This window comes from Streptomyces sp. YJ-C3 (genome assembly GCF_053891275.1).
Genome location: NZ_CM132685.1, coordinates 6131110 through 6357741 on the forward strand (window position 1 = coordinate 6131110; position 226632 = coordinate 6357741).

Consider the following 226632-nt stretch of genomic DNA (forward strand, 5'->3'; position numbering starts at 1 on the left):
GTCGGCGAGCAGGGCCTCGATGGCGCCGGTGTCGATCTCGGTGATCTCGCCGACGCGGCCGATGTCGACCAACTCGCCCTCGATGCGGGGCTGGTGCTTGGTGGCGGTGATGGTGTGGGCGTCCTCGCCGGTGAGGCCGACGGCGAGCGGGCCGTGCTGGTTGAGCAGCCCGACGAGCTCGCGCTGCACCTGTCCGGCGAGCACCATCCGTACGACGTCCATGGCGTCCTCGGTGGTGACCCGCAGGCCGGCCTTGAACTCGCTGACGATGCCGTGCCGGTCGAGTGCCTTGCTGATCTGCGGGCCGCCGCCGTGCACGACGACCGGCTTGAGTCCGGCGTGGTGCAGGAAGACGACGTCCTGGGCGAAGGCGGCCTTGAGCTCCTCGTCGACCATGGCGTTCCCGCCGAACTTGATGACGACGGTCTTGCCGTGGTGGCGGGTCAGCCAGGGCAGCGCCTCGATGAGGGTCTGGGCCTTGGGGAGCGCGGTGTGCTTCCGCGCGGCGGGCTGGCTCATGACGAGTACGCGCTGTTCTCGTGGACGTAGTCGGCGGTCAGGTCGTTCGTCCAGATCGTCGCCGTCTCGGCGCCCGCGGCGAGGTCGGCGGTGACGACGACCTCCCGGTAGCGCATGTCGACCTGGTCGCGGTCCTCGCCGACGCCGCCGTTCTTGCAGACCCAGACGCCGTTGATGGCGACGTTCAGCCGGTCGGGCTCGAAGGCGGCCCGGGTGGTGCCGATGGCGGAGAGGACTCGGCCCCAGTTGGGGTCCTCGCCGTGGATGGCGCACTTGAGGAGGTTGTTGCGGGCGATGGAGCGACCCACCTCGACGGCGTCGTCCTCGCTCGCGGCGTTGATGACCTCGACCTTGATGTCCTTGCTGGCGCCCTCGGCGTCGCCGATGAGCTGGCGTCCGAGGTCATCGCAGACGACGCGCACGGCGTTCGCGAACTCGGCGTACTCCGGGGCGACTTCGGAGGCGCCGGAGGCGAGGAGGAGCACGGTGTCGTTGGTGGACATGCAGCCGTCGGAGTCGACCCGGTCGAAGGTGAGGCGGGTGGCGTCGCGCAGCGCCTTGTCCAGCACCTCGCTGTCGAGGTCGGCGTCCGTGGTGAGGACGACGAGCATGGTGGCGAGGCCAGGGGCGAGCATGCCCGCGCCCTTCGCCATGCCGCCGACCGTCCAGCCGTCGCCCTCGTACACGGCGGTCTTGTGCACGGTGTCGGTGGTCTTGATGGCGATGGCGGCCTTCTCGCCGCCGTGCTCGGAGAGCTGACCGGCCGCGGTCTCCACGCCCGGGAGCAGCTTGTCCATGGGGAGCAGGACACCGATGAGGCCGGTGGACGCGACGGCGACCTCGCCCGCGTTCAGGCCGAGGACCTCGGCGGCCTTCTCGGCGGCGGCGTGCGTGTCCTGGAAGCCCTTGGGTCCCGTACAGGCGTTGGCGCCACCGGAGTTGAGGACGACGGCGGAGACGAGTCCGCCCTTGAGGACCTGCTCGGACCAGAGGACCGGGGCGGCCTTGACGCGGTTGGAGGTGAAGACGCCCGCGGCGGCCAGGCGGGGGCCGCGGTTGACCACGAGGGCCAGGTCCGGGTTCCCGCTCTCCTTGATTCCGGCGGTGATGCCCGCGGCCTGGAATCCCTTGGCTGCCGTCACACTCACTGTGTCTCCTTGTTCGCTTCTCCGCCCGTGCAGCGCAGCGGTGCGGCCATCGTCGTCGTCTGCTGCCCGGCGGCCGCACGTGCGTCGCTCACGGCGCGACTCCGATCGTCGAGAGCCCGGTGGTCTCGTCGAGACCCAGGGCGATGTTCATGGACTGCAGGGCGCCGCCGGCGGTGCCCTTGGTGAGGTTGTCGATGGCGCTGATGACGATGACGCGGCCGGCCGCCTCGTCGTACGCGACCTGGATCTGCACGGCGTTCGACCCGTACACGGAGGCCGTGGCGGGCCACTGTCCCTCGGGCAGCAGCTCCACGAACGGCTCGTCGGCGAACGCCTTCTCGTACGCGGCCCGTACGCCCTCTGCGGTGACGCCGTCCTTGGCCTTGGCGCTGCACGTGGCGAGGATGCCGCGCGGCATGGGCGCGAGCGTCGGCGTGAAGGAGACGGAGACCCGCTCCCCCGCGGCGGCGCTGAGGTTCTGGATCATCTCGGGGGTGTGCCGGTGGCCGCCGCCGACGCCGTACGGCGACATGTTGCCCATGACCTCGCTGCCGAGCAGGTGCGGCTTGGCGGCCTTGCCCGCGCCGGAGGTGCCGGACGCGGCGACGACGACGGCCTCGCTCTCCACGAGCCCCGCGGCGTACGCCGGGAAGAGGGCGAGGGAGACGGCGGTCGGGTAGCAGCCGGGCACCGCGATGCGCCTGGTCCCCGCCAGCGCGGCGCGGCCGCCCGGGAGTTCGGGGAGGCCGTAGGGCCAGGTGCCGGCGTGCGGGCTGCCGTAGAACTTCTCCCAGTCCCCCGCGTCCTGGAGCCGGAAGTCCGCGCCCATGTCGACGACGAGGACGTCGGGGCCGAGCTGCTCGGCGACGGCGGCGGACTGCCCGTGGGGCAGCGCGAGGAAGACGACGTCGTGCCCGGCGAGCACCTCGGGGGTGGTCTCCTGGAGGACGCGGTCGGCGAGCGGGCGCAGGTGGGGCTGGAGCGCACCGAGCCGCTGCCCCGCGTTCGAGTTGCCCGTCAGGGCGCCGATCTCCACCTCGGGGTGGGCGAGCAGCAGGCGCAGCACTTCGCCGCCCGCGTATCCACTCGCTCCCGCCACTGCTGCGCGTACCGCCATGGAACCCTCCTCTTGGATGGCATGACTATACGTCGCGATGCACGTTTATGCAATCGAATGCTCTGGCCACCGGCCCTCCGTGTGACGTGCTCCCGCAGCGCCACCCCGGTGGCCCGCACCGCCTCACATGGCGGACAGGCTCCATGCCCCTGCCGAGCGCACCTGGTAGTAGCCGCGGCCCGGCCACTGGAACGCGTGCTCGCCGGCACGTCCCTCGGCCACCGTCACCCGGTGGGCCATACGGCCGTCCAGGGCCTCCAGCTGGATCAGGCTCGGCCCGGCGTAGTGCAGGACGCCCGGGCCCGGTCCTCCTCGGTAGTGCACGACGTCCGATCCGGTTCCGTGGATGTCGTCGTGGAACCTCGGGACCTCTCGCAGCGGGGCCGCGGTCGCTGTCCACGCTTCCCGGTCGCCTTCGGCGAACACACGGAAGGCGACGGCCCTGCTCTCCTCCGGCAGCGGTACCCGGGCGGTGACGGGGGTGCCGTCACCGGACAGCCGGTACAGGCGTGAGGAGCGTCCCTTCTTGCCTTCGAAGCGCAGGTGGACGCGCGTCCGTCCGTCGGTCGAGAAGACCATCACGGCCGGGCGGTACTGCGGCATTCTCAGCTGATGGATCTGCTCACCGCTTCCCCCCTTCCCGCTGACCTGCGGCTCGGGGGTACGCCTCTGGGGCGTCGGGCGCGGCTGAACCCGGACGCGTCCGTCCGGGCCCGACTGTCCCGGAGCGATCGGGCGCGGGTTCTGCGTCAGACGGATCTCGTCCTCGATCGCGGCGAGCGCAGGCTCCCGGCGCCCCCGCCATGGCCACAGTCCGCGGAGTCCCCTGCTCGCCCCTCTGCCCATGCGCGCCATCATGCCGCACGGCCCGGCCGCCGCAGCGGCTGATCGCGTGCTTGACTTCGAGCGCACTCCAAGTCCTAGCGTCGATCCCGTCCACACCGGCCCCCCGCAAGGAGGCAGTACTCGTGACAGGCCTTCCCACCCGCCGCCTCGGCTCGCTCCCGGTCTCCGCGCAGGGCCTGGGCTGCATGGGCATGAGCCACGGCTACGGCGCGTCCGACGACGCGCAGTCCATCGACACTCTTCACGCCGCGCTCGACCTGGGCGTCACCCTGCTCGACACGTCCGACTTCTACGGCTCCGGGCACAACGAGGAGCTGATCGGCCGCGCCCTCGCGGCGCCCGGTCGGCGTGAACAGGCGGTGCTGGCGACGAAGTTCGGCTTCACGAACCGGCTGGGCGAAGCGACCGGGATCCGGGGCGACGCGGCGTATGTGCGCCAGGCGTGCGAGGCGTCGCTGCGTCGGCTCGGCGTCGACCACATCGACCTGTACTACGTGCACCGCGTGGACCGCGGAGTGCCGATCGAGGAGACCGTGGGCGCGCTCGCCGAGCTGGTGCGGGAGGGCAAGGTCCGCCACCTCGGGCTGTCGGAGGCGGGCGCGGGGACCCTGCGCCGGGCGCACGCCGTGCATCCGATCGCGGCGCTGCAGAGCGAGTACTCGCTGTGGACCCGGGACGTTGAGGACGAAGTACTGCCGGTGTGCCGGGAGTTGGGCATCGGGCTCGTGCCGTTCTCGCCGCTGGGCCGGGGCTTCCTCACGGGCCGGTACACATCGACGGACGGTCTGCAGGAAGGGGATGTGCGCCGCAGTCAGCCGCGGTTCGCCGACGGGAACCTGGAGCGCAACCTCGCCATCGTCGCCCGCCTGGAGGAGCTCGCGGCCCGCAAGGGCGTCACGGCGGGCCAGTTGGCGCTGGCCTGGGTGCAGCACCAGGGCGGCGACGTGGTGCCGATCCCGGGGACGCGGCGTCGCACGTACCTGGAGGAGAACATCGCGGCCGCCACGCTGGAGCTGTCGGCGGACGACCTCGCGGCGATCGACGCGGCGGCGCCCGCGGACGCGGTGGCGGGGGCCCGCTACGACGAGCGCAGCATGCAGTTCGTGAACGGATAGGCGGACCGGCGGATGGCGGCAGTTGTCTGGCTGGGCGGGCCGCCCGGCGTCGGGAAGTCGACGGTCGCCGAGCGGCTGGCCCGGCGTCACGGGCTGCGGCGGTACCACGCGGACACCCGCACCTGGGCGCACCGCGACCGGGCGCTCGCCGCGGGCAGCACTGCGGCGGCCCGCTTCGAGTCGCTCCCGCCCGAGGACCGCTGGGCGGCGCCCGTGCCGGACCTGCTCGCGATGTCGCTGCACCACGAGCGGGGCCGGATGGCCGCGGACGATGTACGGGCCCTGCCCTCGGCCCCGCTGACCGTGGCCGAGGGCACGGTGATCACCCCGGGGACGGCCCGGCTGCTGCCGGGCCGGGCCGCGCTGTGGCTGCTGCCCACGCCGGAACTGCTCGAGAAGCGGCTCGCGGAGCGGGAGTTGGGCCCCGGCCCCCTGGCCCTGTACCGGCGTCTCGCGGAGGTCATCGGGGACGAGGTACGGGCCTGCGGCGCCCCGCACCTCGTCGTCGACAGCGGCACCGACCTCACCGCGGAGGTCGGCGCACGGTGGGCCGGCCTGCTGGCCGCCGGGCCGCACGCCGCCTCCCGCGAGGAACGCCGCGCCCTGCTCCGCGAGGCCAACGAGGCCGTCGTGGCGCAGTACACGGGGTACTTCGCCCGCCCGTGGTCGCGCGGCGACGTGGCATCGGCGGTGGCCCGGTTCTCCTGCGAGTGCGGGGACACCGGCTGCACGGACCACGTGGAGCGGGCGGTCACGGCGCTTTTGCCGGCTCCGCTCGTGGCGCCGGGGCACTCCGCGACCGCCGCCCGGCCCGGGGTCAGCCCTTCTTGATCCTGGTGTCGCGCGGGAAGAGGGACACCATGTCGAGCGCGGCGTCCCGGGCGGTGGAGACGGAGAGGCGGCCGGTGGTGCTGCCCCGGGTCGCGGTGAAGGTCGCTCTGTACTCGGTCCAGCCTCCCTTGGTCGCCACCCGCTGCGGCGCGGCCAGCGAACCGTCCGCGTCGGCCAGGGTGACGGTCAGCGTGGAGTCGGCGCGGGCCCACACCGAGAAGTCGTACGCGGCGCCCTTGCGGACGGTGATGCCGCTGCCGTAGCCGGAGTTGGTGACGGACGCGCCGGCTCCCAGGGAAAGGTAGGCGCGGTTGCGCGCGTCGAGCCGGCCGTCGTCGTCGGTGACCCGGGCCGTGCCGCTGGTCGCCCATGCGGTCAGCGGCGTGTACGCCGTGTTGTCGGCGGTCGCGTACTCGAAGGAGCGGTTCTGCACCAGCTCGGCGTAGAGCCCGCCGTCGGCGGCGCGGTTGATGTCCTCGAAGAAGACGCCGTACATCGAGTCGTCGATGGTCGCGCCCGTGCGGCTCGGGTCGACGGTGACGGTGTAGTCAGTGACGTCGGCCGCGTCGGCGGCCGACGACGGCAGCACGGCGGTCCCGGCGAGCAGGGAGCCCACCGCGGCCCCGAGCCCGATGCTTCAGCGCCTGCGTCGTCCACGCGTCATGCGCATCCCCTTGTCCGTAGCCCTCGAATTGTTCGAGATCTCGTACGGCGTCCTAAACTACGAACGGCAAGATAGGAAGCGGCGGTACGCGCGTCAACGGTTCGCGCAGAGGTGTACGGGAGTGATGTGCGTGACGAGTGAACTCTGGCCGGTTTCCGACGTGTTGGCGTTCCTGGCCGGGAGCTGGCAGGTGGAGCGGACCGTGCGGGATCTCGCCGCCGACGCGACGGGCACGTTCACCGGCACCACGGAGTTCACGGCGGCGGACGGCGACGGGCTGCTGCACTTCGAGTCGGGCACGTTCGAGTGGCGCGGGGTGTCCCGCCCCGCCGAGCGCACCCTGCGCTATCTGCCCGGCGAGACGCACGGCACGGCCGTGGTCCGCTTCATGGACGGCCGCTTCTTCCACGGCCTGGATCTGCGCGGCGGCCACCACATCGCCGACCACCCCTGCTCGGCGGACCTCTACCGGGGCGAGTTCGAGGTGTACGACGCCGGTCGCTGGCGGACGGTGTGGCGGGTGCGGGGACCGGCGAAGGACCTGGTCCTCACGACGGACTACCGCCGAGCCGCAGACTCCAGCGGCCCGGATACCCGATGACGGTGGCCGTCGACAGCGGGCGCACATCGAGGTTCCAGTACGCCGACGGCGGCGCCTTCAGGGCGTAGACGACGGCGGCCCTGACCACCGACGGCTCGGCGATGGCGACCATCCGTGTCCCGTCGTCGGAAGGCCGCGTGTCCAGCCAGGAGCCGATCCGCGAGATGAAGCCGAGCAGCGGCTCCCCGCCGTGCGGCGCCGAGCGGGGATCGGCGAGCCAGTGGTCGACGGCGGCCGGTTCGACGGCCGCGACCTCGGCGAACGTATGTCCCCGCCAGCGGCCCATGTCGCAGTCCCGCAGGGCGGGCTGGGCCAGCGGGGCGAGTCCCAGGGCGTCGCCGGTGGCGCGGCTGCGCGGGGTCGGCGAGCAGTAGCGCAGTTCGGCGGCGGCGAGCTGCCCGAGTTCGGGCGCCGCGCGCTGCACCTCGTACCAGCCGGCCTCGTCGAGCGGCCGGTCGTCGTCGAACCGCTCCGCGAGCAGGGACGAGCTGCGCGCGGCGGCCAGGAGCGTGACGCTGAGCTGCATGCGCGTGATCGTGTAACTCGCCAGTAGCCCAGGTCAAGACCTCGCCCCGCGTCACCGCACATTCACAGCCTCGGCCCGGGTCTCAGCCGGGCGGCAGTTCATCGCAGGCCGCCCTGAGCCGGCGCACTCCCTCGGTGATCTCCGCCGTCCCGCCGACCGCCACGAAGCTGAGCCGGAGGTACGGGGCCGGCGGTTCGGCCGCGAAGTACGGACGGCCGGGGGCGACGGCGACGCCCGCGCGCAGGGCGCCCGCGACGAGCCGGCGCTCGTCCGTGCCGTCGGGCAGCCGCGCCCACAGGTGGTAGCCGCCCACCGGGATGTGCGGCAGGGACAGCTCGGGCAACTGCGCGGTGAGGGCCGCCGCGAGGGCGTCCCTGCGGGTTCTCAACTCCCCCGACACCGTGCGCAGATGGCGCGGCCAGGCCGGTGAGCCGACCAGTTCGAGCGTGGCCTCCTGGAGGGGACGCGGCACGAAGAGATGGTCGACGACCTGGATGGCGCGCAGCCGCTCCAGGACCGGGCCGCGGGCGGCGAGGCATCCGATGCGCAGGCTCGGCGAGGTCGCCTTGGTGAGGGAGCAGACGTGCACGACGACGCCGTCGGGGTCGTCGGTGGCCAGCGGCCGGGGCAGCGGTCCCGCGTCGTCGTGCACGAGGCGGCGCACGAAGTCGTCCTCGACGACGAAGGCCCCGGCCTCACGGGCGATGCGCAGGACCTCGGGGCGCCGCTCGGCGCTGAGCACCGCGCCGGTCGGGTTCTGGAACAGCGGCTGGCACACGAACAGGCGGGCACCGGTCGCCCGGAAGGCCTGCGCGAGCAGCTCCGGGCGGACGCCGTCCCGGTCGACGGGCACCGGCACGGGGCGCAGTCCCGCGGCCCGCGCGATCGCCAGCATGCCGGGGTAGGTGGGCGATTCGACCAGGACGGGGGCGCCGGGCGGGGCGAGCGCGCGCAGCGCCGTGGCGAGCGCCGACTGGCCGCCGGACGTGATCAGCACCTCGGCGTCGGTGATCGCGCCGCCGATGCCGCGGGCGAACCAGGCGCGCAGTTCGGGCAGTCCGTCGACGGGCGGCCGGTCCCACGCGCCGGGGCGCCGGCCCGCGCGGGCGAGCGCGGCGGCCATCGCGCCCGTGGGCTGCAGGACCTGGTGCAGATAGCCGCCGTTGAACTCGATGACTCCGGGCGGGGACGCGGCCAGCGTCACCAGCACCCCCGAGGCGTCGACGGCGCGCGGCACCGGGTCGGTGGCGGCGTCGGCGCTCAGCGCGACCTCCTGCCAGGACGTGTCGCCCACGGGGGCGGCGGAGCGCGGCGTCGACCTGAAGGCGCCCGCACCGGGCCGGGTCACCACAAGCCCTTCCGCGGCGAGCTGGGCGAGCGCCCGCGACACGGTCACCGGGCTGACCCGGAACCGCTCCACGAGGGCCCGGCTCGACGGCAGCTTCTCACCATCTGAGTAGCGGTTCAGCTCTTCTCGTAGCTGTTTCGCCAGATCACCCACACTGCTACGCTCATGCATGAGGACAGAGAATAGCGCTACCGAACACAATGCGATAGCAGTCACCGAGCGGCCCGCCCCGGGCCCGACGCCGGTCGCGGCGCGCGTCCCGACCGCCCGCGGCACGGTTCTGGCCGCTCTCGGCGTCATCGCGTTCTCCCTCACCTTTCCCGCCACCGCCTGGGGCCTGGAAGGCTTCGGCGCCTGGTCCCTGGTGAGCGTGCGCAGCGTGCTCGCGGCCGTGATCGCGGGGGTGTGCCTGCTCGCCCTGCGCGTACCGGTCCCGGAGCGGCGGCACTGGACGGGGCTCGCGGTCGTCGGGGCCGGTGTGGTCCTGGGCTTTCCGATCCTGACCACGCTCGCCCTGCGGACGGCGACGACCGCGCACTCGGCGGTGGTGGTGGGCCTGTTGCCGCTGACCACCGCCGTGTTCTCCTCGCTGCGCACCGGGGCCCGACCCTCGCGCGCCTTCTGGATCGCGGCGTGCGCGGGCGCCGCGGCCGTGATCGCGTTCACGGTGCAGCAGAGCGGGGGCGCCCTCACCCGGGCCGACCTGTATCTCTTCGCGGCGCTGCTGATCTGCGCGGCCGGCTACACCGAGGGCGGCCGGCTCGCCGGGGTCATGCCCGGCTGGCAGGTCATCGCGTGGGCGCTGGTGCTGTGCCTGCCGGTCGCCGTGGCGGGCACAGCGGTCGCGCTCGGCCACGAGCCGGTGCGGCTGACCGGACACGCCCTCGCGGGCCTGCTGTGGGTGGCGGCGGGCTCGCAGTTCCTCGGCCTGGTCGTCTGGTACAAGGGCATGGGGCTGATCGGCATCCCCAAGGCGAGCCAACTCCAGCTCGCCCAGCCGCTGTTGACGCTCGTGTGGTCGGTGTTCCTGCTGGGCGAGTCGCTGCCCGTCGCGGCGCCGCTCACGGCGGTCGCGGTCCTCGTGTGCATCGCGGTCACCCAGCGGGCCCGCGGCTGAGCACCCCACTCGGGGTACCAACTCCCTTGCCCCGCCGTAGACTTGGCGCAACTCACGGGCACGGCGAGGAGGTCACTCCTGATGCACGCAACCGTAGGCGACCAGCTCCTGGTGCACGGCCGGATCGTCGGACAGCACGACCGGGTCGGCCGGATCATCGAGGTCCTCGGCAGCGACGGCGGCCCACCGTTCCGCGTCCGCTTCGAGGACGGCCACGAGGCCATCATGTCGCCGGGCCCCGACGCGGTCGTCCGGCCCGTCGTCGGGGGCAAGGGCAAGGGCCTGTCCTAGGATCCGGCGCCGTAGTGGTCCGCGACGACGCGGGCCATGGCGCCGATCCGGTCCTGCCTCACCTCTTTCGCGGAGAAGAAGACGTGCCCGAGCGCCTCGGGGAAGGCGGCCGCGAACGTGAGGTGCCGGGACAGCTCGGCGGGGTCCTGCCAGGCGGCGGGCTGCGCCGGATCACCCGCCTTGTAGAGGGCCTCGCCGAGGTACAGGCGCACCTCGGTGCCGCGCACGGTGTCGGCCCACCACGGCACGAGCTTCGCGTAGTCGGCCGCGGGGAACCCGATGTTCCAGTACGCCTGGGGCACGACGTAGTCGATCCACCCCTCCCGCACCCATTTCCGGGTGTCCGCGTGCAGGTCGTCGTACGTCTGCACGCCGGCCGCCGTGTCGGACCCCGCGGGATCCGTCGCCCGGTTGCGCCACACGCCGAACGGGCTGATGCCGAACCGGACGCGCGGTCTGATCCGCTCGATGCCGAGGGCCGTCTCGCGCACCAGCCGGTCGATGTTGTCGCGCCGCCAGGCCGCCCGGTTCGGGAAGCCGCCGCCGTACCGCGCGTAGGCGGCCGCGTCGTCGAAGGTCCGGCCGGCGACCGGGTACGGGTAGAAGTAGTCGTCGAAGTGCACGGCGTCGATGTCGTATGTGGCGACGGCGTCGAGCATCGCCTGCTGGACGAAGCGCCGGACCTCCGGCAGGCCGGGGTTGTAGTAGAGCTTCCCGCCGTACGTGACGACCCAGTCGGGGTGGACGCGCGCCGGGTGCGTGGCGACCAGCCGGCGCGGGTCGGTGTGGTTGGCGACGCGGTACGGGTTGAACCAGGCGTGCAGTTCCAGGCCGCGGCGGTGCGCCTCCGTCACGGCGGTGCCCAGCGGGTCCCAGCCCGGGTTCGCGCCCTGGGTGCCGGTGAGGACCTCGGACCACGGCTCGTACGGGGAGGGCCACAGGGCGTCGGCGGCGGGCCGCACCTGGAAGATCACCGTGTTCAGGCGGCGGCGGACCGCCGTGTCCAGGTGCGCAAGCAGCTCGGCCCGCTGCTGGGCGGCGGTCAGTCCGGCGCGTGAGGGCCAGTCCCGGTTCGCCACGGTGGCCAGCCACATGCCACGCATCTCGGGCCCGGGACGGCCGTGGTGGCGGGGCCCCGCCACGGCGTCGCCCGCCGCGAGTCCGGTCAGCGCGAGTGCGGCCCCGGCCGTGAAGGCCCGACGTGAGATACGTCCCATGGTTCCCCTCGGATTCCTGTGCCACGGTGTGGGCGGATGAACAGGCGTTAACCCGGGCTCCACCCCTCCTATGTCTACGGGGTAACGTGCAGGTCCGGAAGACCCCGACTGCCGGCGACCCCGGACGAACTGCGAAAGGCACGAGGTGACGGACACCTTGACTGACATCACACGCGTCGGCGTGGTGGGCTGTGGCCAGATGGGCGCCGGAATCGCGGAGGTCTGCGCCCGCAGCGGCCTGGACGTGATGGTGGCCGAGACCACCGGGGAGGCGCTGGAGATCGGCCGGACGCGGCTGCTCAACTCCCTCGCGAAGGCGGCCGAGCGCGGCAAGATCACCGAGGAGGAGCTGGCGGAGACGCTGAACCGGCTCACCTTCACCACGGACCTGGGCGAGTTCGCCGACCGTGACCTCGTCATCGAGGCGGTCGTGGAGAACGAGCAGGTGAAGACGGAGATCTTCCAGGTCCTGGACCAGGTGATGACCCGTCCCGACGCGATCCTCGCCTCGAACACCTCGTCCATCCCGCTGGTGAAGCTGGCCGTGGCCACCTCGCGCCCGGACCACGTCATCGGCATCCACTTCTTCAACCCGGCCCCGGTGCAGAAGCTCGTCGAGCTCATCCCGGCGCTCACCACGTCCGAGGGCACCATCAGCCGCGCCCAGGCCCTGGTGGAGAAGATCCTCGGCAAGCACGCGATCCGCGCCCAGGACCGCTCGGGCTTCGTGGTGAACGCGCTGCTCGTGCCGTACCTGCTCTCCTCCATCCGGATGTTCGAGTCCGGCATCGCCAGCCGCGAGGACATCGACAACGGCATGGAGCTGGGCTGCGCCCACCCGATGGGCCCGCTCAAGCTGTCCGACCTGATCGGCCTCGACACCATCGTCTCCATCGCGGACTCGATGTACGCCGAGTACAAGGAGCCGCTGTACGCCGCTCCCCCGCTGCTCCAGCGGATGGTCGACGCGGGCCGGCTCGGCCGCAAGTCCGGCTCGGGTTTCTACACCTACGCCTGATCACGGGGCCGCGCCCCTGATCACACTCCGTGCTCGCCAGTGGGCCCGGTGCTCTTCGGAGCACCGGGCCCACTGCGTTCGCACGGGGTGTGCGCGAGTGACCCGCATATGCTCTTTGCACACGCTCCCGCCGCGTCCACCAGGCGAGTTGACTTCCGGTGCGCACATCAAGGATGTGCCGACTACGGAAAGGAGCGGACTAGTGACCACCGACCCGGAGCATTCCGTGGTCCCGGAAGAACTCGCAGAGTTACGCCGTGTCTTCGAGGTGGGGCTGACCCGTATCGACGGTCAGATGGCCCTGCTCGCCCACCGCGACGACCAGACGGTCAAGGATCATGACGATCTGAGCGCGCGGATCAGTGCGCTCGAACACACCCGCTGGCCCCTGCCCGCGGTCGCCGCGCTGACCGCGGTCGGGGCACTGGCCATCACGGTGTGGCAAGTGCTCGGGCATTAGCGGCGAGGGCGGGCGCTAGCCGAGCCGGAGATGGTGCAGGAGCAGTAACGCGGCCGCCATGTTGGCGGCCGGGACCTCTCCTCGAGCGATCATGTCGGGGACGAGTTTGAGCGGGACCCATTCCCTGCGGTCCGACTCGAAGTCGTCCTGGGGGTGGCCGATGTACGTTCCCTCGTCGGTCCAGTAGATGTGGTGCCGGGCGTCCGTGAGTCCGTTGGACGGTTCGACGCTCAGCAGGTGCCGCAGCGGTCCCGGCCGCCAGCCGGTCTCCTCCTCCAGTTCCCGGGCGGCCGCGTACGCGATGTCCTCGCCGTCCTCGACGACGCCCGCCGCCAGTTCCCAGCCCCAGCTGTCCGTGATGAAGCGGTGCCGCCACAACAGCAGTACCTCGTCCGCGTCGTTGACCACCGTGGCCACGGCCACGGGGCGGAGCCGGATGAGGAAGTGGTCGAGATGCCGGCCGTCCGGCAGTTCGACATCCGCCAAGTTGACGCTGAACCAGCGGTTTTCATACACAGTTTGTTCGTTCTGTTTCGTCCACTGCACGGTTCTGCCACCTTCCGTCGAGTTGATGGCAATATCGCAGCAGTGGCGCCCTCGGGCGTCCTACGTAATGGCTCAGAGCGGTACGCGCAGCGCCCCGTCGATGAGTTCGGCGGCCTCGGCCGTGCCGGCACAGCCGCTGGCGACGAGGTGCTCGCGTACCGCCCGGAGTCGGTCGCGCAGGCGCTGGGACTCCATCCCCCGCGCCGTCTCCGCCATTTCGACGGCGGTGGCCACCGCCTGTTCGGCGTTGCCCTGTCTGAGCTGGATCTGACTGAGCACGGCGAGCCGGTGCACGCGGCCGCGGTCGTGCGCCGGGGTGTGCACGGCCTCGGTGGCGTGCTCCTTGGCCGCCGCGTAGTCGCCGAGGCTCAACAGGGCTTCCGCGATCTGGACGTTGACGAATCCGGGCTGCACGTATCCCGTCTCGTCCGGTTCGTGTCCGCGCCGGATGCGGTCGGCGGCGGACTCGGCACGGCGGATGCACTCCAGCGCGCTCGTGCCGTCACCGAGGTGCGCGTACGCCTTCGCCTGCATGGCATACAGGTCGGAGGCGAGCGCCGGGGTGATGTGCCGTCCGGCGGCGCGCAGCGCGGCCTCGGCGAAGGCGACGGCCTGGCGGTAGTCACGCATGTGCAGCGACTGATTGACGAGGAGCGCTATGACGTAGGCCCCAAGTCCCCGGTCACCGCTGGCCTTCGCGAGCCGCAGGGCCTGGTGGAAGTAGCGCTGGGCGAGGCCGTGCGCGTCGGAGTCGTACGCGCAGATGCCCGCGATGGCGACCAGCCCGCCGGTGGCCCGGTGCAGTTGGCGGCCGGTGGCGTCGGTGTAGCTGCCGCGCAGCAGCGGCGTGGCCTCGGTGTTGAGGAAGCCGACGATGCGGGTGCGTGTCGCGATGCCGCCGGCCTTGCGGTACATCTGCTCGTAGTGGCTGCGGGCCGAACGCATCATCTCGATGTCGGCGGCGCTGACCAGATGGCGCCCGCCGCGCGAGACGTCGGTGTCCTCCGGCGGGTTCTCCCACTCCCACACGGGCATCACGGCGGGGGTGCCGGTGACGGCCGGGGCGTCGAGGACGTGGCGGCGCTGCTGTTCGTCGGAGCGCCACAGCGCGGTGGCCCGCTCGACGAAGCCGGACAGCGAGGAGCTGTGCGGGGCCGCCGGTTCGCCGGGGATGCCGAGGCCGATGTCGTCGAGGGTGACATGCCGCTGCAGACGGCCCGCCAGGACCTCACAGATCAGGTCGGGGACCTGTCCCCGTGGCCGCTGGCCCTTCAACCAGCGGGCGACGGCGGTGTGTTCGTAGCGCAGCGCGAGTCCACGGGCCTTCCCCGCGTGGTTCACATGGGCCGCGAGGCCCGCGTGGGAGATCCCGGCCTCGTCGAGAATCGCGTCGAGCAGGGTGTTGGGCTGCATGGATGCCCTCCGTTGGCTCGGTGGCGCCAGCCTAGTGGAGGTGGCTTCACACGGGGTGTGATCGGAATGCTCAACTCCGGGCGCTGTGCACTCTGTTGTGGCCGGTTTCCGCCCGCTTGACTGAACTGCCTCGAAAGAGGCCGGCCGGGCCGTCGGCTCCCCCTCGTACAGACGGCGGCCCGATCCCGCGTCGTCCGCCCGCTCGCCTGCCCACAACTCCGCGGCGGGCGGACGACGCCCCCCTGGGACGGGAGGTGTCAGAGAACGGTGTGGGCGGTGCGGACGACGGGCTCGCCGTGCTGGACGGGTACGCGCCTGCGGTCGTTGCGCAGGACGAGCAGGGCCGCGTCGTCGCTCGGCGGTCCGCCGATGTGCCGCAGCAGCCGGCTGTACACGGCGTGGATGGCGGCCTTCGGCACGACGGTCCGGCAGCCCATGGCCTCGGTGAGCGCGGCCTGCAGAGGAAAGAACCGGCCACGCGCGTCGCGGGCGTCCTCGATGCCGTCGGTGTGCAGCGCGAGCCCCTCCCCCGGCAGGATCCGTCCGCACCGCACCGGCGCGAGCTCGGCGGGCAGCGGGAACGGGCCGAGCGGCGGCATCGGATCGCCGCCGGGCAGCGGCTCGACGGAGCGTGCCGCGCCGGGCCGCAGCAGATAGGGCCAGGGATGACCGCAGTTGAGCGCGTACACCGCGCCGTCCTGCCGGATCTCCAGGAGCAGCACGGTGACGAACTCCTCGGCGAGCGGACTCTCCGGCTCACCGCCGCCGAAGGCCGGATGCTCGTCACGGGACCGCTGGCGCAGATGCCGCGCGTGGGCGCGCTCCAACCGCCGCAGCACCCGGCCGAGTTCGTCCTCGTCGTGGGCGGCCTCACGGAAACTGCCGAGGACCGCGCCGACCGTGGCGAGCGCGCCGAGCCCGTGCCCGCGGACGTCCCCCATGACCACCCGGACCCCGTGGTCGGTGGCGACGACGTCGTACAGATCGCCGCCGATGCTGGCGCCGCGGTCGGCGGAGAGCTGGCCCGCGGCGAGGGCGAGCCCGTCGAGCCGCGGCGGCAGGGGCCGCAGCAGCACGGACTGGGCGGCCCCGGCGACGGCCTTGAGCTCCCGCACCTCCCGCATCAGACCGTGCCGTACGTGGAGTATGAGTCCCGTTCCCACCACGAAGAAGACGGCGCTGCTCACGATCCGCGCGCCCAGTCCGTTCTGCTGCGCGAGCGGGCAGGTCAGCTTGTACGTGACGGCGACCGCGCCCCAGACCGTGGGCAGGCCCAGCATCAACGCACGCCGGATCCGCCGGGGTTCGGCCCGGACGACCTTCACGAGGCGGGTACGGAGAGAGGTGCGGAGGGCGGTACGGACGGATCGGGCGGGCGCCCTGGTCTTGGTACGAAACATGCCGCCGGCCCCCTAGGCCCCGTTCAGCGCGCTCGCCGGTCGGCCCGACGACCGGATCGATTCTTACGACCGTCTGCCCCGATCGGGCCAGATCGCCAAGAATCCTCACTCGAACGAGTGAGGGGCGCACCCGGTGATCCGGATGCGCCCCTCAACGGGCTCCTGCCTGCGCCGTTACGCGCCGCGCAGCACCGCGCCCGCGCTCTCGGCGGCCTGGGCGACCGCCGCGTCCCGGGCGGCGCTGGCCTCGTCGACCGTCAGGGTGCGGTCGGCGGCACGGAAGCGCAGCGCGTACGCGAGGGACTTCTTGCCCTCGCCGAGCTGCTCCGCGTTCTCGTACACGTCGAACAGGCGGATGGACTCGAGGAGTTCACCGGCGCCGAGGCGCAGGTAGTGCTCCACGGCCGCGGCCGGGACGTCCTGGTCGACGACGAGCGCGACGTCCTGGGTGGCCACGGGGAACGTCGAGATCCGCGGCGCCTGCAGGGCACCGTCGCTCGCCTGCTCCACGAGGTCCAGGTTCAGCTCCATCGCGCTGGTGCGGGCCGGCAGGCCGAGGGCCTTGACGACGCGCGGGTGCAGCTCACCGGCGTGGCCGACGAGGGTCTTCACCCCGTCGATCAAGACGTACAGCGCGGCGCACCGGCCGGGGTGCCACGGCCCGTACTGGCCCTGGTCCACGGCCAGCTGGGTGCCGGCCTCGGTGGCGATGGTGCGCGCCGCCTCGACGGCGTCGGCCCAGGTCGCCGGGTGGCCCTTGCCCCACCAGCCGGACTGCTCGCGGGCGCCGGACAGGACGACCGCGGCGTGCCGGGGCTGGTTCGGGAGGGCGGCCGTGAGGGACGCGATCTCCTCGTCGGTGGGACGCCGGTCGACGGGCAGCCGGGTGGCGATGCGCAGCTCGTCCTGGGGGTGGAAGACCAGGCCCGTCTCGAAGAGCGCCAGGTCGTGGCTGCCCCGCCCGTCGTTGCGGCGCAGCGCGGACAGCAGGCCCGGCAGCAGCGTCGTACGGAGGACGGGCTCCTCGTCGGAGAGCGGGTTGACGAGGGTGACGACGCGGCGGGCCGGGTCGTCCTTCTCCAGGCCCAGCTGGTCGAAGACGCCCTCGCCGATGAACGGGTAGCTCAGCGCCTCGACGTATCCGGCGCCGGCCAGGGCGCGGCCGACACGGCGGTGCGTGCGCTGGCGCTCGGTCAGGCCGCGGCCCGCCGGGGGCTTGGGCAGCGTGGAGGGCAGGTTCTCGTAGCCCTCCAGGCGGATGACCTCTTCGGCCAGGTCGTTCGGGTCGGTCAGGTCGGGCCGCCAGGACGGCACGGTGACCGTCAGGGCGTCCTGGCCGTAGACGTCGCAGCCGACCTGCTGGAGGCGGCGCACGACGGTCTCGCGGCCGTAGGCGACACCGGCCACCTTGTCCGGGTGGTCGGCCGGGATGGTGAGGGTGCGCGGGGCGCCGGGCGCGATGACCTCGGTGACGCCTTCCTCGGCGGTGCCGCCCGCGAGCAGCACGAGGAGGTCGACGACGCGCTGCGCCGCGGCGGACGTGGCCTGCGGGTCGACACCGCGCTCGAACCGCTTGGCCGCCTCGGAGGACAGCTTGTGGCGGCGCGAGGTGCGGGCGATGGTGAGCGCGTCGAAGTGCGCGGCCTCGATGACGACGTCGGTGGTCCCGGCGGCCCCCGTGGGATCGGCGTGGTCGGCGATCTCCGTGTTGGCGCCGCCCATCACGCCGGCGAGGCCGATGGGGCCGCGCTCGTCGGTGATGACGAGGTCCTCGGCGTCGAGCGTGCGCTCGGTGCCGTCGAGGGTCTTGAGCTTCTCGCCGGGCAGGGCGCGGCGCACCCCGATCGCACCCTGCACGAGGGAGCGGTCGTAGGCGTGCAGCGGCTGGCCGAGCTCCAGCATCACGTAGTTCGTGACGTCGACGGCGAGCGAGATCGGGCGCATGCCGGCCTTCTGCAGGCGGCGCTGCAGCCAGATCGGCGAGCGGGCCTCGGGGCTGAGGCCGGTGACGGTGCGCGCGGTGAAGCGGTCGCAGGCGATCGGGTCGGAGACCTGGACCGGGTAGCCGAACGCGTTCGGCGCGGGCACGTCCAGGAGCGCCGGGTCGCGCAGCGGCAGCCCGTACGCGGTGGCGGTCTCGCGGGCGATGCCGCGCATCGACAGGCAGTAGCCGCGGTCGGGCGTGACGGCGATGTCGAGCACCTCGTCGACGAGCTCCAGGAGCTCGATGGCGTCGGTGCCGGCCTCGTGCTCGGGCGGCAGCACGATGATGCCGTGCGTGCCGTCGTCGCCCATGCCCAGCTCGTCGGTGGAGCAGATCATGCCGTGCGAGGTCTTGCCGTACGTCTTGCGCGCGGCGATCGCGAAGCCGCCGGGCAGCTCGGCGCCGGGCAGCACGACGACGACCTTGTCGCCCACCGCGAAGTTCCGGGCACCGCAGACGATCTCCTGCGGCTCGCCCGTGCCGTTGGCCTGGCCGACGTCGACCGTGCAGAACCGGATCGGCTTCTTGAAGCCTTCGAGCTCCTCGATGGTCAGCACCTGGCCGACGACGAGGGGGCCCTTGAGGTCGGCGCCGAGCTGCTCGACGGTCTCGACCTCAAGCCCTACGCCGACCAGCTTGGCCTGCACGTCGCGGCCGGTCTCGGTGGCGGGGAGGTCGACGTACTCCCGCAGCCAGGAAAGCGGGACCCGCATCAGATCTCCATCCCGAACGGCCGGGTGAACCGGACGTCACCCTCGACCATGTCTCGCATGTCTTCGACGTTGTGGCGGAACATCAGCATCCGCTCGATGCCGAACCCGAAGGCGAATCCGCTGTACTTCTCGGGGTCGACGCCGCACGCGGTCAGCACGCGCGGGTTGACCATGCCGCAGCCGCCCAGCTCGATCCAGCCCTCGCTGCCACAGGTGCGGCACGGCCGGTCCGGGTTGCCGACGGACTCGCCGCGGCACACGTAGCAGACCATGTCCATCTCGGCGGACGGCTCGGTGAACGGGAAGTAGTTCGGCCGCAGCCGCGTCTTCATGTCGTCGCCGAAGAGCGCCTTGACCATGTGGTCCAGGGTGCCCTTCAGGTCGGCCATGGTGAGGCCCTCGTCCACGGCGAGCAGCTCGATCTGGTGGAAGACCGGGGTGTGCGTGGCGTCCAGCTCGTCGGTGCGGAACACGCGACCGGGGCAGACGACGTAGACGGGCGGCTCACGGTCGAGCAGCGTGCGGGCCTGCACGGGCGAGGTGTGCGTGCGCAGCACGACACCCGACTCGTCTCCCTCGGTGCCCTTGGGGCCCTGCACGAAGAAGGTGTCCTGCATCTGCCGCGCCGGGTGATCCGGCGTGAAGTTCAGGGCGTCGAAGTTGAACCACTCCGCCTCGACCTCGGGGCCCTCCGCGATCTCGTATCCCATGGACACGAAGACGTCCGCGACGCGCTCCATCATCGTCGTGAGGGGGTGGCGGGCGCCGGCCGGAGTGCGGTCGTAGGGCAGCGTGACGTCCACGGCCTCCTCGACCAGGACGCGCGCGTCGCGCTCGGCCTCCAGCTCGGCCTGGCGGGCGGCGAGGCCCCGGCCGACGGCGGCGCGGGCCTGCCCGACGAGCTTTCCGGCCGCGGCCTTGGCCTGCGGCGGCAGCGCGCCGATCTCGCGGTTGGCGAGCGACAGCGGCGACGTGCCGCCGGTGTGCGCGACCTTGGCCTCCTGAAGCGCCTCGAGCGAGTCCGCGGCGGCGAAGGCGGCGAGCGCCTCGTCCCGCACGCGCTCGATCTCTTCCGGTTTCAGTGCCTCGACCTCGACAGGGTCGTACGACTTGTTCGGTGCCGACATCTCTTCCCGTGCTTCCGATTGGCTGGCGGATGGCCCCGTCTACGACCCGTCCCTGATTCGCTGACGAACCGTCCCTGACGTGGAGACGCAATGTGCCAAAGGACGAGTCTAACGGGGGTGAGGTGTACGAACGCGCCCGTGGGGGCCGGTGCTCAGGCGTTGAGGTACGCCGGCGCCGCCACGGGCAACGTAAATCGGAACTGGGCGCCGCCACCGGGCGCCCGCCCGACGGTGATGGTGCCGCCGTGGGCTTCGACGATGCCCTTGACGATGTAGAGGCCGAGCCCGGTCCCGCCGCGCTTGCTGCCCCGCCAGAAGCGGGTGAAGACGCGGTTCATGGACTCCTCCGGGATGCCGGGCCCCTCGTCGCTGACGGTGACCGAGGTGGATTCCTTGGCCGTCGTGGTGGGCTCTACGTCAATGGTGACGGCTCCCTCGCCGTGCCGCACGGCGTTTTCCAGCAGGTTGCTCAGCACCTGGTCGACCTTGTCGGGGTCGGCCCACAGGTCGGGCAGCGGCTGGCCGACGCGGAGCAGGAACCGCTGGGCCGGCTGACCTGCGGCGACATGGGCCTGGATGTGCCGGGAGACGGCGGCTCCGATGTCGACGGGCTGCCGGCGCAGTTCGAGGCGTCCGGAGTCGATCCGCGAGATGTCGAGGAGCTCGGCGATCAGCCGCGTCACCCGGTTCGCGTCGGCGTCGACGGTCTCCAGCATCAGCCGCTTCTGCTCGTCCGTGAACCGCTCCCACTTGGCGAGCAGGGTCGCCGTGAACCCCTTGACCGAGGTCAGCGGCGAGCGCAGCTCGTGGGCGACGGTGGCGATGAGCTCGGCGTGGCTGCGCTCGGTGCGGCGCCGGGCCTCCGTGTCGCGGATCGAGACGACGACCCGGCGCACGGGCCCGGTCGGGCGGGTCCGCACGTAGCGCGCGGTCACCAGGACCTCCCGGCCGCCCGGCAGCAGCAGGTTCCGCTCGGGCTGTCCCACGCGGGTGGCGAGGCCGCCGTAGGGGTCGGTCAGCTGCCACCAGCGGCGGCCTTCGAGGTCCTCCAGGGGCAGCGCACGCTCCAGCGCCGTGCCGAGGGCGCGTGCGGCGGGTACGGCGGTGATGCGCTCCGCGGCGGCGTTGAAGCAGACGATGTGGCCGCTCTCGTCGGCGACGACGAGTCCGTCGGGCAGGTCGTCGGGGTGGAGGCCGGGTCCGGCGGAACCGAGCGTGGCCATCTCCGGGGGTGTGCTCACCCTCGATGCCCTGCTGGTGCGGACCGTCATCTCCCCGTACCCCACCTCTCGAAACGGCACAGTGGGCCCCGAGTTCGCCACCCTACTAGTCGCAGGTGACGGACTACCAGTCACCGGTGACGCAGAGAGAGCGCACGAGGCCCGCGCGCGCCGCGCCGGAGCGCCGGTGCCGGTCAGCGGCGGCATCCTCCGGGGGCGCGCTGGGCGCGGGCGGAGGCGTACAGGCAGACGGCGGCGGCCGTCGCGAGGTTGAGGCTCTCGGCCTTGCCGTGGATGGGCACGCGGACGACGGCGTCCGCGAGGGCGCGGGTCTCCTCGGGCAGCCCCCACGCCTCGTTGCCGAAGACCCAGGCGGTCGGGGTGCCCATGGTGCCCTTGTCGAGCTCGTCGTCGAGGTCGTCGTCACCGGCGCCGTCGGCGGCGAGGATGCGCACACCGGCGGCCTTCAGCCCGGCCACGGCCTGCTCGACGGGCACGCCCACGGCGACCGGCAGATGGAACAGCGACCCGACGGACGCCCGGACGGCCTTGGGGTTGTACAGGTCGACGGACGCGTCGGTGAGGACCACGGCCTCGGCGCCCGCGGCGTCGGCGCAGCGCAGCACGGTCCCGGCGTTCCCGGGGTCGCGCACGTGCGCGAGGACGGCGACGAGCCGGGGCCGGGCCGCGAGGATCTCCTCGAACGGGGTGTCCAGGAACCGGCAGACGCCCACGAGTCCCTGGGGCGTCACGGTCGTCGAGATGTCGGCGACGACGCTCTCGTCGGCGAGGTGCACCCGGGCGCCCGCGGCGCGCGCCTCCCCCACGATGTCGGCGTACCGCTCGGCGGCGTCGAGGGTGGCGAACATCTCGACGAGCCCCCCGTGCGCGGCGGCCTCCCGCACGGCCTGCGGCCCCTCGGCGAGAAACAGCCGTTCCTTCCCCCGGAAGTTCCGCTTGCCGAGCCGCCGGGCGGCGGACACACGGGACGACTTGGGAGAGATCAGCTCGGGAACGGCAACCATGACAACTCACCTGGGGAGGAAGCGCCCCGAAGGGGGCGCGGGGAACTGCGCGACCAGCCACAACCGGCCCGCGCACGGCACACGACGCTCGACGGCAGACGAGCCGCCGAACGCACTCGGACCCGCAAGCACTCGGCTTGCGGGTCCGAATATCACGTCCGGCTCAGCGGAGCGATCAGGCGGCAGCCTTCGGGGCGTTGACGTCCGCCGGCAGAGCCTTCTGCGCGACCTCGACCAGCGCGGCGAACGCGTTGGCGTCGTTGACGGCGAGCTCCGCGAGGATCTTGCGGTCCACCTCGATGTTGGCGGCCTTCAGACCCTGGATGAGGCGGTTGTACGTCATGCCGTTCTGGCGGGCAGCGGCGTTGATGCGCTGGATCCACAGCTGACGGAAGTCGCCCTTGCGCTTCTTGCGGTCGTTGTAGTTGTAGACCAGGGAGTGGGTGACCTGCTCCTTGGCCTTGCGGTACAGACGCGAACGCTGACCGCGGTAGCCGCTGGCCTGCTCGAGGATCGCCCGACGCTTCTTGTGCGCGTTGACTGCGCGCTTGACGCGTGCCACTTGTTAACTCCTTGTAGCGGGGCCGGGGTTGACGTCACCCGACCCGAATTCGAATAGGTCCCGGTCTAGCCGACGTGCGCGGCGCCGAAGCGCCGGTACGTCACTTGCCGAGAAGCTTCTTGATCTTCTTGGCGTCGCCCGGGGCCATCTCGGCGTTGCCGGTGAGGCGACGCGTCAGGCGCGACGACTTGTGCTCGAGCAGGTGGCGCTTGCCGGCGCGCTCACGGAGCACCTTGCCGGAGCCGGTGACCTTGAAGCGCTTGCTGGCACCGCTGTGCGACTTGTTCTTCGGCATAGCGCCGTTCTCTCCTCGTCAGTGGCGTTCCCGGCCGGTTCGTGCCGTGGGCGCGAACCGGCCGTGAGGGAACGTCAGTTGTGTCAGTTGGTATCCGTGGCGCACAGGCTGTACGCCGCCGGATCATGCCTCGGCAGGAGCCTCGGCGGGGGCTTCGGCAGGAGCCTCGGCGGGCTGCTCCTCGGCGGCGTTCTGCGAACGCCCCGGGTTGGCCTTCGCGTCGGCCTTGCGGGCGGCCTGCGCCTCGCGGGCCTCGGCCATCGCCTCGGTCTTCTTCTTGTGCGGACCGAGGACCATGATCATGTTTCGACCGTCCTGCTTCGGGTTCGACTCCACGAAACCGAGGTCTTCGACGTCGTTCGCGAGACGCTGCAGCAGTCGGTAGCCGAGCTCCGGCCGGGACTGCTCGCGACCACGGAACATGATCGTGATCTTGACCTTGTCGCCCTGCTTGAGGAACCGGACGACGTGACCCTTCTTGGTGTCATAGTCGTGCGGGTCGATCTTCGGCCGGAGCTTCATCTCCTTGATGACCGTGTGCGCCTGGTTCTTGCGCGCCTCACGGGCCTTCATGGCCGACTCGTACTTGAACTTCCCGTAGTCCATGAGCTTGCAGACGGGCGGGCGGGCGTTCGCCGCCACCTCGACCAGGTCGAGGTCGTACTCCTGAGCAAGCTCAAGGGCCTTGGCAAGCGGAACAATCCCGACCTGCTCGCCGCTGGGACCGACAAGACGCACTTCGGGAACGCGAATCCGGTCGTTGATGCGGGGCTCGGCGCTGATGGATCCTCCTCGGTAGCACCACACGACGGCCTGGCGGACCGCCGCGTACGATTTTTCCTAAGTACCAACCGCGCCGACGCACAAAAAATGCCCCGGACGGTACACACGCGGGGCTCCAAGGAAGTACCGGAACACCGCCACGGTGGACCGCGGGGCGCAACTCGGACGGCTCCATCGTCCGTACGGAACGATGGGGACCGCCTGACCGGTGACCCGCCGCCCGTGAGGGCGGTCAGGTGGGAGATCGGAGCCTCCACTTGTGGGCCGGGTACTCAGGTCGTGCAGACGTGGGTCTCCGGCCGGTCGTTACACAAGGTTAGCAGCACTTGGGGGGTGCGCCCAACCGGGTGCGCGGGCGGCATATCGTGTGGGGCATGAGTGACGCCATCCCCGCAACCCCGTCTCTTGATTCCCCCGAGACTCCCGACTACGACGCGCTGACCCGCGACATCGCCGAGGTGCCCGCCGTCGAGGTCATCGTGACGGTCGCGGTGAACCTGATGAGCGCCGCCGCGGTGAAGCTGGGCCTCACCGAGGAGGGTGACGCCCACAAGGACCTGGACGAGGCCCGCAAGCTGATCCACGCCCTGGCCGGACTGCTCGACGGCAGCGCCACGGAGATCAGCTCCTTCCACGCGGCCCCGCTGCGCGACGGTCTGAAGTCGCTGCAGCTGGCGTTCCGCGAGGCCTCGCTGGTGCCGGACGAGCCGGGGCAGGGCCCGGGCGAGAAGTACACGGGGGCCGTGTACGGCTAGATCTCAGTCGCGTACGTAGAGGGGCTCGCCCGGTGGGGTCGCCTCGGTCGGCAGCAGCGCCAGGTCGAGGCCGCGCACCAGGCGGGCCCTCAGTGTTTCGTCGGCGGCGATGCGCCGGGCCACGGCCTGCGCCGTGGCCGCCGGGTCGGCGCCGGGGTCGATGACCAGGGCCACGACGCCGTCCGCCGGGCCGGGGCCCAGGTGGGCCCGGCGCACCGCGGGCTCGGCGGCGACCGCGGCGCGGACCGCCTCGGTGACCGCGGGGTCGGCCAGCGGGTCGGCCGAGGTGCGGCCCTCGGCGAGGGCGTAGAGCGCGGCGCCCGTCAGCTCGTAGGGGACCGGGCCCGCGAGGTCGAGGACGACGGTGTCCGCCTTCTCGTGGGCGGCGGCCTGCAGCGCCTGGTGGAGCGGGACGGCGACCGGGCGGGCCTCGGGGTCCCACAGGGCCAGGGCCGCGGTGGAGGTGAAGGCGGGGAGCGCCGTGCGCGAGCCGGCCTTCAGGGTCGGGACGGCCATGTCGCTGGTCTTCTCGCGGCGCAGCCCGTTCTCGTCCTCCTCGACCTCGCCGAGGACCGCGACGACCGGGACCAGGAGCCGGGCGTCCTTCAGCGCCTCCAGGACCGGTCCGTGGGCCGTGCGGTCCTGGGACCAGGCGGCCAGGGCCTCGGCCAGACGCGGGTCCGCGGTGCCGTCGTCGTCGGAGAAGCCGGGGTCGGGAATGTTCTTGTTCGCCACGTTCACCGACCCTACCGAGCGGACGGGCCCGGGTTCTCAGCGGACCCTGAGGTGCGGCTCATGGTCCGCACAGGACGGCGCCGGAGCATCGCGGCATGCCCCACGGAACCAGTCGTCGGCGGGCCCGTACCGACCGCCGGCATCCTCTGCTGTACGCGGCCGCCGCCTCGGCGGTGCTCGTCGCCGCCACCGCCGGCACTACGGTCTACGTGAAGGCGCAGGCACACGACGCGGCCGTCCTGGTCTCGCACGTGGCGTCCGAAGGAGGCTCCGTGTCACCGTCCCCCTCCCCCTCCTCCCCCTCCTCCCTCTCCTCCCCCTCCTCCCCCACCGTGGATCTGGACACCCGGCTCGCGAAGGCGGTGCGGGCCGCCGCCGACGGGCAGGACGGGGACTTCGCCGTGGCCGTCCTCGACGTGGCGGGCGGGACGGGCGCGACGTACGCGTCGGACGACGGGACGTTCGACACGGCGAGCGTGGTGAAGGTCGACGTGCTGGCCGCGCTGCTCCTGCAGGCGCAGGACGACGGGCGGGCGCTGACCGCGCAGGAGAAGACGTACGCCGTCGCGATGATCGAGAACAGCGACAACGCGGCGACCACCGCGCTGTGGGACACCATCGGCGGGGCGGACGGGCTCGACGCGGCGAACGAGCGGCTCGGGCTGTCCGGAACCAGTGGCGGCGACGGGCCGTTGTGGGGGCTGACCCAGACCACCGCCGACGATCAGCTCACGCTGCTGCGACAGGTGTTCGGCGTCGGGGACACCGTGTTGAGCGAGGCCTCGCGGGCGTACGTCCAGGAGCTGATGGGGAACGTCGCGGCCGATCAGCGGTGGGGGATCTCCGCGGCCGGCTCGGTCGACGCCGCCGCGCTGAAGAACGGGTGGCTGCAGCGGAGCACCACCGGGCTGTGGGACATCAACAGCGTCGGCCGGGTGGAGGTCGACGGGAAGCGGTACCTGGTGGCCGTGGTCTCCCGCGGCAGTGCGACGAAGGACGCGGGGATCTCGCTGGTGGAGAGCGTGGCGCGGGCCGCGGTGGGGGCGGTCAGCGACGACGGCTGAGCCGGTGGCCGCGCCACAGGTGGACGGCCACCCCGAGGAGCAGCGCGCCGAGCACGTAGGCGACCGGGGCGACCCAGCCGGCCGGTCCGTCGTCGTCCGGGTCGTCCGGGCCGGGGCCGAAGTACTTCTCGCCGTACGAGGCCGAGGTCAGGCCCTGCGGCTTCAGCTCGGCGCCCTCGCGGATCGCGGCGGCCGGGTCGACCATGCCGAAGCCGCGTGAGTCGTCGCGGCCGCCGGTCGGCGGGTCCTCGGCGGTGTCCTCCATGAGCTGCTTGATCTGGGCCGGGCTCAGGCCCGGGTGCGCGGCGCGGACCAGGGCGACGGCGCCCGAGACGAACGCGGAGGCGGCGCTGGTGCCCCACGCCGAGTAGTACTTGCGGTCGGGGTCGGCGGTGACGATGCCGCGGCCCGGGGCGGCGACGGTGGCGTACCAGCGGCGGGTGGAGAAGTAGGCCCGGTTGCCCGCGGCGTCGACGGCCGTGGCCGTGATGACGCCGGGGTAGGCGGCCGGGTAGGAGATGTGGTCGCCCTTCTTGCCGCCGTTGCCCGCGGAGGCGACGACGGAGACGCCCTTCTTGAGCGCGTACTGGACGGCCTCGTCCTCGCCCGCCTCGGCGTGGGCGGTCGGGGAGTCGTCGCCGAGGGAGAGGTTGATCACGTCGGCGCCGTGGTCGGCGGCCCAGCGGATGCCCTCGGCGAGCGCGTTGCCCCGGGTCTCGCGGGCCTTGGCGCGGGACGAATCGCCGTCCTCCAGGATCACGCGGACGGGCAGGATCTTCGCTTCCGGGGCGATGCCGATGACGCCGTCGCCGTGGTCCGGCCCGTGGCCGTGGCCCGCGATGATGCCGGCGATGGCGGTGCCGTGGCGGGCCCAGGGGCGGTCGCCGCGCTCGGCGCCGAAGCCGATGAGGTCCTTGCCCGCGAGGACGTTGCCCGCGAGGTCGGGGTGCTGGTCGTCGACGCCGGTGTCCAGGACGGCGACCGTGATGCCCTTGCCCTTCGTGGTGCGCCACGCCTCCTGGGTGTGCATGGCCTCCAGGCCCCACTGCTGGGCGCGGACCGAGTCGGCGTGCGCGGCGGTGGACGGGAGCAGGGCGAGGGCCGCCGCGCCGGTGAGGGCGGCGATCCGGTGGCGGCGGTTCATGACGGCTGCTCCGTGGACTTCTGTACGGCCTTGCGCAGGCCCCGTTCGACCCGGTCGGCGATGCCCTGGGCCTCGTGGCCGAGTCCGGCCTGGGCGGCGGTCGTGGTGGCGCCCTGCTTCATGGCGTCGGCGGCGGGCTGGGGGTCGGTGAAGGTGCGGCCGTCGGCGAAGCCCGAGACCGCGTAGACGACGACCGGCGCGTCGGTCAGGACGTTGATGCTCCAGGACGCGCGCTGGGCGTCGCCGAAGTCCGCGGCGGCGGTGCCCGGCACGGCGAACGGGCGGGGCACGAGGTCGGTGCGCCGGTCGAGGCCCTCGTCGGTGAGGCGGGTGCGCAGCGCCTTGGCCGCCTCGGAGTCGGCGCTGGTGAACATCAGGCCGACGGTGGTGACGTTGCTCTGTGTGGCGTCGGTGTACGTGGCCCGCAGCAGACGCTGGCAGCCGACGGGGCGCAGCGCCTTGTACAGGAGGGGGTCGAAGGCCTTTTGGCAGCCGCTGTCGGGGGCGACGCCGATCCGGGTCCAGGTGCGGTCGGCGCCGCCGGGGCCAGCCCCTTCGCCGTTGAGTGTGCGGGGGAAGAGCGCGTCGACGGGGATGCCGTGCCACAGGTCGGCGGCGCCGCGGTAGGCGCTCTGCGCGGACAGGGTGCCGTCGCTCTCGGCGCCGGTCAGCAGCGAGCCGGTGGCGGCGCCGCCGATCAGGCCGAGGCCGAGCACGAGGCAGGCCGCGGCGGCCGCGGCGCGCGGGCGCAGCCGGGCGCCGACGGGGCGCAGGCGGGTGGTGCTGTCGTCGTAGTGCTCGGGGCGGGCGAAGCGGACGAAGGGCCTGCCGGCCGCTCCCGGGAGGGGGGTGAGGTCGACGGTGCCCACCGCCCTGCGGGGGGCGGGTGTGCGGGGTGCTCCGGGCGGGGCCGGGGGGACGGGGCGCAGGCGGGTGGTGGTCTCGTTGGGGTGCGCATCGCCGCCGTCGGTGGTCGCGCCGCGCCCCGCGGGTGCGGCGCCGTTGTGGCTGCTCGCGCCGTTCCCCGCGCCCGTGGGCGGGATCGCCTCGGGGGGCAGTGGCACGGCGCGGGGCGTCGGCATCGGGGGCGGGGTGTCCGGGAACCGGGACGAGGGGACCGGCGGGGGTGGCGTGGCGGGCAACGGGGGCGCGCCGTCGGGGAGTTGGGGCTCGTCCGGCCGCGCGGACGCGGGCGCGCGGCCCGGTGGGGCGGTCGGCGGCGGGGGTGTCGTGGGACGCGGCGGGACACGTCGGGCTTCCGTGCTCATGCCTCCCCGTTTCCTCAGCCTGCGTGCGCGTCACTCTAACGGGCCTGCCCATGTACCGGGCGCATCAGTCCGCGGGCTCGGCCGATCTGCCCGGATCGTCCCTCTACCCTGCGGTAATCGGGTCTGGCAGGCTTCGGTCATGACACCGCGCGCCGCCGACCGGGCCCGCTTCGACCGGGCCACCGCACACCTCGACGCCCCCGTGGCGATCGTCGATCTGGACGCCTTCGACGCCAACGCCGACGATCTAGTCCGCCGGGCCGCCGGGAAGCCGATCCGGGTGGCCAGCAAGTCCGTGCGGTGCCGGGCGCTGTTGGAGCGGGTGCTGGCGCGGGACGGGTTCGCCGGGATCATGTCGTTCACGCTGGCCGAGTCGATCTGGCTGGCCCGGTCCGGGTTCGACGACGTGCTGCTCGCCTATCCGTCGGCGGACCGGGCCGGTTTCGCCGAGCTCGCGCACGACCCGAAGCTGGCCGCCGCCGTGACCGTGATGGTCGACGACCCCGCCCAGTTGCGGCTGATCGACGACGCCAGGGACGGGGGCCGCGAGGAGATCCGGGTGTGCCTGGAGCTCGACACGTCGTGGCAGGTGCTCGGCGGGCGGGTGCGGATCGGCGCCCTGCGTTCCCCGTTGCGTACGCCTGCCCAACTCGCCGATCTGGCACGGGTGGTGGCGCGCAGGCCCGGGTTCCGGCTGGTGGGGATCATGGCGTACGAGGGGCATGTGGCCGGGGTCGGGGACGCGGTCGCGGGGCGTCCGGTGCGCTCGCGCGCGATCCGGCTGATGCAGGCCGCGGCACGCAAGGAGCTGGCCGTGCGGCGCGGCGAGGTGGTGCGGGCCGTGCGGGCGGTGGCGCCGGACCTGGAGTTCGTGAACGGCGGCGGGACCGGGAGTGTGCAGCACACCGCCGCCGAGGACGCGGTCACCGAGATCGCCGCCGGGTCGGGGCTGTACGTACCGCGGCTCTTCGACAACTACACGTCGTTCAGCGGGCGTCCGGCGGCGCTGTTCGCCCAGCCGGTGGTGCGCAGGCCGGGGGTCGGGGTCGTCACGGTGCTGGGCGGCGGGTATCCGGCGTCGGGCGCGGCGGGTCCCGACCGGCTGCCGGTGCCGTATCTGCCGGAGGGGCTGCGCTACGACCCCCAGGAGGGTCCGGGCGAGGTGCAGACGCCGCTGCTGGGCGCGCCCGCCGACGATCTGCTGATCGGGGACAAGGTGTGGTTCCGGCACGCGAAGGCCGGTGAACTGTGCGAGCGGTTCGAGGTGCTGCACCTCGTGGCGGGCGACGCGGTGACGCGGACCGTGCCCACGTATCGCGGTGAGGGCTACACGTTCCTGTAGCCCCCGTCAGTCGCCGGGGCCGACGCTGCTGCCCACTCCCCCGCCGCCGTCCGTGGTGCCCACCGGCCGGATGCCCTTGACGATCCTGTCGAGGTCGGCGAGCGGCGGGGACGCGTGGCTCGCGTCGAGGGTGCAGCGCACGGCGACGAGCGACTGGGAGCCGACGCTGGAGGGGAACACCACCGACTGCACATAACCGCCGGGCCCCTCGGCCGTCGTGACCTTCCAGCGCACGAGGAAGCCCGAGCGTCCGGCGACCGCGATCTGCCGGGCGGCCGTGACCTTGTGGGAGGTCATGCCGCCGAACGGCCGCTGTCCGACGGCGTTGGTGTCGTACGCGAGGTCGGCGGCGTCGGCGACGTCCTTCCTGGCCAGGGCCTGGACGCTCGCGCCGACTTCAGCGTTGGTCACGGTGTGCGTGGCGACGGTGCCGCGGCGGCACAGGCCGTCGTCGTACGGGCAGGTGTAGGTGCCGGGCGTGGTCAGCAGGACGTCGTCGTCGGCGACGTTCTCGGCCTTCTGCCAGCCGTCGACGACGGGCAGCGTGATGCCGTTGAGCTGGTCGGTGACGCGGGTGGGGTCCTCGCTCGGGGACGGCGCCGCGCTGGTGGTGCGCGGCGGCGCCGTCGGCGAACCGGGCTGTGCGGTCGGCCCGTTGCGCGCCCGCGCCTCGTCCGGGCCGGCGTCGTCGCCGAGGATCACGACGACTCCGGCGACGATCGCCACGACGAGCGCGATCCCGGTGGCGACCACGGCGGCGATCCTGCCGCGGCCGCCGCCCGGCCGGGGCGGCGGCGCGAACGCCACCGGCGCGGGAGCCGCCGGCACCGGCTGTCTGCGGGCCTGGGTCCATGCCGTCCCGTCCCACCAGCGTTCGGTGGCCGGAGCGTGCGGATCCGGGTACCAGCCGGGCGGCGGCGTCATGCTCATCCCGGCACTGTAGGCCGGGCTCCGAAGGTCAGTACACCGAGTCGGTCTGATCGGGCACGACCGAGCCGTCGTCCCTCAGCAGTGGCCCGAATCCGCCCTCGGGCAGGTTGTCGGCGGCCGTCGAGCAGGGGTACGTGCCGGACTTCCGCGGCAGCGGCTCGATGAACATCGGGTTGGCGACCCAGCGTCCGTCGGCGTTGTCGTAGGCGCGGCACATGATCTCGTTCTTGTTGCGGTTGAGCACGAGGTGGGCGCCCGTCGCGTCGCCGACGAACGTGACGTCGGTGTCGGCGTCACCGCCGCCGAGCGCGATGCGCCGGTCCCAGCGCTGCTTGTCCCAGGCCGGCTTGCCCTTGATGCGGAAGATCTCCTGGTTGATCCAGCAGCGCTTGCCGTCGATGTAGGGGATGGCCTCGCCCTGGCTCACGGGGACGCCGCCGCAGCCTTCGTTGTACGTCGTGATGCGGCCCTTGCGGTCGAGCACGGAGCGGATGGCGATGGTGTGCTTCCGGTCGATGCCGACGCCGCGCGACCAGACCTCGGTCACGGGCTCGGACCCGGCGGACACGATGTAGACGTCGAAGCCGGCCTTCTGGAGCGTACGGATCAGGTCGCGCTGCTGGTCGTAGTAGCGGACGTAGCCGGGGATGGTGTGCGTGCCCAGTTTCTGGGTGGCGCCGACCGGCGCGGCCAGGGCCTCCTTGCGGGCGGCGGCCGCGTACGACTCCAGCTCGGGAACGGTGTGCCCGGCGAACAGCTGCGGCACCCAGGCGTACTGGGGCACCGTGCGGCGGTGGTTCCAGTCGCCCGCGAAGGCGGCCGCGCCGCTCATCGTCCTGCCGGACTCGCGGATGTTGAAGATCTCGTCCGTGCAGTCGGTGTCGGTGGAGGTGGGCAGCGGAGCGCCCACGGGGACGTCCGTGCCGCAGGCCGCGGTGAGGGCCTTGTCGGCCTCGTCCGTCAGCCACTTGCTGGTCTTCCTCCAGCTCGCGGGGCGCAGGATCTTGTCGTGCTTGAGGGACCAGGCGATGGTGGCGTCGGTGACGTCGTTCTTGGAGACGGTGTTGTCCCAGTCGAACGCGGCGACGGGACGCGGGCCGTGGTGGCCGTTGCAGGTCCCGCGCTCGTCGATCATGCGCTGGAGTTTCGCCCGGTTCTCGCCGTACCACGGCAGCTTCTTCGACAGCTGCGGGCAGGCGCGGTCGGTGGTGGGAGCGGACGTGGCGGCGGCCGCAGGAGAGACGAGAGCCGTGGCCACCAGTGCGGTGACCACGGCCGAAGTCCACGCGGAAACATTTCTGTTACGCATGCCTGGGGACCGTACACCTACATGACGCGTCCCCTACAGAGGCGTGACGTACGCGCCCGAGATCCCGCCGTCCACCAGGAAGTCGGTGGCGTTCACGAACGCCGCGTCGTCGCTGGCGAGGAAGGCGACGGCCGCCGCGATCTCGTCGGCCTCGGCGAACCGGCCGACCGGAATGTGCACGAGCCGGCGTGCCGCCCGCTCCGGGTCCTTGGCGAACAGCTCCTGCAGCAGCGGGGTGTTGACCGGGCCGGGGCACAGGGCGTTGACCCGGATCCCCTCGCGGGCGAACTGCACGCCCAGTTCGCGGGACATGGCGAGGACGCCGCCCTTGGAGGCGGTGTACGAGATCTGCGAGGTGGCCGCGCCCATCCGCGCGACGAACGACGCCGTGTTGATGATGGAGCCCTTGCCCTGGCGCCGCATGTACGGGATGGCGGCCTTGCAGCAGAGGTACACGGATGTGAGGTTGACGTCCTGGACGCGCTTCCAGGCCTCCAGGCCGGTGTCCAGGATGGAGTCGTCGTCCGGCGGCGAGATGCCCGCGTTGTTGAAGGCGATGTCGACCGAGCCGTAGGTGTCGTACGCGGTCTTGAAGAGCGCCTCGACCTGTTCGGCGTCGGTGACGTCGACCCGTACGAAGGTCCCGCCGACCTCGTCGGCGGCCTTCTTGCCCGCGGTCTCGTCGATGTCGCCGCAGACCACGTGCGCGCCCTCGGAGGCGAGGCGGCGCGCGGTGGCGAGGCCGATGCCGCTGCCGGCGCCGGTGATGACGGCGGTGCGGCCGACGAGCCGGCGGCAGATGTTCTCTTCGGTCACTGTGCGGGGCCCTCCGTGCTGATGAAGACGTTCTTGGTTTCGGTGAAGGCGGTGAGGGCGTCGGGGCCCAGCTCGCGGCCGAGGCCGGACTGCTTGAAGCCGCCGAACGGGGTCCAGTAGCGCACCGCGGAGTGCGAGTTGACGGACAGGTTCCCGGCGCGGACGGCGCCCGACACGCGCAGGGCGCGGCCCAGGTCCCGGGTCCAGATCGAACCGGCGAGGCCGTACGGGGTGGCGTCGGCGAGGCGGATCGCGTCGGCCTCGTCGGTGAACGGCAGCAGGACCGCGACGGGCCCGAAGATCTCCTCCACGGCGGCGTGCGAGTCGGCGGCTTCTGCGGTCAGCACGGTCGGCGCGAACCAGAAGCCGGGCCCGGTGGGCGCGGTGCCCCGGATGCCGGGGGCGGAGTCGGGCACGAAGTGCCGTACCCGGTCGAGTTGCCGACGGGAGATCAGCGGGCCCATCTGCGTCTTCTCGTCCAGCGGGTCGCCCACGACGACGGCGCCGAGCGCGTCGGTGAGCAGCGCCGCGCACTCCTCGTACACGGACTCCTGGACGAGGATGCGGGTGCGGGCGCAGCAGTCCTGGCCGGAGTTGTCGAGGAACGAGAACGGGTCGAGGGCCTGGCTCAGGTCCGCGTCGGCGAAGACGACGTTGGGGCTCTTGCCGCCGAGTTCGAGGGTGACCGGTTTGACCAGGGCGGCGCAGCGCTCCATGATCGCGCGGCCGGTGCGGGTCGACCCGGTGAAGACGATCTTCGCGACGTCCGGGTGGTCGACGAGGGCGCGGCCCGCGGTGTTCCCGTAGCCCGGCAGGACCTGGAAGAGGCCCTCGGGAAGGCCCGCTTCCAGGGCGAGTTCGGCCAGGCGCAGGGCGGTGAGCGGGGTCGTCTCGGCGGGTTTGAGGACGACCGCGTTGCCCGCCGCGAGGGCGGGGGCCGTGCCCCAGGCGGCGATCGGCATCGGGAAGTTCCAGGGGGCGATGACGCCGACGACGCCGAGCGGTTCACGGAAGGTGACGTTCCAGCCGCCGGGGGCGGGGATCTGCGCGCCGGTGAGGCGTTCGGCGCCACCGGCCGCGTACAGGAGCAGGTCCCGTACGTTGCCGGCCTCCCAGCGGGCGTTGCCGATGAGATGTCCGGCCTCGCGGACCTCCAACTGGGCCAGTTCTTCCAGGTGTCGGTCGACGGTGTCGGCGAAGCGGCGCAGCAGACGGGCGCGGTCGGCGGGGGCCGCGGCGGCCCAGCCGCGCTGCGCCTCGGCCGCGCGGCGCACGGCGCGGTCGACGTCTTCCGGGTCGGCGGCGGGGACGGCGGCCACCACCTCCTCGGTGGCGGGGTTCAGCACGGTCAGTGTGCTCGGATCGGCGCTCAGGTCGGTCTCCCGGTCGGGCACGGTCACAGCCTCTCGAATCCTCGGCGGAGCTCCCAGTCGGTCACGGCTGCGTCGAACGCGTCGAGCTCGACCCGCGCCATGTTGCGGTAGTGGGCGACGACCTCGTCCCCGAAGGCGGCCTTGGCGATGGGGCTGTTCTCCCAGAGCTCGGCGGCCTCGCGCAGGGTGGTGGGGACGTGCTCGTACTCGGCGGTGTAGGCGTTGCCGGGGCAGGCGTCGGGGAGTTCGAGCTTGTGCTCGACCCCGTACAGGCCGGCCGCGACGAGTCCGGCGACGGCGAGATGCGGGTTGACGTCGCCGCCGGGCAGCCGGTTCTCGAAGCGGAGCGAGCGGCCGTGGCCGACGACGCGGAGCGAGCAGGTGCGGTTGTCGTGGCCCCAGGCGACGGCGGTCGGGGCGAAGGAGCCCGGCTGGAACCGCTTGTAGGAGTTGATGTTCGGCGCGTAGAGGAGGGAGAAGTCGCGCAGGGCGGCGAGCTGTCCGGCGAGGAAGTGCCGCATCAGCTCGGTCATCCCGTCCGGCCCGGCCATCGCGTTGGCGCCGTCGGCGTCGGTGAGCGAGAGGTGGATGTGGCAGGAGTTGCCCTCGCGCTCGTTGTACTTGGCCATGAAGGTGAGCGAGACGCCCTCCTGCGCGGCGATCTCCTTGGCGCCCGTCTTGTAGATGGCGTGCTGGTCGCAGGTGACGAGGGCCTCGTCGTAGCGGAAGACGATCTCGTGCTGGCCCGGGTTGCACTCGCCCTTGGCGGACTCGACGGTGAGGCCGGCGCCCGCCATCTCGTTGCGGATGCGGCGCAGCAGGGGCTCGATGCGGCCGGTGCCGAGGACGGAGTAGTCGATGTTGTACTGGTTGGCCGGGGTCAGGCCCCGGTAGTTCGCGTCCCAGGCCTGCTCGTAGGTGTCCTTGAAGACGATGAACTCCAGCTCGGTGCCGACCTGGGCGGTGAGGCCGAGCTCGGCGAGGCGGTCCAGCTGGCGGCGCAGTATCTGGCGGGGCGCGGCGACGACGGGCGAGCCGTCCTCCCAGGCGAGGTCGGCGATGAGCATCGCGGTGCCCGCGTTCCAGGGGACTCGGCGCAGGGTGCTCGGGTCGGCGTGCAGGGCGAAGTCGCCGTAGCCGCGGTCCCAGGAGGACATCGCGAAGCCGTCGACGGTGTTCATCTCGGTGTCGACGGCCAGCAGGTAGTTGCAGCCCTCCGTGCCGTGCTCGAGCACCTCGTCGAGGAAGAACCGGGCGGCGAACCGCTTGCCCTGGAGCCGCCCTTGCATGTCGGGGAAGGCCAGGACGACAGTGTCGATCTCTCCGCTCGCGACGAGGGCGTGCAGCTCCTCGACGGCGAGCGGGGGTGTGCGGTCTGCCACGGGAAATCCTCCTTGGGTCCCTGGGGTCCCTTGGGTCGGCCGAGGGCCATAAGGTATTTCGGAGAACCATTGCTTGGGAAGGGGGTTGGGCCAGATGTCGCACACGGATGCCGACGGCGGCCTCGCGACGGTGCTGCGTCCGGTGCGGGCGGGCAACGGCTTCGAGGAGGCGCTGGAGCAGATCCTCCAGGTCGTCCGGCTCGGTCTGGTGCCGGGGGGCGAACGGCTGCCGTCGGAGAGGGAGTTGGCGGACCGGCTCGGGATCAGCCGGGTCACCCTGCGCGAGGTGCTGAAGGTGCTGCAGGACCAGGGTCTGGTCGAGTCGCGGCGCGGGCGCTACGGCGGCACGTTCGTGCTGCCCCGCCCCGGGGCGGCGGGCGAGGACGAGCTGCGGCGCCGCATCGAGGGCGTGGACGTGGAGGACGTGCTGCGCTTCCGCGAGGTCCTGGAGGTGGGGGCCGCCGGACTGTGCGCGGCGCACGGGCTCGACGAGACGCAGGCCGGCCGGCTGCGCGCCGCCCTGGCCGACACCCACGACGCGCCCCTCGCCGACTACCGCCGCCAGGACACCCTCCTGCACCTCACCCTCGCCGAACTGTGCGGCTCCCCCTCGCTGACCGCCCAGTACGCGGCGGTCCGCGCGACGGTGAACGATCTCCTGGACTGCATCCCGCTGCTGGTGCGGAACCTGGAGCATTCCCAGCGTCAGCACACCGCCCTGGTGGAGGCCGTGCTGGACGGGGACGCGGACGGGGCGCGGGAGATGATGCGCGAGCACTGCGGCGGCACGGCCGCCCTGTTGCGCGGCTTCCTCACCTGATCCGCCGAGGGCCCGCCACCCCGGGGTCGATTAACCGACGTGTAACGCAAGGGACTTGATTTCCGCACCGACCCCCGGCAAAGGTATGGCTCCATTCCATTGGACCTGAGCCGGGGAGCGGCCGCGCCATGACCTTGGGCAACCAGAACGCGCGCACACCAGCAGAGGGCGACGACTATCTGGAGCGCAGGACCCTGCGCCGCGGCAGCGCCGGCTGGCTGCTGCTGACCGGACTCGGCGTCGCGTACGTCGTCTCCGGCGACTACTCGGGCTGGAACTTCGGCCTCGCGGAGGGCGGCTTCGGCGGTCTCGGCATCGCGATGGCCCTGATGGGCGTGATGTACGCCTGCATGGTCTTCTCCCTCGCCGAGCTGTCGTCGGTGCTGCCGACGGCGGGCGGCGGTTACGGCTTCGCGCGCCGGGCGCTCGGCCCCTGGGGCGGATTCCTCACCGGCACGGCGATCCTCATCGAGTACGTCCTCGCGCCGGCCGCCATCTCGATCTTCATCGGCGACTACGTCGAGTCGCTCGGCCTGTTCGGGCTCACCTCCGGCTGGCCGGTGTACCTGGCCTGCTTCGTCGTCTTCATCGGCATCCATCTGTGGGGCGTGGGCGAGGCGCTGCGGTTCAGCTTCGTGGTGACGGGCATCGCGGTGGCGGCCCTGGTCGTCTTCGCGGTGGCGGCGCTCACCGACTTCGACCCGTCGCACCTCGACGACATCCCGGTGGACGCGAGCGCGTTCGGCGCGAACTCCTGGCTGCCGATGGGCGTGCTGGGGATCTGGGCGGCGTTCCCGTTCGGGATGTGGTTCTTCCTCGGCGTGGAGGGGGTGCCGCTGGCCGCGGAGGAGACGAAGGACCCGGCGCGGACGCTGCCGCGCGCGATCCGCTGGTCCATGGCGATCCTCGTCGTCCTGGCCGTCGTGACCTTCTTCGCGGCGGCGGGCGCGCGCGGCTCGGCGGCGATCCAGGAGGCGGGCAACCCGCTGGTGGCGGCGCTGCAGCCGGACGGGAAGGCCACGGCCTGGAGCCGCATCGTGAACTACGCCGGTCTGGCGGGCCTGGTGGCCTCCTTCTTCTCCCTCATCTACGCGGGCTCGCGCCAGCTGTTCGCGCTGTCCCGCGCGGGGTACCTGCCCCGCTTCCTCTCCCTCACCAGCCGCCGCAAGGCGCCGTACCTGGGGCTGCTCGTACCGGGCGCGATCGGGTTCGCGCTGGCGGCCGCGACGGGGGACGGTGCCCGCATGCTGAACGTCGCGGTGTTCGGCGCGACGATCTCGTACGCTCTGATGTCCCTGTCGCACATAGTGCTGCGGCGCCGGGAGCCGGAGCTCGCGCGGCCGTACCGCACGCCGGGCGGCGTGCTGACCTCCTCGGTGGCGCTGGTGCTCGCGTGCGCGGCGCTCGTGGCGACGTTCCTCGTCGACGTGACGGCGGCGCTCATCGCGCTCGCCGTGTACGTGGTCGCCCTCGGGTACTTCGGGGCCTACAGCCGCAGGCATCTGGTGGCGCGGGCACCGGAGGAGGAGTTCGCCGCACTGGCCGCGGCGGAGGCGGAGCTGGCGCGGGACTGACGACTACAGGCACGACCGAGGTTGGGGAGCACGGCACCATGGTGAGCAGGCCGCTGATCGGCATCAGCACCTACCTGGAGAAGAACACCAGTTGGGGGGTGTGGGAGCTGCCCGCGGCGCTCCTCCCGGTCGGCTATCCGCAGCTGGTCCAGTCCTCCGGCGGGCTGGCCGCGATGGTGCCGCCCGACGACCCGAAGCACGCGCCGTCGGTGGTGGCGCGGCTCGACGGCGTGATCGTCGCGGGCGGCCCCGACGTGGACCCCGCCCGGTACGGCGCCGGGCGCGACCCGCGCACGGGCCCCGCGGCGACCGAGCGGGACGCGTGGGAACTCGCCCTGATCCGGGCGGCGATGACGTCGGGTACCCCGTTGCTCGGCATCTGCCGCGGCATGCAGCTGCTGAACGTGGCGCTCGGCGGGACGCTGACGCAGCACCTGGAGGGCCATGTGAAGGAGGTCGGGACCTTCGGGCGGCACACCGTGACTCCGGTGCCCGGCACGCGGTACGGGGATCTGGTGCCGGAGGTGACGGACGTCCCGACGTACCACCATCAGGCCGTGGACCGGCTCGGCCGGGGGCTCGTGGCCTGCGCGCACGCCGACGACGGCACCGTGGAGGCCGTCGAACTGCCCGGCATGACCTGGGTCATGGGGGTGCAGTGGCATCCCGAGATGGGTGAGGACGCGCGCGTCACGGAAGGTCTGGTACGAGCCGCTGCCGCACCGCACGGCTTCTGAGCCAGGTCAGCGCGGCCTCGCCCTGGGCCCGTTGGAACGCGCGCAGCGTCGGCAGTCCCGGCGGGGCCGGCCGCGCGGCGTGCTCCAGCAGGAACCCGGCGAATCCGGCGAGCGTCCGCGTGACGCCCTCCGGGTCGGCGGTCCGGCCCAGCGGATGCCCGGTGAAGACCGCTTCGGGATCGGGGCCGCCCTGGGCCCGCACGCACGGCAGCATGACGAGCAGGTCGAACCAGCCGGCGGCGCGCACCGCGTGCGGCCAGTCGACGAAGACCACGTCCTCGGCGGTGAGCAGCATGTTGTCGGCGCGCAGGTCGGCGTGGGCGAGCGTGTCGCCCTCGGCGAACTCGGCCCAGGGCGCGGCGAGTTCGGCCAGCGCGGCGGCGTTGCGGGAGGCCTACGCGTCGAGCCCGGCGCTCTCCACCCGCCCCTCGTCCACCAGGCGCCGCCAGCCGTCGAAGTTCTCGGTGAACACGTCGCCGACGCGGCGGGCCGGGAACGGGGCGGGGGTGAGCGTCCGGGCCAGCCGCTCCACGGCCTCCAGCACTCGCCTCAACTCGCCCCCCTCCCAAGGCACTTGCGGCTGTCGCCCGGCCACGTCCTCGAAGACGAGAGCCACCCAGGTGCCGTCGTCGTAGGTGGCGAGCAGGCGCGGGGCGGGCACCTCGGGCGGCAGCGCGGCGGCGTTCTTCGCCTCGGCGCGATGGAAGCGGGGGCTCACCGGGTTCGCGTCCTCGCTGACGGCCTTGACGAAGACCCGACGCCCGTCGGCGAGCACGACCCGGGCCGCGACACCGGGCGAGAACCCGCCGCCCTGCGTCCGCGCCGCCACGACCGCGGCGCCGAGCGCGTCGGCGACCCCCTGCTTGACGCGTTCGGGAAGAGCGGCCCAGGGCGTACGGGGGCCACTGGCGGGCGGGGCTTGGCTCACCGGCGTCATGGGACGAGCTTGGGGGACGGCGGGCGGACGACGCCAACGGGTTTCCCCCCGACCAAACCCCACCGAGCCCCCTCCGGCGCTTGAGCAGCGGGGCCCGGGCGGAGCCCCGCGACCTCGGCCACAGCGCCCCGCACCACGTGGCCCGCCCGCGATCCGGCTCAGGCGGCCGACCGCGTCAACCCCAGCAGATCCCTGGCGGGCCCCACCGGCCGGTGCCCCGTGGGCCAGACCGCCCTGAGATCCCGCGCAAGCCGGACCCCTTCCAGCGGAATCCGGACCAGCCGCCGCGCGGACAGCTCCTCCCCGACCGCCAGCTCGCTCAGAACGGAGGGCCCCGCCCCGCTCACCGCCGCCGCCTTCACCGCCGTCGTCGACGACAGTTCGATCAGGGGGCGGGCCAGACCGCCGAGCGCCGCGTCGAGCACCTGCCGGGTACCCGACCCCTGCTCCCGGAGGATGAGCGGCGTGGCCGACAGCTCCTCCGCGGTGAGCGGCCGGCGCCGGCGGGACCACGGATGACTCGGGGCCGTCACCACGATCAGCCGGTCGTGTGCGATGACCGTCGCGTCCAGACCGGCGGGGACCGACAGGCCCTCCACGAACCCCAGATCCGCCTCACCCGCGAGCAACCGCTCGGCGACCGTCGCGGAGTTCCCGGCGAGCAGCGACACCGCCGTGTCGGGCCGCGCCGCCCGCAGCGCGATCAGCCAGCGCGGCAGCAGGTACTCGGCGATCGTCATGCTCGCCGCCACCCGCAGGCGCGAGTCCCGCCGGTCGCGCAGCGCCTGCACCCCGGCGTCGAACTCCTCCGCCGCCTCCACGACGCGCCGCGCCCAGTCCGTGACCAGCGCGCCGGTGTCCGTGAGCCGGGAGCCGCGCGGCGAACGGTCGACGAGGGCGAGTCCGAGCTGCCGCTCCATGGACCGGATCCGGCTGCTCGCGGCGGGCTGGGTGATACCGAGCTCGCGCGCGGCCCCGCCGAGACTGCCAAGACGCGCCACGGCCAGCAGCAGTTCCAGCGCGCCGAGATCGGGGATGCGGTGCGCGAGCATGCCGGGCGGCAGCGCCGGGTCCGTGGGAACCGTGGGCTCACTGCGCTCCTTGCTCATAAAGGCAGCTTATGCCCCCATAGCGGCAACGTCCCTGGTGGGGGCCCCGGCCGCGCGCGACGGTGGAGCCATGGTCACCGTCGCCCACCCCACCGCCCCCACCGCGGCCCTGAACGTCCGCGCCGCCGCCGTCCGCCACCTCGGCCCCAACTGGTACGCCGCCGTCATGGGCACCGCGATCGTCGCGAACGCGGGCGCGACCCTCCCGGTGCGGTTCACCGGACTGCGGACGGCCTGCACGGTCGTCTGGGCGCTGGCGTGCGCGGCGCTGCTCGTGCTCCTCACCGCGCGGGCCCTGCACTGGAGGCACCACCGCGACCAGGCCCGGGCGCATCTCCTGGACCCCGCGGTGGCCCCGTTCTACGGCTGCCTGTCGATGGCGCTGCTCGCGGTGGGCGGCGGCACGCTGCTGGTGGGCCGGGACTGGATCGGGCCCGAGGCCGCGGTGTCCGTCGGCGCGGCACTGTTCGTCGCGGGCACGCTCATCGGGCTCGTCGCGGCCGTGACCGTCCCGTATCTGATGGTGGTCCGGCACCGGATCGAGCCGGGTCAGGCCTCTCCGGTGTGGCTGCTGCCCGTCGTGGCGCCGATGGTCTCCGCCGCCGTCGGACCGCTGCTGGTGCCGCACCTGCCGGCCGGGCCGTGGCAGCAGACCCTGCTCCTCGCCTGTGACGGCATGTTCGGCGTGAGTCTGCTCGCGACCCTCGTCATGCTGCCGGTGATCTTCGCGCGCCTCGTCACCACGGGTCCGCTCCCCCTGGCGCTGACGCCGACCCTGTTCCTCGTGCTCGGCCCGCTGGGCCAGTCGACGACCGCCGCGAACAAGTTCGCCGATGCCGCGGCCGGTGTGCTCCCCGCGTCGTACGCGCACGGCTTCACCGCGTTCGCGGTCCTCTACGGCGTCCCGGTGATGGGCTTCGCCCTGCTGTGGCTGGCGCTCGCCACCGCCCTCGTGGTGCGGGCCCGCCGCCGGGGCATGGGCTTCGCGATGACGTGGTGGGCGTTCACCTTCCCCGTCGGCACCTGTGTCACCGGCGCGGAGGGGCTGGGCCGGCACACCGGCCTCGCCGCGTTCGACACGCTCGCCGTCGTGCTCTATGCCGTCCTCGTCGCGGCCTGGGCGGTGGCCGCGGCGCACACGGCACGCGGCCTGCTCGGCGGCCGGCTCCTCGCGGCGCCCGCACCCGCCGGGGCCTGACGGCTCAGCGCCCGCGCAGGGCCGCGCCGAGCACCTGTGGCGCCTCCCCCAACGAGGGCCCGTACCAGGTCAGGTGGCGCCCGCTGACCAGCGCCGCGGGAACGGCGAACGCCTCCGGCCCGTCGTCGGCCGTGAACCGGTACGGCTCGTCGGGGAGGACCACCAGGTCCTTCTCCACCGCGTCCAGTGCGTCGAGCGGGGTCCGCGGGTAGCGCTCGGCGTGGCCCGCGTACACGTTGTCGACGCCGAGCCGGGCCAGCAGGTCACCGGCGAAGGTGTCCCGGCCGAGCACCATCCACGGGCGGCGCCAGATCGGCACGACGGCCCGCAACCGGCGCTCGGGCGCGGGCAGTCCGGCCCACGCCGCCTCCGCCTCGTCGAGCCAGCGGGGCCGCGAGAGCGCCCCGCACACACGCAGCACCCGGTCCAGTTCCCTGATGGCCTGCGGCAGTTCACGGATCTCGGTGACCAGCACCTCGATGCCGGCGGCGCGCAGGGCCGCCAGATCGGGCTCCCGGTTCTCCTCCTCGTTGGCGAGAACCACGTCGGGGCGCAGGGCGACGATCGCCGGCACGTCGGGGTTCTTGGTACCGCCGATCCGGACCACGTCGAGGTCCACGGGGTGGCTGCACCAGTCGGTCGCGCCGGCCAGTGCGCCCGGCAGGGTGACGGCGACGGCCTCCGTGAGCGACGGGACCAGGGAGACGACCCGCACGGCGGCCGGCTACTTGGGTCCGGGCTCGTCGACCGCGTCGATGTGCTCCGCGACCGCGACCACGAGGACCCGCGCCTCCGCCACGGTGGCCCGCCACCGGTGCCGTACGCCACCGGTCAGATACAGCGTGTCGCCGCGCACCAGCCGGTAGGCGCGCCCCTCGGCCTCCACCTCGACGGCGCCTTCGGTGACATGCATCAGGACGTCGTTGCGCAGCTGGAACTCGCGGCCCGGGTCGTGGTCGCCGACGAACTCCTGGGCGTGCATCTGGTGGTGGCCGCGGACCAGGGAGCGGACGACGAAGCCCGCGCCGTCGCCGCCGGCGGTGTCCTCGACGCTGGTGTCGTCGGCGCGCACCAGGTCGACGGTGCGGGCCGGATCCGCGGCGGCGAGCAGTTCGACGGCGGTGGTGCCGAGGGCGTCGGCGACCTTCTCCAGGGAGCGGCGGCTGGGCCGGGCCCGCTCGTTCTCGACCTGGCTGAGGAACGGCACGGACAGGCCGCTGCGCTCGGCGACGGCGGAGAGGGTCAGTTCGAGAGTCCGTCGCCGGCGCCGGACGGCCGCGCCCACGCGCAGTGTCTCCTTGTGCTCATCCATGACTTCCGCTCCCTCCCGCCGATTGCCCTGTTCGTTTGATTGCACCCTACGCATGTTCGCCAGGCGGTTTCATGCGAGCGGAGGAAGCCGTGCGTCACGATCGGGCCGTCGACCCCAGCTCCCGCCAGTACAGAAGCTGGCCCGACTCACCCGGCGCCGCACCCTCCCTGGGGATGAACAGGCTTACCAGGAGCGCGGGGCGGCCGCCAGGGTCGGTGAGGAGGGTCGCCGACGGATTGGCGAAGGACGTCGAGCCGCGGTGGGTGCGCAACGGGATCCGGTCGGCTCGGCCGGACGCGGGATCGTAGGCGTACGTGGACCAGCCCGCGAAGTCGTCGCGCAGCCGTTGCCCCTCGATGAGTACCATCGGCTGCCCGGCCAGTTCGAGCGGGGCGCGGTCGCCTATGTTCCCGGAGTTGCCGTACGCCTCGACGGCCCGGTCGAGACGGGGCACCGGCGCCGCGTGCCAGTGGGTGAAGTCGCGCAGGGTCGCGGTGAGCTGGCGGTCGGTGTCGCAGTCGGCGCGGTAGTGGCCGGTCAGTTCGACGGTGTCACCGTGCACGGCCGTGATCGCCGGGGTGCCCTCGGCGCAGGACGACAGGGTGCGGGGCGCGTCGAAGGAGCGCGCGGACCGTCCGGCGAGCAGCGCCCGCGGACCGTCGTAGCCGCGGACCGCGATGTGGTTGTCGGGGTCCTTCTCGTACGCGAGGACGTAGCCGCCGCGGCCGTCGGCGGCGAGCGTCGGCTGGCTGGATCCCGGGCCGAAGTCGTGGCGGCGCTGCCAGTGCACGAGGTCGGCGGAGGTGGCGACGGCCGCGTGGAACCGGCCGTCGGCCAGCATCGTGTGGTACACGGCCAGATACGTTCCGTCGCCGTCCTGGACGATCTGCGCGGCGTCCATGGTGCGGCCGGTGCGGTCCGTGGCCCCGTAGCGGTGGCCGTCCGCCTGCGTGACATCAGCGGCAAGTGCCGCAAAACGGGCGGTGGCCGCCGAGGCCGGGGAGGCGCTGGCGGCGGGCAGCTGCGTCAGGAGCAGGACGGCGGCGAGCGCGGCGGCAAAGGCACGGAGCCCGGCGGCGGTCACGGTGCTGTCGAGCGTACGAACGCGAGCGGTGCGCGGGGAACCGAACGAGGGGTGGGTTCCCTCACAGCGACTGCTGCGACGGAACCCACCCCTCGGGTGCGCAACTCCGGGATCGTCAGGAAGCGGTCATCCGCTGCTCGACGTCCTGGTGCTCCTTCAGCCAGGCGGCGACGGCCTCTTCCTCATGGCCCTGACCGCGGTTCTTGATCTCGGCCTCCAGGCTGCCCAGCTCGTCCTCGCTCATCTTGAAGTTCTTGAACCACTTCGTGAGCTGCGGGTACTTGCTCGGGAAGTCCTTGTGGGAGATCGTCCGGATCGTGTTGCCCTCACCGAACTTCTTCTTCGGGTCGGCCAGCTTGGTGAGCTTGTAGTCGCTGTACGCCCAGTGCGGCGACCAGAGCACGACCGCGATCGGCTCCTTCTTCGCGTAGGCGCGCTTCAGCTCGGCCAGCATCGCCGGCGTGGAGCCGTCGACGACCTTGTACTCCTTGTCGAGGCCGTAGCCCGGCAGCACGTCCTTCTTCAGGAGGTTCATCTCGCCGGTGCCCGGCTCGATCCCGATGATCTTCCCGTCGAAGGTCTTCGACTTGCCCTTGAGGTCCGCGAGGGACTTGACGCCCTTCACGTACGACGGGACGGCGACTTCCAAGGAGGTCGGGCTGTACCAGCTGCCCAGGTCCTTCAGATTCGCCTTGTTCTTGTTCCAGTAGTTGCTCTGGGCGTACGGCAGCCAGGCGTCGAAGTTGACGTCGAGGTCACCGCTGGCCAGGCCGGTGTAGACCGGGCCGACGTCCATCTGCTTGAGGTTCAGCTTGTAGCCGCGCTTCTCCAGGACGTTCTTCCAGAGATACGTGACGGCGACGTCCTCGTCCCACGGGAACCAGGCGACGTTCACCGGACGCTTGGTCTCGGCCGCGTTCGACTTCTTGACCGGGGCCAGCTTGTCGACGACGCCCGGGTTCTTCTTCAGCCAGGCCTTGACGGCGTCCTGCTGGTTGCCCTTGCCGGCCTTGTTGATCTCGGCCTCGAGACTCGTGAGCTGCTTCTCGCTCAGCTTGAAGTCCTTGAGCCACTTGTTGACCTCGGGGAACTCGGTGCCGAAGCCCTTGCGCGCCAGCGAGTGCACGCCGTCGCCCTTGCCCCAGGCGCCCTTCGGGTCCTTGAGCTTCTTCAGGTCGTAGTCGTTGTACGCCCAGTGCGGCGACCACAGCGGAACGACGATCGGCTGCTTCTTGGCGTACGCGCGCTTCAGCTCGGCCAGCATCGCCGGCGTGGAGCTGTCGACGACCTTGTACTCCTTGTCGAGGCCGTACTCCTTGAGGATCTTGCTCTTCAGCAGAGCCGTCTCACCGGCGCTGGACTCGATGCCGGTGATCTTGCCACCGAACTTGGAGCCCTGGCCCTTGAGGTCCTCGAGGGAGTCGATGCCCTTCATGTACGCGGGCACGGTCAGCTCCAGGGACGTCGGGCCGTACCAGGAGCCCAGGTCCTCGAGCTTGTCGCCGTACTTCTTCCAGTACTGGGCGTGCGTGGTCGGCAGCCAGGAGTCCGTCTCGAAGTCGACGCTGCCCTGGGCGAGCGAAGTGTAGAGCGGTCCGGCGTCGAACTGCTTGGCCTCGACCTCGAACCCGCGCTGCTCCAGGATCTCCTTCCACAGGAACGTGGAGGCGACGCCCTCGTCCCAGGGGATGTAGCCGATGGAGATCTTCTTGCCCTGGCCGACGTTCGAGCTGTCGCCGGAGGCCGTCGTCGACGAGGAGCCGCCGAAGATGCCCATGCCGCCCGCGACGAGCGCGAGGACCACGACACCGACCACGGCGACGGCCGGGCGGGGACGGTACGACCAGATCTTCAGGCCCTGCGCGGAGCGCACCTTGGCGAGCGCGCGGCGGCCGAGCGGCGAGACCTGCTGGCCGAGCGAGCTGGTCATGCGGTCGAGGTAGATCGCCAGGATGACGATCGAGATGCCGGACTCGGCGCCGAGGCCCACGTTCAGCTGGCCGATGGCCTCGTTGACCGCGCCACCGAGGCCGTCGGTGCCGACCATGCCCGCGATGGCGGCCATGGACAGACCCAGCATGATGACCTGGTTGACACCGGCCATGATCGTCGGCAGGGCGAGCGGCAGCTGGACGCGCAGCAGGGTGTTGCGCGGCGTCGTGCCGAACGCGTCGGCGGCCTCGACCAGTTCCTTGTCGACCTGCCGGATGCCCAGCTCGGTCATGCGCACGCCCGGGGGCAGCGCGAAGATCAGGGTCGCGACGATGCCGGCGGGCGCGCCGGAGCCGAAGAACAGGATGGCCGGGATCAGGTAGACCATCGCCGGCAGCGTCTGCATCAGGTCGAGGACCGGCCGGAAGAGGCCGCTGACCCGGTTCGACCGGGCCGCCCAGATGCCGAGCGGCACGGAGATGACCAGCGCGATGATCGTCGACACCAGGACGAGCGACAGCGTGAGCATCGCGTCGTCCCACAGTTCCAGGTTGTCGATGAACCAGAACCCGGCGAAGGTCAGCACACCCGCGGTCGTGCCGCGCAGCCAGAAGGCGATCACGGCGAAGATGCCGGCGAGCAGCAGCGGCTCGGGGGCCTGCAGTACGTCGCCGATGCCGGTGTAGAGGCCGTCGAAGACGTCCTTGAAGAAGTCGAAGAGCCAGGCCATGTGGTCGAGCATCCAGTCGACCACGTTGTTGACCCAGTTGCCGAAGGGGATCCTAGGCACCGGCGTTCACCTTCTCCACCGGGCCGTCGCCCTCGCCACGCGGCGTCGGGACGGCGTCCTTCGGTTCCTCGGCGAGGCCCGTGGCCGCGCCGTCGCTCTCGTGCCCGCTCTCCACGGACTTCATGGGCTCGCCCAGCACCGCGAGCAGCCGCTCGCGCGGGACGACACCGACGACCTCGCCGTCGTCGCCGGTCACGGCGACGGGTGTCTCGCTGGTCGCGCAGGGCGTGAACAGCTCGATGATCGGGGTGTCCTCGGTGACCGTGGCCGGGGCGTCGGCCGCCGTGTACCCCTTGCCGGGCGTGGCCATGATCGCGCCCGCGGTCAGCACGCGGGCCCGGTCGACGTCCTGGGTGAAGGACGCGACGTAGTCGTTGGCCGGGGTGACGAGGATGTCCTCGGCGCTGCCGATCTGGACGATGCGGCCGTCACGCATGACGGCGATGCGGTCGCCCAGGCGCATGGCCTCGTTCAGGTCGTGGGTGATGAAGACGATGGTCTTCTTCAGGGTCTTCTGCAGGTCGAGCAGCTGGTCCTGCATGTCGCGCCGGATCAGCGGGTCGAGCGCGCTGAACGACTCGTCCATGAGGAGCAGGTCGGCGTCGGTGGCCAGGGCGCGGGCAAGACCCACACGCTGCTGCATACCGCCGGACAGCTCGTCGGGGAAGGACTTCTCCCAGCCCTCCAGGCCCGCGAGACGCAGCGCCTCGGAGGCACGGGCCTCCCGCTCGACGCGGGGCACGCCCTGCACCTCGAGGCCGTACGCCGCGTTCTCCAGGACGGAGCGGTGCGGGAACAGCGCGAAGTGCTGGAAGACCATGCTGATCTTCTTCGAGCGGACCTCGCGCAGCTCACGGGACGACAGCTGCGTCAGATCCTCGCCGTCGAAACGGACGTGTCCCGCAGTGGGCTCCAGCAGTCCGTTCAGCATGCGCAGAAGGGTGGACTTGCCGGATCCCGACAGACCCATGACGACGAAGATCTGGCCGGGCTCAACGGTGAAGGAAGCGTCGATCACGGCGGCCGTGGTGCCGTCGGCGCGCAGTTCCTCACGGTCGGCTCCGCGACGGAGTGCCTCCACCGCCTCATCGGGTCGTCTGCCGAACACCTTGTACAGGTCTTCGGCTTCAAGCCTGGACACATACACCTCTCGGGTCGAACCAAGACGGCCCGCCTCCCCCGCCGGCGGGCCGTGGAGCGGTGCGGGGTCTGCCCGCCGGGCCGGTCAAACGTTCACTAGTTGAACGTGTGACTGGATTCGCTCCGGATCGGCGCCTGCCCGGGCTTATGCCGATCAAACAGAAGAGTGGCCCAGTTCACATTCCGTTCACGATCATCGACAGATCCCGCACAACCGGTGACTGTCGGTGCGGTGCGGCATGATGCGAGGCGTGACCCCAGAACCCACGGCCAACCAGCGCCTGATGCTGCTCGACACCGCGTCCCTGTACTTCCGGGCCTACTTCGGGGTGCCGGACTCCGTGAAGGCCCCGGACGGCACGCCGGTCAACGCCGTGCGCGGGCTGCTCGAATTCATCACCCGCCTCGTCCACGACCACCACCCGACCCATCTCGTGGCGTGCATGGACGCGGACTGGCGCCCCCAGTGGCGCGTCGACCTCATCCCCTCGTACAAGGCGCACCGCGTCGCCGAGGAGACGGCTGCCGGGACGCCGGACGAGGAGGAGATCCCCGACACGCTCTCCCCGCAGGTCCCGATCATCGAGGCCGTCCTGGACGCGGTGGGCATCGCGCGCGTGGGCGTCGAGGGGTACGAGGCGGACGACGTGATCGGCACGTTCACCGGCCGGGCCACGGGCCCGGTCGACATCGTCACCGGTGACCGCGACCTGTTCCAGCTGGTCGACGACAAGCTGGAGCGCCGCGTCCTCTACCCGATCAAGGGCGTCGGCACGCTGCAGATCACGGACGAGGACCTGCTGCGCGAGAAGTACGGCGTCGACGGCTCCGGCTACGCGGACATGGCGCTGCTGCGCGGCGATCCGAGCGACGGCCTCCCGGGCGTGCCCGGCATCGGCGAGAAGACGGCCGCGAAGCTGCTCGCGCAGTTCGGGGACCTGGCCGGGATCATGGCAGCGGTCGACGACCCGAAGGCCAAGCTGACACCGACCCAGCGCAAGCGGCTGGACGAGTCGCGCCCGTATCTGGCGGTGGCGCCGAAGGTGGTCCAGGTCGCGGGCGACGTCGCACTGCCCGCCGTCGGCACGGCCCTGCCGCGCGAGCCGCGCGACCCGGCCGCGGTCGACGCGCTGGCGGCCCGCTGGGGATTGACCGGATCCCTGCACCGACTCCTCACCACCCTCTCAGAATGAGGTGTTAACTTAGGTAAACCTAAGTTACGTAGTGATGGATCAAGGGAGACCGCACATGGCCGAGCGTCCCGCACGCAAGCCCCGCAAGGCCCGCGCCGCACAGGTCGTCCGCACCGAGCGGCTGTCCGAGCACATGCAGCGGGTGGTCCTCGGCGGGGACGGGCTGGCGGACTTCCCGGAGCTCGAACACACCGACCACTATGTGAAGTTGCTCTTCGCGCCGGCGGGTGTGACCTACGCCGAGCCGTTCGACGTCGAGCGGATCCGGGAGGAACTGCCGCGCGAGCAGTGGCCGGTGACCCGTACGTACACGGTGCGGGCCTGGGACCCGTCGGCACGCGAGCTGACCATCGACTTCGTGATCCACGGCGACGAGGGCCTGGCCGGACCGTGGGCGGCGACCGTCCAGCCGGGCGAGACGCTCCACTTCATGGGTCCGGGCGGCGCCTACGCGCCCGACCCCTCGGCCGACTGGCACCTCCTCGCCGGCGACGAGAGCGCGCTGCCCGCCGTGGCCGCGGCCGTGGAGGCCCTGCCGGCGGGAGCGCGGGCCCACGTCTTCGTGGAGATCGAGGGCCCCGAGGAGGAGCAGAAGATCGACTCCCCGGTCGAGATCACCTGGCTGCACCGCTCGGGCCGCCCCGTCGGCCAGGCGCTGATCGCGGCCGTCACCGAACTCGACTTCCCCGAGGGCCGGTTGCACGCCTTCGTGCACGGCGAGGCGGGCTTCGTGAAGGAGCTGCGCCGTCATCTGCGCGTGGACCGCCAGATCCCGCGCGAGGACCTCTCCATCTCCGGCTATTGGCGCCTCGGCCACAACGAGGACGGCTGGCAGGCGTCGAAGAGGGACTGGAACGCCCAGGTGGAAGCCGAGCAGGAGCCTCCGGCGGCGTCCTAGCGATATCTGCGGGGGCCCGCTGGTCCGTCGCCCTGCGCTGCACCCCAGCCCCGGGGCTCCGCCCCGGCCCCCGCTCCTCGATCGCCGACGGGGCTCGATCTGCGCAGCCCCCACCGGCGATCAGTCGCGTACGAGACGGGAGGGGCCGGTCTGGGTATGTGCGCGCGCAGCACAGCTCACGCGGTGACAAAGCGCGAAGCAGTCGGCGGGGCCATCAAGATGGCGAGCACGGACATGCCCAGGGCGGCCCCGTACCCACCCACACACCTGTCGGAGACAACGGAAAGCCGCCAACCAAGCCCCAGACGGCCACCGTCCCTTCACAGCGCATCCGGCCCACGAAGCCCCCGTACGCTGACCCCCGAGATGAGAAACCGCAGGCACCGCACCCCACCCTCCCCGCTCCCCCAACGCAACGGCATCGACCCCGTCCGCGTACGGATGCCGGCCGACGGCCCCTGGGACACCGTGCGGGACCACCTGCTGGCGCGCCTGGCCGCCGGAAACGGCGTGGTCGACGCGATGATCGCCGAGGGCCGGATCGTCGGACGGGACGGAACGCCCATCACCCCGGATACGCCCTACGAGCCGGGCGCCCACGTGTGGTTCCACCGGGACCTGCCCCCCGAGCCCCCCGTCCCGTTCGCCCTCGACATCGTGTACCGCGACGAGCACATCCTCGTCGCCGACAAACCCCACTTCCTCGCCACGACCCCCCGCGGCAGCCACGTCGCCGAGACCGCCCTGGCCCGCCTGCGACGCGATTCGGGAATCGAGTCCCTCGGCCCGGCACACCGCCTCGACCGCCTCACCGCCGGGCTCGTGCTCTTCGTCGTACAGCCACAGGAGCGAGGCGCGTACCAGACCCTGTTCCGGGACCGCCTGGTCGGCAAGGAGTACGAGGCAGTGGCCCCGTACGACCCGGCCGTGGAGCTCCCGGTCACCGCCCGCAGCCGTATCGAGAAGGAGCGGGGCGTGCTCACCGCCCACGAGGTGCCGGGCGGTGAGCCCAACGCCGAGAGCCGCATCGAACTGGTCGAGCGCAGAGACGGCCTGGGCCGGTACCGACTGACGCCGCACACCGGCCGCACCCACCAACTGCGCGTCCACATGACGGCCCTGGGCCTGCCGATCCTGGGCGACCCGCTCTACCCACGGATCATGGATCCCGTCGCACCCGACGACTTCCGCAGGCCCCTGCAACTGCTGGCGCGCACCCTGGAGTTCAGGGACCCGGTCACCGGCCGGGAGCACCGGTTCGTGAGCGAACGGCAGTTGGGGGCCTGGGAGTCGTACGGGGACTGGGATCAGTAGCCGCGCCACCACCGCAGGAACCGCTGCCAGGCACCGAGCCGCTGACGCGGCTCGACGGGCTCCTGACGGCCCCCCGCCCCCACGGCCGAGCCCGAAACAGGAGCGGACGCAGGCACAGAAGCAGCCGCAGCCGAAGAAGCAGCCGAAGAAGCAGAGGCGGAGGCGGAAGCAGAGGTAGAGGCAGAAGCACCCCCCGCCCCAGGCCCCCCCGACGACACATGCCAGTCAGGCCGCTGCGGCGGCACCATGCTCGGCTTGCTGATGACGTCCTGCTGCGACCGCGGCGTGAACGACACCGGCAGCGCGACGAGATGCTGCGAAAGAATCGTCGAGCGCCACTTCAACTCGCTCTCGGCGATGGAGAGTTCGGCATCGGGCAGCCGCATCAGGAACGCGTCGACACCGATGTCGGCGATGGCGCGCCCGATGTCCTGCCCGGGGCACTCGTGCGGCCCGCCGCCGAAGGCGAGGTGCGAGCGGTTGCCCATCATGTGCGCGCCCGGATCGGGCCGCACGGCCGGGTCGACGTTCCCCGGCGCGATGCCGAAGATGAGGCCGTCGCCGGCCCGGATCTGCTGCCCGCCGAGCTCGGTGTCGACCTTGGCGAAGTAGCCGACCATGGCGCTGAAGGGCGGCTCGTCCCACAGCGACTGCTCGACCGCCTCGGGCACGGTCATCTGACCGCCGTTGAGCTGGGCACGGAAGCGCGGGTCGGTGAGCACGGTGCGCAGCACGTTGGCGATGAGGTTGGCCGTGCCCTCGTACGCGGCGATGAGCACCAGCCGCAGGTGCTGGCCGACCTCGTCGTCGGTGAGGGCGGCGGGCGCGGCGATGAGGCGGCTGGTGAAGTCGTCCTCGGGGGCGGCCCGGCGGCGCGCGGTGAGCTCCATCAGGGCGCCCATGATGAACTCGTTGCTGGCGATCGCCGTCTCGGTGCCCTTGATCATGTCGCGGGCGGCCTGCACGAACCGCTCGCTGTAGACCTCCGGGGCACCGAGGATCTCCAGCATCACCATCATCGGCAGATGCTCGGCGAACTCGCTGACGACCTCGCACTCGCCGCGCTCGGAGAACCGGTTGATGATCTCCTGGGTCGCCTTGTTGATGGAGCGGCGCAGGCTCCGGTGGTCGATGATCTCCAGGGCCTCGTTGACCGCGCCGCGCAGCCGCAGCTGCTCGGCGCCCTCGGTCATGGAGGTGATCGGCTGCCAGCTGAACACGGGCGCGAGCGGGTGGGTCGGCTTGACCGTGCCGTTCTTGAGGGCGGTCCAGTTGCGGGAGTCCCGGTTGTACTGGGACGTGGCGCGGACCATGTGCAGGTTCTCGCTGTGGCCGAGCACCGCCCACATGCGGACGTCGTCGTGGATCAGCACGGGGGCGACCGAGCCGTGTTCGGCACGCAGCTTCTCGTAGACACCGGCGAGGTCCGCGTCGGCCTCGGGCCCGTAGAGCCGGCGCATCCCGTCCGGACCGAGGGCGTGGGCGGGGCAGCCCGGCGGCGGGGCGGACGAGGGATCTGCGAAGGCGGCGTCGAATCCGCTGGACGGCTGGGAGGGATGGGAGGGAGACGTCACGGTGTTCGCTCCGGTCATGAGATGAACTGGTACGTGAACAACGGAAGTGGCGAAGGCGGCACAGGCCGCTGCCCGCTCAGGCGCGGTGCAGAGCCATCTCGTGCAGATACCGCATGAGGGTCATGAGGACGTCGCGGCTGGAGGCCCGACGGCGCGCGTCGCACTCGATGATCGGCACGTGGGCGTCGAGGTCGAGGGCGTTGCGCAGTTCCTCGGTGGGGTAGCGCGGCCCGTCCGGGAAGGCGTTGTTGGCGATGACGAACGGGACGCCCCGCTCCTCCAGGCGGCCGATCACATCGAAGCTGACCTCGAGGCGGCGGGTGTCGATGAGCACGACGGCGCCGAGCGCGCCCTCGAACAGGCCGTTCCACAGGAACCAGAAGCGCTCCTGGCCGGGCGTCCCGAAGAGATAGAGGACGAGCTCGTCGGTGATGCTGATGCGCCCGAAGTCCATGGCCACGGTGGTGGCGGTCTTGGTGTCCGAGCCGTAGTTGTCGTCGACGCCGATGCCCGCCTGCGTCATGGTCTCCTCGGTGGTGAGCGGGCGGATCTCGCTGACGGAGCCCACCATCGTCGTCTTGCCGACGCCGAAGCCGCCCACGATGACGATCTTCACGGCGGAGGTGACCGTCTCGGGCATCCGGTCCTCGGCCCGCGGGCCGGGGATGTGCACGCTGCCGACCGCCATGTCCGTGGCGCCGGTGGCGTCAGAGCTTCTGTAGTCCATGCATCACCGCTTCGAGGAGGGAACGGTCCGCGACGGCGCCACGGATCACCGGTGCGCGCGCCTGGACCAGTTCGGCCGCGAGGAGTTCGCCGAGCAGCACGGTGACCACGCTGAACGGCAGGCTGAGGTAGGCCGAGATCTCGGCCGTGGACAGGGGCGACCGGCACATGCGCAGGACGGCGGCCTGTTCGGGGGGCGCGGAGACCGGCGGGTCGGCGCGCGCCACGATCAGGGTGACCAGATCGAGGGGCGCGCGCTCGGTGCCGTCGGTGCCGCCGGTGATGACGTAGAGCCGCTCGAGATCCTTGGGGTCCTGCGCGGAACGGCGCTCGCGTTGCGGGGGTGGTTCCGGTTCTCGGAACGGGGGTTCGGGAGGGCGCGGAGTCATACGGTCTGGCCGTTGCGTCGGGGCGGGCTGGTCAGGTGGGCGCCGATCCGGATGACGAGGTCGCGCATCTGGTGGCTGATGAGGCCCGCGTCGACGTACGGATCGGCGAGGACGGCCAGGTACGCGCCCTTGCCCGCGGCCATCAGATAGAAGAAGCCGCCGTCGACCTCGATGATGACCATGTTCATCTTGCCGTTGCTCTCCGGGATCTCGGAGGCGACGGCGGAGGCGAGGGACTGAAGTCCCGCGCAGGCAGCGGCGATCCGGTCGGCGCCGTCGGGGTCCCCGCCGAACCGGGCGATGCGCAGACCGTCGGCGGAGAGCACCACCACCTGGCGCACATTGGGCACGCCGTCGGCGAGCTCCTTGAGCATCCAGTCGAAGTTGGCGCGTTGCTGGATCACTGGTGGTCTCCCTCGTCGACCTGCTGGTAGTACGCGTCGTCGTGCGGCTTGTCCGCTCCCGGGCCCGGTTCGCCGGTCCCGTCGGGCTTGAGGCCGTTCATGAACGCCTCGACCCACAGGCCGGGTTCGGGCTGGGCCGGCTTGTCGTGCTCCGGCTCCACGGACGGCCCGGGCACGGGGGCTGCGGGTGGCGCAGCGGCCGCCGGGCCGGATCCGGGCGGCGGCATCGTCAGGTCGGGGTTGCGCGGCGTCACGATGATCTGGTTCTCGATGATCTTCGTGTCGACTTTCCTGCGGCGTTGCGGCAGCCCGTTGGCCCGCCATTCGGTGACCACGGGTTCGTCGTCCTCCCTCGCCGCGACGAGCGGGGCGGAGGGGCGCGGTCCCGTGGTGGGGCGACGCGTCTTCTTCAGCCGCGGCTCTTCCTTGATCGGTACGCCGTTGTGGTCGACGCGCGGCACGGCGGTGGCGCCGATGCCGTGGGCGAGGCCGGGCGCGGGCTGGGTGCTCATCATGTCGCGCGGGACGACGAGCACGGCGCGTACGCCGCCGTAGGCGGACTGGCGCAGCGAGATCTGCATGTCGTACATCGCGCAGAGCCGGCCGACGATGGCGAGGCCGAGGCGCGGGTTCTCGCCGAGGTCGTTGAGGTCGACGCCGGCCTTGGCCTTGTCGAGCATCCGCTCGGCCCTGGTGCGCTGTTCCTCGCCGAGGCTGACGCCGCCGTCCTCGATCTCGATGGCGATGCCGGTCTGCACCTCGACGGCGGTGACGTGCACCCGGGTCTGCGGCGGCGAGTAGCGGGTGGCGTTGTCGAGGAGTTCGGCGCAGGCGTGGATGAGGGGCTCGACGGAGATGCCCTTGATGGCCACGTCGCAGATCGCGTGCAGATCGATGCGCGGGTACTCGAGGATGCGCGACATGGCGCCGCGCAGCACGCTGTAGAGCTTGACGGGCTTGGGCCACTGGCGGCCGGGGCGGGCGCCGCCGAGGACGGTGACGGAGTCGGCGAGGCGGCCGATCAGGGCGGTGCCGTGGTCGATGCGCAGGAGGTCGTCGAAGACCTCGGGGTTGCGGCCGTGGTCCTCTTCCATCTCGCGGAGTTCCTGGGCCTGTTTGTGCACGATGGCCTGGACGCGGCGGGCGATGGAGACGAAGGCGCGCTGCGCGGCGTCGCGCATGGCCTCCTCGCGGTCGATCTCCTTGAGGGCCAGGCGCAGGAGTTCACGCTCGCCCGGGGTGGTGTCGCGGAAGGCGGGGTCGGAGTCGCAGGTGTTGCGGACGGCGTCCTTGGGGTTGTCGCCGGTGCGCATCCGGTACAGGGCGTGCGGCAGGACTTCCTTGGCGACGCGCATCGTCCGCTGTTCCTGGGCGGCGATGTGCGCCTCCAGTTCGGCGACGTGGCGCGTGTACTGGGCGCGCAGGCCCCGGACGACACGACCGCGCCGGACGGCCTCGGCCGCGACGGCGATCACCAAGAGCGTGCCGAGCGCGCCGCACAGGGTGACGGCGACGCGCGCGGGCTCCGTGACCAGGGCGACGGCCGCTCCGGTGGCGGCGGCCATGACCATGGCGGGCAGCAACAGCACGCGTGTGTAGGGGACTTCTCGGCCACCGGGAGGCGATTGAACACTCACCATGTATGCCCTCTGAAACGGTCGGGTCGGGGAAGTTTGCGATGGTTCGTCGCGCTTCGTTCGGGGGGTCAAAGCGAACCATCGGCGCATGGGGGAACAAGCGACCGAATCCATCTCAACTCGGTGCGCTGCGGGCGAGCTTAGTCCGACCGGATCATCGCCGAGTCATATTCAGCAAGCCCCTGAAATACCTCCCGTCGCAGGCATACACTCGCTCCCATTTACACGCTCAGCTCCGATTCGCACACATGGAGTGAGGGCGTCCGGCTGTCCGAACCGACCCGGCTCGGCGGCGAAAAGGGGTGGTTGACGTTTCACGCGCCGCCCTGTTCCACTGAGCACATGCGCCCTCAGCTGCGGCTGGTCACCCGCGACCACATCGACTTCGGTCGGGTGTGGTCGGCGGCGTGTTGCGTCTGACGACGATCAGGCCGACCCACTGACCCGTTCCCGCAGCACAACAGAAGAGGCGTATCCCCATGCCCGTAGAGTTCCTCGGCATAGCCGCGACCAACGAAGGCTCCGAAGTCACCGCGCGCTCCGGCGCGTCCTTCGACAAGGACTACACCCTGCGGCTCGCCCGCGCCCACGAGGAGTACGGCTGGGACCGGATCCTCTTCGCGTACGGCTCCGGCTCCCCCGACCCGTCCCCCGCGGCCGCCTTCATCGCGGCGCGCACCGAGAAGATCCGGATCCTGGTGGCGCACCGCCCGAACGTCTCGTACCCGACGTTCGCCGCGAAGACCTTCGCCACGCTGGACCGGATCAGCGACGGCCGGCTCGCGGTCCACTTCATCACGGGTGGCAACGACCACGAGCAGCAGCGCGAGGGCGACTTCCTCACCAAGGACGAGCGCTACGCCCGCACCCGTGAGGCGATCCAGATCATCAAGAAGGCGTGGACGTCGCACGAGCCGTTCGACCACGAGGGCACGCACTACCGCTTCCACGACTTCGTGAGCGACACCTTCCCGGTCCAACAGCCGCACCCGCTGGTCTCGTTCGGCGGTTCCTCGCCCGCGGCGTACGCGGCGGGCGGCGCGGAGGCCGACATCTACTGCCTGTGGGGCGAGCCCCTCGCCGAGACCGCCGAGCAGATCGAGTCGGTCAAGGCGGCGGCGAAGGCGGCGGGCCGCACGGACGTGCCCCGCATCCAGGTCGCGTTCCGCCCGATCATCGCGCCGACGGAGGAACTGGCCTGGGAGAAGGCCCATGCGACGCTGGCCCGCATCAAGGCCCGCAAGGCGGGCAGTCCGCTCTCCCGCCGCCATCCGCTGAAGAACCCGGAGAACGCGGGTTCGCAGCGGCTTCTCGCGGCGGCGTCCCAGGGCGAGCGCCACGACCGCGCCCTGTGGACCCCCACGGCGACGGAGACCGGCGGCGCGGGCAACTCGACGGCTCTCGTCGGCACCCCGGAGACCGTGGCCCAGGCCCTCCTGGACTACTACGACCTGGGGGTGGAGATCCTCTCGGCCCGTGGCTACGACCTGCTCGACGACGCGATCGACTTCGGCCGCCACGTGATCCCGATCGTCCGCGAGGAGGTCGCGAAGCGGGACGCGTCCCGCGCGGCGGCATGATCCTGCGGGGCCCGGCCGGTGCCGGGCCCCGGTCGGGTCTCAGCCCAGCGACGAGTAGGCGACCACTCCGCGCAGCAGGCCGTCCACGGCCTTGCGCGCGTTGCGGGCGACCGTCGACGAACCGTCGTGGGGCGCCGCCGCCGCGATCTGCCCCAGCACGTCGATGACCTGCTTGCACCACCGGACGAAGTCGCCGGCCGGCATCTCCGCCTCCCGCAGCACCTCGTCCAGGCCCTTGCCGGAGGCCCACTGGTACGCGGCCCAGGCGAACCCGAGATCGGGTTCGCGCTGGCCGACGCCCTCGGCCTGGTTGATCCGGAACTCCTCTTCCAGGGCGTCGAGCCGGCCCCAGATCCGCACCATCTCGCCGAGCGCGGCCTTCGCCTTGCCGGACGGCACCTTCGGCGCGAGCGCGTCGTCCGCGACCCGCGCCTCGAACACCAACGCCGAGACGCACGCGGCGAGTTCGGCCGGGTTCAGGTCCTCCCAGACGCCGTCGCGCAGGCACTCACTGGCCAGCAGATCGAGCTCGCCGTAGAGCCGCGCGAGCCGCTTGCCGTGCTCGGTGACCTCGTCGCCGCGCAGATAGTCCATCTCGGTCAGCAGCTTCACGATGCGGTCGAAGGTCCGCGCGATCGTGTTCGTCCGCCCCTCGATCCGCCGCTCCAGCTGCACGGTGTCCCGCCGCAGCCGGTGGTAGCGCTCGGCCCAGCGGGCGTGGTCCTCACGCTCGGAGCAGCCGTGGCAGGGGTGGGCCCGCAGCTCGGCCCGCAGCCGCGCGATCTCCCGGTCGTCGGCGGCCGCCGCGCGCCCCTTCTTGTGCCGGTCGGGCACGATGTGCCCGGCCTTGGTGCGCAGCGCGGACGCGAGATCGCGCCGGGACTGCGGCGAGCGCGGGTTGAACGACTTCGGGATCCGCATCCGCTCCAGCGCCTCCACGGGCACCGGGAAGTCGATCGAGGCGAGCCGCTTGACCTGCCGCTCCGCGGTCAGCACGAGGGGACGCGGACCGTCGTGGTGCTCGAATCCGCGGTGCCCGTTGGACCGCCCGGCCGGCAGCCCGGGGTCCAGGACGAGCGCGAGGCCCGCGAACTTGCCCGTCGGTACGTGGATGACGTCGCCCGGCTTGAGCTTCTCCAGCGCCGCCGCGGCCTGAGCCCGGCGCTGGGCCGCGCCCTGCTTGGCCAGCTCCGTCTCGCGGTCCTTGAGGTCGCGCCGCAGTCGCGCGTACTCGTCGAAGTCCCCGAGGTGGCAGGTCATGGACTCCTTGTAGCCCTCGAGCCCTTCCTCGTTCCTCTGCACCTGCCGCGAGATCCCGACCACCGACTTGTCGGCCTGGAACTGCGCGAACGAGGTCTCGAGCAGCTCGCGCGAGCGGTGCCGGCCGAACTGCTCGACCAGGTTCACCGCCATGTTGTACGAGGGCTTGAAGCTGGACTTCAGCGGATACGTGCGCGTGCCCGCGAGTCCCGCGAGGTGCTCCGGGCTGAAGCCGCGCTGCCACAGCACGACGGCATGCCCCTCGACGTCGATGCCGCGCCGGCCCGCACGTCCCGTCAGCTGGGTGTACTCACCGGGTGTGATGTCGGCGTGCTGCTCCCCGTTCCACTTGACGAGCTTCTCCAGCACCACCGATCTGGCGGGCATGTTGATACCGAGGGCCAGCGTCTCCGTGGCGAAGACGGCCTTCACCAGGCCCCGCACGAACAGCTCCTCGACGACCTCCTTGAAGGTCGGCAGCATGCCCGCGTGGTGGGCGGCGATGCCCCGCTCCAGCCCTTCGAGCCACTCGTAGTAGCCGAGGACGTGCAGGTCCTCGTCCGGAATGGACGCGGTCCGCTCCTCGACGATCTCGCGGACCGTGGCCCGCGCCTCCTCGTCGTTCAGCCGCAGCCCGGCGTACAGGCACTGCTGCACCGCCGCCTCGCACGCGGCGCGGCTGAAGATGAACGTGATGGCCGGCAGCAGCCCCTCGGAGTCGAGCCGCTCGATGACTTCGGGACGGCCCGGTGTCCAGATCCGGGAGCGCTGACGCCGCTCCCGCTCCCGGTCGGCCTCCCGCATGTTCCGCCCGCGCCGACGGTCCTGGTACGAAGGACGGCTCGCCTCCATGCGCGCCATCCGCGTCAGGTCGGGGTTGACGGCCTTCTTGTGGCCCTCACCCTCCTCGAAGAGGTCGTACATCCTGCGCCCGGCGAGCACGTGCTGGAACAGCGGCACGGGCCGGTGCTCGGAGACGATCACCTCGGTGTCGCCGCGCACCGTGTCGAGCCAGTCGCCGAACTCCTCGGCGTTCGACACCGTCGCCGACAGCGAGACGAGCGTGACCGACTCCTGGAGGTGGATGATCACCTCTTCCCATACGGCGCCGCGGAAGCGGTCGGAGAGGTAGTGCACCTCGTCCATGACCACATAGCCGAGATTGAGCAGCGACTGGGAGCCCGCGTACAGCATGTTGCGCAGCACCTCGGTGGTCATCACGACCACGGGCGCGTCACTGTTCACACTGTTGTCGCCGGTCAGCAGGCCGACCTTGTCGGCGCCGTAGCGCTTGGCGAGGTCCTGGTACTTCTGGTTCGACAGCGCCTTGATGGGTGTCGTGTAGAAGCACTTCTTGCCCTGCTGGAGGGCGAGGTGCACGGCGAACTCGCCGACGATCGTCTTGCCGGAGCCGGTGGGTGCGGCCACCAGAACGCCCTTGCCCGCCTCGAGCGCCTGACACGCCTCGATCTGGAAGGGGTCGAGGCCGAAGTCGTACATCTCGCGGAAGGAAGCGAGCGCGGTGGCCTGCTCGGCGGCCCGCTGACGGGCTGCCGCATACCGCTCGGCCGGTGAGAGGTCCTCTGTCATCGTGCTTTCGAGCCTACCGGCCACCACTGACATCGGACGATCATTATCCGGTAAGGACGCGGACCGCCCCCGGCACACACTCGGCGACCAGCGGAAGCGGCCCGACCGGTTCGCCGTCCGCGTATCCCGTGATGTCGTCCGCCGCCAGCTCCACCCGGGCCGCACGGAACACGCTCACCACAGGGTGGGTGAGATGCGTGCCCTTGTAGACGCGCGGGAACACCCGCAGCAGCGTCGTACGGGAGCAGTCCCCGACCACGGTGACGTCGAACAGTCCGTCGCTCATGTCGGCGTCGGCGCAGATCCGCATGCCGCCCCCGTACGAGGTGCCGTTGCCGACGGCGACGAGGGTCGCGGCGATCTCGCGCACGGAGCCGTCGTCGAGCGTCAGACGGAAGGGCACCGGCTTGAAGGCGGCCAGCTCCGCGACGATCGCCAGGTCGTACTTGAACCGGCCGAGGGGCAGCCGCATACGGTTGCCGCGGTCGTTGACCCGGGAGTCGAAGCCGGAGGCGAGGACGGTGCCGAACCAGTGGTCGCCGATCCGCCCCAGGTCGATGTCGCGGATCATCGAACCCTTGAGGGCCTCGGCGACGAGCGCGCCCGCCGCGGCCGGCTCGCGCACGGGCAGTCCGAGGGAGCGCGCGAAGTCGTTGCCGGTGCCGACGGCGACCACGCCGAGCGGGGTGCGGGTGCCGGCGACGGCCTGCAGGGCGAGGTTCACCAGCCCGTCCCCGCCGACGGCGACCAGGGCTCCGGTCCCCCGGGAGACCGCCGCACGCGCGCGTACCAGCGCGTCGGCGGCGTCCTCCCCGATGACGGTACGCACGGAGAAGCCGGCCGCCCGCAACGCGGAAGCGGCCGGCTGCGCAGCACCTGCGCCCCGGCCGCGTCCCGCGGTGGGATTGACGAAGAGGGTGATGTCGCTGCTCACGGGCCGGACCTTAACAACTGCCCGACCACGAGCAGGGGTTGCCTCAGGTCACATCGTCGTAACCGTTGATCCGGTCGTTCTCGCCCGTCGACTGCTCGGGCAGGGCCCGGCTGGCCGACACCGTCTCCACGTCGCCGATGTCCTCGGGCGTGAGGTCGAGGTCGGAGGCCTCGTCGTCGCCCGGTCCCGCTTCCGCGAGGCGCCGCTTACGACGGTCGTTCAGCAGGGAGAAGGCGGTCGCCGCGAAGTACAGGACCCAGATCGGCCCGGCGAGGGCCAGCATCGTGAGGGGGTCCGTACTGGGCGTGGCCACCGCGGCGAACACGGTGATGCCCATGATCATGCCGCGCCACCAGCCGAGCATCCGCTTGCCGGTGATCACGCCCGTGAGGTTGAGCATGACCAGGAGCAGCGGCAGCTCGAAGGAGAGTCCGAAGACGATCACCATGCGGGTGATCAGGTCGAGCAGCTCGTCCAGCGGCAGCTGGTTGTCGATGTTCGCGGGCGAGAAGTCCAGCAGCACGCGCGCCATGGTCGGCAGCGTCTTGTACGCGAAGAAGGCGCCACCGAGGAAGAGCGGCACGCCGGTCGCGACGAACGCGGTCGCGTACTTCTTCTCGTGCTTGTGCAGACCGGGGGCGATGAAGCCCCACAGCTGGTACAGCCAGATCGGCGACGCCCCGACGACACCGGCCATCAGCGACACCTTCAGCGCGAGCGTGAAGGGCGTGATCAGGCCGTTGAGCACGATGCGGGCGCACTGCTCGTTGGCGTCCTTGTTGTCGGCGGCGCGGGCCGTGAGCTCCGAGAAGGTCTTGTCACAACCGACCGAGTCCAGCACCGGGTTCGTGAAGAACTCGATGATGTCCTTGTAGTAGAAGGCAGCGACGATCGTCACGACGAGGATGGCCAGGACGGCCTTCCCGAGCCGGTTGCGAAGCTCACGCAGGTGCTCCGCGAGCGGCATCCGCCCCTCGGGGTCCTTCTCCTGCTTGCGGGCAGACTTGAGCAACCCACGTCCTCATCTCGTGCGGCAGGCCGCCTGACAGGGGCGGCCTTCGATCAGCTCTTGATCAGCTCTGCGTCGTCTGGTTGGTCGACTCGGACACGGGACGCGAGCTGGTCACGTCGCCCGGGGCGGCCTGGATGGTGCGCTGGGCCGGCGGCTGCTGGTCGTCCTTCTTCGGCGGGTCCGAGGGAGCGGCATCCTTGTTGCCACCCTCACTCTTCATGGCCTTGGCCTCGCTCTTGAGGATGCGGGCCGACTTGCCGAGCGAGCGCGCCATGTCCGGGAGCTTCTTCGCGCCGAACAGGAGGAGGATGACCACGAGCAGGATGATCAACTCGGGGGCGCCGATCTTTCCACCGAACATATGCGTTTACCTTCTCACTGAGGCGGCAGGGGCGGGACTGCCGGTACCGGTCGGACTTCGGACTGTTGTCCGACCACCGTGCTGGCAGCGATCGTATCCCGTGGGGGTGAACACGGGGCAATCCCTGTGCGTACTCCCAGTTGCGGCCCGCGCCTCACTCCCGGGCCGCGTAAGCGAGCGTACCCGCCGAACCTGGCAGACGGACAGGCCACAGCGGTAAAGCGCTTTCCATCCCTCCCCGCAGGTCACGGCGAGGAGGTCAGAGGGCTTCACCGCCGGCCTTCGCCACGGTGACCGCGGCCCGCTCCAGTTCCTCGGCGGCGCGATTGATCTGCTGTGTGGTGTCGGCGACTTGACGCCCGAGGCGCTGTGCCTCGACGAACACCTTGATCGCGAGGACGGCCAGCACGGCAAGCCCCACGAAACCCACAGCCACGGCCAGCATCGCCCAGAACATGCGCCGAGCCTAGACGGTCTGGTGGAGGCGGAGCGTGCGCACCCCGCCGCCCGTGAGGAGTTCGACGATGCGCTCACCGGCGGGCTTGCGCACCGCGGCGTCGCACTCGGGGCAGGTGAAGGAGTAGAAGGTGGTCCTGCGGCTCGCGCCGATCGCCAACCGGATCGCTGTCGCGGCCAGTTCGAAGCGGGCGCGGCAGTCCGGGCAGGCAGCCTTGAAGACGACGGGCGCCGGGGCGGCGACCGTGGCGGACATCGTGGCGATATCAGTGAAACCGGCCACATGAGTCATTTCGACCACCTCGCACCTTTCATCCGTTCTGCGCCATGTATCCCGGAGAGCGTGTCCGACTGCCTCACGCTCCCTCACGCGGCCCCGTCGTACGCGGCCAGCGCCTGCCGCGCCGCGTCCCGCGCGCTCACGGCCAGCTCGGCCGGTGCCACGATGTGCCCGTCCCGGCCGAGCCGCAGCGCGAGCCGGCGGAGCGAGGAGGGGTCGGGCGTGCGCAGCGTGATCCGCAGACCACCGTCCGCCAGCTCCTCGGCGCTGTCGTGCGGGTAGTACTCGGCCACCCAGCGCCCGCCGGGTCCGACCTCGACGACGACCTCCGGGTCCTCGGCCGCGGGCTGCACGAGTCCCTCGGAGAGATCACGCAGCTCCACCTCGGGCGGTGCCGCGGCCTCGTCCAGGATCCGGATCTCGGCGACCCGGTCGAGCCGGAACGTGCGCCGCGCCTCGGACCTGCGGCACCACGCCTCTACGTAGGTGTGACCGACGCTGACCAGGCGGATCGGGTCGATCTCCCGCTCGGTGACCTCGTCGCGCGCGGGCGAGTAGTAGCGGATCCACAGGCGGCGGCGCTCGGAGATCGCACGGTCGACGTCGGCGAAGACACCGCCTTCGGACTCGAAGGTGACGTTCAGGCGGGCGCTCGCGCTCGCCACCTCGCCGGCCGCCGCCTCCAGTTTCGCGGTGGCGCGCAGCAGCGCGAGCCGGTCGCTCTCGCGCAGCCCCGGCAGCGTGGCCACCGCGCGCGCCGCCACCAGCAGCGCGGTCGCCTCGTCGGCGGCGATGCGCAGCGGCTCGGCGACGTCGTCGGGGTTGTGCCACCAGATGCGGTCGCCGTCGGTGTCGATGTCGAGCAGGTCGCCGCCGCGGAAGCTCGTGCCGCACAGGGGCAGCACGTCCAGGTCGGAGATCAGCTCGTCCTCGGTGATGCCGAAGGCGCGGGCGACGTCCTCGACGCGGGCGCCCGGGCGCTCACGCAGATACGTCACCAGCGACAGCATCCGCCGGGTCTGGTCGATGGCGTTGGCAGCCATGCTCGTCCGTGCTCCCCTCAGTCCCGCGCTCAGCCCTTGGCCACGGCGCGCAGCCGGTCCACGACATCGGCCCGCAGCTCGGCGGGCTCGAGGACGACCACGTCGGGGCCGAACTCCACGAGCCAGGCGTCGAGCCCGTGCCCGTACGGGATCTCCAACTCGTCCCAGCCCTCGCCCCGTTCCCGTACGGCGACGGCCTTGGCGCGCAGCGGGTAGCCAGCGCCCGTGCGCAGCCGGATCAGCGCGGAGCGCGTGGCGCTCTCCCCCGCCCAGCTCGCGACGGTCTCCCGCACGGTCACCACGTCCGGCACCGGCGCCGTGAAACGGCCGGCGCGGGAGCGGACCTTGCCGGTGATCCGGGAGAGCCGGAAGACCCGCTCGGCCTGCCGGTCGCGGTCCCAGCCCGCCAGGTACCAGTGGCCGCGCCAGCACTCCAGGGCCCACGGCTCGACGTGCCGGGGCTCGGGCCGGGCCGCGGTGGCCTTGCGGTAGTCGAAGACGACGGGGCGGCGGTCGCGGCAGGCCAGCATCAGCGGCTCGAAGGACGCCTCGTGCACGGGGATCCGGGGTTCCAGCGCGCTGTGGGCCTCGTACGGGTCCACGTCCTCGGGCATCCCGGCAGCGCGCAGCTTCTGCAGGGCGCCGCTGGCGGCCCCGGCGAGGCGGGCCTGCTGCCAGACCTTCGCGGCGAGACCGAGGGCCGCGGCCTCCTCGGCGTCGAGCGTGACCGGGGGCAGCCGGTTGCTGTCGCGGCGGGCGAGATAGCCGACCTCGCCGTCCAGGTTCTCCACGGTCTCGATGACCAGGCCGAGCTCGCGCAGGTCGTCCTTGTCACGCTCGAACATCCGGTTGAAGGAGTCGTCGTTGCCGGCTTCCAGGTAGGCCTCGATGGACCCCCGCAGCTCGCGCTTGCTGAGCGGACGCCGGGTCCCGAGCAGGCACAGCGCCAGATTCATCAGCCGCTCGGCCTTGGCAATGGCCATCGACGCCCTTTCCTCATGTGGCTCCCGACCGTTGACCGTACCGCCCCCGGGTGTCGTGGCAAAAGCCGAGGGCCCATGCCAACAGGCATGGGCCCAGGGATGACCGCTTGCGGTCGTTGTCTGACGATCTCAGACGGAGATCAGGTCACAGACGAAGATCAGCGTCTCGCCGGGGGCGATACGGCCACCGCCGGCGCCACGCTCGCCGTAGGCGAGGTGCGCGGGGATGGTCAGCTTGCGACGGCCGCCGACCTTCATGCCCTGGACGCCCTTGTCCCAGCCCTGGATGACCTGGCCGGCACCGAGCTGGAACTCCAGCGGGTTGCCGCGGTTCCACGAGGCGTCGAACTCCTCACCGGAGGAGAAGGACACACCCACGTAGTGGACCTTGACGAAGTCCCCGGCCTTGGCCTCGGCACCGTCGCCCTCCCAGATGTCCACGATCTCCAGGTCAGTGGGGACCGGACCGTCCGGGAAATCGATCTCGGGCTTGTCGATGTTCACGAGAAGTGCTCCTGCTTGTTGGCGGTTGGGCAACCGGGACAGTCTGCCATTTCTCCGGCGGTCAGTGCGCGGAGAGGATGTCGACCACGAAGACGAGCGTCGAGTTGGCCGGCAGGGTCTTGCCCTTGGCCTGCTTGCCGTACGCCTGGTCGGCCGGGATCACCAGGAGCACCCGGTCACCGATGTGCTTGCCGACGATGCCGGTGTCCCAGCCCTTGATGACCTGGCCCTTGCCGATGACGGTCTGGAACGGCTGGCCGGTGTTGTAGGACGAGTCGAACAGCTCGGCCTTGTCCTTGCCCTCGTTGGGCTTCCAGGCGGCACCGCTGTACTGCATGCTGACCGTCTGGCCGCTCTTGACCTCGGCGCCCTTGCCCTGGATCAGGACCTTGTCGACGAGGTCCTTGGGCGGGTCGTTCTTCGGGACGGAGATCTTCGCGGGCGCCGGCTGGTCGGCGTTGATCTGCGGCAGGTCCGACGGGATGGCCGACTGCTTGGCCGCGGAGTCCCGGACGACCTTGCCGATGTCCATGGCGAAGACGAGCGTGTCCGAGCCGGAGATGCCGACCTGCGGGTTGCCCTGGCTGCCGAAGCCCGCGGCCGGCGGCGCCACGACGAGGACCCGGCTGCCCTCCTTCTGCCCGAGCACGGACTGCGCGAAGGCCGGGAGCTGGCCCTCGCCGCCCGCGGTCACCATCTGGTCGCCGCCGCCCTGCGCCCCGTACGTGGTGCCGAGGTCCTTGCCGCCCTTCCAGAGCTTGCCGGTGAAGTTCATCGACACCAGGTCGTTCTTCTTCACCTCGGCGCCGCTGCCCTCGGAGAGCGTGTGCACGACGAACTTGCCGCTCGGGTCGCCCTTGGGCAGCTTGATCGTCGCCTTCTTGCCGACGGCGCCGCTCACCTCGGGCATCGGGTCGGCGGTGTCGACCGCCTTGGGCACGTCAGCAGCCTTGGGCGCCGCGGACGAGGACTCCGCCTTGTCCGTCGCGTCCTTCTTGCCGTCGTCGCTGCCGCAGGCCGTCGCGGTCAGCGCCAGTGCCGGCACGATCAGTAGAGCTGCAAGTCGGCGTCGCACAGTGATCCTCAAGTCGCTCGAGTACAGTCCGGCCACTCTAGGCCCTCGCACAGCTTTTCCAAGGACGGCCGAAGGCCCCGTACGAATGATTCGTACGGGGCCCTTCAAAGGATTGCTCGACCGTCGGACTACATTCCGGCGATCAGCTTCTCCACCCGGTCGTCCACGCTGCGGAACGGGTCCTTGCACAGCACCGTGCGCTGCGCCTGGTCGTTCAGCTTCAGGTGCACCCAGTCGACCGTGAAGTCACGGCGCTGCTCCTGGGCCCGGCGGATGAAGTCGCCGCGCAGCCTCGCGCGCGTGGTCTGCGGCGGCACGGACTTGCCCTCGAAGATCTTCAGGTCGTTGCAGATCCGGGCGGCCTGGCCCTTCTTCTCCAGGAGGTAGTAGAGGCCCCGGCGGCGGTGGATGTCGTGGTACGCGAGGTCTATCTGCGCGACCCTCGGGTGCGACATGGTCATGTTGTGCTTGGCCCGGTACCGCTCGATGAGCTTGTACTTCATGACCCAGTCGATCTCGGTGCCGATGCGGTCGAGGTCCTCGGCCTCGATCGCGTCGAGCGTGCGGCCCCACAGCTCCAGGACCTGGTCGACGGTGCCGGTGCGGATGCCCCGGCGCTCCACGAAGTCGACGGCCTTCTCGTAGTACTCGCGCTGTACTTCGAGAGCCGAGGCCTCGCGGCCGCTGGCCAGGCGCACCTTGCGGCGGCCCGTGATGTCGTGGCTGACCTCGCGGATGGCCCGGATCGGGTTCTCCAGGGTCAGGTCGCGCATCACCGTGCCCGCCTCGATCATGCGCAGCACCAGGTCGGTGGCGCCGACCTTGAGGAGCATGGTCGTCTCGGACATGTTCGAGTCGCCGACGATGACGTGCAGACGGCGGTAGCGCTCGGCGTCCGCGTGCGGTTCGTCGCGGGTGTTGATGATCGGCCGGGAACGCGTCGTCGCGGAGCTGACGCCCTCCCAGATGTGCTCGGCGCGCTGGCTCACGCAGTACACGGCGCCGCGCGGAGTCTGCAGCACCTTGCCCGCGCCGCACAGCAACTGACGCGTGACCAGGAAGGGGATGAGGATGTCCGCGAGCCGCGAGAACTCCCCGTGCCGCGCCACCAGGTAATTCTCGTGGCAGCCGTAGGAGTTTCCCGCCGAGTCGGTGTTGTTCTTGAACAGGTATACGTCGCCTGCGATTCCCTCCTCGTGCAGGCGTCGTTCGGCGTCGACGAGCAGGCCTTCCAGAATGCGCTCGCCCGCCTTGTCGTGGGTGACCAGTTCGGTCACGTTGTCGCATTCCGGTGTTGCGTATTCCGGATGCGAACCCACGTCAAGATAGAGGCGGGCACCGTTCCGCAGAAAGACATTGCTGCTGCGGCCCCATGACACGACACGGCGGAAGAGGTACCGCGCCACCTCGTCAGGTGACAGGCGTCGCTGTCCCCTGAACGTGCATGTGACGCCGTACTCGTTCTCCAGCCCGAAAATGCGGCGGTCCATGACTGAACATTACGCCCGATCCCCCGAGCTGAAACGGGGTTCGGCAGCACGGTTTGGATCATTTTCCGACGCGAGCGCGACACGCCCGGACGTGCGCGGGACCGTGAGAACCCGGCCCATGGCCAGCAGCACGAGCAGCGCGACCGTCCCGGTGGCGGCCGGCACGGTGAAACCCCACCGGGTGCCGCCCCACTCGACGACCGGTCCCGCGACGGCCGTGCCCGCGCTGGCGCCGACCGTGAACGTCGTCACGAGCCAGGAGAACGCCTCCGTCACCGTCCCCCGCGGCGCGTGCCGGTCGACGACGATGAACGCGCAGGCGATGCACGGCGCGAGGAAGACCCCGGCGACCGCCGTGAGCGCCACCATCGCCGCCGGTCCGGGCATCAGCGTCAACGGGACGTAGAACAGGGCGAGAAGAGCCACCAGCACCCGAAGCCGCGCCTCCGGGGCGCCGCCCCACTGCCGGGCGCCGTACGCGGTGCCGCCCACCAGGGCGCCGAGCCCCAGCGCCGCCATCATCCAGCCGTAGGTGGCGTCCCCGCCGTTCCCGTCCGCGTACGAGACGCCGGCCACGGTGATCGAGCCGAGTGCGAGCCCGATGAACAGGAAGGCGGCGAGCAGGACGAGCAGGCCCGGCGAGCGCAGGGCGCCCAGCCAGTGCGCCTCGCGCGGCGCCGAACGCCACTCCCGCGAGGGCTTGGACAGCACGACCGACAGCGCCCCCAGCACACCGATCACGTTCAGGACGAGCAGGGCGGCCTGCGCGGACCACAGCGAGACGCAGACGGTCACCAGCAACGGGCCGACGGTGAACATGACCTCCTGGGCGATCGCGTCCATCGCGTACGCGGTGTGCACCTGCTCCTCGCGCGACAGCACGCTCGGCCAGAGCGCCCGCAGGCCGCCCTCCAGCGGCGGCGTGAGCAGACCCGCGACGGCGACGGCGCCGTACGCCAGCGGCAGCGAGCCGGTCCCGGCGAAGGCGAACACGGCCGTCGCGAGGGCGGACGACAGCGCCGCGGGCAGCTGCACCTTCGGCTGGCCGTGCAGGTCGACGAGGCGGCCGAGCAGCGGCTGCCCGATCGCGTTGCCCACTCCGTAGACCGCCGCGAGCGCTCCGGAGAGGCTGTACGTGCCGCCCTCGTCGCGGATGAACAGGACGATGGCGATCGCCGCCGTGGCGTTCGGCAGCCGGCCCACCAGCGTGCCCGTGAGCAGCCGCATCGCGTGCCGCGCCCTGAGGATCTCCGCATATCCCGCGGCCATCGCCCCGCCCTCTGCTGAAGTTTTACGTATAACGTCGAGGGGTTATACGTACCACGCACGCCGTCCGGGGAGCCACCCGATAACGTCGAGCACCCGGGGACGAGACACACGGAGGCAGCAGTGAGCAGCGGTACGGACGGGCCGGCGACCACCCGCCCCACCAGCCGGGACGTGGCCCGCGCCGCAGGCGTCTCGCAGGCCGCCGTCTCCCTGGTCATGGGCGACAAGTGGCGCGGCCGGGTCGCCGTGGCCACGGCCGAGCGGGTCCGGGCGGCGGCCCGGGAGCTGGGGTACCGCCCGAACCTCGCGGCCCGCAATCTCCGTCTCGGGCGCACCCGCACCGCCCTGCTCGTCGTGCCCGCGCTCACGAACGAGTTCTTCGCCGGCGTCTACACAGGAGCGGCCCGGGTCGCGGCCCGGCACGACTTCGGTGTCGTCCTCTACCCGTCGCCGGTCGGCGTCGGCCCGGCCCGCGATCCGTTCCCCTCCGCCCGCGCCGCCCTGGACGGCATCCTGGCCTCGTCCATGGCCGCCGACGCCGTCACCGCGCTGCGCGGCGACGACCTGCCCCTCGTCATGCTGGACAGCGATCCGGCCGGCAGCCTCGGCGCCGCGACGGTGAACCTGGACCTCACCGACGGCATCCGGCAGATCACGGACCATCTGCTGGAGCTCGGCCACCGCGACTTCCTGCACCTCGCCTCGGCGGTGCGGTCGTGGACCTTCGACGTGCGCGCCCGTGAACTGGCCGCCAGGACCGCCCGGTTGCCCGGCACCACGGTCCGTACCGTCCGTTCCGCCCTCACCGTCGAGGACGCCCTGGTCGCCACGGAGCGGGCCCTGCGCACCTCGGGCCTGGTCCGGCCCACCGCGATCGTCTGCGACGACGACAAGCTCGCGACGGGCGCCTACAAGGCCGCCCGGCGCATGGGGCTGCGCATCCCCGAGCAGCTCTCGGTCACCGGCTTCGACGATCTGTCGCTGGCCACCGCCGTCGAGCCCGAGCTGACCACGGTGCGGCTGCCGGCGGAGGAGTTCGGCGAGCGGGGCATGGCGGCGCTGCTCGCCGTCCTGGAGGGCCGTGAGCCCGAAACGGGCCCGCTGCCGGTCGAGTTGATCGTGCGCGGCTCGACGGCGCCGGCGCCGCCCGCCGAGGCGTGACATGCGTGTGCCCCGGCCGGTTCGGGAACCGGCCGGGGCACACGCACGACGAACCGGTGGCTACTCCTCGGTGGAGTCGTCGTCGGACACCGCGTCGGACGCGGCCTTCGACACCTCGGCGGCGCCCTCGGCCGTCAGCAGGCGCGACAGCTGCCGCCCCGCGATCCGCTTGAACTTGCGCTGCTGCGGCCGCGTACGGTCCAGCACCGCCACCTCGAGACGCTCCGCGGGGATCTCCCGCTCGCTGCCGTTCGTGTCGCGCGACAGCGCCTGCACGGCCAGCTTCAGCGCCTCGGACAGCGACATGCCGTCCTGGTGGCGCTGGTCGAGATAGCCGCTGATCTGCTCGGCGTTGCCGCCGACCGCCACCGAGCCGTGCTCGTCGACGATCGACCCGTCGTGCGGCAGGCGGTAGATCTGGTCGCCCTCGGCGGACTCACCGACCTCCGCGACGACCAGCTCCACCTCGTAGGGCTTCTCACCCGCACTGGAGAAGATGGTGCCCAGCGTCTGCGCGTACACGTTCGCCAGACCACGGGCCGTCACATCGTCACGGTCGTACGTGTAGCCGCGCAGATCCGCGTAGCGCACGCCGCCGATACGGAGGTTCTCGTACTCGTTGTACTTGCCGGCGGCCGCGAAGCCGATCCGGTCGTAGATCTCGCTGAACTTGTGCAGGGCACGGGACGGGTTCTCGCCGACGAACACGATGCCGTCGGCGTACTGCAGCACGACCAGGCTGCGACCGCGGGCGATGCCCTTGCGCGCGTATTCCGCGCGGTCGGCCATCGCCTGCTGGGGTGAGACATAGAACGGCGTCGACACCGGCTATCCGTCCCTTTCTGTCAGTAACGCGTCAGTGGGGCAAGAAGAGCGAACAGTCAGCTCACAGCAGCGCGGCGCGCGGCCCGTCCGGCTGTTCCAGACGCCGCTCGAGGATCGAGCGGGCGATCTCCGACGACTCGTCGTCCGTCAGACGACGGAACCCGTCCTCCGAGATCACCGTGACGATCGGGAAGATCCGCCGGGCCATGTCCGGACCACCCGTCGCCGAGTCGTCGTCGGCCGCGTCGTACAGCGCCTGCACGACCAGCGTCGTGGCCTGCTCCTCCGTCAGATCCTCGCGGTAGAGCTTCTTCATCGCCCCGCGCGCGAAGACCGAGCCGGAACCGGTGGCGGCGTAGCCGTGCTCCTCACTGCGCCCGCCCGTGACGTCGTACGAGAAGATGCGGCCCTTCTCGCGGTCGACGTCGTACCCGGCGAACAGCGGCACCACGGCCAGCCCCTGCATCGCCATGCCGAGGTTCGACCGGATCATCGTGGACAGCCGGTTCGCCTTGCCCTCCAGCGACAGCTGGGCACCCTCGACCTTCTCGAAGTGCTCCAGCTCCAGCTGGAAGAGCTTGACCATCTCGACGGCCAGACCGGCGGTGCCGGCGATGCCGACGGCCGAGTACTCGTCCGCCGGGAAGACCTTCTCGATGTCGCGCTGCGCGATCACATTCCCCATCGTGGCCCGCCGGTCACCGGCGAGCACCACGCCTCCGGGGAACGTCACGGAGACGATGGTCGTGCCGTGCGGGGCTTCGATGACGCCCTGCGTCGGCGGCAACTGCCGGTTGCCGGGCAGCATTTCGGGCTGGTGCTCGGACAGGAAGTCCATGAAGGACGACGATCCCGGCGTCAGGAAGGCTGCCGGTAGACGCCCGGTGCTACGAGGGTTGGCTTCCACGCGTTTCCTTCCACGTAAATGCAGTTGAAGCACAGTACGCCACGGACCCTACCCGTCTCGTGGCGGTGATCCACCTGTGCGGCCGGAGCCGTGCGACAACGCTGCGCGGGCTCCGGCACGCACCGGAGGAACCTTCGGGCCGCAGGCCGAGGTGACCTACTGGCCGCCCTTCTGCACGAAGGAACGCACGAAGTCCTCGGCGTTCTCCTCGAGGACGTCGTCGATCTCGTCCAGAACCGAGTCGACGTCGTCGCTCAGCTTCTCCTGGCGCTCCTTGAGGTCGTCGGTCGCCTGCGCGTCCTGCGCCTGCTCCTCGACCTCCTCGGTGGAACGCGTCGCCTTCTGCTGTCCGCCGCCGGTGTCCTTGGTCGCCATATCCAGCTCACCCCGCTCGGTTCGACATTCACGTCGTACAGGTCGTTCGTGATCAGAACCCTACAAGTCGGGTCCGACATCGGCCTCGCACTTTGTGCAACGTGCTCGGCCCACCTCTGTGATTCCCCTGCCGCCGACTTTTCAGCCGTGGATCAGGCGCCGATCAGCCGCCGGACAGCACGCGCACCAGATCTTCGGCCGTCCGGCACCGGTCGAGCAGCTCCTTCACGTGATTTCGCGTTCCGCGAAGGGGTTCGAGGGTTGGGACCCGTTGCAGTGAGTCACGGCCGGGCAGGTCGAAGATCACCGAGTCCCAGGAGGCCGCGGCGACGTCGTCCGCGTACTGCTCCAGGCAGCGCCCGCGGAAGTAGGCCCGAGTGTCCTCCGGCGGCTTCGTACGGGCCCGCTCGACCTCGCCCTCGTCCAGCAGGCGCTTCATCTTGCCGCGGGCCGCGAGACGGTTGTACAGGCCCTTCTCGGCCCGTACGTCGGCGTACTGCAGGTCGACGAGGTGCAGCCGGGCCGCGTCCCAGTCCAGGTCGTCGCGCCGGCGGTAGCCCTCCATGAGCTCGCGCTTGGCGACCCAGTCCAGCTCGCCGGAGAGGCTCATGGGGTCGCTCTCCAGGCGGCCCAGGACGTCCTCCCAGCGGGTGAGGACGTCCTTGGTCTGGTCGTCCGCGTCGGCGCCGAAGCGCTCCTCGACGTACTTCCTGGCGAGCTCGTAGTACTCCATCTGGAGCTGGACCGCGGTGAGCGTACGGCCGCTACGGAGCGTGATCAGATGCTGGAGGGTCGGGTCGTGGGAGACCTGGTGGAGGGTGCGGACCGGCTGGTCCACGGCCAGGTCCACCGCGATGAAGCCGTCCTCGATCATGGAGAGGACCAGAGAGGTGGTGCCGAGCTTCAGGTACGTCGAGATCTCGGAGAGGTTCGCGTCGCCGATGATCACGTGGAGCCGGCGGTACTTCTCGGCGTCCGAGTGCGGCTCGTCGCGGGTGTTGATGATCGGGCGCTTGAGCGTGGTCTCCAGGCCGACCTCGACCTCGAAGTAGTCCGCGCGCTGGCTGAGCTGAAAGCCGTGCTCGTGCCCGTCCTGACCGAGGCCGACGCGGCCCGCTCCGGTGACGACCTGACGGGAGACGAAGAAGGGCGTCAGGTGGCGCACGATGTCCGAGAAGGGGGTCTCCCGCTTCATCAGATAGTTCTCGTGCGTGCCGTAGGAGGCGCCCTTGTTGTCGGTGTTGTTCTTGTAGAGGTGGATCGGCTGGGCGCCGGGAAGCTGGGCGGCCCGCTCGGCGGCCTCGGCCATGATGCGCTCGCCGGCCTTGTCCCACAGGACGGCGTCCCGGGGGTTGGTGACCTCCGGGGAGCTGTACTCGGGGTGTGCGTGGTCGACGTAGAGGCGCGCGCCGTTGGTGAGGATGACATTGGCCAGGCCGATGTCCTCGTCGGTGAGCTGGCTGGAGTCGGCGGCCTCCCGCGCGAGGTCGAAGCCCCGGGCGTCGCGCAGCGGGTTCTCTTCCTCGAAGTCCCAGCGGGCGCGGCGGGCCCGGTGCATCGCCGCCGCGTACGCGTTGACGATCTGGGACGAGGTGAGCATGGCATTGGCATTGGGGTGGCCGGGGACGGAGATCCCGTACTCCGTCTCGATGCCCATTACTCGCCGTACGGTCATGCGGCCCTCCTTGCCCGGCGGCGCCCTCGGTCGGGGGCGGCGCTCAAGTACCGCTGGTTCTCCGGTGCGCGTGCGGTGCCCGTCCCCGCACGGCGCGACTCGGCGGTATTGAAGAGCCTAGAACGCCTCTGCGCTGGTGGGGAGATCATTTGCGTCATTGCTTCGCTCCGACGTCGAGCGGGTGGCCGCGTGGTAGTTGCCCGGAAAAACAGTGGGCTGCGGGTGCCCGGTCCGGGCACCCGCAGCCACCCTGTCATTTACAGGTACTGACCGGTGTTCGCCACCGTGTCGATGGAGCGTCCGGTGTCCGCGCCCTGCTTTCCGGTGACGAGCGTACGGATGTAGACGATCCGCTCGCCCTTCTTTCCGGAGATCCTGGCCCAGTCGTCCGGGTTGGTGGTGTTCGGCAGGTCCTCGTTCTCCTTGAACTCGTCGATGCAAGCCTGGAGGAGATGAGAGACCCTGAGGCCCTTCTGGTTCTGCTCGAGGAAGGCCTTGATGGCCATCTTCTTGGCGCGGCCGACGATGTTCTCGATCATTGCGCCGGAGTTGAAGTCCTTGAAGTACAGGACTTCCTTGTCGCCATTGGCGTACGTGACTTCCAGGAAGCGGTTTTCCTCGGATTCCGCGTACATGTGCTCCACGGCGGTCTGGATCATGCCGTGGACCGTGGCCACCTTGTCGCCGCTGTGCTCGCCGACGTCGTCGGTGTGCAGCGGCAGACGGTCGGTGAGGTACTTCCCGAAGATGTCCTTGGCCGCCTCGGCGTCCGGGCGCTCGATCTTGATCTTCACGTCGAGTCGTCCGGGGCGCAGAATGGCCGGGTCGATCATGTCCTCACGGTTCGAGGCACCGATCACGACCACGTTCTGCAGGCCCTCCACGCCGTCGATCTCGGCGAGCAGCTGCGGGACGATGGTGTTCTCCACGTCCGAGCTGACACCGGAGCCACGGGTGCGGAACAGGGACTCCATCTCGTCGAAGAAGACGATGACGGGCGTGCCCTCGCTGGCCTTCTCGCGGGCACGCTGGAAGACGAGGCGGATCTGCCGCTCGGTCTCACCGACGTACTTGTTGAGAAGCTCAGGACCCTTGATGTTCAGGAAGAAGCTCTTGCCCTGGCCCTGTCCGGTCACCTCGGCGACCTTCTTGGCGAGCGAGTTCGCGACTGCCTTGGCGATCAGGGTCTTGCCGCATCCGGGGGGCCCGTACAGCAGGACACCCTTGGGCGGCCGCAGTTCGTGCTCCCTGTAGAGGTCCGGGTAGAGGTAGGGCAGCTCGACCGCGTCGCGGATCAGCTCGATCTGGTTGCCCAGGCCGCCGATCTGCTCGTAGCCGATGTCCGGGACCTCTTCGAGGACGAGTTCCTCTACTTCGCTCTTCGGTACGACTTCGTAGACATAGCCGGAACGGGGCTCGAGAAGCAGCGCGTCACCGGGGCGGATGACGACGTCGAGCAGCGGCTCGGCGAGCCGTACCACCCGTTCCTCGTCGGTGTGCCCGGTCACGAGGGCTCGCTCGCCGTCCTCGAGGATCTCCTTGAGGGTGACGATGTCGCCGACGCTCTCGAACTCCATGGCCTCGACCACGTTGAGCGCTTCGTTGAGCATTACTTCCTGGCCGCGCCGTAGCTCTTCGAGCTCGACGCTGGGGCTCACGTTCACCCGGAGCTTGCGGCCGCCGGTGAAGATGTCGGCGGTGCCGTCCTCGTTCGCGACGAGGAAGACTCCGAAGCCGGCCGGCGGCTGCGCGAGCCGGTCGACCTCTTCCTTGAGGGCCACGATCTGGTCGCGGGCCTCGCGGAGTGTGTTGGCGAGCCGCTCGTTCTGCGCGGACACGCCGGCCAGGTTGGTCTGCAGCTCGACGATCCGCTCTTCGAGAATCCTCGTATGACGCGGAGAGTCGGCGAGCTTGCGCCGCAGGACGGCGATTTCCTGCTCGAGATAGGCAATCTGCCCGGCGGGGTCGTCGGACCCTCGTCCCGGGCGGATGCCGCGGTTGATGTCGTCGTCGTGGGCTGCCACGGTCCTCACCTCCTCCAAGGGGAGCTGGACGCTTCCAGACCCTACCTGGGTGGGTGTTGATTGAAACCCCTAGATCACAAAGACGGTCGGGGTGTGTCCGATCTTCACCCTTGCGCTCTCCCTCACGCCAGGGGAATACCCACCCAACAACATCGGAAAGCGGGCGGTTGTAGGGTCGAAGTGTTCAACACCCGTCAGACCTGGCCCGACTTGCTTCTGCGAAGTCGGTTTTCCGGGGCCACGAGGCAGGAAACGGCAGGAGACATGACCGTGCAGCAAGAGGCCGGATCCGGCGCCGACAGCAGTGTTCCGCTGGAGGTGTGGATCGATCAGGACCTCTGCACCGGCGACGGGATCTGCGCCCAGTACGCTCCGGAGGTCTTCGAACTGGACATCGACGGTCTCGCGTATGTGAAGAGTGCGGACGACGAGCTGCTCCAGGACCCGGGCGCCTCAACGCCCGTACCGCTCCCGCTCCTCACCGATGTCGTGGCGTCGGCGAAGGAGTGCCCGGGTGATTGCATCCATGTGCGACGCGTTTCGGACAGCGTCGAGGTGTACGGACCCGACGCGGCGTGACGGCGCGCTGACCGTCCGGACGGACGACGAAGGCCCCGCGACCGGTGTTTCCGGTGTGCGGGGCCTTTTCGTGCCGGCTCAGACGCTGCTCGCGGCGGCCGGGGTGGAGCGGACGAACGCCCCGTTCCGCCACTGCCACTTGGCCTTGTCGTGGACGTCCGGGCGGTAGCGCGGGACCGCGTCGGAGGAGTAGCCGTCGAGGGTCGCGGTGACGGCTCCGTCGTGTACGCCGAGGGCGCTGACGGAGAACCGGTCCTTCGGGTCGACGAGCGTGGCGACGATCCGCGGCTCGGCCCCGGCGGGCTGGGTGAGGACGTAGACGCCGCTCGGCGGGGTGCCGGAACCGGCGTCGCAGCGGACGGCCGCGACCGTCTCGGGCCTGCCGTCGCCGTCGAGGTCGCCGGAGGCCTTCTTCTGCACCAGGACCTTGACCGGCCCGCAGTTGAGCGGGAAGTGGACCGCGGCCGGGTCCGGCGGGGCGACGGCCCGGGTCTTCGTGACGGTGGCCTTGGAGTCGGCCTGCGCCGCGGTGGCGGAGCCCGGCTGGAGGAAGCCGGAGGCCGCGACGACAGCGGCGAGCGCGGCCGCGGTGGCCAGCCAGTGGATGGGTCGGGTGGTGGTGTGCGCCAGTTCCGGGACGGCGGGTTGCTGCACTAGGAGCGTCTCCTGTGAGGGCTGTGCCGGTGGGGGTGGCCAGCATCGTGCCATACGTCACAGAGCAGGGGAACGCCGGGGTCCGGCGTTTCTGCGGTGGCTCCTGGAGGTGGTGCTGCCGCTGTGTCAACGAACGGACGCCGTCGCCCAGTTCCCGTACGGGGCGGGGAACTGGGCGACGGCGTCGATGCGTTGTGCGGTGGTACGTCCTCGGCTCAGCGGCCGCGGTTGCCGCCGTCGGCGTTGGGGCCGTCGTAGTCCTCGCCGTAGGCGCCCTTGGCGGGGCGGCGGCGGCGCATGGGCGGCTCGACGCCGTCCGCGAGGCGCCGGGCGGTGAGCAGGAAGCCCGTGTGGCCGATCATCCGGTGGTCGGGGCGGACGGCGAGGCCCTCCACGTGCCAGTTGCGGATCATCGACTCCCACGAGGTCGGCTCGTTGAAGCAGCCGATCTCGCGGATGGACTCGACGGTGCGGGCGAGCTGCGTGGTCGTGGCGACGTAGCAGCACAGGATGCCGCCGGGGACGAGCGCCTTCTTGACGACGTCGAGGCACTCCCAGGGGGCGAGCATGTCGAGGATGACGCGGTCGACGTCGCCGTCGGACAGGTTGTCCTGCAGGTCGCCGACGGTGAGCTGCCAGGCGGGGTGCGGGCCGCCGAAGTAGCGCTCGACGTTGCCCCTGGCGATCTCGGCGAAGTCCTCGCGGCGCTCGTACGAGTGCAGCATGCCCTCGTCGCCGATGGCGCGCAGCAGGAAGCTGCTGAGCGAGCCGGAGCCCACGCCCGCCTCGACGACGCGCGCGCCGGGGAAGATGTCGGCGAAGGCCAGGATCTGCCCCGCGTCCTTGGGGTAGACCACGGCGGCGCCGCGGGGCATGGACAGGACGTAGTCGGGGAGCAGGGGGCGCAGCGCGAGGTAGGCGACGTTTCCGGTGGTGCGGACAACGCTGCCCTCGGGAGCGCCGATCAGCTCGTCGTGCGGGAAGGAACCCTTGTGGGTGTGGAAGTTCTTCCCGTCCTCGAGCGTGAACGTGTAGTGGCGGCCCTTGGGGTCGGTCAGCTGTACCTGGTCCCCGACCTTGAAGGGCCCGCGTCGGCGGGCGGCACCGGTCGGTTCGGACATGTGACCAGCCTACCGGGCGCGGCGGGAGCCGCCGACCACACGGCGGTCAGCTGGGCCGGGCCATGGCCTTCACGAAGGCGCGCTCGACGTCCGCCGCGGAGAGGACGCCGTAGATCGCGCCGTCGTTCTCGACGACCAGGTACTCGGTCGCCGGGGCCGCGCGCAGGGTGTCGAGGAGCTCCTCCCCCGCCAGCTCGGCGGAGACCCGCATGCCGTCCGTGAGGTCCTGGGCGAGGCCGCTGACCGGGACCCAGGGGCGGCGGTGTTCGGGGATGCCGACGATGGCGGCCTCGCGGACCAGGGAGCGGGCCTCGCCGTCGGCGTCGACGACGACGAGGGCGCGGGCCCCGGACTCGTTGGCCCGGCGCAGGGCCTCGGAGAGCGGGGTCGCGGGCTCGACGGGGACGGCGCGGCGGGTGAGGGTGCGGGCGCGCAGTTCGGGCAGGTGTTCGCGCAGCCGGGCCATGCGCAGGCTGTTGCCGGCGCCGGTCCAGATGATCGCGGCGAGGATGGCGGCCAGGAGCGCGTCCATGACGGTGTCCATCCCGCCGACGTCCTCCGCGCCCTCGCCGAGCGCCCCGGACTGGGTGAGCAGCGGGAGGCCGATGAGGACGGTGATGGCGAGGGCGCGGCCGACCCAGGCGGCGGCGACGGTGCCGCTCATGGGCTTGCCGGTGATCTTCCAGACGACGGCGCGGAGCATCCGGCCGCCGTCGAGGGGCAGGCCGGGCAGCAGGTTGAACGCGGCGACGATGAGGTTGGAGACCATCAGGCCCGCCAGGAGGACGCCCGGGACGGTGCCCGGCTCGACGGCCATCATGCCGAGGTAGAAGACGCCGGCCAGGACCAGGGAGAGCAGCGGGCCGACGAAGGCCAGCACGAACTCGCGGCCGGGGGTCTCGGACTCCTTCTCGATCTCGGACACCCCGCCGAAGAACTGCAGCTGGATCCGGCGGACCGGGAGCTTGAAGCGCAGGGCGGCGACGGTGTGCGCGAGTTCGTGGACGAGGACGGAGGCGTAGAACGCGACCGCGAAGAAGAGGGAGACGAGGTAGCGGGCCGCGCCGAGTTCGGGCAGGACGCGGTCGAGCTGGCCGCCGAACACCCAGGTGATCAGGGCGGCGACGAGGAACCAGCTGGGCGCGACGTAGACCGGCACGCCGAAGGGGCGTCCCATGAGGATGCCGCCCCGGGGCTCGGGGGGCTTGGCCGGGCCCTTGCGCTTGCCGGAGGTGGCGGCGGCCCGGTCGGGGTGGCTGTCGTAGGGGTGTGCCGGGGCCTCGTCCTTGCGGGCGGGGTCCGCCGGTCCGGCCCCGGGTTTCCCGGCCGTGCCGGTGCCCGCCGGAGCGGAGTCCGCCGCGGGCTCCCGCGGCGGCGCCGGGTCCGTGCCGCCCGCGGCGGAGTCCGCCGGGGCGGATGGTGCGGCGTCGGGCCGGGTCTGTGCGGGATGCCCCCCGGTGTCCTCCGTGGGCGGCGTCGCCTCGTCGGTGCCGGACTGCGGCTGCCCGCTCTCGTCCACGGTGATCCCTCGGTCCCCTCGTTCGAAGCGTTTCCCGCCGGAGCGGGACGTTCTGGCGTCGATGGTATGCGGACGGTGTCCGATGGCCCCCGTCGACTCCCCCGGGCCACGCTACGCAAGACGCCTGCGACGCGCAGGTGCCTGACTGTCAGTGGCGGGCCGTATCGTCGTGGGTCATGGAGACCAGTACCGAGACGGGCCCCGAGCACGGCCCCGCCAAGGCCGCCGTCGCGCCGGCGTCGCTCTCGCCGTCGCGCGCGAGCGATTTCATGCAGTGCCCGTTGCTGTACCGGTTCCGGGTGATCGACAAGCTGCCGGAGAAGCCGAGCGAGGCGGCGACGCGGGGCACGCTGGTCCACGCCGTGCTGGAGAGACTCTTCGACGTGCCGGCCGGCGAGCGGACCGCGCCGCAGGCCAAGTCGCTGATCCCGGGCCAGTGGGACCGGCTGCGGGAGTCGAGGCCGGAGCTGGTCGAGCTGTTCGCCGACGATGCCGAGGGCGAGCGGATGACCCGGTGGCTCGGTGAGGCGGAGCGGCTCGTCGAGCGGTGGTTCACGCTGGAGGACCCGACCCGGCTGGAGCCCGCCGAGCGGGAGCTGTTCGTCGAGGCCGAGCTGGAGTCCGGGCTCAAGCTGCGCGGGATCATCGACCGGGTGGACGTGGCGCCCACCGGCGAGGTCCGGATCGTCGACTACAAGACGGGCAAGGCGCCCCGGCCCGAGTACGCCGAGGGCGCGCTGTTCCAGATGAAGTTCTACGCGCTGGTGGTGTGGCGGCTGAAGGGGGTCGTGCCGCGACGGCTGCAGCTCGTGTACCTGGGCAGCGGGGACGTGCTGACCTACGACCCGGTGATCGCCGACCTGGAGCGGGTGGAGCGCAAGCTGCACGCGTTGTGGGACGCGATCCAGCAGGCCACCGCGTCGGGTGAGTGGCGGCCGCGGCCGACGAAGTTGTGCGGTTGGTGCGACCACCAGGCCGTTTGCCCGGAATTCGGCGGGACTCCCCCGCCGTATCCGCTTCAGGTGAGGGTGGCCGGGTCCGGCGAGGTGTAGCAGGGCAGAATGGGGCCGGACTATCGAAGGAGAGTTTCGTGGCCATCCGCGTCCTACTGGTCGACGACCAGCCGCTGCTGCGCACCGGCTTCCGCATGATCCTGGAGGCCGAGCAGGACATCGCGGTCGTGGGTGAGGCCGGAGACGGCCTGCAGGCTCTCGATCAGGTCCGGGCCCTGCAGCCCGATGTGGTGCTCATGGACATCCGGATGCCCCGGATGGACGGTGTCGAGGCGACCCGGCAGATCACCGGCCCCGACCGGGACGGTCCGGCGAAGGTGCTCGTCCTGACGACCTTCGATCTCGACGAGTACGTGGTGGAGGCGCTGAAGGCGGGGGCCAGCGGCTTCCTCCTGAAGGACGCCCCGGCCAACGAGCTGGTGCAGGCGATCCGGGTGGTCGCCGCCGGCGAGGCGATGCTCGCGCCGAGCATCACGCGGCGGCTGCTGGACAAGTACGCGGACCATCTGCCGTCGGGCGACGAGCCGGTGCCGGACACCCTGCACACGCTGACCGAGCGTGAGGTCGAGGTGCTCAAGCTGGTGGCGCGCGGCTTGTCGAACGCGGAGATCGCCGCCGATCTGTTCGTGAGCGAGACGACCGTGAAGACCCATGTGGGCCATGTGCTCACGAAGTTGGGGCTGCGCGACCGGGTGCAGGCGGCCGTGTACGCGTACGAGAGCGGACTCGTCCGCCCCGGCGCCCAGTAGCCCCGCGGGTCACCCGCGACGTACGGCGAAGGCGGCGGTCACCCGGAGGTGGCCGCCGCCTTCGTGTCTGCCGGGCGGGACGGTCAGCCCTTGCTGATCTCCCAGAACCGGAACACGGTGGACGCGTCGAGGCAGTTCTCAAGGCCGTAGACGTTGTCGCGGGCGACGGCGTACTGCTTGGCCTGCCACACCGGCAGGATCGGCAGCTGCTCGGCGACGATGTCCTGGAGCTGCTCGTACTGCTTGGTGGTGGCGGAGCGGTCGCTCTGGGCGCCGGTGTCCGGGATGATCGCGTCGGTGATCGTCTTGTTGGTGTAGTTGTTGCCGAGGACGTTGCCCGCGCCGAAGAACGGCTGGGTGAAGTTGTCCGGGTCCGGGTAGTCGGGCACCCAGCCCTTGACGTAGACGCCGTACTTGCCGGACTTGATGTCCCGTTCGTACTGCGCGAATTCGACGGACTTCACGTCGGCGTCGAACAGACCGCTGGCGTTGAGCTGCTTGGCGATGGCCTTGAACTCGGCGTCGGTGGCCGGGCCGTAGCGCGACGGCGTGGACCAGAGGGTGAGCTTGACCTTGCCGGTGATGCCGGCACCGCGCAGCGCGGCCTGGGCCTTGCTCTGCGAGGGGCGGGCGCCGTAGGTGTCGAAGAACGCGGTGTTGTGGCCGCTGATGCCCGCCGGGATGATCGAGTACAGCGAGGTCGCGGTGTTGTCGTAGACCTCGTCGATGAGGGCGTCGCGGTCGATCAGGTAGGCCATCGCCTTGCGGACGGCGAGCTTGCCGACGACCGGGTCCTTCATGTTGAAGACGAGGTGCTGGACCTCGGCGCTGGTGCCCTCGACGACGTCGATGTCCTCGCTGCCCTTGCCGGTGGCCGCCTCGATGTCGGCGACGTCCTTGGCGGCGAGCCCGCGGTAGGTGAGGTCGACGTCGCCGTCGAGCAGGGACTTCTTCAGGCCCGCCTGGTCACCGTGGAAGAACCTCATGGTGACGCCGGTGTTCTTGACCTTGGCGGTGCCCCGGTACTTGTCGTTGACCGAGAAGACGGCCTGGTCCTTGCCGAACGAGTCGAGCTTGTACGGGCCCGAGCCGTCGGCCTTGCCGTCCGTGCGCAGGCGGTCGGCCGGGTACGCGGTGTGGTCGACGATCGAACCGGCGCCCGAGGCGATCTTGCTGGGGAAGGTCGCGTCGGCGTACTTGAGCTTGAAGACGACGGTGTCGGCGTCGGGCGTCTCCACCTTGTCCAGCATCGGGAACATGATGGCGGGACCGGCGTCGTCGTTGATCTTCATCATGCGGTCGAAGGAGAACTTGACGTCCTTCGACGTGAGCGCGTTGCCGTTGCTGAACTTCAGCCCCGAACGCAGGGTGCACGAGTAGACCTTGGTGGCCGTGTCGCTGAAGTGGCAGTCCTTGGCGGCCTCGGGCTGCGGCTCGGTGCCTCCGTTGGGGAAGCTGAGCAGCGACTGGAAGACGTTGTTGAACAGCAGCCACGAGCCCGGGTCGTAGCCGGACGCCGGGTCGGTCGCCTGGATGTCGTCGGACATCCCCATGACCACGGAGTCACCGGAGCCGGCCGAGCCGCCCTGGTCCGAGCCACAGCCGGTCAGCAGTGCCGCGGCGAGTCCCGCGCCGAGGGGCAGGGCCAACCACTGGTTGCGCTTTGTCACGTACGTGCCTTGTCGTCGGTCGTGCGATAAGGAGCGGGGCCGGCCGCGGCTTCGGGACCGGCCCCACGGTGAGCTCAGCCGCTGACGCCGCGGCCCAGCTCCCACAGCTGAAGGACGGAGGAGGCGGACAGCGCCCACTCCACGCCCGTGATGTCGTCGCGCGCGGCGACGTACTGCTTGCCCTGCCACAGCGGGAGCACCGGCACGTCGTCGGCGACGATGTCCTGGATCTGCTGGATGCTCTTGGACGCGGTGAGCCGGTCCGCCTCGCGGCGCTCGGCCGGGATCAGCTGGCCGCGGATGCGGCCGTTCGCGTACGGGGAGGCGAGGAAGTTGTCCTTGTCGAGGAACGGCGCGAGGAAGTTGTCGGCGTCCGGGAAGTCGGGGAACCAGCCGAGGCCGTAGACGTCGTACTTGCCCTTGAGCTGGGAGTCGCGGAACGTCTCCCACTTGTCGCCCTTGATGTCGACGTCGAACAGGCCGCTGTCGTTCAGCTGCTTCTGCAGGACCTCGAATTCCTTCTTGGTGCCCGAGCCGTAGTGGTCGGTCGTGTAGTGCAGGGTGACCTTGATCGGCGTGCTGATGTTCGCCCGGTTCAGCGTCGCCGCGGCCTTGGCCTTGTCCGGGTCGCCGTACTCGTTGAAGAACGAGTTCTGGTGGCCGGTGATGCCCGCGGGCACCAGCGAGTAGAGCGGCTCGGCGCTGGTGCCGTACACGCTGGACGCGAGCTCGCCGCGGTCCACGACCTCCGCCATGGCCTGGCGCACGGCCTTGCTCTTGACGCTGTCCGCAACGGTGTTGAAACCGAGGTAGCGGATCTCCATGCCCGGCATCTCGACCAGGTTGACGTTCTTGGGGGGCGTCGTCGAGTACTTGTTGATCTGCTCCGGCGACATGGTGCGCGTCATCAGGTCGATGTCGCCCTTCTCCAGCGCCGTGCCCATGGCGTCGGCGTCGGCGAAGGAGACCAGCTCCACCTTGTCGTTCTTCGGCTTCAACTGCCCCTTGTAGTTGGGGTTCTTGGTGAAGACGGTCTTGACGACGGCGTTGCCGTCGGTCTCGGCCTTCATCGTGTACGGGCCGGAGCCGTCCACGTCGAAGCCGTTGCGCAGCTTGCGCTTGTCGTAGTCGTCGGGGTTGACGATGCCGGCGGTGGGCGTGGCCAGCTTGTACGGGAAGGTGGCGTCCGGGGTGTTGAGGTGGAAGATCACCTTGCGGGCGCCCTGCGTCTCGATCGTGTCGATCGTGGAGAGCAGGCCGTACGAGGCGCTCTTGCTCTTGATGGTGCGGACCCGGTCGATGGAGTACTTCACGTCGGCGGCGGTGACCGGGTCGCCGCTGGCGAACTCCAGGTCCTTGCGCAGCGTGCAGACGTACCGCTCGCTGCCGGTGTCGGTGAAGATGCAGCTCTCGGCGGCCTCGGGCACCGGCTCGCCGCTGCCGCTGCGGGGCATCGCCATCAGCGTCTGCACGGTCTGGCGCAGCACGTTCCAGGACCCGGCGTCATAGGCGTACGCGGGGTCGAACGGGGCGGGTTCCTGCTTCGTCGCGACGAACCGGTCGGTGGTGCCCACGGCGATCCCGTCGCCGTCCGAACCCCCACTGTCGGACCCGCCGCACGCGGCGAGCACCGGGGCCAGCAGGCCGACGACGGCCGGCAGCACCAAAGTCTTGCGGTTCATGCTCGAAGTTCTCCAGAGCTGTTGATCCCGTGGGCCGGAACAGGGGTGGTGCACAGGGACACGGGAGGTTACGGCGATGTTCTCGCGACGACATTAATGGGCCCGCCGCGACGGTTCGCAGGCACTGGAGCCGGGCGCCCATCACGCTGCGGAACCAGGCGTGGACGCACCGAAAACACCTGAGGGGGAAGGTTCGGCACAGGGAGCGACCAATCAGGACACAAGGTCCCGACCGGGCGCACCCGAGGTGATGGCGCAGCACGGCGATCCGAACCTGTCGACCCTCCATCGAGTGGGAAAGGTCACATGGCCAACTGGATTGGCGGCTGCGGCGATTCAGCCACCCGGCAGCCGTCAGGGCGTCATCAGGCCATGCAGGAAAGGCAGGTTGACGTGCTCGAGGGACGACACGACGGTGCGCCGGTGGGCCGGCTCGATCGGAGCGACGGACGGGACGGCGACGACATGACAGCCCGCCGCCTCGGCGGCGGCGACGCCGGTGGCGGTGTCCTCGATGACGGCGCAGCGCCCGGGCTCGGCGCTCAGTCCGGAGGCGGCGAGCAGGTACGGGTCGGGGTGCGGCTTGGTGCGCGAGACCTCGTCGCCGGCGATGGTGAGGCGGAAGTTCTGTACGCCGAGCGACTGCAGGACACGGTCGATGATGCGCCGGTGCGAGGCGGAGACGAGCGCGGTGGGCACCTGGTGCGCGGCGAGCTCGGCGAGGAGTCTGGCGGCCCCGGGCATCAGCGGCAGCGACTGGCCGATGCGCCGCTCGAAGGCGTCGTTGAGCAGGACGGTCAGCTCGGGGACGGTGATGTCGGCGCCGGTCGCCTCGATGAGGAAGCCCGCGCTGCGGGTCATCGGACCACCGACGACCACCTGTTTCCAGGCCGGGTCGAGGGTGTGGCCGAGATCGGCGAAAACGGCGCTCTCGGCGTCCCACCAGAAGCCCTCGGTGTCGACGAGGGTTCCGTCCATGTCGAGGAGCACGGCCTGAAGGGTGGAGCCTTCGGCCGTTCGGGTACCGAGTGCGGGAACCGTACTGGTCATCCGTGGACACCTCCATGAGGGACGAGAAGGCCGGTCGCCCTCCTTGAGCGGGAGGGCGACCGGCCTGCGCTGGACCGACCAGTGTACGACTGCCGCGGATTACCGCGCGTTGAAGTACTTCGCCTCGGGGTGGTGGATGACGATCGCGTCGGTGGACTGCTCGGGGTGGAGCTGGAACTCCTCGCTGAGCTGGACGCCGATCCGCTCGGGCTCGAGCAGCTCGGCGATCTTGGCGCGGTCCTCCAGGTTCGGGCAGGCGCCGTAGCCGAGCGAGAAGCGGGCGCCCCGGTACTTCAGGGCGAACATGTCCTCCATCTCGGCGGGGTCCTCGCCGGCGAAGCCCAGCTCGGAGCGGACCCGGGCGTGCCAGTACTCGGCGAGTGCCTCGGCCAACTGGACGGACAGGCCGTGCAGTTCGAGGTAGTCGCGGTAGGAGTCGGAGGCGAACAGCTCGGCGGTGGCCTCACCGATCTTCGAGCCGACGGTGACGACCTGGAGGCCGACGACGTCGGTCTCGCCGGACTCCTCCGGGCGGAAGAAGTCGGCCAGGCACAGCCGGCGGCCGCGGCGCTGGCGCGGGAAGCTGAACCGGGTCCGCTCGTTCCCGGCGTCGTCCAGGATGATCAGGTCGTCGCCCTTGGACACGCAGGGGAAGTAGCCGTAGACCACGGCCGCTTCGAGCATGTTCTTGGTGTGCAGCTCGTCGAGCCAGCCGCGCAGCCGCGGCCGGCCCTCGGTCTCCACCAGCTCCTCGTACGTGGGCCCGTCCCCGGTGCGCGCCTGCTTCAGGCCCCACTGGCCCTTGAAGAGGGCGCCCTCGTCGAGCCAGGACGCGTACTCCTTGAGCTGGATGCCCTTGATGACGCGGGTGCCGCGGAACGGCGGTTCGGGGACCGGGTTGTCGGTGGCGACGTCGGAGCGCGCGGGCCCCTCGTCGGGCCGCTCCTCGACCTGTACGGCGCCGGCCTTGACCCGGCGCTGCTTCAGTTCGGGCAGGGTGGCGCCGGGCACGCCGCGCTTGACCGCGATGAGCGCGTCCATCAGGCGCAGGCCCTCGAACGCGTCGCGGGCGTAGCGGACTTCGCCCTCGTAGATCTCGTGCAGGTCCTGCTCGACGTAGGCGCGGGTGAGCGCGGCGCCGCCCAGGATCACCGGGAAGTCGGCGGCCAGCTTGCGCTGGTTGAGCTCCTCCAGGTTCTCCTTCATGATCACGGTCGACTTGACCAGGAGCCCGGACATGCCGATCACGTCGGCCTTGTGCTCCTCGGCGGCTTCCAGGATCGCCGAGACGGGCTGCTTGATGCCCAGATTGACCACGTTGTAGCCGTTGTTGGACAGGATGATGTCGACGAGGTTCTTGCCGATGTCGTGGACGTCGCCGCGCACGGTGGCCAGCACGATGGTGCCCTTGCCCTCCGTGTCCGACTTCTCCATGTGCGGTTCCAGGTAGGCCACCGCGTTCTTCATCACCTCGGCCGACTGCAGCACGAACGGCAGCTGCATCTGGCCGGAGCCGAACAGCTCGCCGACCACCTTCATGCCGTCCAGCAGGATGTCGTTGACGATCTCCAGCGCCGGGCGGGACTCCAGGGCGGCGTCGAGGTCGGCCTCCAGGCCGTTCTTCTCGCCGTCGATGATGCGTCGCTTGAGGCGCTCCTCCAGCGGCAGCGCCGCCAGTTCCTCGGCCTTGCCGGCCTTCAGCGACTTCGCGGTGGCGCCCTCGAACAGCGCCATCAGCTTCTGCAGCGGGTCGTAGCCCTCGGACCGGCGGTCGTAGATCAGGTCGAGGGCCGTCTTGACCTGTTCCTCGTCGAACCGCGCGATGGGGAGGATCTTCGAGGCGTGCACGATCGCCGAGTCCAGGCCGGCCTTCACGCACTCGTCCAGGAACACGGAGTTGAGGACGATGCGGGCGGCCGGGTTCAGGCCGAAGGAGATGTTCGACAGGCCCAGCGTGGTCTGCACGGCGGGGTGGCGCTTCTTCAGCTCGCGGATCGCCTCGATGGTGGCGATGCCGTCGCCCCGGGACTCCTCCTGCCCGGTACAGATCGTGAAGGTCAGGCAGTCGATCAGGATGTCCGACTCGTGGATGCCCCAGTTCCCGGTCAGGTCCTCGATGAGGCGCTCGGCGATGGCCACCTTGTGCTCGACCGTGCGGGCCTGGCCCTCCTCGTCGATGGTCAGCGCGATCAGCGCGGCGCCGTGCTCCTGCGCGAGCCGGGTGACCTTCGCGAAGCGGGACTCCGGGCCGTCGCCGTCCTCGTAGTTGACCGAGTTGATGACCGCGCGGCCGCCGAGCTTCTCCAGCCCGGCCTGGATCACCGGCACCTCGGTCGAGTCCAGCACGATCGGCAGGGTGGAGGCGGTGGCGAAGCGGCCGGCCAGTTCCTCCATGTCGGCGACGCCGTCGCGGCCCACGTAGTCGACGCAGAGGTCGAGCATGTGCGCGCCCTCGCGGATCTGGTCGCGGGCCATCTCCACGCAGTCGTCCCAGCGGCCTTCCAGCATGGCCTCGCGGAACTTCTTCGACCCGTTGGCGTTCGTCCGCTCGCCGATCGCCATGTAGGCGGTGTCCTGGCGGAACGGCACGGTCTGGTAGAGGGAGGCGGCGCCCGGCTCGGGGCGCGGCTCGCGCTGAGTGGGGCGCAGGTCGCGGACCCGCTCGACGACCTGGCGCAGGTGCTCGGGCGTGGTGCCGCAGCAGCCGCCGACCAGGGACAGGCCGTACTCGCGGACGAAGGTCTCCTGCGCGTCGGCCAGCTCGGGCGCGGTCAGCGGGTAGTGCGCCCCGTCCTTGGTGAGGACCGGCAGGCCCGCGTTGGGCATGGCCGAGATCGGGATGCGGGAGTGGCGGGAGAGGTAGCGCAGGTGCTCGCTCATCTCGGCCGGGCCCGTCGCGCAGTTCAGGCCGATCATGTCGATGCCGAGCGGCTCCAGCGCGGTCAGCGCCGCGCCGATCTCCGAGCCCAGCAGCATCGTGCCGGTCGTCTCGACGGTGACCGAGCAGATCAGCGGCAGCGTGGTGCCGGTGGCGTCCAGGGCGCGGCGGGCGCCGAGGAGGGCGGCCTTCGTCTGGAGGAGGTCCTGGGTCGTCTCGACCAGCAGCGCGTCCGCGCCACCGGCGATCAGGCCCTCGGCGTTCTGCTGGTAGGCGTCCCGCAGCGTCGTGTAGGGGGCGTGGCCCAGGGTGGGCAGCTTGGTGCCGGGGCCCATCGAGCCGAGGACCCAGCGCTGCTGTCCGGTCGACGCGGTGAACTCGTCGGCGACCTCGCGGGCCACGCGGGCGCCGGACTCGGAGAGCTCGAAGACGCGGTCGGCGATGTCGTACTCGCCGAGGGCCGCGTGGTTGGCGCCGAACGTGTTGGTCTCGACGCAGTCGACGCCCACGGCGTAGTACGCCTCGTGGACGGAGCGCACGATGTCGGGGCGGGTGAGGTTCAGGATCTCGTTGCAGCCCTCGAGCTGCTGGAAGTCGTCGAGGGTGGGATCCTGCGCCTGCAGCATGGTGCCCATCGCGCCGTCGGCCACCACGACTCGGGTGGCGAGGGCTTCGCGGAGGGCGTCCACGCGGGCGCGGGCATCGGCGGCGGGCGTTGGCAACGAGGCCATGAAAGTGCTCCCTGAGGTGCGACGGCTGTCGGCTTTGCGGCTCCACTGCTGGAGGCGCACCCGGCCAGGGTAGCCGGGACCAAGGTCTCGTCGTGGAGGCGTCCACGGGGCGGAACGCCGGACGGCCGCGCCGCGCCACACTGTCCGGTGGCGGTCCCCGACGGGAAACGGGTCGAAATATAGGCTCACGCCGCATTAGCAGGAGGTCGGCAACGACCGATACTGTTCAGCATTGTCGAACGTTGCTCGGTGGCCCCGGTCATCGACGAGTCATCGATCGACGAGATCGACGAGATTGGCGACCCCCGTCGTCGAGAGGAACCGAGGGAGGAAGGGACTGCGATGGCACGCAACATCCAGTCGCTCGAACGGGCCGCGGCGATGCTCCGGCTCCTCGCGGGCGGTGAGCGGCGGCTCGGCCTCTCGGACATCGCCTCCGCCGTCGGTCTCGCCAAGGGCACGGCCCACGGCATCCTGCGCACGCTGCAGGCCGAGGGCTTCGTCGAGCAGGACGCGGCCTCGGGGCGGTACCAGCTGGGCGCCGAGCTGCTGCGCCTGGGCAACAGCTATCTGGACGTGCACGAGCTGCGGGCACGGGCCCTGGTCTGGACGGACGACCTGGCCCGCTCCAGCGGGGAGGCCGTCTATCTGGGGGTGCTGCACCAGCAGGGCGTGCTGATCGTGCACCACGTCTTCCGGCCGGACGACAGCCGGCAGGTCCTGGAGGTCGGGGCGATGCAGCCGCTGCACTCGACGGCTCTGGGCAAGGTCCTGACCGCGTACGACCCGGTGGCCCACAGCGAGGTCATCGAGGCCGAGCGCAAGGAGTTCACGCCGCGCACGGTGTCCGATCTCGCGGGCTTCGAGGCGGTGCTCGACCTGACCCGGGCGCGCGGGTACGCCGACGACGTGGAGGAGACCTGGCAGGGCGTCGCCTCCGTCGCGGCCCCGATCCACGACCGGCACCGGATGCCGGTGGGTGCGGTCGGCATCACCGGCGCCGTGGAGCGCGTCTGCGGGGCCGACGACAAGGGCGCGCTGCGGCCCGAGCTCATCGCGGCCGTGCGGGACTGCGCCCGCGCCGTCTCCCGGGACCTGGGGGCCAGCCGGTTCTGACGCCGCGCCCCTCACGCCCCCGACCCAGGCCCCGTCTCCGGACGGGGCTTTCGCCGTTCCAAGGTGCAGGGTGCACCTTTCCGCGCGACCATCGATGGACACCCTGGCCGCACGGTCACCGATAGGCACGATCGATCAATAACGATCGTGCTTTGAATAACAGAACCCTTGACGATCCAGTAACCCCGGAGCAAGACTCGCGTCCATCGGTCGGCATTGTCGAACACCTACCGGCAATACGCGTTAGAGTGTGACAAGGCCAGGCCGAAACCGCCCTCACTGGAGGGCGCGGACCACCGGAGAGGGACCCGGGGTTCGGTTTCCCCTGGACGAAGGACAAAGGAGTCGCGGGTGTCCAGCTCCGACATCTTCATCGGCGAGACCATCGGTACCGCCGTGCTCATCCTGCTGGGCGGTGGCGTCTGCGCCGCCGTCACTTTCAAGCGCTCGAAGGCGTACGACGCCGGCTGGGTCGCCATCGCCTTCGGTTGGGGCTTCGCGGTCCTGACCGGCGCCTACCTCGCGGGCGGCGTCTCCGGCGCGCACCTGAACCCCGCGGTCACCATCGGCCTCGCCATCGAGGGCGGCACCAAGTGGAGCGATGTCCCGCTCTACCTGGGCTCGCAGCTCCTCGGCGCGATGATCGGCGCCGTGCTGGTCTGGGCGACGTACTACGGGCAGTTCCGTGCGCACCTGACGGACCCGGAGATCATCGCCGCGCAGCCGGCCGACGAGGGCCTGGTCGACCAGAAGTCCGCGCCCAAGGCGGGCCCCGTGCTCGGCATCTTCTCGACGGGCCCGGAGATCCGGAACGTCGTGCAGAACCTGATCACGGAGATCATCGCGACGGTCGTGCTGGTCATCGCCATCCTCACGCAGGGCCTGAACGACGGCGGCAACGGCCTGGGCACCCTCGGCGCCCTGATCACCGCGCTGGTCGTCGTCGGCATCGGTCTCTCGCTCGGCGGCCCCACGGGCTACGCGATCAACCCGGTCCGTGACCTCGGCCCGCGCATCGTGCACGCGCTGCTGCCGCTGCCCAACAAGGGCGGCTCCGACTGGTCGTACGCCTGGATCCCCGTCGTGGGTCCGCTGATCGGCGGCGCCATAGCCGGTGGCCTCTACAACATCGCGTTCAAGTAGGCCGCCCGACACCGCGAGCACCCCGCCCGAGCACCGAGAACTTTCAGGAGCAACCCGTGACCGACGCACACACCGCAGGCCCCTTCATCGCGGCGATCGACCAGGGCACCACGTCCAGCCGCTGCATCGTCTTCGACAAGGACGGCCGGATCGTCTCCGTCGACCAGAAGGAGCACGAGCAGATCTTCCCGAAGCCGGGCTGGGTCGAGCACGACGCGAACGAGATCTGGGCCAACGTCCAGGAGGTCGTCGCCGGAGCCATCACCAAGGCCGGCATCACCCGCGACGACATCAAGGCCATCGGCATCACGAACCAGCGCGAGACCACTCTCCTCTGGGACAAGAACACCGGCGAGCCCGTCCACAACGCGATCGTCTGGCAGGACACCCGCACCGACGCCCTGTGCAAGGAGCTCGGGCGCAACGTCGGGCAGGACCGCTTCCGCCGCGAGACCGGTCTGCCGCTCGCGTCGTACTTCGCCGGGCCCAAGGCCCGCTGGCTGCTCGACAACGTCGAGGGGCTGCGCGAGCGCGCCGAGGCGGGCGACATCCTCTTCGGCACCATGGACAGCTGGGTCATCTGGAACCTGACCGGCGGGGTCAACGGCGGCAAGCACGTCACCGACGTCACCAACGCCTCCCGCACGATGCTGATGAACCTGCACGAGATGCGCTGGGACGAGCGCATCTGCTCCTCCATCGGCGTCCCGATGGAGATGCTGCCGGAGATCCGGTCCTCCGCCGAGGTCTACGGCGAGGTCACCGGCGGCACGCTCGGCGACGTCCTGGGCGGCGTCCCGGTCGCCTCGGCGCTCGGCGACCAGCAGGCGGCCCTGTTCGGCCAGACCTGTTTCGCCGAGGGCGAGGCCAAGTCCACGTACGGCACCGGCACCTTCATGCTGATCAACACCGGTGACAAGGCCATCAACTCCTACTCGGGCCTGCTGACCACGGTCGGCTACCAGATCGGCGACGCCAAGCCGGTCTACGCCCTGGAGGGTTCCATCGCCGTCACCGGTTCGCTGGTGCAGTGGATGCGCGACCAGATGGGCCTGATCAAGTCCGCCGCCGAGATCGAGACGCTCGCGTCGTCGGTCGAGGACAACGGCGGCGCGTACTTCGTGCCGGCCTTCTCCGGCCTGTTCGCCCCGTACTGGCGCCCCGACGCCCGCGGTGTGATCACCGGCCTGACCCGGTACGTCACCAAGGCGCACATCGCGCGCGCCGTCCTGGAGGCCACGGCCTGGCAGACCCGTGAGATCAGCGACGCCATGACGAAGGACTCCGGCGTCGAGCTCACGGCCCTCAAGGTCGACGGCGGCATGACCTCCAACAACCTGCTGATGCAGACCCTCTCCGACGTTCTGGACGCCCCTGTGGTGCGCCCGATGGTCGCCGAGACGACCTGCCTCGGCGCCGCTTACGCCGCCGGTCTCGCCGTCGGCTTCTGGTCCAGCACCGACGATCTGCGCGCCAACTGGCGCCGGGCCGCCGAGTGGACGCCCCGCATGGACGCGGACACCCGCGACCGTGAGTACAAGAACTGGCTCAAGGCCGTCCAGCGGTCCATGGGCTGGCTCGAAGACGAGGAGTAAGACCCCACCATGAGTACCCAGTCCACCCTGCAGACCGTGCCTGCCCTCGGAACGCACCCGGCCGCCGGCTCCAACCCGAGCCGCGCCGAGACCCGCGAGCAGCTTTCCAAGGCGACGTACGACCTCCTGGTGATCGGCGGCGGCATCCTGGGCATCTCCACTGCCTGGCACGCGGCGCAGTCCGGTCTCAGGGTGGCCCTGGTCGACGCCGGCGACTTCGCCGGCGCCACGTCCTCCGCCTCTTCGAAGCTGCTCCACGGCGGCCTGCGCTACCTGCAGACCGGCGCGGTGAAGCTGGTCGCGGAGAACCACTTCGAGCGGCGTGCGGTGTCCCGGAACGTGGCCCCGCACCTCGCGAACCCGCTCACTTTCTACCTGCCCGTCTACAAGGGCGGCCCGCACGGCGCGGCCAAGCTGGGCGCGGGTGTCTTCGCGTACAGCGCGCTGTCGGCGTTCGGTGACGGCGTCGGGCACCTGCTCTCCCCTGCCAAGGCGCAGCAGGACGTGCCCGAGCTGCGCACGGAGAACCTCAAGGCCGTGGCCGTGTACGGCGACGACCAGATGAACGACGCGCGGATGGCGCTGATGACGGTGCGCGCCGCTGTCGACGCCGGTGCCGTCGTCCTCAACCACGCCGAGGTCACCGGCCTGCGCTTCACCAAGGGCCGGGTCACGGGCGCGGAGCTCAAGGACCGCACCAGCGGTGACGAGTTCGGCGTGAGCGCGCGGCTCGTGCTCAACGCGACGGGCCCGTGGGTCGACCACCTGCGCACCATGGAGGACCCGAACGCGGCGCCCTCCATCCGCCTCTCCAAGGGCGCGCACCTGGTCATGAAGCGCACGTCCCCGTGGAAGGCCGCGCTCGCGACACCGATCGACAAGTACCGCATCACGTTCGCCCTGCCCTGGGAGGACATGCTGCTGCTCGGGACGACCGACGAGGAGTACGAGGGCGACCCGGCGGACGTCTCGGTCACCGAGAAGGACATCGCGCAGATCCTCGACGAGGCCGCCTTCTCCGTGCGCGACCAGCAGCTCGACCGGGACCTGATGACCTACGCGTTCGCCGGTCTGCGCGTGCTGCCGGGCGGCCCCGGCGACACGTCGAAGGCCAAGCGCGAGACCGTCGTCACCGAGGGCAGGGGCGGCATGCTGTCCGTCGCCGGCGGCAAGTGGACGACGTTCCGGCACATCGGCCGCACCGTCATGAAGAAGCTGGAGTCGCTGCCCGGTCACCCGCTCGGCGACGACTTCGAGCCGATCAACGAGCTGCCGAAGCGGATGCCGCTCCCGGGTGTCGCCAACCCGCGGGCCGTCGCGCACCGCCTCCTGGTGGACAACCCGGCGCCCGGCCCGCGGATGGCCGCGGACACCGCCAAGCACCTGGCGACGCACTACGGTTCGCTGGCCTTCGACATCGCGCGCCTGGCCAACGAGGACCCGGAGCTCGGGCAGCGGGTGCACCCGGACGCGCCGGAGATCTGGGCGCAGGTCGTGTACGCGCGCGACCACGAGTGGGCCGAGACGGCGGACGACGTGCTGCGCCGCCGCACGACGCTGACGATCCGCGGCCTCGCCACGGACGACGTGCGCGGCAAGGTCCAGGACGTGCTCGACAAGAAGTAGGCACGTACGCAAGGACGTGAGGGGCGGCTCCCACGGGGGGGGCCGCCGCTTTCGCATGCCCGGCGCACTGCCATGCCGCGTACATACATCCGCAATGTCCGGGAGCAAGAGTGGGGGTATGCCTCCGGTTCCGCTCTCCGTGCTCGATCTCGTGCCCCTGACCTCCGGCTCCGACGCGGCCACCGCGCTGCGGGAGACCGTCCGACTGGCGCGCGCCGCCGAGGAGTTCGGCTACCGGCGCTACTGGCTGGCCGAGCACCATCTCAATCCAGGGGTCGCCGGTTCCGCGCCGGCCCTGGTGATCCAGGCGGTCGCGCAGGCGACGTCGCGGATCCGGGTGGGGTCGGGCGCTGTGCTGCTCGGGCACCGCACCCCGCTGTCGGTGGTGGAGGAGTTCGGGATCCTGGACGCCTTCTTCCCCGGGCGGATCGATCTCGGGCTCGGGCGGTCGGGCCGGCCGCGGGTCGGCGCGCCGCCCGGGGCCGCGGTTCCGGAGCCGGGTGAGGGCACCTTCACGGACGAGGGGCTCTACATCCCGCCCCGGTTCACCGGGTTCGCGAGGCTGCTCGGATCGCCGCGGTTCCAGCGGCAGTTGGAGCTGTTGCAGCAGCCGGGCGCGCAGACCCCGCCGTACGCGGACCAGCTCGCGGAGCTGCTCGACCTGCTCGCCGGCACGTCGCCGGGAGCGCGGGCGGTACCGGGCGAGGGCGCCGACGTCGAGGTGTGGGTGCTGGGCAGCAGCGGCGGCGAGAGCGCGGAGCTCGCCGGGGCGCGGGGACTGCCGTTCGCGGCGAACTACCACGTCAGCCCGGGGACGGTCCGCGAGGCGGTGGAGGCGTACCGTGCCGCGTTCAAGCCGTCGGACGTGCTCACCGAACCGTACGTCGTGGTGTCGGCGGACGTGGTCGTGGGCGAGGACGACGCGGCCGCGCGGGAGCTGGCCACCGGGTACGCGCCCTGGGTGCGGTCGATCCGCAGCGGCGAGGGGGCGATCCCCTTTCCGACACCCGAGGAAGCCCGGCGGCATCAATGGACCGATGCGGACCGGGAGTTGGTGGCCGACCGGGTGGACACCCAGTTCGTGGGCTCCGCGCGGACGGTGGCGGAGCGCCTCGCGGTCCTGCAACGGGCCACCGGTGCCGACGAGTTGCTGGTGACGACGATCACGCACGACCACGGCGACCGGGTCCGGTCGTACGAGCTGCTGGCACGGGAGTGGGGACTGATATGACAGACACGACGAGCCCGTTCGTCCTCGGCATCGCCCTCAGCGCGGACGCCGGGTACGCGCCCGACGACTTCGTCCGCCTCGTCCGCCGGGCCGAGGCGGCCCGCGTCGCCTTCGTGACCGTCGAGGACGGACCCGGCCGGCTCGACTCGGCGCTGCTGCTGACGCTCGCCGCGCGCGAGACGACCCGGATCGGGCTCGTGCCGCTCGGCCCGGTGCTCGGGCAGCCCGCCGGGTACGCGGCGCGGTTCGCGACCCTCGATCTGATCAGCGGCGGGCGCGCCGGGGTGCGGCCGAGGATCGCGGCGGACGACGTGGAGCACGACCGGATCGTGCGGCTCATCGGCACTCCGGAGGGCGACGCGCTGGTCGGCGAACTCTTCGACAAGGCAGCCGGGTTCATCGGCCGGGTCACCGAGGAGTGGGACAAGGACGCGACGGCGCCGCAGGGCCGGCCGCCGCTGATCTCGCTCGCGCACGACACCGTGCCGTACCGGTTCGCGGCGCGCCGCGCGGACGCCGTGCTGATCACCCCGTTCGACGTGGCGGGGCTGCGCCGGATCCGCGCCGAGGTGGACGCGCTCGCCGCCGAGGAGGGCCGGACGCTGAAGGTGCTCGCCGAGCTGAACGTGCTGCTGGCGCCCACGGAGTCCCAAGCGGCGGAACGACGTGCCGCGCTCGGGGAGTTCGACTCCGACGCCGCCCTGTTCACCGGCACCCCGGAGGGCCTCGCCGACCATCTGGAGGAGTGGTACCGCGAGGGCGGCGCCGACGGCTTCCGGATCCGGCCGGTCGCCGTGCCGCAGGACGTGTACGCGCTCGTGGACCGCGCCGTGCCGGAACTGGTCCGGCGCGGACTGCTCCCGGCGGCGTACGAGAGCGGCACCCTGCGCGGCCATCTGGGCCTCACGACCGCCGGCTGAGCCGTCCACCGAACGAGAGGGCACCATGAAGTTCCAGGTCCTGTCCATCATCGGCCACGCACCCCACCCACTGACCGGTGAACTCCCCACTTCCGCCGACCGGTTGACGCAGGTCGTCGAGGTGGGCACAGCGGCCGAGCGGCTCGGCTACGACGCGTACGCGGTCGGCGAGCGGCACGCGGGCCCCTTCCTGTCGTCGTCTCCGACCGTGGTGCTCGGCGCCCTTGCGGCGCGTACGACGCGGATCAGACTGCTGACGGGCGTCACGGTCGTCGCGATCCTCGACCCGGTACGGGTCGCCGAGGACTACGCGACGCTCGACCAGCTCTCGCACGGGCGGATCGAGCTCGTGATCGGCAAGGGCGCGGAGGCGGGCCACTTCGATCTGTTCGGGCTCGACGAGGCGCGGCAGTGGGATCTGCAGAAGGAGAAGTACGAGCTGCTGCGCCGGCTGTGGACGGAGGAGGGCGTCGACTGGGAGGGCGAGTTCCGGCCCGCGCTGAAGGGGGTGACGACGGTGCCGCGCCCGTACGCGGGGCTCCCCCGTGTCTGGCACGGCTCGGCGACCTCCCGCAACTCCCCCGAGCTGGCCGCCAAGCACGGGGATCCGCTGTTCACGGCGAACGCCGTCCAGCCGCGGGCGGCGTACGCGGAGCTCATCGACCACTACCGGGAGCGGTTCGCGGCGTACGGCCACGATCCGGCGCGGGCGCATGTGGCGGCGGGCTCGGGCGGGCTGCTGATCGCGGACACCGCCGAGCAGGCCGTGGAGCGGTACAAGGAGCTGTACGAGGCGAAGGTCGCGCAGTCCTTCCGGCCGCACCTGGCCGGGAAGGCCGGCTACAACACGCCGTTCCGCACGATCGAGGACGCGATCGCGGACGGGCCGCAGCTCATCGGTTCGCCGGAGCAGATCATCGACAAGATCCTCGGGTACCACGAGGTGTACCGGCACGATCTGCAGTCGATCACCGTGGACGGGTTCGGGCAGGGCACGAGCGAGCAGATCGAGACGCTGCAGCGGTTCGCCGAGGAGATCGCGCCCGTGGTGCGCGAGGAGGCGCCGAGTTCGCTGTGGGAATGAGCGCCGCCGCTCAGCCCGCCTCGCCGGAGTCGACGATGGATCGCTCCAACTTGCCGAGCAGACGGGCGAGTTGGCGGCGCTCCGAGGGGGAGAGTCCGGCGAGCATCCGGCGCTCGTTGTCCAGGTGGTCGGCGAACACCTCGTCGACCTTGGCGAGCCCCTCGTCGGTCAGCCGGGAGTAGACGACGCGCCGGTCGTCGGCGTCGCGCTCGCGGGCGATCAGGCCGTCCTTCTCCAGCCGGTCCATGCGCAGCGTGACACCCGCCGAGGAGACGAGCCCCGAGGCGGCGAGCTGTCCGGCGGTCAGCCGGTACGGCTCGCCGGAGCGGCGCAGCGCCGTCAGCACGTCGAAGCCGGCGACGGACAGTCCGTGCCGCTCGATCGACGCGTTCAGCTTGGTGTTGTAGCGCAGGAACGAGCGGTGCAGGCGTGCCAGCACCTCCAGCGGGCTCGTGTCCAGCTCGGGCCGCTCCCGCGCCCAGTCCGCCACGACCTGGGTCACGGCGTCCTGCCCCGGCGCCTTCCGCTCGGTCATCCCCGCCCCCTCGCACGATTCACGGTGGGGACGTGAGGTCGTACGCCCCTGAAAATTCTACCCCTGAAGCGATCACGGTCGGCGCCGTACGTCAGCGGGCCCGGCGGCCGAGGAGCCGGGCCGGCACCACCGCGCGGCGCCGGCCCCTCCGCACCGGGACCGGCGCCGCGGCTTCACGACGGGTCGGCGTTACGCGTTGAGCTCCTCCAGGGTCCGTCCCTTCGTCTCCACGGCGAACAGCGCGATCAGCGCGCCCACGCCCGCCACGCACGCCAGCTGGACGAAGACCAGGCTCAGGCTGCCGCCGGCGCCGAGGATCGCGCCGACCGTGACCGGGCCGAGGATGACGCCGAGCCGGTTCCACAGACCGCCGAAGGCCGCGCCCCTGGCCCGGTTGGCCGTCGGGTAGAGCTCGGGCGAGTACAGGTAGAGGCCCGCGTTGATCGCGTAGACGAAGAAGGTCGTGCAGGAGGCGAAGACGGCGACCTGGATGCCCGAGGTGACCCCCGCGAGAGCCAGGGTGCCGAGGGCCAGCGCGGTCCCGCCGAGCGCGGCGACCAGGGCGGGGCGCCGGCCGATCCGGTCGATGACGAGCGCCACGGCGAACGTGCCGAACAGCCCGGTGACGTTGCTGAGCAGCGTGTAGACCAGGGCAGTCGTCAGGTCGAGGCCGAAGTTCTTGGTGTAGAGCGACGGCAGCCAGGTCGAGATGCCGTGGTTGACGTAGTACGCCACGAACCACAGGCCGGAGAGGACGGCGGTGCGGCGCAGATAGCGCCCGGTGAACAGGTCGCGCAGCCGTCCGCGCGCGACTTCCTCCCCGGGCTCGGCCGTGGGCGCCGGCAGCGGCTCGCCGACCGCCCGCTCGACCTCCTCCTCGATCCGGGCGATGACCCGCTCGGCCTCCTCGACCCGCCCCTGCGAGAGCAGCCAGCGCGGCGACTCCGCGACGTGCCGGGGCAGCAGCACCGCGACCAGGACGGGCAGGGCGCCGATCACGAACATCGCCCGCCAGCCGAGGTTCGGCACGACCCACACGGCGACGAGGCTGGCGGCCGCGAGTCCCGCCGGGAAGATCATCTCGTAGAGCAGGACGAACCGGCCGCGCTTGTCGGAGCGGGCGATCTCGTTGATGTACGTGGCCGCGACGGGCACCACGCCGCCGATGCCGAGGCCCTGCACGAACCGGAACAGCGAGAACAGCTCGATCCCGTTCGAGAGCGCGACGGCGAGGCTGGCCAGGCCGGTGATCGCGACGCCGAGCGCCACGGTGCGCACCCGGCCGATCCGGTCGCCGAGCCAGCCCGCGGCGAGGGCCCCGAGCAGCATGCCGATGGAGCCGGCGGTGACGGCGAAGGTCGCCTGCCCCGTACTGAGGTGCCAGTCCTTCATCAGCACGGGCAGCGCGGAGGCGGCGAGGAGCTGGTCGAAGGCCTCGAAGAACGTCACGGCACCGATCAGGAACCGGACCTTGACATGCCATCGGGAGTGCGGCAGCCGTTCGAGCCTGGCTGCGATCGAGCCGAGGCCCTGTTTGCCGGCCACAGTCGTCATGGAGGGGTCCTTCCGCGAACACGCGAACAGAGGAGTTCCGGAGACAGTAGAAGTGGATACCTAAGTGGTCAATGGTTAGGGACTTAGACACATCGAAGGTGATGCCACCGTCACCTCCATGTAACTCGCGCTGGACATCGGCGAGTACGCGCCCGTGAACGCCTCTCGAACAGGGTCTTGCGCGGAAACATTTAAGCCCTTAGATTTCTAGCACTTCAGCGATTCCGCCTTGCTCCCGCTGTCCGTCACCGCATCGTCCCGCACCATCTGGAGGTCCTGCCGTGCCTCACCACTCCACCGACATCCTCATCGCGGGCCAGTGGCGGCGCGGCGGCGGCGAGCCCGTCGACACCGTCGATCCGGCGACCGGCCGGGTCCTCGCCACCGTGCACACCGCGTCCGCCGAGGAGGTCGACGAGGCGGCACGGGCGGCGGCCGCGGCCGCGGCCGACCCGGCCTGGCGCGACCTCCTCCCCCACGAGCGGGCCCGACTGCTGCACCGTGTCGCGGAGTTGACGGAGCAGGCCGCCGACGAGCTGGCCGCCACCCAGACCGCCGACACCGGCAAGACCCTCGCCGAGACGAAGGCGCTCGCTCTCAGCGCGGCAGGCACCTTCCGCTACATGGCGGCGGCGCTGGAGACCGCCGAGGACGCACTGACCCCTTCGCGCGGCGCGTACGTGACGATGAGCGTGCACGAGCCCATCGGCGTCGTCGGCGCGATCAATCCGTGGAACTCGCCGGTGGCCAGCGACGCGCAGAAGATCGCCCCGGCCCTCGCCGCGGGCAACGCGGTGCTGCTCAAGCCCGCCGCCTGGACCCCGCTCGTCTCGCTCGCGCTGGGCCGGATCGTCACCCGCGCCCTGACCGGACTCGGCCTGCCCACAGCTCTGTTGTCGGTGCTTCCGGGCAGCGGCCGGGTGGTCGGCGACGCGGTCGTACGGCATCCGCTGGTCGGCCGCATCGGCTTCACCGGCGGCACGGAGACCGGCCGGTCCATCGCGGCGATCGCCGCGCAGAAGCTGATCCCGGCCTCGCTGGAGCTGGGCGGCAAGTCACCGACGATCGTGCGCGCCGACGCCGACATCGAACAGGCCCTGGCGGGCGTGCTGTTCGGGATCTTCTCGTCCAGCGGGCAATCCTGCATCGCCGGTTCGCGGCTGTTCGTGGCCCGGGAGATCCACGACTCCTTCGTCGGTGAACTCGTCGCGCGGGTGCGCACGTTGCGGGTCGGTCCCGGCACCGACCCCGACACCCAGGTCGGCCCGCTGGTCCACCACAAGCACCGCGACGCCGTCGCCGCCTACGTGGACCTCGCCCGGTCCGAAGGCGCCGAGGTGCTGTGCGGCGGCGGCGCGCCCCAAGGCCCCGAGTACCGCGACGGGGCGTACTACCTGCCGACCGTGCTCGCCGGCCTCGACAACTCCTCGCGCACCTGCCAGGAGGAGATCTTCGGCCCGGTCCTGGTCGTGCTGCCCTACGACGACGAGGACGACCTGGTCGAGCGGGCCAACGACTCCGTGTACGGCCTGGCCTGCGGGATCTGGACCCGGGACCACCGGGCCGCCTGGCGCCTGGCCCGGCGGATCGACGCGGGCACCGTGTGGATCAACACGTACAAGCAGTTCAGCGCCTCCACCCCGTTCAGCGGGATGAAGGACAGCGGTCTCGGCACGGAGAAGGGCCGCGACGCCATCCGTGCCTACCAGCGCCAGAAGTCCCTGTACTGGGGCACCTCCGACGCGCCGCTGCCCTGGGCCAACTGACCACCCCCTCACCGGAGTTCCGGAGTTCCCCATGTCCCACCCCCCGATAGCCCGGCTGCGCGCCCTGCGCTCCGTCGAGCTGCTCACCCCCTCCTTCGCCGAGGCCACCGACTTCTACGAGGACGCCTGGGGCCTGGAGGTCGTCGAGTCCGAGCACAGCGCGAGCTGGCTGCGCGGCACCGGCGACGAGCACCACGCCCTGCAGCTGACCCGCTCCGAGCGCACCGGCCTCGGCCGCCTCGTGTTCGCCGTCGCCACCCCGGCCGAGATCGACGAGGCGGCGCGCAGGCTGGAGGCGCGCGGCATCCTCCCGGTCGCCGGACCCGGCCCGCTCGACCAGGTCGGCGGCGGCTACGGCCTCCGGTTCCACGACCACGAGGGCCGCCTCGTCGAGCTGTCCGCCGAGACCTGGGCGGTCCGGCCGCGCGGCCGTGAGGCCGCGGTCCCGGTCGGCGTCACGCACACCGTCCTCAACACCCCCGACATCGACGCCGCCGTCGCCTTCTACTGCGACGTGCTGGGGCTGCGCGTCTCCGACTGGTCCGAGCACCAGATGGCGTTCCTGCGCTGCAACGCCGACCACCACTGCATCGCGTTCAACCAGGCCGCGTGGGTGTCCCTCAACCACGTGGCGTACGAGATGAGTTCGGTCGACCACTTCATGCGCGGGCTCGGCCGGCTGCGGCACCACGGGATCGTCCCGCAGTGGGGCCCGGGGCGGCACGGCCCCGGCAACAACACCTTCTCCTACTTCACCGACCCGACCGGGCTCGTGTGCGAGTACACGTCCGAGGTCGCGCAGGTCGTCGAGGACCGGTGGATCGCCAAGGTGTGGCGGCGCGTGCCGGAGCTCTCCGATCTGTGGGGCACGGCGGGCCCGCCGTCGAAGGAGATCCGCTGTCACATGGCCGGTTCGCCGGAAGGAGCACTGCAGTGAGCAGCACCCTCAAGGTCGGGCTCGTCGGCTGGGGCGCCATCGGGCGCGTCGTCGGCACCGCCCTCGCCCGGCAGGACGTCCCCGGCGCCGAATTGACCTGCCTGGTCGACAACCGGCCGCTCGGCGAGACGGCTCCGGCCCCGCAGGTCTCCTTCGAGGACGCCATCGCCCGCTGCGACCTGATCGTGGAGGCGGCGGGCCAGGGTGTCGTACGGGAGTGGGGCGAGCGCGTCCTGACCTCCGGCACCGACCTGCTCGTGGCCTCGACCGGGGCCCTCACCGACGACGAGCTGGCCAAGCGCCTGCTCGCCGCCGGGCCCGGCCGGGTCTTCTTCACGGGCGGCGCGGTCGGCGGCCTCGACCTGCTCCAGGCCGTCCGCTCCTTCGGCCCGCTGGACGAGGTCCGCCTCACCACGACGAAGCTGCCCTCCACCCTCGAACAGCCGTGGATGGACGAGGAGTTGCTGGCCCGGCTGCGTGCAGCGACCGGGCCCGTCGAGGTCATGGCCGGGACCGCGCGCGACGTCCCGGTGAAGTTCCCGAAGTCGACGAACGTCGCGGCCTCGGTCGCCCTCGCCGTCGGCGACCTGGACGCTGTGCGGGTCCGGGTCGTCGCGGACCCGGCGGCCGAGCGGACCCGGCACGTGATCGAGGCGTCCGGGCCGCACGGCGCGTACCGCTTCGAGGTGGCGCACGTACCCGACCCGGCCAACCCGGCGACCAGCCGCGTCGTGCCGTACGCGGTGCTGCGCTCGCTGGCGGCGCTGGCCGGGCGGTCGGGGCAGATCCTGTGAGCGCCGTCCATGTGGAGGAGGCCGGCGCGGCCGGTCCGCTGCTGCTGTGCCTGCACGGCATCGGATCGTCGTCGGCCGCGTTCGCGCCGCAGCTCGACGCCCTCTCCGAGCACTGCCGCGTCATCGCGTGGGACGCGCCGGGATACGCCAAGTCCGCCGATCCGGACGGCCCGTTGGACCTGGACGGGTTCGCGGACGCGGCGGCCGGCGTGATCCGCGCCCACGGTTCGTCGGCGCATGTGCTCGGGGTCTCCTGGGGCGGCGTGATCGCGGTGCGGCTCGCCACCCGGCACCCGGACCTCGTGGACTCGCTGATCCTCGCCGACTCCAGCGCCGGCTCCGGCACGGACGAGGCGAGGGCCGCCGGGATGCGGGCACGCGCCGCCGAGCTGGCCACGCTCGGGGCGCGGGCCTTCGCCAAGCGGCGCGGGCCCCGGCTGGTGTCGGACCGCGCGCCCGCCGAGCTCGTCGAGCGGGCCGTGGACACCATGGCCGGCGCCGTGCGGCTGCCCGGCTACGGCTACGCCGCCGAGGCCATGGCCGCCGCCGACCTGCGGCCCGAACTGTCCCGCGTCACCGCCCCCGCGCTGGTCGTGTGCGGCGACCGCGACACGGTCACCGGCGTCGAGGCCTCCCAGGTCCTCGCCGGGGGCCTGCACAAGACCGCCTACGTGATCGTCAAGGACGCCGGTCACCTGGCCAACCAGGAACAGCCCGAGCGCTTCAACGCCTGGGTCCTGTCCCACCTGCACATCGTCACCCGTTAACGAAGGGCTCCACTCATGCCTCTGACCACCACCGAGTACGACAACGGCGGCGACCTCGGCGCGTACACCGACTCGCTGATCGCCTCGAAGGACTCGCGCGTCGCCGACTTCGACACCCTCTCCTTCCAGGAGAAGGCGGGCCCGCAGTACCGCCGCGGCCAGATCCGGTACGTCGGCTCCGGCGCCACCGGCAACCACGAGGGCGACAAGCGCATCCTCCCGTCCGGCGGCTTCACCTTCTCCAACATGCTGCTGCCGCCCGGCGCCGAGGGCCCGGCCCACACGCACCACGACGTGGAGGAGGCGTTCTTCGTCCTGGAGGGCGAGGTCCGCGTGGGCGTCCACCGCGGCCCGGACGAGGTCGAGTACCGCACTCTCGGCTACCGCGACATGATCGTGGTGCCGGCCGGGGTGACCCGCTCCCTGAAGAACGAGGGGGACACCGACGCCCTGTTCTGCGTGGTCATCGGCACGCAGAAGCCGCAGGTGCCGTCCTACCCCGCGTACTCGCCGATGCACGGCGTCACCCGTGACTGAGCAGTCATCCATGGCTGAGCAGTCCCCCGACGGCGTCCGTACGGTCGTCGTGACCGGGGCGGGCCGTGGCCTGGGACTGGCCATGGCCCGCCGGGCCGGCACCGACGGTTTCCGGGTCGTCGTCGCCGAGGTCGACGCCGCGCGCGGCGCGGCCGCGGCCCAGGAGCTGCGGGTCGAGGGCATCGACGCGCGCTTCGTGCGCTGCGACGTCGCGGACCCGGCCTCGGTGGACGGGCTCGCCGCCTTCGTCCGTGGCCTGGGACCGCTGTACGGGCTGGTCAACAACGCCGCGCTCGCCAACGGGGTCGGCGGCAAGGAGTTCCAGGACATCGACCTCGAGGCCTGGGACCGCCTGATGACGGTGAACGCGCGCGGACCCTGGCTCGTGGCGAAGGCGCTGCACCCGCTGTTCGGGCCCGTCGGCCGCATCGTGAACATCGCCTCCGACGCGGCGCTGTACGGCTCGCCGCGGCTCGCCCACTACATCGCCTCCAAGGGCGCCGTGATCGCGCTGACCCGGGCCATGGCGCGGGAGTCGGGCGAGCGCGGCATCACGGTGAACGCGCTCGCGCCGGGTCTGACCGAGTGCGAGGCGACGGAGACGGTGCCCGCCGAGCGGCACGACCTGTACCGGTCGAACCGGGCGATCGAGCGTCCTCAGCAACCCGACGACCTGGTCGGTCTCGCCTCCTTCCTCCTGTCGGAGGAGTCGCGCTACCTCACCGGACAAGTGATCGCCGTCAACGGCGGCTTCACGATGAACTGACGTGACTGACGTAACTGACGTACTGGAGAAGACAGTTATGGATCTGGGCCTCGCCGACCGGACCTATGTGGTCACCGGAGGCAGCTCGGGCGTCGGCCTGGCCACGGTCCGCGCCCTGCTCGCCGAGGGCGCGAACGTCGCCACGTGCGGGCGCGACGCCGAACGCCTGAAGCGGATCGGCACGCACGAGCGGCTGTTCACGGACGTGTGCGACGTACGGGACACCGACGCCGTACGGGGCTTCGTGGCCGCGTCCGCCGACGCGTTCGGCGGCCGGCTCGACGGTCTCGTCAACAACGCCGGGCAGTCCCGCATGAAGCGCCTCGACGAGACCACCGCGGACGACTGGCGCGACGAGCTGGACCTGAAGTTCGCGGGCGTGCTGCATCCGCTGCAGGCCGCGCGGGACCTCCTGAAGGCCTCCGACGCGGCGTCCGTCGTCAACGTCAACGCCGTCCTCGCCAAGCAGCCCGAGCCCCGGCTGATCACGACGAGCGCGGCCCGCGCCGGCATCCTCAACCTCTCCAAGTCCCTGTCCGTGGAGCTCGCCGCGGACGGCATCCGGGTCAACTCCGTGTGCCTCGGGCTCATCGACACCGGGCAGTGGACCCGTCGGCACGCCGCCGCGGACTCCGGCCTGTCGTACGAGGACTGGCAGGCGGAACTGGCCGCCGACCGGGGCGTCGCCCTGGGCCGGCTCGGCCGGGCCGAGGAGGTCGCGTACGCGGTCCTCGCGCTGCTCGCGCCCCGCGCCTCGTACATCACCGGAACCAGCATCGACGTCTGCGGCGGAGTCGGCCGCGGGATTCTCTGAGGAGTTCGCATGCGTTACGACAATGGAGGCGCGCTCCTCGTCGCCGTCCTGAAGGAACTGGGCATCGACACGGTCTTCGGGATCGTCTCGGTGCACAATCTGCCGCTGGTCGAGGCCGTCGACCGCGAGCTGCGCTTCGTACCGGTGCGGCACGAGGCGACCGCGGTGAACGCCGCCGACGCGTACGGGCGGGCCCGCGGCACCCTCGGCTGCGCGCTCACCTCGACCGGCACCGGCGCGGGCAACGCGGCCGGGTCCCTCGTCGAGGCGCTGGCCTCCGGCACGTCGGTGCTGCATGTCACCGGGCAGGTCGAGACGGAGTTCCTGGGCAGCGGGCGGGGCTTCATCCACGAGACGAAGGACCAGCTCGGCATGCTGGCCGCCGTCTCCGCGTACGCCGCCACGGTGCCCTCCGCCGACGAGGCCGGCCGGGTGCTGCGCGCCGCGGCCCGCGCGGCCCTCGCCTCGCCCGGCGGCCCGGCCAGCGTGGAGTGGCCGATCGACCTGCAGTACGCGGCGCAGACCGATGCCCCCGAGGAGGCGCCGGAGCCGGCGCGGCCGGCGCCCGCCGCGGCCGCGGCGGCCGCCGCGGGCGCCCTGCTGGCCTCGGCGCGGCGGCCGCTGATCTGGGCCGGCGGCGGCGCCGTCCGGGCGGGCGCCGAACTCACCGCGCTCGTCGAGGCCACCGGTGCCGGGCTCCTCACCTCCAACTCGGGGCGCGGCGCCGTCCCCGAGGACCACCCGCAGGTCATCGGCAACTTCGCGACGACCCCGGCGGGCCGCGCCCTGCTGGCCGACGCCGATGTGCTCCTGACGATCGGCACGCACTTCCGGTCCAACGAGACGGCGGACTACGGGCTGAAGCTGCCCGACGCCGAGCGGCACATCCAGATCGACGTGGACGCGGCGGCGCTGGGCCGGGTCTACCCGGCCGCGCACGCCCTGCACGGCGACGCCGCCGACGTGCTGACGGCCCTGCTCCCCCACGCCCGCGGCGCCGACCCGCAGTGGACGCGCCGCGTCGGGCAGGTCCGCGCCGACGTCCGGACCACGCTGCACGACAACATCGGCCCCCAGGCCGCGATCTGCGACGCCCTGCGCGCCGTGCTGCCGCGGGACGCGGTCGTCGCCCGGGACGTCACCATCGCCTCCAGCAGCTGGGGCAACCGGCTGCTGGAGATGTACGACCCGCGGGCCAACGTCTTCCCGCGCGGCGGCGGTATCGGCCAGGGCCTCGGCATGGGCATCGGGGCCGCGCTGGCCGCCCCGGACCGGCCCACGGCCGTCATCGCGGGCGACGGCGGCCTGGCCGTGCACCTGGGCGAGCTGCTCACGGTCGCGCAGGAACGGCCCCGGCTGACCGTGCTGGTCTTCAACGACGGCGGCTACGGCGTGCTGCGCAACATGCAGGACCGCTACAGCGAGCGCCGCTCCGGCGTCGACCTGACCACGCCCGACTTCGAGCACCTCGCCCGCGCCTGCCGGCTGCCGTATCTGCGGATCGCGGACGCCGGGCACGCCCGGCCGGTGATCGAGGAGGCCGTCGCCTCCGACGGGCCGGTGCTCGTCGAGGTCGACCTGGCGGCGCTCGGCCCGATGAAGAACCCGTTCACCCCGCCCGTGAAGATCCCCACCGCGTAGGGAGGCCGCGCCATGACGACGACCGAAGACCGTGAACTGTCCCTGCTGGTACGGCGGATGACCTGGGAGGCCGACGGCGTCCTGTCCGTCGAGCTCACCCGTCCCGACGGCAAGCCGCTGCCCGCCTGGACGCCCGGCGCCCATGTCGACGTGCAGGTCGGCGGGCAGATCCGGCAGTACAGCCTGTGCGGCGACCCCGCGGCGACGGGCACGTACCGCATCGGCGTCCTCAACGAGCCGTCCTCGCGCGGCGGTTCACGCCATGTGCACACGGCGCTGCGGCCGGGCCAGCAGGTCACCGTGTCCGAGCCCCGCAACCACTTCGTCCTGGAGGACGCCGCCGGGTACGTGTTCGTCGCGGGCGGCATCGGTGTCACCCCGATCCTCGCGATGGCCCAGGAGGCGGCGCGCCGGGGCGCGGCGTGGCGGATGGTGTACGGCGGGCGCAGCCGCGCCTCGATGGCGTTCACCGACGAACTGGGCGCGCTCGGCGGCGACGTGACGCTCGTGCCGCAGGACGAGCTGGGCCACATCGACCTGGCGTCCGCCCTCGCGGACCTGCCGGACGGCACGCTCGTCTACTGCTGCGGGCCCGAGCCGCTGCTCGCCGCCGTCGAGGCGGTGTGCCCCGCGGACCTGCTGCGGGTCGAGCGGTTCGCGGCGCCGGTCGTCGAACGGGCCGTGTCCGACGACGCGTTCGAGGTCGAGTGCCGCGCCTCGGGGCTCACCCTCAGCGTCGGCGCCGACACCTCGATCCTGGCCGCCGCCGAGCAGGCCGGGCTGGACGTCGCCAGTTCCTGCCGCGACGGCATCTGCGGCTCGTGCGAGACGCGGGTGCTGGAGGGCGCCCCCGACCACCGGGACTTCCTGCTCTCCGACGCCGAGCGCGCCGCCAGCACCTCGATGATGATCTGCGTCTCGCGCTGCGCGTCGGGCCGCCTCGTCCTCGACCTGTGACCCCACCTCCCTGGAGACATGCATGAGCACCGAGACCGACTGGCCGTACCTGGAGATCCACCAGTCCCGTACGCACGAGCCGTCCCCGTACGAGTACAAGCTGGCGTCCACCCTCGAAGAGGTCTTCACCGAAGAGGGGCATGAACTCGCTGACGTCGTCCGCGGGTTGAACGCCCGCCAGGTCCACGCGCCCGACGGCGCGCCGTGGACCGAGGAGTCCTTCCGCGCCGAGATGCACCGACTGGGAGCGTGACCGCCATGACCACCCTGACCGCCGATCACCTCTACGCGACGGGCCTGCGCGGCCAGTGGCACCCGGTCGTCCCGTCCTCGTTCGTCGCGCCCGGCGCGATGCGCAAGGTCACCGTCCTCGGCGAGCAGTGGCTGCTGTTCCGCCGCTCGGACGGCACCCTGAGCATGCTCGCCGACCGCTGTCCGCACCGCGGCGCCCCGCTGTCGCTCGGCAAACACCTGGGCGACCGGGTGGCCTGCTGGTACCACGGCGTGGAGGTCGAGACGGACGGTACCGTCTCGTCCGTGCCCGGTCTGCCCGGCTGCAACCTGGAGGGCAAGCAGCTCGTCGTCTCGCTGCCCGTGCGCGAGGTCGGCGGGGCGGTCCTCGCCTACTTCGGGTCCGAACAGCAGCCGTCGCCGGTCGAGTTGACGCTGCCGGAGCCGCTGACGGACCCGGACACCGACGCGATCCTCTGCTACGCCGAGTGGGAGGTGCCGTGGCGGTACGCCGTGGAGAACCTGCTCGACCCGATGCACGGCGCGTTCCTGCACCACGACTCGCACACGATGTTCGACGGCGACACCACCGCGAAGTTCCGCATCCGCGAGACCGACCGCGGCTACTTCTTCGAGAAGACCGACCAGCGGGGCGTGAACTTCGACTGGGTGGAGCTGTGCCGCACCGGCGTGGACTGGGTCGACCTGTCGATCCCGTACCCGCCCTCGGCGGGCCCCGGCGGCCCGTTCGGCATCGTCGGCATGGTGCGGCCGGTCGACGAGGAGCGCTGCGCGGTGTTCTTCTGGCGCTACCGCAAGGTCCAGGGCTGGCAGCGCGACAGCTGGCGCTTCCTGTACAAGACGCTGATCGAGGAGCGGCACTGGCAGGTCCTGGAGCAGGACCGGGTGATGCTGGAGGCCATGCCGGCCGACGCCGACCAGCGGGAGAACCTCTACCAGCACGACCTCGGCGTCGTCCGGCTGCGCCGCCTGTACCGCGCGGGCGCCGAGGAGCAGGCGACGGCCTAGACGCTCCCGTCCCCGTCCCCCGAGTCCACGATCGAGCGCTCCAGCTTGCCGAGCAGGCGGGCCAGTTGGCGGCGCTCGGCCGGGGACAGGTCGGTGAGCATCCGGCGCTCGTTGTCCAGGTGCTCGGCGAACACCTCGTCCACCGTGGCCAGACCGGCGTCCGTGAGCCGGGAGTGGACCACGCGCCGGTCCTCGGCGTCGCGCTCGCGCACGATCAGGCCGTCCTTCTCCAGCCGGTCGATGCGCAGCGTCACCCCCGCCGAGGAGACCAGGCCCGAGTCGGCCAGTTGCCCGGCGGTCAGCCGGTACGGGGCGCCCGCCCGGCGCAGCGCGGTCAGCACGTCGAAGCCGGCGACGGAGAGCCCGTGCCGCTCGATGGCCGAGGTCAGCCGGGTGTTGTAGCGCAGGAACGTGCGGTGCAGCCGGGCGAGGACCTCCAGCGGCGCGGTGTCGAGCTCGGGCCGCTCCCGCGCCCAGTCCTCGATGATCGCCGCGACGGCGTCCTGTCGGACCGCCGTCCTCTTCTCCGCCATGCGCCGCCGCCTCCCTGTGCACCGCCCCCGCGGGCCCGCCCGCAAAACCTTAGGGCCTGTCCGGCGGATCAGGTCGCGTCCGGGTGGCCGGGCCCTGGTCCCGGGACCACGCAGGACTCCGCTCGTCCGCCCCGCCCGTGGCCACATAATGGTCCGGGACATCGGAGGTATCGGCCCTCCGGCGACGAGCAGAGGGGGCTGCCATGGCCGTCACCGACGAGGCCATCGAGAAGATCAAGGGCATGATCGTCTCGGGCGCGCTGCGCCCCGGCGACCGGCTCCCCAAGGAGAGCGAACTCGCCGCGGAACTGGGCCTGTCGCGCAACTCGCTGCGCGAGGCCGTGCGCGCGCTCTCGCTGATCCGCATCCTGGACGTGCGCCAGGGCGACGGCACGTACGTGACGAGCCTCGATCCGCAGCTGCTGCTCGAGGCGCTGAGCTTCGTGGTCGACTTCCACCGCGACGACACGGTCCTGGAGTTCCTCGCCGTGCGCCGCATCCTGGAGCCCGCCGCGACGGCGATGGCCGCGACCCTGATCACCGAGGACCAGCTCGACAAGCTCTCGGCCCAGCTGGACGCCCTGGGCGCCGAGCCGTCGGTGGAGGAGCTGGTCGCCGCCGACCTCGACTTCCACCGCGGCATCGTCCGCGCGTCGGGCAACTCGGTGCTGTGCTCCTTGCTCGACGGCCTGTCCGGACCGACCACGCGGGCCCGCGTCTGGCGCGGCCTGACCCAGGAGGACGCGGTCAGCCGGACCCTGCACGAGCACCGGGCGATCCTCGCGGCGCTGCGCGACGGCGACGCGGAAGCGGCGCGGTCGTGGGCCACGGTGCACATCGCCAGCGTGGAGCAGTGGCTGCGCTCGTCGCTCTGACATCCGGCAAAGGGCCCCGCACGGGTGGAGTGCGACCCTCCGACACGGGGCAGTGTTCCCGGCAGCCGCCGGGTTCCAGGGGGCTGCGGAGGGCCCTCGGGGACGCCGTAAGGTGGGCAGGTACGCGAGGGCACGTCGGAAGGAGGCACTGGGTGATCGAGCTCGAGGGGGTTCCCGAGCTGGTCGACCCGGTCATGGTGGCCGCGTTCGAGGGCTGGAACGATGCCGGCGACGCCGCCTCCACCGCGGTCGCGCATCTCGACAAGGAGTTCAAGGGCGAGGTGTTCGCGGCGCTGGACGCCGAGGACTACTACGACTTCCAGGTCAACCGGCCCACGGTCTTCCTGGAAGACGGCGTGCGCAAGATCACCTGGCCGACGACCCGGCTCTCGGTGATCCGCGTCGGCGGCGAGAAGCCGCGTGACCTGGTCCTCGTGCGCGGCATCGAGCCGTCCATGCGCTGGCGCTCGTTCTGCAACGAGATCCTCGGTTTCGCGCACGAGCTGGGTGTCGAGCTGGTCGTCGTCCTCGGCGCGCTGCTCGGCGACACCCCGCACACGCGGCCGGTGCCGGTGTCCGGCGTGACGTCCGATCCGGATCTCGCTACGCGCATGGACCTGGAGGAGACCAAGTACGAGGGCCCGACGGGCATCGTCGGCATCCTCCAGGAGGCGTGCACGCACGCGGGCGTCCCGGCGGTCTCGCTGTGGGCGGCGGTCCCGCACTACGTCTCGCAGCCGCCGAACCCGAAGGCGACCCTGGCCCTGCTGAACCGGCTGGAGGATCTGATCGACCTGCGCATCCCGCTGGGCGAGCTGCCCGAGGACGCGCGCGCCTGGCAGCTGGGCGTGGACCAGCTGGCGGCGGAGGACAGCGAGGTCGCCGAGTACGTGCAGAGCCTCGAGGAGGCGCGGGACACCGCGGAGCTGCCCGAGGCGTCCGGCGAGGCGATCGCCCGGGAGTTCGAGCGTTATCTGCGGCGCCGTGATCCGGGCACGCAGCCCGGCGGGCACGCGACCGACGGCGGGGACGGTTCGTCGACGTACCTCCGGGACAATCCGGGCGGCCGGCCGCCCCGCCCGCCGAAGCCACCGCGCCCGGAGGGCGACGACAGCGAGGACTGACGGGGCGGGGCCGCACGGTGCGGCCCCGCCCCTCGTGTGTCACACCTGGTCGACGCCGATCACGTCGTAGTCGGTGTCCGGGGTGGGCGGCTCCACGTCGAACCGTGCGTTCGGCAGATAGAGCCGGTCGCGCCACGCGGCCATCGTCGTCGGGATCCGGAACCGCGGGTCGGTGATCCGGGCGACGGCGACACCCCGTGTACCGGCGGGATCGAGCCGGAAGACGTCGATCGCGTTCTGCCACTGCTGGGCCACGTAGAGCAGCCGGCCGAGCAGCAGGATCCCGTCCCCGTTGGGCACGGTCGCGCCGCCCAGGTCGATCGTCCGCGCGACGCCGGTGCGCGGGTCGACGCGCAGCAGGCTGCCGCCGCCCGCGACGGTGTTGACCACGATGAGCGCCCGCCCGTCGGGGGTGCGCTCGATCCCGTTGGCGGTGAAGTCGGGGCCCTGCTCCCAGTCACCCGCGAGCGGCAGGGTCCAGCTGCGGCCGGGTTCGCCTCGCCGCCCGAGCTCGACGCCGTACAGCTGTGGCTTGTACGAGTCGGTGAACCACGCGGCGCCGGGCGTGAGCACCACGTCGTTCACCATCGTGCCCTCGGACCCGACGACGTAGGTCCGCTCGACGCGTCCGTCCCGTGCCGAGGCGATCCGGATCTCGCGGCTGGCGGCGCCCGCGAGATAGAGCCGGCCGTACTCGTTGATCTTGAGCCCGGCGGTGGGGTGTCCGATGTCCAGGCCGGTGGGCACGACCGTGCCGCGGCCGGTGGCGAGCGAGGCCCGGTAGAGATCGCCGCTCGCGAGCGAGCCGAACCACGCGTACGGCGCGGCGCCGATGGCGATGCCCTCGGGCTGGAATCCGTGGGGCAGATCGAACCGGGTGGGCCAACTCCCCTGTCCGCTACGGGAATCAGCCGCGCGGGCAGTGCCCGTGGCAAGTCCCGTGGTGATGGCGGCCCCCACCGCGAGGAGTCTTCGTCGTGCGAAGGAACGGTGCATGGAGCGTCCTTCCGCAGAGGGCCGGGAGCGCCGCGGCGCCACCCGGCCGAAAGGGTCAACAGTCGCTCCCACCCCAGCACATGACACCGGCAACCGCAGGCTCTGGCCGGTTTGCGGCGTGACATCTGTTTCCGGTCGAAATGCAGGGGGTTCCCCATTCAACTTCATTTCAAACGCAGTTGAGGAACGAGGTCTGGACGGAACCGCGCTGCCGTAGCAAGGTGTGCCCCGACGACGAGCGCGGCACAGCACGAGCACACCCGAACGACCAGATGCGGCGAGGGGAGCTGTGGACCGATGAGCGACCAGTACGCGGAACCGGCGGGGGGCCCGGGTGGGTCAGGCCCCGGGTCGTCCGCTCCCGGGCCGGAGGGATCCGGCTTCACCTATCGAGGAGCGGAGGAGGAACTGATCGTGGTGGCGCGCCCGGAGGCCCGGCTGCGCGTACAGGCGGGCGGCGTCCGTTCGGCGGCGGGCGCCGACGTGTCGGCCCTGAACATGTTCCTGGGCGACGAACAGCTCACCCTGGAACCGCTGTTCGGCAGTGAGGAGCGGCTCCAGTCCCTCGCCGAGTCGGCGCAGGCCGGCCCGGACGTCCCCGATCTCGCCCTGTTCTACCGGGTCCGCGGCGGCGACGAGCGCACCCAGGAGCTGCGGGCGCGGATCGCGGCGCTGCCGGAGATCGACACCGCGTACGTGAAGCCGGGGGCGGTGCCGGCCGCGCGGCCCGCGGACTTCGACGAGTCGCGGCGCATGCAGGAGAAGGCCGCCGCGACGCCCGACTTCACCGGCCGCCAGGGCTATCTGGGACCCGCGCCGGAGGGCGTGGACGCGCACTGGGCGTGGCAGCGGGTCGGCGGCAGCGGCGAGGGCGTCACGATCATCGACGTGGAGGGCGCCTGGCAGCTCGGGCACGAGGACCTGTCGGCGAAGCTCGCCGGCATCGTGGTCGGCACCCCGATCTCGGACGTGGCGTGGCGCAACCACGGCACCGCGGTCCTCGGGGTGATCGGCGGCGACCGGGGCGACTACGGCGTGACGGGGATCGTCCCCGAGGCGGTGACGGCGGCGGCCGCGTTCCAGGGCGTGGGCACGGCGGCGGCGATCCACGCGGCGGCCGAGCGGCTCGACCCGGGCGACCTGGTGCTGATCGAACTGCACCGGCCGGGGCCCCGGCACGACTTCCAGCAGCGCGACGACCAGCGCGGGTACATCGCGCTGGAGTGGTGGCCCGACGACTTCGCCGCGATCCGCTACGCGACGGCCAAGGGCATCGTCGTGGTGGCCGCGGCGGGCAACGGCGCGGAGTCCCTGGACGACGCGGTCTACGAGCGGCGCCCGGACGAGTTCCCGACGTGGTGGCACAACCCGTTCAACCCGTCGAACCGCTCCTCCGCCGCGGTGCTGGTCGGCGCGGGCGCGCCGCCTCCGGGCACGCACGGCCGCGATCACGGCCCGGACCGCTCCCGCCTCGCGTTCTCCAACTACGGCGCCCGGGTGGACGCCCAGGGCTGGGGCCGCGAGGTCACCACCACCGGCGGCTCCTGGAACCGGCCCGGCGACCTGCAGGGCGGCACCGAGGAGATCGCCTGGTACACCGATACTTTCTCCGGCACTTCGTCCGCCTCCCCGGTGGTCGTCGGCGCGCTGGCTGCCCTTCAGGGCATGCTCAAGGCGGGCGGCCAGCGCCCGATGACGTCGCAGCGGGCGCGCGATGTGCTCCGGGCGACCGGCTCACCGCAGCAGGACGCCCCCGGCCGGCCCGCCTCGCAGCGGATCGGCAGCCGGCCCGACATCAAGGGAGCGGTCACCAACCTGCTTCCCGCGACGGTCGGTTCGGGTCAGGCGGAGCGGTACTGGGACGAGCTGATCCCGTATCCGCCCGAACTCCCGCCCAGGCTCCGGCTGTTCGTGGCGGGCGCCTGGCGCAGTCTGAACAACCCGTCCCCCGAGACCCGCCAGGCGGTGCACACCGCCTTCGCGGGGGGACGGCCCGACGTTCGTGTCTGGTTCTCGGACGACGAGATCGTCGGCCTGGTGGTCACGGGCTGACGCAACGCAGCCAACCATTGATGGAAGGTGGCACCCGCATGAGCATGACCCCGCAGATGAGCCAGCAGGGGCAGCAGTCCCCGAGCACGTCGCCCTACCAGCAGCAACAGCAGCAGCCGTTCGGTCAGCAGGGCTTCGGCCAGCAGCAGCCGTTCGGCCAGCAGGGCCTCGGTCAGCAGGGCTTCGGCCAGCAGGGCTTCGGCCAGCAGCAGCAGCAGCCGTTCGGCCAGCAGGGCTACGGTCAGCAGGGCTACGGCCAACAGCAGCAGCAGCCGTTCGGCCAGCAGGGCTACGGCCAACAGCAGCAGCCGATGGGTATGGGCGGCGGCTCGCTCGAGCAGCTGCAGCAGCTCGGCCAGCAGCAGCCCTTCCAGGGGCTGCTCCAGCAGCTCGGTCAGCAGCAGATGGGCGGCCAGCAGCAGATGGGTGGCCAGCAGCAGCAGATCGAGCAGCAGGTGCAGCAGCATCTGCACCAGATCGCCCAGATCGCGGTACAGCACGCCCAGCAGCAGGTCCAGCAGCAGGTGCTCCAGGCCGGCGTCGCGGACGCCTACATCGACGTGGTGCAGCCGCTGCCCGGGCAGCCCAGCCTCATCGCCCTGCGCATCCAGGGCCAGTTCAGGATCTTCGCCAACCCGAACCCGCAGACCCACGACCAGGTCCAGGAGGCCTTCGCGTTCGGCCACCAGGTCGTCGGCATCTGGGACTCCAACTCGCAGCAGGTCCTGCGCAGCATCCACGTGCGCAAGATCTGACCCGCCTGATCCGGTCCGCCGGATCCGACCTCGAAAGATGACACGAGGGGCGCTTCCTCCGCAGGGAGGAAGCGCCCCTTTCCCGTGTCCCGGTGGCTACAGGGCCACGCCCAGCAGCGCGTCCACGGCTCGCGACACGACACCGGGGGCGCCGATGTCCGTACCGCCCTCGGTGTCCTGCCGCGCGGCCCAGCGGTCGACCGCGGCGAGCGCGGCCGGCGCGTCCAGATCGTGGGCCAGCGCCTCCCGGATCTCCTCGACGAGCGCTTCCGCGGCGGGCCCGTCCGGGCGGGACACGGCGGCCCGCCAGCGGTCGAGGCGGGCCACGGCGTCCGCGAGGACCTGGTCCGTCCACTCCCAGTCGGACCGGTAGTGGTGCGCGAGGAGCGCGAGCCGGATCGCGGCCGGGTCGACCCCGTCCCGGCGCAGCTTCGAGACGAAGACCAGATTGCCCTTGGACTTGGACATCTTCTCGCCGTCGAGCCCGACCATGCCGGCGTGCACGTACGCCTTGGCCATCGGGAACTCGCCGGTCAGCGCCTGGGCGTGGGAGGCGCCCATCTCGTGGTGCGGGAAGGCCAGGTCGGATCCGCCGCCCTGGACGTCGAAGCCCATGCCGAGGTGGTCGAGGGCGATGGCGACGCACTCGATGTGCCAGCCGGGGCGCCCCTGCCCCAGCGAGCCGCCGTCCCAGCTGGGCTCGCCGTCACGTGCGGCCATCCACAGCATCGGGTCGAGCGGGTTCTTCTTGCCCGGCCGGTCCGGGTCGCCGCCGCGCTCGGCGGACAGCAGCCGCATCGCCGCGGCGTCGAGGTTCGAGACGGAGCCGAAGTGCGGATCGGCCTCGACGGAGAAGTAGACGTCGCCCTCGAGCTCGTAGGCGGCACCGACGTCACGGAGCCGCTCGACGAGCGGCACGATGCCGGGTATCGCCTCGACGGCGCCTATGTAGTGCTGCGGCGGCAGCATCCGCAGGGCGGTCATGTCCTCGCGGAACAGGGCGGTCTCACGCTCGGCGAGGCCGGCCCAGTCGACGCCGTCGCGCACGGCCCGCTCGAGCAGCGGGTCGTCGACGTCCGTCACGTTCTGGACGTAGTGAACCTGCCGCTTGGTGTCGAGCCACACGCGCTGCACGAGGTCGAACGCGTTGTAGGTCGCCGCGTGACCCATGTGGGTCGCGTCGTACGGCGTGATGCCGCAGACGTAGATACGGGCGACGGGACCGGGGTCGAGAGTGACGAGCCCATCGGTCGCGGTGTCGTGGATCCGAAGGTCGCGGCCCTTGCCAGGCAGGGCGGGGACCTCAGAAGCGGGCCAGGCATGCATGACATGAGCGTAACCGGACGGTGCTTCCGCATACGAACCGGACCGGGTCAGCTGGCCGACAAGGCCCTCTTGCGCGCCCCTGCCGTGCCCGCTAGGACGCGCCGGGGGCGACCACGGTGGCCCGGATCGCGTCGGAGAGGCCGAAGTGACGGATGCCATGCAGCAGGTAGGCGCGCAGGCCGCACACGAAGTACGTCCAGCCCTGCGTCTGGCCGACCGCCCGGGCGGCGCCCTCGATCCCGTCGGCCATGGGCTGCTCCGTGATGGTCAGCCGTGTGGCCCCCGCGTCGTCCGCCAGCTCGATGGCGACGTCGCCGCCGGGCCAGCTCCAGGAGATGCGGCGATCCGTCTCGATCTCGCCGATCCGCACGTCGAAGGTCGCGTCGACATGACCGAAACGCCAGGTCACCGTGGTGCCCGGCACCATGGCGGCGGACGCCTCGGCCGTGAAGAAGCTCGACAGGCCGTCGGGCGTGACGATCGTGCGGAACACGTCCGCGACCGGGCGGTCGATCCGGTCCTCGACAATCAGCTTGGTCATGCCTTCGAACGTAGCGCCGACCACCGACAGCCGCCCGCGGCGACGACCGCGCCGCGCCTCAGACGGGCGGCCACGGAATCGCGGGCCACTCGCCGCTCGGCTCCCGGTGCCGGCCGGACTTCAGCAGGGCCGCCACCCGCTCCCGTACGGCCTCCAGCTCGGCGTCGGTGATCAGCTCGGCGAGCCGGACGGCCAGCGGCTCATCGGCCCCGAGACGCTCGCGCAGCGCCTCCAGGGACGCGGTCGCCTCCTCGGTGAGCGGCTCCCCCGCCCAGCCCCACAGCAGGGTGCGCAGCTTGTCCTCGACGTTGAAGGTCACCCCGTGGTCGATGCCGTACAGGTGGCCCCCGGCGTCGACGAGCAGGTGCCCGCCCTTGCGGTCGCCGTTGTTGATCACCGCGTCGAGCACCGCGAGCCGGCGCAGCCGCGGGTCGTCGGCGTGCACGAGCAGGGCCGTGCGTCCCTCCTCGACCTCGGCGAATCCGATGGCCTTCCAGCCCGGTGCCGGCTCCTGCGCGTCGACGAGGGCCAGCAGCCGGTCGCCCTCCGCGGGTTCCGCGGACTCGGCGGGGCCGTCGATCCACAGCTGGCACATGCCCTCGCCGTAGGGCCCGTCGCGCAGCACGGTGGGCGGCACGAGGCCCCAGCCGAGCGCCTCGGAGACCTCGTACGCGGCGACCTCGCGCTGTGCGAGCGTCCCGTCGGGGAAGTCCCACAGGGGGCGCTCGCCGCGCACCGGCTTGTACACGCAGGAGGCCTCGCGGCCCTCGTGCGTGACGGTGCACAGCAGCACGGCGTTCGAGGCGTCGCGGATCTGCCCTTCCACATGCAGCTCCCCCTGTGCGAGGAGCGCGAGGTCCCGGTCGCTCACGCTCCGCGCCGGTATCCGTTCTGGCGCGGACATACGTGTCCCTCCGGGTCGAGCGGCAGGCTGCACAGCGGGCACGGCGGGCGGCCCGCGTTCACGACGTCGAGGGCCCGCCTGGCGAAGGCGCGGGCCTGCGCGCCGGTGAGCCGGACCCGGAGCATCGGCGGACCGTTCTCCTCGTCCTGGAGAAGCCTTTCCTCGGCTTCGGCCAGGTCCTCGTCGGAGTCGGCGTCCAGCTCGACGAGGGCCTGCGCCTCGACGATCATGCGCTGCTCGTCGCCGTCCCAGGCGAGCGCCATGGTGCCGACGCGGAACTCCTCGTCGACGGGCGCGTCCAGGGGCGCGGTGTCGGAGATCTCGTTGGGCACGACGGCGGGCACCGGAGCGCTGCCGCCGCTGCGCCGGACGACCTCGTCGAGCAGTTCGTCCATGCGCTCGGCGAGCGCGGCCACCTGGGTCTTCTCCAGCGCCACGCTGGTGACCCGGGTTCCTGCCGAGGCCTGCAGGAAGAAGGTGCGGCGCCCGGGGAGCCCGACCGTACCGGCCACGAAACGCTCCGGAGGGTCGTAGAGGAACACCTGACGGGACACGTCCTGTCTCCATGGGATCTGGGGATCGACTGGCTGGGGTCCGGTCTCGGGGTGACCGGACCCGCCGTGCTTACGGCTGCTTCACCCTACTGCGGCCGACGATCACGGTGCGCCCGCGCCGCCGCCTACGGGTGCGTCCGGTTCCTGCGACTGCTCGCGCGGGGCGAGGGAGGCGAAGTCGCCGGTGTCACCGAGGCGTACGAGAAACGGGCGCAGTCGCGTGTAACGGATCGCCGTGATGGAACACGGCTCTACAGAGATGCGCTGAAAGAGGTCCAGATGCAGCCCGAGGGCGTCCGCGACAAGGGACTTGATGATGTCGCCGTGCGAACACATCAGATAGACGGCGTCCGCGCCGTGCTCGCGCTCCACGCGCGCGTTCCACTCACGCACCGCCTCGGCGGCCCGGTGCTGCATCTGCCGCATCGACTCGCCGCCGGGGAACGCGGCGGCGGTCGGGTGCTGCTGCACGACCTGCATGAGCGGCTCGTCGGTGAGTTCGGCGAGCTTGCGGCCCGACCAGTCGCCGTAGTCGCACTCTCCGATCCGCTCGTCGGCGCTCACGGCCACCTCGGGCCGGGCGATGAGCAGCGGCGCCAGGGTCTCCTGGCAGCGCTGCAAGGGGCTGGTGACGATCTGCGCGAGGGGCAGGTCCTTGAGGCGCTCGGGCAGGGCGGCGGCCTGCGCGGCGCCGCGCTCGTCGAGGGCCACGCCGGGGGTCCACCCGGCGAGCAGACCCGCGGTGTTGGCCGTGGAGCGTCCGTGCCGGACGAGGATCAGCGTGGGCATACGGGCCAGCCTAGGCGCCCGCGGAGGTGCGACCGGCGCGGCCCCTGGGAAGAATGCCAGTCATGATCGTCGACTGCGCCATCTACCGGGACGGGCGGCGGACCGAGGGGCCCGCGGACTTCTCCGACGCGCTCGCGCAGGCGCGGGCCGCGGGCGACGCGTTCGTGTGGATCGGTCTGCACGAGGCGACGGAGCACGAGTTCGACGTGGTCAGCCAGGAGTTCGGACTGCATCCGCTGGCCGTCGAGGACGCGCTCAAGGCCCACCAGCGGCCGAAGTTGGAGGTCTACGACGACTCGCTCTTCGTGGTCCTCAAGCCGGTCGTGTACGAGCCGCAGAGCGACCGGGTGTCCACGGGCGAGCTGATGCTGTTCCTGGGCGACTCGTTCGTGGTGACCGTGCGGCACGGCGAGGGCGAGCCCCTGAAGGCCGTACGCCGGCGTCTGGAGGACGATCCGGAGTTCCTCCGGCACGGGCCCACCGCGGTCCTCTACTCGGTGACGGACGCCGCCGTGGACCATTATCTGGAGGTCGCGAGCGAGCTGCAGACCGACCTGGAGGAGCTGGAGGCGGAGGTCTTCTCGCCGGTCGTCGGCGGTTCGCGGGACACGGCGGCGCGGATCTACACGTTCAAGCGGCAGATCCTGGAGTTCCGGCGGGCCACCGGGCCGTTGGCGCTGCCGTTGGCCCGGCTCTCCGGGGCGGGTCCCTGGGGGCTCGCGGGCGTGCCGTTCGTGGACGAGGACGCTAAGCCGTTCTTCCGCGACGTGAACGACCATCTGACGCGGGTCAACGAGTCCGTGGACGGTCTGGACCGCCTGGTGTCGGACATCCTGTCCGCGCACCTGGCACAGATGAGCGTGCGGCAGAACGACGACATGCGGAAGATCTCCGGGTGGGCGGCCATGGCCGCGGTGCCCACGATGATCGCGGGCATCTACGGCATGAACTTCGACCACATGCCCGAGCTGCACTGGGTGTGGTCGTACCCCGCGGTGATCCTGCTGATGGTCGCCCTGGAGGTGGCGCTGTTCCGGACGTTCAGACGCCGCGGCTGGCTGTAGGGCCCGTCAGGCGAACTCGACCGACGTGGTCGCGGGGCCGCCGAGCGCGTCGCGCCGCTGCGGCATCGTCAGCGACACCATCCGCCGCCAGCCGCCGGCCCGTTCGTACGCGTACACGGCGTGGATCCCGGCGGCGAGCACGGCCGACTTGGCCTTCGGCCACCCCAGGATGCGGCCCATGTGGTCCATGACGGCCAGACTGACGTCCCGGTAGACGGCGATCTCCGCCAGGGCGCACTCGCGCAGGATGCGCTGGATGGTGCGGCCGTGGCCCGCGTACGCGAAGCGGAGCAGTTCCTCGTGGCAGTAGGCGAGGTGGTTGTCCTCGTCGTTGGAGATCATCTTGACCGCGCGGCCGATGTCCGGGTCCTGGGAGAAGTGCTTGCGCAGCAGTTCCATCTGCTCGGAGGCGCGCTGTTCGGTGACGCGGCTGTGCGCGAGGTAGGTGACGATGTCCTGCACGGAGAGCGGCTCGTCGCGCTTGAGCTGCTCGTGCGCGAGTCCGATGCCGTGCTTCTCCAGCAGCATCGTGTAGTCGGCTTCGTGCGGTACGGGCACCGGCTGCAGACCGCGCTTCTTCATAAGGGCGTTGAAAATGCGCCCGTGCTTGTCCTCGTCGGCGCCGTGCCGCGCCACTTTGGGGGCGAGTGCCCGCTCGCTCTCGGGGACGAGTGCGGCGATCCGCCCGTTCTCCCAGCCGCCCTGGGACTCGCCACTGGCAGCGATGGAGCAGAACAGCCGGAACGACTCGTCGTTGTCGATGATCTCCTGGAACAAGCTCTTGGCCGACAGCATCCTGGTACCTCCACGCGTCCGCGCACGATCCGGTGTTCCGCAAAGAACGAGTCAAATGCGGTACGCGGGGCGGGGCAACAGGTGTGCAGGACAACTCGGCCGAACGGAGGATCCCGAGTGCGCAGCGAAGCGTAACCGTGCGCGCGATGGCGCGTTGGTCTCCGTGACGGCCGTGGCGGGGAAGACCCCCCGAGCCCCCACCACGGCCGCGGAAACCTCTTCGCTGCTCCCGTTATGCGAGCCCGGCCCGCTCCAGCGCCTCCGTGCCCGCCCGCAGCGCGGCCACCCGCTCGTCGAGCGTGAACCCGGCCGGGTTGATCGTCAGCGTGGTGACACCGGCGGCGGCGTACGCCCGCATCCGGTCGGCGATCCGGTCCACCGAGCCGAGCAGCGTCGTGGAGTCGATGAGCTGGTGCGGGATCGCCGCGGCGGCGCCCTCCTTGTCGCCGGCGAGGTACTTCTCCTGGATCTCGGCGGCCTCCTTCTCGTAGCCCATGCGCTGCGCGAGCTGGTTGTAGAAGTTCTGCTTGGCGCTGCCCATGCCGCCCACGTACAGGGCGGTGTAGGGGCGGAAGAAGTCCGCGAGGGCCGTCACGTCCTTGTCGGCGCCGAGGGCGAGCGGCAGCGTCGGGCAGACGTCGAAGCCCTCCATCGTCAGGCCGGCCTTCTCGCGGCCCGCGCGCAGGGGCGCGATCGCGGTCTCCTCCAGGTGCTCGGCGGCCGGGAAGATCAGCAGGGCGCCGTCGGCGATCTCGCCGGTCTGCTCCAGGTTCTTCGGACCGATCGCGGCGATGTACAGCGGGATGTGCTCGCGCTGCGGGTGCAGGGTGAGCTTGAGCGGCTTGCCCGGGCCGCCCGGCAGGGGCAGCGTCCAGTGCGCGCCGTCGTGGGTGACCCGCTCGCGGCTCATCGCCTTGCGGACGATCTCGACGTACTCGCGCGTGCGGGCCAGCGGCTTGTCGAACTTGACGCCGTACCAGCCCTCGGAGACCTGCGGTCCGGAGACACCGAGGCCGAGCCGGAAGCGGCCGCCGGAGAGCGAGTCGAGGGTCGACGCCGTCATCGCCGTCATCGTGGGCTGGCGGGCCGGGATCTGGAAGATGGCCGAGCCGACGTCGATGCGCTCGGTCTGCGCGGCGACGTACGCGAGGACGGTGGCGGCGTCGGACCCGTACGCCTCGGCGGCCCAGCACACCGCGTAGCCGAGCCGGTCGGCCTCCTGCGCGACGGCCAGGTTGTCCGCGTCCATGCCCGCGCCCCAGTACCCGAGATTGATGCCGAGCTTCATTGACCACATCCCCTTAACGCCGTGCGGATCCGCTGGTTTACCCATCGGTAACGTCTCTTGCCGGGCACCTTAGCGCGGCGTCGGCGCCGGGCACATGGGCCGACCTGCTCGTCGGGCCGGGGGTCCGGGCGCCGTCCCCCGGGAAATCCGGCCCGCAGGGCCCCACATCCTGACCTTCGGCCAGTAATCTCAGCGCCCATGGAGCAGAGGCATCTCGGCCACACCGGCCTGCGCGTGTCCCGGATCGGACTCGGCACCCTCACCTGGGGGCGGGACACCGACGAGCACGACGCCGCCGACCTGTTGAAGTCGTTCTGGGAGGCGGGCGGCACGCTCGTCGACACGGCCGACGTGTACGGGGACGGCGAGTCCGAGTACCTGCTCGGGCGGCTCGTCGAGGGGCTCGTGCCGCGGCGGGATCTGGTCATCTCCACGAAGGCCGGCAGCGTGCCCGACCCGGACCGGCGCTTCGACGGCTCGCGCGGCCATCTGCTCTCCGCCCTCGACGCCTCGCTGGCCCGGCTCGGCACGGACTACGTCGACCTGTGGCAGGTCCACGCGTACGACACCGGGACCCCGCTCGAGGAGACGCTGCAGGCGCTCGACATCGCTGTCAGCAGCGGGCGGGCGCGCTATGCGGGCGTCTCGAACTTCTGCGGGTGGCAGCTGGCCAAGGCCGGCACGTGGCAGCTCGCGGCGCCGGGCGTGCGCACCCGTCTGGCCAGTACGCAGATGGAGTACTCGCTGCTGCAGCGCGGGGTGGAGCGGGAGGTGCTGCCCGCCGCGCTCGACCTGGGCATCGGGCTGCTGCCCTCCTCGCCGCTGGGCCGGGGCGTGCTCACCGGCAAGTACCGCTCGGGCACGCCCACGGACTCGCGCGGGGGCTCCGACCACATGGCGCCGTTCGTCGCGCCGTACCTGGACGAGGCGGCCGGGCACATCGTCGACGCGGTCGCGATAGCGGCGGACGGACTCGCGGTGACGCCGCTGCAGGTGGCTCTCGCCTGGGTCCGGGACCGGCCCGGGGTGGCCGCGCCGATCGTCGGGGCGCGCAACGCGCAGCAGCTCACGGCGGCATTGTCAGTGGAGGCCCTTAGTCTTCCTGACGAGATCTGCCAGGCGCTCGACGACGTGTCGGCGCCCGTGCACCGCTATCCCGATCAGGACTGGAGCACGTTGTGAGTACGGAGTCCGCTGCCGCGGAGAACGAGTCAGGGGCGCGCCCCGACGCCGGGCCGGACACGGAGACGTCGGCCGAGGCGCCTTCGGCGGAGGCCGGGTCGGCGACTGCGGAGCCGCAGCCGGAGGGCACAGAGGCCGCGGAGGCGGACGGTCCGGAGGGCGCGGGCACGGAGGGCGAGGACGCCGAGGGCGAAGGCACGGGGAGCGAGGGCGCCGAGCGGCAGGAGGCGGCCCAGCCGAGCGAGGCCGAGGCCGAGTTGGCCGCTCAGCGGGAGCTGCGGGAGCGGATCGCGCAGCGCAAGGCCGCCAAGGACGGCCCGGTCGACGCCGGGGCGAAGCTGAGCGGGAAGGCCGCCGATCTGCTGGCCGCCGTGCGCGCCGTGGAGAGCGGCGAGAAGCCCGTCGCCACCGTCTTCGCGGACCCGGAGCGCGAGCCGCGCCGCGTCGTCACGCCCCAGCCGGTGCGCAGGCCCGAGCCCGTCGCGCCCGCCGCCGACGCGGGGCCCGATGCCGGGACGGTGGACGCGGTGCGGGCCGTGCTCGTCGAGGGCGGGGCGCCCGACACGCTCGCCGCGTCGGCCGCCCGGACCCTGGGCGAGGACGCCGACGGGCAACTGCGCGCCGATCCGTGGCAGTTGCTGCGGGTGAGCGGTGTCCGGCCGGAGCAGGCCGACGGGTTCGCGCGGGCGCTGCTCGGCGCCGAGTGTGCCCCCGACGACGAGCGCCGTGGCCGCGCCGTCACCGTCTGGCTGCTCGAACAGGCGGCTGTCGCCGGACACACGGCCCTCGACCTGCCCGTCCTCGTCGAGGCGCTCGGCAAGCGCGCCGTGCCGGATCCGGACGCCGCCGTGCAGAGCGCCGTCGCGGAGGGAGAGGCGCTGCTCTTCCAGGACGCCCTCGACGACGCACCCGCGCCCGAGCCGGCCGAGGGCGAGGAGGAGGCCGAGCGCCCGGTCCGCGTCCTGGTGGGGCTCGAGCGGACCGCGCTCGCCGAGGAGAGCCTCGCCGACGGCCTGGCCCGGTTGATCAACTCCGGCCCCAAGGACGGCGGTTCGCCCGGCGCGGACTGGGAGGACGCCGCTGCCGCCGCGGGCGGTTCGACGGCCGAGCTGATCCGCGCGATCGGGGCGCACCGGCTCGTGCTCCACACCGGTGGTGAGGCCGCCCGCGCGGAGCCGGTCGCCGCCGCGGCGGCCGCCGCCCGGCTCGGCCTGCGCGTCTGCGTCGCCGCGCACAGCGCGGACGGACGGCGGCGGGCCGCGCGGCAGCTCGGCGCGGAGGCACCCGAGACGGCCACGGCGACGGTCGCGGGCCTGCTCGCGCAGACGGAGGGCCCGGGCCGGGACGCCGACGGGGCGATCGCCGTCGACCTGCTCGTCGTCCTCGACGCACCGCAGACGGACGTGGACGACGCGGCGATGCTCGTCGAGCTCCTCGCCGACGGATCGGGGCTCGTGCTCAGCGGGGATCCCGGGACGCTGTGGTCGGCGGGCCCCGGGCGGGTGTTCGCGGATCTCCTCGCGGCGGGGATCTGCCCCCGGATCTCCTCCCGCACCCCGGACTTCGGGCCGATCGGCGAGCTGGTCTCCGGGATCGGCATCGGTGAGCTGAACCAGGTGGAGGCGCCGGGCAAGGAAGTCGTGATCGTTCCGGTGCGGGACGCGGCCGAGGCGATCCACCGCACGGTGCAGCTCGTCGCCGACTCGGTGCCGCGGGCGATCGGCGTGCCGGCCGAGGAGACCCAGGTGATCACTCCCGGGCACGGCGGCGCGGCCGGGACACGGGTGTTGAACGCGGCGCTGAAGGAGCGGCTCAACCCCGGCCCCGGGCGGTTCGGGGGCTTCGACCCCGGGGACCGGGTGGTGTACGTGCCGACGCCGGGGCGGATCCGGCCCGGCCGGGTGCTCGGCGCCGACGCGGAGGGGCTGCGCCTGGAGTGCGACGGCGAGCCCGTCGTCGTACCGAAGGAGCAGGTGGAGCGCGCCGTGCGGCACGGCTGGGCGGTCACCGGGCATCAGGCGGTGGGACTGCGCTGGCCGGCGGCCGTGGTGGTGCTGCCCGGCGATGCGGTGCAGGCGCTGAGCCGGCCCTGGGTCTACACGGCGTTCGGGCGCGGGGAGCGGCACCTGTCCGTGGTGCACGGCGTCGACGCGGCCCTGCCCCGGGCCGTCGCGGAGCTCCCGGCCAAGCCGCGGACCACGCGGTTGCAGACCCTGGTCCGGGCGCAGGTGCCCGGCGCCTAGTCGAGGCGTCCGTCCCCGGCCCGGTCCCCCGGCGCCGGGGGACGGACGCCCCGGGGACCGTCATCTGCGGTCGGCGTCCTCCAGTGCCTCGTCGATCTCCACGCCCGCGTCGATGTCCTCGTCGGGGTCCAGGTCGTCGTCGTCGAAGACGGCGCTCACGTCGAAGCGGCAGACGACCCGCTGGGGGTCGGCCTGGTCGAACGGGAGCTCCAGCCACTCGCCCGGTTCCGCCGGTTCGTCCGCGGCCATCACCCAGAGCGTGGAGTCGCCCTCCTCCAGGCCGAACTCCTTGTGCCGGGAGGCGATCTCGTCGGGTTCGAACTCGCCGAAGAGGACGCCGAGCGCGGCGTGCACGCTGCTGCCCGCCCCGGTCGCGGTCTCGGTGTCGATGTCCGGGTCGCCGTCGAGGTCGGCGACCCGGCCGGCCTGGGCGAGAAGTCGCTGCGGCTCCACCACGGCGTAGTCGCGTCGGATCAGCACGCTCAGCGCGTTCGGCTCCTCGGGCCCCGTGTAGGGCGGCAGGGAATCCTCTCCGCCGGGGATCTCGAAGGGGGTGACCTCGTCGTAGCGGTCGTAGAGGAGCTCGTCGTACTCCTCGGCCGCGGCGGCGAGCTCGTTGAACGCTTCGTATACGGCCGGGTCGTCCTCTCCCGACCTGCGCTCGACAGCCGCCAGGTGGCGGTCGAGCGCAGCCTTGACCGCCTCGGCGGCGGCGCGTACCTCGGCAGCGGTGGGCTGCGCAGCATCAGACATAGTGCAGACGCTATCCGTACCGGGCCACTGCCCGCACAATAGATGCGATGCCGGAATACGAATTTGTCGACGTGTACGTGCCGCGCGGGGTCTCCCGCAAGGATGCGACGCGCCTGCTGACGGACCATGCAGAGTACGGACACTGGGAGTTGGACCGATTGAGTCTGCGCCGCGACGGCAGTCGCCGCGTGCGGCTGCGCCGTCGGATCATCCGCCAGGTACGGGCCACATGGTGACCTGAACCCGGCGGGTGAGCCGACACGGAGGAGCGGGCCCCGCACCCGCGGGGCCCGCTCCTCCGTTCTTGGCGCCTGCTCGACTCAGGCCGCCTTGGCCCGCCGGTAGAGGACCGCGCCGGCGAGCAGCGCGCCCGCGCCCACCGGGATCGCCGCGCCGACCGGCAGGGAGCTGCCGGTCATCGCCAGCTGCGACTCGCCCTTGGGCTGGGCGACCGTCTGCGTCCCCGGCTGATTGGGGGTGTCGGGCTGGTCCTGGTGGTGCACCGCACGGGTCGGCGGGGTCCCCGGGGTGCCCGGCGTACCCGGGTGGTGCGGCTTCGACGGCGGCTTCTCGGGGCCGCCGGGCGGCGTGCTGGTGCCGCTGTCGTGGTTCGAGCAGTCGTTGCCGGTCGTCGCGTTGCCGAGTCCGATGACGCTGACCGAGTTGCCGCACGCGTTGACCGGCACCTCGACCGGCACCTGCACGTGGTTGCCCGAGCCGACGCCGGGCGAATCGCTCGTGTGACCGCCGGCCTGCGAGCCGCCGCCGGACGGCTGGTGCGAGCCACCGCCGGACGACTGGTGCGAGTCGCTGCCGTAGCCGTCGCGGTCCGAGGCGTTGGAGCAGTCGTTGCCCGTCGCGGGGTTGAGCAGCCCGACGACGTTCACGGTGTTGCCGCACAGGTTGACCGGAACCTCGACGGGCACCTGCACCGAGTTGCCGGACAGCACGCCCGGGGAACCCGAGGAGCTTCCCTGCGCGCCCGAGTCGGCGTGCGCGTAGCCACCGGTGACGGCGAGCACGCCGGTCGCGGCCGCCACGGTGATCAGGCCCTTGCGCGTGACCTGTCGCATAGCTTTCCCTGCCTTAGAACTTGCCTAAGCACCTACCGAAATGTGCGGAGCCGTGCGCCCCGCACCGAATGACCGTCGGCCCCGGAGCGCATGGCGCGCACTCCGGGGCCGACGGACTCAGACCCTCAAGGGGTGAAGCACAGCAACGTCAGCTGTTGACGCAGGTGTTGCCGAAGGCGGGGTTCAGCAGCCCGATCACGGAGACCGTGTTGCCGCAGACGTTCACCGGCACGTGGATGGGCGCCTGGATGACATTGCCCGACAGCACACCGGGGGACTTCACGGCGGCACCCTGGGCACCGGCGTCGGCAGCGGCGATGCCCGCACCCGCGAGCACGAGACCACCAGTGGCAGCCGCAGCAGCGACGACCTTCTTGATCATTATTCCTCCTTGTTGGCAATGCAGTCCCAGCCGCGGACTGCACTCCCTGTAACGAGGAGGAAGTAATGGGGCTACGAGCCTATGGTTCCTTTCACTCTTTTCAGGCAAGTACGCACGTGCGGACGAATGTTGCGATCACGCGGTGTTGACGCGGACCGTTCCTCACGACGCGTCGATGAACCGGTCGAGCACCCGGACACCGAACTTGAGGCCGTCGACCGGGACCCGCTCGTCCACGCCGTGGAACATGCCCGCGAAGTCCAGCTCGGGCGGCAGCTGCAGCGGCGCGAAGCCGAAGTTGCGGATGCCCAGCTCCACGAAGGACTTGGCGTCGGTGCCGCCGGAGAGCATGTAGGGGATGGCCTTGCCGATCGGGTCCTCGGCGGCGATCGAGGACTGCATGGCCGCGACGAGCGCCCCGTCGAAGGTGGTCTCGACGGCCTTGTCCGCGTGCACGTCCTCGCGCTTGACGAGGGGGCCGAGGATGCGGTCGAGGTCGGCGAGGAACTCCTCCTCGTGGCCGGGCAGGTACCGTCCGTCGACGTGCGCGGTGGCCTCGCCGGGGATGACGTTGACCTTGTAACCGGCGCCCAGCTGCGTGGGGTTGGCGGTGTTGCTGAGCGTGGCGCCGATCAGCTTGGCGATGCCGCCGAGCCGGACGAGGGTCGACTCCATGTCCTCGGGGTCGAGCTCGGTGCCGAGCGCGTCGCCGAGCTCGTCGAGGAAGGCGCGGGTGGTCTTGGTGACGCGCACGGGGAACTTGTGGCGGCCGAGCCGGGCGACGGCCTCGGACAGTTCGGTGATCGCGTTGTCCCGGTGGATCATCGAGCCGTGCCCGGCGGTGCCGGCCACGGTGAGCTTCATCCAGTGCATGCCCTTCTCTGCGGTCTGGACGAGGTAGAGCCGGCGCTGCTCGTTCACGGTGAACGAGAAGCCGCCGACCTCGCTGATCGCCTCGGTGACGCCCTCGAAGAGCTCCGGGTGGTGGTCGACGAGGTGGTGGGCGCCGAACGTGCCGCCGGCCTCCTCGTCGGCGAGGAAGGCCAGGACGATGTCGCGCGGGGGCTTGCGGCCGGTGCGCAGCCGGTCGCGGACGACCGCGAGGGTCATCGCGTCCATGTCCTTCATGTCGACGGCGCCGCGGCCCCACACGCACCCGTCGGCGACCTCGCCGGAGAAGGGGTGGTGGGTCCAGTCGGCCGCGTTGGCCGGGACGACGTCGGTGTGGCCGTGGATGAGCAGCGCGGGCCGCGTCGGGTCCTCGCCCTCGATGCGGGCGACCGTGGAGGCGCGGCCGGGGTGGGACTCGAAGATCTTCGGTTCGAGACCGACCTCGGCGAGCTTCTCCGCGACGTACTCGGCGGCCTTGCGTTCGCCGGGACCCGAGTGGTCGCCGTAGTTGCTGGTGTCGATCTGGATCAGCTCACGGCAGAGGTCGACGACCTCGTCCTGTCCGGAGACGGCCCTGCCCGTGCTCGACTCGCTCACGCTTGTTCCTCTCTCCCTGTGGATCCCTCCCATCCTCTCTCTCCTGGTGCCCGCGCCCAAGGCCGGGCCGCCCTCGTCACGTGCCGTTCACAGGCCGGTCGGGCCGGTCGGGTGGCGTGATCGGACCACCTGGAAACCCTGGTAATGTTCTCTGTGTCGCCGCGGGAAACACCCCGCAAAAAGGCGGCAGACACCTTGTCCGGGTGGCGGAATGGCAGACGCGCTAGCTTGAGGTGCTAGTGCCCTTTATCGGGCGTGGGGGTTCAAGTCCCCCCTCGGACACAGCGAAAGACCCCAGTCCATCTGGGGTCTTTTTGTTTTACCGGCGGTCGGTGAGAGGGAAGTTGTGCGGTTTCAGCGCGGTGGGCGGGACGCCCGCTGGTGGATCACCTTCGGCGGGATCGCGTTCGGGGCCCTGTTCCTGGCGATCGGTCTGGTGCTGGGCGGAATGTCGGTCTCGCTGGCGGTGAGCGGGAAGCACGCCGAGGGCACGGTGGTGCACATGGAGTGGAGCTCCGGCACGAGCAGCGGTTCGTCCCGCAAGAGCCGGGGCAGCGGGCCGTCCGCGCACCCGGTGGTCCTGTTCACCCCGGCCGGCGGCGAGTCGGTGACCTTCCGCAGTTCGGCGGGCTCCAATCCGCCGGCGTACGACGTGGGCGACCGGGTCGATGTGCTGTACCGGGCCGATGACCCCGAGGACGCGCAGATCGACGGCTTCCTCTCGATGTGGCTCCTGCCGCTGATCTTCAGCGGGATCGGCCTGGTGATCCTGGCGATCGCGACGGCCTTCGCGGTGGCGCGGCGCAGGCGGTCGCGGGTCGCGGGCGCGCCGCCGGTGGCTCTCACGAAGGCGTAGCGACACACGCACCAGACCCCCCGGCCGTCCGGCCGGGGGGTCTGGTGTTTGCGGGTCGGTCAGCCGGTGAAGCCGGCCGTGATCTTCGTGAACTGCCAGGTGTCCTGGCTGATGCCGGAGCAGTTCTCGGCGACGCCGCCGCCCGCGCACGGCCGGTCGCGGTTGACCGACCAGAAGGCGAGGCGGGCGATGTGCTTGCTGTTCGCCCAGTCCTTGATCTGGGTCCAGATGGCGGGCGTGGTGGTCTCCTGCTGGTCGCTGAGGCCGTTCATCCCGGAGATGCCGAGGTGGGCGTAGGCGGTGGCGTCGTCCCAGCCGAAGACCGACTTGAGCTTGGTCTTCAGGCCCTCGGCGGCGTTCACGGTGTTGCCGTACATGTCGCTGCCGCCGCCGAAGTCGAACGGCATGATCGTGAAGACGTCGATGTCCGCGTTCAGGGCCTTGGCCTGCTCGATGAGGCGGTTGCCGTAGTACGTCGGGCCGGTGGTCGACGTGCCGAAGGTGAGGATCGTGCGCAGGCCGGGGTTGTTGGCCTTGACGATCTTCAGGGCGTTCAGGATGCGGTCCTGCACGGCGGTGTTCTCGAACTCGTCGGTGTTCTCGATGTCGACGTCGATCGCCTTGAGGCCGTACGCGTCGATGACCTTCTGGTACGCGCCCGCGAGCGCTTCCGGTGTCGAGCAGTTGGGGCCGAGCTTGTTGCCGCTCCAGCCGCCGATGGACGGGACGATGTCGCCGCCCGCGGACCGGACGGCGTTGATCGCGGTCTGGTCCTGGCCGCCGGTGAGCGGGCGCTGGCCGTCCCAGGCCGGGTTGCAGCCGCCGGAGGAGAGGATGAAGGCCATCGTGAACCACTTGACTCCGGTGGCGTTCATGACGGTGGTGGGGCTCGGCGGGTCTCCCCAGCCGGTGTAGAGGTACGGCGCGGCCTGTTTGAAGCCGGTGCCGCCGCCGGAGCCCGCGCTCGTGGTGACGGAGACGGCGTTGGAGGCGGCCGAGCTGTTGCCCGCCGCGTCGTGGGCCTTGACCGTGAAGCTGTACGCGGTGGACGCGGCCAGGCCGGAGACGGTGGCCGACGTGCCGGAGACCGTGAGGAGCTTGTTGCTGCCGCCGGAGTAGATGTCGTAGCCGGTGACCCCGACGTTGTCGCTCGCCGCGCTCCAGGACAGGGAGACGCTGGAGGACGTCTTGCCGGTGGAGGTGAGGCCGGTCGGGGCGGTCGGGGCCTGGGTGTCCGAGCCGCCCCCGCCGCCGGGTCCGTCGAGGCTGATGTCGTCGGCGTAGTAGGTGCCCTGCCCGTACCAGCCCTGCGTGTAGATCCTGACGCTGGTCTGGGCGGCGCCGGTGGTGAACTTGACCGTCAACTGGCTGTACGTGGACGGGGACTGGGTCCAGGTGGAGGCGCCGCCGTCGACGCCGAGGTAGACGTAGCTGCCGCGCAGCGAGCCGGAGAGGGTGTACGCGGTGTTGGGCTGGACGGCGACGGTCTGGCCGCACTTGGCGTTGTCGCTCGCACTCGCCGCGCCCGCAAGGGCCTTGGTGCCGCCGTGGACGGGGGTGGAGACCACGGAGCCGAGGTTGCCGGAGCAGGTCCAGGGGCCGAGGGAGCCGGACTCGAAGCCGGGGTTGGACAGGACGTTGGCCGCCTGGGCGGTGCCGGGCAGGGCGACGGCACCGGCGAGGGCGAGGGCGGCGGCGCCGAGGAGGGCCAGGAAGCGGGGTCTGACGGAGGGTCTGGTGCGGCGTTGCGTTCGGTGTGGGGACACGCGAACTCCCGGTGCTCTGAGGGGACTTGGGGACGAGCGCGAACCGTGCAGTTCCTGTGGCCCTCATAAGTTGGTATGGACCAATGCGGTTGTCAAGGTGGTCCGCCGGATTGCGGGGCCGCCCACCCCGCCTGCGTCCGGTTCGTCCCCGGGGCCGACCGTACGGCCGTGTGCCGTACGGTCGGCCTCGCGTCAGGACGCGGGTCGTACGTTCCAGGCCGCGACGACCGGCCGGCCGTGCTCGGTGGAGAGCCGGCTGACCGTGCCGGTGGCGAGCTGGAACAACCGGCCGTCGGCCGGGGCGAGCCCCAGCCGACGGGCGGTGACGACGCGCAGGAAGTGCGCGTGCGCGACGAGGACGACGTCCCCGTCGTCGGCCGCGAGGGCCGCGTCCACCCGGGACAGGACGCGGTCGGCCCGCGCCCCGGCCTCGGCCGGGGACTCCCCCGGGTGCCCCTCGGGGCCGGGCGGCACACCGTCCGTCCACAGGTCCCAGGTGGGCCGGGTGCTGTGGATCTCGCGGGTGGTGATGCCTTCGTACGCCCCGTAGTCCCACTCGTGCAGATCGGGGTCGGGCTCGGCCCCGGCCAGGCCCGCCAGATCGGCGGTGCGGACCGCGCGGTCCAGCGGGCTGGTGAGGACGCGTGCGAAGGGCCGGCCGGCGAAGAACGGGGCCAGGGACTTGGCCTGTTCCTCGCCGTGCCGGGTGAGGGGCTTGTCCGTCCAGCTGGTGTGCTGTCCGGACAGGCTCCACTCGGTCTCGCCGTGGCGGACCAGCAGGAGGTCACCCATGGCGACATCCCCCCTCAACTTGCCTTTATATGTGGCTGCTTGGTGCCGTTGTGTGTGGGGCTACTTGGCGGACTCGACCGCGTGGCCGCCGAACTGGTTGCGCAGCGCGGCGATCATCTTCATCTGCGGCGAGTCGTCCTGGCGGGACGCGAAGCGGGCGAAGAGCGAAGCGGTGATCGCGGGCAGCGGCACCGCGTGGTCGATGGCCGCCTCGACGGTCCAGCGGCCCTCGCCGGAGTCGGCGGCGAAGCCGCGCAGCTTGGCCAGGTGCTCGTCGTCGTCGAGGGCGTTGACCGCCAGGTCGAGCAGCCAGGAGCGGATGACCGTGCCCTCCTGCCAGGAGCGGAAGACCTCGCGCACGTCGGTCACCGAGTCGGCGGCCTCGAGCAGCTCCCAGCCCTCGGCGTAGGCCTGCATCATGGCGTACTCGATGCCGTTGTGGACCATCTTGGAGAAGTGGCCCGCGCCGACCTTGCCCGCGTGGACGTAGCCGAAGTCGCCCTCGGGCTTGAGGGCGTCGAAGACCGGCTTGACCTTGGCGACGTTCTCGTCGGAGCCGCCGACCATGAGGGCGTAGCCGTTCTGCAGGCCCCACACGCCGCCGGAGACGCCGGCGTCGACGAAGCCGATGCCCTTCACGCCCAGCTCGGCGGCGTGCTTCTCGTCGTCCGTCCAGCGGGAGTTGCCGCCGTCGACGACGATGTCGCCCTCGGAGAGCAGGTCCTTCAGCTCGTCGACGGTGGACTGGGTGGCGGCGCCCGCGGGGACCATCACCCAGACCACGCGCGGGCCTTCGAGCTTCTCGACGAGTTCGGCGAGCGACGCGACGTCCGAGACCTCGGGGTTGCGGTCGTAGCCGATGACGGTGTGGCCCGCGCGGCGGATGCGCTCGCGCATGTTGCCGCCCATCTTGCCGAGGCCAATAAGTCCGAGCTGCATGTCAGTTCACTTACCTTCAGTGGTACGGCCGCGCAGGGCGCGGTAGGTGGAGACCAGGGACTGGGTGGAGGCGTCGAGGCCGGGGACCTCCGCGCCCTCCGTGAGGGCGGGCTCGACGCGCTTGGCGAGGACCTTGCCGAGTTCGACGCCCCACTGGTCGAAGGAGTCGATGTTCCAGACCGCGCCCTGGACGAAGACCTTCTGCTCGTAGAGGGCGATGAGCTGGCCGAGGACCGACGGGGTCAGTTCCTTCGCCAGGATCGTGGTGGTCGGGTGGTTGCCCTTGAACGTCTTGTGCGGCACCAGCTCCTCGGCCACCCCCTCCGCGCGCACCTCGTCGGGCGTCTTGCCGAAGGCGAGCGCCTGGCCCTGGGCGAACAGGTTGGCCATCAACAGGTCGTGCTGGCCGGCGAGTTCACCGAGCTCCTCGACCGGCTTCGCGAATCCGATGAGGTCCGCCGGGATCAGCTTCGTGCCCTGGTGGATCAGCTGGTAGTAGGCGTGCTGGCCGTTGGTGCCGGGCGTGCCCCACACCACCGGTCCGGTCTGCCACTCCACGGGGCGGCCCTCGCGGTCCACGGACTTGCCGTTGGACTCCATGTCGAGCTGCTGGAGGTACGCGGTGAACTTGGACAGGTAGTGCGAGTACGGCAGGACCGCGTGCGACTGGGCGCCGTGGAAGTTGCCGTACCAGATGCCCAGCAGGCCGAGCAGCAGCGGCGCGTTGGCCTCGGCCGGCGCCGTGCGGAAGTGCTCGTCGACCAGGTGGAAGCCGTCGAGCAGCTCGCGGAACGCGTCCGGGCCGATCGCGATCATCAGGGACAGGCCGATGGCCGAGTCGAAGGAGTAGCGGCCGCCGACCCAGTCCCAGAACTCGAACATGTTGGCCGTGTCGATGCCGAAGTCGGAGACCTTCTCGGCGTTCGTCGACAGGGCGACGAAGTGCTTGGCGACGGCGGCGTCGTCACCGAGGGACGCCAGCAGCCAGGACCGGGCGGCCTTGGCGTTGGTGATCGTCTCGATGGTGGTGAAGGTCTTCGACGCGATGATGAAGAGCGTCTCGGCCGGGTCGAGGTCGCGGACGGCCTCGTGCAGGTCGGCGCCGTCGACGTTCGACACGAAGCGGAACGTCAGGTCCCGTGCGGTGTACGGGCGCAGGGCCTCGTACGCCATCGCGGGACCCAGGTCGGAGCCGCCGATGCCGACGTTCACGACGTTCTTGATGCGCTTACCGGTGTGGCCGGTCCACTCGCCGGAGCGGACCTTGCTGGCGAACGCGGCCATCTTGTCGAGCACCGCGTGCACCCCGGGCACCACGTTCTCGCCGTCGACCTCGATCACGGCGTCGGCCGGGGCGCGCAGCGCCGTGTGCAGCACGGCGCGGTCCTCGGTCGTGTTGATCTTCTCGCCGCGGAACATGGCGTCGCGCTGCCCGAACACGTCGGTGGCGGTGGCCAGTTCCTGGAGGAGGGCGAGCGTCTCGTCCGTGACCAGGTGCTTGGAGTAGTCGATGTGCAGGTCGCCGACCTGGACGCGGTAGCGCTCGGCGCGCGCCGGGTCGGTGGCGAACAGGTCGCGCAGGTGCGTGCCGTTGAACTTGGCGCGGTGGTCCTCCAGGGCGGTCCACTGCGGGCGGCGCGTCAGGAGGGGGGTGGTGTCAGGCATGGTGAACGGACTCCTTGGAAGCCTTGGTGGCCTTCGTCGCCTTCGTGTCCTTCGTGTCCTCGGAGGAGGCCTTCGCGTCCTCGGAGGAGGCCTTCGCGTCCTTCGGGCCGGAGGCGCCCGTGGCGTCCCCGTGCAGCGCGACGGCGTACATCTCGTCGGCGTCGAGGCGGCGGAGCTCCTCGGCGATCAGCTCGGCGGTGGAGCGGACCTTCAGGGCGAGGGTGCGCTCCGGCTGACCGGGCAGGGACAGGGTGGCGAGGGGGCCGTCGGGGCGGTCGATGCGGATCTCGCCGTTCGGCGTGCCGAGGCGGACCGCGGTGACGACGGGGCCGGCCGTGGTGACCCGCTCGACCTGGACGCCGAGCCGGGTGCCGAGCCAGCGCGCGAGCAGTTCGGCGCTGGGGTTCTCGGCCTCGGACTCGACGGCCGCGGAGACGATGTCGGCGCGGGCCTGGTCGAGGGCGGCGGCCAGCATGGAGCGCCACGGCGTGAGCCGGGTCCAGGCCAGGTCGGTGTCGCCCGGCGCGTAGGACTTGGCGCGGTCGGTGAGCGCGGCGATCGGGTCCTCGACGGCGTACGCGTCGGTGATGCGGCGGGCGGCGAGCGCGCCGAGCGGGTCCCCCGCGGGCACCTCGGGCGCGTCGACCGGCCACCACACGACGACCGGGGCGTCGGGCAGCAGCAGCGGCAGCACGACGGAGTCGGCGTGCTTGCTGACCTCGCCGTACAGCCGCAGGATCACGGTCTCGCCGGTGCCGGCGTCGGAGCCGACCCGGACCTCCGCGTCGAGGCGGTTGCCCTGCCGGTCGCGCGGCGAGCGCGCGGTGCGCTTGATGACGACGAGGGTGCGCGACGGGTGCTCGCGGGACGCCTCCTGGGCGGCCTTCGTCGCGTCGTACGCGTTCTCCTCGTCGGTGACGATGACCATCGTCAGGACCATGCCCACGGCGGGCGTCCCGATGGCCCGGCGCCCTTGCACGAGCGCTTTGTTGATCTTGCTTGCCGTGGTGTCGGTCAGGTCGATCTTCATGGCCTGCGCCAGCTCCGTCCGTCTCGTGCGAGCATCTCGTCCGCTTCCTTCGGCCCCCAGCTTCCCGAGGCGTACTGGGCGGGCCTGCCATGCTCGTCCCAGTTCTCCTCGATGGGGTCGAGGATGCGCCAGGACTCCTCCACCTCTTCCGTGCGCGGGAAGAGGTTGGCGTCGCCCAGCAGCACGTCCAGGATCAGGCGCTCGTACGCCTCCGGACTGGACTCCGTGAACGACTCGCCGTAAGCGAAGTCCATGGAGACGTCGCGGATCTCCATCGAGGTACCCGGGACCTTCGACCCGAAGCGTACGGTCATGCCCTCGTCGGGCTGGACGCGGATGACGACCGCGTTCTGGCCGAGTTCCTCGGTGGCGGTGGAGTCGAACGGGGAGTGCGGGGCGCGCTGGAAGACGACCGCGATCTCGGTGACGCGGCGGCCCAGGCGCTTGCCGGTGCGCAGGTAGAAGGGGACGCCCGCCCAGCGGCGGTTGTCGATCTCCAGCTTCACGGCGGCATAGGTGTCGGTCTTCGACCTGGGGTCGATGCCGTCTTCCTGGAGGTAGCCCTTGACCCGCTCGCCGCCCTGCCAGCCCTCGGCGTACTGCGCGCGGACCGTGGACGCGCCGAGGTCGGCGGGGAGCCGCACGGACTTGAGGACCTTGAGCTTCTCCGTCACGAGCGACTCGGCGTCGAACGCGGCCGGCTCCTCCATGGCCGTGAGGGCCATCAGCTGGAGCAGGTGGTTCTGGATGACGTCGCGGGCGGCGCCGATGCCGTCGTAGTAGCCGGCGCGGCCGCCGATGCCGATGTCCTCGGCCATCGTGATCTGCACGTGGTCGACGTACGACCGGTTCCAGATCGGCTCGTACATCTGGTTGGCGAAGCGGAGCGCCAGGATGTTCTGGACGGTCTCCTTGCCGAGGTAGTGGTCGATCCGGAAGACCTGCTCGGGCGCGAAGACGTCGTGGACGATCCGGTTGAGCTCCTTGGCCGACGTCATGTCGTGGCCGAAGGGCTTCTCGATGACGGCGCGCCGCCAGGAGCCCTCGGGGGCGTCGGCGAGGCCGTGCTTCTTGAGCTGCTGCACGACCTTCGGGAAGAATTTCGGCGGGACCGAGAGGTAGAAGGCGTAGTTGCCGCTCGTGCCGCGCTTCTCGTCCAGCTCGTCGACGGCGTCGCGCAGCTGCTTGAACGCGGTGTCGTCGTCGAAGTCGCCCGGGATGAAGCGCATGCCCTCGGCGAGCTGGGCCCAGACCTCCTCGCGGAAGGGCGTGCGGGCGTGCTCGCGCACCGAGTCGTGGACGACCTGCGCGAAGTCCTGGTCCTCCCACTCGCGGCGGGCGAACCCGAGGAGCGAGAAGCCCGGCGGGAGCAGACCGCGGTTGGCGAGGTCGTAGACGGCCGGCATCAGCTTCTTGCGGGACAGGTCGCCGGTGACGCCGAAGATGACGAGCCCGGAGGGGCCCGCGATGCGCGGCAGACGCCGGTCGCGGGGGTCCCTCAGCGGGTTCTGCCAGGCGGTGACGCTCACTTGGAGGCACCTTCCTTGCCGGCGAGGCGGTCGGCGACCGTGCCGAGCAGGTCGTTCCAGGAGATCTCGAACTTGGCGACGGCCTCGTCCTCGAGCTGCTGGACGACCTGGTCGTAGGAGATGCCGAGCATCTCGACGGCCGCGAGGTCGGTGCGGGCCTGGGCGTAGCCGCCGGTGATGGTGTCGCCGGTGATCTCGCCGTGGTCGGCGGTGGCGTTCAGGGTGCCTTCCGGCATGGTGTTGACGGTGCCGGGGGCGACCAGCTCGTCGACGTACAGGGTGTCCTTGTACGCGGGGTCCTTGACGCCGGTCGAGGCCCACAGCGGGCGCTGCTTGTGGGCGCCGGCGGCCTCCAGCTCGGTGGCCCGCCCGGTGGCGAAGACCTGCTCGTACGCCTCGTAGGCGAGACGGGCGTTGGCGAGCGCGGCCCGGCCCTTGAGGCCCTTGGCCTCGTCGGTACCGATCTTGTCGAGGCGCTTGTCGATCTCGGCGTCGACGCGCGAGACGAAGAAGGAGGCGACCGAGTGGATCGTGGAGAGGTCGATGCCGCGCCGGTGCGCCTTCTCCAGGCCCGCGAGGTAGGCGTCCATGACGGCCTTGTAGCGGTCGAGGGAGAAGATCAGCGTGACGTTGACGGAGATGCCGAGGCCGATGACCTCGGTGATGGCCGGCAGGCCCGCCTTCGTCGCCGGGATCTTGATCATGACGTTCGGGCGGTCGACGAGCCAGGCGAGCTGCTTGGCCTCGGCGATCGTGGCCGCGGTCTCGTGGGCCAGGCGCGGGTCGACCTCGATGGAGACGCGGCCGTCGCGGCCCTGCGTCGCGTCGAACACGGGGCGCAGGATGTCGGCGGCGGCGCGGACGTCGGCCGTCGTCATCATGCGGACGGCCTCGTCGACGGTGACCTCGCGGACGGCCAGGTCGGCGAGCTGGTCCTCGTAGCCCTCGCCGGAGCCGATGGCGGCCTGGAAGATCGAGGGGTTCGTGGTGACGCCCACGACGTGGCTGTTCTCGATGAGCCCGGCGAGGTTGCCGGACTCGATGCGCTTGCGGGACAGGTCGTCCAGCCAGATGGAAACGCCTTCGTCGGAGAGGGACTTCAGGGCCGACGGGGAGGAGGCGGCGTTGCTCATGTTCTTCTTCATCTTCTTTCTGGCGTACTTACTGCGTACTGATCAAGCGCGGGCGGCGGCCAGGGATTCCCGGGCCTGGGCGGCGACGTTCTCGGCGGTGAAGCCGAACTCGCGGAAGAGGACATCGGCGTCCGCGGAGGCGCCGAAGTGCTCCAGGGAGACGATGCGGCCGGCGTCCCCGACGAAGCGGTACCAGGTCAGGCCGATGCCGGCCTCGACGGCGACGCGGGCCTTGACGGCGGGCGGCAGGACGCTGTCGCGGTACTCCTTCGGCTGCTCCTCGAACCACTCGACGGACGGCATCGACACGACGCGGGTGGCGACGCCCTCGGCCTCCAGCGCCTCGCGCGCGGCGACGGCGAGCTGCACCTCGGAACCGGTGGCGATCAGGATGACGTCCGGGGTCTCCTTCGAGGCCTCGGCGAGCACGTAACCGCCCTTCGCGGCCAGCTCGTTGGCCTCGTAGGTGGGCAGGCCCTGACGGGAGAGCGCGAGGCCGTGCGGGGCCGGCTTGACCGAGCCGCGGCGCAGGATCTCGCGCCAGGCAATGACGGTCTCGTTGGCGTCGGCCGGGCGGACCACGTTGAGGCCGGGGATGGCGCGCAGGGAGGCGAGGTGCTCGACCGGCTGGTGCGTCGGGCCGTCCTCGCCGAGACCGACGGAGTCGTGGGTCCAGACGTAGGTGACGGGCAGCTGCATCAGCGCGGACATGCGGACCGCGTTGCGCATGTAGTCGGAGAAGACCAGGAACGTGCCGCCGTAGATACGGGTGTTGCCGTGCAGCGCGATGCCGTTCATCTCCGCGGCCATCGAGAACTCGCGGATGCCGAAGTGGACGGTGCGGCCGTAGGGGTCGGCCTCCGGCAGCGGGTTGCCCTTCGGCAGGAAGGACGACGTCTTGTCGATGGTGGTGTTGTTCGAGCCGGCGAGGTCGGCGGAGCCGCCCCACAGCTCGGGGATGACCGGGCCGAGCGCCTGCAGGACCTTGCCGGACGCGGCGCGCGTGGCGATCTTCGTGCCGGTCTCGAAGGCGGGCAGCGCCTGCTCCCAGCCCTCGGGCAGCCGGCCGGCGACGATCCGGTCGAGCAGCTTCGAGCGCTCGGGGTTGTCGGTGCGCCAGGCGCCGAGCTGCTTGTCCCAGGCGGCGTGCGCCTCGGCGCCGCGGTCCAGGGCCTTGCGGCTGTGGGCGACGACCTCGTCCTCGACGATGAAGGTCTGCTCGGGGTCGAAGCCGAGGACGCGCTTGGTGGCCGCGATCTCGTCGGCGCCCAGCGCGGAGCCGTGGGAGCCCTCGGTGTTCTGCTTGGTCGGGGCGGGCCAGGCGATGATCGTGCGCATCGCGATGATGGACGGGCGCTCCGTCTCGGCCTTGGCGGCGGCGAGGGCCTCGTACAGGGCCTTCACGTCGACGTCGCCGTCGGCCTGCGGCGTGATGCGCTGGACGTGCCAGCCGTAGGCCTCGTAGCGCCCCAGCACGTCCTCGGAGAAGGCGGTCGCGGTGTCGCCCTCGATGGAGATGTGGTTGTCGTCGTAGACGAAGACGAGGTTGCCGAGCTTCTGGTGGCCGGCGAGCGAGGAGGCCTCGGCGGAGACGCCCTCCTCCAGGTCGCCGTCGGAGACGATCGCCCAGATGGTGTGGTCGAAGGGGCTGGCGCCCTCGGGGGCCTCGGGGTCGAACAGACCGCGCTCGTAGCGGGCGGCCATCGCCATGCCGACGGCGTTGGCGACGCCCTGGCCGAGCGGTCCGGTGGTGGTCTCGACGCCCGCGGTGTGGCCGTACTCGGGGTGGCCCGGCGTCTTCGAACCCTGCGTCCGGAACGCCTTCAGGTCGTCGAGCTCCAGCTCGTAGCCGGCCAGGAAGAGCTGCGTGTAGAGGGTGAGGCTGGTGTGGCCGGGCGAGAGGACGAAGCGGTCGCGGCCCGTCCACTCCGGGTCGGCCGGGTCGTGCCGCATGGCCTTCTGGAAGATCGTGTACGCGGCGGGGGCCAGGCTCATGGCCGTGCCGGGGTGCCCGTTGCCGACCTGCTGCACGGCATCGGCCGCCAGGAGGCGGGCGGTGTCGACGGCACGCTGGTCGAGTTCGGACCACTCGAAGGGGCCCGCGAAGGGGTCGAGGCCGTCCGGTGTCTGCGTGCTCATCTGTATGACTTCCTTCGCATCCGTGGTGCTCTTGCTGTGCCGAAGGGCACTGCCCGTCCAGGGCTAAAGTCCCTGGTCGAACCACCTACGACGTTAAAGGTCATACTTTTCGCTCGGTAGGTGCCCCCGTGCCAGCGTTCGGTGAAAATGGGACACGGGACGCAAGCGAAGTCGGTAGAGGTCGAGGAAAACGGATGTCGGAGCAGAGCGCCGCGCAGACGAGCGCACATCTGGGAGCACTCCCCGCGGATCGAGCGCACATCCGCACCTACCCCTTCGACCCGAGCGCGAGCGTCTCCGGCGTCGGGATGCAGGTCGGCCCGATGGGCACCGAGGGACCTTGGGCCGGCGGTGTGGGACTTTCGCGGCGCGTGCACCGCATCGACTTCCACGTCCTGCTGTTCTTCCGCGAGGGGCCGGTCCGTCACATGATCGACTTCACGGAGCACGAGGTGGCCGCCGGGGACATCCTGTGGATCCGGCCGGGCCAGGTGCACGGCTTCTCGACGACCGAGCCGTACGTCGGCACGGCCCTCACGATGCAGCCCGGCTTCCTGCCCCGCGCCATCGTCGAGGCGACCGGCATGTACCGCTACGACCGGCCGCCGCTGCTCCGCCCCGACGCGCCCCAACTCGCCGCTTTGGAAGCCTCGTTGGAGCAGTTGCAGCGCGAGTACCTGGACACCTCGACCCTGCCGCTGAGCCTGCACACGTCGGTGCTGCGGCACTCGCTGACGGCCTTCATGCTGCGCGTGGCACATGTGTCGGCGCAGGCGGCGGCCGACAGCTGCGAGCCGCAGCCGGACACCACGTTCACCCGGTTCCGCACGGCGGTCGAGCAGGGCTTCACCACGAACCACAGCGTCAGCGCGTACGCCGACGAGCTCGGCTACTCGCGCCGCACTCTGGTCCGCGCCGTACGGGCGGCGACCGGACAGACCCCGAAGGCCTTCATCGACCGGCGCGTGATCCTGGAGGCGAAGCGGCTGCTCGCCCACACGGAGCTGCCGGTGGGACGGATCGGGGCCGCGGTCGGCTTCGGCGACTCGGCCAACTTCTCCAAGTTCTTCCAGCAGCACACGGGGGCGACCCCGGCCGCCTTCCGGGCCGAGCAGGTCTGAGCCGCACCCGCACCGCACCTCCCCGCAACCCCCCGTTTCAGCATGCGCAACGGGGGGTTGACCGTTCCCCCGGCGCCTCGTACGGTGCTCGCACCCCCGCAGGTATATCGATTAACCATTCATGACTCTCCTGGCTTCCCCGGCCCTCATGGTTGGAGACATACCGCTGTGCCCTCGACACTGAGTCGGCGCGGTTTCCTCGCCGCCGGTGGCGCGCTCGCCACCGCCTCCGCCCTGCCCGCACTGTCCGGCTGCTCCTCCCTCGCCGCGGCCGACGACGATCCCGACACGCTCGTGGTGCACAGCCAGCTCGGCACCACCGCCCCCGGATCGCCCACCTACCTCTCGGCGCTGGACCGGTTCCGCAAGGAGAACCCGGGCCTCACGGTCCGCAACCTCGTGAACGGCGACGACCTCGCGCAGGTCTACGAGACCTCACGGCTGGCCCGCAAGGAGCCGGACGTCGTGATGGTCAACCTGTACGACAAGACCCTGGCCTGGACGGACGTCGGCGCCACTGTCGATGTCAAGGGGCACCTCGACGACTGGGGCCTGCGCGAGCGCGTGCTGCCCGTCGCCCTGGACGCCTGGACGGACGGCAAGGGCCGGCTGCGCGCCTTCCCGTACTTCGCGACGAACTGGCCGATCGCCTTCAACCGGGCCCTGCTCGACAAGGCGGGCGTCGACCGGATCCCCGTCACCGGCGACGAACTCATCGCCGCCGCGGGGAAGCTGCGCAAGAAGGGCATCGCGCCCGTGACGACCGGCGGCAACGACTGGACCGGGCAGAAGCTGCTCGCGCAGATCATCCAGACGTTCCTCAGCGAGGACGAGGCGCGGCACGTCTACGAGACGGGTGACTTCAGCGGAAGCCGCGGGGCACGCCGGGGCATCGACTACTTCGTCGAGCTGCGGGACGCCGGGGTCTTCGCCGACAAGGCGCAGGGCCTGACGTCGGACACGATGACGACGCAGTTCAACACGCAGGCCGCGGCGATGCAGTCGGCGATGTCGTCGGCGCTCGCGAAGGTGCCGGAGGCGGTGGCGCGCCACACGGACGTGGGCGGCTGGCCGCTGGCGCCGGGCGCGGCGCACGACAAGCCGACGATCCTGCGCACGTACACCCTGATCGGCTTCTGGATCAGCCCGAACGGCACGAAGAAGATCGACGCGGTCGAGAAGTTCCTGAAGTTCTTCTACCGCGAGGACACGGTGGCCCGGTTCATCAAGGAGTCCGGGCGCGACATGGCGCTGCGCTCGGACGCGGTGAGCACGGACTTCCCGCTGGTCGCCGCGGCGCAGCGGCTCGGTTCCGACGTGGGTCAGGTGCTGCTGCCCGACCTGTTCGTGCCGCCGGCCGCGACACAGCCGCTGATCACCGCGACGAGTACGTCGTTCACCCGTGGCACGAGTGCGGCCAAGGTCCGTTCGGTGCTCGAAGCCGCCTACCGCGGCGCCTGACCGCCCGCCCCCTCATCTCTTCTCTCGCGTAAGGGAGTTGCTCATGACGACGCTGACGTCGACAGCGGGCGAGGCCGCGGTCCGCCGCCCCAGCCCGCCTTCCTCGGCCCCCGGCAGGCGCCCGCGCCGGCAGGGCGGCACGATCCTCGCGCTGCCCGCACTCGTCTGGTACCTGGTGTTCATGGTCGGCCCGCTGGTCGCCATCTTCGTCGTGGCGGCGCTGCACTGGCCGGGCATGCTGCAGCCGGTGTCGTTCGCCGGGCTGGACAACGTGCGCACGGTCTTCGACGACCCGGTGTTCTGGGACGCGGTGAGCAACACCGCGATCCAGCTCGTCGTCGCCATCCCGGTGATGGTGGTGTGCGCGTACATGCTGGGCTATTACGTGGCGCAGAAGCCGCCCGGGCATCGCGTGATCCGCTATCTCCTCTTCGTCCCGGGGCTGATCTCGACTCCGGCGAAGGCGATGGTCTTCTACGCCGCCCTCTCCCCCGACGGGCTGGTGAACGGGGGTCTGGAGGCGGTCGGGCTCGGGTCGCTCGCCGACGCGTGGCTGGCCTCGCCGTCGACGGCGCTGGCGTGTCTGATCGCGCTCGACATCTGGGCCGGGATCGGCTTCACGGCGGTGCTGTTCGCGGCGCGGCTCGGCAGTGTGCCGGACGAGCTGGGCGAGGCGGCGCAGCTGGACGGGGCCGGGCACTGGCGGACCATGTGGCGCGTCCACTTCCCGGTGATCCGGGACTACGTGGGCGTGGTGACGATGCTGCAGTTCCTGTGGACGCTGTTCGGCTCGGCGCAGCACGTGCTGCTGCTGACGCAGGGCGGGCCCGGGAGTTCGTCGACGACGCTGTCGTTCCTCGTCTACCAGAAGGCGTTCATCGCGGCGGACCTCGGCTACAGCCAGACCGTGGGTGTCCTTCTCTTCCTCGTCGGCCTCGTCGGACTGCTCGCCATCCGGCGTGCGTTCCGCCAGAACTACTGATCGGAGCCGTACGCCATGAAGTCTGCCGTGAGCTCTTCGAAGCGTTCGAGGTTCGGCCGGTCCTGGCTGCCCGCGCACATCCTGGTGTGGCTGTACGCGGTGCTGCTGGTCATCCCGCTGTACTACTTCATCGCCTCGGCGTTCAAGACGAACGACGAGATCTTCGCGCATCCCTTCGCGCTGCCGTCGTCGTACGGGTTCGGGAACTTCACCACCGCCTTCGAGAGCGCGGACCTGGGGCTCGCGGTCGTCAACTCGGCGCTGGTGACGGTTTTCTCACTGGTCCTGACCCTGGCGCTGGCGATCCCGGCGGCGTTCGCGCTGGCCCGCTCGACGGGGCGGCTCGCGTCGGCGGTGGAGAAGGTGTTCTCGCTGGGCTTCCTGATCCCGACGTTCGCGGCGCTGTTCCCGACGTTCCTGCTGGCGGCGGCCACCGGTCTGTTCCACACGCGGACGTTCATGGTGCTGTTCCTGCCGGCGACGGCGATGCCGCTGTCGGTGGTGATCCTGGTGCAGTTCATGCGGACGATCCCGAAGGAGATGGAGGAGGCGGCCCGGCTGGACGGCGCGTCCACGTTCGCGGTCCTGCGGCACGTCTACACGCCGATGTGCCTGCCCGGCATCGCGACGGTGCTGCTGCTCAACTTCCTGACGTTCTGGAACGAGTACCTGTACTCCCTCGTCATCATCGGTCCCGACCCCGCGCAGCGCACGGTCCAGGTGGCGCTGCCCACGCTGAAGGCCATCACCGGCACGGACTACGGCGTGCTGACCGCCGGCACCGTCCTCACGCTCGTCCCGGTCTGGGTGGTCTATACGGTGCTGCAGAAGCGGATGCAGCAGGCACTGGTCAGTGGGGCGGTGAAGATGTGAGCGGGACCCGAGCGACGAAGAAGGCCGGTCGTCCGACCATCAAGGCGGTGGCGGCCGCGGCGGGCGTGTCGACGGCGGCGGTGTCGCAGGCGTTCAACGACAAGGGGCGGCTGGCCGAGGCGACGCGGCAGCGGATCCTCGACGCGGCCCTGGAGCTGGGCTGGTCGCCGAGCGCGTCGGCGACGGCGCTGCGCAGCGCCCGCACGCGCACGCTCGCGCTGGTGGTGCGCAGGCCCACCGACGTGCTGGGCGCGGACCCGCACTTCAGTGAGCTGATCACCGGCATAGAGGGCGAGTTGGCGCCGCGCGGCTACGGTCTGCTGCTGCATCTGGTCGCCGATGTCGCGGAGGAGGGCGCGCTGTACGAGCGGCTCGCCGCCGAGAAGCGGGTGGACGGGGCGGTGCTGACGGACGCCCGCGCCGACGATCCGCGTCCGGCGCTGCTGACCCGCCTCGGCCTGCCCGCCGTGCTGCTCGGCGCGCCGAACCCGGAGTCGGACGTGCCGGTCGTCGGGCTCGGCAACCAGGGCGCGGGTGTGCACGAAGTCGTCGACCATCTGCGGGAGTTGGGACACACGCGGATCGCGTACGTGGCCGGTCCCGCGGAGCTCCAGCACACCCGGCTGCGCCTCGCGGTCTTCGAGGAGACCCTGGAGACGGCCGGGCTCGCGCCCGCCGCCGTGCGGCACACCGACTTCTCGGAAGCCGCGGCCGTGGCCGCGACCCGGGAACTGCTCGCCGCCGACGCGCGGCCCACCGCCATCGTCTACGCCAACGACTCGATGGCCGTGTGCGGCATCGGCACCGCCCAGCGGGCGGGCCTGCGCGTACCGGAGGACCTGTCCGTCGTCGGCTACGACAACCTGCCGCTCGGCCGCTGGCTGCACCCGCGACTGACCACCGTCGACCAGCAGGTGCAGCGGGTCGGCGCGGCCGCCGCCCGCACGCTGCTCGCCCGGTGCGGTGAGGACCTGCCCGCGGCGCGGCTCGACGACCGGCCACGCCTGGTCGTCCGCGAGTCGACCGGACCCGTGACAACAGACGTCTAGCATCCCGCACTTCAGCAACGGAGACCCGTACCACCATGCGACGCCACAGCGCCCATCTGACCCACGACGCCGCCGTCCTGCCCTGGCTCGGTGCCAACTACTGGTCCCGCACGGGCGGGCCCCTGATGTGGCGCGACTACGACCCGAAGGTGGTGCGCGAGGAGCTGGAGGTGCTGCGCGAGCACGGGCTGAACATGACCCGCTCGTTCTTCTACTGGCCGGACTTCCACCCCGAACCGCACCGGATCGACGAGGAGCTCTGCGAGAGGTTCCGCGACTTCCTGGACGCCCACCGGGAGTCGGGGATGGGCACGGTGCCGACGTTCATCGTGGGGCACATGTCCGGCGAGAACTGGGATCCGGCCTGGCGGGGCGGCCGGGATCTGTACGAGGACGTGTGGATGGTGGGCCGGCAGGCCTGGTTCGCGTCCCAGATGACGCGCCGCTTCAAGGACCACCCGGCCGTCACCGGCTGGCTCATCACGAACGAGATGCCCGGCTACGGCCGCATCTACCAGGTGGACCCGCCCGGCAGCGATGTCGTGACGGCGTGGGCGCAGGCGATGTGCAACGCGGTGCGCGCGGCCGGCGCCACGCAGCCCGTGTCGCTGGGGGACGGCGCGTGGGGCATCGAGGTGACGGGCCGCGACAACGGCTTCTCGCTGCGCGACACCGCCGAGTACGTCGACTTCGTCGGCCCGCACGTCTACCGCTCGGACACGGACCGGGCGCGCCAGCACTACCGGGCGGCGTTCGAGTGCGAGCTGGCCGCGGTGACCGGGCAGCCGGTGGTCCTGGAGGAGTTCGGCCTGTCGACGGACACGGTGTCCGCCGAGAACGCGGGCGTGTACTACCGGCAGACCCTGCACAATTCGCTGCTCGGCGGCGCGACGGGCTGGATCGCCTGGAACAACACGGACTACGACGACCTGTGGGACCGGTCCCCGTACGACCACCACCCCTTCGAGATGCACTTCGGCATCACGGACTCCACCGGCGCGCCGAAGGCTCCGCTGCGTGAACTCGCCTCATTCTCAGAGGTGTTGAAGGGCGTCGACTTCGCGCGGTGCCGTCGCGCGGACGCGGGCGCGGCGCTGGTCGTGCCCGCGTTCCTGGAGCGCGGCTACCCCTACAGCCGCCCGGCGGACCGCCCGCTGATCTTCACGTCGCTGCATCAGGGGTACGTGGCCGCGCGCGCCGCCGATCTGCCGGTGGGCCTGACCCGCGAGGCGGACGGCATCGCGGAGGACGTGGAGCTGTATCTCCTGCCCGCGACCCGGCAGTTGACGACGCGGACGCGGCGGACGCTGCAGCGCCGGGCGGACGAGGGCGCGACGGTCTACCTGTCGTTCTGCTCGGGCGAGCACCCGGGCACCCGTGGCCCCTGGTTCGACGACCTGGACAGCCTGTTCGGCGTGGAGATGCAGCTGTCGTACGGCGTCGCGGAGCCGATCGAGGACGAGGTCCTGGAGATGACGTTCCAGGAGGACTTCGGCGGCATCCGCGCGGGCGAGACGCTGCGTTTCCCGGTCGCGGGCAACGAGGACAGCCGCGCCTACCTGCCCGTCGTGCCGCGCGGCGCCCGGGTCGTCGCGGTGGACGCGCACGGCCGTCCGGCGCTGCTGTGCCACGAGACGGGCCGCGGCCGCACGGTCCTCGCCACCTACCCGCTGGAGCACATGGCCGCCCGCACGGCCCGGGTCAACCCGGAGCAGACGCACCGGCTGTACGCGGCGCTCGCCGAACTGGCCGGTGCCAAGCGGGCGGTGACCGTGGACGATCCGTTCGTCGGGGCCGATGTGCTGGTGCACGAGGACGGGCGGCGGTTCGTCTGGCTGGTCAGCCAGGCCGAGGACGAGGTCACGGTGCGCCCGGCGGCGGAGGGGACGCTGCACGCCCTGGACTCCGGGGAGCCGGTCGGCGACGTGACCCTGCCCGCGTTCGGCGTCCGCGTCCTGGAACTGCGGTGAGCGAGCCGCTGTACCGCGATCCGGCGGCGCCCGTGCCCGACCGGGTGCGGGACCTGCTGGGCCGGATGACGCTCCCGGAGAAGGTCGGGCAGGTCAACCAGCGCCTGTACGGCTGGCACGCGTACGAGCGGACGGCCGCGGGCGGGTTCCGGCTGACCGACGCCTTCCGCGCCGAGGTCGCGGCGTACGACGGGATGGGCGCCCTGTACGGGTTGCAGCGCGCCGACCCGTGGTCGGGCGTGACGTTCGCCGACGGGATCACGGCGGCGGACGCGGCCGCCGTCGCCGACGCGGCGCAGCGGCACGTGGTGGAGGGGACCCGGCTCGGCATCCCGGTACTGATGGCCGAGGAGGTGCCGCACGGGCACCAGGCGCTCGACGGCACGGTGCTGCCGGTGAATCTGGCGGTCGGCGCGAGCTGGGACCCGGACCTGTACGAGGCGGCGGCGAGCGCCGTCGCCACCGAACTCCGCGCGCGCGGCGGTCACTTGGCGCTGGTCTCCGCGCTCGACCTGGTGCGCGACCCGCGCTGGGGCCGGGCCGAGGAGTGCTTCGGCGAGGATCCCTACCTGGCCGCCCGGTTCACCGAGGCGCTGGTGCGCGGGATGCACGCCCAGGGCGTCGGCGTGGTGCTCAAGCACTTCGCGGGCCAGGGCGCGACGGTCGGCGGGCGGAACAGCGCGGCGACCGAGCTGGGCCCGCGCGAGCTGCACGAGATCCATCTGGCGGCGGCCCGGGCGGGGGTGCGGGCCGGGGCGGCCGGGGTGATGGCGGCGTACAACGAGTTCGACGGCCTGCCGTGTGCGGCCAACCCGTACCTGCTGACCGGACTCCTGCGGGAGCGTTGGGAGTTCGACGGGATCGTGATGGCGGACGGGTGCGCGCTCGACCGGCTGGCGCGGCTCGCGGGCGATCCGGTGGCGGCGGGGGCGATGGCGCTCGCGGCGGGGACCGATCTGAGCCTGTGGGACTCGGCGTTCCCGCGGCTCGGGGAGGCCGTGGAGCGCGGGCTCGTCGGCGAGGGGGCGCTGGACGTGGCGGTGGGGCGGGTGCTCGCGCTGAAGTTCCGGCTCGGCCTGTTCGAGCAGCCGTACGTCGGCGACCGGGAACAGCCCGGTACTGCGCGGGAGTTGAGCGAGCGGATCGCCCGGGAGTCGGTCACGCTGCTCGACCACGACGGACGGACCCTGCCGCTCGGCCCCGACGTGCGCCGGATCGCCGTGCTCGGCCCGAACGCCGACTCGGTGCCGCAGCAGATCGGCGACTACACGGCGCCGCAGCGTCCCGGCACCGGGATCACCGTGCTCGACGGGATCCGCACCGCCGGCGGACCCGGCCGCGAGGTGACCTGGGCGCGCGGCTGCGAGCTGGTCGGCGGCGACCGGTCCGGGCTCGGCGGGGCGGTCGCCCTGGCCGCCGCGGCGGACGTGGCGGTGCTGGTCCTCGGCGGATCGAGCGCCCGCGAGGACGGCACCCGGTTCGAGGCGAACGGCGCGGCCGTCGTGTCGTCCGGCAACCCGGTCGGCATGACGTGCGGCGAGGGCGTGGACCTGGCCGATCTCGCGCTGCCCGAAGGACAGTTGGCCCTGCTCGACGCGGCCGCGGCGACGGGGACGCCGGTCGTGGCGGTCCTGGTGCAGGGACGGCCGCACGCGCTGCCCGATCTCTCCGGGCGGGCGGCGGCGCTGCTGTGCGCCTGGTACCCGGGTCCGTGGGGCGGCCGGGCGGTGGCCGATGTCCTGTTCGGCGCGGCGGCTCCGGCCGGCCGGCTCCCGGTGTCGGTGCCGCGCTCGGCGGCCCAGCTCCCCGTCTTCTACAACACCAAGGACCACGGCTACCGCGGCTATGTCGATCAGCCGGCGACCGCGCGGTACGCGTTCGGGCACGGCCTGTCGTACGGGACGGTCGGCTACGGCCCGCCCTGCCTGAGCCGGGCCGCCGTGTCCGTCGCCGACCCGCTGGTGACCTGCACGGTCACTGTCGAGAACACGGGCGGTGCGGCCGTGCGGGAGACCGTGCAGCTGTACGTGCGGCGCGTGTCGGGCGGCTCGTCGTGGCCGCGGGTGCGGGAGCTGCGCGGGTTCACTCAGGTCGCTCTCGCGCCGGGCGAGCGGCGGGACGTGACGTTCGAGGTGACCTCGGAGACGCTCGCGTCGGTCGGCCGCGACCTGGAACTCGTCGTGGAGCCGGGCGAGTTCTCCCTGGAGACCGGACCGGCGTCGGACCGCACCCAGGGGGTGTCGCTCACCGTGGCCGCCGGGGCCGGGCCGGGGGCCCGCATCACGGGGCCCAGCTCCGGACCCCGCTCCCCGACCGCCGGAGGGGCTTGATCGGGAACAATGGGGCGCATGGCTCGATCCACCGTTCCTCCCACCTGCCCTTGCGGGCTCCCCCGCCCCTACGCCGACTGCTGCGGCCGTTTCCACTCCGGCCAGGCGGCCGCACCCAGTGCCGAGGCCCTGATGCGCTCCCGGTACGCCGCCTTCACCCGCAGGGACGCCGCGTACCTGCTGCGCACCTGGCATCCGGACACCCGGCCGCCGGGCGTCGACTTCGACCCCGCTCTCACCTGGGCCGGTCTGGAGATCCTGGAGACCACCGAGGGCTCCGCGTTCCACCAGAAGGGCACCGTCACCTTCCGCGCCCGCTACAAGGACAGCGGCCGTGCGGGGTCGCTGCACGAGCGCAGCCGGTTCGTGCGGGTCGACGGCGCGTGGGTGTACGTCGACGGGGACTTCATCGAGTAGTACCCCGTCGCGCACGGCGGCTCAGGGCGCCAGGATGTCCAGCTCCTGCAGCGCCCCGGCCGCGATCTCCCGTGTGAGCGCCTCCGCGCGCTCCGCGTTCCCCTCCCGCACCGCCTCCGCGACCTGCACGTGCAGGGTGACCGCCGCCGGGTCCGGGTCCTCGAACATGACCTGGTGGTGGGTGCGGCCCGCGAGCACCTCCGCGACGAGGTCGCCGAGATGGGCGAACATCTCGTTGCCCGACGCGTTGAGGACGATCCGGTGGAACTCGATGTCGTGGACGAGGTACGCCTCCAGCTGCTGGCCGCGTGACGTGGCGACCATGCCGAGCGCGCACTCGGTGAGCGCGGCGCACTGCTCCGCAGACGCGTGCCGCGCGGCGAGCCCCGCGGCGACCGGCTCGACCGCCGAGCGCAGCACCGTGAGCGAGCGCAGCTGGCGGGGCCGGTCGGCCCCGGCCAGCCGCCAGCGGATGACCTGCGGGTCGTAGACGTTCCACTCCCCGGCGGGCCGCACGGTCACCCCGACGCGGCGCCGGGAGGCGACCAGGTGCATGGACTCCAGGACCCGCACCGCCTCGCGCATCACCGAGCGCGAGACCTCGTAGCGCTGCGCGAGTTCGTCGGTGCGCAACACGCTTCCCGCGGGGTACTCCCCCGCGGTGATCGCGGGACCGAGGCTGTCCAGTACGCGGGCGTGCAGCCCCCGGTCCTTCGTGGTCATGGGGCCAGCGTACGGTTCGGGCGCAGACAACAAAAAGTCTGACTTTTATGTCACAGGCTCTTGAATTAGTCAGACCTATTGGGTTTCAGTGACGTGACACAGCGATGTCGATGAAGACAGCGAGGCAGCGATGAGTACCCCCCACGTCGTCGTGGTCATGGGCGTGGCAGGCACCGGCAAGACAACGATCGGTCCCCTGCTCGCCGAGCGGCTCGGCGTTCCCTACGCCGAGGGCGACGACTTCCACCCCCCGGCCAACATCGCCAAGATGACGGCCGGCACGCCCCTCACGGACGAGGACCGCTGGCCGTGGCTGGACGCCATCGGCGAGTGGGCCCACGGCCGCGCCGGGCTCGGCGGGGTGGCCAGCAGCTCCGCGCTGAAGCGCAGTTACCGCGACCGGCTCCGGGCCGCCGCACCCGGCCTCGTCTTCGTCCACCTCACCGGTGACCGGGCGCTCATCGAGGACCGGATGTCCCACCGGCAGGGCCACTTCATGCCGACCGCGCTGCTCGACTCGCAGTTCGCCACGCTCCAGCCGCTCGCGGCGGACGAGGCGGGCGTCGACGTCGACGTGTCGGGTTCCCCGGACGAGATCGCGGACCGGGCCGTACGGGCCCTCGCCGCGCTCGACTCCGAGTAGCCCGCGGCACTCCCCTTTCCCCCCTTCCCTCCCTTTCTTCCCCTTCTCAGTCCCCCTCCACGTTCAAGGGATAAGACCGTGACCAGACTCAGCGTCGAGATGCTGGCAGCGGACGCCGTCGAGCCGATCACCTCCGCGGGCCACGCCCAGCTCGGGATCGCCGTCCTCGCGGGCATCGCCGTCATCGTCCTGCTCATCACGAAGTTCAAGCTCCACGCCTTCCTGGCCCTGACCGTCGGCTCGCTCGCGCTCGGCGCGTTCGCCGGGGCACCGCTGGACAAGGTGATCACCAGCTTCACCGCGGGGCTCGGCTCCACGGTGGCCGGTGTGGGTGTGCTGATCGCGCTCGGCGCGATCCTCGGCAAGCTGCTCGCCGACTCCGGCGGCGCCGACCAGATCGTCGACACGATCCTCGCCAAGGCGGGGAAGTCCGGCGGCAAGGCCATGCCCTGGGCGATGGTCCTGATCGCCTCCGTGATCGGCCTGCCGCTGTTCTTCGAGGTCGGCATCGTGCTGCTGATCCCCGTCGTCCTGATGGTCGCCAAGCGCGGCAACTACTCGCTGATGCGCATCGGCATCCCGGCCCTCGCCGGCCTGTCGGTCATGCACGGTCTGATCCCGCCGCACCCCGGCCCGCTCGTCGCGATCGACGCGGTCAAGGCCAACCTGGGCATCACGCTCGCGCTCGGCGTCCTCGTCGCCATCCCGACGGTGATCGTCGCCGGTCCGGTGTTCTCGAAGTTCGCCGCCAAGTGGGTGGACGTCCCCGCGCCCGAGAAGATGATCCCGGCGCGCGCCTCGGACGAGCTGGAGAACCGTCCCGGCTTCGGCGCCTCCGTCGCGACGATCCTGCTGCCCGTCGTGATGATGCTGTCCAAGGCTCTCGTCGACATCATCGTCGACGACCCCGAGCACACCGTCCAGCGGGTCTTCGACGTGATCGGCTCGCCGCTGATCGCGCTGCTCGCCGCCGTCATCGTGGGCATGTTCACCCTCGGCCGTCCGGCCGGCTTCACCAAGGGCAAGCTGCAGTCCACCACCGAGAAGTCGCTCGCCCCGATCGCGGGCGTGCTCCTCATCGTCGGCGCGGGCGGCGGCTTCAAGCAGACCCTGATCGACTCCGGCGTCGGCCAGATGGTCCTGGACATCTCCAAGGACTGGTCGATCCCGACGCTGCTGCTCGCCTGGCTGATCGCCGTGGTGATCCGCCTGGCCACCGGTTCGGCGACCGTCGCGACGGTCTCGGCCGCCGGTCTGGTCGCGCCGCTCGCGGCCGGGATGACCGACACGCACACGGCGCTCCTCGTCCTCGCGATCGGCGCGGGCTCGCTGTTCTTCAGCCATGTGAACGACGCGGGCTTCTGGCTGGTCAAGGAGTACTTCGGGCTCACGGTCGGGCAGACCGTGAAGACCTGGTCGGTCATGGAGACGATCATCTCCGTGGTCGCGGGAGCCCTGGTCCTGCTGCTGTCCGTGATCATCTAGGGCCACGGTCCCCGCGCGGAGGAGTACGTCGATGAGCCACCCCCTGTTCGACATCAGCGGCCGCACCGTCCTCGTCACCGGGTCGAGCCGCGGGATCGGGTTCGCCCTGGCCCGCGGCCTCCTGGAGGCCGGCTGCACGGTCGTCCTGCACGGCCGCGACCCCGGCCGTCTCGACGAGGCGGCCCAGGAGCTCGGCGGCACGGTCCACACGGCGGCGTTCGACGTCACCGACGGCGCCGCCGTGGCCGCCGGGATCGCGGATGTCGAACGGCGGGTCGGCCCGCTCGACATCCTCGTCAACAACGCGGGCATGCAGCTGCGCGCCCCGCTCCTGGAGTTCACCGACGCCGACTGGCACCGGATCCTGGACACCAATCTGACGAGCGCGTTCCTGGTGGCCCGGGAGGCCGCGCGCGGCATGGTCGCGCGCGGTCACGGCAAGATCGTCAACATCTGCTCGCTGCAGAGCGAGGTGGTCCGCCCGGGCATCGCCCCGTACGCGGCCACGAAGGGCGCCCTGAAGATGCTCACCAAGGGCATGTGCGCCGACTGGGGGCCCGCGGGCGTCCAGGTCAACGGGCTGGGCCCGGGCTACATCGAGACCGAGCTGACCCGGCCGCTCGTCGAGGACGAGGAGTTCAGCGCCTGGGTGCGCCGCAGGACGCCGGCCGGCCGCTGGGGGCGCACCGAGGACCTGGTGGGCGGCGTCCTGTTCCTCGCCTCCCCCGCGGCGGACTTCGTCAGCGGCCAGATCCTGTACGTCGACGGCGGCATGACCAGCGTTCTCTGAGGAGGCCCGATGCTCGGCTGTGTGATCCACGGCGCCGGTGATCTGCGCGTCGACGAACTGCCCGCCCCCGAGCCGGGGCCGGGTCAGGCGCTGATCGCGGTCCGCTACGGCGGGGTGTGCGGATCGGATCTGCACTACTGGCGGCACGGCGGCGTCGGCGACTTCCGTCTGACGGAGCCGATGGTGCTCGGGCACGAGGTCGTCGGCACCGTCGTCGGACACGGTCCCGGCGCTGCGGGGCCCGCGCCCGGCACCGCGGTCGCCGTGCACCCCGCGACCCCGTGCGGCGGGTGCCCCGAGTGCCGGGACGGGCGGCGCAACGTGTGCCGTGACACCCGCTATCTGGGCAGTGCCGCCCGCACCCCGCACGTCCAGGGCGGTTTCGCCGCACGCCTGGCGGTCCCGGCCGAGCAGGTGAGGCCGCTCCCGCCGGGCCTGCCCCTGGAGCGGGCCGCGCTCGCCGAACCCCTCTCGGTGGCGCTGCACGCGGTGCGGCGGGCCGGGGACGTCGCCGGGCGGCACGTCCTGGTGACCGGCGCGGGCCCGATCGGCTGCCTCGTCGTCGCGGCGGCGAAGGCGGCGGGCGCGGCCCGGGTGACGGTGACGGACCTGCTGCCGAAGGCACTGGAGTACGCCTCCGTCGCGGGCGCCGACGTCCTCGTACGGGCCGACGATCCGGACGATCCCGGGTGGCCGGACGAGGTCGACACGGCCGTCGAGGCGTCCGGGGTGGCCGACGGGCTCGACGCCTGTCTGCGCCGGGTGCGGCGGGGCGGTGTGGTGGTGCAGCTGGGGATGCTGCCGCCGGGGGACAGCCCGTTCGCCGGGAACCTGGTGGTGAGCCGGGAGATCGAGCTGCGCGGCGCGTTCCGCTTCGACGCCGAGTTCGACGACGCGCTCGCCCTGCTCGCGCGCACCCCCTCGCTCGCCGGGCTCGTCAGCGCCGTGGTCCCGGTGGCCGACGCGGGCCGGGCCTTCGCGCTGGCGGCGGACCGGTCCGCCGCCTGCAAGGTGCTGCTGGACTTCGACAGCCCCTGAGCTCACGGGAGTTGGGTGGCCCCGGCACGAATCCTTGACTTCGAGCGCGCTCCAGCACGTTTACTGACCCGCCATGAAGTACACCCAGCTCGGACGCACCGGACTCAAGGTCAGCCGACTCGTGCTCGGCACGATGAACTTCACCGGCGAGGCCGACGCCACCGACGAACAGAGCAGCCATGCGCTGATGGACGCCGCCCTCGACGCGGGGATCAACTTCTTCGACACGGCGAACATCTACGGCACCGACGAGGAGAAGGGCGCCACGGAGCGCATCATCGGCTCCTGGTTCGCGCAGGGCGGCGGCCGGCGCGACAAGGTCGTCCTGGCGACCAAGCTGTACGGCAACATGACCAACGACGGCACTCCGTGGCACCAGCAGTCGTGGCCGAACCACGACCGGCTCAGCGCGCTCAACATCCGCCGCGCCGTGGACGCCTCGCTGACGCGTCTGCGCACGGACCACATCGACGTCTACCAGTTCCACCACATCGACCGGGCCACTCCGTTCGAGGAGATCTGGCAGGCGATCGACGTGCTGATCCGGCAGGGCAAGATCCTCTACGCGGCCTCGTCGAACTTCCCCGGCTACAAGATCGCCCAGGCCAACGAGACGGCGACGGCCCGCGGTCTGGCCGGGCTGGTCAGCGAGCAGTGCCTCTACAACCTCTTCGAGCGGCGCGCCGAGATGGACGTGATCCCGGCCGCCCAGGAGTACGGCCTCGGGGTCATCCCCTGGTCGCCGCTGCACCAGGGCCTGCTCGGCGGGGCGCTGCGCAAGGAGCGCGAGGGCACCGGTTCGCGCACCCACGTCGGCCGCTCCGCGACGGGCCTCGCGGACCCGGCGGTGCGGGCGCAGGTGGAGGCGTACGAGGAGGTCGTCGCCGAGCACGGCATGGAGCCCGGCGAGGTGGCCCTGGCGTGGCTGCTCGGCCGGCCCGGGGTGACCGGGCCGATCGTGGGTCCGCGCACCGCGGAGCAGCTGGAGTCGGCGCTGCGGGCGGTCGAACTCGACCTGCCCGCGTCCCTGTCGGCCTCGCTCGACGCGATCTTCCCGGGTCCCGGCCCGGCGCCTGAGGCCTTCGCCTGGTGACGCCCGACGTGCTCGCCGACCGTCGTCGCGACGGGTCCGGCGAGCACCGGGGCGCGGCGGTCAGCCCGCCTTCTTCTCCAGCTGGAACGCCTCGTTGCCGAGTCCGATCCGGGCGTGCGCCTCGGGGTTGCGGGAGCGCAGGACGAGGCTGTAGGCGACGCCGACGATCGCGGCCAGGGCGATGATGCCGGGCAGCAGCCAGTTCAGGGCGGAGTCGGGGCCCGAGCCGACCAGCACGTCGAAGTCCTTGATGGTGTAGCCGGCGATGACCAGCAGGGAGAGCCCCGCGATGCCGGAGGCGACCAGGCGCCAGGCCTGCGCGCCCGCCGCGCCGCGCTTGGCGAAGAAGGCGATGACCGCGAGGGACGCGGTGGCCATCAGCAGGATGACGCCGAGCGCGCCGACGTTGCCGCCCCACGTGAACAGGTGCAGAACCGGCGCCGTCGGGTCGCCGACCGGACCGTCGTCGGCGATCGCGAAGCAGACGACCACGATCAGGGAGATCACCGACTGCAGGACCGAGCCGGTGCCGGGCGCGCCGCTGCCGCTGTTGGTGCGGCCGAACGCGGCCGGGAGCAGCCCCTCGCGGCCCATCGCGAAGGCGTACCGGGCCACGACGTTGTGGAAGCTGAGCAGCGCCGCGAACATGCCGGTGACGAACAGGACATGGACGATGTCGGTGAAGGTACCGCCGAGACGGTCCTCGGTGAGGCCGAAGAGGAGTCCGGCCGACTGCTTCTGGGCCGCGCCGACGATGCCCGACGGGCCGGTGGCCACGGTCAGCGCCCACGAGCTGATCGCGAAGAAGACGGCCACGCCGCCGACGGCCAGGAACATGACGCGGGGGACGAGGATGTGCGGGCGGCTGGTCTCCTCCGCGTACACGGGCGCCTGCTCGAAGCCGGTGAACGCGGCGATGCAGAAGCACAGGGCGGTGCCGAGCCCGGCCCCGGACAGGGTCTCCGGGTTGAAGGCGTGCAGGGACAGGCCCTGGCTGCCCGGGTCGCCGATCGCCGCGATGTCGAAGACCACCACGACGGCGATCTCGAGGAGCAGCAGGACGCCGAGCACCTTCGCGTTCACGTCGATCTTCAGGAGGGCGAGCACGCCGACCGCGACGACGGCCACCAGCGCCGGGATCCACCAGGCGAGTTCGACGTCGAGGTACTGCTGGGCGAGGCCGGAGACCTCGAAGCCGAAGATGCCGAAGATGCCGACCTGCAGCACGCTGTAGGCGACGAGCGCGACGAGGGCCGCGGCGGCGCCGGCGGTCGGGCCGAGCCCGCGGGATATGTACGCGTAGAAGGCGCCGGCGTTGTGCACGTGCCGGCTCATCTCCGCGTAGCCGACGCTGAAGAGGGTCAGGACGACGCCGAGGATGAGGAAGAGCAGCGGCTGCCCGACCACGCCCATCACGGCGAACGTCGTCGGCATCACCCCGGCCACCACCATCAGCGGGCCGGTCGCGGCGAGCACGGACAGCAGCAGCCCGGCGGTGCCGAGCCGCCCGGCGCGCAGTGCGCTCTCCTCGCCCAGATACGTGCTGATGCCCGGCTCGGCCGTCACGGCTCTGTCGCTCGTGCTCGAACTGCCCGTCGTCATCGCGGGGTTGTCCCTTCCGATGGGTGCTTGCTGATTGCTGGCTGATCCTCTACGCCGAGCCGAGCGCGGCACTGCGCGCGGCGCGGAAGGCTTCGTACGGATCCCGGTCCGGGTACGACCAGGGGGCCGGGGTGATGTGCTGGCCGATGCGGTGGAACAGGGCGGCCGCCTCGGCCGGGCGGCCCTCGCAGTACTTGGCGTGGGCGAGGAAGTTGAGGTCGATGCGGCCGCGCGGGTGCGCGACACCGGCCCGGTCGTGCGGGTCGCCCCACTCCAGCCACCAGTCGAACGCGGCCTTCATGACGAGGCGGGCCCGCCGTCCCGCCCAGTGCCCGGAGGTCTTCGGGTCGCCGGGTTCGACGCCCGCCTTGGCGAGGACGCGGTACCGCTCGGCGTGCGCGACGACCGGGAGAACCGCCAACGGCGAGGCGGGCGGTGCCTGTTCGGCGGCCCAGGCGGCGAAGTCGTAGACCTCGTGCAGCGGGTCCTGTCCCGCGTCGGCGCGCCGCTCGGCGAGCCGCGCCACCATCAGGTGGTGCGCGTGGTGGTGGGCCGGGTGGCGGTGGCGCACCTCGTCGAAGAGCCGTACGACATCCTCCTCGCGCCCCAACTCCCGCTCCAGGAGCAGCAGCCCGAGCCAGGGAGTGGGGTCGAGGGGCACCAGCGCGGCGGCCTCCATGCAGGACTCGCGGGCCGTGTCGGGCCGGGTCCTGCCGGCGATGGCGCGGTGCACGGCGGCGCAGGCGAGGAGGACGGGTGCGTCCGTCGACTCGGGTTCGGCCAGGCGCCAGTCCTGGACCCAGGCGTTCGCGGTGGGTTCCTGGGCGAGGCCCATGACGCGGTGTCCGCGGCGGTCCCAGTCCTCACCGGTGGCGGCGAGCAGCGCCCGGGCCTCGGTCCAGCGGCCCTGCGCGAGGGCGGCGCGGGCGGTGACGAGCTCGGTGTCGTCGAGTGCGGGGTCGAAGGAGTGCGCGGGCTTCTTGCGGGGGCGCCCGAGCGGAGGCGGGGGTGGGGACACCGCGGCGGTTCCTCTACGACTGTTCAGATACGAAGCGACGAGCGTGCGGGCACCGACGCGACGCTGCGCGGCCCGGGACAGGATGATCACGCACAGCAAACCGGTAGGGGGGCCTCCGCGTCAAGGGTGGTCCGGTGACGGACTTCACCAACTCGTCGCAGGATCTGTCGAGTTCACTGTCCGGATCTTTGAAACACCGCCGTGAGCTGGGGCGTTGACCACGTGACACGAGTACGTTGCGGTCGGGTGTCGGGGTACCCGCCCGGGGCACCCGTGGGGCGGACGGCGCCGCGGGGCGCTATCGTCGGCGCAGACCCACTCCTGCCCGTTCAGCAGTCGCCCGAGGTGCGCAGCGTGTCGGTTCTCGTACTGGTCCTCGCCGTGAGCGCGGCGTTCTGCCTGGGCATCGGATTCGTCCTCCAGCAGAACGCGGCACGGCATGCCCCGCTCGGCGACTTCCTCTCGCCCCGCCTGCTGCTCGACCTGATCCGGGTGCCGCGCTGGCTCGCCGGGATAGGGCTGATGGTGTGCGGCATGGTGCTCGGCGCCGTCGCACTCGGCCAGGGCGAGGTGACCCTCGTCGAGCCGCTGCTGGCCACGAATCTGCTGTTCGCCCTGGTGCTCTCGCGCCGCCAGACGCGGCAGCCGCTCGGCCGGCAGGGCTGGGGCGGACTGCTGCTGCTCGCGGGCGGGGTGACGGCGTTCATCGTGGCCGGGCAGCCGCGCGGCGGCAGCGCGGTCGCCGATCCGCTGCGGCACTGGCTGATCATCGGGGTGATGGTCGGCGGCGCCCTGTTCCTCGCCGCGCTCGCCAAGCGGTCCCGGCTGAGCGCGGGGCCCGCACTGCTCGCGGTCGCGGCGGGGCTGCTGTACGGGGTGCAGGACGCGCTGACCCGGGTGAGCGGTCAGCGGCTCGCCGCCGGCGGGTGGCCGGCGCTGTTCTCCGGGTGGCAGCCGTACGCGGTGCTGGTGCTCGGTGTGACGGGGCTGGTGCTGGTGCAGAGCGCGTTCGAGACGGCGCCGCTGCGGATGTCGCTGCCCGCGCTGACCGCGGCGCAGCCGTTGGCGGGGATCGTGTGCGGGGTGGGATTCCTCGGGGACCGGTTGCGGACGGACACCGGGGCGCTGGCGTGGGAGGCGGCGGGGCTGGCCGGGATCGTGGTGGGTGTGGTGCTGCTGGGGTTGCATCCCGCCATGCCGGGCGCTGTCGCGCGGGAGCGGGACCAGGTCGGGGCCGGGGCCTGAGCCTCTCGTGGCCGGGTGCGGGTCGTGGTGGGTCGCCCGCACAGTTCCCCGCGCCCCTGAAGGGGCGCTTAGCCTCGCTCCCATGAATCCCGCTGAAGAGATCCTGGACATCGTCGACGAGCACGACCACGTCATCGGGCAGGCCCCGCGCGGCCAGGCCTATGCCGAGAACCTTCGGCACCGGTGCGCGTTCATCCTGGCCCGCGACCCGGAGGGCAACGTGTTCGTGCACCGGCGCACCACCACGAAGCTCGCCTTCCCGGGGATGTACGACATGTTCGTCGGCGGGGTCGTCGGCGCCGGGGAGAGCTATGCGGAGGCCGCTCTGCGGGAGGCCGAGGAGGAGCTCGGGGTGAGCGGGCTGGCGGCGCCGACCCCGCTGTTCAAGTTCCTGTACGACGACGGCGCCGGGCGGTCCTGGTGGTCGTACGTCCATGAGGTGACCTGCGGTCTTCCGGTGCACCCGCAGGCCGAGGAGATCGACTGGCACGCGTTCTTGAGCCCCGAGGAGCTGGAGCGGCGGCTCGGCGAGTGGCCGTGGACGCCGGACGGGCTCGCGGCGTACGAGCGGCTGAAGGCTCATCGGTGACGCACGGGTAATGTCCTGCGGGTGATCGAATTCGCGCGCAGCGTCCGCCTCTGGTTCGCGCCGGAGCGGATCAAGGACGAGGGTGATACGCCCGACTACCGCTTCTCCCTGGCCAACGAGCGCACCTTCCTGGCGTGGGTGCGCACCGCGCTGGCCCTGATCGGCGGCGGTTTCGCCGTGGACCAGTTCCTGCCGGACCTGCGCTGGGCCTGGCGCGTCGGACTCGCGCTCGCGCTGCTCGCCGCCGGTGTCCTCTGCGCACTGCGGGCGGTGAGCCACTGGGTGCGCTGCGAGCGGGCGATGCGGCGCGGTGAGGACCTGCCGGTGTCGCGGTTCCCGGCGCTGCTGAGTCTGGTGGTCGCGCTGGTCGCCGTGGCGATGGTCGTCGTGGTGATCGTCGGCTGGGAAGGATGAGCGGGGCAAACGGGGGCGCTCGCGACCCCGGGTTGCAGCCGGCCAGGACCCGGCTGGCGTGGCGGCGGACGACGCTGTCGTGCACGGTCGCGGCCGTGCTCGCCGTGAAGACCGTGCTGCACGGCGGGACCGGGCCGCTCGGGATCGTGGCCGCGGCGCTGTGCCTGGGGGTGTGGCTGGGGTTCCTCGGGGTCGCGCACCGCCGGATCACCGGGCTCGCGCTGAACGAGGCGGCGCCGCCGCTGATGTCCCGGCGGGGTGCGACGACGGCGGCGCTGTGCACGGTGGCGCTGGCCGTGTTCGCGGCGGCACTGGTCGTGTGAAGTCACCGCATAACGCAACTATCGGGACATTCAGGTCTAGCCTGTGCGGGGTCAGCCACGGACGTCACCGAAGGTGAGCACGATGACCACCCTCCATCAGGAGCACCCCGTCCACGAGCACGCGCACGGCCCGTCCTGCGGGCACCGGGCGGTACCGCACGGGGACCACGTCGACTACGCGCACGACGGGCATCTGCACGCCGAGCACGACGGCCACTGGGACGAGTGCGAGCCCGGCCGGCACGTCGCGCACGAGGGGCATGAGCACCGGCACGGAGCGGACTGCGGGCACGAGGCGGTCCCCCACGGCGACCATGTCGACTATGTGCACGACGGCCACCGGCACGCCGAGCACGACGGGCACTGGGACGACCACTGACCCCGTACGGACACGGAAAGGGCCCGGCACCTCGTGCCGGGCCCTTTCGCTTGCCGATGCGGCAGGGCACCGTAAGAACGATCACGTTTCCGTGGGTGACTGGACGACATACCGACTGGTCGGCATGATGATGCCCGTCACTGCTTCCGTCCCCTGACCCACCCGGACCTCCGGAGGACCCCGATGAGTCACCCCCCAGGCCTCGACCTCGACCAGCTGCGCGCCCACCTCGACCGTGAGCGGCCCGGCCTGGTCGGCGGTCCGCTGTCCGGGCGGCTCATCGAGGGCGGTCGCTCCAATCTCACGTACGAGGTCAGCGACGGGACGACGAAATGGGTGGTCAGGCGGCCGCCGCTCGGGCACGTGCTGGCCACCGCGCACGACATGAAGCGCGAGCACCGGGTGATCGCCGCGCTGCACCCGACGGCCGTGCCGGTGCCGGAGCCGCTGCTGCTGTGCGAGGACGACAGCGTGCTCGGGGCGCCCTTCTACGTCATGGAGTTCGTGGACGGCACCCCGTACCGGACCGCCGAGGAGCTGGCCCCGCTCGGGGCCGGGCGGACGCGCGCGGCGGTGCTCGGGCTCGTGGACACCCTGGTCGATCTGCACGCCGTCGACCCGGCCGAGGTGGGTCTCGGTGACTTCGGGCGGCCGGAGGGCTTCCTCGACCGGCAGCTGCGCCGCTGGGGCAAGCAGCTCGACGCGTCCCGCAACCGGGACCTCGCCGGGATCGACGAGCTGCAGGCGGCGCTCGGCCGCTCGCTGCCGGATTCCCCGGCGCCGACGATCGTGCACGGCGACTACCGCCTCGACAACGTGCTCGTACGCCAGGACCCGGACGGCGTCGACCGCATCAAGGCGATCCTCGACTGGGAGATGTCGACGCTCGGCGATCCGCTGACGGACGTAGGGCTGCTCGTGATGTACAGCGCTCCGCTGGAGCTGCCCGACTCCCCCATCTCCACGACCGCCACGGCCGCCGGGCACCCCGCCCCGGCCGAGCTGGTCGAGCGCTACGCCGCGCGCTCGGGGCGCGACGTGTCCGCGGTCAACTGGTACACGGCGTTCGCCTGGTTCAAGCTCGCCGTGATCCTCGAGGGCATCCACTACCGCTACACGCTCGGCCAGACGGTCGGCGCCGGCTTCGACCGGATCGGCGAGCTGGTCCCGGTCTTCATCGAGCACGGCCTCACCACCCTCAAGGAAGGCTGATCCACCCCATGGACTTCGCATTCGACGCCCGTACGCAGGAGTTGCGGGACAAGCTGCTCGCCTTCATGGACGCGTACGTGTACCCGGCCGAGGCCGTCGCCGCCGAGCAGCGCGCCGCGCTCGACTCGCCGTGGGACACCCCGGCCGTGGTCGAGGAGCTGAAGGCCGAGGCGCGCAGGCAGGGCCTGTGGAACCTTTTCCTTCCGGACGCCGAGCACGGCGCGGGCCTGACCAACCTCCAGTACGCGCCGCTCGCCGAGATCACCGGGCGCAGCCCGCAGTTGGCGCCGACCGCGCTGAACTGCGCCGCGCCGGACACCGGGAACATGGAGGTGCTCGCCCAGTTCGGCACCGAGGCGCAGCAGAAGCAGTGGCTGGAGCCGCTGCTCGCCGGGGAGATCCGCTCGGCGTTCGCGATGACCGAGCCGGAGGTCGCCTCCTCCGACGCCACGAACATCACGACGCACATCGAACGCGACGGCGACGACTACGTCATCACGGGGCGGAAGTTCTACATCTCGGGCGCGATGAACCCGAACTGCAAGGTCTTCATCGTGATGGGCAAGACGGACCCGGACGGGCCGGACATCCGCCGCCAGCAGTCGATGGTCCTGGTGCCGCGCGACACCCCGGGCGTCGAGGTGCGCCGGGCCATGCAGGTGTACGGCTTCGAGGACCACTGGCACGGCGGGCACGCCGAGGTCGTCTTCGACCACGCGCGCGTGCCGGCGAGCAGTCTGATCGGCGAGGAGGGCGGCGGCTTCGGCATCGCGCAGGCGCGGCTCGGCCCGGGCCGGATCCACCACTGCATGCGGCTGATCGGCATGGCCGAGCGCGCGATCGAGCTGATGTGCCGGCGGGCCGTGGCCCGCACCGCGTTCGGCAAGCCGCTCGCCCAGCAGGGCGTGGTGCAGGAGTGGATCGCGGACGCGCGCGTGGCCGTGGAGCAGGTGCGGCTGCTGGTCCTGAAGACGGCCTGGCTGATGGACACGGTCGGCAACCGCGGGGCCCACACGGAGATCCAGTCCATCAAGATCGCGACGCCGCGGACGGTCGTCGACATCATCGACAAGGCGGTGCAACTGCACGGCGCGGGCGGGGTGTCGCAGGACTATCCGCTGGCGGAGCTGTGGGCCGGGGCGCGGACGCTGCGCCTGGCCGACGGGCCCGATGAGGTGCACCAGCGCTCGTTGGCGCGGCGCGAGTTGAAGCGGTACCTGTAGGTCAGTATCCGCCACCGCCGACGTGGTCCATCAGGGCCAGCCTGCGCAGGAAGCAGCGTGCGCGCAGGAGTCGGCGGGCCAGGGCCCGGGTGAGCGGCGGGCGGCCGGGGGCGTGGGCGGCGGTCCAGAGAAGCGGTACGTGGTCCATGGGGTCCAGCCTTCCGCCGGCCCCCTCCCCGGGTCCAACAGATCGTTTCGCTCGCTGCCATCCATAGAATCGATGGGTGGAGATACGTCAGCTGCGCCACTTCGTGGCGGTCGTGAACGAGGGCGGTTTCACCGCGGCGGCCCGCGCCGAGCTCATCGTGCAGTCCGCGCTCAGTACGTCGGTCCGGAATCTGGAGCGCGAGCTGGGCGCGGAGCTGTTCGACCGGACGGGCCGCCGCGTCGTGCTCACGGAGGCCGGGCGGGCGCTGCTGCCCCAGGCGCGGCAGCTGCTGGCCGGGGCCGCCGCGGCGCAGCAGGCCGTGGCCCGGGTGGCCGGGCTCGGGGCGGGGCGGGTGGCGGTCGGCACCATCCAGACGCTGACCTGTGTGGACCTGGCGGCCGAACTCGCCGCTTTCCACCGGGAGTTGCCCGGCATTCAGGTGTCGGTGCGGGAGGCGCCGGTGGAGGAGCTCATCGAGGGGCTGCGGGCCGGGGAGCTGGACCTCGCGTTCCTGGCGCCGGACGCCCGTCGGCTCCCCGACGGGCTGGCCTCGTTCGGGACGTGGCAGGAGGACCTCGTCCTCGTGACGGCCCCCGGGCATCCCCTCGCCCGCGCCGGGCGCACGCTCATCAAGGATCTCGCCGACGAGCCGTTCGTCGACTTCCGGGCCGGCACGGGCCTGGAGACGGCGGTGCGGCGGCTCGCCGCGCACTGCGGCCTGGAGCGGCGGATCACCTGTGACGTGACGCAGATCGGGCTGCTCGTGGAGCTCGTACGGGCCGGGATCGGGGTGGCGATCGTGCCGCGGCGGATCGGCGAGGCGGCCGGGCTGCCCTGTGTGGCCATCCGGCAGCCCGAGCCGGGGCGCGCGATCGTCCTCGCGGGCCGGGCGCCCCGGCCGCGCAACCCGGCGGCCGAGGCGCTGCTGGACCGGCTTACGGGCGCAGCGCCCGCAGCAGCAGGTCGGCCAGCTGGTCGGCGAGCTGCTGCGGGGTGAGCGGGCCGCCCGGCCGGTACCAGGTGGACAGGTGGTGGACCGAGCCGAAGTGGTAGTCGACGACGAGGTCGGCCGGGGTGGCGGTGGAGAAGACGCCGTTCTTCTGGCCCTCCTCGATCAGCGCCCGGAACCGCTCGTGGTAGCGGCGCCGCTCGGCCCGTACCTGCTTGTTCTTCTCGGGGCTGAGGTGGTGCATGGAGCGGAAGAAGATCGCCGCGTCGTCGAGGTTGTCGATCGTCGTGACGACGACGTCCGCCGCCGCCTCGCGCAGCCGCTGCTCGACCGGCTCGTCCCGGTCGGCGAAGGCGTCGAGCCGCTCCTGCTGGAGGCGCAGGACCCGCGCGTACACCTCGTGCAGCAGGTCGTCCTTCGAGCCGAAGTAGTGGTAGAGGGCGCCCTTGGTGACGCCCGCCGCCTCCACGATCTCCTGCACCGACGTGCGGTCGTAGCCGCGCTCGGCGAACAGCCGGGTGGCGGCCGCGAGGAGTCGTTGCGGAACGGGCGTGCCGTCGCCGTCCGTCGCCTTGGGCACTGCCGCCACCTGCCTTCCGTACCTGGTGTGTCACTCAGCTCTGTACCGACGGGGAACGCAGTTCCCGCCGGAGGATCTTCCCACTTGCCGTCTTCGGCAGCTCGCGCAGGACCTCCACCTCGCGCGGGTACTTGTACGCGGCGAGCCGGTCCTTGCAGTGGGCGGACAGCTCGTCGGGGGTGGCGTCCGCGCCCGGGCGCAGGCTCACGTAGGCCTTGACGCTCTCGCCACGGTACGCGTCGGGGATGCCGACGACGGCCGCCTCGCGCACGGCGGGGTGGGTGTAGAGCACGTCCTCGACCTCGCGGGGCCAGACCTTGAAGCCGGACGCGTTGATCATGTCCTTCTTGCGGTCGACGACGTAGAGCCAGCCGTTCGCGTCCATGAAGCCGATGTCGCCGGTGCGCAGTTCGCCGTCGGGGAAGGCCTCGGCGGTGGCGTCGGGGCGGCGCCAGTAGCCCGGCACGACCTGCGGGCCGCGGACCGCGATCTCGCCCTGTTCGCCGAACGGCACCTCGTTGCCGAGGTCGTCGAGGATGCGGACGACCGAGTCGGGCCCGGGCACGCCGACCGCGAGGGTGCCGGACACCGGGTCGACGGGCGCCTCGACACCGGGCGGCACGGACGCGCAGGGCGCGGTGCACTCGGTCAGGCCGTACCCGTTGTGGATGTAGGGGCCGAAGGCGGCGCGGAACTTCTCGACCAGCGCGGGCGGCACCGGGGCGCCGCCCGAGGAGATGGAGACGAAGGACGCGAAGTGCTCGCGGGTGGCCTGCGGCTGGGCGCCGAGCGCCATGAAGGCGGTGGACGGGCCGACCGTGTAGGCGGGCCGGTGCTCGGCGAACGCGTCGAGGACGACCCCGGGTTCGAAGCGGTAGGCGAGGGCCAGGGTGCCGGTGTTGGCGAAGCTCGCGACGAGTTCCGCGACCATGCCGGTGATGTGGAACAGCGGCGCCAGCGCGAAGTAGGTGGCGCCCTCGGGCAGGCCGAGTCCGGTGCGCTGCCGTTCGGCGTTGTACATGATGTTGCGGTGCAGGTTGGTGGCGCCCTTGGGGGTGCCGCTCGTGCCGGACGTGTAGCTGATCAACGCGATGTCGTCCGGGGCGAGTTCACGGTCCGCGGGGGCCGTGAGGCCCTGGCGTGCGACGGCCACGAGGTCGTCGGCGTCGGCGGGCTGCGGGGTCACGCGCTCGAACTTCAGCACCCGCTCGTCGTTGCGGGTCTGCAGGTCAAGTTCGCAGGCGGTGAGCACGACGCGGACGGAAGAGCCGGCCGCCGTCTCGCGCAGATACGAGTCCCAGGCGCGGTCCGTGCAGACCAGACCGGTCACCTCGGCGTCGTGCAGGACGTGCCCGACCTCGCCCGACTTGTACATGGGGTTCACGGGGACCACGACCGCGCCCGCCTTGAACGCGCCGAGCAGCGCGAGCACGAAGTGCGGGGTGTTCTGCAGCATGATCGCCACGCGGTCGCCGCGGCGCAGGCCGCGGGCGGCGAGATGACCGGCCACCGAGTCCGACAGGGCGTCCACATCGGCGTACGTGAGGCGGCCGTCGAAGTAGGCGAGGGCGGCGCGGTCGGGGGCGCGGCGCACGGCGTCGGCGAAGACGTGGGCGATGGTGGCGACCGGGGTGACCGGGGCCTTCTGCGCGTCGCTGAGGACGCCGAGCCAGGGCCGGGCCGCGTAGATCGAGTCCGTCACTGTGCGGCCTCCCACTTCTGCTGGATGTGGTTCATGCCGGTCAGCCAGCGCTCGGGGGTGGCGGCGCGGGCCGCGTAGTACTCGGCGACCTCCGGGTGCGGCAGGATCAGGAAACGGTCCTCGGCGATCCCCGCGAAGAGCGCGTCGGCGACGTCCTCCGGCTCGATGGCGGTCGGCGCGAGGACCAGGTCGCCGGCCGAGCCCGCCGCCGTGAGCATGTCGGTGCGTACGCCCTGCGGACAGATCGCGTGGACCTTGAGACCGCGGTGCCGGTACGTGAGGGAGAGCCACTCGGCGAAGGCGTACGCGCCGTGCTTGGTGACGCTGTACGGCGCGGCGCCGACCATGGTGAGCAGGCCCGCGGCCGAGACCGTGGAGACGAAGCGGCCGCTGCCGCGCTCCAGCCAGCCGGGGAGCAGGGCGTGGGCGGCGCGGACGTGCGCCATGACGTTCACGTCCCAGGCCGACGCCCACACCTGCTCGGCGGCGGCCTCGGTGCCGCCCGAGGCGAGGCCGGCGTTGGCGCAGTAGATGTCGACGGTGCCGCCGAGGGCGTCCCGGGCGTCGTCGATGATCGCGGAGGCGTCGCCGGGGACGGCCGTCGCGCCGAGTTCCCCGGCGACCGCCTTCGCCTTGTCGGCGTCGAGGTCGTTGACGACGACACGGGCTCCGGCGGCCGCGAACCGGCGGGCGAGGGCGGCGCCGATGCCGCCGCCCGCGCCGGTGACGACGACTCCCTGATCCCGCAGGTCAGGCTGTCCCTGTGGCCCTTGTGGTCCCTGAGGGCTCTCCACCATCGGGTCTCCTTCGACGCGACGCGAAACACGGCTCGGTTGCCTCAGCAGACTAACCAGTCGGTATGGAGCCGCGGAAGGGGTTCCCGGGGTTGATCCGGGCCAGGTTCGTTCCCCGCCGCCGGTCCGGGCGATAGCGTGCATGGCCATGCCAGTTCCGGTGATCACGGAGCGGGCCGGCCTGGCGCACCGTTCCCTTTCCAGGAGGTCGACTGCAGTGAATGTGTCCAGACGGATGCTGCTCGCGGCGAGTGCGAGCGCGGGTGCGGCGGGCGCCCTGAGCGCCGGCGCCGGGACGGCGAGCGCCTCGTCCGGCGGTGGCGGCCGGCGGCTGCGGACCGGTTTCGAACGCCTCGCGGCGGACGGCTACCGGCTGCTCGACGGCCAGAAGGTCGGCATCGTCACCAACCCGACCGGCGTCACCCGCGACGTGCGGCACATCGTCGACGTGATGCATCCCGACGAGCGGGTGAACCTGGTCGCGGTGTTCGGGCCCGAGCACGGCTTCCGGGGCACGGCCCAGGCGGGCGGCTCGGAGGGGCGCTACGACGACCCGGCGACCGGACTCCCCGTCTACGACACGTATTTGAAGAGCGGTCAGGCGCTGGCGGACATCTTCACGGCGTCCGGTGTCGACACGGTGGTCTTCGACATCCAGGACGTCGGCGCCCGCTTCTACACGTACATCTGGACGCTGTACGACTGCATGGAGGCGGCGCAGCTCGCGGGCAAGAAGTTCGTCGTCCTCGACCGGCCGAACCCGGTGACCGGCCGGGGCGCGTACGGGCCGGTCCTGCACAAGGAGTTCGCGACCTTCGTCGGCCGCCGGGAGATCTCCCAGGCGCACGGCATGACGGTCACGGAGCTGGCCCGGCTGTTCAACGGCGAGTACCTGGCGCGCCCCGTCGAGCTCGCCACCGTCACCATGACGGGCTGGAAGCGCGGCGACTTCTACGACGCCTCGGGACTGCCGTGGGTGCCGCCGAGCCCCAACATGCCGACGGTGGACAGCGCGCTGGTGTACTCCGGGACGTGCCTGTTCGAGGGCACGAACCTGTCCGAGGGGCGCGGCACGACCCGCCCGTTCGAGCTCCTCGGCGCCGACGGGATCGACGGGCGCTGGGCCGCCAGGGCCAATGAACTCGCCCTGCCCGGCGTGCACTTCAGAGAGGCGTACTTCGCGCCGACGTTCTCCAAGTTCCAGGGCAAGACGATCGGCGGCGTGCAGATCCACGTGGACGACCGGGAGACGTACGACCCGGTCCGCACCGGCATCGCGCTGCTCGTGACGGCCAAGGCGGTGTGGGGCGACTTCGCCTGGCGCTCGGACAACTGGATCGACAAGCTCACCGGTTCCACCCAGGTCCGCACGATGATCGACGCGGGGGCGTCGACGGACGAGGTGGTGGCGGGGTGGCAGAAGGAGCTGACGGCGTTCCGCACCGTGCGCCGCCGCTATCTGACCTACAAGTAGACCCGGCCGGGGGCGCGGGGAACTGCGCGGCCAGCCACCCGGCACGCGCGTACCGGCGGTCTCAGAACACGAGACGGCGCGTCCCAGGCATTGACTGCACTATGCAGCTACCGCGACAGTGCACGACGTGCTCAAAGACGACTCAACCAGGGAAGACGCGGCCCCGACGGCATCGGCGCAGGCCCCCCGCCCGGAGGGCTTGCGCCGCGTCGCCGTGGCGAGCTTCATCGGTACGGCCATCGAGTTCTACGACTTCTACGTCTACGGAACGGCCGCCGCCCTCGTCCTCAACGACGCGTTCTTCCCGAACCTCTCCTCCCTGAACGCCACCCTCGCCTCGTTCTCGACGTACGCCGTCGCGTTCGCGGCCCGCCCGATCGGCTCGCTGGTCTTCGGGCACTTCGGCGACCGGATCGGCCGCAAGTCGGTCCTGGTGGCCTCGCTGCTCCTGATGGGCCTGTCGACGGCGTGCGTCGGTCTGCTGCCCGGCTACGACACGCTGGGCGTCTGGGCGCCCCTGCTCCTCGTCCTGCTCCGGTTCCTGCAGGGCGTCGGCCTCGGCGGCGAGTGGGGCGGGGCGGCGCTGCTCGCGGTGGAGCACGCGCCGCGCGGCAGGCGCGGCATGTTCGCCGCGTTCCCCCAACTCGGCCCGTCCGTCGGCTTCTTCGCGGCGACCGGCATCTTCTGGCTGCTGTCGGAGACCCTGTCGGACGACGCGTTCCAGTCCTGGGGCTGGCGCATCCCGTTCCTGCTGTCCTTCCTCCTCGTCGCCGTCGGCCTGTTCGTACGGCTGAAGATCAGCGAGACGCCGGTCTTCGCGAAGGTGATGCGGGATCAGGAGGCCAGCAAGGCACCGGCGTTGGAGGTCTTCAAGCGCCACCCGAGGGAGATCCTGCTCGGCGCGGGCGGCATGGTCGTCGCGTACGGCCTCTTCTACACGGCCACCACCTACTGCCTCGCGTACGGCACGAAGACGCTCGGCGTGCCGCGCAGCACCATGCTCGCGGTGTCGCTGGTGGCCTGTCTGTTCCTGGCGGGCGGCACCTGGCTCGCCGCGACGCGCTCCGACGCGGGCGGCCGGCGGAAGACGGTCCTGGCCGGTTCCGGACTGGCGGTCGTGTGGGGCCTGGTGCTGTTCCCGCTGATGGACACCGAGCAGCCGGCCCTCATCGCGCTCGCGCTGGGCGGCGCCCTGTTCTGCATGGGCGTGGTGTACGGCCCGATGGGCGCGTATCTGCCGGAGCTGTTCGGCGTGCGGGTGCGCTACTCGGGCGCCTCCTTCGCGTACAACCTGGGCGGTGTGCTCGGCGGCGCGGTGGCCCCGCTGGTGGCGACCCGGCTGCAGAGCGCGTTCGGGTCGTCGTCGGTGGGCTGGTACGTGAGCGCGATGGCGGTCGTCTCGCTGCTGTGCGTGCTGGCCCTGCCGGAGACCCGGGAGCGCGAACTCTCCTGATTTCCCCGTCCTGTGACGGAGCGTATGGCCAACCCCCGGCCGCGGCAGGACGATGCGGCACACCGCACGGACGACTGCCACGGGGGTTGGCCATGGCCGTACCGGAAGTACACGTACGTCCCTACTGGGAGCTGGTGTTCGACGCCGAAGGGGACCCGGAACCGGGGCGGCGCGACCGGCTGCTGCACGAGGTCCGCGAGCGCGGGGTCCGCGATCTCGTCGTGCTCACCCACGGCTGGAACAACGACCGGTCCATGGCGACGCGCCTCTTCGACCGCTTCTTCGCGCCGTTCCCCTCGCTCGTCCCGTCGGCCCGGCTCGGGTACGTGGGCGTGCTGTGGCCTTCCATGCGATTCACCGACGAGCCGATCCCCGACTTCGAGCCGTCGCTCGCGACCGCGTCCACGACGCCGCGCACCACCCTGGCGCGGGGCACACAGCGCGCGCTCGTCGAGGCCTTCCCGGACAGCGGCCCGGTCGTCGACGAGCTGGCCCTGCTCCTCGACCGGCAGTCCGACGAGGAGAGCGCGTTCGACCGGTTCGGCGAACTGGTCCTCCGGTTGGTCGGCGACCGTCCGACCGCCCTGGACGCGGACACCCGGTACGACAACCCGCCGGGGGCCGCTCCCGCGATGCTCCAGGAGAACACGCACGCCGTGTGCCTGGCGTTCGCCGCGGCGCTGGAGGCCGCCGAGGGCCCGGCGGCCTTCCGGCTGCCCGGCGGCCTCGCCAAGGCGTGGCAGGGCGCGCACGAACTGCTGCGCCAGGCCACGTACTACGTGATGAAGAGGCGCGCGGGAAAGGTCGGGCAGGACGGGCTCGGGCCGCTGCTGGGACGCCTCGCGCACGACGCGCCGGGCGTGCGGGTCCATCTGGTGGGCCACAGCTTCGGGGGGCGTCTCGTGTCGTTCGCGCTGCCCGGCCTCCCGGCGGCGGTCCGCGTCGTGAAGTCGGTGACGCTGCTCCAGGGCGCCTTCTCGCACTACGCGTTCGCTCCCCGCGGCGTGCTCAAGGGTCAACAGGACCGGATCGACGGCCCGTTGGTATCGTGCCACTCGCACTTCGACACGGCGCTGAGCACGATGTACCCGCTGGCGTCCCGGCTCGCCGGGGACGACCGGGGGCTCCTGGACCTCGGCGCCCGCTGGGGCGCCCAGGGCTTCGACGGCATCCTGGACGTGCCCGGCGCCGTCCGCCTCACCCTCGCGGACGCGCTGCGGGCGGGCGTCCCCGGCACGGGATGCGTGAGCGTGGACGCGGCCCAGGTCGTCCGGCGCGGGCCGCCTCCGGCGGGGGCGCACAGCGACATCTGCCACGAGGAACTGGCCCGGGTGATCCTCGCGGCGGGGCGGGTGACCGGCTGAGGCGCCGCGGACGTGTCCGCCCCGGTTCCGGGCGGACACGTCCGCGGCTGCCCCTCGGGGCACCGACGGACTACCGGTGGGCCGGGAACTCCACGACCTGCTGGTACGTCGGGCGGTTCTGCCACTGGATCCCGCGGTGCGTGATCCCGCCCAGCGCCCGGTGCACGATGGTGTCGGCGCACCACTGGTCACCGGCCTTGCAGCTGTCGTCGCCGGGATAGACCTCGGTGGCCGGTTTCGCCGCGGCGGTGGCCAGCGTGGTCAGGAGCGCGTCACGGCAGGCCGAGAGGTCCCCGGCGCCGCAGTACGTGTCCCCCAGCTTGCCCTGCACCGGCTGTCCGAGCACCGTGCGCAGATCCTTGTCGACATAGCCCCACCAGCCGTACTGGAACGAGGACCCGGCGTGCGAGCCGGTCGGTCCGTGCCCGGCCGACGGCGCCTCGTCGACGCTGAGCTGACCGGTCAGCGCCTGGTACAGGCCGTCCCCGAGCCCGGGCTTGAACTCGGCCTGCACCAGCAGCGGCCACCACGCGTCCATGATCCGCACCGCGTCCGGATGGGCGTACGTCTTCGCGCCCGCCGCCGTCTGGTTGCGCTGGGCGCCCGCCTTGCGCCAGGCCTCCAACTGCTGTACGGCCTTGGCGAGTTGCGGGTCGTCGACCGGCTTGCTGCGGATGACCTTGAGGATCTCCGGCAGCACCTGCTCACCGCGCAGGTCGGTCACGGCGGCCTCTTCCATGGCCTGGGTGAGCGAGGCCCGGGTGACGCCGCCCTCGGCGGTCAGCTTCTTCACGCGGTCGTCCAGGAGGTTGCCGCGGTGCACGGCGCCCAGACTGAAGTTGGCCGCGGTGAAGTCCTTGGCCTGCTTGTTGTTCCAGGAGATGTAGTAGTCCTGGTTCAGCGAGTTGGGGTGCTGGGACGGGGGCGTGTAGGCCGCCGTGTTGTCCTTCGGGTCGAAGTCCTGCCACTCATAGGCCTGTTCACCCTTGACCGGCAGCGACATGTCGACGTCCTTGGCCCGCACCGGGTTGTCACCGCTGTTGTAGTAGGCGACGTCGCGCGAGTCGGCGTAGAACCAGTTGAAGGCGTAGCTGATGTGCTGCGCCGCCTTCTCGAAGGTCGCGGCGTCCTTCACGTACGACGGGTCGTTCAGCATCTGGAAGCCGATGATCGAGTCGGCCTCGTGGCGGTACGTCGAGCGCAGCGACGTGTACGCGACGGGTTTGCCGTCGACCGTGGCGCGGTGCGTCACGATGCCGTACTGGGTGCGCAGGACCTGCATCCGGTAGGAGCCGGCGGCCGTCGAGTCGGCGACCGTGGGCTTCCAGGAGTTCTTCCTCTCCAGTTTCTCCATCGGGGTGCAGGTGCCCCGGTACAGGTACGAGGTCGACTGCTTGGTGGGCGTCCCGCCGCCCGGCTCGCACAGCGGCACCGCGTAGGTGTCGGTGATGTCCTGGCCGGCGGAGGTCGCCGACCAGGCGTAGTCCTGGCCGCGGCCGAGCTGGATGTACATGCCGACGCCGGCGAAGGAGACACCGCGCGCGCTGATCCCGGGGCCCTGCAGCTCCTGCATCATCAGCAGCTGTGGCGCGAAATAGCCGGTCTGCGGTCCGAACACGGCCACCGGATGGCCGGAGGCGGTGTGCTTGCCCGAGACCAGGAGGGCGTTCGACATGCCCTTCTTGGCGGCGGAGTCCTTGAACATGTCGGCGGGCAGCACCCCGTCGTCGTACATGCCCTGCAGCGGCTTGAGCCTGGCCGGGGCCGTCACGGGCTTCTTCGCGACGGTGCCGGACTTCGCCGCGGTCGCCGCGGAGCCCGTGCGGTCGTGGACGAGGGGTTCCTTCTCGACGGAGTCCTTGTCGGGGAGAGCCTGGCCGCGGGCGTACTCCGGCTTCTCGCCGTACGGGAAGCTCGTGCCGTCGTGGATGGTGGTGACGGCCTCGGGGTCGTTGCGGCCGCGGAAGGACTCCCAGACCTGGGTGCCCTTCTCGACGCCGTACTTCTCCTGGGACTTCATGAGCGAGAGGGCCGCGTCGACCTCTCCCCCGCCGCCGTTGCCGAACAGCCCGCCGACCACCGAGGCCAGCGCGATCATGTCGGTCACCTTGAACGGCTGGATCTCGCCGATGTTCGTGATGGCGTCGATCTTGCCGGTGAGGACGTACTCGCCCGGGAAGTAGCGGCCGTTCTTGGACTTCACGCGGTAGGCGTTGAGGCCGTCGATATAGGCCTGCGCGTCGTCCATGGCCTGTTTGCCGCGCTCGCCGCCGGAGTTCTTGATGAAGTCGACCTGCTTCTGCAGGTCTTCCTCGGTGTACGGGGCCTGCGGCCAGAACTCCTGCTCGAGGCCCTGGTTCGCGAGGGCGCCGCCGGCGAACGACGTCAGCTCGCCGCGGCCGATGTGCCGGAACAGGTCGATCAGCCAGAGGCGGTCCTGACCTGCGGCGAAACCGGCGCCGAACTCGGTTCCGTAGCGCGTGGAACCTTTGATGTGGGGTACGCCGTTCTTCTTGTCACGGGTGATCGTCACATCGTCCCGGGGACGGGTGACGGAGGCCACCTGATCGTCCCGGACACCGAAGGAGGAGTCGTTGAAGAAGTTCGAGAGCGTTTCGTCCGTGAGCGACGGGTAGCCGGACGACAGGGCGTCATAAGGACCGAGTTGATCGTCGGCGTGTGCGGGCTGGGTGCCGAACAGCTTGTTGCCGAGGATCTCCGCGAGCGTGGCGCTGCCGTTCGCTCCGGGCGGCAGGATGTCCGCGCACTGTCCCTTGCAATAGTCGCTGACGGGTGCGGGTTCGTCGGCGGCCGTGGCCGTCGAGAGAGGGGAGAGCAGTCCCGCGGTGAGCACGAGCGCCGCGGCGGCCGTAAGTCTCCGCAAAGGGCTACTGGGCTTTCTGTTCAGGGTGGTTCGTGGGATGCGTCGTCGCATGCCTGGTCCTCCCGACGATGGTGAGCCGGAGGTTACCGGCGGTTAGCCAACGACAGAAGATGAACATGCGTCACGTTTTCGGAATCACCACAGGGATCACTCAGCGACTCCCCCGCCTCAGAAGGTGCCGGTGATGGCTCCCATCGGAAATCGGATGGGGCCGACCGCCCGGAAGAGGGATCCGATTCGCGTGTCGATACGTCTACTCGGCGACGTCGCTTCATGGCTGCGGCGACGCCGACGTACGTGTGACGGAGGTGCAGGGCGATGGCTGGATTCCGAAGTCTGGCGAGACAGGTGCGAGATCCGCTGAGCGATCTGGCACTGCGGCGTTACTCACTGCGCAAGTGCCTGGAGAGATTCGCTCCCTACGGCCACCGGGCGACCTGGGACCATCTGTGCTCCCGGGCCGGGTTCGGCCCCGAGGACCGCTCCCCCGACCCGGCCCGCCTGGTGGCGGCCCTGGAGGAGCTGGAAGAGGCGCGGGCCGTCTGGCTCGCGTACGAAGTCGCCTTCGCGGAGCGCAGGCGCAAGGAGAAGCACGACGGGCTGCGCCGCCCGGGCAGCGTGGACGACTGGCACCGGCTGACCTGGGGCGGCTTCGGAGTCGCCTGGTGCGACGACCCGTCGGTGCACCCCGGCGGACCGCTGGCCGACGTGCTGCGCCGGCTGATCGCGGCCCTGGAGCGCGACCCCGGCGAGACCTGCCCCGTCTGCGCGGGCACCGCCCTCGTCTGGAAGCACGACCTGGCGCACGAACCGTCGTCGGGCCCCGTCTGTTCCCACTGCGGCGTCGTGGTACCGCGCCCCGTCCTCACGCCCGCGGCGCTGGCGGAGGCCAGGCGGGCCCGGCTGCTGGTGTCCGCGTAACACTCCGCCCGGGTCGGTGCGGAGCACAGAGCACACGTAGAGAGCGCGACGGGGGTGCGGTCCGGTCATCTGCGCACCCCCGGATGCATGGTGCGCGCCCGTCAGCCGGGAATCACCTCCAGCCGTTCGCGGTTGAGCAGGTGCTTCGGCAGATACGGCGCGTCGAGCCGGACCGGGAAGTCCATGTCGTACGCGAGGCAGGCCAGCGCGAGCGGGCCGAGAGCCACGCGCGCACGCGGCGCGGCCGAGTCCCCCCAGTACGTTCCGTGCTGCGCGAGGGCCTCGGTGAGGGCCTCGCCGAAGGCGTCGTGGTCCTGGGTGAGCAGCCGGTGGAACAGGGCAACCGGCTGGTACTCGACGGAGTTCAGGAAGTCCTTCGGGGCGAGGGTCGCGGTGTCCGGGTGCGAGGTCTCCATCGTGGTGACGAGCTTCTGCACGACGTCGTCCACGGGGCGGCGCAGCCAGTGGCTCTGCAGGACGTCGATCCAGTGCAGGACGTAGTCGTCGACCGGGGTGTCGCCGCGCAGGTCGTCGAGCGGCACCTGGCACAGCCGCGTCGTGCGCTCGCGCTCGCGGGTCACCAGGGTGAGGTAGAAGGCGTCGAGCCAGGCGCGGGCGTCCGGGTGCGCCCCGGGCCCGGCGGCGGGCACGGTCAGCTCCCGCTCGCCGAGCGGGCAGGCGACGGCCTTGGTCTCGGTGAACAGGGCGGTGCCGAGCCGGAGGGCGGCCACCCAGGCGTCCCAGGTCTCGACGCGGTCGGCGTCGGGGTCGGCCGCGGCGTGCGCGTGGGCCAGGGCGACGGCGGAGGCGAAGGCGTCGCCGAGGCGGCCCGGGTCCGCTTCCAGGCCGCTGATCAAGTCGGCTGTCGTGGCCGTGAGTTCCTCGGCGCCGGACAGCGCGGTGGCCGGCGCGGCGAGGCGTCCGGCCCGGTCGAGCCCGACGAGCGCCCGCATCACGTCGAGGAGTTCGGCCGGCGGCCGCAGCGAGAACGTGCGGGTGTCGTGGTCGATCTCGGTGAGCGAGGTGAGCCGCCCCTTGTGCCACCAGTACACGCGCGGTGAGAGCGAGCCGGGGCCGTCCTCGTGGGCCTTGAAGGCGTATGTGGCCAGGTCGTTGACCGCGTCGGCGACGCCGCCGTCGACGATGGGGTGGAACGCGAGAAGGTGCCGGGTCGGTACGACCACGAGCGCGCCCGCGTCGGGCATGCGGCGGCCGGTGACCTCGGCCACCAGCTCCGGCAGGATCAGTGCCTTGGTGGAGACGAACGGCGAGTCGCCGTAGACGGAGTACAGCACGGGGTGCCCGTCGAGCCGCACTTCCTCGTACCGCAGCGGTTCCCGCACCAGGTTGCGCTGTGCCGCGGCCCAGAGCGCGTCGGCGCCCGCACGCGCCACGTCCTGGTCGGTGAGCAGGCGCACGGAGGCGGGTCCGTCGAGGGCGAGCGCGAGGTTCAGCCCCTCGGCCACCTTGCGCGTGTACTGGAACCCGTCGGCCGCGTCGGCGGGGACGGCGCCGGGCGGCACCAGGCGCAGACACGTCCGCTCCAGCAGCTCCTCGGCGCTCTCGCCGCCCCGGGACGCCGCGTCCAGGCGCGCGAAGAACTCCTCGACCAGCTCCGGCCAGGCGTCCTCGGGGGCGGTGCGGCACAGCTGCGCCAGGTTCGTCAGCGGGTGGCGGTGGCCGTCGGCCTCCGCCGTGTCACCGGTGACCGTGGGGCGCACCCCGGTGCGGGCGTGCAGTCGGTCGGCGACGAGGCCGCGCAGCCGGTCGGCCTGCGCGACGGTGAGCAGGGGCAGATGAGGGTCAGGCGCGTCGTGTGGTGTCACGCTCCGACTCTACGAGGCGCGCCTCCAACGCGTCGGTGTCGGGCAGGAACCACAGCTGGCGGCCACGGTTGCTCTCGCGGACGAAGTCGCGAAGTGCCGTACTGGCGGCGGTCCTTGTGCCGATGTCGCCGAGGATCGCGAGCCCGGTCCGGTAGGTGGCGAACTTCTGCACGATGTCGCCCGCGAGCCGCGTGCGCAGCCGGAAGAAGTCCGCGCCGCACCGCTCGGCCGGGACGGCGACCCAGGCGGCGCCTCGGTATCCGGCGTCGCCGATCAGGTCGAGGGCGGCGCGCTCGCCGTCGAGGGGCGGGCCGTCCGGGGAGCAGACGAACACGGGAACACCCGCCAACTCCCGGATCTCGTCGGTCGGTTCGGTCATCGCGAGTCCTCCACCACCACGTCGACGATCTTCAGCAGCTCGGCCGCCTCGGCCAGTCCGCCCAGCACGACGATCTTGAGCACGGCGCGCTCCTCGTCGTAGACGGTCTCCACGCGCAGCCGCCCGCCGCTCCGGTCGGCCCCGGCACTGTTGGCCGTGGCGACGACGGTGTTGCCCAGCCGCATCGCGGCCTGCGGGTCGACGCCGTCGACCTGGACGATGACGGACGCCTCGGCGTGGACCACGGCCGTCGGGACGGCCGTGGCCGGGGCGCCCGTGAAGGCCTCCAGGTCGTCGCGGGTGACGCGGTACCGGCGGCCGACCTGCGTGGCCTTCAGCCGCCCGTCGCGCACGTAGCCCCGCACGGTACGGACATGGAGACCGAGCAGTTCGGCGACCTGATCCAGGGAGAAATACTGTCGCTGCACTCCCTCAACATACCCCTAAAAGGTAATGCGAGGTAATTTCAGGGTCGGATCACGTCGGTCTGGATCGCGAGCTTGAACTCGGCGAGGATGATCGGCACCGCGATCCCGGCGTCCCCCCGGCGGGCCGAGACCTTCAGGCCGACCGGCGTTCCCGGGTGCACGAACATCTGCCAGGTGTAGGAGCGGTACTGCCCGCCGCCGGTGGCCGAGATGTCGGTGGTGGCGGTCGAGTCGTAGCGGGTGGAGAGGTTCAGCGGGTCGCGCACGAAGCGGGCGCGGTACTCGGTGGCCCGGCCGTCGGCCTTCCAGAAGACGAGCGCGGACAGGGTGCCCCAGCCGTCGTGGCTCGGCCAGATCAGTCCGGAGCGGGCGTCGGGATACTTGGAGGCGCCTGCGCCGCCGGCCGGGTCGTGCATCTTCCACGGGTCGTACGACTCCTCGCCCGCCGTGTACGGGAAGCGCACGAGGTGGTAGCCGTCGCTGTCGTAGGTGATCTTCTGCGCGCCCGAGTGCGCGGACTCGTACTTGAGTGAGCTGATCGCTACTGGCATGTCGTTTCCGGTCCCCCGTTGTCAGTGTCTGCTGGCACCATCGCCTTCATGGTGTTCGTGCAGGTGTGTCCGAACGGTGCGCGTGGTGCGCAAGACGGGGCGGCGGTGCCGCTGTCGCCCGGCGCGCTGGCGGAGGCCGCCGGTGCGGCGGTCGTGGCCGGTGCGTCGGATGTGCATGTTCACCCCAAGACCCCTTGTGGGCAAGACACGTTGTCGCCACGTTCGGTTGCGGCGACGCTGACGGCGATCCGGGCGCGGGTGGCGGTTCCCGTCGGCGTGACGACGGGCGCGTGGGCCGAGCCGGACCCGGCGGCGCGGGTGGCGCGGATCCGCGCGTGGACGGTGCTGCCCGACCACGCCTCGGTGAACTGGCACGAGGAGGGCGCGGAGGCGGTGGCCGCCGCGCTCCTGGACCGGGGCGTCGGCGTCGAGGCGGGGATCTGGTCGGGCACGGACGGGGCGGAGCGGTTCGCGGCGTCACCGCTCGCGCCGCGGGTCCTGCGGGTGCTCGCCGAGGTGACCGATCCCGGCCCCGGGACGGCCGAGGCCACGGCGCGTACGTTCCTGGACTCGCTCGGCGACACGCACGGGCGGCCGGTGCTGCTGCACGGGGAGGAGGGCGGCGCGTGGCCGGTGCTGCGGCTCGCGCTCCGGCGGGGCCTCGCGACCCGGATCGGGCTCGAGGACACGCTGCGCATGCCGGACGGATCACGGGCCGCGGGGAGCGCCGAGCTGGTGGCGGCGGCGCTGGCCGGGCGACCATAGCAGGCGGAAATCGGCTCGCTCCACCCCTTTGCGCCGCGGACAGTTGAGGCCGATGAGCCCCGACCGATCCTGAGGAGAGCCGTCGCCATGTCGACGCTGCGCGTCACCGCCGAGACCCTGATCGTCCATCCGCATCCGAACGCCGACGCGCTGGAGCTGGCGCAGGTGGGCCTGTACCGGGCCGTGGTCGCCAAGGGCGCGTACCGCACCGGGGACACCGCCGTGTACATCCCGGAGCAGTCGGTGCTGCCGGCCGGTCTGATCGAGGAGCTGGGGCTCACGGGACGGCTCGCGGGCGGGAACGCGGACCGGGTCAAGGCGGTGCGGCTGCGCGGGGAGCTGTCGCAGGGGATCGTGTGCCGCCCGGCGGCGCTCGACGGCGTGGACCTCGGTACGGCCGCCGCGGACGGGACGGACTTCGCGCCGCTGCTCGGGATCACGAAGTGGGTGCCTCCGGTGCCGCCGACGATGAACGGCGAGGTGGAGTCCGCGCCGGAGCTGTTGCCGTGGGTCGACATCGAGAACATCCGGCGCTACCCCGACGTGTTCGCGCCGGGCGAGCCGGTGGTCGTCACCGAGAAGCTGCACGGCTCGGCCTGCCTGGTGACGTTTACGGCCGCGGACGGGCGCCTGTACGTCTCCTCGAAGGGGTTCGGGGCCAAGTCCCTCGCCCTGAAGGAGGATCCGCGGAACCTGTACTGGCGTGCCGTGCGCGGGCACGGCGTCGCCGCGGTCGCCGCCCGGCTGGCGGAGCGGCTCGGCGCCTCGCGCGTCGGGATCTTCGCGGAGGTGTACGGCGCCGGGGTGCAGGATCTGACGTACGGCGCGGACGGCCGCCGGGACACGCTCGGCTATGCCGTGTTCGACGTGGCGGCCGAGATCGACGGCACGGTCCGTTGGCTGGACGCCGCCGCGCTGCTGCACGGTGAACTGCCCGTGGTCCCCGCCCTGTTCGCGGGGCCGTACGACATCGACCACATCCTGGAGCTGGCTTCCGGGCGGGAGACCGTCTCGGGCGGCGAGCTGCATCTGCGGGAGGGTGTCGTGGTCCGTGCGGCCACCGAGCGGTACAGCCCGGTCACGGGCGGGCGGGCCGTCGTGAAGGCGGTCAGCCCCGCCTACCTGACCCGCAAGGGCGGCACCGAGTACGAGTGACCTAGGGGGCCGTGACACCCACCAGCAGCACGCGGGTGCCGGGCTCCAAAGGCCGCCAGCGGTGCGGGAGTTCGGCCGCGCAGTAGAGGGTGTCACCGCGCTCCAGGACGTAGCGCGCGCCGTCCGCCTCCACCTCCGCCGAGCCGTCGGCCACGTAGAGGATCTCGTCCCCGGCGTGCCGGTACTCGCGGCTCCAGTCGTGTTCGCCGGTGAACTCCAGCGCGTGGAGCTTCTGTTGGCCGCGCACGAGAGGGCGGACCCCGTCCGGTGTCGCGGACGGGGCCGCCGCCCGGACCACGTCGACCGGGCGCGGGGCCTCGGCCGCGGCGAGCAGGGCGACGGCCGTGGTGTCGAGCGCGTCGGCGATGCGCTGCAGCGAGCTCATGCTGGGGCGCGAGCGGCCGTTCTCGACCTGGCTCAGGAACGGGACGGAGACCTCCGCCCGCTGTGCCACGTCGGCGAGCGTCAGCTCCAGGGCGCGCCGCCTGCGCCGGATGCCCGGTCCCACGTTCATGAACTTGTAACGCCCTTTCGCTGCTCGGCCTGTTCCTGGGCACCCTATCGCCGTGCTTAACTCCTTCACCGTCACTTAAAAAAGTTAACCAACCAGCGACGGAGGGGGCCTCCATGGCTCGTGTGGACCAGAACCAGCGGCGTCGCCGCGGCACCGGACTGATCGCGCTGGACGAGGACGCGGCGTACGGCGGCTACACGCTGTTCGCGCCGCTGACCGGCACCGGCGAGGTGTATCTGATCGACCTGCGCGGCGAGATCGTGCACCGCTGGGACCTGCCCCACCGCCCCGGCCGGCACGCCCGCATCCTGGCGAACGGGAACCTCGCCTACAGCGGCGTCCTGCCGGGCGAGCCCGCACTGTTCCCGATGTGGCACAAGTACCGCGGCGGTCTGATGCAGGAGATCACCCCGGACGGCACGGTGGTGCGCGAGCACCGCGACCCGCTCCAGCACCACGACGCGCACCACTACGGCGACGGCCGGATCCTGTACACGGCCCTGGAGCCGCTGACGGGCGACGCGGCCGCGGCCGTGCGCGGCGGGGTGCCCGGTTCCGAGGCCGGCGGCGACACCGTGTGGGCGGACACGATCGTCGAGGTGGACGCCGACGGGAACCGGACCTGGGAGTGGAAGGTCTCCGAGCGGCTCGACCGGGCGGAGTTCCCGCTGCACCCCGACTACGCGCGCGAGCACTACCCCCTCATCAACAGCGTCCTGCCGCTCGCCGACGGGAACGTGCTGGCCAGCTTCCGCTCGGTGTCGGCGGTCGTCGTCATCGACCGCGCCACCGGTGACATCGTCTGGCGCTCGGAGCCGGGCGTCGTCTCGCAGCAGCACTGCCCGACCGAACTGCCGAACGGCAATTTCCTCGTCTTCGACAACGGCGTCTTCCGGCCGCGCTGGGACGTCCCGTTCAGCCGCGTCATCGAGATCGAGCGGTCGAGCGGAAAGGTCGTGTGGGAGTACCACGACCCGGCGCGCGAGTCGTTCTTCGCGCCGTTCATGGGCAGCGCCCAGCGCCTCCCGAACGGGAACACCCTCGTCACCGACTCCCCCGCGGGCCGCCTCTTCGAGGTGACCGCGGACGGCTATCTGTGCTGGGAGTACGTGGTGCCGTTCTTCGGGGGCTACGCGGAGGAAGAGGTCCGCAAGCTGTTCCCGTCCGAGCCCAACGCCGTGTTCCGCTCCTACCGCTACTCCGCGGCCGAGCTGCCCTGGCTGACCCGGTGACCGCCACGGCGGCACCACCGGTGGCGCCGGTCGACGAGCGCCTGCCGCTGCGGCGCCTCGTCCCCCTCGCCTGCCAGCACCTGCTGGCCGGCGTGGCCGCCCCCGTCTCGTCCGTCGTCCTCATCGCGACGACGCTGCGCCTCCCGGCCGGGCGGACCGCGTCGCTGCTCAGCGCGACGCTGGTGCTCTGCGGGGTCGGGGCGCTGCTGCAGTCGCTCGGCGTGCGCGTGCTGCGGGTGGGCGCGCGGCTGCCGTTCCTGATGCTGCCGGGCGGCGCCGCGGTGGCGATCTTCCTGCAGATCGCGCGCGAGTACGGACCGGCGACGGCGTCGGGCTCGGTCCTGGTCGCGGCCGCCTTCCTGCTGTGCGTCCTGCCGTTCTACGGGCGTCTGGTGCGGCTCTTCCCGCCGCTCGTGATGGGGACGACGGTGGTCCTGATCGGCATCAACATGATCAAGGTGACCGCGCCGATGGTCGCGTCGGGCCCGGCTCTCGGCTTCGCGACGCTGGGCGTGATCGCCGTCTTCTTCCTCGTCCTGCGGGGCGTGTGGCGGCAGCTGGCGGTGCTGCTGGGGCTGGTCGGCGGCACCCTGATCGCCGTCCTCACCGGCACCGGGCTGCACATCGCGCACGGCGGCACGTTCGCGCTGCCGGACCCGTTCCCGTACGGCACTCCGCACGTCGACCTCCTGGCGGCCGTCCCGCTGCTGGTCTTCGCGCTCGCCTCGCTGGCCGAGGCGACCGGGCAGACCGTCCTCAACAGCGAGGCCGTCGGCCGCGCCCCGGACCCGGGCCGGGACGTGCCGCGCATCGCCCGGGCCGACGCACTGGTCTCGCTCGGCTCCGGGATCTTCGGTACGTCGCTGATGGTGGCCAGCGCCGAGAACATCGGCATCGTCCAGCTCACCCGCGTACGCAGCCGGTTCGTGACGGCGGCGGCCGGGGCGCTGCTGATCGCGTGCGGGCTGCTGACACCGCTGACCCGGCTGCTCGCGGCGATCCCCGAACCCGTGGTGGGCGCCGCCGGCCTGGTCATCTACGCGGTGATCGCGGTGATGGGCTTCGGGATGCTCGCGCGCATCGACCTGTCGGGCGGCACCGACGGCATCGTCGTCGCCCTCGCCCTGGTGGTCGGCATGCTGCCGATCGTGGCGCCGGAGATGTACGCGGGCCTGCCGTCATGGGCGCGCACCCTGTTCGGCAGCGGCGTGGCGGCCGGGGCGATCGCGGCCGTGGTGCTCGGCGCGGTGTTCCGGGGCCTGGGGCCGAGGCTCACGACGCCGTCGGACGCTCCCGGCGCTCCCCCATCAGCCGGGAGCCGGTGAGCCGGTCGCCGAAGACGTCGTCCGGGTTGGACAGCACACAGGTCTCCAGGGAGAGACAGCCGCAGCCGATGCAGTCGGTGAGGTGGTCGCGCAGGCGGCCCAACTGCTTGATGCGTTCGTCCAGTTCGGACCGCCAGGCCTGCGAGAGACGGGCCCAGTCCTCGTGGGTCGGGGTGCGCTCCTCGGGGAGCTCGGCGAGTGCGTCCCGGATGGTGGCGAGCGGGATGCCGACGCGCTGCGCGGCCCGGACGAAGGCGACGCGGCGCAGGGTGTCGCGGCAGTAGCGGCGCTGGTTGCCGGAGGTGCGGCGGCTGGTGATCAGGCCCTTGGACTCGTAGAAGTGCAGGGCCGAGACGGCGGCGCCGCTGCGCGCCGACAGCTGGCCGACGGTGAGCTCGTGGATCTTCTCCGGGATCTGGGGCACCCGGCCGAGCCTAGCTCCCCGGCGGCCGCGTTGTTAGCATGCCAAGAGCTCTGAGCAAGCGCTTAGACATTTGGCTATGGAGGTCACGGAACATGGCGGAGCCGCGGGTTTTCAAGAATGTCGACGAGCTGAAGGCCGCCGTCGGCGAGCAGCTCGGACACAGCGACTGGGTCGAGGTCGGACAGCAGCGGATCGATCAGTTCGCCGAGGCCACCGGTGACCACCAGTGGATCCATGTCGACCCGGAGCGCGCCAAGGCCGGGCCGTTCGGCACGACCATCGCCCACGGTTATCTGACGCTGTCCCTGCTGCCCCTGTTCGGGCCGCAGCTGATCGCGGTCGAGGGCGTGAAGATGGGCGTCAACTACGGGACGAACAAGGTGCGCTTCCCCGCCCCGGTGCCGGTCGGCTCGCGGCTGCGGGCGACGGGCACGATCACGTCGGTGGACGACGTGGCGGGCGGCGTGCAGGTGTCCGTGGCGTTCACCGTGGAGCGCGAGGGCGGCGACAAGCCGGTCTGCGTCGCCGAGTCGGTGTCCCGGTACTACCTCTGAGCCCGGTCGGCTCCCACCATCCTGAGGACGAGGTCGGCGTAGAGCGCGCCGACCTCGTCGGGCGTGCGGCGGCCCTCGGTGTTGAACCAGCGGGCCACGTCGATGCAGAGGGAGAGCACGGCGAGAGTGGTGCCGGGGACGTCCGGGACGTCGAACTCCCCTGCCTTCACACCATCGTTGATGATGTCGCGGACCGCGGCGTCACTCTGCCGACGCAGGGCCACGACACCGGGGCGGTGCTCCTCGCCGAGCGAGTCCAGCTCGTACTGGACGACGCGGGCCGTCGTGTGGTGACCGGCGTGCCAGCGCACGAAGGAGCGGACGGCCTCGGCGAGGCGCTCGCTCGGGGCGCCCTCGCCGGCGGCCGCGGCGCGCAGGATGTCGAGCGCCTTCTCGTGGCCGATGCGGCTGATCCGGAGGAGGAGCTCCTCCTTGGTCTTGTAGTGGATGTACAGCGCGGCCGGACTCATCCCCGCGCGGCTCGCGATGTCGCGGGTCGTGGTGGCGTGGTAGCCGCGCTCGGCGAACGCCTCGACCGCCGCGACGAGCAGCCGCCGGGCCGCGTCGGGGGTGACCTCGGCCCACGGCATCTCGTCGAGTGCCTGGTCCTCGACCCGCTCGTCCTGCGTCATCGGTCCGCTCACATCCTCCCGGGTACCTGCGCCCACACCATACCCCCCGGGGTGAGCGGGCGCTTAGCCCGGCGGGACGGCGGCCTCAGACGACCGGCTTGAAGGGGTCGTGGTCGGCGAGGATCTTCTCCAGCCGGGCCTGGTCCACCCGGCTCACGATCTGGTCCGCCTCCTGGCGGTCCCTGATCACCTTGGCCAGGGTGAAGGCCGAGGTCGTGAGGTAGAGGACCGAGATCGCGAGGAACGCCCGGATCCAGCCGCTGGCGTCGAGGCTGTAGATCCCGACGGAGACCGCGGCGAGCGCCACGGCGAAGGATGCGACGGCCTGCCCGTAGAAGGCCGTGGTGTTGCGCTGCTTGACCGATGTCTCACTCATGGCGACAGCATGGAGCGGATGTGGCCGCAGTCACATCCGCTCCGCTACCTAGGTACGTACTCAACGGCACGGCACGTACGCGAAGGCACGTGGTCAGAACGCCGAGACCCCCGTCAGGGCACGGCCGATGATCAGCTTCTGGATCTGGCTCGTGCCCTCGTACAGGGTCATGACGCGGGCGTCGCGCAGCAGTTTGCCGACCGGGTACTCGTCGATGTAGCCGTAGCCGCCGAAGACCTGGAGGGCGTTGTTGGCGGCGCGGACCGCGGCCTCGGACGCGAAGAGCTTCGCCTTCGAGGAGGCCGTCGCGAAGTCCTCGCCGCGGTCGATGAGATCGGCGACGCGCCAGGTGAGCAGGCGGGCCGCGTCCACGTCCACCGCGATGTCGCTGATCAGCTCCTGGACCAGCTGGTACGAGGCGATGGACTTGCCGAACTGCTCGCGCTCGCCCGCGTAGCCGACCGCGGCGTCGAGCGCCGCCTGGGCGATGCCGACGCAGCCGGCCGCCACCGACATCCGGCCCTTGGCCAGGGCGGACATCGCCACGGAGAAGCCCTTGCCCTCGGGGCCGAGCATCGCCGAGGCGGGGACGCGGACGTCCTCCAGGACCAGTTCGGCCGTCGCCTGGCCGCGCAGGCCGAGCTTGCCGTGGATCGTGCGACGGGTCAGACCGGGGGTGTCGGTGGGGACGAGGAACGCCGATACGCCCTTGTGGCCGGGGGCGTCCGTGGAGCGGGCGAAGAGGAGGACGACGTCGGCCCAGGTGCCGTTCGTGATGAACATCTTGGAGCCGTTGATCACGTAGTCGTCGCCGTCCCGCACGGCCCGCGTCGTCAGACTGCCCGCGTCCGAACCGGTGCCGGGCTCGGTGAGGCCGAAGCAGCCGAGGGCCTCGCCCGCCGTCAGCCGCGGCAGCCACTCCCGCTTCTGCTCCTCGGTGCCGTACGACTGGATCGTCTTGGTGACCAGACCAAGGGAGACCGAGACGATGCCGCGGACCGAGGAGTCGCCGCGCCCCAGCTCCTCGGTGACCAGGCAGTACGCGAGGTGGTCGCCGCCGGAGCCGCCGTACTCCTCGTCGATGGTGAGCCCGAGGAACCCGACCTCGCCGAGCTTCTTGACGACTGAGCGGTCCACCTCTTCGGCGCGGTCCCACGCCACCACGTTCGGCGCGATCTCACGGTCCACGAAGTCCTTGGCCAGCCGGCGGACAGCCGTCTGCTCCTCGCTCAGCTCCAGATTCATGGACGACTCCCCAGGCACGTGCGGCAGATACCTTTAAATTAGCACTGCTAGTTTTCGGCGGACAGCCCTACTATGTGCCGCATGGCCCGACCGCGCAAGCCCCTGCTGAGCACCGACCGCATCGTCGACGCGGCCCGCGCCCTCGTCGACGCCGAGGGGCTCGCGGCCGTCTCCACACGGCGGCTCGCGGCCGAGCTCGGGGTGAGCGGCCCGTCCCTGTACAACCACTTCCGTACGAAGGACCAGATCCTGGAGGCGGTCGCCGACTCGGTGAGCGCGCAGGTCGATCTGTCGATGTTCGACGCCGGCGATCCGCGGGACTGGCGGACCGCGCTGCACGACTGGGCCGTCTCCTACCGGGCCGCCCTGCGCGAGCACCCGAACATCGTTCCCGTGCTGGCCCAGGGGCCGGGGCGGCGGCCCGCCGGACTGCGGCTCGCCGACGCCGTGTTCGGGTCGATGACCGACGCCGGGTGGCCGCCCGCGCAGGCCACGTCGATCGGCGCGCTCATGCGGTACTTCGTGATGGGCTCCGCGCTCGGCTCGTTCGCCGGCGGGTTCGTCGACGACGAGACGGCGTACGACCCGGCGGACTATCCGCACCTCGGCCAGGCCCATCTGCTCGCGGAGCGGCAGGACATCGTCGACGACCGGGCGTTCGAGACCGGGCTCGCGGCGCTGCTCGACGGGCTCTCCGTCCAGTACGCGCAGGTCGCGGCGGCCACGCACTGATACTTCGGCCGCCGCCGAACCGTACCCGGCGCATCCTTGGGTCATGGCTGCTTCCAAGGAACCGGGCGCCCCGCGGCTCGCCGCGCTCGCCGCGCTGATCGCCGACGAGACCCGCGCCGCCTGTCTGCTCGTGCTGCTCGACGGGCGGGCCTGGACGGCGGGCGAACTCGCCCGGCACGCGGGCGTCGCCGCGTCCACCGCCAGCGAGCATCTCGGCAAGCTCGTCGCGGGCGGGCTGCTCGCGGAGGAACGGCAGGGCAGGCACCGGTACGTGCGCCTGGCCGACGGGCAGGTCGCACAGCTCGTGGAAGGGCTCGCCGCGTACGCCGTGCCCGGCGGCGGCGAGCGGCCCGCCACCCTGCGGGCGTCGTCGGCGCGCGATGCGATGGCGCGGGGCCGCACCTGTTACGACCATCTCGCGGGGCGGCTCGGGATCGCCGTGACCGACGGGATGGCGCAGCGGAGGCTGTTGCGGGTCGACGCCGGGTTCGCGCTCACGGACGCGGGGCTCGGCTGGTTCCGGGGGCTCGGGGTCGTGCTCGACACGGGCGGGCGACGGCCGGTCGCGCGCGGGTGCCTGGACTGGACGGAGCGGCGGGTCCATCTGGCCGGGGTGGCGGGGGCGGCGCTGTGCCGCCACGCGTTCGCCTCCGGCTGGGTGGAGCGGATCGGGTCCGAGCGGGCGGTTCGGGTGACCGGGGCCGGGGTCGGGTTCTTCTCGGCGGAGCTGGGGGTGCGTGCCCCTCTTTGAGCCGCCCGCCCCCTCGCCTGCCGGATCCGATCCGGTCGGCGAGTGCCGCTCTCCTCGTGGGAGGCGGCAGCGAAGCTGCATGCCTCAGGAGCGCGGGGAACTGCGCGAGAAGCCCCATCGGCCCGCACCCGCCGACGACGCAAACCCCCACCCACACCTCCCCCACACACCCACACCTTGGAGAAGACCTCATGCCGACCTCTCGTTCCGGCACCGCAGCGGCCGGCGTCACGGTGCTGCTCTGGGCCTCCGCCTTCGTGGGCATCCGGAGCGCGGGTGCCCACTACTCCCCCGGCGCCCTCGCCCTGGGCCGGCTGCTCGCGGGAGCCCTGGTGCTCGGGGCCGTCTGCGCCGTGCGGCGCGAGGGGTGGCCGCCCCGTGAGGCCTGGCGCGGCATCGTCGTGTCGGGTGTGCTCTGGTTCGGGGTGTACATGGTCGCCCTCAACTGGGGCGAGCAGCAGGTCGACGCGGGCACGGCCGCGCTGGTCGTGAACATCGGCCCGATCCTGGTCGCGCTGCTCTCCGCCCGCTTCCTCGGCGATCCGCTGCCGCCGCGGCTGCTGGCCGGGATGGCGGTGTCGTTCGCGGGGGCGGTCGCCGTCGGGTTCTCCATGTCCGGCGACGGGAGGGCGTCCGTCGTGGGCGTGCTGCTGTGCGTGATCGCCGCGATCGGGTACGCCTGCGGGGTCGTGGCGCAGAAGCCGGCGCTGGCGCGGGCGAGCGCCTTGCAGGTGACGACGTTCGGGTGCCTCATCGGGGCGGTGGCGTGCCTGCCGTTCGCCGGGCGGCTGGTGCACGACGTGGCGCACGCGCCCGCCTCCGCGACGCTCAACATGGTGTACCTGGGGGTGTTCCCGACCGCGCTCGCCTTCACGACCTGGGCGTACGCCCTGGCCCGTACGACCGCGAGCCGCATGGGCGCGACCACGTACGCCGTGCCCGCCCTGGTCGTCCTGATGTCCTGGCTCGTCCTCGACGAGGTGCCGGGGCTCGTCACGCTCGGCGGGGGCGCGCTGTGCCTGGCCGGGGTGGCCGTGGCGCGTTCCCGACCCCGGAAAACGGTGGAATCGGTACCCGCGCCCGTCCCGTCCGGGAAGGAGCTGTAAGGTCCGTCCGCCGGGTGGGGAAACATCGTCGTAACGCGGGAGCGGCGGATGGTGCAGGTGGCTGGGGCCGCAATTCGTCCTGAAACGGGGCGTAGTCGGACGGGCGATTGTAGGCAGTTCGGGCTGCGGGTGCTGCGCGGGATGGGGCAGGTGACGTTCCTGCCGCGGGCGCTCACCGGGGCGCTGTTCGCCCTCGCGCTGTTCGCCGCCGGGTGGGGGTACGGGCTCTACGGGGTCGGCGGCGCGGCCGTCGGTACCGCGGTCGCGTGGCTGCTCGGGGTGGAGCCGGAGCGGCTGGCCCAGGGCATGGAGGGGTTCAACGCGTGCCTGGTGGGCCTGAGTTGTGCCGTGTTCCTCGGGGCCGGCCGTGCGTCCACCGTGCTCGTCGCACTGCTCGGCTGCGCCGTCGTCACCGTGGCCACGGCCGCGGCGGGGCGGGCGTTCGGGGCGTGGGGGCTGCCCGCGCTGACGCTGCCGTTCTGCGCCGTGGCGAGCGCGATCACGCTGGCCGCGCCGGGTCTGGGGCGGGTGTGGGGCGCGGGCGGGGCCGGGCTCGCCGCCCTGCCCGAGCCGGTGGAGGGCGCCGCCATGGGGCTCCAACCGACCGACGCCGCCCGGGGGTTCCTCGCCGGTTTCGGCCAGATCTTTCTGATGCCGCAGTGGTACGTGGGGGCGCTGGTGCTCGCCGGGCTGCTCGTGGCGGGCCCGCGCGTGGCGGGGGTGGCCTGTCTCGGGAACGTGGCGGGGATGACGGCCGCGTGGCTGCTCGGGGTGCCCGCGGTGCAGGTCGCCGACGGGACGACCGGGTACAACGCGGTGCTCGTCGCGCTCGCGTTGTGCGGGGTCTTCCTGCACGGAGGGGTGCGTACGCTGGTGTACGCGCTGGTGGGGTCCGTCGTGGCGACGGTCTTCGCGCCGGCGTTCGGCGCGCTGGTCGCGCCCGTCGGCGGGCATGTCCTCACCTGGCCGTTCGTGGTGACGACCCTGGTCTTTCTGGTGGGGGCGCGCTCGTTCCCCCGGCTGGCGGCGCCGCCCCGCGGATGAGGCGGAGCGGCGCGCACAAGAACCTCTAGAAGACCACCAGCGCCCGGCCGCCCTTGCCCGCGACCATGTTCTCGAACGCGGCGGGGATCCCGTCCAGCGCGATGCGTTCCGTCACCAGCGCGCCGGGGTCGAGGCGGCCCGCGCGGATGTGGTCGGCGAGGACCGGGAGGTCCCGGGCCGGGTCGCAGTTGCCGTAGACACAGCCGGCGAGCGTGCGGCCCCAGTGGAAGATCTCCAGGGCGTTGAAGGTGACCTGCTGGTCCTTGCCGCCGATGCCGACGACCGTGGTGCGGCCGCCGCGGCGGGTGGACTCCCAGGCCGTGCGGATCGTCACCGCGCGCCCGACGCACTCGACCGCCACGTCCACACCCTGCTTGCTGGTGAGGGCGCGGATCTCCCGGGCGGTGTTCTCGGAGGCGACCACGTAGTCCGTGGCGCCCGCCTGGCGGGCCAGCTCCTCCTTCTCCGGGGAGACGTCGACCGCGATGATCTTCGAGGCGCCGGCGATGCGTGCGGCCTGGAGCGTGGCGAGGCCGACGCCGCCGACGCCGTACACCGCGACGGTCTCGCCCTCGCGGACCTGCGCGGAGTGGTGGATCGCGCCGTAGCCGGTGAGCACGGCGCAGCCGAGCAGCGCCGCGTCGGTGAGCGGGACACCGGCCGGGGCCGGCAGGACGCAGTTCGCGGCGACGACGGTCTCCTCGGCGAACGCGGCGACGTTCAGTCCGGGGTGCAGGTCGGAGCCGTCGGACGAACGGCGCGCGTACACGTTCCCGGCGCCGGCCAGCGCGTTGGCGCAGAGCCAGACCTCGCCGAGCGCGCACGCGGGGCAGCTGCCGCACGCGGGCGCCCAGTTGAGGACGACGTCGTCGCCGGGCCCGACGTGCGTGACGCCCTCGCCGACGGAGACCACGGTGCCCGCGCCCTCGTGGCCGAGGACGGCGGGGACCGGCACGCGCATGGTGCCGTTGGTCAGGGACAGGTCGGAGTGGCAGACCCCGGCTGCGGCGAGCTCGACGCGGACCTGGCCGGGGCCCGGCTCGGGCAGGTCGATGTCGGCGATCTCCAGCGGTGAGCCGACGGCGGGCAGTACAGCGGCGCGGACCATGATGGGCATAACTCCCTGCGGGACTGGCTGCGAACGGACTCAGAACTGGAGGGACTTGGTCTGGAGGTACTCGGACAGGCCGTGGGAGCCCAGCTCGCGGCCGACGCCCGACTGCTTGTAGCCGCCGAACGGGGCCAGGGGGTTGAAGCGGCCGCCGTTGATGTCGACCTGTCCGGTGTCCATCCGGCGTGCGAAGGCGACGGCCTCCGCCTCCTCGCCCGCCCAGACCGCGCCCGCGAGTCCGTACACGGTGCCGTTGGCGATGCGCAGGGCGTCGTCCTCGTCCTCGTAGCGGATGAGCGAGACGACGGGGCCGAAGATCTCCTCCTGGGCGATGGTCATCTCCGGGGTGACGTCGGCGAAGACGGTGGGCTGCACGAAGTAGCCCTGCTCGCGCGGGGCTTCGGGGCCGCCCGCCACGATGCGCGCGCCCTCGGCGACGCCCTTCTCGATGTAGCCGCGCACGCGCGCCTGCTGCTTGGCGTTGACGAGCGGGCCGATGCGGTCGCCGTACTTCGCGGCGGCGGCCGCGGCGAGCTCCACGGCCTCGTCGTACTGGTCCGTGTGGACGAGCATCCTGGTCCAGGCGCTGCACGTCTGGCCGGAGTTGCCCATGACGTTCGCGACGCCGACGTTCACGGCCTTGGCGAGGTCGGCGGACGGCAGGATGACGTTGGCCGACTTGCCGCCGAGTTCGAGGGCTACGCGCTTGACGGCGGCGCCCGCCGTCGCGCCGATCTGCCGGCCGACCGCGGTGGAGCCGGTGAAGGACACCAGGTCGACGTCGGCGTGCTCGGCGAGCGCCTGGCCCGCGACCGCGCCGATGCCGGTGACCAGGTTGAAGACACCGGCCGGGAGGCCCGCCTCGTGGACGGCCTCCGCGAAGAGCTGGGCGGTCAGCGGGGTGTCCTCGGCGGGCTTGAGCACGACCGTGCAGCCCGCGGCGAGGGCCGGGGCGACCTTCGCGACGATCTGGTGGAGCGGGTAGTTCCAGGGCGTGATGGCGCCGACGACGCCGACCGGCTCGGCGTAGACGGTCGAGTTCCCGACCTTCTCCTCGAAGGGGTACGAGGCCGCCAGTTCGGCGTACGAGCCGGACACCAGGATCGGTACGCCCGCGTGCACCGTCTGCGAGAACGGCAGCGGGGCGCCCAGCTCGGCCGTCACCGTCTCGGCGACCTCGTCCTTGCGCGCCACCAGTACGTCCCGCAGCGCGGCGATCCGTGCGGCGCGCTCGGCGGGCGGGGTCGCGGCCCAGCCGGGGAAGGCGGCGCGGGCGGCGCGCACGGCCGTGTCGACGTCCTCGGCGGTGCCCGCGGGGACATGACCGATCACCTGCTCGTCGACCGGGTTGACGACGGCGATGGTGTCGCCGCCCGCGGCGGCCCGCCACTCTCCGCCGATGTACATCCCCTCGTGGGCCTTCATGACTCTCCTCCGCACTGCCTGGTCACTGCTGTCGTCCTGGCACCCAAACTAGCGGTGATAGTTTTCGGGCGCCAGAGACCCCCGTCACGCTGCCGGTAATTCCTCAGTAACGGCGGCTTTCTAGCGTGCGGACTCCCCCGTACCGTTCCCGGAGGAGCACCCCCGATGCACCTGCCCCGACCGCCACGGCGCAGATCAGCCGTTTGGGCGGCGGCCGCGTTCACCGCGACCGCACTGGCCGCCGGCGTCATGCCGGCCGTCGCCGCCGACACCCCGCCCGCCGCCACCGCGAAGATCGACTCGTCACTGAGCAGCGCCGTCGCCAAGGGTGGCGACGCGACGTTCTTCGTCACGCTGAAGGACCAGGCGGACCTGTCCGGCGCCAAGAAGCAGAAGACGCACGCCAAGAAGGCCACGGCTGCCTACAAGGAGTTGCGCTCCCACGCTGCCGACAGCCAGGCGTCACTGAAGTCCTTCCTCGACAAGAAGAAGGCCGGCCACAAGGACTACTGGATCGCCAACACGATCCGGGTCACCGGCGACCAGGACCTCGTCAACGAGCTCGCCAAGCGCTCGGACGTCGCGTCGATCGTCAAGGCGCGCAGGTACAAGCTCGACGACATCGAGACGTCCGACGCCAAGGTCACCAAGTCGCGCACCTCGGCGAAGACCGACTCCTCCGCCGACGGGGACGACACCCCCGAGTGGGGCATCTCCGACATCAAGGCCGACCAGGTCTGGGACCAGTACAAGGACCGCGGCGAGGGCATCGTCGTCGCCAGCGTCGACTCCGGCGTGCAGTACGACCACCCGGACCTGGTGCAGCAGTACCGCGGCAACAACGGTGACGGCACCTTCACCGACGACTACAACTTCTACGACGCGTCGGGCGACTGCCCCACGACCGCTCCGTGTGACACCCAGGGCCACGGCACCCACACGATGGGCACGATGGTCGCCAAGAACGGCATCGGTGTCGCGCCGAACGCGAAGTGGATGGCCGCCAAGGCCTGCGACTCGGCCGGCTACTGCTACGACGACCAGCTGCTCGCCGCCGGCCAGTGGATCCTCGCGCCGACCGACCACAACGGGCAGAACCCGCGCCCGGACCTCGCCCCGAACATCGTCAACAACTCCTGGGGCAGCGACGGCGACACCACCTTCTACACGGACATCCTCAACGCCTGGAACTCCGCGGGCATCTTCGAGGCGTTCGCGGCCGGCAACGACGGCGACGGCACGACCTGTTCGACGACTCACCCGCCGGGCTCGCAGGCCGAGTCCTACGGTGTCGGCGCCTACGACGCGAACGGCAAGATCGCACCGTTCTCCGGCTTCGGTCCCTCGCCGATGGACGGCTCGGCCAAGCCGAACATCTCCGCCCCGGGTGTCAACATCGAGTCCACCTGGCCCGGTTCCTCGTACAACACCGAGCAGGGCACGTCGATGGCGACCCCGCACGTCGCGGGCGCGGTCGCGCTGCTGTGGTCGGCGGCCCCCTCGCTGATCGGCAAGATCGACGAGACCCGCGAGCTCCTCAACGAGGGCGCCCGTGACGTCGACGACACGCACTGCGGCGGCACCGCCGGCATGAACAACGTGTGGGGCAACGGCAAGCTCGACATCCTCGCCTCCGTCGACAAGGCCCCGCACACCGCGGCCACCGTCACCGGCAGGGTCTCCGACAAGGCGACCGGCGCGGCCCTGAACAACATCACCGTGACGGCCACCGACACCGCCGGCTCCGTCCGCACGGTCAAGACCGGCGCCGACGGCACCTACCGTCTGCCGCTGGCCCCGGGCACGTACTCCTTCGCCTTCAGCGGCTACGGCTACGCGAACGGCTCGACGACCGGTGTCACGCTCACCGAGCAGCAGGCCTACACCCAGGACATCGCGCTGACCGCGGTCGCCTCGCACAAGGTCTCCGGCACCGTCCTCGACGTCTCCGGCACGGCTCTGGCGGGCGCGAAGGTCGAGCTGACGGGCACCCCGCTGGACGCCGTCACCACCGACGCCAAGGGCAAGTACACCTTCGCCAAGGTTTCCGAGGGCTCCTACGGCGTGACGATAAAGCCGGCCGCCCCGGTCCTGTGCAACGGTGTCTACAACGGCTCCGCCACCGTCGCCTCGGCCGACCTGACGAAGAACGTCCAGGTCCCGAACCGCACGGACAACTCCGGCAACACCTGCGCCCCGGCCACCTACGCGTGGATCGCCGGCTCCAAGAAGGTCGCCCTGTCCGGTGACGAGGACTCCGCCTCCGTCGCCCTGCCGTTCTCGGTGAAGCTGTACGGCGTCTCGTACTCCTCGGCCTCGGTCACCACCGACGGCCTGGTCAACTTCCTGTCCTCGCGTGTCGGCGACTTCGGCAACACCGCGCTGCCGACGACCGGTGTGAACGGCGTCAAGGGCATCGTCGCCCCGCTGTGGGACGACCTCACCCTCGACAAGAAGGCGTCCGTGCAGACGGCCACCACCGGCACCAAGGGCAGCCGCACGTTCGCCATCGTGTGGAACAACGCCGCCTACGCGAGCGGGACTTCGGGCCGCGCCACCTTCGAGGCCGTCTTCGACGAGGCCACCGGCGCCGTGACCCTGCAGTACCGGTCCGTCGCGGACAAGGGCGCGGGTGCCACCGTCGGCATCGCGAACCAGTCCGGCACCGACGCCCTCCAGTACTCCTACAACCAGTCCGTGCTCGCCGACGGCACCGCCGTCCGCTTCACGCAGGGAGCCAAGTGATGAGAGCCCACCACTCGCGGCGGGCCCTGGCGCTCGCCTCCGGTCTGGTCGCGGCGGGCCTGTGCCTGACCGCCGTGCCGCAGGCCCTGGCCGCCGACGGCGACAGCGGTTCGGCGATGAAGCTGACCAGCACCGAGGCGAAGAAGCTCGCCGCCAACGTGTCCCTCGACCCGTGGGTCTCGGCCGAGGACACGGCTGCGGACACGACCGGCGCGAAGAAGGACGACGCCTCCGCGGCGACGGACTCCGGTTCCGGCTCCGCCGACGGTTCGTCGTCGACCGATGCGTCCACCGCCGTCGACCCGACCACCAAGGTCACCATGACCGCGAAGTCCACGCTGGAAGGCGTGCGCGGCATGGGTGCCACGGTCCCGGTCGGCAAGAACGGCGACTACTACTCCGTCAACAGCATGGGCTACGTGCAGCTCCACGCCGCCGACGGCAGCGCGAAGTGGGCCCGCGACAGCAGCTCGTTCTACCCGGACTGGCAGGTCAAGCCGCTCCAGGTGTGGCGGACCGAGCCGTACCCGGCGCAGATCCTCATGGGCTACAACGCGGTCTCGCCCTTCGCGCCCAACTCGGACTCCGGGTATTCGGCGGGCGACCTGACCGGCGACGGCGTCCCGGACCTGGTGTTCTCGGCGCAGGTCGGCACGCCCCCGTACCCGCGTGCCTTCACCTCCCCGGGCTCGTCGCTCACCACCGGCACGTTCGTGACGGTCCTCGACGGCAGGACCGGCACCACGGTCTGGTCGAAGCTGTACAACCACGCCTCCATGGTGAAGATCGTCGACGGCACCCTGCTGGTCGCCGACGCGCCCCGGATGAGCGGCGACGCGAAGGTCCCGGCCGACGCGACGCTCACCCTGACGGGCATGCGCTTCTCGGCCGGCTCGGACGGCAAGCTGACCCCGGCCTCCACGTGGACGTACGACTCCAAGGAAGCCCGGTACGCGAACTGGGGCGACATCCAGGACCTCGGCAAGGGCAAGATCGCCGTCTCCTGGAACCTGGAGAAGGACGACGGGGTCGACGCGCGCGGCCGCACGCTCGTGCTCGACATCGCCGACGGCTCTGTCACCTGGCAGACCGACAGCATGCTGTACGCCCGCAAGATGCGTCTGGACGCCGGCCGCAAGCGGATCGTCGCGATCGAGCAGACGGACGCCGCGGACGGTGTGCGCTACGAGGTCGCCTCGTACGACCTGAAGACCGGTCACCGCACCACCCTGCAGAGCCGGGAGAACGTGGTCCCCACCGCGCTGACGGTCGGTGACCTCGGTGGCAGGGCCGGCGACGAGTACGCGGTCGCGGAGTCCTCGTTCGACGAGAACTTCTACGTCAACGCCAGCACCGTCCGCGTCGTGGGCGGCGACAGCGCGGACACGCTCCGGTGGTCGAACTCGGTCAAGCGGGACGACGACGACGGCAACAGCGCGCCGAACACGTTCGGTCTGTCGGTGGCCGACGGCAAGCTGATCGCTGCCGGTCAGGACAACGACGGGTTCGACGTGCCCGAGAACCGGGGCGGCACCCGGTACGCCTCGCTGACCGTGTTCTCCGGCAAGGGCGACCTCGCGTGGCAGTCCAAGGGCGTCGCCGGCACGGCGATGTACACGGACCTCTACAGCAACGCCCAGGGCACGCACCTGCGCGTGATCGACCCGGGGCAGAACATCCGGACGTTCAAGCTCACCAACGGCAAGGCGGAGAGCGTCACGCCGCTGCAGGGCGACATCTCCTACGCCAAGAGCGCCGACCTGAACAAGGACGGCAAGAACGACCTGGTCATGGGCGGCTCGTCGAACGGCCTGTGGGCGTACTCGGGACCGTCGCTCGTGAACGGTGCCAAGCCGGAGAAGCTGTGGCAGGCCACGCTGCCCGGCGCGGTCCACGACATCGAGATCGGCGACGTCAACGGCGACGGCAAGGACGAGATCGTCGTCGCGGCCGACACCGCGACGGTCGTGCTCAACGGCAGGACCGGCAAGACGCTCGCCACGATCGACGGCGGCGGCCAGTACGTCCGCACGGCGACCCTGGCCGACCTCGACGGCGACGGCGAGCAGGACATCCTCGTCCCGACCGACGCGTTGCACGCCTACTACGGCGACGGCCACGCCATCTGGACGTACAACGCCCCGAAGGACGCGGGCGACGTGCGCTTCGCCGACCCGTCGGTGAACGACGGCCGGGTCTACGCCTCGTACGCCAGCCACAACGCGGTCGAGCTGACCTCGCCCGTGACGAGCGCGGTCGCGCTGAACGCCAAGACCGGCAGGACCAAGTGGTCGGCCGCGCCGAAGGCACCGAGCGGCGCGACCAGCGGGATCCGCACCCTCTCCCCGAACGAGGGCGTCCTCGCCTCCAAGGAGATCCCGTACGCCGACGGGCACGCGGTGGCCTACGTGTGGGACGTCGACGCGCCCCTCACCGTCGCCGGCACCACCTCGATCGTCACGCAGAACATGATCGAGATCCGCGACGGCCGCACCGGTGAGGTGCTGCACACCTCGCTCAGTGGCGGTCTGTGGACGCACAACAGCCTCTTCGCCAAGGACGGGGCACTGTACGAGGGCGGTGTCGCCTCGTTCCGGCGGTTCCGCGCCAACGGCGACGACACGGAGCAGGGCGTCTTCCCGATGTCGTACGGCGGCGGTTTCCTGACCGGGCCCGGCGGCCGTCAGCTGCTGTTCGCCGGTACGGACGGCGGCCTGTACCTGTGGGACCCGAGCATCTTCGAGTCCGAGGACTCATGGGCCGGGGCCGTCGGCCAGATCCCGACCCTCATGGGCGCCCACAACGCCTTCGCGGGCGACCTCGACGGGGACGGTGTCGACGAGGCGCTGTCCCTCAACGACGACCTCAACGGCCGCGACCGTCTCGTCGGTGAGTTCGGCGGCGGGTACTACTCGGGCAGCTACGCCATCCACCAGGTGACGACGTACAAGCTGTCGTGACCTGAGCCGTACTGCGGTACTGACGCACTGACGGAACCCCCTGGGCCTCGCCCAGGGGGTTCTCAGTCGGCTCGGTTACAGTTGCGCCCTCATGAACGCGCAGCAGGCAGACAGCACGATTTCGGCCACTCCACTGCTGCGCCTGCACCTTTTCCGCGGTTTCACGGCGACTCGTGACAACGGGCCCGCGCCCGCCGGACGTTGGACCCGGCCCAGCGCCCAGACCCTGGTCAAACTGCTCGCCGTCGTCCCCGACCACCAGCTCCACCGCGAGCAGGCCATGGACATCTGCTGGCCGGACGCCGACCAGCAGTCCGCGACCGGAAGTCTGCGGGTCGCCCTGCACGCCGCGCGCCGCGCCCTCGAACCCGAACTCGCACCGCGCGCCAGCTCCTCGTACCTGATATCCGACGGCGCCCTGCTGCGGCTCGATCCGGCCACCGTGCGGATCGACGCCGACGAGGCCGAGGCGGCGGCGCGGGCCGCGCTCGGCTCCCGCGACGCGGGCGAACTGGCCGCCGCTCTGGAGCTGTTCGCCGGAGAGCTGCTGCCCGAGGACCGGTACGCGACCTGGGCGCAGGCCCGCCGCGAGGAGCTCGTCGCCCTGCGCGCGGAGGTGCTGCTCGCGCTCGCCGCCGCGCACATGACTCAGGGGTCCCACGCCGAGGCGGTCACCGTGGCCGAGCGGATTCTGGCCACCGCTCCCGCCGAGGAGGCCGCCCACCGGATCCTGATGGAGTCGTATCTGCGCCAGGGCCTTCGGCGGCTCGCGGTGCGCCAGTACCACCTGTGCCGGGAGGCGCTCGACGCCGAGCTGGGCGTGCGGCCCGACCCGGAGACCGAGCGGCTGCACCGGCTCGCGCTGACCGACTCCCCCGCGCCCGCCCTGAGCGCACCCGCGCCGCCCGCCCCGCTGCGCGCGCCGACGGAGGGTCCGCTGCGCGGCCGTGACAACGTTCTCCAGCGGCTGCTCACCGCCGACCGGCCGCCGGTCACCCTGCTCACCGGCGAGGCCGGCGTCGGCAAGACCAGCCTCGCCGCGGAGGCCGCCCGGCGGGCCGCCGCGGCCGGGACGGCCGTCCTGTGGGGCGGCGGGCACGACGCCGAAGGACACACGCCGTACGGGGCGTTCGCCGAGGCCCTCGACGGCTGGCTCGCCGAGTGGGACGCCGGGGAGCGGGCCCGGGTGAGCACCGAGTATCCCGAACTGGCGGCGTTCCTGCCGTCGTTGGGGCGCGTCAGGATCGAGGGCGAGCGGTCACCGGAGGAGGAGCGGGACCGGCTGTTCCGGGCGGCGGGCGCGCTGCTCGGTGAACTCGCCGCCACCCGGCCCGTGTTGGTGGTCCTGGACGATCTGCACGCGGCCGACGAGGGCTCGTTCCAGTTGCTGAGCCATCTGGCCCGGCGGGCCGCGGGCGACGGCCCGAACGTGCGGTTCCTGGTGACGTACCGGGACGAGGAGGTGCCCGACGGCGACCCGCGCCGGTCGGCGCTCGCCGCGCTGCGGCGTGCGCGGCTTTCCGTGCGCGAGGACGTGGGGCGGCTCGACCGGGACGCCTGTCTGGCCGTGGCGCGGGACGGCGGCGCCCCGGCGCAGCGGCTCGGCCGGGTCTGGGAACTCTCCCTCGGCAACCCGCTGTTCGCCCTGGAACTCGCCCGGGGCCCCGTCGGCGAGGAAGCGCCCGACGGGGTACGGCAGCTGGTGGGCGAGCGGCTCGGCCGGCTCGGGCGCGGGACCCGGCGGGTCGTGGAGGCGCTGTCCGTCGCGGGCGGCGAGGCCGCGCTGGCCGAGCTCCTCGACGTGGCCGCGCACGGGCTGCGGCCCGCGGTCGACGCGGCGGCCGCCGCCGACGCGATCGAGGACGCCATCGGTGCCGCGCTCGTCGAGGAACGCAAGGTCGTCGTCGCGGGCCGGGCGGAGGCCGGACTCGCCTTCCGGCATCCGCTGGTCCGCCTCACCTGCTACGAGCAGCTGAGCGACGTACGCCGACAGCAGTTGCACGCCGCGTTCGCACGGACGGTGCTGCGTCGCCGGCCCGACGCCGTGGACACGCTCGCCGCGCACTTCGCACGGGCCGACGATCCGCGCGCCGCCGAGTATCTGCGCCGGGCCGCCGAACGGGCCGCCGCCGTGTACGCGAACGACACCGCCGACCGCTACTACCGCGACCTGGTCGCGCGGCTCGACGTGGACGCGGCGCGGGCCCGGCTCGCGCACGCGCAGGTCCTGCGCCGCATGGGCCACTTCGCGCAGGCGGCCGACGTGCTGCGGCGCGCGCTCGCCGAGTTCGTGCGGCGTGGCGACCACGACGACACGGTGCTCGCGGCGGCCCGGCTCGCGGAGACCCTCGTCAAGTCCGAGGACACGGACGCGGCCCATCGGGTCCTTGCCGCGCATCCGCCCACCGCGCACACCGCGCCCGAACCGACGGCCTCCCATCATCTGGCGCGGGCGGTGGTGCTGAGCGTCCAGGGACGGTACGCGGACGGGTACGCGGCGGCCCGGCAGGCACTCGCGCCCACCCTGCGGGTGCCCGGGCTGACCGGCCAGGGGCTCCTGGCGCGCTGCCGCTCCGGGCAGGCAACGAATCTGGCGCTCGCGGGCCGGTTCAACGAGGCGCGTGAGGCCGCCGATCTGGCGCTCGCGCCCGCCCGCGCGTACGGGGACTCGGCGTTGCTCGGCTCGGTGCTGTCCGTGCTGCGGGAGAACGCGCGGCGCAGCGGGCGGCTGCGCGAGGCCGTCGGCACCGGGCTGCGGGCGCTCGACCTCGCGGAGGAGTCGGGCGATCCGACGGCGGCCGCTTTCGAACGGGCCAATCTGGCCGAGCTGCGGCTGCTCCTGGAGGAGTTCGGCGCGGCGCGGGAGCTGGCCGAGGCGGCGGTGTCGGGGGCCGACCCGGACGACTCGTGGTCGCTGCCGTACGCGCTGGCCGCGCTGGCCCGGGTGCGGATGCGGGACGACGCCCCGGAGCGGGCGGCCCCGCTGCTCGACCGGGCCGAGCGGGTGGCCGGCACGCACCGGGACCGGCAGGCCCGTTTCGAAGTGCGCACCGCCCGCGCCGAACTGGCGCTGCTCCAGGGGAATCCCGGGCACGTGGCCGCGCTGTTGCCGGACGACGAGGCCCCGGTCCTCGCGGCGTGGGGGCGGCTCCTCGCCGGGGACCCGGAACGGGGGCGGAGGGTCGCGGCCGCCGAGGTGGACCGGGCCCTGGGCACCGGGGAGCGGCTCGCGGAGGTGGAGGCGCGGGTCGTGCACGCGGTGTCCCTGCCGGGGGTGTCCGGGCGGGCGGCACTCGCCGAGGCGGAGGCTCTGGCGCTGGCCCTGCCGTACCCTGCGGGGCTTCGGCGGGTCGAGCGGGCTCGGGGGCTTCTTCGGGCCTAGGCCCCGTTGCCGGAGGGCGATTCGCCGGCGGGCACGGCTCGGGGGTGGTTGCTCGCGCCGTTCGCCGCGCTCCTTGCGGGGCTGCCCTTGCCGGGGCCCCGGAATCCCAGGGTCGCCGCCAGCAGCAGCAACCCGCCCAGCATCACGAACGGGGCCGCCGTGCCGGCCACGCCCGCGATCAGGCCCGCCGACGCGGGCGCCGCGACCTGGCCGAGGCGGTTGCCGGTCAGGCGCAGGGCCAGGGCCGTGGAGCGGGCGTCCGGTGGGGCCGCCTGGACGACCGTGGTCATCGACAGGGGCTGGCCCACGCCCAGGCAGAAGCCGAGCAGGACCAGCATCACGCCGAGGGCCCACACGGGGACGGGAAGCGCGATGCCCGCGCACAGCAGGGCGGCCAGCAGGCAGGTCGTGGCGATCAGCGCGGACCGGCCGAGCCAGGTGATGAGCGGGGTCATCACCAGACGGCAGGCGATCGTGGCGCCCGCGCGCAGGCTCAGCAGGACGCCGATGACGGACGGCGCGATGCCCCGGTGCTCGCCGACCACCGGCAGGTAGGCGGTGAGGATGTCGGTGGCCGACAGCACGGCGAGGCTGATGAAGATGCCGCCGGGGACGCCGCGGGTGCGCAGGATGCGGTGCACGGGGACGCGCGGCGCCCGTTGCCGCGGGCCCGGACTCGTGGGCGTACGGGGGGATTCGATGCGCCAGAGCGAGGTGAGGGCCACCGCGCACACGCCGGCCGACACCAGCAGCGCCAGCGCGCTCGTGCCCGCCATGTCCGGGCCGCCGATCAGGGCGCCCGCGGCGATCGGGCCGACGAGCTGGCCCAGTGACGCGCCGATCGTGAAGTGGCCGAATTTGCGGTCCTGTTCGTCGGGCCCGGACTGCCGGGCCACGATCGACTGGGCGCCGATGACGAAGCAGAGGTGGCCAAGGCCCATCACGCCGCTCCACGCGGCCATCCAGGCGAGGGAGCCCGCGGTGCCGCTCAGCGCGCAGCCGCCGGCGATCAGCACGACGCCGGCCGGAAGGAGCGGAGCGCAGCGGCCGTGGTCCGTGCGGCGGCCGAGCGGAACCGCCGCGAACAGCGGGAGCAGGGCGTAGACGCCCGCGACGACGCCGACCGCCCGCTCGTCGGCGCCGAGCGCGAGGGCCCGGTAGGAGACGGCGGGCCGCGCCATCGACACCGCCCCCTGCGCGAAGCTGAAGGCGATGACGAGGCGCAGCAGCCAGGTCCGGCTCATCCGGTCACACGATCCCGAACAGCAGGCCCGCGCCGAGGACCGCCAGGGCGGTCAGCGCGGCCCACTTCACGGTGAACTTGGTGTGGTCGCCGAACTCGACCTTGGCCATGCCGACGAGGACGTACACGGCGGGCACCAGCGGGCTCGACATGTGCAGGGGCTGGCCGACGAGGGAGGCGCGGGCGATCTCCAGGGTGGAGACGCCGTGCGCGTTCCCCGCCTCGGCGAGGACCGGCACGATGCCGAAGTAGAAGCCGTCGTTCGACATGAAGTACGTGAACGGGATGGAGAGCACGCCCGTGACCAGGGCCATGTGCGGGCCCATCCAGTCGGGGATGCCGCCGACGACCCACTTCGCCATGTGGTCGACCATGCCGGTGCCCTGCAGGACGCCGGTGAAGACGGCGGCGGCGAAGACCATGCCGGAGACGTTGAGGACGTTCTCGGCGTGCGCGCCGATGCGGGCCTTCTGGTCGGCCATGTGCGGGAAGTTGACGGAGAGGGCGAGCGCGGCGCCGAGCATGAACAGCACCGGGATCGGCAGCCATTCCATGATCATGGCGGTCAGCAGCACGACCGTGAGCAGTGCGTTGAACCAGTACAGCTTCGGGCGCAGGGTGGCGCGGTCCGGGTCGAGGCCGGAGAAGGTCTCGCCGTCCTCGTTCTCGTACGAGGAGGCGGCGTGGTCGCCCCCGCCGGTGGCCGCCCTGCCGCCGCCGGAGCCGCTGCCGCCTCCGGCACCGACCAGGACCTTCTCGTCGGCGGTCTCGGTGACGGTCTCGGCGTCGTCGACCAGGGTGTCCAGCGAGAGATAGCCGAGCCGCTTGCGCTCGCGGCGGCCGAGGAGGTACGCGAGGGCGAGGACGAAGAGCAGGCCGACGCCGAGCGCCGGGATCATCGGTACGAAGATGTCGCTGGCGTCGACCTTGAGGGCGGTGGCGGCGCGGGCCGTCGGGCCGCCCCAGGGCAGGGTGTTCATGACGCCGTTGGCGGTCGCGGCGACGCCGGTCATCACGATGAGGCTCATCTTGAGGCGCTTGTACAGCGGGTACATCGCCGACACGGTGATCATGAAGGTGGTGGAGCCGTCGCCGTCGAGGGAGACGATCGCGGCGAGCACGGCCGTACCGACGACGATGCGCACCGGGTCGGCCTTCGCGAAGCGCAGGATGCCGCGCACGATCGGGTCGAAGAGGCCGACGTCGATCATCACGCCGAAGTAGACGATCGCGAACATCAGCATGGCGGCGGTGGGCGCCAGGTCACCGATGCCGGCGATGACGTAGTCACCGAGGTGCGCCCCCTTGCCCACCAGGACGCAGAACAGCGCCGGGATGAGCACGAGCGCCGCGATCGGCGACACCTTCTTCATCATGATCAGCACCAGGAAGGTGGCGATCATGCCGAATCCGAGGATGGTCAGCATGGAGTGGGTCCCTCACGTTCGCCCTTGAACTGCCGCCCGGGGGTGGCGGTCAGCGAGACGTTAGGGGCCCGTCGATCGCGTTAACAAGATGTTGACGTGTGAGCAATAAGCGCAAAACTCCAGGTCACGGCTTTGCTCAGGGGTGGGCCCTGACGTCGACGGGGATGCCGTTGAGGACGGCGGTGCCGGAGAGCGGGTCGAGGAGGGTGCCGTCGAGGAGCTGGTTGACGTTGACGCCGGGGGTCCGCGCGGCGACGCCGAGGCGGGTGCCGGGCCGGTCGTGGCCCCAGCCGTGCGGCAGGCTGACGACGCCGGGCCGCACCTCGTCGGTGACCTCGACGGGGACGCGGACCTCTCCCCCGGCGGCCACGACGAGCGCGTCGGCTCCGTCGGCGAGGCCGAGCCGGGCCGCGTCGTCGGGATGCAGGTGCAGGGTGCACCGGTTGGTGCCGCCGACGAGGGCGGGGATGTTGTGCATCCAGCTGTTGTTGGAGCGCAGATGGCGCCGCCCGACGAGCACGAGGTCCTCGGCGGGTGCGTGGAGCGCGCGGCGCAGCCGGGGCAGGTCGTCGGCGATCGGTGCGGGGAGCAGTTCGACGCGGCCGCTGCGGGTCCTGAGGTTGCCGGGCAGCCGCGGCCGCAGCGGGCCCAGGTCGACGCCGTGCGGCTGGTCGACGAGCCGCTCCAGGGTGAGGTCGTAGGGGCCGAGGCGGAGCATCATGTCGAGGCGCCGCTCGGCTCCGGTGGCACCGGTCAGCGAGCGGGCGATCTCCTCGGGGTCGGCGCCGTGGACGGGTGAGTGGGGCGTCGTCACGGCCTTGGCGAGGGTGGTGCGGATGACGAGGTCGTCGACGGCGCCGGCCGGCGCCCCGTGCTGCCCGCCGACGGCGAGGATCAGCCGGGCGTGGATCTCGCACTCGTCCGGCCGCCCGGCGTCGAGCGGGATCGCGGCCGGGCTGTACCGGGCCTGGTTGCGCACGGCGAAGGAGTTGAACGCGAAGTCGTAGTGGGGGCTGCGGGACGGCGGGGGCGGCGGCAGGACGACGTGCGCGTGCCGGGAGGTCTCGTTGAGGTAGGGGTCGACGCTGACCATGAAGTCGAGGGAGGCGAGCGCCTTGTCGAGGCGGTCTCCGTCGGGGGCGGAGAGGACCGGGTTGGCGGCGATGGCGACGACGGCCCGCAGGGCGCCCTCGCCGGGGGTGTCGATCTCCTCCGCGAGCGCCGCGAGCGGCAACTCGCCCTTGGCCTCCGGATGCCGGGACACGCGGCTGGTCCAGCGCCCGAGCGTGAAGCCCTTGCCGGGGCCGGCCGTGGGGCGGGGTGCGGGCACGGTGGCGGACAGCGGGAACAGGGCGCCGCCGGGCCGGTCCAGGTTGCCGGTGAGCACGTTCAGGACGTCGACGAGCCAGCTCGCGTGCGTGCCGAAGGCGACGGTGGTGCTGCCGATGCGGCCGTAGACGGCGGCGGTGGGCGCGGCGGCGAGTTCGCGGGCCAGGGTGCGGATGGTGGCGGCGTCCACGTCGCAGCGCGCGGCGACGGCTTCCGGCGTGAACTCCCGCAGGGCGTGGGCGAGTTCGTCGAGCCCTTCGACATGCTCCGCCAGATGGTCCCCTACGTCGACGAGCTTCTCCTCGAAGAGGGTGCGGGCCATCGCGGCCAGCAGCAGGGCGTCCGTGCCGGGCCGGATGGCGACGTGCCGGTCGGCCAGCCTGGCGGTGCGCGTGCGGCGCGGGTCGACCACGGTGACGGTGCCGCCGCGCCTGCGGATCGCGCGGAGCCTGCCGGGGAAGTCGGGGGCGGTGCACAGGCTGCCGTTGGACTCGAAGGGGTTGGCGCCGAGCAGCAGGAGGTGGTCGGTGCGGTCGAGGTCGGGCACGGGGATGGCGTTCGGGTCGCCGAAGAGGAGCCCGCTGGAGACGTGCTTGGGCATCTGGTCGACGGTGGAGGCGGTGAACAGGGCGCGGGTGCGCAGGGTCTTGAGGAGGACGGGCGGGTAGAGGGCGCCGGCCATGGTGTGCACGTTCGGGTTGCCGAGCACGACGCCGACGACGCCCGGCCCGTACTGTTCGACGAGCGGCGCGATCCCGGCCGCCACGGCGTCGAACGCCTCGTCCCAACTGGCTTCCCGCAGCCGTCCGTCGCGGCGCACGAGCGGCCCGGTGAGCCGGTCGGGGTCGCTGTCGACGGCGCCGAAGGAGGCGCCCTTGGGGCAGATGAACCCCTGACTGAAGACGTCGTCGCGGTCCCCGCGGGCGCCGGTGACCCGGCCCTCCTCCACGGTGACGGTGAGCCCGCAGGTGGCTTCGCACAGGGGGCAGATGCGCAGGGCGGTGCGGGGCATGCGGGTCTCCCAGGGCGACGGCGGCGCGGGCGCGTTGAGCATACCGACCGGTATGCATGAAGGGGAGGGGGTCGGCGGAACCGTTCGCCGGGCGGGGCGGCGGGCCTCAGTCCAGCACGCGCGCCAGATAGGCCCGGAGCAGCTCCCGCGTCTCCCCGATGATCGCCTCGTCGCCCGCCGGGTCCGTCCGGAAGGCGAGGCGGACCAGCGCGTCGGCGGACTCCACGGCGACCAGGAAGGTGCGGCGCAGGGCGGCGTCGGGGGTGTGGCCCAGATGAGGGGCGAGGAGGTCGGTGAGGGTGTCGGCGACGTGGTGGTTGGGGTCGGCGTCGGGGTCGCCGACGGGGATCTGGGTGCCGAAGTCGACGAGGGAGAAGCCGGGCGCGGTGCGCTTCATGGCGAGGTACTCGTCGAGGACGGCGTCCATGGCGCCGCGCCAGTCGTCGGCCGGGATGGCCGCGAGCCGTTCGGCGACGCGCTCGGCGTAGCGCTCCAGGTTGCGCTGGGCCAGCGCGTCGACCATGGCGCGCTTGTTGCTGAAGAAGCGGTAGACGGAGCCGATGGGGACGTCGGCGCGGGTCGCGACGGCCCGGGTGCTGAGATCGTCGTAGCCCGCCTCGTCGAGGAGCTCGGCACAGGCGTCGAGGATCCGGCTCAGCCGCTCGGCGCTGCGCTGCTGAACGGGCGTACGCCGCAGGGGCGTCGGGTGGGGCATGGCGGTCAGCCTAGGGCCTTCCGGCGAGGGGCGAGACCTGCGCGGGGGACGTGGTCTCGGCGCCGGAGGCGGTGAGGTCGGCGGTGGCCTCGACCGGTCTGCCGTCGACGGCCCAGACCGTGTGGTCGTCGGCGTAGAGGCGGGCGGTGAGGTGGTGCGTGCCGCGCGTGACGCGGCCGCCGGGCAGCCGGTAGTCGGCGGCGCGGAGCCGGGCGAGGCGCTTGCCGTCGAGATAGAGCTGGACGTAGCCACGGCCGTGCACGGCGTCGGCCGGGGCGTCCTGGGGGCTGAGGCGGAAGTGGCGTACGCGGATCCGGACGTCCCAGCCGCCGGACGGGGCCGCGTCCGGCTGGACGACGATGCCGATCTCCGGTGCGCCCTCCGCGGGGACCTGCCGGTACCGGCGGCCCTGGTCGTCGGTGCGGTCGAGGACCGTGCCGATCCGCCGCGGCCCTTCGCCGTCGTCCCCGCATCCGGCGAGCCCGGCGAGCAGGGCGCACGTCAGGAGGACGGCGACTGCGCGGGCCTGCGGGCGTCTGGGCATGCTCAGGACAGTAGAGGAACCCTCACGTTCGCGGATCCGTCTCGAGGAGGACGCCTTGGGAGGGACCTCTTGCGCGGGGTCCCGCCGAATCCTACGGTTGAGCATAGGAATCAGGGACGAGGGAGCGCTGATGAGCGGGGACGCACGCAAGACGGCCGAGGGTCTGGCCTATCTGTCCGGTTTCGGGAACGAGCACGGCTCGGAAGCGGTGCCGGGCGCCCTGCCCGAGGGGCGGAACTCCCCGCAGCGCGCCCCGCTCGGCCTGTACGCGGAGCAGCTCAGCGGCACCGCCTTCACCGAGCCCCGCGCGCACAACCGCCGCTCCTGGCTGTACCGGATCCGCCCGTCGGCGGCGCACCCGGAGTTCACCCGCGCGGACAACGGCGCGCTGCGCTCCGCCCCGTTCACCGAGACCGTCGCCGACCCGAACCGGCGCCGCTGGAATCCGCTGCCCGCGCCCGCCCCCGGCACGGACTGGCTGGCCGGCCTGTGGACCCTGGGCGGCAACGGCGACGTGACGCAGCGCGCCGGCATGGCCGTGCACCTCTACCACGCCGATTCCTCCATGACGGACCGGGTGTTCAGCGACGCCGACGGGGAACTGCTGATCGTGCCGGAGCACGGCGGACTGCTGCTGCGCACGGAGTTCGGGCTGCTCGCGGCGGAGCCGGGCGAGGTCGCGCTGATCCCGCGCGGGGTGCGCTTCCGGGTCGAGCTCCTCGGCGACACGGCCCGGGGCTACGTCTGCGAGAACTACGGCGCCCCCTTCCGTCTCCCCGACCTCGGCCCGATCGGCGCCAACGGCCTGGCGAACGCGCGGGACTTCAGGGCGCCGACCGCGGCGTACGAAGAGGTCGAGGGCCCGGTCGAGGTCGTCAACAAGTTCTGCGGCAACCTCTGGACGGCCACCTACGACCACTCCCCGCTCGACGTCGTCGCCTGGCACGGCAACCACGTCCCGTACGTGTACGACCTGCGGCGCTTCAACGTCATCGGGACGATCTCCTACGACCACCCGGACCCGTCGATCTTCACGGTGCTCACGTCGCCGTCGGACACCCCCGGACTCGCGGGCGTGGACTTCGTCGTCTTCGCGCCGCGCTGGCTGGTCGGCGAGGACACGTTCCGGCCGCCGTACTTCCACCGGAACGTGATGAGCGAGTACATGGGGCTCATCGAGGGCGCCTACGACGCGAAGACCGCAGGAAAGGGGGGCTTCGTGCCCGGCGGTGGCTCGCTGCACAACATGATGTCGGCGCACGGCCCCGACCGGGAGACGTTCGACAGGGCGAGCGCCGCCGAGCTCGTGCCGCAACGGGTGGACGACGGGTTGGCGTTCATGTTCGAGACACGCTGGCCGATCATGGCCACCGCCCAGGCGGCCGGAGCGGGTCACTTGCAGCGGGCCTACGACGAGGTGTGGCGGGGCCTGGAACGCCATTTCAGGGTGTGACCGGCTCGCTGTGGAAGGCTGCGGCTTCGCCGCAGCCGCCCGCCCGGTGGAAACGGCAGACGAGAAGGCGCCCCCGCCCAGGCCGCCATTGCATCCCAGCCCCGCGACCGATACGGATAGCCCGTGACGTCATTCGCCCCGGACTCGATCGTCCTGAACCGCAAATTGCCGCTCTGGTATCAGGTGTCGCAGTCCCTGCGCGCCTCCATACTCGGCCGGTCACCGCAGGACCCGCTCCGGCTGCCCACCGAGGAGCAACTCGCGGGCCACTACGGGGTGTCCGTCCTCACCATGCGGCAGGCCCTGAAGGAGCTGGAGGACGAGGGGCTGATCACCCGGCACCGGCGCCGCGGCACGTTCATCGAGCCGACGGCCCAGCAGGGCGCGCCGGTGCGCCTGCTGGGCTCCGTCGACGCGATCGTGGCGCAGCAGTCCGGGATGACGACGGAGCTGCTCGGGCACGGCACGTCACCGGTTCCGGTGGCGTACGCCGAGCTGTTCCCCGGGACCGGGTCCGTCGCGACGTACCACCGGCTGCGCAGCGACGAGAAGACCGGCGAGCCCACGAACCACGCCCGCAACTACATCCGGCCCGAGCTGGGCGAGCAGGTCGACGTGGCGGATCTGGCGCGCTGGCCGATGACGAAGGTGCTGCGGGACGTGGTCGGCGTGCGGATCAGCCGGATCACGGACTCGGTGGAGGCGCGCCTCGCGGACCCGGAGACGGCCCGGCTGCTCCAGGTCCCGCTGCTCAGTCCGATCCTGCACTACACGGGCATCACCTACGACGAGGAGGGGAAGGTGCTCGACGTGGCGGTCATCCACTACCGCGGGGACCGCTTCTCGTTCACGGTGACGCTGGACGCCCACTGACCTCGCGCGCGAGGGACGTAGCATGCCGGGCGTGACGAACGACGGGCCGCTCCTCGACACCTTGCCGCTCCCGGACCTCATGCCGTGGTCCGTGGCGCCCCTGCGCCTGGGCCGCGGCTGGCCCGTCGCGCCGGACGCCGCGTCGCTGAAGGCCCGTTGGGACGCGTTCGTGCGCTCCCCCCAGGACCGGCGCGAGGCGCTGCTCGAACCGTCGCGGTCCCGGACCCTGCACACGGCCGCCGCCCAACTGCCCGGTCAGCGCGCGGGGACGGAGCCGCTGGCGCACGCCGAGGGGGCGTGCCCGGAGCCGGTGCGGGTGCTGCACGGGCCGTTCGACGAGCAGTGGCTGATCCCGGACCAGCGGCTGATCGACGCGGCCCGGCCCGAGCTGTGGCGGGTGGCGGACGAGCGGCAGCTGTTCCTCGTGGAGCAGGGGTACGTGCCCGAGGCCGGCGGTCCCGCGGTGCTCGCCTGCGCCGTCCTGCCCGAGGGCCGCTCCCCCGCCGGACGGCCGGGCCGGATCCGCCCGTTGTACCGCCGCCCCGGCGGCGTCGAGCCCAATGTCGCCCCGGGTCTGCTCATGCACCTGTCGGGCACGTACGGCCAAGAGGTGCGCCCCGAGGACCTGTTGGCCTGGGTGCTGGCGGCGGGCGACCGGGACGCCAAGGGGTGCCGGGTGCCGCTGCCGGCCGACCCGGAGGTCTGGGCGCGGGGCGTCGCACTGGGCCGCCGCGCGCTGTGGCTGCACCGGCGCGGCGTGGGCGCCGACCGGCCCAAGCTGCCCGGCGGGCGCCGCCCCTACGTCCGCGCCCCGCTGCCGGCCCGCCCGGCCGAGCTGCTCTACGACCGCGAGGAGGAGGCCCTTCTCGTCGGCGACGGCCGCATCTCGCCGGTCCCGGCCGCGGCCTGGGACTTCCACGTCAGCGGGGTCCGGGTGCTGGAGCAGTGGTTCGCGCGTCGCACCGCGCCGGCCGAGCCCGGCACCCTGGCGGCGGTGCGCCCGGCGACGTGGCCGCAGCCGTGGACGTCGGAGCTGCTCGAACTCGTCGCGGCGCTGGCCCTGCTGGCGCAACTGGGCCCGCTGCAGGACGAGTTGCGGGCCGGCCTGGGGGATCTGATCGGCCCGGACGAGCTGCGGCGGGCGCGCGTCCTGCCGGTGCCGGAGAGCGCACGCCGCCCGGCGTCGGTCCTGGATCTCCCCGAGGAAGGCCCCGGGGGCCAGTTCGCCCTGCTCTGACAGGGGCGCCCGCGAGGGGCACCGCCGCACGGGCGTGCGGCGCCCCGGTCAGCCATCCTCCGTCGGCGGCGCGACGAACCCGTCCAGCGTGCGCCGCAGCGCCCGCTCGAACACCGCCTCCAGATCGATCGGCCCGGCGTCCTCCGCGAAGGCCGCCGCGAGCCGCGGATAGCGCCCGGACGCCACCTGACCGCCCAAGTAGGCGATCCGCACCGCCTGTTCCTGCTCCTCGCTCCACGGCAGTGAACGGGTGCGCTCGGCGGTGGCGATCTCGTTGGCGACGTAGGTCGTCACCACGCTCGTCACGGAGGCGATCAGCTCCAGCTTCGCTCCGTAGGGCCGCTCCAGCGGGTCCAGGCAGGACAGGCAGTACTCCAGGTACCTGAGCGCGTTCGGGCTGAAGCCGTACACCGGCGACATCAGCCGGGGCATCCACGGATGCCGGTGCATCAGCCCTCTGGCCTGCCGGGCCAGGCCCAGAACGTCCTCGCGCCAGTCCCCGGTCGGCTCCGGATACGTGTACTCCGCGCTGACGGCGTCGACCATCAGCTCGTACAGGTCCTCCTTGCGCGGCACGTAGTTGTAGAGCGACATCGTGCCCATGTCGAGCTCGGCGGCGATCTTCCGCATGGAGACCGCGTCGATGCCCTCTGCGTCGGCCACGCGCACGGCCGCGGCCGCGATGTCGGCCCTGCTGTGCGCGGGCCGGGGGCCTCGTCCGGTGCGCTCGGGGCGCGCCCAGATCACCTCGGGTACGGCCGGTCGGACCGCCATTGATCATCACCTCGCGAACCATCCTAGTTACGTACGACGTACGTAGTGCGCTAGGGTGAGGCCATGACTTCTACGTACGCTGTACTTAGTGAAGGTCTGGAGAAGCGCTTCGGCTCAGGCGCCAAAGCCGTGCACGCGGTGCGTGGCCTCGATCTGGCGGTGCGCGAGGGCACGGTGTGCGGTCTGCTCGGGCCGAACGGGGCGGGGAAGACGACCGCGGTCCGGCTGCTCGCCACGCTGCTGCGCCCGGACGCCGGCACCGCGCGTGTCGCGGGGCACGACATCACGCGCGCCCCGGACGCCGTCCGGCGGAGCATCGGGGTCACGGGGCAGTACGCGTCGGTCGACGGGGACCTGACCGGCCGGGAGAACCTGCGCCTGTTCGCCCGGCTGCTGCGCGCGCCCCGGTCCCGGGCCGACGAGCTGATCGAGCGGTTCGCCCTGGCCGACGCCGCCGACCGGCCGGCGCGCACGTACTCCGGCGGTATGCGCCGCCGCCTCGACCTGGCGTCGAGCCTCATCACCCGGCCCACGGTCCTCTTCCTCGACGAGCCGACGACCGGCCTCGACCCGCACAGCAGGAACGCCATCTGGGACGCGGTGCGTGAGCTGGCCCGGGCGGGCACGACCGTGCTGCTGACCACGCAGTACCTGGAGGAGGCCGACCAGCTGGCGGACGAGATCGTGCTGATCGACGAGGGCCGCGCCGCGCACTCGGGCACGCCGGCCGAACTCAAGGCGCAGATCGGGCACTACGCGGAGGTCGTCGTCCCGGACGACGCGGGCGAGCAGGCGCTGCACGCCGCCGCCGTGGTCCTCGACCAGCTCACCGGAGCGCGGCCCGAGCTGGACGCCGAGCGGCGCACGGTCGGTGCGGTCGTCCTCGACCCGGCCGTCACGCTCCCCCGTGTCGTCCGTGAACTCGACGCGTCCGGCGTCCCGTTGACGGACGTCACCCTGCGCCCGCCGACGCTGGACGAGGTGTTCCTGCGCCTGACCCGCACCCACCACAAGAGCCGGGAGGTCGCCGCATGAGCACCGCGATCCTGTACGACGGCACGGCGATGCTGGGCCGCCATCTCCAGCGGGTCCGGCACGCCCCGGCGATCCTGATCATGACGCAGACGATGCCGATCGTGTTCCTGCTGTTCTTCGGGTACGTCTTCGGCAGCGCGCTGGCCATGCCGGGCGCCGACTACCGGGCCTTCCTGGTGCCGGGCATGCTGGTGGCGACGGCGGCCAACGGCATCATGACCGGCATGTTCACGGCCGCGCAGGACTCGCACCGCGGCGTGATGGACCGGTTCCGCACGCTGCCGATGAGCCGGGCAGCGGTGCCGCTCGGGCAGGCCGTCGCCGATCTCCTGACGACCGCGGTGGGGCTGGTGCCGCTGGTGCTCGTCGGCCTCGCGATGGGGTGGCGGATCGAGGGCGGGGTGCCGGACGCGCTGGCCGCGTTCGGGCTGCTCCTGCTCTTCCGGTTCGCGACGACCTGGGTGGGGATCCTGCTCGGCCTCGCGTCGCAGAGCGAGGAGGCGGCGGGCCAGTTGGGCAGCGCGACGTTCATGCTGCCGCTGCTGTCGAACGCGTACATCCCGACCGACGGGATGCCCGGCTGGGTGCGCACGCTGGCCGAGTGGAACCCGATCAGCGCCGTGTGCACGGCGGTGCGCGATCTGTTCGGCAACGCACCGGTGCCGCACGGTGCCTCGTGGCCGGTGACGCACCCGGTGGCCGGTTCGCTCGCCTGGTGCGCGGTGCTGCTCGCGCTGTGCGTGCCGCTCGCCGTCCGCCGCTACGCACGCGGCGAACGGTGAGCGGGACATCGGCCCCTCAGGTCTGGGGCGCCAGTTCCGGCCCCAGCGAGGAGAACTTCTCCTTCGACACGACCCGCTGCGGCGGCCAGGTGATGTTGTTCGGGGGCCACTTCTGCCCGGTCTTCTTCAGGAACCAGGCCGGCGGTTCGTACATGGGCGGCTCGTAGCCCTCCGGCAGCGCCGTCTTCCACTCGACGCCCTTGGTGCGCTCCTTGAACTCGTCCTTGACGGCCTTGAGCCGGGCGGGCTGGGTGATCAGGTCCATCGCCGTCGCCGCCAGGTACTTGGCGGCGGCCACGACCGCCGCCTGGCCCGGGGCGGCCGCGGCGCAGGACGCGGTGGACCAGGTGTGCATCTTGGTGCCGATCGGGGCGAGCGCCGCGCCCATCGACACGGTCGGCACGTTCCAGCTGATGTCGGCGACATCGGTCGAACCGCCGCCGAGGAAGGCCGGGTTGGGCGGGGTGAGGTCGCCGATCTTGGCGTGCATGCCCTGCTGCGGCAGGCCGAGCGACTCCTGCAGCTCCTTGGCCAGCGTGTGCGCCTCGTCCGGGAATGCGGGCGGTCCGATCTGCCGCATGTTCTCGTGCAGCAGTTCGGCGAAGGACTTGGACGGCAGCTGGTTCCAGCACGCGGAGGTGATCCGGTGCTGCACCTTGGTCTGCGAGGCCTTGGCGGCGGCCTCGGCGACGGCGACGACCTTGTCCAGCAGGACCTGGACGCGGGCCGGGCTGCCCTCGCGGACGTAGTAGGAGATCTCCGCGATCTCCGGGGTCACGTTCGGGATGTCGCCGCCGTTGTTGATGACCCAGTGCAGGCGGCCCGACGGCGCGAGGTTCTCCTCGCGCAGGAACTCCGACATCGTCGCCATCATCACGGCCGCGTCGAGCGCCGACTTGTTGCCGAGCGGGGTGCCGCCGTGGCCCGCGACACCGAGGAAGGTGAAGGTCACGGCGGTCATGGCGGTCGTCGTGCCCCAGCCCGTGGCGTTGGCCGTGGAGGGGTGCCAGTCGAGGAACGCGTCGAGCCCCTTGTACACGCCCCGGCTGACCGCGTACGTCTTGCCGATCAGGGTCTCCTCGGCCGTGGAGCCGAAGAACTTCACGGTGACCGGCAGCTTGTGCTTCTTGGCCGCCTGGGCGACGGCGGCGGCCGCGGCGGCCGCCGCCGTGCCGAGCGCGCTGTGCCCGCAGCCGTGCCCCGGACCGTAGCCGGGGGCGAAGGGGTCGTGGACGTACTCGCGCGGATCGTGGTGCCCGACGCCCTTGTTCTGGGAGAGGCCGGGCAGCGCGTCGTACTCGCCGCTGAAGCCGAGGACCGGTCCGCCGCTGCCGTACGAGAAGGTCGCGGTGAACGCCGTCGGGAAGCCGGCCGTCCCGAACCGCACGTCGAATCCGGCCCGTTCGAGGAACTGCGCCTCGGCGATCGACGACTTCCACTCGCGCAGCGACAGCTCCGCGTTCTCCCAGATCTCGGCATTCAGTCCGGTGATGCGGGAGGTGTTCGAGGTGATCCAGGCGAGGGCGGCGGCCTTGCCCGGGCTGTCCTCGGCGAGACCTTCGGGCGCCCGGTACGCGGCGGGGGCCTCGTCCGCGCTCTCGGACGCCGCGGCCATCGCGGGGTCGGCCTCGGCGGTCATGGCGGCGGCGGTCACTCCGGCCGCGCCGAGCAGCTGCATGATGCGGCGCCGGCTGAGCTGTGGGCCCGACGCCATCAGCGCCGTGTTGTGCTCGTGCTGGTCGTGCAGGTCACACACGCGCACCTCCGGGGGTGAGGTTGGTGTAGCTGTATCGGCCATCGACGATCAGGCGACACACTGGACCCCAGAAGTTGCTCCGTCAACATCCTTGCATGACAGGGGTGTTACGGCGATCACGCGAGCCCCGCACGGAACCGGAAAGGCCCGCACCCGACTCCCCCGCCGGGACGCCCGCCGCATGCCGTGGGGATGACGGTCGCGAAGATGCGCAGCGGTACGCCGGACGGCGCGGAGGTCGGATACGGGCCTGAGCCCTTGCTGGACGGGCGGCCGGTCTAGTGGCCGCCGAACAGCGAGCGGCGCAGCCGTCGCAGAGGTGCGAACAGCGAGACCCGCCGCACGCGTGCGCCCCTGCCGCTGCGCTCGTGCGCGGCGTCACGCGCGGTCAGCTCACGCATCAGTGTCGTCGCCTCGACCGTCTCGCGCTGCGGGACGGCAGGGCCGCCGAGCACCGAGAGATGGCGGTCGAGCCGCGAACTGGTCGCGCTGCTCCCGCAGGTGATCGCAGGCACACGAGGCCTGCTGCGCACTGTTATCTGTTCCATGTCACTCCCCACCCGTACGAGGGCACCCGGCCCGGGCAGGTTAACCCTATCGCCCCAGCGCGACACTCGTGTATCCCGGTCCGGGGATTCACGTACCCCGTAGGGAGGTTGACGTACCCCTGATGGTTACTCTCCGAATCCAACTGATTCCAGGGCGAGTTAGACAAGCGGGGCACTTGTGGGGCGCGCGGAGCCGCCGTCCGGCTCGGTCGTGACAGCGAGTGAGGAAGCCGTCGAGGTCAAGCCGGAGGCGACCATGGGCGTGTCGGGGCCCTGGTCGGGCAGCACGGCGAGGGAACGCGGCGGTGCCGAGGCGGACATCAGCCAGAGCTGGTGGTCGCTGCCGCGCGGCGGGGCGGGGAGATCCGTGACGGTGATCACGGCGCTGCGGCGCTCGGCCGAGGCGACGACGGACAGCCCGTCGGCGCGCGCCGCGCGGGCGTCCGGCGCGGCGAGAACGTGGGCGATCTCACGTGCCGCGGACCGCTCCGCGTCGAGCCTGTCCTGAGTGCGGGTCAGTTCGGCCCCGAGCAGCGCCGCCGCGACGAGCGCGAGCACGGCGGCGCCCGCGGCGAGCGGCACGAGGAGGGCGCGGCGCGGCCGGGCCACCGGGGCCGACCGTGCGGGGGCCGGTTCCTGTTCCAGGACGCGTGCGGCGGCCAGGACGCGGTCGCGCAGGCCGGGCGGGGCCGGGGCCGCACTCGCGCGGGCGAGCCGCAGGGCGCCGGCGGCGTGCTCCCGCACCTCGGCGGAGCAGGGCTCGCAGCGGGCCAGATGCCGTTCGAAGCGGGCGAGTTCGCGCGGGGCGAGCGCGTCGAGGGCGTACGGGGCCGCCAGTGAGTGGAGGCCACGCGGCCGGAAGGGGCGGCTCACGCCGCGGCCCCTTCCAGGCAGGCGCGCAGGCGCAGCAGCCCGTCGCGCATCCGGGTCTTGACGGTGCCGAGCGGCACGGACAGACGGCGGGCGACCTCGGTGTAGGTGTAGCCGTCGTAGTAGGCGAGGGTGACGGCCTGGCGCTGGAGGTCGGTGAGGCGGCCGAGGCAGCGGCGCACCCAGTCCCGCTCGAGGCGGCTCTCGACCTCCTCGGCGACCTGGTCGAAGGCGGGGGTGTCCGCGCGTCGGGCGACGCGCTGCTCGCGCTCCCCCGCGGCGCGCACGCTGCGCACCCGGTCGACGGCCCTGCGGTGGGCGAGCGTGAGGACCCAGGAGAGGGCGGCGCCGCGGGCGGGGTCGTAGCGGCCGGCGGTGCGCCACAGTTCGAGGAGCACCTCCTGCGTCACCTCCTCGGACTGCGCGGGGTCGCGCAGCACCCGCCGTACGAGCCCGAACACGGGGCCCGACACCTTCTCGTACAGCTCCTCGAAGGCGCGGTGGTCGCCGCGTCCGACCCGGACGAGCAGTTCGTCGGTGGTGTCCACCCCGTCCATGCGGTCCCCCATCGTTCCCGTCCGCGCACACAGTCTGCCGCCGGAGGTGGTTCGGAGGCAGGGGTACGGGCGGATGGGTGCGGCTCGCCGGAATCCCGGACCAATCCGTCGCGCCCCCGGTCCCGAATGGCCGTCGAGAGGCTCGCGCGGTGCGGGCGCCGAGTACGGAGGATCGGACGCGATGAAGTCAACTACCGCGAATCGCCGGGGAGTTCGTTCCCTGGCCGCGCTCGTCACCGGCGCCCTGGCCGCAGGGGGGCTGGCGGCCGCCGGGTCGACCGCACTGCGGCCCGGGACGGCCCACGCCTCCAGTCACCGGGAGGCCCCGTTGATCTCGGGGGACCCGCAGCACGACAACACGGACGTGTACGCGTTCGTCAGCCCCGACAGGCCGGACACGACGACGCTCGTCGCGAACTGGCTGCCGTTCGAGGAACCCGCGGGCGGACCGAACTTCTATCCGTTCGCCGAGGAGTCCCAGCACGACATCCACATCGACAGCGACGGCGACGGGCAGGGCGATCTGATCTACCGCTGGACGTTCGACACCCGGACGAAGAACGGCGACACGTTCCTCTACAACACGGGCCCGGTCACCGGCCTCGACGACCCGGACCTCAACGTCACGCAGACCTACGCCATCGACCTCCTGAAGCTCAAGGACCAGAAGGTGGTGTCCACTTCGAGGGTCGCGCACGACGTGCCGGTCGCGCCGTCGAACGTGGGCAAGGCCTCGATGCCGGACTACAAGACGCTGCGCGACCAGGCGATACGCCCGGTCAAGGGCGGCGGCACCGCGTTCGCCGGGCAGGCCGACGACCCCTTCTTCCTCGACCTGCGGGTGTTCGACCTGCTCTACGGCGGCAATCTGTCGGAGGTCGGCCGCGACACCCTCGCCGGCTACAACGTCAACACGATCGCGCTCCAGGTCCCGACGGCGTCCCTGCGGCAGTCGGCGCGGCAGCCGGTCATCGGCGTCTGGTCGACGACCCAGCGCAAGAACGCGAAGGGCGGCTGGACCCAGGTGTCCCGGCTCGGCTCGCCGCTGGTCAACGAGCTGGTGATCCCGCAGAAGGACAAGGACGAGTTCAACGCCTCGCACCCGTGGAACGACGCGGACTTCCTGCCCTACGTCACCAAGCCCGAGCTGCCGAGGCTCCTGGAGTCCGTCTACAAGCTGAAGGCCCCGGCCGAGCCCCGCGACGACCTGGTGTCGGTGTTCCTCACCGGCGTGAAGGGCCTGACGCAGCCGCCGGGCGTGCGGCCCGCCGAGATGCTCCGGCTCAACACATCTGTCGAACCGGCGAGTTCGCCCAAGCGGCTCGGTGTGCTCGACGGGGACAACGCAGGGTTCCCGAACGGGCGCCGGCTCACCGACGACGTCGTCGACATCGAACTGCAGGCCGTCGAGGGCGAACTCCTCGGGAACAAGAACGACCTGGGCGACGCGGTGAACACCAACGACCGGAAGTTCGGCGACTCCTTCCCGTACGTGGCACTGCCCGCATCCGGGTCGCGCGGCCCGCTGGCCACGCGGCGCAGCGGCGACGAGACGGGCCGCAGCGCCCTCAACGGCGGTGCCCTGAGCGGGACTTCGACGTCCGACGACGACGGCACCCTGGTGCTCGCGTCGGCCGCGGCCGGGGTCGCGGGCGTGCTGCTCGTCGGGCTCGGGCTCGCGTGGTGGCGGGCACGGGGGCGGCGGCGCACCGCCGGCTGACCCCTCCACATACGGCGCGGTCCGTGTGAGGTCCCCCCGCGGGCCGCGTCTTCCCCTCCTTCGCGGATCACACAGAAAGGCTCGGTCCATGGCTCCGCGCTTGTCAGGACGCACCGCCGTCGCCGCGTGCGCGCTGGCGCTCGCGCTCACCGGGGGCGCGGTGGCGATCGGCGGGAGCGGCGGACAGCCCTCCGCGCCCGCCGCCGTCGCGCCCGCCGCACCGCTGCCGGGCCTCGGCACCGGCGGACTCGACGAGGGCGTGCGCGCGTTGCAGGCCCGGCTGCGCTCCCAGCCCCGGGACTTCGCCGGATGGGCGGCCCTGGGCACGGCGTACGTCGAACAGGCCCGCACCCAGGGCGACCCGTCGCGGTACGCGGAGGCGGACCGGGCCCTGGCCCGCTCCCTGAAGCTGCGCCGCGACGACAACGACGCCGCCCTCGCCGGACGCGCCGCCCTCGCCGCGGCCCGGCACGACTTCCAGGGGGCGCTGCGCGAGTCCCGCCGGGCGCTCGCCGTGAATCCGTACGGCGAGCGCGCCCTGTCCACCCGGATCGACGCGCTCGTCGAGCTGGGCCGGTACGCGGAGGCGGAGCATGCCGCGGACGAGGCGGACGCGCGGCGGCCCGGGGTCCCCGTCCTCACCCGCTTCTCCTACGTACGCGAACTGCGCGGCGACGTGGCCGGGGCGCGGCGCGCGCTGGAGCGGGCCCTCGCCGGGGCGACGGCGCCCGGCGATGTCGCGTACGTCGCGACCTCCCTGGGTCAGCTCGCCTGGCGCCAGGGCGACACCGGCACGGCGCTGCGCCGGTGCGGTCGGGCCTTGCGCGCGGACCCGGGGTACGTGGCGGCGCTGGAGTGCCGGGCGCGGGCACGGGCCGGGCGGGGTGACACGGCCGGCGCGGTGCGGGACCTGCGGGACGTGGTGGCGCGGTACCCGCTGCCGGGCCCGCTGGTCGCGCTCGGCGAACTGTACGAGGCGCGGGGCGAGAGGTCGTCGGCCCGGGAGCAGTACGCG

At 71.8% G+C, this 226632-nt stretch carries 207 protein-coding genes, 1 tRNA gene and 2 pseudogenes (2 of these 210 cut by a window edge); 94 read left to right on the forward strand and 116 right to left on the reverse strand.

Translation table 11 applies throughout. The annotated features are described in order from the left end of the window. From argB to ACVHNB_RS27470, 4 genes are all read right to left on the reverse strand, one after another. On the reverse strand, positions 1-519 hold the 5' portion of the coding sequence (gene argB, locus ACVHNB_RS27455) for an acetylglutamate kinase (RefSeq protein ID WP_428955878.1). 408 nt of this gene lie to the left of the window's left edge; only the first 519 of its 927 coding nucleotides appear in the window; its start codon is at positions 517-519; the stop codon falls past the left edge of the window. Continuing rightward, the gene (argJ, locus tag ACVHNB_RS27460) at positions 516-1667 is read right to left on the reverse strand and encodes a bifunctional glutamate N-acetyltransferase/amino-acid acetyltransferase ArgJ (RefSeq protein WP_456226139.1); all 1152 of its coding nucleotides are present in this window, start codon (positions 1665-1667) and stop codon (positions 516-518) included. The genes argB and argJ overlap by 4 nt, the downstream gene beginning before the upstream one ends. Before the next feature lie 88 nt (positions 1668-1755). Then, positions 1756-2784 (reverse strand): N-acetyl-gamma-glutamyl-phosphate reductase, encoded by a 1029-nt coding sequence (gene argC / locus ACVHNB_RS27465; protein WP_456226140.1) that lies wholly within the window; start codon positions 2782-2784, stop codon positions 1756-1758. Between the two features lie 123 nt (positions 2785-2907). Further along, positions 2908-3387, reverse strand: coding sequence for a hypothetical protein (locus ACVHNB_RS27470; protein ID WP_456226141.1), 480 nt, complete (start codon positions 3385-3387; stop codon positions 2908-2910). 365 nt (positions 3388-3752) lie between these two features. Between ACVHNB_RS27470 and ACVHNB_RS27475 the strand changes: the two genes are divergently transcribed. Beyond that, the gene (locus ACVHNB_RS27475) at positions 3753-4745 is read left to right on the forward strand and encodes an aldo/keto reductase (protein ID WP_428955874.1); all 993 of its coding nucleotides are present in this window, start codon (positions 3753-3755) and stop codon (positions 4743-4745) included. 12 nt (positions 4746-4757) lie between these two features. Further along, positions 4758-5576 (forward strand): hypothetical protein, encoded by an 819-nt coding sequence (locus tag ACVHNB_RS27480; protein ID WP_428955873.1) that lies wholly within the window; start codon positions 4758-4760, stop codon positions 5574-5576. A 4-nt stretch (positions 5577-5580) separates the two neighbouring features. On the opposite strand, the pseudogene ACVHNB_RS27485 reads toward ACVHNB_RS27480, so the two are convergent. Next, positions 5581-6192 (reverse strand): annotated as a pseudogene (locus ACVHNB_RS27485) (carbohydrate binding domain-containing protein); the annotation flags it as partial. A 178-nt stretch (positions 6193-6370) separates the two neighbouring features. Here ACVHNB_RS27485 and ACVHNB_RS27490 point away from each other — a divergent pair. After that, positions 6371-6841 (forward strand): DUF6314 family protein, encoded by a 471-nt coding sequence (locus ACVHNB_RS27490; RefSeq protein WP_456226142.1) that lies wholly within the window; start codon positions 6371-6373, stop codon positions 6839-6841. Here ACVHNB_RS27490 and ACVHNB_RS27495 read toward each other — a convergent pair. Both ACVHNB_RS27495 and ACVHNB_RS27500 read right to left on the reverse strand, forming a co-directional pair. Further along, entirely contained in the window at positions 6789-7367 is a 579-nt protein-coding gene (locus ACVHNB_RS27495) for a histidine phosphatase family protein (protein WP_456226143.1), read from the reverse strand. The two genes, ACVHNB_RS27490 and ACVHNB_RS27495, sit on opposite strands and share 53 nt — an antisense overlap. Positions 7368-7449: 82 nt before the next feature. Next, positions 7450-8991, reverse strand: coding sequence for an aminotransferase-like domain-containing protein (locus ACVHNB_RS27500; protein ID WP_456226144.1), 1542 nt, complete (start codon positions 8989-8991; stop codon positions 7450-7452). Between ACVHNB_RS27500 and ACVHNB_RS27505 the strand changes: the two genes are divergently transcribed. After that, on the forward strand, positions 8885-9832 hold the full coding sequence (locus ACVHNB_RS27505; protein WP_428955869.1) for a DMT family transporter: 948 nt from the start codon (positions 8885-8887) through the stop codon (positions 9830-9832). The genes ACVHNB_RS27500 and ACVHNB_RS27505 overlap by 107 nt on opposite strands. Before the next feature lie 81 nt (positions 9833-9913). Continuing rightward, a complete protein-coding gene (locus ACVHNB_RS27510) occupies positions 9914-10123 on the forward strand; it encodes a DUF1918 domain-containing protein (RefSeq protein ID WP_428955868.1) in 210 nt (69 codons plus the stop codon). On the opposite strand, the gene ACVHNB_RS27515 is transcribed toward ACVHNB_RS27510, so the two are convergent. Then, complete coding sequence (locus ACVHNB_RS27515; RefSeq protein ID WP_456226145.1) at positions 10120-11340, reverse strand: glycoside hydrolase family 10 protein; 1221 nt, start codon at positions 11338-11340, stop codon at positions 10120-10122. The genes ACVHNB_RS27510 and ACVHNB_RS27515 overlap by 4 nt on opposite strands. A 157-nt stretch (positions 11341-11497) precedes the next feature. On the opposite strand from ACVHNB_RS27515, the gene ACVHNB_RS27520 reads away from it, so the two are divergent. Next, positions 11498-12358 (forward strand): 3-hydroxybutyryl-CoA dehydrogenase, encoded by an 861-nt coding sequence (locus ACVHNB_RS27520; protein WP_428955866.1) that lies wholly within the window; start codon positions 11498-11500, stop codon positions 12356-12358. A 202-nt stretch (positions 12359-12560) separates the two neighbouring features. Continuing rightward, positions 12561-12818 (forward strand): hypothetical protein, encoded by a 258-nt coding sequence (locus tag ACVHNB_RS27525; RefSeq protein WP_428955865.1) that lies wholly within the window; start codon positions 12561-12563, stop codon positions 12816-12818. Positions 12819-12833: 15 nt separating this feature from the next. Here ACVHNB_RS27525 and ACVHNB_RS27530 read toward each other — a convergent pair whose 3' ends face one another. The 10 genes from ACVHNB_RS27530 to infC form a co-directional block, all read right to left on the reverse strand. Then, positions 12834-13364 (reverse strand): NUDIX hydrolase, encoded by a 531-nt coding sequence (locus ACVHNB_RS27530; RefSeq protein WP_428955864.1) that lies wholly within the window; start codon positions 13362-13364, stop codon positions 12834-12836. 72 nt (positions 13365-13436) lie between these two features. After that, complete coding sequence (locus ACVHNB_RS27535; RefSeq protein WP_428955863.1) at positions 13437-14777, reverse strand: tetratricopeptide repeat protein; 1341 nt, start codon at positions 14775-14777, stop codon at positions 13437-13439. 257 nt (positions 14778-15034) lie between these two features. Beyond that, positions 15035-16057, reverse strand: coding sequence for a PP2C family protein-serine/threonine phosphatase (locus ACVHNB_RS27540; protein ID WP_428957717.1), 1023 nt, complete (start codon positions 16055-16057; stop codon positions 15035-15037). Positions 16058-16351: 294 nt separating this feature from the next. Next, positions 16352-18874 (reverse strand): phenylalanine--tRNA ligase subunit beta, encoded by a 2523-nt coding sequence (gene pheT / locus ACVHNB_RS27545; protein ID WP_456226146.1) that lies wholly within the window; start codon positions 18872-18874, stop codon positions 16352-16354. After that, positions 18874-20001, reverse strand: coding sequence for a phenylalanine--tRNA ligase subunit alpha (gene pheS / locus ACVHNB_RS27550; protein ID WP_428955861.1), 1128 nt, complete (start codon positions 19999-20001; stop codon positions 18874-18876). The genes pheT and pheS overlap by 1 nt, the downstream gene beginning before the upstream one ends. 152 nt (positions 20002-20153) lie before the next feature. After that, positions 20154-21272, reverse strand: coding sequence for a sensor histidine kinase (locus ACVHNB_RS27555; protein ID WP_428955860.1), 1119 nt, complete (start codon positions 21270-21272; stop codon positions 20154-20156). A 143-nt stretch (positions 21273-21415) separates the two neighbouring features. Continuing rightward, positions 21416-22246 (reverse strand): TrmH family RNA methyltransferase, encoded by an 831-nt coding sequence (locus ACVHNB_RS27560; protein WP_428955859.1) that lies wholly within the window; start codon positions 22244-22246, stop codon positions 21416-21418. A 175-nt stretch (positions 22247-22421) separates the two neighbouring features. Then, positions 22422-22808, reverse strand: a complete 387-nt coding sequence (gene rplT, locus ACVHNB_RS27565; RefSeq protein ID WP_006350245.1) for a 50S ribosomal protein L20 — start codon at positions 22806-22808, stop codon at positions 22422-22424. Between the two features lie 100 nt (positions 22809-22908). Then, on the reverse strand, positions 22909-23103 hold the full coding sequence (rpmI, locus tag ACVHNB_RS27570; RefSeq protein WP_007829094.1) for a 50S ribosomal protein L35: 195 nt from the start codon (positions 23101-23103) through the stop codon (positions 22909-22911). A gap of 123 nt (positions 23104-23226) precedes the next feature. Then, complete coding sequence (gene infC, locus ACVHNB_RS27575) at positions 23227-23910, reverse strand: translation initiation factor IF-3 (protein ID WP_428955858.1); 684 nt, start codon at positions 23908-23910, stop codon at positions 23227-23229. Positions 23911-24260: 350 nt separating this feature from the next. Between infC and ACVHNB_RS27580 the strand changes: the two genes are divergently transcribed. Further along, positions 24261-24641 carry a DUF1844 domain-containing protein gene (locus ACVHNB_RS27580; protein ID WP_428955857.1) on the forward strand — a complete coding sequence of 127 codons (381 nt, stop codon included), beginning with the start codon at positions 24261-24263 and terminating at the stop codon, positions 24639-24641. A 3-nt stretch (positions 24642-24644) separates the two neighbouring features. Here ACVHNB_RS27580 and ACVHNB_RS27585 read toward each other — a convergent pair whose 3' ends face one another. Next, on the reverse strand, positions 24645-25376 hold the full coding sequence (locus tag ACVHNB_RS27585) for an SseB family protein (protein WP_456226147.1): 732 nt from the start codon (positions 25374-25376) through the stop codon (positions 24645-24647). Positions 25377-25471: 95 nt separating this feature from the next. Between ACVHNB_RS27585 and ACVHNB_RS27590 the strand changes: the two genes are divergently transcribed. Continuing rightward, complete coding sequence (locus tag ACVHNB_RS27590) at positions 25472-26440, forward strand: serine hydrolase (RefSeq protein WP_456226148.1); 969 nt, start codon at positions 25472-25474, stop codon at positions 26438-26440. Here the strand turns inward: ACVHNB_RS27590 and mycP are convergent. After that, positions 26424-27584 (reverse strand): type VII secretion-associated serine protease mycosin, encoded by a 1161-nt coding sequence (gene mycP, locus ACVHNB_RS27595; protein WP_456226149.1) that lies wholly within the window; start codon positions 27582-27584, stop codon positions 26424-26426. The genes ACVHNB_RS27590 and mycP overlap by 17 nt on opposite strands. Then, positions 27581-28852 carry a hypothetical protein gene (locus ACVHNB_RS27600; protein WP_428955853.1) on the reverse strand — a complete coding sequence of 424 codons (1272 nt, stop codon included), beginning with the start codon at positions 28850-28852 and terminating at the stop codon, positions 27581-27583. Before ACVHNB_RS27600 ends, mycP begins: the two co-directional genes overlap by 4 nt. Before the next feature lie 139 nt (positions 28853-28991). Here ACVHNB_RS27600 and ACVHNB_RS27605 point away from each other — a divergent pair, with 139 nt between their 5' ends. After that, positions 28992-30194, forward strand: coding sequence for an amino acid deaminase/aldolase (locus tag ACVHNB_RS27605; protein ID WP_428955852.1), 1203 nt, complete (start codon positions 28992-28994; stop codon positions 30192-30194). 6 nt (positions 30195-30200) lie between these two features. Here the strand turns inward: ACVHNB_RS27605 and ACVHNB_RS27610 are convergent, their stop codons facing one another. From ACVHNB_RS27610 to ACVHNB_RS27630, 5 genes are read right to left on the reverse strand one after another with little or no spacing between them, the layout of a single operon-like run. Further along, positions 30201-31124: a DUF2510 domain-containing protein gene (locus ACVHNB_RS27610; protein WP_456226150.1), complete on the reverse strand. Its 924-nt coding sequence runs from the start codon at positions 31122-31124 to the stop codon at positions 30201-30203. 28 nt (positions 31125-31152) lie between these two features. Continuing rightward, positions 31153-32433 carry a haloacid dehalogenase-like hydrolase gene (locus ACVHNB_RS27615; RefSeq protein ID WP_456226151.1) on the reverse strand — a complete coding sequence of 427 codons (1281 nt, stop codon included), beginning with the start codon at positions 32431-32433 and terminating at the stop codon, positions 31153-31155. 33 nt (positions 32434-32466) lie between these two features. Further along, positions 32467-33249 carry a 3-oxoacyl-ACP reductase gene (locus ACVHNB_RS27620; protein ID WP_428955849.1) on the reverse strand — a complete coding sequence of 261 codons (783 nt, stop codon included), beginning with the start codon at positions 33247-33249 and terminating at the stop codon, positions 32467-32469. Further along, a complete protein-coding gene (locus tag ACVHNB_RS27625; protein WP_428955848.1) occupies positions 33246-34649 on the reverse strand; it encodes an aldehyde dehydrogenase family protein in 1404 nt (467 codons plus the stop codon). Before ACVHNB_RS27625 ends, ACVHNB_RS27620 begins: the two co-directional genes overlap by 4 nt. Then, positions 34646-36004, reverse strand: coding sequence for a glutamine synthetase family protein (locus tag ACVHNB_RS27630; protein WP_428955847.1), 1359 nt, complete (start codon positions 36002-36004; stop codon positions 34646-34648). Before ACVHNB_RS27630 ends, ACVHNB_RS27625 begins: the two co-directional genes overlap by 4 nt. Positions 36005-36098: 94 nt before the next feature. Here ACVHNB_RS27630 and ACVHNB_RS27635 point away from each other — a divergent pair, with 94 nt between their 5' ends. The 3 genes from ACVHNB_RS27635 (at position 36099) to ACVHNB_RS27645 (ending at position 39135) form a co-directional block, all read left to right on the forward strand. Beyond that, positions 36099-36824, forward strand: a complete 726-nt coding sequence (locus ACVHNB_RS27635) for a FadR/GntR family transcriptional regulator (RefSeq protein WP_428955846.1) — start codon at positions 36099-36101, stop codon at positions 36822-36824. A gap of 128 nt (positions 36825-36952) precedes the next feature. After that, complete coding sequence (gene eat / locus ACVHNB_RS27640) at positions 36953-38398, forward strand: ethanolamine permease (protein ID WP_456226152.1); 1446 nt, start codon at positions 36953-36955, stop codon at positions 38396-38398. A 38-nt stretch (positions 38399-38436) separates the two neighbouring features. Beyond that, a complete protein-coding gene (locus ACVHNB_RS27645; protein ID WP_428955844.1) occupies positions 38437-39135 on the forward strand; it encodes a gamma-glutamyl-gamma-aminobutyrate hydrolase family protein in 699 nt (232 codons plus the stop codon). On the opposite strand, the gene ACVHNB_RS27650 is transcribed toward ACVHNB_RS27645, so the two are convergent. The 3 genes from ACVHNB_RS27650 to ACVHNB_RS27660 form a co-directional block, all read right to left on the reverse strand. Then, entirely contained in the window at positions 39089-39430 is a 342-nt protein-coding gene (locus ACVHNB_RS27650; RefSeq protein WP_456226153.1) for a hypothetical protein, read from the reverse strand. The genes ACVHNB_RS27645 and ACVHNB_RS27650 overlap by 47 nt on opposite strands. A gap of 99 nt (positions 39431-39529) precedes the next feature. Then, entirely contained in the window at positions 39530-40072 is a 543-nt protein-coding gene (locus ACVHNB_RS27655; protein ID WP_456226154.1) for a hypothetical protein, read from the reverse strand. Between the two features lie 158 nt (positions 40073-40230). After that, positions 40231-41181, reverse strand: coding sequence for a LysR family transcriptional regulator (locus tag ACVHNB_RS27660; protein WP_456226155.1), 951 nt, complete (start codon positions 41179-41181; stop codon positions 40231-40233). 70 nt (positions 41182-41251) lie between these two features. Between ACVHNB_RS27660 and ACVHNB_RS27665 the strand changes: the two genes are divergently transcribed. After that, a complete protein-coding gene (locus ACVHNB_RS27665; protein WP_428955841.1) occupies positions 41252-42379 on the forward strand; it encodes a TDT family transporter in 1128 nt (375 codons plus the stop codon). 4 nt (positions 42380-42383) lie between these two features. On the opposite strand, the gene ACVHNB_RS27670 is transcribed toward ACVHNB_RS27665, so the two are convergent. The 5 genes from ACVHNB_RS27670 to ACVHNB_RS27690 form a co-directional block, all read right to left on the reverse strand. Beyond that, positions 42384-43094, reverse strand: a complete 711-nt coding sequence (locus tag ACVHNB_RS27670; protein WP_428955840.1) for a helical backbone metal receptor — start codon at positions 43092-43094, stop codon at positions 42384-42386. A 9-nt stretch (positions 43095-43103) separates the two neighbouring features. Beyond that, positions 43104-43691 (reverse strand): helix-turn-helix domain-containing protein, encoded by a 588-nt coding sequence (locus tag ACVHNB_RS27675; protein ID WP_428955839.1) that lies wholly within the window; start codon positions 43689-43691, stop codon positions 43104-43106. A gap of 94 nt (positions 43692-43785) precedes the next feature. Next, positions 43786-44775: a hypothetical protein gene (locus ACVHNB_RS27680; RefSeq protein ID WP_456226156.1), complete on the reverse strand. Its 990-nt coding sequence runs from the start codon at positions 44773-44775 to the stop codon at positions 43786-43788. A gap of 115 nt (positions 44776-44890) precedes the next feature. Next, positions 44891-47497: an ABC transporter permease/substrate binding protein gene (locus tag ACVHNB_RS27685; RefSeq protein ID WP_428955837.1), complete on the reverse strand. Its 2607-nt coding sequence runs from the start codon at positions 47495-47497 to the stop codon at positions 44891-44893. Further along, a complete protein-coding gene (locus ACVHNB_RS27690; RefSeq protein ID WP_428955836.1) occupies positions 47490-48638 on the reverse strand; it encodes a quaternary amine ABC transporter ATP-binding protein in 1149 nt (382 codons plus the stop codon). The genes ACVHNB_RS27685 and ACVHNB_RS27690 overlap by 8 nt, the downstream gene beginning before the upstream one ends. 241 nt (positions 48639-48879) lie before the next feature. Here ACVHNB_RS27690 and ACVHNB_RS27695 point away from each other — a divergent pair, with 241 nt between their 5' ends. From ACVHNB_RS27695 to ACVHNB_RS27705, 3 genes are all read left to right on the forward strand, one after another. After that, entirely contained in the window at positions 48880-49830 is a 951-nt protein-coding gene (locus ACVHNB_RS27695; RefSeq protein ID WP_456228957.1) for a 5'-3' exonuclease, read from the forward strand. A gap of 55 nt (positions 49831-49885) precedes the next feature. Beyond that, entirely contained in the window at positions 49886-50728 is an 843-nt protein-coding gene (locus tag ACVHNB_RS27700) for a siderophore-interacting protein (protein ID WP_428955835.1), read from the forward strand. Positions 50729-51094: 366 nt separating this feature from the next. Then, positions 51095-52042 carry an RluA family pseudouridine synthase gene (locus tag ACVHNB_RS27705; protein ID WP_456226157.1) on the forward strand — a complete coding sequence of 316 codons (948 nt, stop codon included), beginning with the start codon at positions 51095-51097 and terminating at the stop codon, positions 52040-52042. Here the strand turns inward: ACVHNB_RS27705 and ACVHNB_RS27710 are convergent. The 5 genes from ACVHNB_RS27710 to ACVHNB_RS27730 are packed head-to-tail and all read right to left on the reverse strand — an operon-like array spanning position 52036 to position 56775. Then, a complete protein-coding gene (locus ACVHNB_RS27710; RefSeq protein ID WP_456226158.1) occupies positions 52036-53634 on the reverse strand; it encodes a cytochrome P450 in 1599 nt (532 codons plus the stop codon). The genes ACVHNB_RS27705 and ACVHNB_RS27710 overlap by 7 nt on opposite strands. Before the next feature lie 58 nt (positions 53635-53692). Continuing rightward, complete coding sequence (locus ACVHNB_RS27715) at positions 53693-54343, reverse strand: GTP-binding protein (RefSeq protein ID WP_428955832.1); 651 nt, start codon at positions 54341-54343, stop codon at positions 53693-53695. After that, positions 54324-54731: a DUF742 domain-containing protein gene (locus tag ACVHNB_RS27720; RefSeq protein WP_428955831.1), complete on the reverse strand. Its 408-nt coding sequence runs from the start codon at positions 54729-54731 to the stop codon at positions 54324-54326. The genes ACVHNB_RS27715 and ACVHNB_RS27720 overlap by 20 nt, the downstream gene beginning before the upstream one ends. Beyond that, entirely contained in the window at positions 54728-55135 is a 408-nt protein-coding gene (locus tag ACVHNB_RS27725; protein ID WP_356494233.1) for a roadblock/LC7 domain-containing protein, read from the reverse strand. The genes ACVHNB_RS27720 and ACVHNB_RS27725 overlap by 4 nt, the downstream gene beginning before the upstream one ends. Further along, a complete protein-coding gene (locus tag ACVHNB_RS27730; protein WP_428955830.1) occupies positions 55132-56775 on the reverse strand; it encodes a sensor histidine kinase in 1644 nt (547 codons plus the stop codon). Before ACVHNB_RS27730 ends, ACVHNB_RS27725 begins: the two co-directional genes overlap by 4 nt. Positions 56776-57251: 476 nt before the next feature. On the opposite strand from ACVHNB_RS27730, the gene ACVHNB_RS27735 reads away from it, so the two are divergent. Then, the gene (locus tag ACVHNB_RS27735) at positions 57252-58352 is read left to right on the forward strand and encodes an LLM class flavin-dependent oxidoreductase (protein WP_428955829.1); all 1101 of its coding nucleotides are present in this window, start codon (positions 57252-57254) and stop codon (positions 58350-58352) included. Positions 58353-58391: 39 nt separating this feature from the next. On the opposite strand, the gene ACVHNB_RS27740 is transcribed toward ACVHNB_RS27735, so the two are convergent. The 12 genes from ACVHNB_RS27740 to ACVHNB_RS27795 form a co-directional block, all read right to left on the reverse strand. Next, the gene (locus ACVHNB_RS27740; RefSeq protein WP_428955828.1) at positions 58392-61202 is read right to left on the reverse strand and encodes a DEAD/DEAH box helicase; all 2811 of its coding nucleotides are present in this window, start codon (positions 61200-61202) and stop codon (positions 58392-58394) included. A 43-nt stretch (positions 61203-61245) separates the two neighbouring features. Next, positions 61246-62136, reverse strand: a complete 891-nt coding sequence (locus tag ACVHNB_RS27745) for a diacylglycerol kinase (RefSeq protein WP_456226159.1) — start codon at positions 62134-62136, stop codon at positions 61246-61248. 43 nt (positions 62137-62179) lie between these two features. Further along, positions 62180-63148 carry a twin-arginine translocase subunit TatC gene (tatC, locus tag ACVHNB_RS27750; RefSeq protein WP_428955826.1) on the reverse strand — a complete coding sequence of 323 codons (969 nt, stop codon included), beginning with the start codon at positions 63146-63148 and terminating at the stop codon, positions 62180-62182. Between the two features lie 61 nt (positions 63149-63209). Continuing rightward, positions 63210-63509: a Sec-independent protein translocase subunit TatA gene (gene tatA / locus ACVHNB_RS27755; RefSeq protein WP_428955825.1), complete on the reverse strand. Its 300-nt coding sequence runs from the start codon at positions 63507-63509 to the stop codon at positions 63210-63212. Positions 63510-63768: 259 nt separating this feature from the next. Continuing rightward, positions 63769-63966, reverse strand: a complete 198-nt coding sequence (locus ACVHNB_RS27760; protein ID WP_428955824.1) for a G protein-coupled receptor family protein — start codon at positions 63964-63966, stop codon at positions 63769-63771. 9 nt (positions 63967-63975) lie between these two features. Then, positions 63976-64221 (reverse strand): hypothetical protein, encoded by a 246-nt coding sequence (locus ACVHNB_RS27765; RefSeq protein WP_428957715.1) that lies wholly within the window; start codon positions 64219-64221, stop codon positions 63976-63978. 110 nt (positions 64222-64331) lie between these two features. Further along, entirely contained in the window at positions 64332-65288 is a 957-nt protein-coding gene (locus ACVHNB_RS27770; protein WP_428955823.1) for a helix-turn-helix transcriptional regulator, read from the reverse strand. Positions 65289-65317: 29 nt separating this feature from the next. Then, positions 65318-66271 carry a helix-turn-helix transcriptional regulator gene (locus tag ACVHNB_RS27775; protein ID WP_428955822.1) on the reverse strand — a complete coding sequence of 318 codons (954 nt, stop codon included), beginning with the start codon at positions 66269-66271 and terminating at the stop codon, positions 65318-65320. A gap of 129 nt (positions 66272-66400) precedes the next feature. Further along, the gene (locus tag ACVHNB_RS27780; protein ID WP_428955821.1) at positions 66401-66775 is read right to left on the reverse strand and encodes an FKBP-type peptidyl-prolyl cis-trans isomerase; all 375 of its coding nucleotides are present in this window, start codon (positions 66773-66775) and stop codon (positions 66401-66403) included. Between the two features lie 61 nt (positions 66776-66836). Continuing rightward, entirely contained in the window at positions 66837-67850 is a 1014-nt protein-coding gene (locus ACVHNB_RS27785; RefSeq protein ID WP_428955820.1) for an FKBP-type peptidyl-prolyl cis-trans isomerase, read from the reverse strand. Positions 67851-67978: 128 nt separating this feature from the next. Continuing rightward, positions 67979-69340 (reverse strand): Pup--protein ligase, encoded by a 1362-nt coding sequence (pafA, locus tag ACVHNB_RS27790; RefSeq protein WP_164558827.1) that lies wholly within the window; start codon positions 69338-69340, stop codon positions 67979-67981. A 9-nt stretch (positions 69341-69349) separates the two neighbouring features. Next, positions 69350-70609, reverse strand: coding sequence for an MFS transporter (locus ACVHNB_RS27795; protein ID WP_428955819.1), 1260 nt, complete (start codon positions 70607-70609; stop codon positions 69350-69352). 120 nt (positions 70610-70729) lie between these two features. Here ACVHNB_RS27795 and ACVHNB_RS27800 point away from each other — a divergent pair, with 120 nt between their 5' ends. Continuing rightward, positions 70730-71770 (forward strand): LacI family DNA-binding transcriptional regulator, encoded by a 1041-nt coding sequence (locus tag ACVHNB_RS27800; protein ID WP_428955818.1) that lies wholly within the window; start codon positions 70730-70732, stop codon positions 71768-71770. Positions 71771-71830: 60 nt separating this feature from the next. Here the strand turns inward: ACVHNB_RS27800 and prcA are convergent, their stop codons facing one another. The 6 genes and pseudogenes from prcA to arc all read right to left on the reverse strand — a co-directional run bounded on the left by prcA (position 71831) and on the right by arc (position 77576). After that, positions 71831-72595 (reverse strand): proteasome subunit alpha, encoded by a 765-nt coding sequence (gene prcA, locus ACVHNB_RS27805; RefSeq protein ID WP_428955817.1) that lies wholly within the window; start codon positions 72593-72595, stop codon positions 71831-71833. A 61-nt stretch (positions 72596-72656) separates the two neighbouring features. After that, positions 72657-73502, reverse strand: coding sequence for a proteasome subunit beta (prcB, locus tag ACVHNB_RS27810; RefSeq protein ID WP_428955816.1), 846 nt, complete (start codon positions 73500-73502; stop codon positions 72657-72659). Further along, positions 73454-73600 (reverse strand): annotated as a pseudogene (locus ACVHNB_RS27815) (endonuclease domain-containing protein); the annotation flags it as partial. The gene prcB and the pseudogene ACVHNB_RS27815, both read right to left, overlap by 49 nt. Before the next feature lie 58 nt (positions 73601-73658). Further along, positions 73659-73877: a ubiquitin-like protein Pup gene (locus tag ACVHNB_RS27820; RefSeq protein ID WP_037739193.1), complete on the reverse strand. Its 219-nt coding sequence runs from the start codon at positions 73875-73877 to the stop codon at positions 73659-73661. Between the two features lie 163 nt (positions 73878-74040). Then, positions 74041-75552 (reverse strand): depupylase/deamidase Dop, encoded by a 1512-nt coding sequence (dop, locus tag ACVHNB_RS27825; protein ID WP_428955815.1) that lies wholly within the window; start codon positions 75550-75552, stop codon positions 74041-74043. Positions 75553-75809: 257 nt separating this feature from the next. Further along, positions 75810-77576, reverse strand: a complete 1767-nt coding sequence (arc, locus tag ACVHNB_RS27830; protein WP_428955814.1) for a proteasome ATPase — start codon at positions 77574-77576, stop codon at positions 75810-75812. A gap of 264 nt (positions 77577-77840) precedes the next feature. Here arc and ACVHNB_RS27835 point away from each other — a divergent pair, with 264 nt between their 5' ends. Further along, positions 77841-78155 carry a ferredoxin gene (locus tag ACVHNB_RS27835; protein ID WP_428955813.1) on the forward strand — a complete coding sequence of 105 codons (315 nt, stop codon included), beginning with the start codon at positions 77841-77843 and terminating at the stop codon, positions 78153-78155. 78 nt (positions 78156-78233) lie between these two features. On the opposite strand, the gene ACVHNB_RS27840 is transcribed toward ACVHNB_RS27835, so the two are convergent. From ACVHNB_RS27840 to ACVHNB_RS27850, 3 genes are all read right to left on the reverse strand, one after another. Then, positions 78234-78809, reverse strand: coding sequence for a hypothetical protein (locus ACVHNB_RS27840; protein ID WP_456226160.1), 576 nt, complete (start codon positions 78807-78809; stop codon positions 78234-78236). Between the two features lie 215 nt (positions 78810-79024). Continuing rightward, entirely contained in the window at positions 79025-79930 is a 906-nt protein-coding gene (locus tag ACVHNB_RS27845) for a tRNA (adenine-N1)-methyltransferase (RefSeq protein ID WP_428955811.1), read from the reverse strand. Between the two features lie 46 nt (positions 79931-79976). Beyond that, positions 79977-81449, reverse strand: a complete 1473-nt coding sequence (locus ACVHNB_RS27850) for a site-2 protease family protein (protein ID WP_456226161.1) — start codon at positions 81447-81449, stop codon at positions 79977-79979. Between the two features lie 176 nt (positions 81450-81625). Here ACVHNB_RS27850 and ACVHNB_RS27855 point away from each other — a divergent pair, with 176 nt between their 5' ends. Continuing rightward, positions 81626-82501 carry a RecB family exonuclease gene (locus ACVHNB_RS27855; RefSeq protein ID WP_428955809.1) on the forward strand — a complete coding sequence of 292 codons (876 nt, stop codon included), beginning with the start codon at positions 81626-81628 and terminating at the stop codon, positions 82499-82501. 38 nt (positions 82502-82539) lie between these two features. Continuing rightward, a complete protein-coding gene (locus ACVHNB_RS27860) occupies positions 82540-83211 on the forward strand; it encodes a response regulator (protein ID WP_428955808.1) in 672 nt (223 codons plus the stop codon). 83 nt (positions 83212-83294) lie between these two features. Here ACVHNB_RS27860 and ACVHNB_RS27865 read toward each other — a convergent pair whose 3' ends face one another. From ACVHNB_RS27865 to metH, 4 genes are all read right to left on the reverse strand, one after another. Beyond that, positions 83295-84881, reverse strand: a complete 1587-nt coding sequence (locus tag ACVHNB_RS27865) for an ABC transporter substrate-binding protein (protein WP_428955807.1) — start codon at positions 84879-84881, stop codon at positions 83295-83297. 74 nt (positions 84882-84955) lie between these two features. Then, entirely contained in the window at positions 84956-86563 is a 1608-nt protein-coding gene (locus ACVHNB_RS27870; protein WP_428955806.1) for an ABC transporter substrate-binding protein, read from the reverse strand. Between the two features lie 354 nt (positions 86564-86917). After that, entirely contained in the window at positions 86918-87613 is a 696-nt protein-coding gene (locus tag ACVHNB_RS27875) for an HAD-IA family hydrolase (RefSeq protein ID WP_456226162.1), read from the reverse strand. Positions 87614-87712: 99 nt separating this feature from the next. Further along, entirely contained in the window at positions 87713-91222 is a 3510-nt protein-coding gene (gene metH, locus ACVHNB_RS27880) for a methionine synthase (RefSeq protein WP_428955804.1), read from the reverse strand. Positions 91223-91564: 342 nt separating this feature from the next. Here metH and ACVHNB_RS27885 point away from each other — a divergent pair, with 342 nt between their 5' ends. From ACVHNB_RS27885 to ACVHNB_RS27915, 7 genes are all read left to right on the forward strand, one after another. Beyond that, complete coding sequence (locus ACVHNB_RS27885) at positions 91565-92338, forward strand: IclR family transcriptional regulator (protein ID WP_428955803.1); 774 nt, start codon at positions 91565-91567, stop codon at positions 92336-92338. A gap of 351 nt (positions 92339-92689) precedes the next feature. Beyond that, positions 92690-93481, forward strand: a complete 792-nt coding sequence (locus ACVHNB_RS27890) for an MIP/aquaporin family protein (RefSeq protein WP_428955802.1) — start codon at positions 92690-92692, stop codon at positions 93479-93481. A 56-nt stretch (positions 93482-93537) separates the two neighbouring features. After that, entirely contained in the window at positions 93538-95076 is a 1539-nt protein-coding gene (gene glpK / locus ACVHNB_RS27895; protein ID WP_428955801.1) for a glycerol kinase GlpK, read from the forward strand. Between the two features lie 9 nt (positions 95077-95085). Then, the gene (locus tag ACVHNB_RS27900) at positions 95086-96702 is read left to right on the forward strand and encodes a glycerol-3-phosphate dehydrogenase/oxidase (RefSeq protein ID WP_428955800.1); all 1617 of its coding nucleotides are present in this window, start codon (positions 95086-95088) and stop codon (positions 96700-96702) included. A gap of 118 nt (positions 96703-96820) precedes the next feature. Next, on the forward strand, positions 96821-97933 hold the full coding sequence (locus tag ACVHNB_RS27905; RefSeq protein ID WP_428955799.1) for an LLM class flavin-dependent oxidoreductase: 1113 nt from the start codon (positions 96821-96823) through the stop codon (positions 97931-97933). Beyond that, positions 97930-98853: an LLM class flavin-dependent oxidoreductase gene (locus ACVHNB_RS27910; RefSeq protein ID WP_428955798.1), complete on the forward strand. Its 924-nt coding sequence runs from the start codon at positions 97930-97932 to the stop codon at positions 98851-98853. The genes ACVHNB_RS27905 and ACVHNB_RS27910 overlap by 4 nt, the downstream gene beginning before the upstream one ends. A gap of 25 nt (positions 98854-98878) precedes the next feature. Then, positions 98879-99937, forward strand: coding sequence for an LLM class flavin-dependent oxidoreductase (locus ACVHNB_RS27915; protein WP_428955797.1), 1059 nt, complete (start codon positions 98879-98881; stop codon positions 99935-99937). Between the two features lie 10 nt (positions 99938-99947). On the opposite strand, the gene ACVHNB_RS27920 is transcribed toward ACVHNB_RS27915, so the two are convergent. Continuing rightward, positions 99948-100472, reverse strand: coding sequence for a MarR family winged helix-turn-helix transcriptional regulator (locus ACVHNB_RS27920; RefSeq protein WP_428955796.1), 525 nt, complete (start codon positions 100470-100472; stop codon positions 99948-99950). Positions 100473-100661: 189 nt separating this feature from the next. Next, entirely contained in the window at positions 100662-102026 is a 1365-nt protein-coding gene (locus ACVHNB_RS27925) for an MFS transporter (protein ID WP_428955795.1), read from the reverse strand. A 281-nt stretch (positions 102027-102307) separates the two neighbouring features. On the opposite strand from ACVHNB_RS27925, the gene ACVHNB_RS27930 reads away from it, so the two are divergent. Genes ACVHNB_RS27930 through ACVHNB_RS27980 form a run of 11 tightly spaced genes read left to right on the forward strand, consistent with a single transcriptional unit; the run spans position 102308 to position 112265 of the window. Further along, positions 102308-103792: an aldehyde dehydrogenase gene (locus ACVHNB_RS27930; RefSeq protein ID WP_428955794.1), complete on the forward strand. Its 1485-nt coding sequence runs from the start codon at positions 102308-102310 to the stop codon at positions 103790-103792. A gap of 31 nt (positions 103793-103823) precedes the next feature. Next, on the forward strand, positions 103824-104729 hold the full coding sequence (locus ACVHNB_RS27935) for a VOC family protein (RefSeq protein WP_456226163.1): 906 nt from the start codon (positions 103824-103826) through the stop codon (positions 104727-104729). Continuing rightward, positions 104726-105523 (forward strand): aspartate dehydrogenase domain-containing protein, encoded by a 798-nt coding sequence (locus ACVHNB_RS27940; protein ID WP_456226164.1) that lies wholly within the window; start codon positions 104726-104728, stop codon positions 105521-105523. The genes ACVHNB_RS27935 and ACVHNB_RS27940 overlap by 4 nt, the downstream gene beginning before the upstream one ends. Continuing rightward, positions 105520-106290, forward strand: coding sequence for an alpha/beta fold hydrolase (locus ACVHNB_RS27945; RefSeq protein ID WP_456226165.1), 771 nt, complete (start codon positions 105520-105522; stop codon positions 106288-106290). The genes ACVHNB_RS27940 and ACVHNB_RS27945 overlap by 4 nt, the downstream gene beginning before the upstream one ends. A 15-nt stretch (positions 106291-106305) precedes the next feature. After that, positions 106306-106827 (forward strand): cupin domain-containing protein, encoded by a 522-nt coding sequence (locus tag ACVHNB_RS27950; RefSeq protein ID WP_428955790.1) that lies wholly within the window; start codon positions 106306-106308, stop codon positions 106825-106827. Positions 106828-106837: 10 nt separating this feature from the next. Continuing rightward, the gene (locus ACVHNB_RS27955; RefSeq protein ID WP_428955789.1) at positions 106838-107593 is read left to right on the forward strand and encodes an SDR family oxidoreductase; all 756 of its coding nucleotides are present in this window, start codon (positions 106838-106840) and stop codon (positions 107591-107593) included. A 37-nt stretch (positions 107594-107630) separates the two neighbouring features. After that, positions 107631-108407 carry an SDR family oxidoreductase gene (locus tag ACVHNB_RS27960; protein WP_456228958.1) on the forward strand — a complete coding sequence of 259 codons (777 nt, stop codon included), beginning with the start codon at positions 107631-107633 and terminating at the stop codon, positions 108405-108407. Positions 108408-108416: 9 nt separating this feature from the next. After that, entirely contained in the window at positions 108417-110048 is a 1632-nt protein-coding gene (locus ACVHNB_RS27965) for a thiamine pyrophosphate-binding protein (RefSeq protein WP_456226166.1), read from the forward strand. 12 nt (positions 110049-110060) lie between these two features. After that, complete coding sequence (locus ACVHNB_RS27970) at positions 110061-111005, forward strand: PDR/VanB family oxidoreductase (RefSeq protein WP_456226167.1); 945 nt, start codon at positions 110061-110063, stop codon at positions 111003-111005. A 22-nt stretch (positions 111006-111027) separates the two neighbouring features. Continuing rightward, entirely contained in the window at positions 111028-111258 is a 231-nt protein-coding gene (locus ACVHNB_RS27975; protein WP_428955786.1) for a recombinase-like helix-turn-helix domain-containing protein, read from the forward strand. A gap of 5 nt (positions 111259-111263) precedes the next feature. Further along, positions 111264-112265 (forward strand): Rieske 2Fe-2S domain-containing protein, encoded by a 1002-nt coding sequence (locus tag ACVHNB_RS27980; protein ID WP_456226168.1) that lies wholly within the window; start codon positions 111264-111266, stop codon positions 112263-112265. On the opposite strand, the gene ACVHNB_RS27985 is transcribed toward ACVHNB_RS27980, so the two are convergent. Next, positions 112262-112798: a MarR family winged helix-turn-helix transcriptional regulator gene (locus tag ACVHNB_RS27985; RefSeq protein ID WP_428955784.1), complete on the reverse strand. Its 537-nt coding sequence runs from the start codon at positions 112796-112798 to the stop codon at positions 112262-112264. The two genes, ACVHNB_RS27980 and ACVHNB_RS27985, sit on opposite strands and share 4 nt — an antisense overlap. A gap of 203 nt (positions 112799-113001) precedes the next feature. Here ACVHNB_RS27985 and ACVHNB_RS27990 point away from each other — a divergent pair, with 203 nt between their 5' ends. Together ACVHNB_RS27990 and ACVHNB_RS27995 are read left to right on the forward strand one after the other, a co-directional pair. After that, positions 113002-113673: a FadR/GntR family transcriptional regulator gene (locus tag ACVHNB_RS27990; protein WP_456226169.1), complete on the forward strand. Its 672-nt coding sequence runs from the start codon at positions 113002-113004 to the stop codon at positions 113671-113673. Positions 113674-113825: 152 nt separating this feature from the next. Beyond that, a complete protein-coding gene (locus ACVHNB_RS27995) occupies positions 113826-114797 on the forward strand; it encodes a PAC2 family protein (protein WP_428955782.1) in 972 nt (323 codons plus the stop codon). A 39-nt stretch (positions 114798-114836) separates the two neighbouring features. Here ACVHNB_RS27995 and ACVHNB_RS28000 read toward each other — a convergent pair whose 3' ends face one another. Further along, positions 114837-115793 (reverse strand): SMP-30/gluconolactonase/LRE family protein, encoded by a 957-nt coding sequence (locus ACVHNB_RS28000; RefSeq protein ID WP_428955781.1) that lies wholly within the window; start codon positions 115791-115793, stop codon positions 114837-114839. A 414-nt stretch (positions 115794-116207) separates the two neighbouring features. Between ACVHNB_RS28000 and ACVHNB_RS28005 the strand changes: the two genes are divergently transcribed. Next, on the forward strand, positions 116208-117845 hold the full coding sequence (locus tag ACVHNB_RS28005; RefSeq protein ID WP_428955780.1) for a S8 family peptidase: 1638 nt from the start codon (positions 116208-116210) through the stop codon (positions 117843-117845). 38 nt (positions 117846-117883) lie between these two features. Then, positions 117884-118600, forward strand: coding sequence for a hypothetical protein (locus ACVHNB_RS28010; RefSeq protein WP_456226170.1), 717 nt, complete (start codon positions 117884-117886; stop codon positions 118598-118600). Positions 118601-118696: 96 nt separating this feature from the next. Here the strand turns inward: ACVHNB_RS28010 and mshC are convergent, their stop codons facing one another. The 5 genes from mshC to ACVHNB_RS28035 form a co-directional block, all read right to left on the reverse strand. Then, a complete protein-coding gene (gene mshC, locus ACVHNB_RS28015) occupies positions 118697-119926 on the reverse strand; it encodes a cysteine--1-D-myo-inosityl 2-amino-2-deoxy-alpha-D-glucopyranoside ligase (protein ID WP_428955778.1) in 1230 nt (409 codons plus the stop codon). Positions 119927-120017: 91 nt separating this feature from the next. Further along, positions 120018-120467: an SRPBCC domain-containing protein gene (locus tag ACVHNB_RS28020; RefSeq protein WP_428955777.1), complete on the reverse strand. Its 450-nt coding sequence runs from the start codon at positions 120465-120467 to the stop codon at positions 120018-120020. 58 nt (positions 120468-120525) lie between these two features. Further along, a complete protein-coding gene (locus tag ACVHNB_RS28025) occupies positions 120526-121371 on the reverse strand; it encodes an SCO1664 family protein (protein WP_456226171.1) in 846 nt (281 codons plus the stop codon). After that, a complete protein-coding gene (locus ACVHNB_RS28030; protein ID WP_428955775.1) occupies positions 121335-121925 on the reverse strand; it encodes a DUF3090 domain-containing protein in 591 nt (196 codons plus the stop codon). Before ACVHNB_RS28030 ends, ACVHNB_RS28025 begins: the two co-directional genes overlap by 37 nt. A 102-nt stretch (positions 121926-122027) precedes the next feature. Continuing rightward, the gene (locus ACVHNB_RS28035; protein ID WP_428955774.1) at positions 122028-122714 is read right to left on the reverse strand and encodes a histidine phosphatase family protein; all 687 of its coding nucleotides are present in this window, start codon (positions 122712-122714) and stop codon (positions 122028-122030) included. Positions 122715-122776: 62 nt separating this feature from the next. On the opposite strand from ACVHNB_RS28035, the gene corA reads away from it, so the two are divergent. Continuing rightward, positions 122777-123778 carry a magnesium/cobalt transporter CorA gene (gene corA / locus ACVHNB_RS28040; protein WP_428955773.1) on the forward strand — a complete coding sequence of 334 codons (1002 nt, stop codon included), beginning with the start codon at positions 122777-122779 and terminating at the stop codon, positions 123776-123778. 6 nt (positions 123779-123784) lie between these two features. Here the strand turns inward: corA and ACVHNB_RS28045 are convergent, their stop codons facing one another. After that, entirely contained in the window at positions 123785-124573 is a 789-nt protein-coding gene (locus ACVHNB_RS28045; RefSeq protein ID WP_428955772.1) for a ferritin-like domain-containing protein, read from the reverse strand. A gap of 232 nt (positions 124574-124805) precedes the next feature. Further along, positions 124806-125861, reverse strand: coding sequence for an LLM class F420-dependent oxidoreductase (locus tag ACVHNB_RS28050; RefSeq protein ID WP_428955771.1), 1056 nt, complete (start codon positions 125859-125861; stop codon positions 124806-124808). Between the two features lie 198 nt (positions 125862-126059). Between ACVHNB_RS28050 and ACVHNB_RS28055 the strand changes: the two genes are divergently transcribed. Both ACVHNB_RS28055 and ACVHNB_RS28060 read left to right on the forward strand, forming a co-directional pair. Continuing rightward, positions 126060-127043, forward strand: coding sequence for an aldo/keto reductase (locus ACVHNB_RS28055; protein WP_428955770.1), 984 nt, complete (start codon positions 126060-126062; stop codon positions 127041-127043). After that, entirely contained in the window at positions 127040-129286 is a 2247-nt protein-coding gene (locus ACVHNB_RS28060) for a helix-hairpin-helix domain-containing protein (RefSeq protein ID WP_456226172.1), read from the forward strand. The genes ACVHNB_RS28055 and ACVHNB_RS28060 overlap by 4 nt, the downstream gene beginning before the upstream one ends. A 60-nt stretch (positions 129287-129346) precedes the next feature. Here ACVHNB_RS28060 and ACVHNB_RS28065 read toward each other — a convergent pair whose 3' ends face one another. Beyond that, the gene (locus ACVHNB_RS28065) at positions 129347-130039 is read right to left on the reverse strand and encodes a hypothetical protein (protein WP_428955768.1); all 693 of its coding nucleotides are present in this window, start codon (positions 130037-130039) and stop codon (positions 129347-129349) included. Between the two features lie 47 nt (positions 130040-130086). Here ACVHNB_RS28065 and ACVHNB_RS28070 point away from each other — a divergent pair, with 47 nt between their 5' ends. After that, on the forward strand, positions 130087-130275 hold the full coding sequence (locus tag ACVHNB_RS28070; protein ID WP_111666225.1) for a DUF5703 family protein: 189 nt from the start codon (positions 130087-130089) through the stop codon (positions 130273-130275). A gap of 84 nt (positions 130276-130359) precedes the next feature. Here ACVHNB_RS28070 and ACVHNB_RS28075 read toward each other — a convergent pair whose 3' ends face one another. The 3 genes from ACVHNB_RS28075 to ACVHNB_RS28085 all read right to left on the reverse strand — a co-directional run bounded on the left by ACVHNB_RS28075 (position 130360) and on the right by ACVHNB_RS28085 (position 132982). Further along, a complete protein-coding gene (locus ACVHNB_RS28075; protein WP_456226173.1) occupies positions 130360-131112 on the reverse strand; it encodes a chaplin in 753 nt (250 codons plus the stop codon). Positions 131113-131260: 148 nt separating this feature from the next. Continuing rightward, positions 131261-131494, reverse strand: coding sequence for a chaplin ChpH (chpH, locus tag ACVHNB_RS28080; RefSeq protein WP_428955766.1), 234 nt, complete (start codon positions 131492-131494; stop codon positions 131261-131263). Positions 131495-131656: 162 nt separating this feature from the next. Continuing rightward, positions 131657-132982: a M20/M25/M40 family metallo-hydrolase gene (locus tag ACVHNB_RS28085; RefSeq protein ID WP_428955765.1), complete on the reverse strand. Its 1326-nt coding sequence runs from the start codon at positions 132980-132982 to the stop codon at positions 131657-131659. A 197-nt stretch (positions 132983-133179) separates the two neighbouring features. On the opposite strand from ACVHNB_RS28085, the gene ACVHNB_RS28090 reads away from it, so the two are divergent. Both ACVHNB_RS28090 and ACVHNB_RS28095 read left to right on the forward strand, forming a co-directional pair. Continuing rightward, positions 133180-133264: transfer RNA gene (locus ACVHNB_RS28090), tRNA-Leu, on the forward strand. 64 nt (positions 133265-133328) lie between these two features. Further along, entirely contained in the window at positions 133329-133838 is a 510-nt protein-coding gene (locus ACVHNB_RS28095) for a DUF3592 domain-containing protein (RefSeq protein WP_428955764.1), read from the forward strand. Positions 133839-133897: 59 nt separating this feature from the next. Here the strand turns inward: ACVHNB_RS28095 and ACVHNB_RS28100 are convergent, their stop codons facing one another. From ACVHNB_RS28100 to tkt, 8 genes are all read right to left on the reverse strand, one after another. Next, entirely contained in the window at positions 133898-135604 is a 1707-nt protein-coding gene (locus tag ACVHNB_RS28100) for a fibronectin type III domain-containing protein (RefSeq protein ID WP_428955763.1), read from the reverse strand. Positions 135605-135796: 192 nt separating this feature from the next. After that, positions 135797-136396, reverse strand: a complete 600-nt coding sequence (locus tag ACVHNB_RS28105; protein WP_428955762.1) for a histidine phosphatase family protein — start codon at positions 136394-136396, stop codon at positions 135797-135799. A gap of 60 nt (positions 136397-136456) precedes the next feature. Further along, positions 136457-137335 carry a phosphogluconate dehydrogenase (NAD(+)-dependent, decarboxylating) gene (gnd, locus tag ACVHNB_RS28110; RefSeq protein ID WP_428955761.1) on the reverse strand — a complete coding sequence of 293 codons (879 nt, stop codon included), beginning with the start codon at positions 137333-137335 and terminating at the stop codon, positions 136457-136459. A 6-nt stretch (positions 137336-137341) separates the two neighbouring features. Continuing rightward, positions 137342-139000, reverse strand: coding sequence for a glucose-6-phosphate isomerase (gene pgi / locus ACVHNB_RS28115; RefSeq protein WP_456226174.1), 1659 nt, complete (start codon positions 138998-139000; stop codon positions 137342-137344). Next, a complete protein-coding gene (gene opcA, locus ACVHNB_RS28120; RefSeq protein WP_428955759.1) occupies positions 138993-140030 on the reverse strand; it encodes a glucose-6-phosphate dehydrogenase assembly protein OpcA in 1038 nt (345 codons plus the stop codon). The genes pgi and opcA overlap by 8 nt, the downstream gene beginning before the upstream one ends. Then, a complete protein-coding gene (gene zwf / locus ACVHNB_RS28125; protein WP_456226175.1) occupies positions 140027-141559 on the reverse strand; it encodes a glucose-6-phosphate dehydrogenase in 1533 nt (510 codons plus the stop codon). The genes opcA and zwf overlap by 4 nt, the downstream gene beginning before the upstream one ends. After that, positions 141556-142692: a transaldolase gene (gene tal / locus ACVHNB_RS28130; RefSeq protein ID WP_428955757.1), complete on the reverse strand. Its 1137-nt coding sequence runs from the start codon at positions 142690-142692 to the stop codon at positions 141556-141558. The genes zwf and tal overlap by 4 nt, the downstream gene beginning before the upstream one ends. 42 nt (positions 142693-142734) lie before the next feature. Next, positions 142735-144831, reverse strand: a complete 2097-nt coding sequence (tkt, locus tag ACVHNB_RS28135) for a transketolase (RefSeq protein WP_428955756.1) — start codon at positions 144829-144831, stop codon at positions 142735-142737. A gap of 194 nt (positions 144832-145025) precedes the next feature. Here tkt and ACVHNB_RS28140 point away from each other — a divergent pair, with 194 nt between their 5' ends. The 8 genes from ACVHNB_RS28140 (at position 145026) to ACVHNB_RS28175 (ending at position 155034) form a co-directional block, all read left to right on the forward strand. Next, positions 145026-145952 carry a helix-turn-helix transcriptional regulator gene (locus ACVHNB_RS28140; RefSeq protein ID WP_428955755.1) on the forward strand — a complete coding sequence of 309 codons (927 nt, stop codon included), beginning with the start codon at positions 145026-145028 and terminating at the stop codon, positions 145950-145952. Positions 145953-146120: 168 nt separating this feature from the next. Beyond that, positions 146121-147413, forward strand: a complete 1293-nt coding sequence (locus tag ACVHNB_RS28145; protein WP_456226176.1) for an ABC transporter substrate-binding protein — start codon at positions 146121-146123, stop codon at positions 147411-147413. A 43-nt stretch (positions 147414-147456) separates the two neighbouring features. Beyond that, the gene (locus tag ACVHNB_RS28150; protein ID WP_456226177.1) at positions 147457-148395 is read left to right on the forward strand and encodes a carbohydrate ABC transporter permease; all 939 of its coding nucleotides are present in this window, start codon (positions 147457-147459) and stop codon (positions 148393-148395) included. Between the two features lie 15 nt (positions 148396-148410). After that, positions 148411-149268, forward strand: a complete 858-nt coding sequence (locus ACVHNB_RS28155) for a carbohydrate ABC transporter permease (RefSeq protein ID WP_428955752.1) — start codon at positions 148411-148413, stop codon at positions 149266-149268. Further along, the gene (locus ACVHNB_RS28160; RefSeq protein ID WP_428955751.1) at positions 149265-150317 is read left to right on the forward strand and encodes a LacI family DNA-binding transcriptional regulator; all 1053 of its coding nucleotides are present in this window, start codon (positions 149265-149267) and stop codon (positions 150315-150317) included. The genes ACVHNB_RS28155 and ACVHNB_RS28160 overlap by 4 nt, the downstream gene beginning before the upstream one ends. Before the next feature lie 35 nt (positions 150318-150352). Beyond that, entirely contained in the window at positions 150353-152287 is a 1935-nt protein-coding gene (locus ACVHNB_RS28165) for a glycoside hydrolase 5 family protein (RefSeq protein WP_456226178.1), read from the forward strand. Then, positions 152284-154617, forward strand: coding sequence for a glycoside hydrolase family 3 N-terminal domain-containing protein (locus ACVHNB_RS28170; RefSeq protein ID WP_456226179.1), 2334 nt, complete (start codon positions 152284-152286; stop codon positions 154615-154617). The genes ACVHNB_RS28165 and ACVHNB_RS28170 overlap by 4 nt, the downstream gene beginning before the upstream one ends. 9 nt (positions 154618-154626) lie before the next feature. Continuing rightward, positions 154627-155034 (forward strand): YchJ family protein, encoded by a 408-nt coding sequence (locus tag ACVHNB_RS28175; RefSeq protein WP_428955748.1) that lies wholly within the window; start codon positions 154627-154629, stop codon positions 155032-155034. A gap of 21 nt (positions 155035-155055) precedes the next feature. Here ACVHNB_RS28175 and ACVHNB_RS28180 read toward each other — a convergent pair whose 3' ends face one another. Next, the gene (locus tag ACVHNB_RS28180; protein WP_428955747.1) at positions 155056-155757 is read right to left on the reverse strand and encodes a FadR/GntR family transcriptional regulator; all 702 of its coding nucleotides are present in this window, start codon (positions 155755-155757) and stop codon (positions 155056-155058) included. Positions 155758-155887: 130 nt separating this feature from the next. On the opposite strand from ACVHNB_RS28180, the gene ACVHNB_RS28185 reads away from it, so the two are divergent. The 5 genes from ACVHNB_RS28185 to ACVHNB_RS28205 all read left to right on the forward strand — a co-directional run bounded on the left by ACVHNB_RS28185 (position 155888) and on the right by ACVHNB_RS28205 (position 160806). Next, positions 155888-156400: a gluconokinase gene (locus ACVHNB_RS28185; RefSeq protein ID WP_428955746.1), complete on the forward strand. Its 513-nt coding sequence runs from the start codon at positions 155888-155890 to the stop codon at positions 156398-156400. Positions 156401-156478: 78 nt separating this feature from the next. Beyond that, entirely contained in the window at positions 156479-157885 is a 1407-nt protein-coding gene (locus tag ACVHNB_RS28190) for a GntT/GntP/DsdX family permease (protein WP_428955745.1), read from the forward strand. Positions 157886-157916: 31 nt separating this feature from the next. After that, positions 157917-158675, forward strand: coding sequence for an SDR family oxidoreductase (locus ACVHNB_RS28195; RefSeq protein WP_428955744.1), 759 nt, complete (start codon positions 157917-157919; stop codon positions 158673-158675). A 9-nt stretch (positions 158676-158684) separates the two neighbouring features. Next, positions 158685-159713: an L-idonate 5-dehydrogenase gene (locus tag ACVHNB_RS28200; protein WP_456226180.1), complete on the forward strand. Its 1029-nt coding sequence runs from the start codon at positions 158685-158687 to the stop codon at positions 159711-159713. 73 nt (positions 159714-159786) lie between these two features. Beyond that, positions 159787-160806, forward strand: a complete 1020-nt coding sequence (locus ACVHNB_RS28205; RefSeq protein WP_456226181.1) for an aldo/keto reductase — start codon at positions 159787-159789, stop codon at positions 160804-160806. 60 nt (positions 160807-160866) lie between these two features. Here ACVHNB_RS28205 and ACVHNB_RS28210 read toward each other — a convergent pair whose 3' ends face one another. Together ACVHNB_RS28210 and ACVHNB_RS28215 are read right to left on the reverse strand one after the other, a co-directional pair. Next, positions 160867-162408 (reverse strand): APC family permease, encoded by a 1542-nt coding sequence (locus ACVHNB_RS28210; protein ID WP_428955741.1) that lies wholly within the window; start codon positions 162406-162408, stop codon positions 160867-160869. Positions 162409-162457: 49 nt separating this feature from the next. Continuing rightward, a complete protein-coding gene (locus ACVHNB_RS28215; RefSeq protein ID WP_428955740.1) occupies positions 162458-163426 on the reverse strand; it encodes a hypothetical protein in 969 nt (322 codons plus the stop codon). A gap of 354 nt (positions 163427-163780) precedes the next feature. Between ACVHNB_RS28215 and ACVHNB_RS28220 the strand changes: the two genes are divergently transcribed. From ACVHNB_RS28220 to ACVHNB_RS28250, 7 genes are all read left to right on the forward strand, one after another. Further along, positions 163781-164671, forward strand: coding sequence for a DMT family transporter (locus ACVHNB_RS28220; protein ID WP_456226182.1), 891 nt, complete (start codon positions 163781-163783; stop codon positions 164669-164671). An 82-nt stretch (positions 164672-164753) separates the two neighbouring features. Then, positions 164754-165260, forward strand: a complete 507-nt coding sequence (locus ACVHNB_RS28225) for an NUDIX hydrolase (RefSeq protein ID WP_456226183.1) — start codon at positions 164754-164756, stop codon at positions 165258-165260. 21 nt (positions 165261-165281) lie between these two features. Then, complete coding sequence (locus ACVHNB_RS28230; protein WP_428955737.1) at positions 165282-165674, forward strand: YidH family protein; 393 nt, start codon at positions 165282-165284, stop codon at positions 165672-165674. After that, on the forward strand, positions 165671-165997 hold the full coding sequence (locus ACVHNB_RS28235; RefSeq protein ID WP_428955736.1) for a DUF202 domain-containing protein: 327 nt from the start codon (positions 165671-165673) through the stop codon (positions 165995-165997). Before ACVHNB_RS28230 ends, ACVHNB_RS28235 begins: the two co-directional genes overlap by 4 nt. 82 nt (positions 165998-166079) lie before the next feature. Beyond that, a complete protein-coding gene (locus ACVHNB_RS28240) occupies positions 166080-166376 on the forward strand; it encodes a hypothetical protein (RefSeq protein WP_428955735.1) in 297 nt (98 codons plus the stop codon). A gap of 183 nt (positions 166377-166559) precedes the next feature. Next, the gene (locus ACVHNB_RS28245) at positions 166560-167588 is read left to right on the forward strand and encodes a phosphotransferase family protein (protein WP_428955734.1); all 1029 of its coding nucleotides are present in this window, start codon (positions 166560-166562) and stop codon (positions 167586-167588) included. A gap of 8 nt (positions 167589-167596) precedes the next feature. Continuing rightward, positions 167597-168811, forward strand: coding sequence for an acyl-CoA dehydrogenase family protein (locus ACVHNB_RS28250; protein ID WP_456226184.1), 1215 nt, complete (start codon positions 167597-167599; stop codon positions 168809-168811). A 1-nt stretch (position 168812) separates the two neighbouring features. On the opposite strand, the gene ACVHNB_RS28255 is transcribed toward ACVHNB_RS28250, so the two are convergent. Then, positions 168813-168959: a hypothetical protein gene (locus ACVHNB_RS28255; RefSeq protein ID WP_428955732.1), complete on the reverse strand. Its 147-nt coding sequence runs from the start codon at positions 168957-168959 to the stop codon at positions 168813-168815. 76 nt (positions 168960-169035) lie between these two features. Between ACVHNB_RS28255 and ACVHNB_RS28260 the strand changes: the two genes are divergently transcribed. Further along, a complete protein-coding gene (locus tag ACVHNB_RS28260) occupies positions 169036-169956 on the forward strand; it encodes a LysR family transcriptional regulator (RefSeq protein ID WP_428955731.1) in 921 nt (306 codons plus the stop codon). On the opposite strand, the gene ACVHNB_RS28265 is transcribed toward ACVHNB_RS28260, so the two are convergent. The 3 genes from ACVHNB_RS28265 to ACVHNB_RS28275 are packed head-to-tail and all read right to left on the reverse strand — an operon-like array spanning position 169895 to position 172987. Further along, entirely contained in the window at positions 169895-170488 is a 594-nt protein-coding gene (locus ACVHNB_RS28265) for a TetR/AcrR family transcriptional regulator (RefSeq protein ID WP_428955730.1), read from the reverse strand. The genes ACVHNB_RS28260 and ACVHNB_RS28265 overlap by 62 nt on opposite strands. 34 nt (positions 170489-170522) lie before the next feature. Continuing rightward, positions 170523-172190 (reverse strand): class I adenylate-forming enzyme family protein, encoded by a 1668-nt coding sequence (locus ACVHNB_RS28270; protein ID WP_456226185.1) that lies wholly within the window; start codon positions 172188-172190, stop codon positions 170523-170525. Beyond that, complete coding sequence (locus ACVHNB_RS28275) at positions 172187-172987, reverse strand: SDR family oxidoreductase (protein WP_428955728.1); 801 nt, start codon at positions 172985-172987, stop codon at positions 172187-172189. Before ACVHNB_RS28275 ends, ACVHNB_RS28270 begins: the two co-directional genes overlap by 4 nt. A gap of 214 nt (positions 172988-173201) precedes the next feature. Here ACVHNB_RS28275 and ACVHNB_RS28280 point away from each other — a divergent pair, with 214 nt between their 5' ends. The 3 genes from ACVHNB_RS28280 (at position 173202) to ACVHNB_RS28290 (ending at position 177275) form a co-directional block, all read left to right on the forward strand. Beyond that, positions 173202-174458, forward strand: a complete 1257-nt coding sequence (locus ACVHNB_RS28280) for an exo-beta-N-acetylmuramidase NamZ family protein (protein ID WP_428955727.1) — start codon at positions 173202-173204, stop codon at positions 174456-174458. Between the two features lie 199 nt (positions 174459-174657). Beyond that, positions 174658-175911: an MFS transporter gene (locus tag ACVHNB_RS28285; protein ID WP_456226186.1), complete on the forward strand. Its 1254-nt coding sequence runs from the start codon at positions 174658-174660 to the stop codon at positions 175909-175911. A gap of 92 nt (positions 175912-176003) precedes the next feature. Then, positions 176004-177275 carry a serine-threonine protein kinase gene (locus ACVHNB_RS28290; protein ID WP_456226187.1) on the forward strand — a complete coding sequence of 424 codons (1272 nt, stop codon included), beginning with the start codon at positions 176004-176006 and terminating at the stop codon, positions 177273-177275. A 70-nt stretch (positions 177276-177345) separates the two neighbouring features. On the opposite strand, the gene ACVHNB_RS28295 is transcribed toward ACVHNB_RS28290, so the two are convergent. Continuing rightward, positions 177346-180210 (reverse strand): penicillin acylase family protein, encoded by a 2865-nt coding sequence (locus ACVHNB_RS28295; protein WP_456226188.1) that lies wholly within the window; start codon positions 180208-180210, stop codon positions 177346-177348. A 267-nt stretch (positions 180211-180477) separates the two neighbouring features. Here ACVHNB_RS28295 and ACVHNB_RS28300 point away from each other — a divergent pair, with 267 nt between their 5' ends. Continuing rightward, positions 180478-181080, forward strand: a complete 603-nt coding sequence (locus ACVHNB_RS28300) for a hypothetical protein (protein ID WP_428955723.1) — start codon at positions 180478-180480, stop codon at positions 181078-181080. A 101-nt stretch (positions 181081-181181) separates the two neighbouring features. On the opposite strand, the gene ACVHNB_RS28305 is transcribed toward ACVHNB_RS28300, so the two are convergent. Genes ACVHNB_RS28305 through ACVHNB_RS28320 form a run of 4 tightly spaced genes read right to left on the reverse strand, consistent with a single transcriptional unit; the run spans position 181182 to position 184264 of the window. Then, positions 181182-182906: an immunity 49 family protein gene (locus ACVHNB_RS28305; RefSeq protein WP_428955722.1), complete on the reverse strand. Its 1725-nt coding sequence runs from the start codon at positions 182904-182906 to the stop codon at positions 181182-181184. Then, positions 182884-183285, reverse strand: a complete 402-nt coding sequence (locus ACVHNB_RS28310; protein ID WP_456226189.1) for a DUF4180 domain-containing protein — start codon at positions 183283-183285, stop codon at positions 182884-182886. Before ACVHNB_RS28310 ends, ACVHNB_RS28305 begins: the two co-directional genes overlap by 23 nt. After that, the gene (locus ACVHNB_RS28315) at positions 183282-183713 is read right to left on the reverse strand and encodes a helix-turn-helix domain-containing protein (protein WP_428955720.1); all 432 of its coding nucleotides are present in this window, start codon (positions 183711-183713) and stop codon (positions 183282-183284) included. The genes ACVHNB_RS28310 and ACVHNB_RS28315 overlap by 4 nt, the downstream gene beginning before the upstream one ends. Positions 183714-183751: 38 nt before the next feature. Further along, a complete protein-coding gene (locus ACVHNB_RS28320; RefSeq protein WP_428955719.1) occupies positions 183752-184264 on the reverse strand; it encodes a hypothetical protein in 513 nt (170 codons plus the stop codon). A 48-nt stretch (positions 184265-184312) separates the two neighbouring features. Here ACVHNB_RS28320 and ACVHNB_RS28325 point away from each other — a divergent pair, with 48 nt between their 5' ends. Both ACVHNB_RS28325 and ACVHNB_RS28330 read left to right on the forward strand, forming a co-directional pair. Further along, positions 184313-185029, forward strand: a complete 717-nt coding sequence (locus ACVHNB_RS28325; RefSeq protein ID WP_428955718.1) for a 3-keto-5-aminohexanoate cleavage protein — start codon at positions 184313-184315, stop codon at positions 185027-185029. A gap of 87 nt (positions 185030-185116) precedes the next feature. Continuing rightward, positions 185117-186184, forward strand: coding sequence for an RNA ligase (ATP) (locus ACVHNB_RS28330; protein WP_456226190.1), 1068 nt, complete (start codon positions 185117-185119; stop codon positions 186182-186184). 1 nt (position 186185) lies between these two features. Here ACVHNB_RS28330 and ACVHNB_RS28335 read toward each other — a convergent pair whose 3' ends face one another. Next, positions 186186-186698 carry a helix-turn-helix domain-containing protein gene (locus ACVHNB_RS28335; protein ID WP_456226191.1) on the reverse strand — a complete coding sequence of 171 codons (513 nt, stop codon included), beginning with the start codon at positions 186696-186698 and terminating at the stop codon, positions 186186-186188. A 113-nt stretch (positions 186699-186811) separates the two neighbouring features. On the opposite strand from ACVHNB_RS28335, the gene ACVHNB_RS28340 reads away from it, so the two are divergent. Continuing rightward, positions 186812-187930, forward strand: coding sequence for an aryl-sulfate sulfotransferase (locus ACVHNB_RS28340; protein WP_456226192.1), 1119 nt, complete (start codon positions 186812-186814; stop codon positions 187928-187930). After that, positions 187927-189255: a uracil-xanthine permease family protein gene (locus ACVHNB_RS28345; RefSeq protein WP_456226193.1), complete on the forward strand. Its 1329-nt coding sequence runs from the start codon at positions 187927-187929 to the stop codon at positions 189253-189255. The genes ACVHNB_RS28340 and ACVHNB_RS28345 overlap by 4 nt, the downstream gene beginning before the upstream one ends. On the opposite strand, the gene soxR is transcribed toward ACVHNB_RS28345, so the two are convergent. Next, positions 189203-189679 (reverse strand): redox-sensitive transcriptional activator SoxR, encoded by a 477-nt coding sequence (soxR, locus tag ACVHNB_RS28350; protein ID WP_428955713.1) that lies wholly within the window; start codon positions 189677-189679, stop codon positions 189203-189205. The two genes, ACVHNB_RS28345 and soxR, sit on opposite strands and share 53 nt — an antisense overlap. A gap of 92 nt (positions 189680-189771) precedes the next feature. Between soxR and ACVHNB_RS28355 the strand changes: the two genes are divergently transcribed. Further along, positions 189772-190233 (forward strand): MaoC family dehydratase, encoded by a 462-nt coding sequence (locus ACVHNB_RS28355; RefSeq protein WP_428955712.1) that lies wholly within the window; start codon positions 189772-189774, stop codon positions 190231-190233. Here the strand turns inward: ACVHNB_RS28355 and ACVHNB_RS28360 are convergent. From ACVHNB_RS28360 to ACVHNB_RS28370, 3 genes are all read right to left on the reverse strand, one after another. After that, positions 190224-190865: a TetR/AcrR family transcriptional regulator gene (locus tag ACVHNB_RS28360; RefSeq protein ID WP_456226194.1), complete on the reverse strand. Its 642-nt coding sequence runs from the start codon at positions 190863-190865 to the stop codon at positions 190224-190226. The genes ACVHNB_RS28355 and ACVHNB_RS28360 overlap by 10 nt on opposite strands. A gap of 85 nt (positions 190866-190950) precedes the next feature. Further along, positions 190951-191241, reverse strand: a complete 291-nt coding sequence (locus ACVHNB_RS28365) for a YiaA/YiaB family inner membrane protein (RefSeq protein WP_428955710.1) — start codon at positions 191239-191241, stop codon at positions 190951-190953. Between the two features lie 93 nt (positions 191242-191334). After that, positions 191335-192486 (reverse strand): acyl-CoA dehydrogenase family protein, encoded by a 1152-nt coding sequence (locus ACVHNB_RS28370; RefSeq protein ID WP_456226195.1) that lies wholly within the window; start codon positions 192484-192486, stop codon positions 191335-191337. An 81-nt stretch (positions 192487-192567) separates the two neighbouring features. Here ACVHNB_RS28370 and ACVHNB_RS28375 point away from each other — a divergent pair, with 81 nt between their 5' ends. From ACVHNB_RS28375 to ACVHNB_RS28390, 4 genes are all read left to right on the forward strand, one after another. Next, positions 192568-193218 carry a TetR/AcrR family transcriptional regulator gene (locus ACVHNB_RS28375; protein ID WP_428955708.1) on the forward strand — a complete coding sequence of 217 codons (651 nt, stop codon included), beginning with the start codon at positions 192568-192570 and terminating at the stop codon, positions 193216-193218. Positions 193219-193261: 43 nt separating this feature from the next. Continuing rightward, positions 193262-193969 (forward strand): ArsR/SmtB family transcription factor, encoded by a 708-nt coding sequence (locus ACVHNB_RS28380; RefSeq protein WP_456226196.1) that lies wholly within the window; start codon positions 193262-193264, stop codon positions 193967-193969. A gap of 191 nt (positions 193970-194160) precedes the next feature. After that, positions 194161-195075: a DMT family transporter gene (locus tag ACVHNB_RS28385; RefSeq protein WP_456226197.1), complete on the forward strand. Its 915-nt coding sequence runs from the start codon at positions 194161-194163 to the stop codon at positions 195073-195075. Between the two features lie 141 nt (positions 195076-195216). Beyond that, the gene (locus tag ACVHNB_RS28390; RefSeq protein WP_456226198.1) at positions 195217-196119 is read left to right on the forward strand and encodes an urea transporter; all 903 of its coding nucleotides are present in this window, start codon (positions 195217-195219) and stop codon (positions 196117-196119) included. A gap of 25 nt (positions 196120-196144) precedes the next feature. Here ACVHNB_RS28390 and ACVHNB_RS28395 read toward each other — a convergent pair whose 3' ends face one another. Together ACVHNB_RS28395 and ACVHNB_RS28400 are read right to left on the reverse strand one after the other, a co-directional pair. Then, positions 196145-197227: a Zn-dependent alcohol dehydrogenase gene (locus tag ACVHNB_RS28395; protein ID WP_456226199.1), complete on the reverse strand. Its 1083-nt coding sequence runs from the start codon at positions 197225-197227 to the stop codon at positions 196145-196147. A gap of 39 nt (positions 197228-197266) precedes the next feature. Beyond that, positions 197267-198655, reverse strand: a complete 1389-nt coding sequence (locus ACVHNB_RS28400; RefSeq protein WP_428955703.1) for an aldehyde dehydrogenase family protein — start codon at positions 198653-198655, stop codon at positions 197267-197269. Positions 198656-198820: 165 nt separating this feature from the next. Here ACVHNB_RS28400 and ACVHNB_RS28405 point away from each other — a divergent pair, with 165 nt between their 5' ends. The 3 genes from ACVHNB_RS28405 to ACVHNB_RS28415 all read left to right on the forward strand — a co-directional run bounded on the left by ACVHNB_RS28405 (position 198821) and on the right by ACVHNB_RS28415 (position 207742). Beyond that, positions 198821-201400 (forward strand): S8 family serine peptidase, encoded by a 2580-nt coding sequence (locus ACVHNB_RS28405; protein ID WP_456226200.1) that lies wholly within the window; start codon positions 198821-198823, stop codon positions 201398-201400. Continuing rightward, the gene (locus ACVHNB_RS28410) at positions 201400-204360 is read left to right on the forward strand and encodes an FG-GAP repeat domain-containing protein (RefSeq protein ID WP_456226201.1); all 2961 of its coding nucleotides are present in this window, start codon (positions 201400-201402) and stop codon (positions 204358-204360) included. Before ACVHNB_RS28405 ends, ACVHNB_RS28410 begins: the two co-directional genes overlap by 1 nt. 91 nt (positions 204361-204451) lie before the next feature. After that, a complete protein-coding gene (locus ACVHNB_RS28415) occupies positions 204452-207742 on the forward strand; it encodes an ATP-binding protein (protein WP_456226202.1) in 3291 nt (1096 codons plus the stop codon). Here ACVHNB_RS28415 and ACVHNB_RS28420 read toward each other — a convergent pair. From ACVHNB_RS28420 to ACVHNB_RS28440, 5 genes are all read right to left on the reverse strand, one after another. After that, positions 207739-208986 (reverse strand): MFS transporter, encoded by a 1248-nt coding sequence (locus ACVHNB_RS28420; protein WP_456226203.1) that lies wholly within the window; start codon positions 208984-208986, stop codon positions 207739-207741. The two genes, ACVHNB_RS28415 and ACVHNB_RS28420, sit on opposite strands and share 4 nt — an antisense overlap. A 4-nt stretch (positions 208987-208990) precedes the next feature. Beyond that, on the reverse strand, positions 208991-210412 hold the full coding sequence (locus ACVHNB_RS28425) for a CitMHS family transporter (protein WP_456226204.1): 1422 nt from the start codon (positions 210410-210412) through the stop codon (positions 208991-208993). A 136-nt stretch (positions 210413-210548) separates the two neighbouring features. Next, positions 210549-212753, reverse strand: a complete 2205-nt coding sequence (locus ACVHNB_RS28430; RefSeq protein WP_456226205.1) for a molybdopterin oxidoreductase family protein — start codon at positions 212751-212753, stop codon at positions 210549-210551. A gap of 106 nt (positions 212754-212859) precedes the next feature. Then, entirely contained in the window at positions 212860-213468 is a 609-nt protein-coding gene (locus ACVHNB_RS28435; RefSeq protein WP_456226206.1) for a TetR family transcriptional regulator, read from the reverse strand. Between the two features lie 10 nt (positions 213469-213478). Continuing rightward, entirely contained in the window at positions 213479-214012 is a 534-nt protein-coding gene (locus ACVHNB_RS28440; protein WP_456226207.1) for a hypothetical protein, read from the reverse strand. Positions 214013-214142: 130 nt separating this feature from the next. Here ACVHNB_RS28440 and hmgA point away from each other — a divergent pair, with 130 nt between their 5' ends. The 3 genes from hmgA (at position 214143) to ACVHNB_RS28455 (ending at position 217575) form a co-directional block, all read left to right on the forward strand. Next, entirely contained in the window at positions 214143-215465 is a 1323-nt protein-coding gene (hmgA, locus tag ACVHNB_RS28445; protein ID WP_428955694.1) for a homogentisate 1,2-dioxygenase, read from the forward strand. A 123-nt stretch (positions 215466-215588) separates the two neighbouring features. Continuing rightward, positions 215589-216338: a GntR family transcriptional regulator gene (locus tag ACVHNB_RS28450; protein ID WP_456226208.1), complete on the forward strand. Its 750-nt coding sequence runs from the start codon at positions 215589-215591 to the stop codon at positions 216336-216338. A gap of 22 nt (positions 216339-216360) precedes the next feature. Beyond that, complete coding sequence (locus ACVHNB_RS28455; RefSeq protein ID WP_456226209.1) at positions 216361-217575, forward strand: type ISP restriction/modification enzyme; 1215 nt, start codon at positions 216361-216363, stop codon at positions 217573-217575. 48 nt (positions 217576-217623) lie between these two features. On the opposite strand, the gene ACVHNB_RS28460 is transcribed toward ACVHNB_RS28455, so the two are convergent. Next, positions 217624-218349: a TetR/AcrR family transcriptional regulator gene (locus ACVHNB_RS28460; protein WP_428955691.1), complete on the reverse strand. Its 726-nt coding sequence runs from the start codon at positions 218347-218349 to the stop codon at positions 217624-217626. A gap of 63 nt (positions 218350-218412) precedes the next feature. On the opposite strand from ACVHNB_RS28460, the gene ACVHNB_RS28465 reads away from it, so the two are divergent. Both ACVHNB_RS28465 and ACVHNB_RS28470 read left to right on the forward strand, forming a co-directional pair. Then, complete coding sequence (locus ACVHNB_RS28465; RefSeq protein WP_456226210.1) at positions 218413-219384, forward strand: ATP-binding cassette domain-containing protein; 972 nt, start codon at positions 218413-218415, stop codon at positions 219382-219384. Beyond that, entirely contained in the window at positions 219381-220166 is a 786-nt protein-coding gene (locus tag ACVHNB_RS28470) for an ABC transporter permease (protein ID WP_428955689.1), read from the forward strand. Before ACVHNB_RS28465 ends, ACVHNB_RS28470 begins: the two co-directional genes overlap by 4 nt. A 16-nt stretch (positions 220167-220182) precedes the next feature. Here ACVHNB_RS28470 and ACVHNB_RS28475 read toward each other — a convergent pair whose 3' ends face one another. The 4 genes from ACVHNB_RS28475 to ACVHNB_RS28490 form a co-directional block, all read right to left on the reverse strand. Beyond that, positions 220183-221922, reverse strand: coding sequence for an amidohydrolase (locus ACVHNB_RS28475; RefSeq protein ID WP_456226211.1), 1740 nt, complete (start codon positions 221920-221922; stop codon positions 220183-220185). Positions 221923-222200: 278 nt separating this feature from the next. Continuing rightward, positions 222201-222470 carry a hypothetical protein gene (locus tag ACVHNB_RS28480; protein WP_456226212.1) on the reverse strand — a complete coding sequence of 90 codons (270 nt, stop codon included), beginning with the start codon at positions 222468-222470 and terminating at the stop codon, positions 222201-222203. A gap of 159 nt (positions 222471-222629) precedes the next feature. Next, positions 222630-223343 carry an anti-sigma factor gene (locus tag ACVHNB_RS28485; protein ID WP_456226213.1) on the reverse strand — a complete coding sequence of 238 codons (714 nt, stop codon included), beginning with the start codon at positions 223341-223343 and terminating at the stop codon, positions 222630-222632. Then, positions 223340-223897: a sigma-70 family RNA polymerase sigma factor gene (locus ACVHNB_RS28490; protein ID WP_428955685.1), complete on the reverse strand. Its 558-nt coding sequence runs from the start codon at positions 223895-223897 to the stop codon at positions 223340-223342. Before ACVHNB_RS28490 ends, ACVHNB_RS28485 begins: the two co-directional genes overlap by 4 nt. A 181-nt stretch (positions 223898-224078) precedes the next feature. On the opposite strand from ACVHNB_RS28490, the gene ACVHNB_RS28495 reads away from it, so the two are divergent. Together ACVHNB_RS28495 and ACVHNB_RS28500 are read left to right on the forward strand one after the other, a co-directional pair. After that, entirely contained in the window at positions 224079-225617 is a 1539-nt protein-coding gene (locus tag ACVHNB_RS28495; RefSeq protein ID WP_428955684.1) for a DUF4331 domain-containing protein, read from the forward strand. 88 nt (positions 225618-225705) lie between these two features. Continuing rightward, positions 225706-226632 carry the 5' portion of a hypothetical protein gene (locus ACVHNB_RS28500; protein ID WP_456226214.1) on the forward strand. The gene runs 381 nt beyond the window's last position, so only the first 927 of its 1308 coding nucleotides appear in the window; the start codon lies at positions 225706-225708; its stop codon lies beyond the right edge, outside the window.

Excerpts from the sequence above, each read along its gene's own strand:
- ACVHNB_RS28490 (WP_428955685.1), bottom strand. The coding sequence starts at position 223,897 with ATGGACGGGGTGGACACCACCGACGAACTGCTCGTCCGGGTCGGACGC.
- ACVHNB_RS28320 (WP_428955719.1), bottom strand. The coding sequence starts at position 184,264 with ATGCCAGTAGCGATCAGCTCACTCAAGTACGAGTCCGCGCACTCGGGC.
- opcA (WP_428955759.1), bottom strand. The coding sequence starts at position 140,030 with ATGAAGATCGACCTGACCGACACCACGGCAAGCAAGATCAACAAAGCG.
- ACVHNB_RS28300 (WP_428955723.1), top strand. The coding sequence starts at position 180,478 with ATGGCTGGATTCCGAAGTCTGGCGAGACAGGTGCGAGATCCGCTGAGC.
- ACVHNB_RS27580 (WP_428955857.1), top strand. The coding sequence starts at position 24,261 with ATGAGTGACGCCATCCCCGCAACCCCGTCTCTTGATTCCCCCGAGACT.
- ACVHNB_RS28425 (WP_456226204.1), bottom strand. The coding sequence starts at position 210,412 with ATGCTGACCATCCTCGGATTCGGCATGATCGCCACCTTCCTGGTGCTG.
- ACVHNB_RS28020 (WP_428955777.1), bottom strand. The coding sequence starts at position 120,467 with ATGACCAAGCTGATTGTCGAGGACCGGATCGACCGCCCGGTCGCGGAC.
- ACVHNB_RS27900 (WP_428955800.1), top strand. The coding sequence starts at position 95,086 with ATGAGTACCCAGTCCACCCTGCAGACCGTGCCTGCCCTCGGAACGCAC.
- ACVHNB_RS27540 (WP_428957717.1), bottom strand. The coding sequence starts at position 16,057 with ATGCTGGGCCTGCCCACGGTCTGGGGCGCGGTCGCCGTCACGTACAAG.
- ACVHNB_RS27990 (WP_456226169.1), top strand. The coding sequence starts at position 113,002 with ATGGCCGTCACCGACGAGGCCATCGAGAAGATCAAGGGCATGATCGTC.
- ACVHNB_RS27845 (WP_428955811.1), bottom strand. The coding sequence starts at position 79,930 with ATGTCCGAACCGACCGGTGCCGCCCGCCGACGCGGGCCCTTCAAGGTC.
- ACVHNB_RS28075 (WP_456226173.1), bottom strand. The coding sequence starts at position 131,112 with ATGCGACAGGTCACGCGCAAGGGCCTGATCACCGTGGCGGCCGCGACC.
- ACVHNB_RS28465 (WP_456226210.1), top strand. The coding sequence starts at position 218,413 with ATGACTTCTACGTACGCTGTACTTAGTGAAGGTCTGGAGAAGCGCTTC.
- ACVHNB_RS27470 (WP_456226141.1), bottom strand. The coding sequence starts at position 3,387 with ATGCCGCAGTACCGCCCGGCCGTGATGGTCTTCTCGACCGACGGACGG.
- ACVHNB_RS27615 (WP_456226151.1), bottom strand. The coding sequence starts at position 32,433 with ATGCGTAACAGAAATGTTTCCGCGTGGACTTCGGCCGTGGTCACCGCA.
- ACVHNB_RS28400 (WP_428955703.1), bottom strand. The coding sequence starts at position 198,655 with ATGAAGGCCCACGAGGGGATGTACATCGGCGGAGAGTGGCGGGCCGCC.
- ACVHNB_RS27505 (WP_428955869.1), top strand. The coding sequence starts at position 8,885 with ATGAGGACAGAGAATAGCGCTACCGAACACAATGCGATAGCAGTCACC.
- ACVHNB_RS27985 (WP_428955784.1), bottom strand. The coding sequence starts at position 112,798 with ATGGCGGAGAAGAGGACGGCGGTCCGACAGGACGCCGTCGCGGCGATC.
- ACVHNB_RS28175 (WP_428955748.1), top strand. The coding sequence starts at position 154,627 with ATGGGGCGCATGGCTCGATCCACCGTTCCTCCCACCTGCCCTTGCGGG.
- ACVHNB_RS28250 (WP_456226184.1), top strand. The coding sequence starts at position 167,597 with ATGGACTTCGCATTCGACGCCCGTACGCAGGAGTTGCGGGACAAGCTG.
- ACVHNB_RS27955 (WP_428955789.1), top strand. The coding sequence starts at position 106,838 with ATGGCTGAGCAGTCCCCCGACGGCGTCCGTACGGTCGTCGTGACCGGG.
- ACVHNB_RS27510 (WP_428955868.1), top strand. The coding sequence starts at position 9,914 with ATGCACGCAACCGTAGGCGACCAGCTCCTGGTGCACGGCCGGATCGTC.
- ACVHNB_RS27910 (WP_428955798.1), top strand. The coding sequence starts at position 97,930 with ATGACAGACACGACGAGCCCGTTCGTCCTCGGCATCGCCCTCAGCGCG.
- ACVHNB_RS27795 (WP_428955819.1), bottom strand. The coding sequence starts at position 70,609 with ATGGCCGCGGGATATGCGGAGATCCTCAGGGCGCGGCACGCGATGCGG.
- mshC (WP_428955778.1), bottom strand. The coding sequence starts at position 119,926 with ATGCATGCCTGGCCCGCTTCTGAGGTCCCCGCCCTGCCTGGCAAGGGC.
- ACVHNB_RS27935 (WP_456226163.1), top strand. The coding sequence starts at position 103,824 with ATGTCCCACCCCCCGATAGCCCGGCTGCGCGCCCTGCGCTCCGTCGAG.
- ACVHNB_RS27775 (WP_428955822.1), bottom strand. The coding sequence starts at position 66,271 with ATGGCCATTGCCAAGGCCGAGCGGCTGATGAATCTGGCGCTGTGCCTG.
- ACVHNB_RS27495 (WP_456226143.1), bottom strand. The coding sequence starts at position 7,367 with ATGCAGCTCAGCGTCACGCTCCTGGCCGCCGCGCGCAGCTCGTCCCTG.
- ACVHNB_RS28395 (WP_456226199.1), bottom strand. The coding sequence starts at position 197,227 with ATGGTCCGCGCCGCTGTACTGCCCGCCGTCGGCTCACCGCTGGAGATC.
- ACVHNB_RS27635 (WP_428955846.1), top strand. The coding sequence starts at position 36,099 with ATGTCGCACACGGATGCCGACGGCGGCCTCGCGACGGTGCTGCGTCCG.
- tal (WP_428955757.1), bottom strand. The coding sequence starts at position 142,692 with ATGAGCAACGCCGCCTCCTCCCCGTCGGCCCTGAAGTCCCTCTCCGAC.
- ACVHNB_RS27605 (WP_428955852.1), top strand. The coding sequence starts at position 28,992 with ATGACACCGCGCGCCGCCGACCGGGCCCGCTTCGACCGGGCCACCGCA.
- ACVHNB_RS27660 (WP_456226155.1), bottom strand. The coding sequence starts at position 41,181 with ATGAGCAAGGAGCGCAGTGAGCCCACGGTTCCCACGGACCCGGCGCTG.
- ACVHNB_RS28435 (WP_456226206.1), bottom strand. The coding sequence starts at position 213,468 with ATGCCCCACCCGACGCCCCTGCGGCGTACGCCCGTTCAGCAGCGCAGC.
- ACVHNB_RS28370 (WP_456226195.1), bottom strand. The coding sequence starts at position 192,486 with ATGAATCTGGAGCTGAGCGAGGAGCAGACGGCTGTCCGCCGGCTGGCC.
- mycP (WP_456226149.1), bottom strand. The coding sequence starts at position 27,584 with ATGAACCGCCGCCACCGGATCGCCGCCCTCACCGGCGCGGCGGCCCTC.
- pheS (WP_428955861.1), bottom strand. The coding sequence starts at position 20,001 with ATGTCGGCACCGAACAAGTCGTACGACCCTGTCGAGGTCGAGGCACTG.
- ACVHNB_RS27735 (WP_428955829.1), top strand. The coding sequence starts at position 57,252 with ATGCCCGTAGAGTTCCTCGGCATAGCCGCGACCAACGAAGGCTCCGAA.
- ACVHNB_RS28205 (WP_456226181.1), top strand. The coding sequence starts at position 159,787 with ATGAAGTACACCCAGCTCGGACGCACCGGACTCAAGGTCAGCCGACTC.
- ACVHNB_RS27875 (WP_456226162.1), bottom strand. The coding sequence starts at position 87,613 with ATGACCAGTACGGTTCCCGCACTCGGTACCCGAACGGCCGAAGGCTCC.
- chpH (WP_428955766.1), bottom strand. The coding sequence starts at position 131,494 with ATGATCAAGAAGGTCGTCGCTGCTGCGGCTGCCACTGGTGGTCTCGTG.
- ACVHNB_RS27600 (WP_428955853.1), bottom strand. The coding sequence starts at position 28,852 with ATGAGCACGGAAGCCCGACGTGTCCCGCCGCGTCCCACGACACCCCCG.
- ACVHNB_RS28185 (WP_428955746.1), top strand. The coding sequence starts at position 155,888 with ATGAGTACCCCCCACGTCGTCGTGGTCATGGGCGTGGCAGGCACCGGC.
- ACVHNB_RS28225 (WP_456226183.1), top strand. The coding sequence starts at position 164,754 with ATGAATCCCGCTGAAGAGATCCTGGACATCGTCGACGAGCACGACCAC.
- ACVHNB_RS28155 (WP_428955752.1), top strand. The coding sequence starts at position 148,411 with ATGAAGTCTGCCGTGAGCTCTTCGAAGCGTTCGAGGTTCGGCCGGTCC.
- ACVHNB_RS27965 (WP_456226166.1), top strand. The coding sequence starts at position 108,417 with ATGCGTTACGACAATGGAGGCGCGCTCCTCGTCGCCGTCCTGAAGGAA.
- ACVHNB_RS28055 (WP_428955770.1), top strand. The coding sequence starts at position 126,060 with ATGGAGCAGAGGCATCTCGGCCACACCGGCCTGCGCGTGTCCCGGATC.
- ACVHNB_RS27975 (WP_428955786.1), top strand. The coding sequence starts at position 111,028 with ATGAGCACCGAGACCGACTGGCCGTACCTGGAGATCCACCAGTCCCGT.
- ACVHNB_RS28460 (WP_428955691.1), bottom strand. The coding sequence starts at position 218,349 with ATGGCGGTCCGACCGGCCGTACCCGAGGTGATCTGGGCGCGCCCCGAG.
- ACVHNB_RS27590 (WP_456226148.1), top strand. The coding sequence starts at position 25,472 with ATGCCCCACGGAACCAGTCGTCGGCGGGCCCGTACCGACCGCCGGCAT.
- ACVHNB_RS28180 (WP_428955747.1), bottom strand. The coding sequence starts at position 155,757 with ATGACCACGAAGGACCGGGGGCTGCACGCCCGCGTACTGGACAGCCTC.
- gnd (WP_428955761.1), bottom strand. The coding sequence starts at position 137,335 with ATGCAGCTCGGACTTATTGGCCTCGGCAAGATGGGCGGCAACATGCGC.
- ACVHNB_RS27555 (WP_428955860.1), bottom strand. The coding sequence starts at position 21,272 with ATGACGGTCCGCACCAGCAGGGCATCGAGGGTGAGCACACCCCCGGAG.
- ACVHNB_RS28420 (WP_456226203.1), bottom strand. The coding sequence starts at position 208,986 with ATGAGCCGGACCTGGCTGCTGCGCCTCGTCATCGCCTTCAGCTTCGCG.
- ACVHNB_RS28385 (WP_456226197.1), top strand. The coding sequence starts at position 194,161 with ATGCCGACCTCTCGTTCCGGCACCGCAGCGGCCGGCGTCACGGTGCTG.
- ACVHNB_RS28255 (WP_428955732.1), bottom strand. The coding sequence starts at position 168,959 with ATGGACCACGTACCGCTTCTCTGGACCGCCGCCCACGCCCCCGGCCGC.
- ACVHNB_RS27695 (WP_456228957.1), top strand. The coding sequence starts at position 48,880 with ATGCGAGGCGTGACCCCAGAACCCACGGCCAACCAGCGCCTGATGCTG.
- ACVHNB_RS27515 (WP_456226145.1), bottom strand. The coding sequence starts at position 11,340 with ATGGGACGTATCTCACGTCGGGCCTTCACGGCCGGGGCCGCACTCGCG.
- ACVHNB_RS27855 (WP_428955809.1), top strand. The coding sequence starts at position 81,626 with ATGGAGACCAGTACCGAGACGGGCCCCGAGCACGGCCCCGCCAAGGCC.
- ACVHNB_RS27665 (WP_428955841.1), top strand. The coding sequence starts at position 41,252 with ATGGTCACCGTCGCCCACCCCACCGCCCCCACCGCGGCCCTGAACGTC.
- tkt (WP_428955756.1), bottom strand. The coding sequence starts at position 144,831 with ATGAGCACGCAGACACCGGACGGCCTCGACCCCTTCGCGGGCCCCTTC.
- ACVHNB_RS27610 (WP_456226150.1), bottom strand. The coding sequence starts at position 31,124 with ATGAGCATGACGCCGCCGCCCGGCTGGTACCCGGATCCGCACGCTCCG.
- ACVHNB_RS28355 (WP_428955712.1), top strand. The coding sequence starts at position 189,772 with ATGGCGGAGCCGCGGGTTTTCAAGAATGTCGACGAGCTGAAGGCCGCC.
- ACVHNB_RS27480 (WP_428955873.1), top strand. The coding sequence starts at position 4,758 with ATGGCGGCAGTTGTCTGGCTGGGCGGGCCGCCCGGCGTCGGGAAGTCG.
- ACVHNB_RS27675 (WP_428955839.1), bottom strand. The coding sequence starts at position 43,691 with ATGGATGAGCACAAGGAGACACTGCGCGTGGGCGCGGCCGTCCGGCGC.
- ACVHNB_RS27925 (WP_428955795.1), bottom strand. The coding sequence starts at position 102,026 with ATGACGACTGTGGCCGGCAAACAGGGCCTCGGCTCGATCGCAGCCAGG.
- ACVHNB_RS27645 (WP_428955844.1), top strand. The coding sequence starts at position 38,437 with ATGGTGAGCAGGCCGCTGATCGGCATCAGCACCTACCTGGAGAAGAAC.
- ACVHNB_RS28325 (WP_428955718.1), top strand. The coding sequence starts at position 184,313 with ATGGTGTTCGTGCAGGTGTGTCCGAACGGTGCGCGTGGTGCGCAAGAC.
- ACVHNB_RS27970 (WP_456226167.1), top strand. The coding sequence starts at position 110,061 with ATGACGACGACCGAAGACCGTGAACTGTCCCTGCTGGTACGGCGGATG.
- argC (WP_456226140.1), bottom strand. The coding sequence starts at position 2,784 with ATGGCGGTACGCGCAGCAGTGGCGGGAGCGAGTGGATACGCGGGCGGC.
- ACVHNB_RS28495 (WP_428955684.1), top strand. The coding sequence starts at position 224,079 with ATGAAGTCAACTACCGCGAATCGCCGGGGAGTTCGTTCCCTGGCCGCG.
- ACVHNB_RS28240 (WP_428955735.1), top strand. The coding sequence starts at position 166,080 with ATGACCACCCTCCATCAGGAGCACCCCGTCCACGAGCACGCGCACGGC.
- ACVHNB_RS27715 (WP_428955832.1), bottom strand. The coding sequence starts at position 54,343 with ATGGACTACAGAAGCTCTGACGCCACCGGCGCCACGGACATGGCGGTC.
- ACVHNB_RS27770 (WP_428955823.1), bottom strand. The coding sequence starts at position 65,288 with ATGGCTGCCAACGCCATCGACCAGACCCGGCGGATGCTGTCGCTGGTG.
- ACVHNB_RS28290 (WP_456226187.1), top strand. The coding sequence starts at position 176,004 with ATGGCCGTACCGGAAGTACACGTACGTCCCTACTGGGAGCTGGTGTTC.
- ACVHNB_RS28455 (WP_456226209.1), top strand. The coding sequence starts at position 216,361 with ATGCCGGGCGTGACGAACGACGGGCCGCTCCTCGACACCTTGCCGCTC.
- ACVHNB_RS27905 (WP_428955799.1), top strand. The coding sequence starts at position 96,821 with ATGCCTCCGGTTCCGCTCTCCGTGCTCGATCTCGTGCCCCTGACCTCC.
- ACVHNB_RS28065 (WP_428955768.1), bottom strand. The coding sequence starts at position 130,039 with ATGTCTGATGCTGCGCAGCCCACCGCTGCCGAGGTACGCGCCGCCGCC.
- ACVHNB_RS28050 (WP_428955771.1), bottom strand. The coding sequence starts at position 125,861 with ATGAAGCTCGGCATCAATCTCGGGTACTGGGGCGCGGGCATGGACGCG.
- ACVHNB_RS28470 (WP_428955689.1), top strand. The coding sequence starts at position 219,381 with ATGAGCACCGCGATCCTGTACGACGGCACGGCGATGCTGGGCCGCCAT.
- ACVHNB_RS27870 (WP_428955806.1), bottom strand. The coding sequence starts at position 86,563 with ATGAACCGCAAGACTTTGGTGCTGCCGGCCGTCGTCGGCCTGCTGGCC.
- ACVHNB_RS28035 (WP_428955774.1), bottom strand. The coding sequence starts at position 122,714 with ATGCCCACGCTGATCCTCGTCCGGCACGGACGCTCCACGGCCAACACC.
- ACVHNB_RS27980 (WP_456226168.1), top strand. The coding sequence starts at position 111,264 with ATGACCACCCTGACCGCCGATCACCTCTACGCGACGGGCCTGCGCGGC.
- metH (WP_428955804.1), bottom strand. The coding sequence starts at position 91,222 with ATGGCCTCGTTGCCAACGCCCGCCGCCGATGCCCGCGCCCGCGTGGAC.
- ACVHNB_RS28140 (WP_428955755.1), top strand. The coding sequence starts at position 145,026 with ATGTCGGAGCAGAGCGCCGCGCAGACGAGCGCACATCTGGGAGCACTC.
- ACVHNB_RS27740 (WP_428955828.1), bottom strand. The coding sequence starts at position 61,202 with ATGACAGAGGACCTCTCACCGGCCGAGCGGTATGCGGCAGCCCGTCAG.
- ACVHNB_RS28340 (WP_456226192.1), top strand. The coding sequence starts at position 186,812 with ATGGCTCGTGTGGACCAGAACCAGCGGCGTCGCCGCGGCACCGGACTG.
- ACVHNB_RS28025 (WP_456226171.1), bottom strand. The coding sequence starts at position 121,371 with ATGTCCGCGCCAGAACGGATACCGGCGCGGAGCGTGAGCGACCGGGAC.
- ACVHNB_RS27765 (WP_428957715.1), bottom strand. The coding sequence starts at position 64,221 with ATGTCCGCCACGGTCGCCGCCCCGGCGCCCGTCGTCTTCAAGGCTGCC.
- ACVHNB_RS28380 (WP_456226196.1), top strand. The coding sequence starts at position 193,262 with ATGGCTGCTTCCAAGGAACCGGGCGCCCCGCGGCTCGCCGCGCTCGCC.
- rpmI (WP_007829094.1), bottom strand. The coding sequence starts at position 23,103 with ATGCCGAAGAACAAGTCGCACAGCGGTGCCAGCAAGCGCTTCAAGGTC.
- corA (WP_428955773.1), top strand. The coding sequence starts at position 122,777 with ATGATCGTCGACTGCGCCATCTACCGGGACGGGCGGCGGACCGAGGGG.
- ACVHNB_RS28295 (WP_456226188.1), bottom strand. The coding sequence starts at position 180,210 with ATGCGACGACGCATCCCACGAACCACCCTGAACAGAAAGCCCAGTAGC.
- ACVHNB_RS28360 (WP_456226194.1), bottom strand. The coding sequence starts at position 190,865 with ATGACGCAGGACGAGCGGGTCGAGGACCAGGCACTCGACGAGATGCCG.
- ACVHNB_RS28045 (WP_428955772.1), bottom strand. The coding sequence starts at position 124,573 with ATGCTGTCGGCCAAGAGCTTGTTCCAGGAGATCATCGACAACGACGAG.
- ACVHNB_RS28000 (WP_428955781.1), bottom strand. The coding sequence starts at position 115,793 with ATGCACCGTTCCTTCGCACGACGAAGACTCCTCGCGGTGGGGGCCGCC.
- ACVHNB_RS28195 (WP_428955744.1), top strand. The coding sequence starts at position 157,917 with ATGAGCCACCCCCTGTTCGACATCAGCGGCCGCACCGTCCTCGTCACC.
- ACVHNB_RS28235 (WP_428955736.1), top strand. The coding sequence starts at position 165,671 with ATGAGCGGGGCAAACGGGGGCGCTCGCGACCCCGGGTTGCAGCCGGCC.
- pheT (WP_456226146.1), bottom strand. The coding sequence starts at position 18,874 with ATGCGGGTCCCGCTTTCCTGGCTGCGGGAGTACGTCGACCTCCCCGCC.
- ACVHNB_RS28330 (WP_456226190.1), top strand. The coding sequence starts at position 185,117 with ATGTCGACGCTGCGCGTCACCGCCGAGACCCTGATCGTCCATCCGCAT.
- ACVHNB_RS28335 (WP_456226191.1), bottom strand. The coding sequence starts at position 186,698 with ATGAACGTGGGACCGGGCATCCGGCGCAGGCGGCGCGCCCTGGAGCTG.
- ACVHNB_RS28480 (WP_456226212.1), bottom strand. The coding sequence starts at position 222,470 with ATGGAACAGATAACAGTGCGCAGCAGGCCTCGTGTGCCTGCGATCACC.
- ACVHNB_RS27650 (WP_456226153.1), bottom strand. The coding sequence starts at position 39,430 with ATGCTGCTCACCGCCGAGGACGTGGTCTTCGTCGACTGGCCGCACGCG.
- ACVHNB_RS28415 (WP_456226202.1), top strand. The coding sequence starts at position 204,452 with ATGAACGCGCAGCAGGCAGACAGCACGATTTCGGCCACTCCACTGCTG.
- pgi (WP_456226174.1), bottom strand. The coding sequence starts at position 139,000 with ATGCCTGACACCACCCCCCTCCTGACGCGCCGCCCGCAGTGGACCGCC.
- ACVHNB_RS27835 (WP_428955813.1), top strand. The coding sequence starts at position 77,841 with ATGACCGTGCAGCAAGAGGCCGGATCCGGCGCCGACAGCAGTGTTCCG.
- ACVHNB_RS27560 (WP_428955859.1), bottom strand. The coding sequence starts at position 22,246 with ATGGTTGCCGTTCCCGAGCTGATCTCTCCCAAGTCGTCCCGTGTGTCC.
- ACVHNB_RS27960 (WP_456228958.1), top strand. The coding sequence starts at position 107,631 with ATGGATCTGGGCCTCGCCGACCGGACCTATGTGGTCACCGGAGGCAGC.
- ACVHNB_RS28070 (WP_111666225.1), top strand. The coding sequence starts at position 130,087 with ATGCCGGAATACGAATTTGTCGACGTGTACGTGCCGCGCGGGGTCTCC.
- ACVHNB_RS27710 (WP_456226158.1), bottom strand. The coding sequence starts at position 53,634 with ATGACCGGAGCGAACACCGTGACGTCTCCCTCCCATCCCTCCCAGCCG.
- tatA (WP_428955825.1), bottom strand. The coding sequence starts at position 63,509 with ATGTTCGGTGGAAAGATCGGCGCCCCCGAGTTGATCATCCTGCTCGTG.
- ACVHNB_RS27915 (WP_428955797.1), top strand. The coding sequence starts at position 98,879 with ATGAAGTTCCAGGTCCTGTCCATCATCGGCCACGCACCCCACCCACTG.
- ACVHNB_RS28390 (WP_456226198.1), top strand. The coding sequence starts at position 195,217 with ATGGGGCAGGTGACGTTCCTGCCGCGGGCGCTCACCGGGGCGCTGTTC.
- ACVHNB_RS28410 (WP_456226201.1), top strand. The coding sequence starts at position 201,400 with ATGAGAGCCCACCACTCGCGGCGGGCCCTGGCGCTCGCCTCCGGTCTG.
- ACVHNB_RS28430 (WP_456226205.1), bottom strand. The coding sequence starts at position 212,753 with ATGCCCCGCACCGCCCTGCGCATCTGCCCCCTGTGCGAAGCCACCTGC.
- ACVHNB_RS28440 (WP_456226207.1), bottom strand. The coding sequence starts at position 214,012 with ATGCCCAGACGCCCGCAGGCCCGCGCAGTCGCCGTCCTCCTGACGTGC.
- ACVHNB_RS27885 (WP_428955803.1), top strand. The coding sequence starts at position 91,565 with ATGGCACGCAACATCCAGTCGCTCGAACGGGCCGCGGCGATGCTCCGG.
- ACVHNB_RS27760 (WP_428955824.1), bottom strand. The coding sequence starts at position 63,966 with ATGTTCTGGGCGATGCTGGCCGTGGCTGTGGGTTTCGTGGGGCTTGCC.
- ACVHNB_RS28010 (WP_456226170.1), top strand. The coding sequence starts at position 117,884 with ATGAGCATGACCCCGCAGATGAGCCAGCAGGGGCAGCAGTCCCCGAGC.
- ACVHNB_RS28275 (WP_428955728.1), bottom strand. The coding sequence starts at position 172,987 with ATGGTGGAGAGCCCTCAGGGACCACAAGGGCCACAGGGACAGCCTGAC.
- hmgA (WP_428955694.1), top strand. The coding sequence starts at position 214,143 with ATGAGCGGGGACGCACGCAAGACGGCCGAGGGTCTGGCCTATCTGTCC.
- eat (WP_456226152.1), top strand. The coding sequence starts at position 36,953 with ATGACCTTGGGCAACCAGAACGCGCGCACACCAGCAGAGGGCGACGAC.
- ACVHNB_RS27920 (WP_428955796.1), bottom strand. The coding sequence starts at position 100,472 with ATGACCGAGCGGAAGGCGCCGGGGCAGGACGCCGTGACCCAGGTCGTG.
- ACVHNB_RS28105 (WP_428955762.1), bottom strand. The coding sequence starts at position 136,396 with ATGGGTGACCTCCTGCTGGTCCGCCACGGCGAGACCGAGTGGAGCCTG.
- ACVHNB_RS27950 (WP_428955790.1), top strand. The coding sequence starts at position 106,306 with ATGCCTCTGACCACCACCGAGTACGACAACGGCGGCGACCTCGGCGCG.
- ACVHNB_RS28365 (WP_428955710.1), bottom strand. The coding sequence starts at position 191,241 with ATGAGTGAGACATCGGTCAAGCAGCGCAACACCACGGCCTTCTACGGG.
- ACVHNB_RS28405 (WP_456226200.1), top strand. The coding sequence starts at position 198,821 with ATGCACCTGCCCCGACCGCCACGGCGCAGATCAGCCGTTTGGGCGGCG.
- ACVHNB_RS28165 (WP_456226178.1), top strand. The coding sequence starts at position 150,353 with ATGCGACGCCACAGCGCCCATCTGACCCACGACGCCGCCGTCCTGCCC.
- ACVHNB_RS27700 (WP_428955835.1), top strand. The coding sequence starts at position 49,886 with ATGGCCGAGCGTCCCGCACGCAAGCCCCGCAAGGCCCGCGCCGCACAG.
- ACVHNB_RS28375 (WP_428955708.1), top strand. The coding sequence starts at position 192,568 with ATGGCCCGACCGCGCAAGCCCCTGCTGAGCACCGACCGCATCGTCGAC.
- ACVHNB_RS27535 (WP_428955863.1), bottom strand. The coding sequence starts at position 14,777 with ATGCAGCCCAACACCCTGCTCGACGCGATTCTCGACGAGGCCGGGATC.
- dop (WP_428955815.1), bottom strand. The coding sequence starts at position 75,552 with ATGACCGTACGGCGAGTAATGGGCATCGAGACGGAGTACGGGATCTCC.
- ACVHNB_RS27705 (WP_456226157.1), top strand. The coding sequence starts at position 51,095 with ATGAGAAACCGCAGGCACCGCACCCCACCCTCCCCGCTCCCCCAACGC.
- ACVHNB_RS27655 (WP_456226154.1), bottom strand. The coding sequence starts at position 40,072 with ATGACGCCGGTGAGCCAAGCCCCGCCCGCCAGTGGCCCCCGTACGCCC.
- ACVHNB_RS27720 (WP_428955831.1), bottom strand. The coding sequence starts at position 54,731 with ATGACTCCGCGCCCTCCCGAACCCCCGTTCCGAGAACCGGAACCACCC.
- ACVHNB_RS28245 (WP_428955734.1), top strand. The coding sequence starts at position 166,560 with ATGAGTCACCCCCCAGGCCTCGACCTCGACCAGCTGCGCGCCCACCTC.
- ACVHNB_RS28310 (WP_456226189.1), bottom strand. The coding sequence starts at position 183,285 with ATGACCGAACCGACCGACGAGATCCGGGAGTTGGCGGGTGTTCCCGTG.
- ACVHNB_RS27730 (WP_428955830.1), bottom strand. The coding sequence starts at position 56,775 with ATGGTGAGTGTTCAATCGCCTCCCGGTGGCCGAGAAGTCCCCTACACA.
- pafA (WP_164558827.1), bottom strand. The coding sequence starts at position 69,340 with ATGGACCGCCGCATTTTCGGGCTGGAGAACGAGTACGGCGTCACATGC.
- ACVHNB_RS28150 (WP_456226177.1), top strand. The coding sequence starts at position 147,457 with ATGACGACGCTGACGTCGACAGCGGGCGAGGCCGCGGTCCGCCGCCCC.
- ACVHNB_RS27820 (WP_037739193.1), bottom strand. The coding sequence starts at position 73,877 with ATGGCGACCAAGGACACCGGCGGCGGACAGCAGAAGGCGACGCGTTCC.
- ACVHNB_RS28200 (WP_456226180.1), top strand. The coding sequence starts at position 158,685 with ATGCTCGGCTGTGTGATCCACGGCGCCGGTGATCTGCGCGTCGACGAA.
- ACVHNB_RS28210 (WP_428955741.1), bottom strand. The coding sequence starts at position 162,408 with ATGACGACGGGCAGTTCGAGCACGAGCGACAGAGCCGTGACGGCCGAG.